Annotated in this window: 211 protein-coding genes and 4 tRNA genes (1 of these 215 cut by a window edge); 147 read left to right on the forward strand and 68 right to left on the reverse strand. The window is 69.8% G+C overall.

The window, feature by feature from the left end:
* Window positions 1–447 carry the start of a TrkH family potassium uptake protein gene (locus ACQG07_RS05675; protein ID WP_079706637.1) on the reverse strand. Its footprint begins 996 nt before the window's first position, so 447 of the gene's 1,443 nt are visible here — the first part of the coding sequence; it begins with the start codon at window positions 445–447; its stop codon lies beyond the left edge, outside the window.
* Window positions 448–519: 72 nt separating this feature from the next.
* Between ACQG07_RS05675 and ACQG07_RS05680 the strand changes: the two genes are divergently transcribed.
* The 4 genes from ACQG07_RS05680 (at window position 520) to ACQG07_RS05695 (ending at window position 2,038) form a co-directional block, all read left to right on the forward strand.
* Complete coding sequence (locus tag ACQG07_RS05680; RefSeq protein ID WP_064294613.1) at window positions 520–924, forward strand: ArsR/SmtB family transcription factor; 405 nt, start codon at window positions 520–522, stop codon at window positions 922–924.
* Between the two features lie 126 nt (window positions 925–1,050).
* A complete protein-coding gene (locus ACQG07_RS05685; protein WP_079706638.1) occupies window positions 1,051–1,245 on the forward strand; it encodes a helix-turn-helix domain-containing protein in 195 nt (64 codons plus the stop codon).
* A 139-nt stretch (window positions 1,246–1,384) separates the two neighbouring features.
* On the forward strand, window positions 1,385–1,483 hold the full coding sequence (locus ACQG07_RS05690) for a 30S ribosomal protein bS22 (RefSeq protein WP_003792170.1): 99 nt from the start codon (window positions 1,385–1,387) through the stop codon (window positions 1,481–1,483).
* A gap of 246 nt (window positions 1,484–1,729) precedes the next feature.
* Window positions 1,730–2,038: a hypothetical protein gene (locus ACQG07_RS05695; protein ID WP_426737711.1), complete on the forward strand. Its 309-nt coding sequence runs from the start codon at window positions 1,730–1,732 to the stop codon at window positions 2,036–2,038.
* Between the two features lie 42 nt (window positions 2,039–2,080).
* Here ACQG07_RS05695 and ACQG07_RS05700 read toward each other — a convergent pair whose 3' ends face one another.
* Window positions 2,081–2,380, reverse strand: a complete 300-nt coding sequence (locus tag ACQG07_RS05700) for a helix-turn-helix domain-containing protein (protein WP_064294610.1) — start codon at window positions 2,378–2,380, stop codon at window positions 2,081–2,083.
* 192 nt (window positions 2,381–2,572) lie between these two features.
* On the opposite strand from ACQG07_RS05700, the gene ACQG07_RS05705 reads away from it, so the two are divergent.
* A complete protein-coding gene (locus tag ACQG07_RS05705) occupies window positions 2,573–2,833 on the forward strand; it encodes a glutaredoxin family protein (protein WP_426737712.1) in 261 nt (86 codons plus the stop codon).
* A 40-nt stretch (window positions 2,834–2,873) separates the two neighbouring features.
* Complete coding sequence (locus ACQG07_RS05710; RefSeq protein ID WP_079706641.1) at window positions 2,874–3,182, forward strand: Dabb family protein; 309 nt, start codon at window positions 2,874–2,876, stop codon at window positions 3,180–3,182.
* An 18-nt stretch (window positions 3,183–3,200) separates the two neighbouring features.
* On the opposite strand, the gene ACQG07_RS05715 is transcribed toward ACQG07_RS05710, so the two are convergent.
* From ACQG07_RS05715 to aspS, 3 genes are all read right to left on the reverse strand, one after another.
* The gene (locus ACQG07_RS05715; RefSeq protein ID WP_124767401.1) at window positions 3,201–3,977 is read right to left on the reverse strand and encodes a putative protein N(5)-glutamine methyltransferase; all 777 of its coding nucleotides are present in this window, start codon (window positions 3,975–3,977) and stop codon (window positions 3,201–3,203) included.
* Between the two features lie 89 nt (window positions 3,978–4,066).
* Window positions 4,067–4,519, reverse strand: coding sequence for a flavodoxin domain-containing protein (locus tag ACQG07_RS05720; RefSeq protein ID WP_124767400.1), 453 nt, complete (start codon window positions 4,517–4,519; stop codon window positions 4,067–4,069).
* Between the two features lie 18 nt (window positions 4,520–4,537).
* Entirely contained in the window at window positions 4,538–5,878 is a 1,341-nt protein-coding gene (gene aspS, locus ACQG07_RS05725; RefSeq protein WP_426737713.1) for an aspartate--tRNA(Asn) ligase, read from the reverse strand.
* An 85-nt stretch (window positions 5,879–5,963) separates the two neighbouring features.
* On the opposite strand from aspS, the gene ACQG07_RS05730 reads away from it, so the two are divergent.
* The 5 genes from ACQG07_RS05730 to ccsB are packed head-to-tail and all read left to right on the forward strand — an operon-like array spanning window position 5,964 to window position 10,650.
* Window positions 5,964–6,599, forward strand: a complete 636-nt coding sequence (locus ACQG07_RS05730; RefSeq protein ID WP_274500348.1) for a histidine phosphatase family protein — start codon at window positions 5,964–5,966, stop codon at window positions 6,597–6,599.
* The gene (locus tag ACQG07_RS05735; protein ID WP_138945214.1) at window positions 6,599–7,207 is read left to right on the forward strand and encodes a TlpA family protein disulfide reductase; all 609 of its coding nucleotides are present in this window, start codon (window positions 6,599–6,601) and stop codon (window positions 7,205–7,207) included. The genes ACQG07_RS05730 and ACQG07_RS05735 overlap by 1 nt, the downstream gene beginning before the upstream one ends.
* Entirely contained in the window at window positions 7,204–7,950 is a 747-nt protein-coding gene (locus ACQG07_RS05740) for a cytochrome c biogenesis CcdA family protein (RefSeq protein WP_079706647.1), read from the forward strand. Before ACQG07_RS05735 ends, ACQG07_RS05740 begins: the two co-directional genes overlap by 4 nt.
* The gene (resB, locus tag ACQG07_RS05745; RefSeq protein WP_079003290.1) at window positions 7,934–9,598 is read left to right on the forward strand and encodes a cytochrome c biogenesis protein ResB; all 1,665 of its coding nucleotides are present in this window, start codon (window positions 7,934–7,936) and stop codon (window positions 9,596–9,598) included. The genes ACQG07_RS05740 and resB overlap by 17 nt, the downstream gene beginning before the upstream one ends.
* Window positions 9,595–10,650 (forward strand): c-type cytochrome biogenesis protein CcsB, encoded by a 1,056-nt coding sequence (gene ccsB, locus ACQG07_RS05750; RefSeq protein ID WP_079706648.1) that lies wholly within the window; start codon window positions 9,595–9,597, stop codon window positions 10,648–10,650. The genes resB and ccsB overlap by 4 nt, the downstream gene beginning before the upstream one ends.
* 16 nt (window positions 10,651–10,666) lie before the next feature.
* On the opposite strand, the gene ACQG07_RS05755 is transcribed toward ccsB, so the two are convergent.
* Window positions 10,667–11,644 carry an o-succinylbenzoate synthase gene (locus ACQG07_RS05755; RefSeq protein ID WP_426737714.1) on the reverse strand — a complete coding sequence of 326 codons (978 nt, stop codon included), beginning with the start codon at window positions 11,642–11,644 and terminating at the stop codon, window positions 10,667–10,669.
* A 62-nt stretch (window positions 11,645–11,706) separates the two neighbouring features.
* Here ACQG07_RS05755 and ACQG07_RS05760 point away from each other — a divergent pair, with 62 nt between their 5' ends.
* The 5 genes from ACQG07_RS05760 to ACQG07_RS05780 all read left to right on the forward strand — a co-directional run bounded on the left by ACQG07_RS05760 (window position 11,707) and on the right by ACQG07_RS05780 (window position 18,677).
* Window positions 11,707–13,194, forward strand: a complete 1,488-nt coding sequence (locus ACQG07_RS05760; RefSeq protein ID WP_426737715.1) for a hypothetical protein — start codon at window positions 11,707–11,709, stop codon at window positions 13,192–13,194.
* A gap of 16 nt (window positions 13,195–13,210) precedes the next feature.
* Window positions 13,211–14,137 carry a 1,4-dihydroxy-2-naphthoyl-CoA synthase gene (locus tag ACQG07_RS05765; RefSeq protein WP_064294597.1) on the forward strand — a complete coding sequence of 309 codons (927 nt, stop codon included), beginning with the start codon at window positions 13,211–13,213 and terminating at the stop codon, window positions 14,135–14,137.
* 57 nt (window positions 14,138–14,194) lie between these two features.
* Window positions 14,195–15,355, forward strand: coding sequence for an AMP-binding protein (locus tag ACQG07_RS05770; RefSeq protein ID WP_426737716.1), 1,161 nt, complete (start codon window positions 14,195–14,197; stop codon window positions 15,353–15,355).
* Between the two features lie 124 nt (window positions 15,356–15,479).
* A complete protein-coding gene (locus ACQG07_RS05775) occupies window positions 15,480–17,603 on the forward strand; it encodes an acyltransferase family protein (RefSeq protein WP_426737717.1) in 2,124 nt (707 codons plus the stop codon).
* A 39-nt stretch (window positions 17,604–17,642) separates the two neighbouring features.
* The gene (locus ACQG07_RS05780; RefSeq protein ID WP_079706653.1) at window positions 17,643–18,677 is read left to right on the forward strand and encodes a 1,4-dihydroxy-2-naphthoate polyprenyltransferase; all 1,035 of its coding nucleotides are present in this window, start codon (window positions 17,643–17,645) and stop codon (window positions 18,675–18,677) included.
* Here ACQG07_RS05780 and ACQG07_RS05785 read toward each other — a convergent pair.
* Complete coding sequence (locus tag ACQG07_RS05785; RefSeq protein ID WP_079706654.1) at window positions 18,618–18,962, reverse strand: DUF4229 domain-containing protein; 345 nt, start codon at window positions 18,960–18,962, stop codon at window positions 18,618–18,620. The genes ACQG07_RS05780 and ACQG07_RS05785 overlap by 60 nt on opposite strands.
* A 71-nt stretch (window positions 18,963–19,033) precedes the next feature.
* Between ACQG07_RS05785 and ACQG07_RS05790 the strand changes: the two genes are divergently transcribed.
* The 3 genes from ACQG07_RS05790 to ACQG07_RS05800 are packed head-to-tail and all read left to right on the forward strand — an operon-like array spanning window position 19,034 to window position 22,109.
* Entirely contained in the window at window positions 19,034–19,456 is a 423-nt protein-coding gene (locus ACQG07_RS05790; RefSeq protein ID WP_085514031.1) for a PLD nuclease N-terminal domain-containing protein, read from the forward strand.
* Complete coding sequence (menD, locus tag ACQG07_RS05795) at window positions 19,453–21,189, forward strand: 2-succinyl-5-enolpyruvyl-6-hydroxy-3-cyclohexene-1-carboxylic-acid synthase (RefSeq protein ID WP_426737718.1); 1,737 nt, start codon at window positions 19,453–19,455, stop codon at window positions 21,187–21,189. The genes ACQG07_RS05790 and menD overlap by 4 nt, the downstream gene beginning before the upstream one ends.
* Window positions 21,190–21,245: 56 nt before the next feature.
* Window positions 21,246–22,109, forward strand: coding sequence for a polyphosphate kinase 2 family protein (locus tag ACQG07_RS05800; RefSeq protein ID WP_159875725.1), 864 nt, complete (start codon window positions 21,246–21,248; stop codon window positions 22,107–22,109).
* A gap of 16 nt (window positions 22,110–22,125) precedes the next feature.
* Here ACQG07_RS05800 and ACQG07_RS05805 read toward each other — a convergent pair whose 3' ends face one another.
* Both ACQG07_RS05805 and ACQG07_RS05810 read right to left on the reverse strand, forming a co-directional pair.
* Complete coding sequence (locus ACQG07_RS05805; RefSeq protein ID WP_274500354.1) at window positions 22,126–23,364, reverse strand: isochorismate synthase; 1,239 nt, start codon at window positions 23,362–23,364, stop codon at window positions 22,126–22,128.
* A gap of 88 nt (window positions 23,365–23,452) precedes the next feature.
* Window positions 23,453–24,295: a helix-turn-helix domain-containing protein gene (locus ACQG07_RS05810; RefSeq protein ID WP_426737719.1), complete on the reverse strand. Its 843-nt coding sequence runs from the start codon at window positions 24,293–24,295 to the stop codon at window positions 23,453–23,455.
* Window positions 24,296–24,396: 101 nt separating this feature from the next.
* Between ACQG07_RS05810 and ACQG07_RS05815 the strand changes: the two genes are divergently transcribed.
* The 8 genes from ACQG07_RS05815 to ACQG07_RS05850 all read left to right on the forward strand — a co-directional run bounded on the left by ACQG07_RS05815 (window position 24,397) and on the right by ACQG07_RS05850 (window position 33,132).
* The gene (locus tag ACQG07_RS05815; protein WP_079706659.1) at window positions 24,397–25,077 is read left to right on the forward strand and encodes an SDR family NAD(P)-dependent oxidoreductase; all 681 of its coding nucleotides are present in this window, start codon (window positions 24,397–24,399) and stop codon (window positions 25,075–25,077) included.
* A gap of 63 nt (window positions 25,078–25,140) precedes the next feature.
* Window positions 25,141–25,845 carry a demethylmenaquinone methyltransferase gene (locus ACQG07_RS05820; protein WP_124767387.1) on the forward strand — a complete coding sequence of 235 codons (705 nt, stop codon included), beginning with the start codon at window positions 25,141–25,143 and terminating at the stop codon, window positions 25,843–25,845.
* A 150-nt stretch (window positions 25,846–25,995) separates the two neighbouring features.
* Window positions 25,996–27,555, forward strand: a complete 1,560-nt coding sequence (locus ACQG07_RS05825; RefSeq protein WP_426737720.1) for an APC family permease — start codon at window positions 25,996–25,998, stop codon at window positions 27,553–27,555.
* A gap of 166 nt (window positions 27,556–27,721) precedes the next feature.
* Window positions 27,722–28,159 (forward strand): hypothetical protein, encoded by a 438-nt coding sequence (locus tag ACQG07_RS05830; RefSeq protein ID WP_079706662.1) that lies wholly within the window; start codon window positions 27,722–27,724, stop codon window positions 28,157–28,159.
* 102 nt (window positions 28,160–28,261) lie between these two features.
* A complete protein-coding gene (locus ACQG07_RS05835) occupies window positions 28,262–29,323 on the forward strand; it encodes a polyprenyl synthetase family protein (protein WP_079706663.1) in 1,062 nt (353 codons plus the stop codon).
* 113 nt (window positions 29,324–29,436) lie between these two features.
* Window positions 29,437–30,822 (forward strand): FAD-dependent oxidoreductase, encoded by a 1,386-nt coding sequence (locus ACQG07_RS05840; RefSeq protein ID WP_079707009.1) that lies wholly within the window; start codon window positions 29,437–29,439, stop codon window positions 30,820–30,822.
* Between the two features lie 96 nt (window positions 30,823–30,918).
* Entirely contained in the window at window positions 30,919–32,022 is a 1,104-nt protein-coding gene (locus ACQG07_RS05845; protein WP_426737721.1) for a hypothetical protein, read from the forward strand.
* 72 nt (window positions 32,023–32,094) lie between these two features.
* Complete coding sequence (locus ACQG07_RS05850; RefSeq protein ID WP_426737722.1) at window positions 32,095–33,132, forward strand: alpha/beta hydrolase; 1,038 nt, start codon at window positions 32,095–32,097, stop codon at window positions 33,130–33,132.
* Window positions 33,133–33,428: 296 nt separating this feature from the next.
* Here ACQG07_RS05850 and ACQG07_RS05855 read toward each other — a convergent pair whose 3' ends face one another.
* Complete coding sequence (locus tag ACQG07_RS05855) at window positions 33,429–33,917, reverse strand: YajQ family cyclic di-GMP-binding protein (protein ID WP_426737723.1); 489 nt, start codon at window positions 33,915–33,917, stop codon at window positions 33,429–33,431.
* A 53-nt stretch (window positions 33,918–33,970) separates the two neighbouring features.
* On the opposite strand from ACQG07_RS05855, the gene ACQG07_RS05860 reads away from it, so the two are divergent.
* From ACQG07_RS05860 to ACQG07_RS05880, 5 genes are all read left to right on the forward strand, one after another.
* Window positions 33,971–34,735 carry a lytic transglycosylase domain-containing protein gene (locus ACQG07_RS05860; RefSeq protein ID WP_202939259.1) on the forward strand — a complete coding sequence of 255 codons (765 nt, stop codon included), beginning with the start codon at window positions 33,971–33,973 and terminating at the stop codon, window positions 34,733–34,735.
* Between the two features lie 105 nt (window positions 34,736–34,840).
* Window positions 34,841–34,922 (forward strand) — tRNA-Tyr (locus ACQG07_RS05865).
* A gap of 434 nt (window positions 34,923–35,356) precedes the next feature.
* Entirely contained in the window at window positions 35,357–36,628 is a 1,272-nt protein-coding gene (locus ACQG07_RS05870; protein ID WP_426737724.1) for a DUF222 domain-containing protein, read from the forward strand.
* A 451-nt stretch (window positions 36,629–37,079) separates the two neighbouring features.
* Window positions 37,080–37,907, forward strand: a complete 828-nt coding sequence (locus ACQG07_RS05875) for an inositol monophosphatase family protein (protein ID WP_426737725.1) — start codon at window positions 37,080–37,082, stop codon at window positions 37,905–37,907.
* A 259-nt stretch (window positions 37,908–38,166) separates the two neighbouring features.
* Complete coding sequence (locus ACQG07_RS05880; RefSeq protein WP_426737726.1) at window positions 38,167–39,369, forward strand: peptidoglycan DD-metalloendopeptidase family protein; 1,203 nt, start codon at window positions 38,167–38,169, stop codon at window positions 39,367–39,369.
* Between the two features lie 224 nt (window positions 39,370–39,593).
* Here ACQG07_RS05880 and rfbB read toward each other — a convergent pair whose 3' ends face one another.
* The gene (gene rfbB, locus ACQG07_RS05885; RefSeq protein WP_071258697.1) at window positions 39,594–40,592 is read right to left on the reverse strand and encodes a dTDP-glucose 4,6-dehydratase; all 999 of its coding nucleotides are present in this window, start codon (window positions 40,590–40,592) and stop codon (window positions 39,594–39,596) included.
* A gap of 55 nt (window positions 40,593–40,647) precedes the next feature.
* The gene (gene poxB / locus ACQG07_RS05890; RefSeq protein ID WP_192019037.1) at window positions 40,648–42,384 is read right to left on the reverse strand and encodes a ubiquinone-dependent pyruvate dehydrogenase; all 1,737 of its coding nucleotides are present in this window, start codon (window positions 42,382–42,384) and stop codon (window positions 40,648–40,650) included.
* A gap of 244 nt (window positions 42,385–42,628) precedes the next feature.
* Between poxB and ACQG07_RS05895 the strand changes: the two genes are divergently transcribed.
* From ACQG07_RS05895 to treZ, 4 genes are all read left to right on the forward strand, one after another.
* Window positions 42,629–43,690, forward strand: coding sequence for a serine/threonine-protein kinase (locus tag ACQG07_RS05895; protein WP_159453425.1), 1,062 nt, complete (start codon window positions 42,629–42,631; stop codon window positions 43,688–43,690).
* A 94-nt stretch (window positions 43,691–43,784) separates the two neighbouring features.
* Window positions 43,785–45,833: a glycogen debranching protein GlgX gene (gene glgX / locus ACQG07_RS05900; protein ID WP_426737727.1), complete on the forward strand. Its 2,049-nt coding sequence runs from the start codon at window positions 43,785–43,787 to the stop codon at window positions 45,831–45,833.
* Window positions 45,830–48,184 carry a malto-oligosyltrehalose synthase gene (gene treY, locus ACQG07_RS05905; RefSeq protein WP_426737728.1) on the forward strand — a complete coding sequence of 785 codons (2,355 nt, stop codon included), beginning with the start codon at window positions 45,830–45,832 and terminating at the stop codon, window positions 48,182–48,184. Before glgX ends, treY begins: the two co-directional genes overlap by 4 nt.
* Window positions 48,185–48,189: 5 nt before the next feature.
* Complete coding sequence (gene treZ / locus ACQG07_RS05910) at window positions 48,190–49,965, forward strand: malto-oligosyltrehalose trehalohydrolase (RefSeq protein ID WP_426737729.1); 1,776 nt, start codon at window positions 48,190–48,192, stop codon at window positions 49,963–49,965.
* A 203-nt stretch (window positions 49,966–50,168) separates the two neighbouring features.
* Here treZ and ACQG07_RS05915 read toward each other — a convergent pair whose 3' ends face one another.
* Window positions 50,169–51,953: a glycoside hydrolase family 13 protein gene (locus tag ACQG07_RS05915; RefSeq protein WP_426737730.1), complete on the reverse strand. Its 1,785-nt coding sequence runs from the start codon at window positions 51,951–51,953 to the stop codon at window positions 50,169–50,171.
* Between the two features lie 218 nt (window positions 51,954–52,171).
* On the opposite strand from ACQG07_RS05915, the gene ACQG07_RS05920 reads away from it, so the two are divergent.
* From ACQG07_RS05920 to ACQG07_RS05935, 4 genes are all read left to right on the forward strand, one after another.
* The gene (locus tag ACQG07_RS05920) at window positions 52,172–52,549 is read left to right on the forward strand and encodes a PGPGW domain-containing protein (protein ID WP_426737731.1); all 378 of its coding nucleotides are present in this window, start codon (window positions 52,172–52,174) and stop codon (window positions 52,547–52,549) included.
* 229 nt (window positions 52,550–52,778) lie between these two features.
* On the forward strand, window positions 52,779–53,531 hold the full coding sequence (locus ACQG07_RS05925) for a lytic transglycosylase domain-containing protein (protein WP_426737732.1): 753 nt from the start codon (window positions 52,779–52,781) through the stop codon (window positions 53,529–53,531).
* 80 nt (window positions 53,532–53,611) lie between these two features.
* Window positions 53,612–53,683 (forward strand) — tRNA-Thr (locus ACQG07_RS05930).
* Window positions 53,684–53,725: 42 nt separating this feature from the next.
* Window positions 53,726–53,802 (forward strand) — tRNA-Met (locus ACQG07_RS05935).
* Between the two features lie 320 nt (window positions 53,803–54,122).
* Here ACQG07_RS05935 and ACQG07_RS05940 read toward each other — a convergent pair.
* Together ACQG07_RS05940 and ACQG07_RS05945 are read right to left on the reverse strand one after the other, a co-directional pair.
* Window positions 54,123–54,620 (reverse strand): DUF3592 domain-containing protein, encoded by a 498-nt coding sequence (locus tag ACQG07_RS05940; RefSeq protein ID WP_426737733.1) that lies wholly within the window; start codon window positions 54,618–54,620, stop codon window positions 54,123–54,125.
* Between the two features lie 37 nt (window positions 54,621–54,657).
* Window positions 54,658–55,185, reverse strand: a complete 528-nt coding sequence (locus tag ACQG07_RS05945; protein ID WP_426737734.1) for a hypothetical protein — start codon at window positions 55,183–55,185, stop codon at window positions 54,658–54,660.
* A 129-nt stretch (window positions 55,186–55,314) separates the two neighbouring features.
* Between ACQG07_RS05945 and ACQG07_RS05950 the strand changes: the two genes are divergently transcribed.
* On the forward strand, window positions 55,315–55,686 hold the full coding sequence (locus tag ACQG07_RS05950; protein ID WP_056014031.1) for a PH domain-containing protein: 372 nt from the start codon (window positions 55,315–55,317) through the stop codon (window positions 55,684–55,686).
* 30 nt (window positions 55,687–55,716) lie between these two features.
* Here ACQG07_RS05950 and ACQG07_RS05955 read toward each other — a convergent pair whose 3' ends face one another.
* Window positions 55,717–56,295, reverse strand: a complete 579-nt coding sequence (locus ACQG07_RS05955) for a hypothetical protein (RefSeq protein ID WP_137243917.1) — start codon at window positions 56,293–56,295, stop codon at window positions 55,717–55,719.
* 140 nt (window positions 56,296–56,435) lie between these two features.
* On the reverse strand, window positions 56,436–56,834 hold the full coding sequence (locus ACQG07_RS05960; protein ID WP_426737735.1) for a MerR family transcriptional regulator: 399 nt from the start codon (window positions 56,832–56,834) through the stop codon (window positions 56,436–56,438).
* Window positions 56,835–56,926: 92 nt separating this feature from the next.
* Here ACQG07_RS05960 and ACQG07_RS05965 point away from each other — a divergent pair, with 92 nt between their 5' ends.
* Entirely contained in the window at window positions 56,927–57,628 is a 702-nt protein-coding gene (locus ACQG07_RS05965; protein WP_426737736.1) for an SDR family oxidoreductase, read from the forward strand.
* A 102-nt stretch (window positions 57,629–57,730) separates the two neighbouring features.
* Here the strand turns inward: ACQG07_RS05965 and ACQG07_RS05970 are convergent, their stop codons facing one another.
* The 3 genes from ACQG07_RS05970 to ACQG07_RS05980 form a co-directional block, all read right to left on the reverse strand.
* A complete protein-coding gene (locus ACQG07_RS05970) occupies window positions 57,731–58,420 on the reverse strand; it encodes a M23 family metallopeptidase (RefSeq protein ID WP_426737737.1) in 690 nt (229 codons plus the stop codon).
* A gap of 80 nt (window positions 58,421–58,500) precedes the next feature.
* Window positions 58,501–59,274, reverse strand: coding sequence for a M23 family metallopeptidase (locus ACQG07_RS05975; protein ID WP_426737738.1), 774 nt, complete (start codon window positions 59,272–59,274; stop codon window positions 58,501–58,503).
* A gap of 109 nt (window positions 59,275–59,383) precedes the next feature.
* Window positions 59,384–59,764, reverse strand: coding sequence for a hypothetical protein (locus ACQG07_RS05980; protein WP_426737739.1), 381 nt, complete (start codon window positions 59,762–59,764; stop codon window positions 59,384–59,386).
* 154 nt (window positions 59,765–59,918) lie between these two features.
* Here ACQG07_RS05980 and ACQG07_RS05985 point away from each other — a divergent pair, with 154 nt between their 5' ends.
* From ACQG07_RS05985 to ACQG07_RS06020, 8 genes are all read left to right on the forward strand, one after another.
* Complete coding sequence (locus ACQG07_RS05985; protein ID WP_274500375.1) at window positions 59,919–60,362, forward strand: helix-turn-helix domain-containing protein; 444 nt, start codon at window positions 59,919–59,921, stop codon at window positions 60,360–60,362.
* Window positions 60,307–60,753 carry an ImmA/IrrE family metallo-endopeptidase gene (locus ACQG07_RS05990; RefSeq protein ID WP_192005892.1) on the forward strand — a complete coding sequence of 149 codons (447 nt, stop codon included), beginning with the start codon at window positions 60,307–60,309 and terminating at the stop codon, window positions 60,751–60,753. Before ACQG07_RS05985 ends, ACQG07_RS05990 begins: the two co-directional genes overlap by 56 nt.
* A gap of 21 nt (window positions 60,754–60,774) precedes the next feature.
* On the forward strand, window positions 60,775–61,080 hold the full coding sequence (locus ACQG07_RS05995) for a DUF3253 domain-containing protein (protein WP_426737740.1): 306 nt from the start codon (window positions 60,775–60,777) through the stop codon (window positions 61,078–61,080).
* A gap of 58 nt (window positions 61,081–61,138) precedes the next feature.
* On the forward strand, window positions 61,139–61,729 hold the full coding sequence (locus ACQG07_RS06000) for a histidine phosphatase family protein (RefSeq protein ID WP_426737741.1): 591 nt from the start codon (window positions 61,139–61,141) through the stop codon (window positions 61,727–61,729).
* Entirely contained in the window at window positions 61,726–62,523 is a 798-nt protein-coding gene (locus tag ACQG07_RS06005) for a sulfite exporter TauE/SafE family protein (protein ID WP_426737742.1), read from the forward strand. Before ACQG07_RS06000 ends, ACQG07_RS06005 begins: the two co-directional genes overlap by 4 nt.
* A gap of 63 nt (window positions 62,524–62,586) precedes the next feature.
* Entirely contained in the window at window positions 62,587–63,036 is a 450-nt protein-coding gene (locus ACQG07_RS06010) for an FAS1-like dehydratase domain-containing protein (RefSeq protein ID WP_426737743.1), read from the forward strand.
* The gene (locus ACQG07_RS06015) at window positions 63,033–63,464 is read left to right on the forward strand and encodes a MaoC family dehydratase (RefSeq protein ID WP_244175598.1); all 432 of its coding nucleotides are present in this window, start codon (window positions 63,033–63,035) and stop codon (window positions 63,462–63,464) included. The genes ACQG07_RS06010 and ACQG07_RS06015 overlap by 4 nt, the downstream gene beginning before the upstream one ends.
* Before the next feature lie 11 nt (window positions 63,465–63,475).
* Entirely contained in the window at window positions 63,476–64,612 is a 1,137-nt protein-coding gene (locus ACQG07_RS06020; RefSeq protein WP_426737744.1) for a UDP-N-acetylmuramate dehydrogenase, read from the forward strand.
* Window positions 64,613–64,660: 48 nt separating this feature from the next.
* On the opposite strand, the gene ACQG07_RS06025 is transcribed toward ACQG07_RS06020, so the two are convergent.
* The 4 genes from ACQG07_RS06025 to aceA form a co-directional block, all read right to left on the reverse strand.
* Window positions 64,661–65,872 (reverse strand): pyridoxal phosphate-dependent aminotransferase, encoded by a 1,212-nt coding sequence (locus ACQG07_RS06025; protein ID WP_192005884.1) that lies wholly within the window; start codon window positions 65,870–65,872, stop codon window positions 64,661–64,663.
* Between the two features lie 73 nt (window positions 65,873–65,945).
* A complete protein-coding gene (locus ACQG07_RS06030) occupies window positions 65,946–66,566 on the reverse strand; it encodes a hypothetical protein (protein WP_192005882.1) in 621 nt (206 codons plus the stop codon).
* 168 nt (window positions 66,567–66,734) lie between these two features.
* Window positions 66,735–68,399, reverse strand: coding sequence for a malate synthase A (gene aceB / locus ACQG07_RS06035; RefSeq protein ID WP_426737745.1), 1,665 nt, complete (start codon window positions 68,397–68,399; stop codon window positions 66,735–66,737).
* 85 nt (window positions 68,400–68,484) lie between these two features.
* Entirely contained in the window at window positions 68,485–69,831 is a 1,347-nt protein-coding gene (aceA, locus tag ACQG07_RS06040; RefSeq protein WP_194603688.1) for an isocitrate lyase, read from the reverse strand.
* Between the two features lie 151 nt (window positions 69,832–69,982).
* Here aceA and ACQG07_RS06045 point away from each other — a divergent pair, with 151 nt between their 5' ends.
* A complete protein-coding gene (locus ACQG07_RS06045) occupies window positions 69,983–71,476 on the forward strand; it encodes a helix-turn-helix domain-containing protein (protein ID WP_426737746.1) in 1,494 nt (497 codons plus the stop codon).
* 60 nt (window positions 71,477–71,536) lie between these two features.
* Here the strand turns inward: ACQG07_RS06045 and ACQG07_RS06050 are convergent, their stop codons facing one another.
* Complete coding sequence (locus ACQG07_RS06050) at window positions 71,537–72,610, reverse strand: alkene reductase (RefSeq protein WP_192005875.1); 1,074 nt, start codon at window positions 72,608–72,610, stop codon at window positions 71,537–71,539.
* 238 nt (window positions 72,611–72,848) lie between these two features.
* On the opposite strand from ACQG07_RS06050, the gene ACQG07_RS06055 reads away from it, so the two are divergent.
* Entirely contained in the window at window positions 72,849–74,117 is a 1,269-nt protein-coding gene (locus tag ACQG07_RS06055) for a low temperature requirement protein A (protein ID WP_159879927.1), read from the forward strand.
* Here the strand turns inward: ACQG07_RS06055 and ACQG07_RS06060 are convergent.
* Window positions 74,092–74,652, reverse strand: a complete 561-nt coding sequence (locus ACQG07_RS06060; protein ID WP_079706699.1) for a DUF805 domain-containing protein — start codon at window positions 74,650–74,652, stop codon at window positions 74,092–74,094. The genes ACQG07_RS06055 and ACQG07_RS06060 overlap by 26 nt on opposite strands.
* Before the next feature lie 140 nt (window positions 74,653–74,792).
* On the opposite strand from ACQG07_RS06060, the gene ACQG07_RS06065 reads away from it, so the two are divergent.
* The 9 genes from ACQG07_RS06065 (at window position 74,793) to ACQG07_RS06105 (ending at window position 82,678) form a co-directional block, all read left to right on the forward strand.
* On the forward strand, window positions 74,793–75,392 hold the full coding sequence (locus ACQG07_RS06065) for a hypothetical protein (protein WP_274500385.1): 600 nt from the start codon (window positions 74,793–74,795) through the stop codon (window positions 75,390–75,392).
* Between the two features lie 81 nt (window positions 75,393–75,473).
* Window positions 75,474–76,829, forward strand: a complete 1,356-nt coding sequence (locus ACQG07_RS06070; protein ID WP_426737747.1) for a signal peptidase I — start codon at window positions 75,474–75,476, stop codon at window positions 76,827–76,829.
* Window positions 76,830–77,002: 173 nt separating this feature from the next.
* Window positions 77,003–77,075: transfer RNA gene (locus ACQG07_RS06075), tRNA-Trp, on the forward strand.
* Between the two features lie 41 nt (window positions 77,076–77,116).
* A complete protein-coding gene (gene secE, locus ACQG07_RS06080) occupies window positions 77,117–77,389 on the forward strand; it encodes a preprotein translocase subunit SecE (RefSeq protein ID WP_079706702.1) in 273 nt (90 codons plus the stop codon).
* Between the two features lie 139 nt (window positions 77,390–77,528).
* Window positions 77,529–78,491: a transcription termination/antitermination protein NusG gene (gene nusG, locus ACQG07_RS06085; RefSeq protein WP_079706703.1), complete on the forward strand. Its 963-nt coding sequence runs from the start codon at window positions 77,529–77,531 to the stop codon at window positions 78,489–78,491.
* Window positions 78,492–78,584: 93 nt separating this feature from the next.
* Window positions 78,585–79,016 (forward strand): 50S ribosomal protein L11, encoded by a 432-nt coding sequence (gene rplK / locus ACQG07_RS06090; RefSeq protein WP_056014074.1) that lies wholly within the window; start codon window positions 78,585–78,587, stop codon window positions 79,014–79,016.
* A 114-nt stretch (window positions 79,017–79,130) separates the two neighbouring features.
* On the forward strand, window positions 79,131–79,820 hold the full coding sequence (gene rplA, locus ACQG07_RS06095; protein ID WP_079706704.1) for a 50S ribosomal protein L1: 690 nt from the start codon (window positions 79,131–79,133) through the stop codon (window positions 79,818–79,820).
* A gap of 79 nt (window positions 79,821–79,899) precedes the next feature.
* Window positions 79,900–80,451, forward strand: coding sequence for a GNAT family N-acetyltransferase (locus tag ACQG07_RS06100; RefSeq protein WP_426737748.1), 552 nt, complete (start codon window positions 79,900–79,902; stop codon window positions 80,449–80,451).
* A 175-nt stretch (window positions 80,452–80,626) separates the two neighbouring features.
* Window positions 80,627–82,678, forward strand: coding sequence for a hypothetical protein (locus ACQG07_RS06105; protein ID WP_426737749.1), 2,052 nt, complete (start codon window positions 80,627–80,629; stop codon window positions 82,676–82,678).
* A gap of 50 nt (window positions 82,679–82,728) precedes the next feature.
* Here the strand turns inward: ACQG07_RS06105 and ACQG07_RS06110 are convergent, their stop codons facing one another.
* Entirely contained in the window at window positions 82,729–83,685 is a 957-nt protein-coding gene (locus ACQG07_RS06110) for an NADP-dependent oxidoreductase (RefSeq protein WP_426737955.1), read from the reverse strand.
* A gap of 301 nt (window positions 83,686–83,986) precedes the next feature.
* Here ACQG07_RS06110 and ACQG07_RS06115 point away from each other — a divergent pair, with 301 nt between their 5' ends.
* Both ACQG07_RS06115 and ACQG07_RS06120 read left to right on the forward strand, forming a co-directional pair.
* The gene (locus ACQG07_RS06115) at window positions 83,987–84,616 is read left to right on the forward strand and encodes a Pr6Pr family membrane protein (protein ID WP_159879921.1); all 630 of its coding nucleotides are present in this window, start codon (window positions 83,987–83,989) and stop codon (window positions 84,614–84,616) included.
* Window positions 84,613–85,386 (forward strand): DUF998 domain-containing protein, encoded by a 774-nt coding sequence (locus tag ACQG07_RS06120; protein ID WP_161578663.1) that lies wholly within the window; start codon window positions 84,613–84,615, stop codon window positions 85,384–85,386. Before ACQG07_RS06115 ends, ACQG07_RS06120 begins: the two co-directional genes overlap by 4 nt.
* On the opposite strand, the gene ACQG07_RS06125 is transcribed toward ACQG07_RS06120, so the two are convergent.
* A complete protein-coding gene (locus ACQG07_RS06125; protein ID WP_426737750.1) occupies window positions 85,353–86,579 on the reverse strand; it encodes an ROK family transcriptional regulator in 1,227 nt (408 codons plus the stop codon). The two genes, ACQG07_RS06120 and ACQG07_RS06125, sit on opposite strands and share 34 nt — an antisense overlap.
* 42 nt (window positions 86,580–86,621) lie before the next feature.
* Complete coding sequence (locus tag ACQG07_RS06130) at window positions 86,622–87,284, reverse strand: YqaJ viral recombinase family protein (RefSeq protein ID WP_426737751.1); 663 nt, start codon at window positions 87,282–87,284, stop codon at window positions 86,622–86,624.
* Window positions 87,285–87,438: 154 nt separating this feature from the next.
* Here ACQG07_RS06130 and ACQG07_RS06135 point away from each other — a divergent pair, with 154 nt between their 5' ends.
* Genes ACQG07_RS06135 through ACQG07_RS06150 form a run of 4 tightly spaced genes read left to right on the forward strand, consistent with a single transcriptional unit; the run spans window position 87,439 to window position 91,437 of the window.
* Window positions 87,439–88,185 (forward strand): sugar phosphate isomerase/epimerase family protein, encoded by a 747-nt coding sequence (locus tag ACQG07_RS06135; protein ID WP_274500396.1) that lies wholly within the window; start codon window positions 87,439–87,441, stop codon window positions 88,183–88,185.
* Entirely contained in the window at window positions 88,182–89,291 is a 1,110-nt protein-coding gene (locus ACQG07_RS06140) for a Gfo/Idh/MocA family protein (protein WP_159879913.1), read from the forward strand. Before ACQG07_RS06135 ends, ACQG07_RS06140 begins: the two co-directional genes overlap by 4 nt.
* Window positions 89,288–90,406 (forward strand): Gfo/Idh/MocA family protein, encoded by a 1,119-nt coding sequence (locus ACQG07_RS06145; RefSeq protein ID WP_124767347.1) that lies wholly within the window; start codon window positions 89,288–89,290, stop codon window positions 90,404–90,406. The genes ACQG07_RS06140 and ACQG07_RS06145 overlap by 4 nt, the downstream gene beginning before the upstream one ends.
* A complete protein-coding gene (locus ACQG07_RS06150; RefSeq protein ID WP_426737752.1) occupies window positions 90,403–91,437 on the forward strand; it encodes a sugar phosphate isomerase/epimerase family protein in 1,035 nt (344 codons plus the stop codon). The genes ACQG07_RS06145 and ACQG07_RS06150 overlap by 4 nt, the downstream gene beginning before the upstream one ends.
* Before the next feature lie 106 nt (window positions 91,438–91,543).
* On the opposite strand, the gene ACQG07_RS06155 is transcribed toward ACQG07_RS06150, so the two are convergent.
* On the reverse strand, window positions 91,544–91,804 hold the full coding sequence (locus ACQG07_RS06155) for a thioredoxin (protein ID WP_159879909.1): 261 nt from the start codon (window positions 91,802–91,804) through the stop codon (window positions 91,544–91,546).
* Between the two features lie 109 nt (window positions 91,805–91,913).
* Between ACQG07_RS06155 and ACQG07_RS06160 the strand changes: the two genes are divergently transcribed.
* On the forward strand, window positions 91,914–92,753 hold the full coding sequence (locus ACQG07_RS06160) for an NAD-dependent epimerase/dehydratase family protein (protein ID WP_426737753.1): 840 nt from the start codon (window positions 91,914–91,916) through the stop codon (window positions 92,751–92,753).
* Between the two features lie 75 nt (window positions 92,754–92,828).
* On the opposite strand, the gene ACQG07_RS06165 is transcribed toward ACQG07_RS06160, so the two are convergent.
* The 4 genes from ACQG07_RS06165 to ACQG07_RS06180 form a co-directional block, all read right to left on the reverse strand.
* On the reverse strand, window positions 92,829–93,320 hold the full coding sequence (locus tag ACQG07_RS06165; RefSeq protein WP_192005853.1) for a MarR family winged helix-turn-helix transcriptional regulator: 492 nt from the start codon (window positions 93,318–93,320) through the stop codon (window positions 92,829–92,831).
* Between the two features lie 17 nt (window positions 93,321–93,337).
* Window positions 93,338–95,146 carry an MDR family MFS transporter gene (locus tag ACQG07_RS06170; protein WP_425313600.1) on the reverse strand — a complete coding sequence of 603 codons (1,809 nt, stop codon included), beginning with the start codon at window positions 95,144–95,146 and terminating at the stop codon, window positions 93,338–93,340.
* Window positions 95,147–95,317: 171 nt separating this feature from the next.
* Window positions 95,318–95,998, reverse strand: a complete 681-nt coding sequence (locus ACQG07_RS06175) for an ABC transporter ATP-binding protein (RefSeq protein WP_411556872.1) — start codon at window positions 95,996–95,998, stop codon at window positions 95,318–95,320.
* Window positions 95,999–96,088: 90 nt separating this feature from the next.
* Entirely contained in the window at window positions 96,089–97,612 is a 1,524-nt protein-coding gene (locus ACQG07_RS06180; RefSeq protein WP_426737754.1) for an ABC transporter permease, read from the reverse strand.
* Between the two features lie 235 nt (window positions 97,613–97,847).
* On the opposite strand from ACQG07_RS06180, the gene ACQG07_RS06185 reads away from it, so the two are divergent.
* The 4 genes from ACQG07_RS06185 (at window position 97,848) to ACQG07_RS06200 (ending at window position 101,358) form a co-directional block, all read left to right on the forward strand.
* Entirely contained in the window at window positions 97,848–98,606 is a 759-nt protein-coding gene (locus tag ACQG07_RS06185) for a response regulator transcription factor (RefSeq protein ID WP_124767343.1), read from the forward strand.
* Window positions 98,603–100,198 carry a sensor histidine kinase gene (locus tag ACQG07_RS06190; RefSeq protein WP_426737755.1) on the forward strand — a complete coding sequence of 532 codons (1,596 nt, stop codon included), beginning with the start codon at window positions 98,603–98,605 and terminating at the stop codon, window positions 100,196–100,198. The genes ACQG07_RS06185 and ACQG07_RS06190 overlap by 4 nt, the downstream gene beginning before the upstream one ends.
* A 27-nt stretch (window positions 100,199–100,225) precedes the next feature.
* Window positions 100,226–100,846: a phosphoribosylanthranilate isomerase gene (locus ACQG07_RS06195; protein WP_426737756.1), complete on the forward strand. Its 621-nt coding sequence runs from the start codon at window positions 100,226–100,228 to the stop codon at window positions 100,844–100,846.
* Window positions 100,847–100,947: 101 nt separating this feature from the next.
* Window positions 100,948–101,358, forward strand: coding sequence for a DUF5684 domain-containing protein (locus ACQG07_RS06200; protein ID WP_079706722.1), 411 nt, complete (start codon window positions 100,948–100,950; stop codon window positions 101,356–101,358).
* A gap of 24 nt (window positions 101,359–101,382) precedes the next feature.
* On the opposite strand, the gene ACQG07_RS06205 is transcribed toward ACQG07_RS06200, so the two are convergent.
* Entirely contained in the window at window positions 101,383–102,540 is a 1,158-nt protein-coding gene (locus ACQG07_RS06205; RefSeq protein ID WP_426737757.1) for an AAA family ATPase, read from the reverse strand.
* A 320-nt stretch (window positions 102,541–102,860) separates the two neighbouring features.
* Between ACQG07_RS06205 and rplJ the strand changes: the two genes are divergently transcribed.
* From rplJ to ACQG07_RS06230, 5 genes are all read left to right on the forward strand, one after another.
* The gene (gene rplJ, locus ACQG07_RS06210; RefSeq protein WP_079706724.1) at window positions 102,861–103,379 is read left to right on the forward strand and encodes a 50S ribosomal protein L10; all 519 of its coding nucleotides are present in this window, start codon (window positions 102,861–102,863) and stop codon (window positions 103,377–103,379) included.
* 78 nt (window positions 103,380–103,457) lie between these two features.
* Window positions 103,458–103,841: a 50S ribosomal protein L7/L12 gene (gene rplL / locus ACQG07_RS06215; protein ID WP_056014124.1), complete on the forward strand. Its 384-nt coding sequence runs from the start codon at window positions 103,458–103,460 to the stop codon at window positions 103,839–103,841.
* A 329-nt stretch (window positions 103,842–104,170) separates the two neighbouring features.
* Window positions 104,171–104,314, forward strand: a complete 144-nt coding sequence (locus tag ACQG07_RS06220; RefSeq protein ID WP_153303516.1) for a hypothetical protein — start codon at window positions 104,171–104,173, stop codon at window positions 104,312–104,314.
* A 140-nt stretch (window positions 104,315–104,454) separates the two neighbouring features.
* Window positions 104,455–104,916: a MarR family winged helix-turn-helix transcriptional regulator gene (locus tag ACQG07_RS06225; RefSeq protein WP_064294532.1), complete on the forward strand. Its 462-nt coding sequence runs from the start codon at window positions 104,455–104,457 to the stop codon at window positions 104,914–104,916.
* Window positions 104,913–106,211: an MFS transporter gene (locus ACQG07_RS06230; protein ID WP_426737758.1), complete on the forward strand. Its 1,299-nt coding sequence runs from the start codon at window positions 104,913–104,915 to the stop codon at window positions 106,209–106,211. Before ACQG07_RS06225 ends, ACQG07_RS06230 begins: the two co-directional genes overlap by 4 nt.
* Before the next feature lie 114 nt (window positions 106,212–106,325).
* On the opposite strand, the gene ACQG07_RS06235 is transcribed toward ACQG07_RS06230, so the two are convergent.
* Window positions 106,326–107,375, reverse strand: a complete 1,050-nt coding sequence (locus tag ACQG07_RS06235) for a LacI family DNA-binding transcriptional regulator (protein WP_079706727.1) — start codon at window positions 107,373–107,375, stop codon at window positions 106,326–106,328.
* Window positions 107,376–107,673: 298 nt separating this feature from the next.
* Between ACQG07_RS06235 and ACQG07_RS06240 the strand changes: the two genes are divergently transcribed.
* The 3 genes from ACQG07_RS06240 to ACQG07_RS06250 all read left to right on the forward strand — a co-directional run bounded on the left by ACQG07_RS06240 (window position 107,674) and on the right by ACQG07_RS06250 (window position 111,219).
* A complete protein-coding gene (locus tag ACQG07_RS06240; RefSeq protein ID WP_159879891.1) occupies window positions 107,674–108,987 on the forward strand; it encodes an ABC transporter substrate-binding protein in 1,314 nt (437 codons plus the stop codon).
* Window positions 108,988–109,114: 127 nt separating this feature from the next.
* Window positions 109,115–110,248, forward strand: a complete 1,134-nt coding sequence (locus tag ACQG07_RS06245; RefSeq protein ID WP_079706729.1) for a carbohydrate ABC transporter permease — start codon at window positions 109,115–109,117, stop codon at window positions 110,246–110,248.
* Complete coding sequence (locus tag ACQG07_RS06250) at window positions 110,245–111,219, forward strand: carbohydrate ABC transporter permease (protein ID WP_079706730.1); 975 nt, start codon at window positions 110,245–110,247, stop codon at window positions 111,217–111,219. Before ACQG07_RS06245 ends, ACQG07_RS06250 begins: the two co-directional genes overlap by 4 nt.
* A gap of 341 nt (window positions 111,220–111,560) precedes the next feature.
* On the opposite strand, the gene ACQG07_RS06255 is transcribed toward ACQG07_RS06250, so the two are convergent.
* On the reverse strand, window positions 111,561–112,457 hold the full coding sequence (locus ACQG07_RS06255; RefSeq protein ID WP_274500407.1) for a DUF559 domain-containing protein: 897 nt from the start codon (window positions 112,455–112,457) through the stop codon (window positions 111,561–111,563).
* Window positions 112,458–112,707: 250 nt separating this feature from the next.
* On the opposite strand from ACQG07_RS06255, the gene ACQG07_RS06260 reads away from it, so the two are divergent.
* The 6 genes from ACQG07_RS06260 to ACQG07_RS06285 all read left to right on the forward strand — a co-directional run bounded on the left by ACQG07_RS06260 (window position 112,708) and on the right by ACQG07_RS06285 (window position 120,727).
* Window positions 112,708–114,597 carry an ABC transporter ATP-binding protein gene (locus tag ACQG07_RS06260; protein ID WP_202938964.1) on the forward strand — a complete coding sequence of 630 codons (1,890 nt, stop codon included), beginning with the start codon at window positions 112,708–112,710 and terminating at the stop codon, window positions 114,595–114,597.
* 192 nt (window positions 114,598–114,789) lie between these two features.
* On the forward strand, window positions 114,790–117,027 hold the full coding sequence (locus tag ACQG07_RS06265) for an adenylate/guanylate cyclase domain-containing protein (protein ID WP_202938952.1): 2,238 nt from the start codon (window positions 114,790–114,792) through the stop codon (window positions 117,025–117,027).
* Complete coding sequence (locus tag ACQG07_RS06270) at window positions 117,024–118,445, forward strand: mechanosensitive ion channel domain-containing protein (RefSeq protein ID WP_426737759.1); 1,422 nt, start codon at window positions 117,024–117,026, stop codon at window positions 118,443–118,445. The genes ACQG07_RS06265 and ACQG07_RS06270 overlap by 4 nt, the downstream gene beginning before the upstream one ends.
* A gap of 86 nt (window positions 118,446–118,531) precedes the next feature.
* A complete protein-coding gene (locus tag ACQG07_RS06275; RefSeq protein ID WP_426737760.1) occupies window positions 118,532–119,146 on the forward strand; it encodes a GntR family transcriptional regulator in 615 nt (204 codons plus the stop codon).
* Window positions 119,147–119,268: 122 nt separating this feature from the next.
* Window positions 119,269–120,060: an aquaporin gene (locus tag ACQG07_RS06280; RefSeq protein WP_426737761.1), complete on the forward strand. Its 792-nt coding sequence runs from the start codon at window positions 119,269–119,271 to the stop codon at window positions 120,058–120,060.
* Window positions 120,061–120,217: 157 nt separating this feature from the next.
* Complete coding sequence (locus tag ACQG07_RS06285) at window positions 120,218–120,727, forward strand: hypothetical protein (protein ID WP_164486839.1); 510 nt, start codon at window positions 120,218–120,220, stop codon at window positions 120,725–120,727.
* Window positions 120,728–120,820: 93 nt separating this feature from the next.
* Here ACQG07_RS06285 and ACQG07_RS06290 read toward each other — a convergent pair whose 3' ends face one another.
* The 3 genes from ACQG07_RS06290 to ACQG07_RS06300 form a co-directional block, all read right to left on the reverse strand.
* Entirely contained in the window at window positions 120,821–121,030 is a 210-nt protein-coding gene (locus ACQG07_RS06290) for an antitoxin (RefSeq protein WP_079706736.1), read from the reverse strand.
* A 117-nt stretch (window positions 121,031–121,147) separates the two neighbouring features.
* Window positions 121,148–121,936 carry a DUF305 domain-containing protein gene (locus ACQG07_RS06295; protein WP_426737762.1) on the reverse strand — a complete coding sequence of 263 codons (789 nt, stop codon included), beginning with the start codon at window positions 121,934–121,936 and terminating at the stop codon, window positions 121,148–121,150.
* 4 nt (window positions 121,937–121,940) lie between these two features.
* Window positions 121,941–122,645 carry a DUF3105 domain-containing protein gene (locus tag ACQG07_RS06300; RefSeq protein ID WP_426737763.1) on the reverse strand — a complete coding sequence of 235 codons (705 nt, stop codon included), beginning with the start codon at window positions 122,643–122,645 and terminating at the stop codon, window positions 121,941–121,943.
* 165 nt (window positions 122,646–122,810) lie between these two features.
* On the opposite strand from ACQG07_RS06300, the gene ACQG07_RS06305 reads away from it, so the two are divergent.
* Window positions 122,811–124,064 (forward strand): Nramp family divalent metal transporter, encoded by a 1,254-nt coding sequence (locus ACQG07_RS06305; protein WP_137243876.1) that lies wholly within the window; start codon window positions 122,811–122,813, stop codon window positions 124,062–124,064.
* A gap of 51 nt (window positions 124,065–124,115) precedes the next feature.
* Here the strand turns inward: ACQG07_RS06305 and ACQG07_RS06310 are convergent, their stop codons facing one another.
* Complete coding sequence (locus tag ACQG07_RS06310; RefSeq protein ID WP_079706739.1) at window positions 124,116–124,793, reverse strand: metal-dependent transcriptional regulator; 678 nt, start codon at window positions 124,791–124,793, stop codon at window positions 124,116–124,118.
* Window positions 124,794–124,964: 171 nt separating this feature from the next.
* Here ACQG07_RS06310 and ACQG07_RS06315 point away from each other — a divergent pair, with 171 nt between their 5' ends.
* The 6 genes from ACQG07_RS06315 (at window position 124,965) to ACQG07_RS06340 (ending at window position 131,553) form a co-directional block, all read left to right on the forward strand.
* Complete coding sequence (locus ACQG07_RS06315; RefSeq protein ID WP_426737764.1) at window positions 124,965–125,273, forward strand: hypothetical protein; 309 nt, start codon at window positions 124,965–124,967, stop codon at window positions 125,271–125,273.
* Window positions 125,274–125,468: 195 nt separating this feature from the next.
* Window positions 125,469–126,833 (forward strand): cystathionine beta-synthase, encoded by a 1,365-nt coding sequence (locus ACQG07_RS06320; protein WP_064295706.1) that lies wholly within the window; start codon window positions 125,469–125,471, stop codon window positions 126,831–126,833.
* A gap of 133 nt (window positions 126,834–126,966) precedes the next feature.
* On the forward strand, window positions 126,967–128,145 hold the full coding sequence (locus ACQG07_RS06325) for a cystathionine gamma-synthase (protein WP_274500414.1): 1,179 nt from the start codon (window positions 126,967–126,969) through the stop codon (window positions 128,143–128,145).
* A gap of 160 nt (window positions 128,146–128,305) precedes the next feature.
* The gene (locus tag ACQG07_RS06330) at window positions 128,306–129,811 is read left to right on the forward strand and encodes an MFS transporter (RefSeq protein WP_426737765.1); all 1,506 of its coding nucleotides are present in this window, start codon (window positions 128,306–128,308) and stop codon (window positions 129,809–129,811) included.
* A gap of 171 nt (window positions 129,812–129,982) precedes the next feature.
* On the forward strand, window positions 129,983–130,549 hold the full coding sequence (locus tag ACQG07_RS06335) for a DUF1648 domain-containing protein (protein ID WP_426737766.1): 567 nt from the start codon (window positions 129,983–129,985) through the stop codon (window positions 130,547–130,549).
* 116 nt (window positions 130,550–130,665) lie between these two features.
* A complete protein-coding gene (locus ACQG07_RS06340) occupies window positions 130,666–131,553 on the forward strand; it encodes a DarT ssDNA thymidine ADP-ribosyltransferase family protein (protein ID WP_426737767.1) in 888 nt (295 codons plus the stop codon).
* Between the two features lie 298 nt (window positions 131,554–131,851).
* Here ACQG07_RS06340 and ACQG07_RS06345 read toward each other — a convergent pair whose 3' ends face one another.
* The 4 genes from ACQG07_RS06345 to ACQG07_RS06360 all read right to left on the reverse strand — a co-directional run bounded on the left by ACQG07_RS06345 (window position 131,852) and on the right by ACQG07_RS06360 (window position 136,267).
* On the reverse strand, window positions 131,852–132,901 hold the full coding sequence (locus ACQG07_RS06345) for a LacI family DNA-binding transcriptional regulator (RefSeq protein ID WP_426737768.1): 1,050 nt from the start codon (window positions 132,899–132,901) through the stop codon (window positions 131,852–131,854).
* A 59-nt stretch (window positions 132,902–132,960) separates the two neighbouring features.
* The gene (locus ACQG07_RS06350) at window positions 132,961–133,839 is read right to left on the reverse strand and encodes a sugar phosphate isomerase/epimerase family protein (protein ID WP_426737769.1); all 879 of its coding nucleotides are present in this window, start codon (window positions 133,837–133,839) and stop codon (window positions 132,961–132,963) included.
* Between the two features lie 74 nt (window positions 133,840–133,913).
* A complete protein-coding gene (locus ACQG07_RS06355) occupies window positions 133,914–135,101 on the reverse strand; it encodes a dihydrodipicolinate synthase family protein (RefSeq protein WP_426737770.1) in 1,188 nt (395 codons plus the stop codon).
* The gene (locus tag ACQG07_RS06360; protein ID WP_426737956.1) at window positions 135,098–136,267 is read right to left on the reverse strand and encodes a Gfo/Idh/MocA family protein; all 1,170 of its coding nucleotides are present in this window, start codon (window positions 136,265–136,267) and stop codon (window positions 135,098–135,100) included. The genes ACQG07_RS06355 and ACQG07_RS06360 overlap by 4 nt, the downstream gene beginning before the upstream one ends.
* 358 nt (window positions 136,268–136,625) lie before the next feature.
* On the opposite strand from ACQG07_RS06360, the gene ACQG07_RS06365 reads away from it, so the two are divergent.
* From ACQG07_RS06365 to ACQG07_RS06390, 6 genes are all read left to right on the forward strand, one after another.
* Window positions 136,626–137,582, forward strand: coding sequence for a carbohydrate ABC transporter permease (locus tag ACQG07_RS06365; RefSeq protein ID WP_079706748.1), 957 nt, complete (start codon window positions 136,626–136,628; stop codon window positions 137,580–137,582).
* Window positions 137,575–138,501, forward strand: a complete 927-nt coding sequence (locus ACQG07_RS06370) for a carbohydrate ABC transporter permease (protein WP_079706749.1) — start codon at window positions 137,575–137,577, stop codon at window positions 138,499–138,501. The genes ACQG07_RS06365 and ACQG07_RS06370 overlap by 8 nt, the downstream gene beginning before the upstream one ends.
* 117 nt (window positions 138,502–138,618) lie before the next feature.
* Entirely contained in the window at window positions 138,619–139,932 is a 1,314-nt protein-coding gene (locus ACQG07_RS06375; RefSeq protein WP_426737771.1) for an ABC transporter substrate-binding protein, read from the forward strand.
* A gap of 93 nt (window positions 139,933–140,025) precedes the next feature.
* Window positions 140,026–141,036, forward strand: a complete 1,011-nt coding sequence (locus ACQG07_RS06380) for a PmoA family protein (protein ID WP_426737772.1) — start codon at window positions 140,026–140,028, stop codon at window positions 141,034–141,036.
* Complete coding sequence (locus ACQG07_RS06385; protein ID WP_426737773.1) at window positions 141,033–142,394, forward strand: Gfo/Idh/MocA family protein; 1,362 nt, start codon at window positions 141,033–141,035, stop codon at window positions 142,392–142,394. Before ACQG07_RS06380 ends, ACQG07_RS06385 begins: the two co-directional genes overlap by 4 nt.
* Window positions 142,391–143,842: an acetylesterase gene (locus tag ACQG07_RS06390; protein WP_426737774.1), complete on the forward strand. Its 1,452-nt coding sequence runs from the start codon at window positions 142,391–142,393 to the stop codon at window positions 143,840–143,842. The genes ACQG07_RS06385 and ACQG07_RS06390 overlap by 4 nt, the downstream gene beginning before the upstream one ends.
* Before the next feature lie 671 nt (window positions 143,843–144,513).
* Here the strand turns inward: ACQG07_RS06390 and ACQG07_RS06395 are convergent.
* The 4 genes from ACQG07_RS06395 to ACQG07_RS06410 form a co-directional block, all read right to left on the reverse strand.
* Entirely contained in the window at window positions 144,514–146,265 is a 1,752-nt protein-coding gene (locus ACQG07_RS06395; RefSeq protein ID WP_426737775.1) for an aldehyde dehydrogenase (NADP(+)), read from the reverse strand.
* A gap of 82 nt (window positions 146,266–146,347) precedes the next feature.
* Window positions 146,348–147,442, reverse strand: a complete 1,095-nt coding sequence (locus ACQG07_RS06400; protein WP_426737776.1) for a mandelate racemase/muconate lactonizing enzyme family protein — start codon at window positions 147,440–147,442, stop codon at window positions 146,348–146,350.
* Between the two features lie 2 nt (window positions 147,443–147,444).
* Complete coding sequence (locus ACQG07_RS06405) at window positions 147,445–148,386, reverse strand: 5-dehydro-4-deoxyglucarate dehydratase (protein ID WP_426737777.1); 942 nt, start codon at window positions 148,384–148,386, stop codon at window positions 147,445–147,447.
* Window positions 148,387–148,400: 14 nt separating this feature from the next.
* Window positions 148,401–149,369, reverse strand: a complete 969-nt coding sequence (locus ACQG07_RS06410) for an NAD-dependent epimerase/dehydratase family protein (RefSeq protein WP_159879869.1) — start codon at window positions 149,367–149,369, stop codon at window positions 148,401–148,403.
* A gap of 134 nt (window positions 149,370–149,503) precedes the next feature.
* Here ACQG07_RS06410 and ACQG07_RS06415 point away from each other — a divergent pair, with 134 nt between their 5' ends.
* Genes ACQG07_RS06415 through ACQG07_RS06430 form a run of 4 tightly spaced genes read left to right on the forward strand, consistent with a single transcriptional unit; the run spans window position 149,504 to window position 154,857 of the window.
* Window positions 149,504–151,525: a DUF6807 family protein gene (locus ACQG07_RS06415; RefSeq protein ID WP_426737778.1), complete on the forward strand. Its 2,022-nt coding sequence runs from the start codon at window positions 149,504–149,506 to the stop codon at window positions 151,523–151,525.
* The gene (locus ACQG07_RS06420) at window positions 151,522–152,691 is read left to right on the forward strand and encodes a Gfo/Idh/MocA family protein (protein ID WP_426737779.1); all 1,170 of its coding nucleotides are present in this window, start codon (window positions 151,522–151,524) and stop codon (window positions 152,689–152,691) included. Before ACQG07_RS06415 ends, ACQG07_RS06420 begins: the two co-directional genes overlap by 4 nt.
* Window positions 152,688–153,740: a M24 family metallopeptidase gene (locus ACQG07_RS06425; RefSeq protein WP_426737780.1), complete on the forward strand. Its 1,053-nt coding sequence runs from the start codon at window positions 152,688–152,690 to the stop codon at window positions 153,738–153,740. Before ACQG07_RS06420 ends, ACQG07_RS06425 begins: the two co-directional genes overlap by 4 nt.
* A 4-nt stretch (window positions 153,741–153,744) precedes the next feature.
* Complete coding sequence (locus ACQG07_RS06430; RefSeq protein ID WP_426737781.1) at window positions 153,745–154,857, forward strand: glycerate kinase; 1,113 nt, start codon at window positions 153,745–153,747, stop codon at window positions 154,855–154,857.
* A gap of 25 nt (window positions 154,858–154,882) precedes the next feature.
* On the opposite strand, the gene ACQG07_RS06435 is transcribed toward ACQG07_RS06430, so the two are convergent.
* From ACQG07_RS06435 to xylA, 3 genes are all read right to left on the reverse strand, one after another.
* Window positions 154,883–155,926, reverse strand: a complete 1,044-nt coding sequence (locus ACQG07_RS06435) for an NADPH:quinone reductase (RefSeq protein ID WP_426737782.1) — start codon at window positions 155,924–155,926, stop codon at window positions 154,883–154,885.
* Window positions 155,927–156,283: 357 nt separating this feature from the next.
* Window positions 156,284–157,717, reverse strand: a complete 1,434-nt coding sequence (xylB, locus tag ACQG07_RS06440; protein WP_426737783.1) for a xylulokinase — start codon at window positions 157,715–157,717, stop codon at window positions 156,284–156,286.
* Between the two features lie 129 nt (window positions 157,718–157,846).
* Window positions 157,847–159,037, reverse strand: coding sequence for a xylose isomerase (xylA, locus tag ACQG07_RS06445; RefSeq protein ID WP_426737784.1), 1,191 nt, complete (start codon window positions 159,035–159,037; stop codon window positions 157,847–157,849).
* Between the two features lie 187 nt (window positions 159,038–159,224).
* Between xylA and ACQG07_RS06450 the strand changes: the two genes are divergently transcribed.
* The 8 genes from ACQG07_RS06450 (at window position 159,225) to ACQG07_RS06485 (ending at window position 167,648) form a co-directional block, all read left to right on the forward strand.
* Window positions 159,225–160,271: a LacI family DNA-binding transcriptional regulator gene (locus ACQG07_RS06450; protein ID WP_426737785.1), complete on the forward strand. Its 1,047-nt coding sequence runs from the start codon at window positions 159,225–159,227 to the stop codon at window positions 160,269–160,271.
* 221 nt (window positions 160,272–160,492) lie between these two features.
* The gene (locus tag ACQG07_RS06455) at window positions 160,493–161,683 is read left to right on the forward strand and encodes a Gfo/Idh/MocA family protein (RefSeq protein WP_426737786.1); all 1,191 of its coding nucleotides are present in this window, start codon (window positions 160,493–160,495) and stop codon (window positions 161,681–161,683) included.
* Between the two features lie 50 nt (window positions 161,684–161,733).
* On the forward strand, window positions 161,734–163,044 hold the full coding sequence (locus ACQG07_RS06460; RefSeq protein WP_426737787.1) for an extracellular solute-binding protein: 1,311 nt from the start codon (window positions 161,734–161,736) through the stop codon (window positions 163,042–163,044).
* Window positions 163,045–163,051: 7 nt separating this feature from the next.
* On the forward strand, window positions 163,052–163,978 hold the full coding sequence (locus ACQG07_RS06465; protein ID WP_071258845.1) for a carbohydrate ABC transporter permease: 927 nt from the start codon (window positions 163,052–163,054) through the stop codon (window positions 163,976–163,978).
* Window positions 163,978–164,931, forward strand: coding sequence for a carbohydrate ABC transporter permease (locus ACQG07_RS06470; protein ID WP_426737788.1), 954 nt, complete (start codon window positions 163,978–163,980; stop codon window positions 164,929–164,931). The genes ACQG07_RS06465 and ACQG07_RS06470 overlap by 1 nt, the downstream gene beginning before the upstream one ends.
* Window positions 164,932–164,980: 49 nt before the next feature.
* Window positions 164,981–165,676 (forward strand): ThuA domain-containing protein, encoded by a 696-nt coding sequence (locus ACQG07_RS06475; protein ID WP_426737789.1) that lies wholly within the window; start codon window positions 164,981–164,983, stop codon window positions 165,674–165,676.
* Between the two features lie 82 nt (window positions 165,677–165,758).
* Complete coding sequence (locus ACQG07_RS06480) at window positions 165,759–166,871, forward strand: Gfo/Idh/MocA family protein (protein ID WP_426737790.1); 1,113 nt, start codon at window positions 165,759–165,761, stop codon at window positions 166,869–166,871.
* A 138-nt stretch (window positions 166,872–167,009) separates the two neighbouring features.
* A complete protein-coding gene (locus tag ACQG07_RS06485) occupies window positions 167,010–167,648 on the forward strand; it encodes a hypothetical protein (protein WP_426737791.1) in 639 nt (212 codons plus the stop codon).
* A gap of 6 nt (window positions 167,649–167,654) precedes the next feature.
* Here the strand turns inward: ACQG07_RS06485 and ACQG07_RS06490 are convergent, their stop codons facing one another.
* Entirely contained in the window at window positions 167,655–168,158 is a 504-nt protein-coding gene (locus tag ACQG07_RS06490) for a metallophosphoesterase family protein (protein ID WP_192005782.1), read from the reverse strand.
* A 217-nt stretch (window positions 168,159–168,375) separates the two neighbouring features.
* Here ACQG07_RS06490 and ACQG07_RS06495 point away from each other — a divergent pair, with 217 nt between their 5' ends.
* Window positions 168,376–168,987 carry a hypothetical protein gene (locus ACQG07_RS06495; RefSeq protein WP_079706772.1) on the forward strand — a complete coding sequence of 204 codons (612 nt, stop codon included), beginning with the start codon at window positions 168,376–168,378 and terminating at the stop codon, window positions 168,985–168,987.
* 137 nt (window positions 168,988–169,124) lie between these two features.
* On the opposite strand, the gene ACQG07_RS06500 is transcribed toward ACQG07_RS06495, so the two are convergent.
* Complete coding sequence (locus ACQG07_RS06500) at window positions 169,125–169,562, reverse strand: GNAT family N-acetyltransferase (RefSeq protein ID WP_426737792.1); 438 nt, start codon at window positions 169,560–169,562, stop codon at window positions 169,125–169,127.
* A gap of 90 nt (window positions 169,563–169,652) precedes the next feature.
* On the opposite strand from ACQG07_RS06500, the gene ACQG07_RS06505 reads away from it, so the two are divergent.
* Complete coding sequence (locus tag ACQG07_RS06505) at window positions 169,653–170,849, forward strand: ROK family protein (protein ID WP_426737793.1); 1,197 nt, start codon at window positions 169,653–169,655, stop codon at window positions 170,847–170,849.
* 75 nt (window positions 170,850–170,924) lie between these two features.
* Here the strand turns inward: ACQG07_RS06505 and ACQG07_RS06510 are convergent, their stop codons facing one another.
* Window positions 170,925–171,944, reverse strand: coding sequence for a LacI family DNA-binding transcriptional regulator (locus ACQG07_RS06510; protein ID WP_064294998.1), 1,020 nt, complete (start codon window positions 171,942–171,944; stop codon window positions 170,925–170,927).
* A 134-nt stretch (window positions 171,945–172,078) separates the two neighbouring features.
* Here ACQG07_RS06510 and ACQG07_RS06515 point away from each other — a divergent pair, with 134 nt between their 5' ends.
* The 10 genes from ACQG07_RS06515 to ACQG07_RS06560 all read left to right on the forward strand — a co-directional run bounded on the left by ACQG07_RS06515 (window position 172,079) and on the right by ACQG07_RS06560 (window position 184,180).
* Window positions 172,079–173,098 (forward strand): serine hydrolase domain-containing protein, encoded by a 1,020-nt coding sequence (locus ACQG07_RS06515; RefSeq protein ID WP_426737794.1) that lies wholly within the window; start codon window positions 172,079–172,081, stop codon window positions 173,096–173,098.
* A 265-nt stretch (window positions 173,099–173,363) separates the two neighbouring features.
* The gene (locus ACQG07_RS06520; protein WP_158596666.1) at window positions 173,364–173,504 is read left to right on the forward strand and encodes a hypothetical protein; all 141 of its coding nucleotides are present in this window, start codon (window positions 173,364–173,366) and stop codon (window positions 173,502–173,504) included.
* A 107-nt stretch (window positions 173,505–173,611) separates the two neighbouring features.
* A complete protein-coding gene (gene chvE / locus ACQG07_RS06525) occupies window positions 173,612–174,724 on the forward strand; it encodes a multiple monosaccharide ABC transporter substrate-binding protein (RefSeq protein WP_079706775.1) in 1,113 nt (370 codons plus the stop codon).
* Window positions 174,725–174,861: 137 nt separating this feature from the next.
* Window positions 174,862–176,370 carry a multiple monosaccharide ABC transporter ATP-binding protein gene (gene mmsA / locus ACQG07_RS06530; protein ID WP_064295024.1) on the forward strand — a complete coding sequence of 503 codons (1,509 nt, stop codon included), beginning with the start codon at window positions 174,862–174,864 and terminating at the stop codon, window positions 176,368–176,370.
* A 32-nt stretch (window positions 176,371–176,402) separates the two neighbouring features.
* Entirely contained in the window at window positions 176,403–177,656 is a 1,254-nt protein-coding gene (gene mmsB, locus ACQG07_RS06535) for a multiple monosaccharide ABC transporter permease (RefSeq protein WP_085512640.1), read from the forward strand.
* 41 nt (window positions 177,657–177,697) lie between these two features.
* Window positions 177,698–179,434, forward strand: coding sequence for a hypothetical protein (locus ACQG07_RS06540; RefSeq protein ID WP_426737795.1), 1,737 nt, complete (start codon window positions 177,698–177,700; stop codon window positions 179,432–179,434).
* Between the two features lie 233 nt (window positions 179,435–179,667).
* Window positions 179,668–181,365, forward strand: coding sequence for a ribulokinase (gene araB, locus ACQG07_RS06545; RefSeq protein ID WP_371413698.1), 1,698 nt, complete (start codon window positions 179,668–179,670; stop codon window positions 181,363–181,365).
* Entirely contained in the window at window positions 181,362–182,069 is a 708-nt protein-coding gene (locus tag ACQG07_RS06550; RefSeq protein WP_426737796.1) for an L-ribulose-5-phosphate 4-epimerase, read from the forward strand. Before araB ends, ACQG07_RS06550 begins: the two co-directional genes overlap by 4 nt.
* 122 nt (window positions 182,070–182,191) lie before the next feature.
* Complete coding sequence (gene araA / locus ACQG07_RS06555; protein ID WP_426737797.1) at window positions 182,192–183,709, forward strand: L-arabinose isomerase; 1,518 nt, start codon at window positions 182,192–182,194, stop codon at window positions 183,707–183,709.
* 150 nt (window positions 183,710–183,859) lie between these two features.
* On the forward strand, window positions 183,860–184,180 hold the full coding sequence (locus tag ACQG07_RS06560) for a hypothetical protein (protein ID WP_426737798.1): 321 nt from the start codon (window positions 183,860–183,862) through the stop codon (window positions 184,178–184,180).
* Window positions 184,181–184,210: 30 nt separating this feature from the next.
* Here ACQG07_RS06560 and ACQG07_RS06565 read toward each other — a convergent pair whose 3' ends face one another.
* The 5 genes from ACQG07_RS06565 to ACQG07_RS06585 are packed head-to-tail and all read right to left on the reverse strand — an operon-like array spanning window position 184,211 to window position 189,788.
* Entirely contained in the window at window positions 184,211–185,302 is a 1,092-nt protein-coding gene (locus ACQG07_RS06565) for a hypothetical protein (protein WP_426737799.1), read from the reverse strand.
* 37 nt (window positions 185,303–185,339) lie between these two features.
* Window positions 185,340–186,656, reverse strand: coding sequence for an alpha-L-fucosidase (locus ACQG07_RS06570; RefSeq protein ID WP_426737800.1), 1,317 nt, complete (start codon window positions 186,654–186,656; stop codon window positions 185,340–185,342).
* Window positions 186,653–187,531: a carbohydrate ABC transporter permease gene (locus tag ACQG07_RS06575; RefSeq protein ID WP_426737801.1), complete on the reverse strand. Its 879-nt coding sequence runs from the start codon at window positions 187,529–187,531 to the stop codon at window positions 186,653–186,655. Before ACQG07_RS06575 ends, ACQG07_RS06570 begins: the two co-directional genes overlap by 4 nt.
* A complete protein-coding gene (locus ACQG07_RS06580) occupies window positions 187,528–188,439 on the reverse strand; it encodes a carbohydrate ABC transporter permease (RefSeq protein ID WP_079706784.1) in 912 nt (303 codons plus the stop codon). Before ACQG07_RS06580 ends, ACQG07_RS06575 begins: the two co-directional genes overlap by 4 nt.
* A complete protein-coding gene (locus tag ACQG07_RS06585; protein ID WP_229940022.1) occupies window positions 188,436–189,788 on the reverse strand; it encodes an extracellular solute-binding protein in 1,353 nt (450 codons plus the stop codon). Before ACQG07_RS06585 ends, ACQG07_RS06580 begins: the two co-directional genes overlap by 4 nt.
* Window positions 189,789–190,013: 225 nt before the next feature.
* On the opposite strand from ACQG07_RS06585, the gene ACQG07_RS06590 reads away from it, so the two are divergent.
* Window positions 190,014–190,994, forward strand: a complete 981-nt coding sequence (locus ACQG07_RS06590; RefSeq protein WP_229940023.1) for a cyclase family protein — start codon at window positions 190,014–190,016, stop codon at window positions 190,992–190,994.
* A 55-nt stretch (window positions 190,995–191,049) separates the two neighbouring features.
* On the opposite strand, the gene ACQG07_RS06595 is transcribed toward ACQG07_RS06590, so the two are convergent.
* Both ACQG07_RS06595 and ACQG07_RS06600 read right to left on the reverse strand, forming a co-directional pair.
* Window positions 191,050–193,932, reverse strand: a complete 2,883-nt coding sequence (locus ACQG07_RS06595; RefSeq protein WP_426737802.1) for a hypothetical protein — start codon at window positions 193,930–193,932, stop codon at window positions 191,050–191,052.
* Window positions 193,929–195,818, reverse strand: a complete 1,890-nt coding sequence (locus ACQG07_RS06600) for an HSP90 family protein (protein ID WP_426737803.1) — start codon at window positions 195,816–195,818, stop codon at window positions 193,929–193,931. The genes ACQG07_RS06595 and ACQG07_RS06600 overlap by 4 nt, the downstream gene beginning before the upstream one ends.
* 328 nt (window positions 195,819–196,146) lie before the next feature.
* Between ACQG07_RS06600 and ACQG07_RS06605 the strand changes: the two genes are divergently transcribed.
* Complete coding sequence (locus ACQG07_RS06605; protein ID WP_426737804.1) at window positions 196,147–197,388, forward strand: multidrug effflux MFS transporter; 1,242 nt, start codon at window positions 196,147–196,149, stop codon at window positions 197,386–197,388.
* A gap of 22 nt (window positions 197,389–197,410) precedes the next feature.
* Here ACQG07_RS06605 and ACQG07_RS06610 read toward each other — a convergent pair whose 3' ends face one another.
* A complete protein-coding gene (locus ACQG07_RS06610; protein WP_426737805.1) occupies window positions 197,411–197,833 on the reverse strand; it encodes a YchJ family protein in 423 nt (140 codons plus the stop codon).
* Window positions 197,834–197,985: 152 nt separating this feature from the next.
* Between ACQG07_RS06610 and ACQG07_RS06615 the strand changes: the two genes are divergently transcribed.
* The 13 genes from ACQG07_RS06615 to ACQG07_RS06675 all read left to right on the forward strand — a co-directional run bounded on the left by ACQG07_RS06615 (window position 197,986) and on the right by ACQG07_RS06675 (window position 214,504).
* Window positions 197,986–198,771 carry a phosphatase PAP2 family protein gene (locus tag ACQG07_RS06615; RefSeq protein WP_228501947.1) on the forward strand — a complete coding sequence of 262 codons (786 nt, stop codon included), beginning with the start codon at window positions 197,986–197,988 and terminating at the stop codon, window positions 198,769–198,771.
* A gap of 262 nt (window positions 198,772–199,033) precedes the next feature.
* The gene (locus tag ACQG07_RS06620; protein WP_426737806.1) at window positions 199,034–200,086 is read left to right on the forward strand and encodes a LacI family DNA-binding transcriptional regulator; all 1,053 of its coding nucleotides are present in this window, start codon (window positions 199,034–199,036) and stop codon (window positions 200,084–200,086) included.
* A 43-nt stretch (window positions 200,087–200,129) separates the two neighbouring features.
* On the forward strand, window positions 200,130–201,152 hold the full coding sequence (locus ACQG07_RS06625; RefSeq protein ID WP_426737807.1) for a LacI family DNA-binding transcriptional regulator: 1,023 nt from the start codon (window positions 200,130–200,132) through the stop codon (window positions 201,150–201,152).
* A 130-nt stretch (window positions 201,153–201,282) separates the two neighbouring features.
* A complete protein-coding gene (locus tag ACQG07_RS06630) occupies window positions 201,283–202,620 on the forward strand; it encodes an extracellular solute-binding protein (RefSeq protein WP_426737808.1) in 1,338 nt (445 codons plus the stop codon).
* Window positions 202,621–202,716: 96 nt separating this feature from the next.
* Complete coding sequence (locus tag ACQG07_RS06635; RefSeq protein WP_426737809.1) at window positions 202,717–203,673, forward strand: carbohydrate ABC transporter permease; 957 nt, start codon at window positions 202,717–202,719, stop codon at window positions 203,671–203,673.
* The gene (locus ACQG07_RS06640) at window positions 203,673–204,593 is read left to right on the forward strand and encodes a carbohydrate ABC transporter permease (RefSeq protein WP_426737810.1); all 921 of its coding nucleotides are present in this window, start codon (window positions 203,673–203,675) and stop codon (window positions 204,591–204,593) included. The genes ACQG07_RS06635 and ACQG07_RS06640 overlap by 1 nt, the downstream gene beginning before the upstream one ends.
* 145 nt (window positions 204,594–204,738) lie before the next feature.
* The gene (locus ACQG07_RS06645; protein ID WP_426737811.1) at window positions 204,739–206,247 is read left to right on the forward strand and encodes an alpha-N-arabinofuranosidase; all 1,509 of its coding nucleotides are present in this window, start codon (window positions 204,739–204,741) and stop codon (window positions 206,245–206,247) included.
* 214 nt (window positions 206,248–206,461) lie between these two features.
* On the forward strand, window positions 206,462–207,055 hold the full coding sequence (locus ACQG07_RS06650; RefSeq protein WP_426737812.1) for a TetR/AcrR family transcriptional regulator: 594 nt from the start codon (window positions 206,462–206,464) through the stop codon (window positions 207,053–207,055).
* Window positions 207,056–207,360: 305 nt separating this feature from the next.
* Window positions 207,361–208,722, forward strand: a complete 1,362-nt coding sequence (locus ACQG07_RS06655) for an MFS transporter (protein WP_079706795.1) — start codon at window positions 207,361–207,363, stop codon at window positions 208,720–208,722.
* Window positions 208,723–208,810: 88 nt separating this feature from the next.
* Window positions 208,811–209,653 carry a sugar phosphate isomerase/epimerase family protein gene (locus ACQG07_RS06660; protein WP_274500454.1) on the forward strand — a complete coding sequence of 281 codons (843 nt, stop codon included), beginning with the start codon at window positions 208,811–208,813 and terminating at the stop codon, window positions 209,651–209,653.
* Window positions 209,653–210,816 carry a Gfo/Idh/MocA family protein gene (locus tag ACQG07_RS06665; RefSeq protein ID WP_426737813.1) on the forward strand — a complete coding sequence of 388 codons (1,164 nt, stop codon included), beginning with the start codon at window positions 209,653–209,655 and terminating at the stop codon, window positions 210,814–210,816. The genes ACQG07_RS06660 and ACQG07_RS06665 overlap by 1 nt, the downstream gene beginning before the upstream one ends.
* Before the next feature lie 102 nt (window positions 210,817–210,918).
* The gene (locus ACQG07_RS06670; protein ID WP_426737814.1) at window positions 210,919–212,433 is read left to right on the forward strand and encodes a cryptochrome/photolyase family protein; all 1,515 of its coding nucleotides are present in this window, start codon (window positions 210,919–210,921) and stop codon (window positions 212,431–212,433) included.
* 67 nt (window positions 212,434–212,500) lie between these two features.
* On the forward strand, window positions 212,501–214,504 hold the full coding sequence (locus ACQG07_RS06675; protein WP_426737815.1) for a helicase HerA-like domain-containing protein: 2,004 nt from the start codon (window positions 212,501–212,503) through the stop codon (window positions 214,502–214,504).
* Window positions 214,505–214,641: 137 nt separating this feature from the next.
* Here ACQG07_RS06675 and ACQG07_RS06680 read toward each other — a convergent pair whose 3' ends face one another.
* On the reverse strand, window positions 214,642–215,517 hold the full coding sequence (locus ACQG07_RS06680) for an aminoglycoside phosphotransferase family protein (RefSeq protein WP_426737816.1): 876 nt from the start codon (window positions 215,515–215,517) through the stop codon (window positions 214,642–214,644).
* 250 nt (window positions 215,518–215,767) lie between these two features.
* Between ACQG07_RS06680 and ACQG07_RS06685 the strand changes: the two genes are divergently transcribed.
* On the forward strand, window positions 215,768–216,370 hold the full coding sequence (locus ACQG07_RS06685; RefSeq protein WP_426737817.1) for a GNAT family N-acetyltransferase: 603 nt from the start codon (window positions 215,768–215,770) through the stop codon (window positions 216,368–216,370).
* A 102-nt stretch (window positions 216,371–216,472) separates the two neighbouring features.
* Here the strand turns inward: ACQG07_RS06685 and ACQG07_RS06690 are convergent, their stop codons facing one another.
* Complete coding sequence (locus ACQG07_RS06690) at window positions 216,473–217,006, reverse strand: hypothetical protein (protein ID WP_274500460.1); 534 nt, start codon at window positions 217,004–217,006, stop codon at window positions 216,473–216,475.
* Window positions 217,007–217,185: 179 nt separating this feature from the next.
* On the opposite strand from ACQG07_RS06690, the gene ACQG07_RS06695 reads away from it, so the two are divergent.
* The 6 genes from ACQG07_RS06695 to ACQG07_RS06720 all read left to right on the forward strand — a co-directional run bounded on the left by ACQG07_RS06695 (window position 217,186) and on the right by ACQG07_RS06720 (window position 222,451).
* Window positions 217,186–217,854 carry a GntR family transcriptional regulator gene (locus ACQG07_RS06695; protein ID WP_192005736.1) on the forward strand — a complete coding sequence of 223 codons (669 nt, stop codon included), beginning with the start codon at window positions 217,186–217,188 and terminating at the stop codon, window positions 217,852–217,854.
* Window positions 217,855–217,920: 66 nt separating this feature from the next.
* Entirely contained in the window at window positions 217,921–218,931 is a 1,011-nt protein-coding gene (locus ACQG07_RS06700) for a 1-aminocyclopropane-1-carboxylate deaminase (protein ID WP_079706802.1), read from the forward strand.
* Window positions 218,932–219,259: 328 nt separating this feature from the next.
* On the forward strand, window positions 219,260–220,282 hold the full coding sequence (locus ACQG07_RS06705) for an acyl-CoA dehydrogenase (RefSeq protein WP_426737818.1): 1,023 nt from the start codon (window positions 219,260–219,262) through the stop codon (window positions 220,280–220,282).
* Window positions 220,282–221,124, forward strand: a complete 843-nt coding sequence (locus ACQG07_RS06710; RefSeq protein WP_426737819.1) for a PIG-L deacetylase family protein — start codon at window positions 220,282–220,284, stop codon at window positions 221,122–221,124. Before ACQG07_RS06705 ends, ACQG07_RS06710 begins: the two co-directional genes overlap by 1 nt.
* Window positions 221,121–221,738, forward strand: coding sequence for a class I SAM-dependent DNA methyltransferase (locus ACQG07_RS06715; protein ID WP_426737820.1), 618 nt, complete (start codon window positions 221,121–221,123; stop codon window positions 221,736–221,738). The genes ACQG07_RS06710 and ACQG07_RS06715 overlap by 4 nt, the downstream gene beginning before the upstream one ends.
* Window positions 221,739–221,761: 23 nt before the next feature.
* Window positions 221,762–222,451: a glycosyltransferase gene (locus ACQG07_RS06720; RefSeq protein ID WP_371742798.1), complete on the forward strand. Its 690-nt coding sequence runs from the start codon at window positions 221,762–221,764 to the stop codon at window positions 222,449–222,451.
* Window positions 222,452–222,492: 41 nt separating this feature from the next.
* Here ACQG07_RS06720 and ACQG07_RS06725 read toward each other — a convergent pair whose 3' ends face one another.
* Window positions 222,493–223,200 carry a DeoR/GlpR family DNA-binding transcription regulator gene (locus tag ACQG07_RS06725; RefSeq protein ID WP_426737821.1) on the reverse strand — a complete coding sequence of 236 codons (708 nt, stop codon included), beginning with the start codon at window positions 223,198–223,200 and terminating at the stop codon, window positions 222,493–222,495.
* Between the two features lie 56 nt (window positions 223,201–223,256).
* Between ACQG07_RS06725 and ACQG07_RS06730 the strand changes: the two genes are divergently transcribed.
* On the forward strand, window positions 223,257–223,610 hold the full coding sequence (locus ACQG07_RS06730) for a DUF4406 domain-containing protein (protein WP_426737822.1): 354 nt from the start codon (window positions 223,257–223,259) through the stop codon (window positions 223,608–223,610).
* A 52-nt stretch (window positions 223,611–223,662) separates the two neighbouring features.
* Window positions 223,663–224,163, forward strand: coding sequence for a GNAT family N-acetyltransferase (locus ACQG07_RS06735; protein ID WP_426737823.1), 501 nt, complete (start codon window positions 223,663–223,665; stop codon window positions 224,161–224,163).
* A 209-nt stretch (window positions 224,164–224,372) separates the two neighbouring features.
* On the opposite strand, the gene ACQG07_RS06740 is transcribed toward ACQG07_RS06735, so the two are convergent.
* Window positions 224,373–225,887, reverse strand: coding sequence for an MATE family efflux transporter (locus ACQG07_RS06740; protein ID WP_426737824.1), 1,515 nt, complete (start codon window positions 225,885–225,887; stop codon window positions 224,373–224,375).
* A 232-nt stretch (window positions 225,888–226,119) separates the two neighbouring features.
* Window positions 226,120–226,563, reverse strand: coding sequence for a MarR family winged helix-turn-helix transcriptional regulator (locus ACQG07_RS06745; RefSeq protein ID WP_426737825.1), 444 nt, complete (start codon window positions 226,561–226,563; stop codon window positions 226,120–226,122).
* Between the last annotated feature and the right edge of the window lie 163 nt (window positions 226,564–226,726).

The following is a 226,726-nucleotide window of genomic DNA, read 5'->3' on the forward strand; positions in this document are numbered from 1 at the left end:
CTCGGCGACGGGGCCGTGGTGCGACCGCAGGGGGTTCGTGTCGCTCGCCGCCATGAGCTTCTGGCGGAGCCCGAGTCGTCGGGCGATCACGAACCCGAGGATCGAGGCCAGGGTCAGGACGCCGAGCGCGCCGATCTGGACGCCGATGAACACGAGCACGTGGCCGAAGAGCGACCAGTGCGTGGCCATGTCGACGGTCGAGAGCCCGGTGACGCAGATGACGGAGACGGCGGTGAAGAGGGCGTCGGCGATCGGGGTCACCTGGCGGTCGGCGCTCGCGATGGGGAGCGAGAACAGCATCGTGAAGACGAAGATCAGGAAGCTGAACACGAGGATGGCGAACCGCGAGGTCGACTTCGCGGCGAAGTCGCTGACGGCCTCCCTGACCCTCGCGAGTCCGTGACGGACGGTGATCGAGGGACGACGCCCCATGGCATTGCCGCTCATCTGACCCCTCAACACCTCAGGACTGCGCCGGAGGCAATGGTACTCCGTGCGCTCCATCACTATCGTTGGAGCATGGCCGACATTTTCGACGTGATCGCTGACACCACCAGGCGGGACATCCTCGCGCTGCTGCTCGAACGGCACGGTGGCACCGGGACGAGCGTCTCCGAGATCGTCGCGCAGCTCGGCCTCAGCCAGCCGACGGTGTCCAAGCACCTCAAGGTTCTGCGCGAAGCAGAGCTCGTGGAGGTGCGCGAGGAGGGCCAGCACCGCTACTACAGCCTGGACTCGGCGCCGCTCGAGGACGTGGAGGACTGGCTCATCCCGTTCCTCAGCGTCGACTACCAGGACGACGGTGTCGATTTCGCGGCGCTGTCACTCCCGGACCAGGCCAAGGCGGTCGCCGGATCGGTCGGCAAGGTCGCTGCGGACGTGACCCACGCGGTGCAGTCGGTCACGAAGAAGCTCCGCCCGTAGCCCGGCCCCCATACCGTTCACACAGGGGATGTACAGGGCGGGCGTCGGCCCTCTAGAGTTGCCATGCGGCGTTCCGGTCCTCGGGGCGCCGTTCAAGCGGGTTTCCAGAGGCGCAGGAGGGGTTCGATGACGCAGGACACTGCTGACGTCCGCTTCCTCACTGTGGCCGAAGTCGCCGAGATGATGCGGGTGTCCAAGATGACCGTGTATCGCCTGGTGCATTCGGGGGAGCTCCCGGCAATCCGGTTCGGGAAGTCGTTCCGAGTGCCGGAGACCGCCGTCGACGCCGTCCGGCAGCGCCCGGTCGCCGACGTCGGCTGAGGCGTTTCCCGCTCCTAGCAGCCTGCAGGCGTACGGCGTGTGAACGACGCGCGCTGCAATCGGCTAGACTGGCAACAAGACTTGTTCTCTTCGGTCGCGATCCCTGCGGCCAAGCCCCCCAATTCTGTGAGGTAAATCCGTGGGTTCTGTTATCAAGAAGCGCCGCAAGCGTATGGCGAAGAAGAAGCACCGCAAGCTGCTTCGCAAGACCCGTCACCAGCGCCGCAACAAGAAGTAGCCGGCTGCTCCGTTCGGAGCGCCTGACGACTCTTCGTCCACCGGAAGCGCCTGCCCATTGGGGTACGGCGCTTTCTGGCGTTGTCCAGGTGATCGTCTCGTTGGTCGGTCAGAGCGTGTGGTCTCCGCGGGTCGAGCGGCGTCGAAGTTCCTCCACAGGCGAGGCCGGACGGGACTGATCCACAGCGCGTCGCGGCACGCGGTCCGTCGCCCCGAGATCGTCGGCGGTCCTTCGTAGGTTCTTCGCATGACCCGCGATCTCCGGCCTACCGTCCACCGCAACCGACGCGAGCTCGCGTACCGGGTGCCGTTCGTCGTCGAACGAGACGACGCACCTCGCTATCGACTCCGGAACGTCGGTGACGAAGCCGTCCACTGGGTCGTGCTGCGCCTGACCGGGCCCGGACTCCTCGCTCCACTGGAACCGTGTCGCCTGACGCCGGGGAGCGCCCTGGAGTTCGAGGTGCTGGGCACCGAGCTGGCCCGCGCGACCAGTGTGCAGGTGTCCTGGTTCCGTCCCGGTGGTCACCAGTACCTCTGGCGGGTCACCTTCTGATGGACGCCGGCGGGTGGAGGGGAGTGGTCTCCGACGCGCGGTTCAGCGTTCCTGGTCGCGGCGAGCGGCCAGCAGATCGCGTGCCGTCAGCTTGTGCGCCCGCCCCGGGTACATGTCGGCGTTGAGGCCCGTGATGAACGGGGCCGGGTCGAGGTCGAGCGCGGTACTCAGCCGGACGAGCGTCTCCACGCTCGGGTGCACCTGCCCTCGCTCGATCTTGCCGATGTTCGTCCAGTGCATCCCGGCCAGCACGCCCAGGTCCTCGAGGGTCAGCTGTCGCTCGTTGCGCGCGGCACGCAGCCGCTCGCCGAGGATCGTCGCGGCTTCCGAATGTGTAGGCATCACACAATGACAACGGACCTCGACCGGCGCATGCCAGAGTGTCTGAGCCCGGCGAATTCGACACGCATGGTTCTCAACCTTGGGTTCATCGGCATCATCATTCCGGCATCGTGTCAGATGTCTCGGTGAAACACCACACGTGTCGGTTCCTTGGACGTGCTCCGACCTCGGGCACCCCGTACAGTTGAGGAGGTGTCCAATCTGCACGTCACGCTCATCGGCAAGCCCGGCTGTCACCTCTGCGACGACGCACGTGCCGTGATCGACGAGGTGGTCGCAGGCCTCCCGTCCGGCGGCCCGACGATCGAACGCGAGGAGCTCTCGATCCTCGACGATCCCGCGCTCCACGACCGCCACTGGGAGGAGATCCCCGTCGTCCTCATCGACGGTAGGGTCCACAACTACTGGCGCATCGACCCCGACCGCCTGCGGTCCGCGTTGCTCGCCGACTGATCCGCACGTCCATCCATCCACATCGACCCTTGGGGGCCCAGTGACCATCCGCCACATCGTCAGTTGGAAGCTGGCAGCAACGGACGACGCCGAGCGCGACGCGGCGTTCGCCACCATGCAGTCCGAACTCGAGGCACTCGCCGGGTTCATGCCGGACGACATCGAGCACCTCCAGGTCGGACGCAACATCGCCTACCCCGAGAGCAACTGGGACGTCGTGCTGGTCGGCGACTACCCGAGCCTCGAAGCCCTGGAGCGGTACCAGGTCCACCCGGAGCACGTCCGCGTGGTGCAGATCGTCCGTCAGCTCGTGGTCGAGCGCTCCGCGGTCGACTTCCAGCTCGACTGAGCCCGGCACCCGCAGGGCTCAGGCCATGACGCCGACGGCGACGGTGCCGTCGAGTTCGTCCTCGCGGACGATCGACGCCGTGAGGCCCGCCGCCCGCATGAGCGCGGCGGTCTCGGGGGCCTGACGTTCGCTCGTCTCGATCAGGAGGGAACCGGTCGGCGCGAGCCAGTCCGGGGCCTGCGCGATGATCCGACGCTGCACGTCGAGCCCGTCGGCACCGCCGTCGAGCGCGATCACGGCCTCGTGCTCCCGAGCCTCCGGGGGCATCGTCGCCATCGACGCCGTCGGGACGTAGGGTGCGTTCGCGAGCAGGAGGTCGACGCGCCCCGCGAGCGACCGGGGCAGCCCGTCGAACAGGTCTCCGGGCAGGGCATGCCCACCGAGTGGCTCGAGGTTGCGCCGTGCGCACTCCACCGCGGCGAGGTCGATGTCCGACGCCCAGACGTCGATCGGGCCGGGTGCCTCGGTGAGGAGGGCACTCCCGACAGCCGCGGCACCACAGCAGAGCTCGACGACCACCGAACCGTTCCGGAGGCGCGGGAGGGCGGCGTCGACCAGGAGCTCGGTCCGTCGCCGCGGCACGAAGACCCCGTCCTCGACGACGACCCGGCGTCCTCGGAACGCGACCCAGCCGAGGACGTGTTCGAGCGGCCGGCCGGCGACCCGTGCCGCGACCATCCGTTCGAGTCGATCCGGATCATCCGACTCGGCGAGGAGCAGCGCCGCCTCGTCCTCGGCGAAGACGCACCCCGCCGCACGAAGGCGCAGGACCACGGATCCGGCGGTCGCGTTCATCTGGCTCACCCCTCGCTCACGTGCGAGGACGCCGCACGGCCGGTGCGAGTCAGGCTACCGTCGCGTCCTGGCACGCACCAGAGCGGAGGTCAGAGCTGTTCTGCTGCGGCGAGCACGCCGGGCAGCCAGGCGAGCGCGACGTCCTTCTTGCGCTCGAACCCGCCGTCGTCGTGCAGACCGAACTCGCCGAAGCGGGTCGCGCCGTGCTCGGTGAGGATGGCGTCGAGCAGCGAGCTGCCCTGGTTGTACGTGTCCTCGTAGCTGCTGTCGCCCAGCCCGAAGATGGCGTACCGGAGCCCGTCGAGCTCGACGTCGGACTCCTCGAGCGCCTCGTAGAAGATCTGGCCGGTCTCACCGAGGAGGCCGTCGCCGTACGTCGACGTGATGAAGATGTGGATCTCGTCGGTCGACAGCTCCGCCGGGTCGACGTCGCCGAGATCGGCGACGCGCCACTGGTGCTGCGAGCCGATGGCCTTGCCGATGTCGCCGGCGAGGCGTTCGGCGTTGCCGGATTCGGTCCCGTACAGGATGACGATCTGCATGGCGTCCTTCTTGCGGGGTTACGGGGCGAGGCGGGTCGGGCCGCGGAACAGGTAGGTGACCTCGCGGATGGAGGTCTCGTGCAGCATGAGCATGAGCACGCGGGCGAGGCCCATCCCGAAGCCGCCGTGCGCCGGGACGCCGTAGCGGAAGAAGTCGAGGTAGAACTCGAGTTCCTCGGGCTCCAGGCCCTTCTCCTTGGCCTGCTCGACGAGGACGTCGACGCGGTGCTCGCGCTGCGCGCCCGTGGAGATCTCGACGCCGTTGTAGATGAGGTCGTAGCTGTTGGTGAGCGAGCCGTCCTCGGCGTTGCGCATGTGGTAGAACGGCCGGATGCTCGACGCGTAGTCGGTCAGGAAGACGAAGTCGTGACCGAAGGTCTCCTTGACGTAGGCCGCGATCTGACGCTCGCCCTCGGGGTCCATGTCGTCGTCGGCGCGGGGGATCTCGTAGCCGCGCTCGGCGACGATGCGCTTGGCCTCGGCCAGCGGGATGCGCGGGAACGGACGCGACGGGACCTCGAGCTCGATGCCGAAGAGCTCGGAGATCTGCTCGCCGTGCTTGTCCTTGACCGCCGCGAAGCCGGCGACGAGGAGCTCCTCGTGCAGCTGCATGACGTCCTCGTGGGACTCGATCCAGCTGATCTCGGCGTCGACGCTCGTGAACTCGGTCGCGTGTCGGCTGGTGAACGACGGGTCGGCGCGGAATGCGGGTCCGACCTCGAACACCTTGCCGAAGCCGGCGGACTGCGCCATCTGCTTGAAGAACTGCGGGGACTGCGCGAGGTACGCCTTGCCCTCGAAGTAGTCGACCTCGAAGAGCTCGGCGCGCGACTCGCTCGCGCTCGCCATGAGCTTCGGGGTGTGGATCTCGATGAAGTCGTTGTCGATCCAGTACTGGCGCAGTGCGTGCTCGAACGTCGTCTGGATGCGGAAGATCAGGGCCTGCTTCGGCTGGCGCAGGTCGAGGAAACGCCAGTCGAGCCGCTTGTCGAGCGAGGAGTCCGCAGCGATCGGCGTCTCGGGGTTGGCGGCGGTGACGACCTCGAGCGTGGCGACCTTGACCTCGATGCCGCCGAGCTTGACGCGCTCGTCGTGCTTGAGCTCGCCGGTGACGGTGATGAAGGAGCCGTGCGCGAGGGCGGAGATCGCCTCGGTGGTGGCGAGGCGCTCGGCGGAGCCCTCGACCTCCGGGTCGACCTCGCGGACAGCCGGGTTCACCAGCTGGACGGCGCCGCTCTCGTCGCGGAGGACGACGAACTGCACCTTCTTCTGGTCGCGGACGGTCTCGACCCATCCGGAGACGGTGACGGGACCGTCGGACAGGGCGGCCAGGTTCTTCACAACGACGCGTTCACTCACCCCGACAGCTTAGCCGTCGCTCGTGGCTCGGACCTGGACGGAGGTCACGGTGAATCCGCAGCTTGGGGAAACGTACACTTGAAGGGTGGTAGCCGACCAGATCCATCTCGTGCGTCACGGCGAGGTGCACAATCCTTCTCGTGTGCTCTACGGTCGACTCCCCGCATTCCGACTGTCGGAGCTCGGCGAGCGCATGGCGCAGGCCGCCGCAGACGACCTCGTGAGCCGTGATCGCACAGTGGGCGCGCTCTACGCGTCCCCGCTGCAGCGCACCCAGGAGTCCGCAGCGCCGGTCGCCGCCGCGTTCGGGCTCGCCGTTGTCTCCGAGCCGCGCGTGATCGAACCGTTCAACGAGTTCGAGGGCAAGCGCATGAGCCGCGCCTTGAAGAACCCGCTCAACTGGTCCAAGCTCCGCAACCCGTCCCGTCCGAGCTGGGGCGAGCCGTACGCGTCGATCGTCAACCGCATGACCGCGGCCGTCGAGGACGCCTGGCGGGCGACGCCGTCGGGCGACGTCGTCATCGTCAGTCACCAGCTGCCGATCTGGATGCTGCACAGCTCCGTCGTCGGGGCGCCGTATCGTCACGACCCGCGGAAGCGGCGGTGCGCCCTGTCGAGCATCACCACCTTCGAGCGGACCGAGCAGGGCTTCCTCGAGGTCGGCTACGTCGATCCGGCGGCCCGTCTGTCGTCCGGCGCGACCGATGTCGGGGCCGTCTGATGGCCCGCCGATCGAGGACGTCCGCCGTCGCCGCCGTGCTGGCCGTCGGGGCACTCCTGCTCACGGCGTGCGGGAGCGACCCGCTCGCCGAGCAGTACCGCGAGGGCAGCAGCAAGGGGTACGTCGCGGGCGACGGCAGCGTGACCGAGGTCGCGCTCGACGACCGCGGTGAGTCGATCAGCTTCTCAGGCGTCGGCGAGGACGGCGAGCAGATCTCCTCCGCCGACCACGCGGGCCAGGTCCTCGTCGTGAACTTCTGGTACGCCGCCTGCGCCCCCTGCCGCGCGGAGGCGAAGGACCTGCAGGCGCTCAACGAGGCCTACACCGACAAGGGCGCCACCTTCATCGGCGTCAACGTCCGCGACACGGCCGACACCGCGAAGGCGTTCAACGGCACCTTCGGCATCACCTACCCCTCCATCCTCGACGTCGACAGCGGGGAGGCGAAGCTCGCCTTCACGGGCAGTGTCCCGCCGAACGCGGTGCCGACCACCATCGTCCTCGACGCCGAAGGTCGGGTCGCCGCACGCATCCTCGGGCAGCTGCAGGACCGCACCATCCTCGACACCCTTATCCGCGACACGATCGCCGAGAGCGCCCCAGAGTGAGCCCCGGCGAGCTCGTCTACGGCGGCCAGCTCCTCGTGGCGATCCCGATCGCCATCGCGGCCGGTCTGCTGTCCTTCCTCTCGCCGTGCGTCCTGCCACTCGTCCCCGGCTACCTCGGATACGTCGGCGGCATGACGACGGTCGAGGAGGGGCGCTCCGGTGCGGGTCGCCGGCGCGTGCTGCTCGGCGTCAGCCTCTTCATCCTCGGCTTCACCGTCGTGTTCGTGGCGATCGCGGCGTTCGTCGGAACGATCGGCGCCTGGTTCGTCGAGTGGGAGGGCGTCATCACCCGCGTCCTCGGCGCCGTCGTCATCCTCATGGGGCTCATCTTCATCGGACAGTTCTCGCGGCTGCAGCGCACGGTGCGTACCAGCTGGGCGCCCGCCACCGGCCTCGCCGGCGCGCCACTGCTCGGCTTCGTCTTCGCCATCGGCTGGACGCCCTGCCTCGGCCCGACCCTCACCGCGATCAGCGCGCTCTCCCTCTCGGGCGGCTCCGCCTGGCGCGGGGCCCTCCTCGGGCTGTTCTACTGCCTCGGTCTCGGCATCCCCTTCCTGCTCGTCGCGCTCGGACTCGGTTGGGTCACGGGGTCGTTGGCGTTCCTCAAACGGCACATCCGCACGATCAACATCATCGGCGGCGTGCTCCTCATCGTGATCGGTGTGTTGATGGTGTCTGGTCTCTGGTCCGCTTGGATGTACTCGTTGCAGGGGGTGATGAGCGGCCTTGTCACGCCCCTCTGATCACATCGATTCCGCCGCACCGGCTCCGGCCGACGGCATCAACCAGCCGAAGCTCGGCTTCGTCGGTTGGCTCCGCTTCTTCTGGCGTCAGCTCACGAGCATGCGCACGGCGCTCTTCCTGCTGCTGCTCCTCGCCATCGCCGCGGTGCCCGGTTCGCTCGTCCCGCAACGGTCGAGCGACCCGAACGGCGTCACCCAGTACTTCACCGACAACCCGGACCTCGCGCCCATCCTCGACAAGGTGCAGGCGTTCGACGTCTACAGCTCGGCCTGGTTCTCCGCGATCTACCTGCTGCTGTTCATCTCGCTCATCGGCTGCGTGATCCCGCGGACGAAGCACCACTGGCTCGCCCTGCGCTCCCGCCCGCCGCGGACGCCCGCGCGCCTGTCGCGGCTCTCCGCGTTCGAGCGTCGCAGCGACGACAGCGGCGCGACCGCCACCGAGCTCATCGACGACGCGACGAAGCAGTTGAAGCGCCAGGGCTACCGCGTCGAACGCTACGACGCCGAGGGGTCCGCATCGGTGTCCGCCGAGCGCGGCTTCCTCCGCGAGACCGGTAATCTCGTCTTCCACTCGGCACTCGTCGGCATCCTCGTGACGGTCGGTTTCGGCGGCGGTTTCGGCTTCTCCGGTCAGCGCGTGCTCGTCGAGGGTCAGACCTTCGTCAACACCCTGCTCGACTACGACTCATTCAACCCCGGCCGCTTCTTCAACGAGTCGGAGCTGGCCCCCTACAAGTTGACGCTCGACGAGTTCGGCGTCACCTACGAGACCGAGAACCTCGACGCGTACGGGCAGGCGATCGACTACCGCGCGAAGGTCACGACGACCTCGCCCGGCGGGAAGCCGCAGGACGCGACGATCAAGGTCAACGATCCGCTCCGGTTCGAGGGCACCGACGTCTACCTGCTCGGCAACGGTTACGCGCCGACGATCACCGTCCGCGATCCCGAGGGCAAGGTCGTGTTCAGCGACTCCATCCCGTTCCTGCCGCAGGACGCCCAGCTCACCTCGCTCGGCATCGTCAAGGTCCCGGACGGCCTGGCGGAGCAGCTCGGCATGATCGGGTTCTTCTACCCGACGCAGGCCGCGTCCAAGCCGCCGTTCTTCTCGTCCTACCCCGACCTCGCCTACCCGGTGCTGACGCTCAACGTCTACTCCGGCGACCTCGGGATCAACGCCGGTGCTCCGAAGTCGGTCTACGCGCTCGACGTCGACGACATGAAGCAGCTCACGGGCGGCGACACCGGCGTCGAGTCGATCGAACTCACGCCTGGCCAGATCACGGACCTGCCGAACGGCCTCGGCACGGTGTCCTTCGACAACGTCGCCGCCAACCCGTCGACCGAGAACTACGCCGGCTCCGTCAAGCGATTCGCCTCGTTCGACGTCCACCACGACCCGACCCAGCTGTGGGTGCTCGCGTTCGCCATCCTCGCCCTGTCCGGCCTCATCACCTCACTCTTCGTCGCCAGACGCCGCGTCTGGGTGAAGGCCGTGACCGGGAGCGACGGCACCGTCTCCCTCGAATACGCCGGGCTCGCCCGCGGTGAGGACCCCGGCCTCGAAGCGGCCGTCGCGGCGATCGCCGAAGCGCACAGTCCAACGCCTGTCCCGTCCGAACCCGAAGGTAGAATCACCCCGTGACCCTCGTCGAAATCTCGAACCTCTGCCTCTGGTCGGCCGTCGCCGTCTACGCGCTGGCGTTCATCGCCTTCACGTTCGACCTCGCGCGCCGCAGCGCCGAGGTCACCGCGGCGATCGACGCGGCCGAGCGGGCCGAGCTGGAACGGTCGGCAGCCGCCGAGGAACGCGTCGGTGCACTCGCCTCCGCCGCGGCGCGGACCGCCGCACCGATCGTCACGAGCGACGGTGTCCCGCGCAAGACCCGCCGCCCCTCGGACGAGCCCGAGCAGCAGGCGTCGCGCAAGTCGCCGAGCCTCCGGGTCGGAGTCTCGCTCACCGTCATCGCCTTCCTCCTCCACCTCGTCGCGGACGTGACGCGCGGTATCGCCGCCGGTCGTGTCCCGTGGGCGAACATGTACGAGTTCGCGATGACGGGCACGCTGCTCATCGTCGCGGTGTTCCTCGTGGTCATCGCGCGCGTGGACCTCCGGTTCCTCGGCAGCTTCGTGATCGGCCTCGTGACCGTGCTCCTCGGCCTCGCGACCGCGAACTTCTACGTCGAGGTCGTCCCGCTGCCGCCGGCGCTGCAGTCGGCGTGGCTCGTCATCCACGTGTTCGTCGCGAGCCTCGGCACGGCGTTCTTCGCCATCGGCTTCGCGTTGAGCGTCGTGCAGCTCCTGCAGGGGCGTCGCGAGCGACGGCTCGGGCTCGTGCAGCCCACCCAGAGCTCCGGGCGTCTCCGCTTCCTGCTCACCCTCCCGAACGCGGAGCGCCTCGAGAACCTCGCCTACCGCGTCAACATCATCGGCTTCATCTTCTGGACGTTCACGCTCATGGCCGGTGCCATCTGGGCTGAGCGCGCCTGGGGTCGGTACTGGGGCTGGGACACCAAAGAGGTGTGGACCTTCATCATCTGGGTGATCTTCGCCGGGTACATCCATGCCAGGGCGACGCGCGGCTGGCGCGGATCACGCGCGGCCACGCTCGCCATCATCGGCTTCAGTGCCGTGATGTTCAACTTCGTCGTGGTCAACGTGTTCTTCAAGGGTCTGCACGCCTACAGCGGCCTGTAAGCCCCTGCGCCGGTCCTCAGCCGAGCAACGCGTGCGTGCGACGGAGCCGGTCGAGCCACCAGGCGGTCCGCTCCGGTGACGCCGTGAAGTGCTCGAGGAGATCGACGTCCACCTCGACGCGCCGAACGGCGATGCCGCCGTCCACGGGATCGAGCGGTGCGGTCGTCACGTCGCCGCCGAGGAGCGCGGTGGTGGCGAGCCCGCAGTCGTAGTCGAGTTCCGGCAGGGCCGCCGCGAGGTGGGCCCCCATGGAGATGCCGACGGAGGTGTCCAGCGCGCTCGAGACGACGATCGGCAGGCCGGCCTCGCCCGCGATGCGGAGCGCGGCGTGCACGCCGCCGAGCGGCTGCGCCTTCACGACGAGCAGGTCGGCGGCGCCGGCGCGAGCTACGGCGAGGGGGTCCTCGGCTTTGCGGACGCTCTCGTCCGCCGCGATGGCGACGTCCAGGGAGGAGACCCGTACACGGATCTCGGCGAGTTCCGCGACGGTCGCGCAGGGTTGCTCGACGTACTCGAGGTCGAAGGGTTCGAGAGCGCGGATGGCGTGTTCGGCCTCGTCGACGTTCCAGTTGGTGTTGGCGTCCACGCGGAGTCGACCCTCGGGTCCGATGGCCCGCCGGACGGCGGCGACGCGCGCGACGTCGTCGGCCAGCACCTGCCCGCGCTCGGCCACCTTCACCTTCGCGGTCCGGCAGCCCGGGAAGCGGGAGAGGATCGACGGCACGTCCGCCGCGTCCACCGCCGGGACCGTCGCGTTCACGAGGATGCGATCCCGGTGGAGGGGCGGGAGGTCCGACCAGCCGAAGTCGATGGCGGCCCGCAGCCACGCGGCTGACTCCTGGTCGTCGTACTCGACGAAGGGGGAGAACTCCGTCCACCCGGCGGGCCCGCGGAAGAGGACGGCCTCGCGGGTGTCGATGCCCCGGAACCGGACGCGGAGGGGGATGGAGACCACGCGGGCGGTGGCGAGGACGTCGTCGAGGTTCGCTTGCATGACCCCATCCTGCACCCGGACGTCGGAAGCCGTCGCGGGACGCCCATGACACAATCGATCCCGTGCCGCTGTTCTCCCGACGCAAGCCGACGCCAGGCGATCGGCGAAGCGTGCCCGCGGACGAACCCGCCGCCTTCTCGGTGCCCGAGCCGATCTTCGAGCCGAGCCCTGAGGCCGAGGTGCTCCCGGTGGTCGAGGAAGCGCCCGGCGGATCCTCCGACGAGCCGCGCGATCCGAACGCCCCGCCGATCCCCGGAGCGCCGCCGGCAGCCGTGTCCTCGAGCGCGCCAGCGCCTGCCGCCCCGGAGCGCACGCCCGAGGAACTGGCGGCGGAGACCGCAAGGTTCCGTCGTCCGGGGTCCCGAGGACGACGGGCGCCACGGCAGCCCGCATCACGGAAGCCGTCGTCGCGCCGTCAACGGAAGGCGGCGGCGCGCGCGGCCGCTTCGCGACCCGAGTCCGCGGCGATCCCGGCCGACGGCGGCGAGCGGAGTCCGGCGGCCCACCCGCCTGCCGGCGGTGCGTCCCCGACCGGGCGGGACGAGCTCGGCGCGCGGAGTCGGGGTGTCGTCGCCTCCTTCTCGCCGCTCGCCCTGCTCGGCGCGGTGGTGGCCGTCACCCTCTTCACCGTCCTACTGGCCGTGAGCTACCGGCCCGGCGAGGGTGCCTGGGCCATCCTCGTGGCGTTCGTCCTCGTCGTCGTCGTGCAGATCGTGCTGCTCATCGGGAGTGTCATCGTCATCCGCCGGAAGGTGCGGCGCCGCTGGGGTGTGCTGGCGCTGGTGCTCATCCTCGTCGTCAACCCCGTCACGGCGATGGCGGTCGGCGGTCTCTCCACGGATCGGGCCGGGAATGGTGCCTCCGCCGGTGGCAGCGGCGACGAGGAGCACGACCCGATCTGGGACACCTACCCGGGATCCGCCTACGTCGACGCGAAGGAGACCCTCGACGGGCCGAGCTACGAGGACTTCGTCGGGACGTCCGACGAGATGCTCGCGGAGATCCGGACGGCCCTGACCGCCGAGTTCGGCTTCGACTGGGTGGAGCGACAGCCCGCCGAGACGGAGGTCGATCAGAACGGGTACGGCGGGGACTCCATGCTCTTCGAGTACACGGCACCGGTGTGGCAGACGACGACGACCGTGCGCACCTTCGAGGAGAAGTCGCGGGTCGTCGAGCTGATCCGGCAGGTGCTGCTCCGGTACGGCATCGCGAACCTCGACATGCAGAACGCACCGTCCTCCTGGCGTGAGCCGGGCGAGCTCACCGAGCGGTACGGCGGTGAGACCCTCGACACTCAGGCACTGTGGGACCTGCACACCTACAACGCCATCACGGGGGCCGGCGACTTCCGGACGAGCATCGTCGACCTCACGCTCGACTCGGCCGGCACGGTCGCGAAGGACCGCGAGTTCGACGTCGACTACTACGACATGGCGGCGGAGGGTATCGAGCTGCACCTCGACTCGTATGCGCTCCTGAAGGAGGCGGACCGCGCCGACTACCTGGAGGCGCTCAAGCCCTATGCGGACCTCGACAAGCCGAAGTAGTGCCTAGGCTGGACGCATGAGCGATCGAGTGTCCGAACTGTTCGACCCGGAGATCTGGGACGTCGTACCGGGGTTCGAGGACCTCACCGATCTGACGTACCACGTCGCGCGCGAGGGCGGCTTCGTGCGCATCGCGTTCGACCGCCCCGAGGTGCGCAACGCCTTCCGCCCGCACACCGTCGACGAGCTGTACCGCGCGCTCGACCACGCTCGCCAGAGCCCGACGGTCGGAGTGGTGCTGCTCACCGGCAACGGTCCGAGCGCGAAGGACGGCGGCTGGGCGTTCTGCTCGGGCGGCGACCAGCGCATCCGTGGTCGCGACGGCTACCGGTACGCGAGCGACGACGCCGCGGACGACGAGACGGCGAGCGGCATCGACGCCGCGCGCAACGGTCGCCTGCACATCCTCGAGGTCCAGCGCCTCATCCGCTTCATGCCGAAGGTCGTCATCAACCTCGTTCCCGGGTGGTCCGCGGGCGGTGGGCACTCCCTCGGCGTCGTGTGCGACCTGTCGATCGCGAGTCGGGAACACGCGCGGTTCAAGCAGACCGACGCCGACGTCGGTTCCTTCGACGCGGGGTACGGGAGCGCGTACTTCGCCAAGCAGGTGGGTCAGAAGTTCGCCCGCGAGGTGTTCTTCCTCGCCCAGGAGTACGACGCGGAGCGCGCGCTGCAGGCGGGCGCGATCAACGCGGTCGTCCCGCACGCCGAGCTCGAGCAGACGGGCGTCGCCTGGGCCCGCACCATCCTCGGCAAGTCACCGACCGCCATCCGCATGCTGAAGTTCGCCTTCAACGCCGTCGACGACGGTCTCGTCGGCCAGCAGGTCTTCGCGGGCGAGGCCACCCGCCTCGCCTACGGCACCGACGAGGCGGTGGAGGGGCGCGACGCCTTCCTGGAGAAGCGCAAGCCGGACTGGGCTCCGTTCCCCTGGCAGTTCTGAGCTGCCTGACCGCGAGGAGTCGGCGGAGCGCCGACGCACCCGGCGTACGCTGAATCCATGACCCGTCAGCTGCTCCCCGTCGACGCGTCCGCCTCGGCGATGCTCGCAGCCCTGGAGACGGCGCTCGACGGCTCCGGACCCGCGGTCCTCCCGATGCAACCCGGATCGTCCGCGGCACCGGCCGTGGTCGACGACCGGGTGGCCCTCGTGATCGAGACGTCCGGCTCGACGGGCGTGCCGAAGCGGGTCGCCCTCTCGGCTGAGGCCCTCCTGGCCAGCGCGGCGGGTTCCGCGGTGGCTCTGGGTGGCCCTGAGGCCCATCGCCGTTCGTCCCAGTGGATCCTGGCGCTCCCGACGCACTACATCGCCGGCGTCAACGTGCTACTCCGGTCGATCGTCGCCGGGACCAGGCCGCTCGAGGCACCGGCAGGGTCGTTCGACGCCCGGGCGTTCTGCGGACTCGTCGAGCGGCTCGACGCCGATGCCGGATTCGCTGCCCTCGTACCGGCACAACTGCGCATGCTCGTCGACGCCGCCGAGACGAGCACCTCCGTGCGTGACGCGCTCGCCGGACTCGCCGGGCTGCTCGTCGGGGGACAGGCCACCCCCGCTCCGCTGCTCGAGCGGTCCGCGGCGCTCGGCATCCGCGTCGTGCGGAGTTACGGCTCGAGCGAGACCTCCGGCGGCTGTCTGTACGACGGCGTGCCGTTCGCCGGTGTCGAACCCCGGCTGGTGAACGGGGAGCTCCTCATCGCCGGACCGGTCCTTGCCGAGGGCTACCTCGGCGAACCGGACCGCACGGCGACCGCCTTCCCGGACGACGGCGGCCGCCGGTGGTACCGCACCGGCGACACCGCCGAGCTCGTCGACGGCGTCGTCCGGGTGACCGGGCGGGCCGACAACGTGATCATCAGCGGCGGGGTGAACATCTCCCTCGACCGAGTGCAAGCGGTCGTCCGGTCGGTGCCGGGGCTGGCCGAGGCCGTCGTCGTCGCCGTCCCCGATGAGCGGTTCGGCCAGGCGTCCGTGATCGTGACGGGGGTCGGGACCCCCTTGGACCAGCGCCCGGACGACGCGCTGCTGCAGACCGCCCGAGACGCCGTCGCGGAGGCGCTCGGCCGCCCGGCGCGCCCCGCCCGACTGGTCCGTCTGGCCGAGCTGCCGCTGCTCGCGAGCGGCAAACCCGACCTCGTCGCACTCCGCTCACGATTGGGTTGAGCCCGTCCTCCGCGTGACCGCGAGGGCCGGTTTGCAGGCGGTTGTCGCATAGGGCATGCTCTCCCATGCGTGTCGACGAGCGACCGCAGCCGGGGGACGACGACAGGTGACAACGGGGACCGACATGGGCGCTGCGCCCACGAGGCCGACCACGGCGTTCCGCGCCGACATCCAGGGGATGCGGGCGCTCGCCGTGACCGCGGTGATCCTCGCCCATGCGACCGGCTGGCCGGCCGGCGGCTTCGTGGGCGTGGACGTGTTCTTCGTGATCTCCGGCTTCCTCATCACCGGGTTGCTCCTGCGCGAGCACGAGCGTTCCGGACGCATCTCCCTGCCGGCCTTCTTCGGGCGGCGGATCAAGCGGATCCTGCCCGCGTCGCTCGTCGTCCTGGCCGCGACCGTCGCGCTGGCGTCGTGGCTGTTCAACGCCCCGCGGGCGCTCGCGACCTGGTGGGACGCGGTGTCGGCCGCACTGCTCGTCTCGAACTGGCGTTTCGAGGCGTCGGGCACCGACTACTTCCACGCGACGGACGCCGCGTCACCGCTGCAGCACTTCTGGTCCCTCTCGATCGAGGAGCAGTTCTACCTCGTGTGGCCGGTGCTGCTCGTCGTCCTGCTCGCCGTCGCGGCCCGCGGAGCCAGACCCGTGCTGCGCTCGCGCCTCGTCGTCGGTGGCGTCCTCGTCGTCCTCATCGCGGCCTCGTTCGCCGTCGCCGTATGGCAGTCCGGGGCGGCTCCGCAGGCCGCCTACTTCGCGACCGGCGCGCGGGTCTGGGAGCTGGGGGCTGGCGCACTCCTGGCCGTGTCCGCGCCGCTCCTCGGCCGGCTGCCGCTGGCGCTCCGGGTGGTCGCCGGATGGGCGGGGCTCGTCGGCATCGTCGCATCCGCGCTGCTCATCACCGGGTCGATCGGGTTCCCCGGCCCCTGGGCGGTCGCCCCCGTCGTCGCCGCGATGCTGCTCATCGCCGCCGGGACCGGAGCCGGCCCGGCGTACCCGCGCTGGATGTTCCCGCTCGCGAACCCGCTGAGCCGTGGCGTCGGAGCGATCTCCTATTCGCTCTACCTCTGGCACCTCCCGATCCTCGTGTTCGTGCCGATGCTCGTCCCCGACACCGCCCTCAGCACGGTCCCGGGGATGCTCGGGCTCATCCTCGGGGTCTCGGTGCTCTCCTTCCTGCTCATCGAACAGCCGTTGCACCGCACGCCACTCGTGGGTTCCTTCCACGGCGACCGCGACGCCAGGGACGCCGCCTGGGCCGCCTGGCGCGAGCGGTTCGCCTCCCAGTTCCTCTACTCGGCGGTCGGACTCGTGATCGTCGCCGGGCTCGCAGTGATCGCCATCGGCCCCGCGCTCCGCATGCCGGTGACCACCGGGGGACCGGCGGCCGTCGCGGCACCGGCCGGAGACCCGCTCCAGGGCATCGCCGCCGAGCTGCAACTTGCGAGCCAGGCGTCCGCGTGGCCCGACAACCTCTCGCCGAGCCTCGACGACGCGATCCGCGCGACCTCGAGCACCAACCCCGCACGGGCCTGCTTCGACCTGGGTGCGACGCCCGACGACGGCTCGTGCACCTGGGGGGATGCCGCTGCGCCGAAGCACGTCTACCTCGTCGGCGACTCGACCGCGCTCGCCTACGCGCCGGCGTTCCGTGCGATCGCGGACCAGAGCGGCGGTGCGGTGCGGATCACCACCATCGGTCTCTACGGGTGCCGCTTCACGCAGGACCTCATTCAGAACAGCGGCGCCGGGGTCATGGACGACTGCCCGACGCGCAAGCACGACATCGCCGAACGCATCGCCGCGGACCAGCCCGACCTCGTGATCGTCTCGAACGCGTTCGCCGCAGGCCGTACCACCGACGGCCGATCGCTCGACACGACATCGATGGTCGCGTCAGCGCTCGCCGAGACGGCGGGGTATCAGGTCCCCGGCCGCGTCGTGTTCCTCGCGCCGCCGCCGCTCGGTGCCGATCTCGGTTCCTGCTACTCGCGGGTGTCCAGTCCGCAGGACTGCGCCGTCGGCGTCGACGCCGCCTGGAACGACTTCGCCGCGGCGACCGAGTCGGCGGCGGGAGCAGCCGGGGAACGCTTCGTCTCGTCGCTCCCGTTCAGCTGCGCGGATGGCGTCTGCCCGGCGTTCGCCGGGACGACGCCGACGAAGTACGACAGCGTGCACCTCACCCCGGCGTTCGCCGAGCACATCGCTCCGGCGATCCTCCAGACGCTCCAGGTCGCCGGGGCCCTGTGACACCGTCCGCCCCGAGGCTCCGCGGGTAGACTCGCCGTCGTGGCACATGGAGCACGGCCGGCAGCGCCGAAACAGCAGAAGACGTCCGCACCGCGCAGCACGGCGGGTCGTGGCGCGAACGGTGGACGATCCGGCAACCCCGCACGCGGTGGCGGTCGCAAGGTCCCGCTCGCGAAGCCGGCGACCTTCGGTGACTGGGTCGGTGCGGCCCGGATCCGCACGCTGCCGATGGCCGTCGCCCCCGTGCTCATCGGCACCGGTGCCGCGACGATCATCGCAGGCCCCGGGGTCTACCACCCGGTCCGTGCGCTGCTCTGCCTCGTCGTCGCGCTCGCGCTGCAGATCGGCGTCAACTACGCCAACGACTACTCCGACGGCATCCGCGGAACGGACGACCTACGGGTCGGCCCGAGCCGACTGACCGGTTCCGGTGCGGCGAAGCCCAAGACGGTCCTGACCGTCGCGCTCGTGTTCTTCGGTATCGCGGCGGTGGCCGGCATCGTCCTCACGATCCTCACCCAGTTCTGGTGGCTGCTCCTCGTCGGGGCGGTCGCGATCGTCGCCGCCTGGTTCTACACGGGCGGGAAACGTCCCTACGGGTACTTCGCGCTCGGCGAGGTCTTCGTCTTCGTGTTCTTCGGCCTCGTCGCCACGCTCGGCACGACCTTCGTCCAGGTCGGGACCGTGAACCAGGAAGCATGGTTCGGTGCGATCGGCGCCGGCCTCATCGCCTGCGCGGCGCTCGTCGTCAACAACCTCCGCGACCTCGAACAGGACAAGGCGGTCGGGAAGCGCACCCTGTCGACGTTCATCGGCCGGATCGCGTCGAAGGTGCTCTACTGCGTCCTGCTGCTCGTGCCGTTCGGCATCGCCGCGTTCCTCGCGCTGTTCTACCCGATCGCCTGGTTCACCATGTTCGCGCTGCTCGCCGCCATCCCGGCGTGCGTGATCGTGCTGTTCTCCACGACGGCCAGGGAGCAGATCCTGGTGCTCAAGCTGACGGGGCTCGTGCAGCTAGCGTTCGGGGTGATCCTCGGTCTGGCGTTCTTCTACACGCCCGGCATCGCCGGCTGACGACGCTTCCGGTGCCGCCGCGCTCGCATCGAGCGCCGCGTCCTCGGAGTCCTCATCGTCGTGCGGCGTCGGCTTGTCGCCGTGCCGACGGGCGTAGAGCTCCTGCGCGACGGTCTCCCGCGGGGTGCGCAGGAAGATGTAGGACACGCAGAGTCCGATGATCGCGGCGATGATCGCGGCGACCCAGGGCTGCAGACCCGTGAGGAAGACGAGGAGCAGGAGCGGCACCACGAACGCCAACAGGCGGAGGATGGTGTACCGGACGGCGGCGGGAACGCGTTTCACCAGACAAGTCTAGGCGTCCCGCCTGAAGGCAACCCCAGGTAATCACGTCACCTGGCGTTTACGATGGAGACATGGTTCGTCTCTGGATCGGCCTCGCCGTCGCGGCAGTCGTCTTCATCGTGTATTCGGTGGTTGACTGCGCCACGATGCCGCGCGACCGCGTCCGAGGGATCAGCAAGACCTCGTGGATCATCGCCATCCTCCTCCTGCCGGTCATCGGCGGAGTCCTCTGGTGGATCATCGGCCGGGTTCGCGCTCCGAAGGCCGTGCCCCGCGGCTCAGCGCCGGACGACGACCCCGACTTCCTCAAGAAGCTCGACGCCGACCGTGCGCAGACGAAGCGCATCCGCGACCTCGAGGACGAGCTCAACCGCTTCGACGACGAGTCGGGCGACAGCCCGGATGCGACGACGCACGACGACCCCACCCCGGGATCCGACACGCCCGACGACGGTTCCGGCCGCAGACCGCCTGGCGCCCCGAGCGCCTCGTGAACCCGTCCGCCGCTCCCGAGCCCGTCGGCTCGGCTCCCTCGTCGAGCCCGGCCAGCGCGTCCGCGTGGGCACTCCTCGACGCGCTCGTCGCCGTGGGTGTCTCCGACGTCGTCGTCTGCCCAGGTTCCCGGTCGCAGGCGCTCGCGCTCGCCGCTGCCGAGCTGGCGGCCTCCGGACGGATCACCCTGCATGTGCGAATCGACGAGCGGGTCGCCGGCTTCCTCGCCTTGGGCCTCGGCGTCGAGACCGACCGTCCGGCCGTCGTGATCACGACCTCGGGGACGGCGACCGCGAACCTGCATCCGGCGGTCCTCGAAGCGCATCACTCGCGCGTGCCGCTCATCGTCCTCACCGCCGACCGGCCGGCCGAGGCGCACGGCATCCGGGCGAACCAGACGACGAAGCAGGACGACCTCTACGGGTTCGCCGCGCGCCTCGCCGTGGTCGTCGAGGCCCCGACCGGTGCCGACGGTGAGCAGGACGCCGCCCGCGATCTCGCCCAGCGGGCGTACCGCGCCGCGACGGACGTCCTCGATCCGGGCCCGGTGCACCTGAACCTCGCCTTCCGGGAGCCACTCTCGGGTGGCTTCGACCCGGTCGTCGCCGGGGCGACCCCCGACGTCCCGGTCGAGACGGACGCAACCGCGGAAGCACCGCTCTACCCGGGGCGACCGCATCTCGTCCTCGAGCGCGGACCCAGGACCCTCGTCGTCGCCGGGCACCATGCCGGCCCGGCCGCCGAGCAGCTCGCGGCGGACGGCGGATGGCCGCTGATCGCGGAGGTGTCGAGCGGATCCCGGTTCGGGCGGAACGTCATCGCCGCCTACCGGGAGCTGCTCCGCGAGGACGATTACCGCGAGGCCGTCGAGCGCGTCGTCGTCTTCGGCCACCCGACCCTCAGTCGCGAGGTCCCGCTCCTGCTCCAGCAGCCGCAGGTCGAGACGATCGTCGTCGCCCCGGCCGGAGCCGAGGTCTACAACCCCGGACGACGGGCCGACCGGATCGTGTCCTCCGTCTCCGTCGAGGCGGGGCCCGCGGATCGCGCTTGGCTCGGAGCCTGGGTCGTCGGATCCCGAGAACGGGTGGTGGACCCCTCGCCTGCAGCCCCCGATCTCGACGGGCTGCACTCGACGACTCCCGCCGAGCGGCTGGCCTCCGTCCGGGCCGAGCTCGACGCCGTCCGCCTCCCAGTCACCCGCGAGGTCCTCGTCGACGCGGTCTGGCGTGCCACCTGGCCGCACGACCGCCTCGTCGTCGGCGCGTCGAGGCTCATCCGCGTGGCCGACGGTCTCGTCCCCGGCCGCAAGATCAGCGTGCACGCCAACCGCGGACTCGCGGGTATCGACGGCACCATCGCCACCGCCACGGGGATCGCGCTGGCGAGCCAGGCCGACGGAGGCCCAGGTGTGACGCGGGTGCTCCTCGGCGACCTCGCCTTCCTCCACGACGTCGGCGCGATGCTCCTGGACGACGGCGCCGCGCCGCGTCTCCAGGTGATCGTCGGCAACGACGGGGGCGGCACCATCTTCGACGCGCTCGAGGTCGCCCAGAGTGCCCCTGGAGCGCTCTTCGACCGCGTCCAGTACACGCCACAGCACGTCCGGCTGGAGTCGCTCGCGACCGCCTACGGGTGGGAGTACCGCTCGGCCCGCACGCGCACGGAACTCGACCAGGCGTTCACCGCGCCGGTGACCGGTCCCGTCCTCATCGAGGTCCCGCTGCCGCGAGCCTGACCCGCCGGTCCTGCCAGGGGTCGACTTCCGCAGCGACCTGCAGCCAGAATGGGCGGATGACGGCATCGAAGCACGCATCGACCTGGACGGCACCACCCCGAGACACGCTGCGCGTGGGGGAGGGGTTCAGCCTCGCCGACGTCGATCCCTCATCGACGCCGGGCTTCGACGGTGACAAGCAGCAGGGCCGGGTCGAGCTCGACGCAGGGGTGCCCGCGCTGTCCGAGCTGCAGGAGCGACTCTTCGCGGCGAGCACGCAGGGAGCCCCGGAAGCGGTGCTCCTCGTCCTGCAGGCGATGGACACGGCGGGCAAGGGTGGCATCGTCAAGCACGTCGTCGGCTCGGTCGACCCGCAGGGCGTGCACCACCACGCCTTCAAGAAGCCCACGGAGGAGGAGCGCTCCCACGACTTCCTCTGGCGGGTTGAGCCGCACCTGCCGAAGCCCGGTCAGATCGGCGTCTTCGACCGTTCGCACTACGAGGACGTCCTCATCGGTCGGGTGCGTCAGCTCGCCGCGCCGGACGAGATCGAGCGTCGGTACGGGGCGATCAACGACTTCGAGGCGGGCATCGTCGCGAGCGGGACCCGCATCGTCAAGGTGATGCTGCAGATCAGCGCCGACGAGCAGAAGGAACGGCTCGCCGACCGGCTCGCGCGTCCGGACAAGCACTGGAAGTACAACCCGGGCGATGTGGACGAACGCGAGCTGTGGCCGGCCTATCAGGACGCCTACCAGGTGGCGTTCGAGCGGACGAGCACCGAGGCCGCCCCCTGGTTCGTCGTGCCGGCGGACCGCAAGTGGTACGCGCGCATCGCGGTCCAACGGCTGCTGCTCGACGCCCTCGAGGACATCGATCCGCAGTGGCCGGCGGCCGACTACGACATCGCCGTCGAGCAGGCACGACTCGCGGCGAGCTGAGCCGAGGTTCTTCGGCTCAGCCGAAGGCTTCCACGATCGGACGGAACTTCATCTTCGTCTCGACGAGCTCCGTCGCAGCGTCCGAGTCGGCGACGATGCCACAGCCGGCGTAGGCAGTGATGTCACCGTCCGGCGCGATCTGCGCACAGCGGAGGGCCACCGCCCACTCGCCGTCACCCGAGGCGTCCACCCACCCGACCGGACCGGCGTAGCGACCGCGGTCGAACGGTTCCAGCTCGCGGATGAGGGCGACGGCGTCGCGCGTCGGGGTCCCGGCGACGGCGGCCGTCGGGTGCAGGCCGTCCATGAGGTCGAGCGAGGACGAGCCGTCCGAGAGCCGACCGTCGATGTCGGTCGCGAGGTGCCAGAGGTTCGGCAGCTTGAGGGTGAACGGGGCCTCGCTGCGGCGCAACTGGGGGCTGTGTGCCTGCAGGGCGGTCAGCACCGACTGCACGGCGAACTGGTGCTCACCCTGGTCCTTCGCGCTCGTCATGAGTGCGACGGCCTGGTCGTGGTCGCTCTCGGCGTCGGGACCACGCGAGATCGTGCCGGCGAGGACGCGTGCCGAGACGGCACCCCGATCCACTCGGACGAGCGTCTCCGGGCTCGAGCCGATGAAGCCGTCGACCGCGTAGGTCCAGCAGTCGGGGTAGCCGAGGGCGAGGTCGTGGAGCACTCGGCGGCGGTCCGCTTCCGCGGGGAGGTGCCCGGCCAGGTCGCGTGCGAGCACGACCTTGCTCAGGCCGCCGGCCTGGATGCGGGCGATGGCGCGCTCGGCCGAGTCGAGGTAGCCGTCGCGGCTCTGCACACCGGGGGTCAGCTGGATGCGGTACTCGGGCCCGTACGCCGTGGTCACGGGATCGACGTCCTCGGCGCCGTCGCCGAGGGAGACCCGCGTGATGAAGCTCGCGTCGGGGTACCGGCCGATGATCGTGCGCGGCACGATGAGGACGCTCGTCGCGGAGGACTCGTCGTCGAAGGCGAACGTGCCGAAGGCGACCAGGCCGGTCCCGGGCCGTCGTACCTCGTCCGTCACCACTGCTGCGGCGCAGACGTCCCGCCAGGCAGCCGCGGCGCGCGTGAACCGGTCGGGGCCCGAGAACTCCAGGCGGAGCGCCTCACCAAGTCCGACCAGCCCGTGTCCCTTCCGCACCCAGAGGAGCGGCGAGGTCTGGTCGGCGAACGGGAGGAGCTGGCGCGGGTCGTCGATGGCGACGGTCTGGGCGACCAGTGACGAGGTCAGGGGAATGGTCACCGTTCAACCCTACGCCCGCGCAGGAGGGGTCCCTCCCCGCCGAAGCCCGACTGGCGGAGGGTCGGTCACCGCCTCGTCGGCGGGCCGTTCACCGGCCGGACGTGCCGATCGTCTGCAACCCGGTGACCCCGAGCAGTGCGAGTTTCGCCGCGTCCTCGGTGCCCGGTGCCGCCGTGTACACGACGATGCGCAGGTCGCCGCCCGGCGTGGACAGGACGTCGCAGTCGACGGTGATCGCTCCGACCGGCGTCCGCGTGACCGTCTTCCGGCTCGCCCGGTGCTCCGCGACCCTGGCCTCCGCCCAGCGCCGCTCGAACTCGGGTGACACCGATCGCAGCCGGGCGACGAGTCGTGCGAGCTCGTCGTCCCGCGGGTAGCGCCCGACCGCCGCCCGGAGGTCTGCGGCGAGGTCGCTCGCGAACTCCTCCTCGTGCTGCTCGTCGAAGTCCGTGCCGTCGTGCCCCGCGGTGAAGTGCCGCCACACCAGGTTGCGATCGTCACCGACGAGGGTGGAGGGATCGCCGTTCACCGCGGCCCACAGCGGGTTCCAGAGCAGGATGTCGTGAGCGGCGGAGAAGACCGCCAGCGGCACGTCGCCGAGCCGGTCGACGATGCGCTGCACTCCCGGACCGATGTGCCGCGGGACGACCCCGGGCGGTGGTGGCGCGGCTCCGGCGACCCGGTAGAGGTGGTCGCGCTCCTGATCCGTCAGTCGCAGTGCGACTGCGAGGGCCCGCAGCAGTTGCGGCGAGGGATTACGGGCGCGGCCCTGCTCGAGCCTGACGATGTAGTCCACGCTGATGCCGGCGAGGGCCGAGAGCTCCTCGCGGCGCAGGCCGGCCGTCCGTCTTCCTGGGCCGGCGGGGAGACCGACCTCGGCAGGGGAGACCCGTTCGCGCCAGGCCCGGAGCACACCGGCGAATTCGTCCATCCGGCCATTGTGTCCCCGGTGTCGGTCCGCATCCTGGTACTGCCGGTCCCCCTGTCGACCGGGGCCTGGCGGACCGACCATGCCGGGCGGAGCATGGACCCATGACCACCACACTCATCACCGGGGCCAACAAGAGCCTCGGACTCGAAACCGCACGCCGACTGATCGACGCCGGCCACACCGTCTACGCCGGCATGCGCGACCTGGGCCGCGGCGATGCCGTCGCCGCGCTCGGCGCCCACCCCGTCCAGCTCGACGTCACCGACCAGGCGAGCGTCGACGCGGCGCTCGCAGCGCTCCCGGAGCTCGACGTGCTCGTCAACAACGCCGGCGTGCTCGGCACGTCCTTCGGCGTGGACGACCTCACCCCAGAGTCGATGCAGGACGTCCTCGACACGAACGTCGTCGGTGTCGTCCGCGTCACCCAGGCCGCGTTGCCCCTCCTGCGCCGATCGTCCCGACCCGTCATCGTGAACGTCGCCTCGGGAGTGGGATGGCCCCGCTTCCTCACCTCCGAGGAGGCCGACGAGTTCGCGGTACCGACGATCCCGTACGCCGCGTCGAAGGCGGCCGTCATCACACTCACCGTGCAGTACGCGAAGAACCTGCCCGGGTTCCGGGTGAACGTGAGCGACCCGGGCTACACCGCGACCGATTTCAACGGACACGGTGGCCATCAGACGGTGACCGAGGGGACGGACGCGACCGTCGCGCTCGCCCTGCTCGGTCCGGACGGTCCCACCGGGGAGTTCCACAACCGGCACGGACGCATCGACTACTGAGCGCGAGCCTGGGAGCCGTGCTCGGACGGCCGGCTCCCAGCGGCGCGGACGTAGGATGGACGGGTGAACCGCGCCGACCTCTCCAAGCAGCCCGAGCAGGTCTCGGCCATGTTCGACGACGTCTCGACGAAGTACGACCGCATGAACGCGGTCCTCTCCGTCGGGAACGACGCCCTGTGGCGCATCGCGACCACTCGTGCGGTCGGTCCGGCCGCCGGTGAGCGCATCCTCGACCTCGCGGCCGGCACGGGCACGTCCTCCGCGGCGCTGGCACGCAACGGTGCACAGGTCGTGGCTGCCGACTTCTCGCCCGGCATGATCGCCGTGGGTCGCGACAAGTACGCCGACCGCTCCGACATCCAGTTCGTCGAGGCCGACGCGACCGACCTCCCCTTCGCCGACGAGGAGTTCGACGCGACGACGATCTCCTTCGGCCTCCGCAACGTCGTCCGCCCGAAGGACGCCCTCGCCGAGATGCTCCGGGTCACGAAGCCCGGTGGCCGGATCGTCATCTGCGAGTTCTCCACGCCGACCCTCGCCCCGATGCGCGCCGCCTACAACCTCTACCTCGAGCGCGTGATGCCGCTCGTCGCCGGCGTCGCATCGTCGAACGCCGAGGCGTACACCTACCTCAACGACTCGATCCGCGCCTGGCCGAGCCAGCCGGAGCTGGCCGCCTGGCTGCGTGAAGCGGGCTACGAGCACGTCGCGTACCGCAACCTCACCGGCGGGATCGTCGCCCTACACCGCGGACTCAAGCCGGCCTGAGTCTCGACACCGTCGGGGTTCGTCTCGGCATTCTCGAGGGGTGGAACCTGTTGATCCCGTCACTTCCCGCGAGTCGGCGCGACTGATTCCGTAGCCCGGTCCCGAACGGGAGCATTGACACACGGGTGCGCCCGGCCCTACCGTTCCGTCATGACAGCACAGGACACGGCCCGCGGGTCCCAGCCGGCATCACCCACCGGCGGCAAGGGTCTCGCCACCGGCACCCTCGGCCTCTTCGGCTCCGTGATCATCGGCTTGGCGTCGACCGCGCCGGTGTACTCGCTCGTCGCGACGCTCGGGTTCGTCGTGCTCGCCGTGGGTGCCCAGGCGCCGATCGCCTTCATCGTCGCATTCATCCCGATGCTGTTCATCGCGTTCGCCTACCGCGAGCTGAACCGCGACGTACCGGACTGCGGCACCACCTTCACCTGGGCGACGAAGGCCTTCGGCCCGGTCACCGGCTGGATCGGCGGGTGGGGCGTCGCGCTCGCCGGCATCGTCGTGCTCGCCAACCTCGCACAGATCGCGGGGCAGTACCTGTGGTTGCTCATCGGTGACGGGTCCCTCGCCTCGAACGTCCCGCTCGTCACCGCGACCGGTGTCGTGTTCATCGCCCTCATGACGTGGGTGTCGTACCGCGGCATCGAGCTGGGGGAGCGGATCCAGAACATCCTCCTCGCGGTCCAGTACCTCGCACTGGTGCTGTTCGCCGTGTTCGCCTTCATCGGAGCGTCGAACGGCACCGCGCCCGACGCGACGCCGATCTCGCTCGACTGGTTCAACCCGTTCGCGTTCACCGATTACCACGGCTTCATCGAGGCGGTGCTGCTCGCACTCTTCATCTACTGGGGTTGGGACACCTGCCTCGCCCTGAACGAGGAGACGAAGGACCCGCAGAAGATCCCGGGCCGCGCGGCGGTCATCTCCACGGTCATCCTGCTGGTCACCTACGTCACCGTCACGGTCGCCGCCATGGTCTACGCCGGACTCGGTACCACGGGCACCGGCCTCGCCAACGAGGACAACGCGAACGACATCTTCCTGGCGCTGAAGGACCTCGTGCTCGGACCGTGGACGTGGATCCTGGTCGTCGCCGTGCTCATCTCGGCGGTGTCGTCGACGCAGACGACGATCCTCCCGACGGCGCGCGGCACGCTCGCGATGGCTGCCTACAAGGCGCTGTCGAAACGGTTCGCGACCGTCCACCCGACCTTCAAGACGCCGTCCTTCTCGACGCTCGTCATGGGCATCGTCGCGATCGTCTACTACGTCGGCATGACGCTCGTGAGCGAGAACATCCTGGCGGACTCGATCCTCTCCCTCGGACTCGCGATCGCCTTCTACTACGGCATCACCGGGTACGCGTGCGTCTGGTACTTCCGGAAGGTGCTCTTCCGCTCCGCGCAGGACTTCTTCTTCAAGGGCCTCTTCCCGCTCCTCGGGGCGCTCATGCTCACCTTCGCCTTCGTGCAGAGCTGCATCGACATGTTCGACGTCGACTACGGCTACACGGTCCTGTTCGGCGTCGGCGGCACGTTCGTCATCGGCGTCGGTTCGCTGGCCTTCGGTTTCGTGCTCATGCTGCTCTGGTACAGCCGGAAGTCCTCGCGGCCCTTCTTCCGCGGGGAGAGCCTCAACCGCGACACCGAGGTCCTCGTGCCCGACGAGCCGATCGAGTACGGCCGCTCCGTCGACGGCGGTCTCGCCTGACCTCCGGTCCCTGAGCCTCACTCCGGTCCCTGAGCCTCACTCCGGTCCCTGAGTCTCACTCCGGTCCCTGAATCTCCCCTCCGGTCCCTGAGCCCCCTCCGGTCCCTGAGCCTGTCGAAGGGCACATCTCCCGGGGTCGTCCAGGCGGGCCGGGCATACTGGTGGGATGTTGGACACCCTGCCAGGCGGCCCGTGGATCTGGGGCGTCGCGATCGTCGGTCTCGTGCTCGTCGTCATCCTCCTGAACGCCAGGCGGGCGAAGTCCGCGTTCGCGAAGCCGTACGAGCGCTATGACACCACCGAGATCCCGCCGGACACCCCGGGTACCCGTGAGTTCATCGTGCGAGACGACGCGACCGGTGCGCGGCTCCAGTTCGTGGCGTCCGGGCCGTCGGCCAGGATCGCCCTCGTCGTCGTGCCGCCGAAACACCTCGGGACCGGCGTCGAAGCGGGCCTCTTCCGCGCCGCGTTGCCGACCGCCCAGGGCGTCGACGCCTGGACCTGGCCGCCGCTCAACACCGACGGATACTCGATGCTGCTCGACCTCGCGCACGAGTTCCCGCATCTGGCGTTCTACGACGCCGAGGGCGTGCGACTCCGCTGAACCGAGTCATGTGGTCCGACCACAGCTGCCAATCGCCTGATCGCGCCCGTGGATTCCGGTCCTCCGGCACAGGTGACGGGCTGCCCCGGCTAGGCTAGAGCTGTGAATCCCAGCGCGACCCGCCGTGTCAGCAACCTGGCCAGCCAGGCCGGGCTTGCCGAACGCATGTTCGCGACCGGTGCAGACCGCAAGCTCGCCAAGACCATCGACGACGGCGTGGCCCGCCTCGAGATCGGTCTGGAGGAGCAGCTCGGGTTCACCGACGACCTCGTCGACGTCACCGCGCGCTATCTGCTCGAGGCCGGCGGCAAGCGGGTCCGCCCGCTGCTCACCATGCTCATCGCCCAGCTCGGCGACGGCATCACCGACAACGTCCTGCGGGCGGCCGAGGCGATCGAGATCACCCACCTCGGCTCGCTGTACCACGACGACGTCATGGACGACGCCGACAAGCGTCGCGGCGTCCCCAGCGCCCACCAGGTGTTCGGCAACAACACCGCCATCCTCACCGGCGACCTCCTGTTCGCGCGCGCCAGCCAGATCATGGCCGACCTCGGCGAGCGGGCGATCCGGATCCAGGCCGCCACGTTCGAGCGCCTCGTGCTGGGGCAGCTGCACGAGACCACCGGCCCTCGCGAGGGTCAGGACGAGGTCGAGCACTACATCCAGGTCCTCGCCGACAAGACCGGCTCGCTCATCGCCGCCGCGGCCCGGAGCGGCGTCATCTTCTCCAACGCCCCCGAGGTGTACGAGAGCGCGGTCGTCGAGTTCGGCGAGAAGGTCGGCATCGCCTTCCAGCTCATCGACGACGTCATCGACCTGTCGCCGCAACCAGAGGAGACCGGCAAGGTCCCCGGCACCGACCTGCGGGCCGGCGTCGTCACCCTCCCCATGCTCTACCTGCGCCGCGAGGCGGTCGCCGACCCCGAAGCCGCGGCCCTCGTCGCCCGTCTCGACGCCGAGGTCACGGAGACGGACCACGACCCCGTCCGGTTCGCCGCGCTCGTCGCCACCCTGCGCGACCACGCCGTGACCGCACGGACCTTCGCTGAGGCGCGGCAGTGGGCCGACGAAGCGATCGCGGCACTGGCCCCGCTGCCCGACGGCTCGGTCAAGAAGGCGCTCGTGCACTTCGCGAAGGCGATCGTCGACCGAAGGAGTTGATGGCGGCGCCGCTCCACCGGAGCGGCACGGCATCCCAGACGCGCATGCATGACGGCCGGAGCGCTCAACCGGCCGCACCCGGAACCCCGCACGGGGACACGAAAGGAACCACCGTGACCAAGCTGAGGCTGGCCATCGTCGGCGCAGGACCCGCAGGCATCTACGCGGCGGACATCCTCCTGAAGGCGGAACGGAAGTTCGACGTCTCCATCGACCTCTTCGAGCAGCTGCCGGCCCCGTACGGCCTGGTCCGCTACGGCGTCGCGCCCGACCACCCGCGTATCAAGGGGATCATCAACGCGCTCCGCGACGTCCTCGACCGAGGCGACATCCGGATCTTCGGCAACGTCCGCTTCGGCGTCGACATCACGCTCGACGACCTCAAGCACCACTACAACGCCGTGATCTTCTCCACGGGCGCCGTCGAGGACGCCCCGCTCGACATCCCGGGCATCGACCTCGACGGGTCGTACGGCGCCGCCGAGTTCGTGAGCTGGTTCGACGGACACCCCGACGTCCCCCGCACCTGGCCGCTCGAGGCGGAGTCGATCGCCGTGATCGGCAACGGCAACGTCGCGCTCGACGTCGCACGTATGCTCGCGAAGCACCCGGAGGACCTGCTCCCGACCGAGATCCCGGCCAACGTCCACGAGGGGCTGCAGCAGTCGCCCGTGACCGACGTGCACGTCTTCGGGCGTCGCGGGCCCGCGCAGGTGAAGTTCACGCCGCTGGAACTCCGCGAGCTCGGGGAACTCAACGACGTCGACATGATCCTGGCCGACGAGGACTTCGACTACGACGAGGCGTCGAAGGCGGCGGTGGCGAGCAACAAGCAGGTCATGGTCATCGACCGCGTCCTGCAGCAGTGGCGCAAGCGCGAGACCGGCCAGGCCTCGCGCCGACTGCACCTGCACTTCTACGCGAAGCCGCTCGAAGTCGTCGACGACGGTTCCGGCAAGGTCGCCGCCTTCCGGTACGAGCGGACGAGACCAGACGGACAGGGCGGGGTCGAGGGCACGGGTGAGATCCGCGAGGTCCCGATCCAGGCGCTCTATCGCGCGGTGGGGTACTTCGGAAGCCCGCTGCCCGGCGTGCCCTTCGACTCGCGGCACGGCGTCATCCCCAACCACGAGGGCAAGGTCCTCCACCCCGAGAGCAACGAGCGCGTCCCAGGCGTCTACGCGACCGGGTGGATCAAGCGTGGTCCGGTCGGCCTCATCGGCCACACGAAGTCGGACGCGATGGAGACCATCAGTCACGTCATCAACGATCAGGCGGACTGGTGGGCGCCCGCGGAACCCGAGGAGGAGGCCGTCGTCGCGCTGCTCGAGTCGCGTGGCGTCGCCTACACGGACCTCGAGGGCTGGCACCTCCTCGATCAGCACGAGATCGCGCTCGGTGAACCACAGGGTCGTGCCCGCATCAAGGTGGTGCCGCGCGAGGAGATGGTGGCGATCTCGCGGGCGCAGTCGTCTGATGACGGGACACCGTCCGCCTGAGCCGCGCCCGCGACGGTCGCAATCCGGCCGATCGCCGCGAGTCAAGCCGCTTCACGGAACCCGGTTTCGGCGCGAGTCGGTCACTATGCTGGACGGATGACCGACCCCAACGCGCCCCAGAACGTCCCGTCGGAGCAGCCGACGTCCGTACCGCCGTCCGAGCCGCCGGCATTCGTCGCCGACGGCCAGCAGCAGCAACAGCAGCAGCCGCGCTACGGCGAGATGCACCCGGACCCCGTGCAGCAGCAGTGGGACCAGACGAGCCAGCAGACCCCGGCTCCGCAGCAGGGTGGCCAGTGGGGTCAGCCGCAGACGGGTGAGCAGGCGGGCCAGTGGGGTCAGCCGCAGCAGGGCCAGTACGGCCAGCCGCAGCACCCGGGCCAGCCGCAGCACACCGGCCAGTACGGCCAGGACACCGGCCAGTACGGCCAGCCGCAGCAGACCGGTCAGTACGGAGCCCCCCAGGGTCAGTACGGTCAGCCGCAGCAGGGCCAGTACGGTCAGCCGCAGCAGTACGCGCAGGCTCCGAAGGCGCCGAACCCCCGTGCACGCGAGACGCGTCTCGCCCTCGTGTCGGTCGGGATCGCAGCGGGTATCGCCGCGGCCGTCGCCCTGGTGAGCCTCATCGGGTCGTTCTTCAGCATCTCGGAGTTCTACCCCATCGGCGACGTCCTGTTGAGCTTCGGCGCGAATCTCGTCAACATCGCCCTCTGGGGTGCGGGAGCAGCTCTCATCCTCATCATGGTCCGTCCGCTCACCCGGGTCCGCACCGCCCGAGACCTGATCCAGTCGGTGGGCATCGCCGCGGCCGTCGGCACCGGCGTCATGCTGCTCATCGTGCTCATCGTCACCATCGTGCGCGGCGTGGTCGAGCAGTACGGCACGCCGGCGTTCTTCGTCAATCAGGGCTTCCTCTCGCCGATCCTCTACGGGATCACCCTCGCCGGCTTCCTCACGATCGGCGCCGTGCTCGTGACGCGGTTCGTCGCACCCGAGGGCCTCGCCGACGCTCCGCGCGAGCAGCACAGTGGTCAGCAGCACGGTCAGCAGTTCCAGCATGAGCAGCATGAGCAGCATGAGCAGCATGAGCAGCACCAGCAGGGTCAGCACGACCAGGGCTCGCAACAGCACGGTCAGGCGCAGCAGCCCTACGGACAGCAGCCGCAGGCTCCGCAGCAGCACAACCCGTACCAGCAGTAGTCGGAGGTCGGGTGGTCGGCGCGGGTGCCCGACCATCCGACCACCGATCAGCGGGCGCGGTAACGTGACGGTATGGCCGGATCTCGAGGGTGGACCGCCGACATCCTCGGCGAGGGCTTCCAGCAGCGCACGCTGAACCTCGAACCGGATGACGAGGGCGAGGTCGTCGCGACCCTCGTCCGCTACCGGATGCCCCCCCTCGAACAGCTGGGCGAGTTCCTCCTGCCCGACGTCGCGGACGGTATCGACGTCCTCTACGTCCACGGCTGGTCCGACTACTTCTTCCAACGTCACCTCGCGCGATTCTGGGCCAGGCTCGGTGCGCGGTTCTACGCGCTCGACCTGCGCAAGTACGGCCGGAGTCTCCGTCCGCACCAGACGTCGGGGTACGTCGACGACCTCCGGACCTACGACGAGGACATCGAGGCCGCACTCGCCGTGATGGGGCACGGCCCCGAAGACCATGCCATCGGGCGTCGGAACCGGCGCCGACTCGTCCTCCTCGGCCACTCGACCGGCGGGCTCACCCTGAGTCTCTGGACGGCCAGGAACCAGGATCGCGTCGCCGGTCTCGTCTTGAACAGCCCGTGGCTCGAATTCCAGGCGAGACAGCTCGGGCGGCTCGCGATCGCCCCGCTCGTCCAAGCCGGATCGCGGATCGACCCACGTGCGCAGCTCCCTGTCGTCGACCTCGGGTTCTACACCCGCTCCGTGTCGAGCACGATGGACGGCGCCTGGGACTATGACTTCGCCTGGCGTCCGCTCCACGGCTTCCCGTTGCATCCGGGATGGTTGAACGCGATCCTGCGAGGGCATCGGCTCGTCGACGCGGGCCTGCAGCTGCGTGTGCCGGCACTCACGCTGCTGTCGGCGCGGAGTGTCCTGCTGCCGCGGTGGAACGACGCGATGATGCGCAGTGACACGGCGCTCGACGTCGACGCGGTCGCGGAACGCGCACTCGATCTCGGCGAGACCGTCACGATCGTGCGCCTCGACGGCGCCTTGCACGACGTCTTCCTGTCCGAGGAGCCCGTCCGACAGCGTGCGTTCGAGCAGATCGCCGCGTGGGGACGTGGCTACCTCACGAAGCCGCCGACCGTCGGCCGTTAGCGTTCAGCGGGCGGGAGGCGCCGTCGCGAGCCCATCGGACGCCGCGGATCCGGTCGGCCGGCGGCGAGCCAGTCGGCGTAGCTGTGATTCGCGCCGATCGCGCACCAACACGGGACACCGACCTCCTGGCCGGCGCGCGAGGTCCGGAAGAGTTCGAGATGCGACCCGTCCGCGGGTCTCTGGTGATCCACTGCTCCACTCCAACCATCGAGCCCGCTCGTGCGGGTGCTCCGGTGAAGAGAGTGGTGCGGGGGCCGATCATGACGCGATCGAGGTGATCGACCGCGTCCGGCCCGCTAGCGGTAGTTGACGAACTGGAGGTCGATGTCGAGGTCGGCACCCTTGAGCAGCGCCATGGTGGCCTGGAGATCGTCACGACTCTTGGACGAGACGCGGAGCTCGTCGCCCTGGATCTGCGACTTGACCGACTTCGGGCCCACGTCGCGGATGAGCTTGTTGGCCTTCTTCGCGATCTCCTGGCTGATGCCCTCCTTGAGGGTCGCCTCGATCCGGTACTCCTTGCCGCTCGCGAACGGGTCGCCGACCTCGAGGCTCTTGAGCGAGATGCCGCGCTTGATGAGCTTGGACTCGAAGACGTCGAGGATCGCCTTCACGCGCTCCTCGGTGTTGGCCTTCATGAGGATCTTCTCGCCGCTCCAGGCGATCGAGGCACCGACGTTCTTGAAGTCGTACCGCTGCTCGACCTCCTTGTGCGCCTGGTTGAGGGCGTTGTCCGCCTCCATCTTGTCGACCTTGCTCACGACGTCAAACGATGAATCTGCCATGTGGACCATGGTAGCGCCGGTGTCGCTCAGGCAGGTGTGGTTGGGTGGGTGCGATGCGCAGCCCGGTGAAGCAGGACCAGCGGACCATCGTCGGACGACGAGGGGCGCTCGCCGGAGCGACCCTGGCGATCGGTGTGCTCGTGTTGAGCGGTTGCGCTCCCGAGCCGGACCCCGTCCCGTATGCGGTCCCCGTCGAGCTCCCGCCGAAGAGCGACGCCCCTGACGGCGGTGTCGCGAACGTCGACCTCGCCGACTCCCAGTGGATCACCGAGGTCGCCGAGGCGAGTGGCATCCCCGAGCGCGCCCTGCGTTCCTATGCCGGTGCCGCCATCCGCAAGGCCGAGCTGACGCCGGAGTGCGGTATCGGCTGGACGACGATCGCGGCCGTCGGGTTCGCCGAGAGCGACCACGGTCGCCACGACGGCTCGAAGCTCGGCGAGGACGGTGTCGTGACGCCGCCGATCTTCGGTGTGCCGCTGAAGGGTGGCGAGACCGAGGAGATCACCGACACCGACCAGGGGGTCATCGACGGCGACCCGGTCCATGACCGTGCCGTCGGGCCGTTCCAGTTCATCCCGCAGTCGTGGGAGAACTGGGGGACCGACGCGAGCGGTGACGGCGTGCTCGACCCGCAGAACCTCGACGACGCGGCGATGGCGGCTGCGAACTACCTCTGCCGGGCGAGCGACTACGACATGCGGACGGAGGACGGCTGGCTGAGCGGGATCCGGGCGTACAACTCGTCACCCGAGTACCTTCGCCGGGTCGCCGCAGCGGCGAACGAGTACGCCGAAGCTGCGCCGTCCGACAATCGCTGAGCGGCCCGGTGACGGATGCCGATGCTGATTTCGCGTCCGGCGGTCTGACGGCTATATTGGTCAAGCGCTTTCGGTTGGCTGTTCGAAAGTCGGTCGGGCGCGCTTGGCGAGTTACCCTAGCGGCCAAAGGGATCTGACTGTAAATCAGACGGCTCAGCCTTCGGGGGTTCGAATCCCTCACTCGCCACGGACAAATCGCCTCATCCTCGGATGGGGCGATTTTTCGTCGTGCTGGCGAGCGTCTGGCGGGAACCCCCGCCGGTCCCTGAGCTGCGCCGCCCTGAGCCTGTCGAAGCGTCGACGTGCCAACGGAGAACCCCACGAACCCGACATGCCTCCTCCGGTCCCTCAGTAACCCTCTCCGGTCCCTGAGCTTGTCGAAGGGCCCATGCAGAACCCCGCCAATCCGGCATGCCTCCTCCGGTCCCTGAGCTTGTCGAAGGGCACATGAGTGACCTCCCGCTCTGGTGATCTTCTCCCGGTCCCTGAGCTTGTCGAAGGGCACACGAGTCCGGTGATCTTCTCCCGGTCCCTGAGCTTGTCGAAGGGCACACGAGGAACCTTCCACAATCGGCGCAACTCGGCATCTGGAATGTCAGTGGTTCATGGTGGACTTGTTCCATGACCGAGACCACCGCCTCCGCAGTTCGAGCTGGCGATGCGTATGCCGCGCGGCTCGCGGAGTTCTCGGATCACTACGCGGACATCCAGCGTCGCCGCGCGGCTCTGGACGCCGAGGAGGCTCGCCTACTCGCCCGTTCTGCTGCCTACGCGGACGCCTTCGCAGATGCCACCGTCCCGGCGATCTTTCCGCCCGCGGAGCGGCAGGCGCTCTCCCGCCGCTCCACCTGCGCGGCCCTCGCGATGGCGACGCGCACGCCCGAGCAGACCGTGCAGCGGGCGACGAACGGCGCCGAGCGTCTCGTGAACGAAGCACCTGCCGTGCTTGCCTCGCTCGAGGCGGGTCGTATCTCGGCGCGGCACGCGCGGACGATCATCGACCAGCTCAGTGATGTGCCGGCTGCAGGGCGGGCGGCGTTCCTGGAGGCGGTGTTGCCGGCCGCGGAGCAGCTGACCGACGCGAACCTCCGGAGGCGTGCCCGCGTCCTGCGCGAGCGCCTCCACCCCGAGTCCATCACCGCGCGCGCAACCCGCTCGGAGGCGGACCGCCGGGCGGAGTTCGAACCCGCAGCGGACGGCATGGCGTGGGTGCACCTGTTCACGAGGGCGCCGATCGCGCAGGGCATCATCGAGCGCGTTGAAGCCGCCGCGGCCGAGTCACGCGCAGCTGGCGACACCCGCACCTGCGCACAACTCCAGGCCGACGCCCTCGCAGCCCTCGCCCTCACCGGCGTCACGCCGGAAGACGTCATGTCGAGCCCGGTGCTCCCGCACCCGATCGAGGTCCAGGAGCACATCAAGCCCACCGTGCAGATCACCGTCCCGGCGCTCACCGTGGCTGGCGTCTCCGACGCACCCGGCATGCTCGATGGCTATGGTCCGATCGACCCCGAGACCGCCGCCCGGATCGCGGTGAACGCGCCCAGCTTCACCCGGGTCCTCGTCCAGCCCGAAACCGGTGCGGTCCTCTCGGTCGGGCGCAACCAGTACCGCGTTCCGGCCGACCTCCAACGGGCAGTCCGCCTCCGGGACGGCACCTGTCGCGCACCGGGCTGCGGGCGACGCGCCAGGGTCTGTGACCTCGACCATTCCGTGGCGTGGGAAGACGGCGGCACAACAGATGTCGGGAACCTCGCCTGTCTCTGCCGACATCACCACCGAATGAAGCACCTGCCCGGGTGGAACCTCGACCACGGACCCGGTGGGGTCCTCGAGTGGGCGACACCCGACGGGAAGCAGTATCGGACCGAACCCGATCCCGCGCCCTTCTGACCAGTTTTGGTCCCTGAGCCTGTCGAAGGGGGTGGGTCCTCGTGGGCACTTCGACAAGCTCAGTGACCGGGAGGGGTATGCCCGGAACGAGGAGGCTTCCTCGTGGGCGCTTCGACAGGCTCAGTGACCGGGAGAGGCTTGCCCGGGAGGCACCGGTCCCTGAGCTTGTCGAAGGGCACTCGGGTTGCGCTGCCTCGGTGAGCGGGGAGAGGTAAGTCCGGAACGTTTCGGTCCCTGAGCTTGTCGAAGGGCACTCGGGTTGCGCTGCCTCGGTGAGCGGGGAGAGGTAAGTCCGGAACGCTCCGGTCCCTGAGCCTGTCGAAGGGCACTCGGGTCGTGGCGCCTCGGTCTGCGGAGGAGGTGCGCCCGGGTTCGCTTCGGTCCCTGAGCTGCGGCGCACTGAGCCTGTCGACGTGTCGAAGGGCAGGAGGGGCCGCCATAGGGTGGTGGGGTGACCGGACACGAAGAACTCCTCCAGATCGCCACCGACATCGCCGCAGAGGCCGGCGAACTGATCCTGCGCCGACGCCGGGAGGGCGTCGAGATCGCGGCGAGCAAGTCGTCGGTCGAGGACGTCGTGACCCGAGCCGACCGCGAGTCCGAGCAGTTCATCCGCGACCGCCTCCTCGCTGCACGACCGGACGACGGATTCCTCGGCGAGGAGACCGGCAAGGAAGGCGGCGCGACGGGGACCTCCGGCCTGACCTGGGTCGTCGACCCCATCGACGGCACCGTCAACTACCTCTACGACATCCCCGCGTACGCCGTCAGCATCGGGGTCGTCGAAGGTGAACCGGACCCGGCCACCTGGACCGCCCTCGCCGGGGCTGTGGTGAACCCGGTCCTGGGTGAGCACTACACCGCCTCCCGCGGCGGTGGAGCGCGACTGAACGGCCGCGCCCTCGAGGTCAACCGAGGCGTGGCACCGAACGTGGCGCTGCTCGGCACGGGCTTCTCCTACACCGCCTCGCGTCGCATGGAGCAGGCTGCCGTGCTCGGCGCCCTCCTCGGGACCTTCCGCGACGTCCGGCGGATCGGCTCCGCCGCACTCGACCTCTGCAGCGTCGCCTCCGGCCGCCTCGACGCCTACTACGAGAGCGGCCTGAAGCCGTGGGACCAGGTCGCGGGCGCGCTGGTCGCTGCCGAGGCGGGCGCGACGGTCGCCGGTTTCGACGGTGCTCCGGCCACCACGCAGCTCATCATGGCCGCCGATGCACCGCTGCTCGCGGTCCTCGAACGGCTCCTGGTCGAGCAGGGCTTCGCGACGCCGATCGGGTGACACTCCATGCGCGCCACCGCCGCTCGCGGTAACGCTCCGGGGGCGACTCGTTCATAAGAGAACTCTCATATGGCCTCTGACCAGGCCTTTATCGGATAAAACCGATCACTGCCATGGCTTTTTCAGCCTCCCGTTGCTAGCATTTATGCATTCGTTACCTTCGCGTTCCCCCGCGCGGACGGACGTCGAGATCTTCCTGCTAGCCCATTGAAAGGCCCCCGCCCCCTTGTCACGCCATGCAAGCCCTGAGGACACCCCTGTGCTTCCCGACCCTCAGGACCCGCAGAACACGTCTGTCGAGAACAGCGCTGCACCCGTGCAGACGCCGCCGCTCAGCCGCCGTGAACTGCGCGAACGCGAGCGTCAGGCGGCGGCCGCCCTGGAGCACCAGGAGTCCGTGCTGCAGGAGCCGACGCATGAGGCCAGCGCCGACCAGGAGGAGACGGCCGCGGCCATCGACCCGGTCGACCAGATGATCGCCGAGGCGATCGACGCCGTGCACGTCACGGACGTCGCCGACATCGCGCCGGTCGAGGTAGAGCCGCTCATCGCCGAACCGGCCGTGGCTTCCGACACCGCTCAGGCCACCGAGTCCATCACGGTGACGGTCGACGCCTCCACCGTCGACGCTCCCCGTGCACGCCGCGCAGCTGCACCGAAGCCGGCCTCGAAGCCCCGCGCATCGTCCCGTCCGTCCGCCGCACCGGCGTCGCCCCGCCCGACGACCATCGCGCGCAAGCGTCGCATCACCACCAAGATCTTCGCGGGTGCCGCGATGGGCTTCGTCGCCCTCATGGCCGTGGCCACCTCGGTGCCCGCCAACGCGCTGCTCACCGCTGAAGACGTCGCGACGTCGGTGGCCGAGGCCTCGCAGGCCGAGCTCGGCGACGGCAACGGGCTGAGCAACCAGGCGTCGCAGTCGCTCGACAGCGAGGGATCGGCTGAGCTGACCTTCACCCGCGACGACTACACGACGAGCACCGTCGAGGAAGCCGCCGCCGCGATGGGCATCCGCCCCGCGAACACCTTCACGAACAACCCGAACGGGACCATCCAGTGGCCGTTCGCGGTCGGTGTCACCATCGGTGACCGCTTCGGTGCCCGCGACTGCGCCGGCTGCTCGAGCGACCACCACGGCCAGGACTTCAACCCCGGCAACGGTGCGCCCATCCAAGTCATCGCCGACGGCGTCGTCCGCCACGTCGAAGACGGCGAAGGCTCGCTCGGCGTCAACGTCATCGTCGACCACACCATCAACGGCCGCCTCGTCTCGAGCGTCTACGCGCACATGCAGCACGGCTCGGTCCGCGTCGTCGAGGGGCAGGCGATCAAGGTCGGCACCATCCTCGGCCTCACCGGCAGCACGGGCATGTCCACCGGCCCGCACCTCCACTTCGAGATCCGACTCGACGGCGTCACCTGGGTCGACCCGCTCGAGTGGCTCTACGCGAACGTCAACTGACGCCACGGAACCCAATGAATTGACTGCCTCGCCCGACTCCGGGCGGGGCAGTCGTGTTTCACCCCGAGGGCGGGTGCCCTTCGACAGGCTCAGGGACCGGTGTTGTGGCTCAGGGACCGGTGTCGGGGCTCAGGGGCCGGTGTCGGGGCTCGGGGGCCGGGGCACGGAACGGCGAAGGCCCGCCCGGCTGATGCCGGACGGGCCTTCGTGACGGTGTCTGAGGGCTACTGACCCTGCTCCTGGTACTTCGCCTCGGTGGCGGCCTTCTGCGGCTTCCACCACGACTCGTTGTCGCGGTACCAGGCGATCGTGTCGGCGAGGCCGGCCTCGAAGTCGCTGAACGCTGGGGTCCAGCCGAGCTCCGTGCGCAGCTTCGACGAGTCGATCGCGTAGCGGAGGTCATGGCCGGGACGGTCGTTCACATGGTCGTAGGCGTCCGCCGGCTGACCGAGCTGGGTGAGGATGAGCTCGACGACGTCCTTGTTGTTCTTCTCGCCATCGGCACCGATGAGGTACGTCTCGCCGATGACCCCCTTGTCGAGGATCGTGAGGACGGCGGACGAGTGGTCGTTCGCGTGGATCCAGTCGCGCACGTTCTCGCCCGTGCCGTACAGCTTCGGGCGCTCGCCGCCGAGCACGTTCGTGATCTGGCGCGGGATGAACTTCTCCACGTGCTGGTACGGACCGTAGTTGTTGGAGCAGTTCGAGATCGTCGCCTTGACGCCGAAGGACCGCACCCACGCGCGGACGAGGAGGTCGCTGCCGGCCTTCGTGGAGGAGTACGGGCTCGACGGGTTGTACGGCGTCTGCTCGGTGAAACGCTCCGGGTCGTCGAGCTCGAGGTCGCCGTAGACCTCGTCGGTCGAGATGTGGTGGAACCGGGTGCCGTGCTTGCGAGCCGCCTCGAGCAGCGTGTACGTGCCGATGATGTTCGTGTCGAGGAACGGGCGCGGGTCATGCAGGGAGTTGTCGTTGTGCGACTCCGCCGCGTAGTGCACGACGGCGTCGTGACGGGCGAAGAGCTCGTCGACGAGCGTCGCGTCCTGGATGTCGCCGACGACGAGCTCGAAACGATCGGCCGGGAGGCCGTCGAGTGAGGCGCGGTTGCCCGCGTAGGTCATCTTGTCGAGGACGGTCACCGAGTGATCGGTGTTGTTCAGGACGTAGTGGACGAAGTTCGAGCCGATGAATCCGGCGCCGCCGGTAACGAGAAGTCTGGACACGGTAGACGAGTCTACCCGGCGGTCCCTGGATACCGCGGGGGAATCCGGCCGTCGCTCAGTGACCGGGCAGGATGCGGCGCAGCAGGTTCGTGTTCGCGAGGTCGAGCAGTTCGTCGCCGCGGCCCGACATGACCGTCCGGAGCGCGTACAGGGTGAACCCCTTCATCTGCTCGGCGGTGATCGTCGGCGGGATCGACAGTTCCTGCCTGGCGGTCACGACGTCGACGAGCGCCGGACCGTCGTGATCGAAGGCCCGACGGATGGCGCCCTCCAACTCGCTCGCCCGCTCGACGCGTTCGCCGTGGATCCCCATGCCCTCCGCCACACGCGAGAAGTCGGGGTTCACAAGGTCGGTGCCGAAGTTGACGAACCCGGCGGCCTTCATCTCCAGCTCCACGAAGTTGAGCGAGGAGTTGTTGATGACGATGATCTTCACGGGCAGCTTGTTCTGGGTGAGCGAGATGAGTTCGCCGAGCAGCATGGTGAGTCCGCCGTCGCCCGCGAGCGCGATGACCTGGCGGCCGGGGTGGGACGCCTGGGCTCCGAGACCGTGGGAGACGGCGTTCGCCATGCTGCCGTGGCTGAACGAGCCGATGAGTCGGCGCCGCCCGTTCATGGTGAGGTAGCGCGACGCCCAGACGACAGGGGAGCCGACGTCGGGGATGAACACGGCGTCGTCCGTCGCCAGCTGGTCGACGACCTTCGCGAGGTACTGCGGGTGGATCGCCTGGCCGTCGTGGTCCGCGGTCGCGAGGTCGTCGAGGCCCTTCCGCGAGCTGCGGTAGTGCTTGAGCGACTCCTCCAGGTGCTTGCGGTGCGTCTTGCGCTCGAGCTTCGGCAGCAGCGCCTCGAGCGTGTCCCGGACGGTCCCGACGAGCGGCAGGTCGACCGGGTGACGCCGGCCGATCTGCTCACCGCGGATGTCGACCTGGATGACGGTCGCGTGCTCGGGGAAGAACTGCGGATAGGGGAAGTCGGTGCCCAGCATGAGGAGGACGTCGCACGAGAGCATGGCGTGGTAGCCGCTGGCGAACCCGAGGAGGCCGGTCATGCCGACGTCGAACGGGTTGTCGTACTCGACGTGCTCCTTGCCGCGCAGGGCGTGGACGATGGGGGCGCCGAGCGCGTCCGCGGTCGCGATGAGCTGCTCGTGCGCTCCGGCGACTCCGGCTCCGGCAAGGATGGTGACCCGCTTGCCGCCGTTGAGCAATTGAGCGGCCTCGTCGAGTTCGTGCTCCGACGGCAGGATCCGGGGTCGCGTCGCCCGGATGGCGGCGACGTGCTCCGAGACCGCGTGCTGGAGCATGACGTCGCCCGGGACGACCACGACGGCCACGCCGCGGCGCTCGACCGCGGTGCGCATCGCGATCTCGAGCACCCGCGGCAGTTGCTCCGGCTGGGAGACGAGTTCCACGTAGACGCTGCACTCACGGAACAGCTCCTGCGGGTGGGTCTCCTGGAAGTAGGTGGTCCCGATCTCGGAGCTCGGGATGTGGGCGGCGATCGCGAGCACCGGTACCCGTGAGCGGTTCGCGTCGAAGAGGCCGTTGATGAGGTGCAGGTTGCCGGGGCCGCAGCTCGCCGCGACGACCGCCAGCTCGCCGGTCAGCTCCGCTTCCGCCGCCGCGGCGAAGGCGGCCGCCTCCTCGTGGCGCACGTGCACCCAGTCGATGCCGCCGGAGGAGCGGAGGGCATCGGTGAAGCCGTTCAGGGAGTCGCCGGGGAGGCCGTAGACGCGTTGTACACCGCTGGCCTGGAGAGTGGCGACGACGGTTTCAGCGACAGTGGACATGGGTGCTCCTCGCAGCAGACGACTCGGCCCGGGTTCCCCGGCCCTCTCCATGGTCCTCGTCGCGGTTCGGGGCCCGCAAGGGAGCATCGGGGTCTTGCAGACGCCTACCAGGTGCGCTAGCCGTTCTCAACACTCCGACACGAATCCGCCTGAACGACGAACGCCTTGTAACGTGGTTGCTGGAACAGCCTGCCGAGAACACGGTGGCGCGGCCAACATCGACTGCACCGTGAAGGGGGCGGCCGTGAGCGACTCCCTGCACCGACCGCCGGCACACGCCGGATCGATCACCGATCCAGCTGCGATGTTCACCGAGCACACCGAGACGGTCGTCACCGGCGTCAGCCTGTCGAACGGGCGTTACAGCATCGGTGAGCAGCTCGGCTCCGGCGGGTCCGCCAACGTCTACCGCGCACGCGACGAGCTGCTCTCGCGCCCCGTCGCCGTGAAGCTCTTCCGCGACGAGGCCGCGACCGCGAACGACCGGCTGCGTCAGGAGCGGGAGATCCGTCTGCTCGGGGAACTCCGCCACCCGGGCCTCGTCGAGCTCTACGACTCCGGTTCCGTCGTCCACCGCGGCGTCGAGCACCGGTTCCTCGTCATGGAGTACATCCCGGGCGCCACGCTCACCGACAAGCTGCAGGCCGGCCCGATGCTCCCGCGTGACGCAGCCGCCCTCGGTGCGCAGGTCGCCGACGCGCTGTCCTTCATCCACACGCGGTCGATCGTGCACCGCGACATCAAGCCCGACAACATGCTCTTCAGCGACATCGCCGCGTTCGGCCACGCGAACCTCGTGAAGCTGTCCGACTTCGGGATCGCGCACTTCGTGGGCGGGTCGCGCCTCACGAACACCGAGGCCATCTCCGGCACGGCGTCCTACCTCTCGCCCGAGCAGGCGCTCGGCGACACCGTCGGCACCGAGACGGACATCTACTCGCTCGGACTCGTCCTGCTCGAGGCCGTCACCGGGCGCCGGGAGTTCGACGGCGGTCTCGTCGAGGCCGCCATCGCACGCCTGCACCGTGACCCGGTGATCCCGCCCGAGCTCCCCGCCGCCTGGCACCCGCTGCTGCGGTCGATGACCGCCCGCAAGCCGGAGGACCGACCCGCCGCCCACGAGGTCGCAGCCAGCCTGCGCGAGATCTGGTCGGAGTCGCGCGTGCGCCGGGTCCGTCGGGTGCGTGCACGGCTCGGTCTCGTCGTCGACCAGGGCGTCGACCCGCGGATCGCGTTACTCCTCGCCGCCGCGACGGCCGCTGCGGGGCTCGCCATCGGTGTCGCGATCGGCATCTTCGCGTTCTGATCGGCCCATTACCACGTTTCGTCCGGAACCGGGGAAGTCATCCGGCCGGTGTACCGTCTCAACAACGATCGATCCCTTCGAGTGAAAGGGCGCCATGACGCTCTCGACCCCCTATCCGCTCGGCGTCACCCTTCGGGGCGATGGTGCGAACGTCGCCATCTACTCGGAGACCGCCGACGCCGTCACCGTGTGCATCTTCCCCGAGGGCGGGGAGGAGCAGCAGACGCGCCTCGAACAGCGCACCGGACACGTGTTCCACGGACTGGTGGAGGGCCTCGTCCCCGGGACGCGGTACGGCATCCGCGTCGACGGCCCCTGGGACCCGGCGAACGGTCTCCGCCACAACCCGGCGAAGGTGCTGCTCGACCCGCACGCGACGGCGGTCACGGGGCGCTACGACCTCGGCCAGGCGCAGTTCAGCCACCGCCTCGACGCTCCGGAGACGATGGACGACACCGACTCCGCGGGCCACGTCGCGCTCGGTGTGGTCACCGACCCCTCCTCGTTCGACTGGGACGCCGACGGCCAGGACGTCGCCCCGCGTGTCCCGCTCGCCGAGACGATCGTCTACGAGGTCCACGTGAAGGGCTTCACCAAGCAGCTCGCCGAGGTGCCCGAGGAGATCCGCGGCACCTACGCCGGCCTCGCCCACCCGGCGGCCATCCGCTACCTCACCGACCTCGGCGTGACCGCGGTCGAACTCCTCCCGGTGCACCAGTTCGTGCAGGACAGCCACCTCGAGGAGAAGGGCCTCCGCAACTACTGGGGCTACAACTCCATCGGCTTCTTCGCCCCGCACGGCGAGTACGCGGCCGCCGGCGACACCGGTGGGCAGGTCGACGAGTTCAAGGCCATGGTCAAGGCGATGCACGCCGCCGGCCTCGAGGTCATCCTCGACGTCGTCTACAACCACACGGCCGAGGGCAACCACATGGGCCCGACCCTGTCGTTCAAGGGCATCGACAACGCGGCCTACTACCGTCTCGTCGACGAGGACCGCGAGCACTACTTCGACACCACGGGCACGGGCAACAGCGTCAACGTCGGCCACCCGGCGGCGCTCGGCCTCATCATGGACTCCCTGCGCTACTGGGTGACCGAGATGCACGTCGACGGCTTCCGCTTCGACCTGGCGACGACGCTGACCCGCCAGGACGGTTCCGCCGAGATCCACAGTGCGTTCCTCTCGCTCATCGAGCAGGACCCGGTGCTCGCCCCGATCAAGATGATCGCCGAGCCGTGGGACACCGCCGGCTACCAGGTCGGTGGCTTCCCCGCGAGCTGGTCCGAGTGGAACGGGAAGTTCCGCGACGACGTGCGCGACTTCTGGAACGGCGCCGACAGCGTGCTCGGCACCATGTCGCAGCGCGTCCTCGGCAGCCCCGACGTCTACGAGGCGTCCCGACGCTCGCCGCTGTCCAGCGTCAACTTCGTCACCGCGCACGACGGCTTCACCCTCGCCGACCTCACGGCGTACTCGACGAAGCACAACGCGGCGAACGGCGAGGACAACAACGACGGCGAGAGCGACAACCGCTCCAGCAACAACGGTGCGGAGGGTCCGACGGACGACCCCGCCGTGAACGCGCGCCGCGACCGTCAGCGTCGCAACTTCCTCGCGACGGTCCTGCTGTCGGCCGGTGTCCCGATGATCCTCGGCGGCGACGAGATCGCCCGCACCCAGGGCGGCAACAACAACGCCTACTGCCAGGACAACGAGGTGTCGTGGTTCGACTGGGAGCACGCCGACCACGACCTCCTCGGCTTCACCAAGCGCCTGATCGCTCTGCGCCTCGCCGAGCCGGCCCTGCGACCCGACTGGTTCCGCCAGGGTCCGGGCTCCAAAGCAGACGACCGGGTCTTCATCACCCGGTCCGACGACGAGCCCTTCGCCGACGAGGACTGGGACAACCCGGACGCCCGCTCGATCACCTTCGTGTTCCGTCACGCCGGATCGGCGTCGTTCGCCCTGCTGCTCAACGCGGCCGAGAACGGCGTGGAGTTCAGCCTGCCGAAGGCTCCCGGCCTGCCATGGGCGCTCGTCGAATCGAGTGACCCGGAGCAGATGCTCGCCGAGGGGTCGACGACGGTGATCGTGCAGGGGACCTCCTTCACCCTCCTGCGATCGGGGGTCGCATCATGACCACCGTGTCCGGCGGCGGCCCACAGCGTTCCACCGTGCCCGTCTCGACCTACCGTCTCCAGCTGACCGCGGACTTCCGACTCCAGGACGCCGCGGCGCTCGTCGACTACCTCCAGGCCCTCGGTGCAGATTGGGTCTACCTGTCGCCGCTCCTCCGCGCGGAACCCGGATCCACCCATGGCTACGACGTCGTCGACCACACCGAGGTCGACCCGGAGCGCGGCGGTGCCGACGGGCTCACGGCGCTCGCCGAAGCAGCCCACGCGGCCGGCCTCGGCGTCCTCATCGATACCGTCCCGAACCACATGGGCGTCGCGACACCGGTGGAGAACGCCTGGTGGTGGGACCTGCTCCAGCACGGTCGGGACGCAGAGCACGCGGCCGCGTTCGACGTCGACTGGGAGGCCGGCGACGGTCGGATCCGGGTGCCGATCCTCGGGGACGACGAGGACGGCCGAAGTGCGCTGGACGACCTCGAGATCGTCGACGGCGAGCTCCGCTACTTCGACCACCGACTGCCGATCGCCCCCGGGACGGCCGACGACGACGCGAGCCCGCGCGAGGTGCACGACCGGCAGCACTACGAACTCGTCAACTGGCGCCGCGCCGACAGTGAGCTGAACTACCGGCGGTTCTTCGCCGTCAACACGCTCGCAGCGATCCGGGTCGAGGACCCGGCGGTCTTCGACGGCTCGCACGTCGAGATCGGTCGTTGGTTCGACGACGGCCTCGCCGACGGGATCCGCGTGGACCACCCGGACGGGCTCCTCGACCCCGGTGCCTACCTCGACCGACTGTCCGAGCGCATCGGCGGAGCACCCATCTGGGTGGAGAAGATCCTCGAGGGCGAAGAGGACCTGCCGGCCGAGTGGGCCACGCTCGGCACCACCGGCTACGACGCCTTGGGCGACGTCGACCGGGTGCTCGTCGACCCGGACGGCCTGCCGACACTCGGTCAACTCGCGGGGGTCGAGCTGACGCGCGACGCCTGGGACGACCTCGTGCACACCACGAAGCGCGGCATCGCCGACGGGATCCTCGGTTCCGAGGTGCGACGCCTTGCACGGCTCGTGCCCGAGGTCCCGGACGCCGTGGACGCCCTCGCCGAGATCCTGACCGCGTTCCCCGTCTACCGCTCCTACCTGCCGCTCGGCGACGAGTACCTGGACGCCGCGCTCGACGAGGCGGAGACCCGTCGGCCGGAGCTCGCAGACGCCTTCGCCGCGCTGGCTCCGCGCCTGCGCAGCTCGACCGATCCGCTCGCCGCGCGGTTCCAGCAGACCTCGGGCATGGTGATGGCGAAGGGCGTCGAGGACACCGCGTTCTACCGCTACACGGCGCTCACCTCGCTGACCGAGGTCGGTGGCGACCCCGCCGAGACCGACATCAGTGTCGCCGAGTTCCACCACCGCCAGGCACGGCGGCAGGCGGAGTGGCCGTCCTCGATGACGACGCTCAGCACGCACGACACGAAGCGCAGCGAAGACGTCCGCGCCCGTATCGACGCCCTGAGTGAGGTCGCGGACCGGTGGGCGGAGCACGCCGTCGCCCTCCACACCTCGAACGGCTTCCCCGATCGGCAGCTCGAGCAGCTGGTCTGGCAGGCGGCCGTCGGTGCGTGGCCGATCGAGCGCGAGCGACTGCACGCCTACGTCGAGAAGGCCGCCCGTGAGGCAGGCGACTCGACCACGTGGACCGCACCGGACGAGACGTTCGAGGCCGCCCTGCATGCAGCGGTCGACGGACTGTACGACAGCCGTCGTGCGAACGCCGCGCTGCTCGACGCCGTCGCGGACGTCGAGGCGGCCGGATGGACGAACAGTCTGGTCGCCAAGGCGATCCAGCTCACGATGCCGGGCGTGCCGGACGTGTACCAGGGCAGCGAGCTCTGGGACCGATCGCTCGTGGACCCCGACAACCGTCGCCCGGTCGACTACGCCGAGCGTCGCGCGGTGCTGGCCCGTCTCGACGAGGGCTGGCTGCCGCCGGTCGACGCCGACGGAGCCGCGAAGCTCCTCGTGACCAGCCGGCTCCTCCGCCTGCGACGCGAGCACCCGTCGCGGTTCGCCGAGTACACCCCCATCGGGGCGGACGGACCGGCCGCCGACCACGTCGTCGCGTTCTCACGCGGTGGCGTCACCACGGTCGCGACCCGGCTCTCGCTCCGGCTCGCGGAGCACGGTGGATGGAAGTCGACCACGGTCACCCTGCCGGAGGGCCGGCTCGTCGACGTGCTGACCGGCCGTGAGCTGCAGGGCGGCGAGGTCCGTCTCGCGGCGCTGCTGGAGCAGTATCCCGTCGCCGTCCTGACGCGGCCTGACGATGCGGCCGAGGCCGCGAGCGAGGAGTGAGCACGATGACGACCAGCACCACGAGTCCGGCTGACGGGTTCCGTGTCTGGGCACCCGAGGCCCAGCGCGTCGACCTCGTCCTGGACGGTGAGCAGCACCCGATGGACCGCGACGTCGCCGAGGGATGGTGGATCGCGCTCGACGGTGCCGAGCCCCGCGCGGCGGTCGTCGACAGCGACTACCGCTATCTCGTCGACGGTGAGGGTCCGTTCGCCGATCCGCGCTCGCGTCGGCAGCCGGAGGGCGTCCACGGCCCGTCACGCGTCGTCGCTTCCGACCCCGTGCCGTGCGACGGGACCGGCTGGCGGGGTCGCTCCCTCATCGGTGCCGTGCTCTACGAACTCCACATCGGCACCTTCACCGAGGCGGCCACCTTCGACGGGGCGATCGAACGCCTCGACGAGCTGGTCGAGCTGGGCGTCGACGCCGTCGAGGTCCTGCCGGTCAACGCGTTCAACGGTGTCTGGAACTGGGGCTACGACGGCGTCTTCTGGTCGGCTGTCCACGAGGCCTACGGCGGACCGGACGGCTACCGTCGCTTCGTCGCCGCGTGCCATGAGCGCGGGCTCGCCGTCATCCAGGACGTCGTGTACAACCACCTCGGTCCCTCCGGCAATGTCCTGCCCCGCTTCGGCCCGTACCTCGCGGACGGCGCCGGCAACACCTGGGGCGACAGCCTCAACCTCGACGGGCCGGACTCCGACGAGGTGCGTCGGTACATCATCGACAGCGCGCTGCTGTGGTTCGAGGAGTACGGGGTGGACGGCCTTCGCCTCGACGCCGTACACGCCCTGCACGACACCCGTGCGATCCACCTCCTCGAGGAACTCGACGCCGCGGTGGATGCGCTCAGCGCCGACCTCGACCGACCGTTCACGCTGATCGCGGAATCGGACCTGAACGATCCGAAACTCATCACGCCCCGGGGCCCCGGCGGTGCTGGCGGGTACGGTCTCGACGCGCAGTGGAGCGACGACTTCCACCACGCACTGCACGTGGCGCTCACCGGCGAGGTGTCCGGCTACTACGCGGACTTCGCGCCGCTCGGTGCCCTCGGCAAGGTCATGGAGGAGGGGTTCTTCCACAACGGCACCTGGTCGAGCTTCCGCAAGCGCCACCACGGCCGCCGCATCGACCTCGAACGGACGCCGAGCTGGCGGCTTGTCGTCTCCGACCAGAACCACGACCAGATCGGGAACCGCGCGACGGGCGACCGGCTGGCCGCGACCCTCGACGACGGGCAGCTCGCCATCGCCGCCGCCGTCACGCTGCTCGGACCGTTCACCCCGATGCTGTTCATGGGGGAGGAGTGGGCCGCCTCGACGCCCTGGCAGTTCTTCACCTCGCACCCGGAGCCCGAGCTCGGTGAGGCGACGGCGAAGGGCCGGATCGCCGAGTTCGCCCGGATGGGTTGGAACGAGGCCGACGTGCCGGATCCCCAGGATCCCGAGACCTACCGTCGGTCGGGGCTCGACTGGTCGGAGCGGTCCCGTGGGCGGCACGCGACGCTGCTGACCTGGTACCGACGGGTGATCGAGCTGCGGCGGACGGTCCCGGCGTTCACCGATCCGGCGTTCGCCGACACGACCGCGATCGTCGACGAGGCGACCGGCTCGTTCGTCCTGCGTCGTGGCTCTGCGATGCTCGCGGTGAACTTCGGGACGGAACCGGTGGAGCTCACCCAGCGGGTCGGTGAGCTGCTCGACAGCTTCGGCGAGGTCGTCACGACGGAGGGGTCACTGCGGCTCGGAGCGCACTCCGTCGCCATCCTGCACCACTGACCTGACCTGCCCTTGGGCCAGCGCGGTGCGCTGACGCGAGCGCGGGTCTACGGCGTGAGCGCGCCCCTCCGGTGGGGCGCGCTCACGCGCACGCCCCGCGGCGGGGCCGATTCCGGCGCGCTCGCGTCAGCGCACCGCGCCGACGCCGGAACGCGCGCGGCCACGTCGGCGCACCGCGCTGGCGCACCGGCCGGCGGAGTGTCTCAGCCGACGGGCAGGGTCGACGGCGTCGTGAACCAGACCGTCGTGTCGCCGTGGATGGTCCTGCCGTCGAAGGGTCCGCTCGCGACGAGCACGGCCGAGTCCGCGAGCGACGAGGGCACGGCGATGTCGTCGGCACCGGTGTTCGCGACGACCGTGACCGCACCGTTCGTCAGCGCGAGGATGGTGTCGGGAGCCCCTTCGATCCAGGCGATCGAGCCGAGTCCCAGCGTGTGCTCGCGGCGCAGGCGGAGCAGCGTGCGGTACAGCTCCAGCGTCGAACCGGGGATACCGGCCTGTGCGTCGCGCGAGTAGTCGTTCCAGTCGTCGGGCTGCGGCAGCCAGGACGCACCGGTCGTGTTGAAGCCGTACGCGGGGTGGCCGGCCTCCCACGGGATCGGCACGCGGCAGCCGTCGCGGCCGTACCGCTCGTGGTTCGTGCGGAACCACGTCGGGTCCTGTCGGGCGTCATCCGGCAGGTCGATGACCTCGGGGAGCCCGAGCTCCTCGCCCTGGTAGAGGTACGCCCCACCGGGCAGGCTCAGCATGAGGGCGGTCGCCGCCCTGGCCCGCTGCAACCCGAGGGCCCGGTCCGGCTGGCCGGGGGTGTTCGGACCGACGCCGTAGCCCTGGGGGTTCTCCTCCGTGAGCGCGAGGCGGGACGCGTGCCGGACGACGTCGTGGTTGGACAGCACCCACGTGCTCGGAGCGCCGACCTGCGCGAACGCCCGCAGCGACTCGCTGATGACCGCCTTGAGGTCTGCGGCGTTCCACGGGGTCTCGAGGTATGGGAAGTTGAACGCCTGCTGCATCTCGTCGGGGCGCACCCACAGGGCCATCTTGTCGAGCGGGTCGACCCAGGCCTCGGCGCACAGCACACGGTCGCCGTCGTACGTCTCCAGGAGCTCGTGCCAGTCGCGGTAGATCTCGTGCACGCCGTCCTGACCCCAGTACGGCGCGGTCTCCGGCCACGAGGCGGGCCCGGTGCTGATGCCGGGTTCGAGTGCGACGCCCGCCGAGGCGCCACCCATGCTGCCGCCCTCGGCCGGTGGGGTGTAGTCGGGCAGGCCGTCGGCCTTGATCATGCCGTGCGCCACGTCGACGCGGAACCCGTCGACGCCGCGGTCGAGCCAGAACCGGAGGATGTCGCGGAACTGCTCGCGGACCCACGGGTTCGTCCAGTCGAAGTCGGGCTGCGAGGAGTCGAAGATGTGCAGGTACCACTGGCCAGGCGTGCCGTCGGCCTCGGTGACCCGCGTCCAGGCCGGACCGCCGAAGACGGACTCCCAGTTGTTGGGGGCGATCTCGCCGTTCTCGCCCTTGCCGTCGCGGAACATGTACCGGGCGCGCTCCGCCGAGCCGGGCCCGGCCGCGAGGGCCTCCTGGAACCAGCGGTGGGCGCTCGAGGAGTGGTTGGGGACGAGGTCGACGATGACGCGGATGTCGGCAGCGTGCGCAGCGGCGGTCATCGCGTCGAAGTCGGCGAGCGTGCCGAAGATGGGGTCGACGTCGCAGTAGTCGGCGACGTCGTAGCCGGCGTCCTTCTGCGGGCTCGTCATGAAGGGGGACAGCCAGATGGCGTCGACGCCGAGCTCCTGCAGGGCGCCGAGGCGGGAGGTGATCCCGGGCAGGTCGCCGAGGCCGTCGCCGTTCGCGTCCGCGAACGATCGCGGGTAGATCTGGTAGATGACGGCGGAGCGCCACCACTCCGAACCGGGGGTGGAGCCTCCTGCGGGGGAGGCATGCTGAGCTGCGGTCGCCGACGTGGTCGGGAGGGCGGAGTCCATGTCGCTACCCTAGGCCATTCACGGGGCCCGTCGCCGCTCGTGGACTGGCCAGCGCGGTGCGCTGACACTAGTGCGATGCATGGCGGCGAGCGCGGCGCTCCAGAGGGGTGCGGTCGCGCTGGCACCCCGCTCTCACGCCGGTTCGGTCACACGGGAGACGCGTCGATTCGGACCGGATTCCCGGCCACCGACCCGCCCGCCCTGCTTAGAGTGGGGACATGACCACGGAATCGGACGGCTCGGCCCGCAGCACGGCGAAGCGCGTCGCCTCGCAGGCGGCAGGCGTCGCCGGATCAGCGGCCCGGACGACGCGTGGCATCATCCGTCGGAATCCGACCGCGAACCGGGTGTACCGGGCGGGCGTCGGTGTCGTCGGCGGTGGCACCGTGGCCCTCGGCGTGGCCCTGATCCCGCTTCCCGGACCGGGAGCATTGATCGCCGTCGGCGGGCTCGCCGTCCTGGCCTCGGAGTTCGAGGGTGCGAAGCAGGCCAGCACGAAGGCGAACGCCGCCGCCAAGAAGGGTGTCGCCGTCGCGAAGGACCTTCGGGCGAAGCGTCAGGCCAAGCAGGCTGCGAAGGCCGCCCAGGAGCACTGAACCTGCGGCGCATCGCTGACCGACGCGCGGGTACGGTGGACCGGTGGGGACGTCGGCGAAGGGGAGTGGTGCGCGTCGGCCCGCACAACGCAAGACCGCTGCGCCCGGACGACGCACGACCAGCGCCACCCGCTCGACGCGGAAGCCGCGGTCCCGACCGTCCGGCGCGCGCAACGGCTCCCGGCGCCCCGTCGCACCGACACGCCGGAACCGGCGGTCGAGCATCCGCGTGGGATGGCTCGTCGCCGGCGGAGCGGTCGCGATCGTCGGTCTCGCCGTCATCGTGGCGGCGGTCGTCTGGGGACCGGAGCTCATCAGTCGGGCGGAAGCACGGGACTCGACCCTCGGAACCGCGCCACATGCTGCCGTCGAGGGACCGGGCATCCCCGCCGCGGGCTCGGCTGGAACAGCGCCGGCGGCTGTCACCGACCGGGTGGACCGTGCCTGGTCGGCGGCCACGGCGCTCCGCCTCGGCATCCCCGAGCGGGCGATGGCCGCCTACGCCGGTGCGGCGCTCGCCGTCGCGGAGACGCAGCCGGGCTGCGGGATCGCCTGGAACACGCTGGCCGCGCTCGGCAGCGTCGAGTCCGGCCACGGCACGATCTTCGGCGGTGCGCTCGACGACGCCGGGCGGGCCGTTCCACCCATCGTCGGCCCGGCGCTCACCGGCACCGAGTTCGACGCCGTCACCGACACGGACCGCGGCGCCTTCGACGGCGACGCCAGATGGGATCGTGCGGTCGGGCCCATGCAGTTCATCCCGTCGACCTGGCAGCGGTGGGGCGCGGACGGGAACGGCGACGGTGTCGCGGACCCGCAACAGATCGACGACGCGGCGCTCGCCGCAGCGCACTACCTGTGCCACGGTGGCCGGGACCTCCGCATCGAGGCCGATTGGATCGCGGCGATCGGCTCGTACAACGGGGCCGCGTCGTACCTGCAGAAGATCGTCCACGCCGCGGACACCTTCACCGCGAACTGATCCCGATCCGGTGTACGAAGCACCCCTCGCGGGATGCTAGTCTCTACTGGTGCCATTTCCGCGTGAGCGGTCTGGTTCGCGCTCCGATAGCTCAGTGGTAGAGCACTTCCTTGGTAAGGAAGAGGTCGCGGGTTCAAGTCCCGCTCGGGGCTCGTTCTCTCCGTCACTGCTCTCGCCGGCATACGGAGAGACGTGGCAGGGTAGCTCAGTTGGTGAGAGCGCACGACTCATAATCGTGAGGTCGAGAGTTCGAATCTCTCTCCTGCTACCAGATCAGCTGTTCAAGAGAAAAGCACCGGAGATTTCTTCGGTGCTTTTCTCTTTTGCTGCGGCGATCGCTGAATCGCGCACGACTGCGAGTAGTGCTTGAAGCCGGTCAGCGACGCCCCGTGCCGGGGTCGCGTGGTCGATAGGCGTTGTGGACTCACCTGGAAACTCCATCGTCTCGGGATCAGGGTCACGGATTGTGATCGCTCACATCGTGATGTCGACCCTGGCGCATGCAGACCTGGTCCGTCAAGAGCGAGGAGCTGTGCGAGTCGACCCGGTGGCGAGATGCTCGGACGGGCGGCGACCTCGGTCACCGCACGGTCACGGCTTCGAGATCTCCTCGGGGTCGGGCCCGCGGCCTGCTCGAAGCAAGACCCCGACGAGCATCGCGGTGCCGATCAGGAGACTCACGCCGGTCAGCACGACACCGATCCCGACGACCGAGGTCCCCGGTCCGTCATAGCCCTCGAGCACCGCCGTGCCGGGGTCGTCCGCGCGGTAGATCACCGTGACGACGTCGCCGACGGCGGGTTTACCGTCGAGGGGCCAGTCCGCCCAGACGCGCTGCTCCGTACCGTCGGGTGCCAGGTAGTCGGTCCTGAACCGGTGGTCCGACGCCTGCCTGCCGTCATCCACCTCGGTGACCGTCCCACTCGTCCGCTCCCCGTTCTGCAACAGGTCGCTGTCGGCAGCCATCATGAAGGAGCCGACGACCACGGCCACCGGACCGGCCAACAGCATCAGGACGATCGCCGCCGTCTGGAACACCCTGCTGTGCAGGAAGCCCCGTGTGTCGCCCGCCGCGCGCTTGCTTGCCATCACCAGTGCGCCACCGTCCCGATTCGAAGCTCCTGCATCATTGGTTCCCGGTGAGGGAAAGACTCAGCATGATGATGGCGGGCACGATCAGGCCGATCGCGACGCCACCGGCCGCCGCCCAGAGCCCGATGCTGACATGGGGGCTCATGCGAGGACGCAGACCGAGTTCTTCGCCGATCTCCTTGATACGCGCGCGTTCGTTCTCGGGGCTGAACGCGATCTCGAACCCGCCGGAAGAGGTCCCGAGCATGATGACCCTGCCGTACCGGACACGGCCGGACTGCCAGGAGAACGACCAGGAGAGGCGCGGCACGAAGCCGGAGACACCAGCCGACCAGCTCATCCGCTTGACCGTGTCGGTGATGCTGAACCGCCGCCGTCGCTCATCGACCCGCACGGTGTAGGTGATGCTGTCGGACACCTCGTTCAGCTGGAGGACGTTCCACCAGCGGGCGTCCGCCAGGTCGTATCCGACCTGGAACCCGTCGGGGAGGCTGGTGACGGTGAATGGGGTGTTCTGCAGCTCGGCGTCCACGGCCCACTGATAGTCCTCGAGCACACTCATCGGGTGTCGTCGGTTCCGGGCATGCAGCAAGTATGTCAACGGCGCGGGACTGCGAGGTGAATGACGGATGGGGAGAGGTCCCCATCCCGATGCGACCGCACCACCGCCATCCTCTGCCACACTCAGGCCATGGAAAGCGCACCGATCATGGCCTGGACACTGCAGAACGAGATTCCGATCCCCGCCGATGTGACACAGCTGCTCGTGCAGGGTGAGCAGGCCGTTGCAGCGTTCAAGACGTTCCGCGACTCCGCGGTGTTCACGACCAAGCGCCTGATTGTGCGCGATGCGCAGGGCATCTCCGGCAAGAAGGTCGAGATCTACTCCCTGCCGTACAGCTCGATCAACATGTGGTCATCGGAGAACGCCGGAACGCTCGACTGGAACTCCGAGATCGAGCTCTGGACCCGGGCCGGGCACATCAAGGTCAAACTCGCGAAGGGCGTGGACGTCCGTCGTCTGGACAGCCTCATCGCCTGGGCGGTCCTCCAGGCGCACTAGCTGATCGCATCGGCGGGGGACTGGGCTGCCTCATCGCTCCCAGATGCGACGGTAGCCGGGCATGAAGGCGATCATCGCCGCGAGCAGGGTGCCGAGGTTGAGCAGTGGCAGAGCTGGACCGATGGTCCAGGGCGAGTCGGCGTAGACCCCCATCAGCATGACCATCCAGGCGCCGATGTTGCCGAGGATGAGCACGATGATGAAGGTCACCGCGGTCGCTCCCGCTCGCGACGAGACCCGCTTGCCCGCGAGGGTCGGCGCGGTGCAGATCGTGCCGACGATCACGACGATGAGTATCAGGAACGCACTCGCGAACAGGATCGAGGCGGCCTCCGGGTCGCCGTCGTCGTCGCGATCGGCGAATCCCGCAAGGAAGAAGAACAGGTTGAAGGACTCAGGGTCCTCATCCGTCTTCGTCTGGCTCGCGTAGGGGACGAACAGCGAGAGGATGAGGGCGATCTCGAGCAGCAGCATCGGGACCGAGATCAGGATCGACTCGATGCCCGCCACGCGCTCCTCGAGCCGGGTGCGCGCCGCCTGGGCGGCGACCGACTCGGTTGCGGTCGCTGGTCCCTGCTTCGCTGACCCCTGCTTCGCTGATTCACTCATCGCTGACCCCCGGATCGGGAGTCGGGCTCAGGCGTGCCCGACTCGGCTGCCGCGAAGGCGAGCGACCGGTAGCCCTCGACCTCCGACGTGGTCATGGTAGCCGCGATGGGCCGACCCTGCCGGAGCCGTGCCGAGTGGCGTCAGGCGGCGTCCAGCTCGGCGGGAAGCTCCTCCCGCAGCGCGGGGCAGTGCTCCGGCGTCGGGTGGAGGGTGATGTCGATGACCGCTTCCAAGCGGGCGCGTGCTGCTTCGAGGTCGGCCATCTGCGCGGTGATGCGGTCGCGTTCGGTCCGGAGCAGCTCGAGCGACTCCGGCGTCGCGACTCCCGCATCGACACAGGGGAGCAGTTGGACGATGGTGCGGCTCGGCAGGCCGGCCGCGAAGAGCTGCTGCACGAGCTCGACGCGTTCCACCGCCGCCCGTTCATAGGTCCGCTGGCCACTCGTCGTGCGGGTGGCGGCAAGCAAACCCTGCTCCTCGTAGTAGCGGAGCGAGCGGACGCTCACCCCGGTCCGAGCCGCGAGATCTCCGATGCGCATCGAGCTTCCGTTCCTGGCTTGCACCTGACATTGATGTGAGGTCTTAGCCTAACCAGGCTGCTGTGGGATCGCCCCACACGCGGAAGGGAATCATGGACATCGCAGGATCCGTCGCACTCGTCACCGGCTCGAATCGGGGCATCGGGCGCAGGTTCGTCGTGCAGCTGCTCGAGCGCGGGGCCTCGAAGGTGTACGCGACCGCGCGGCGCCCGGAACTCGTCGACATCCCGGGCGTGGAGGTGCTGCAGCTCGACATCACCGATCAGGCGTCCGTCGCTGCGGCGGCCGAGATCGCGACCGACGTCACGTTGCTCGTCAACAACGCCGGGATCGCCACGCAGGGCTCGATGCTGACCGACGACCTCGCGAACGCTCGGCGCGAGATGGACACGCACTACTGGGGCAACCTCGCCATGGTGCGTGCGTTCGCGCCGGTGATCGAGGCGAACGGCGGAGGGACGATCGTCAACGTGCTCTCCGCCCTGAGCTGGTTCGCCCACCCCGGCTCCGGCGGATACGCCGCTGCCAAGGCGGCGGAGTGGAACATGACGAACGCGGTCCGCTTGGAACTCGCCTCGAAGGGCATCACGGCGCAGGGGCTCCACCTCGGGGCCGCCGACACCGACATCATGGCCGGCTACGACGGCCCCATGGTCGACCCCGCGGACGTCGCACGGGCGAGCCTCGACGGCGTCGCGGACGGCGTTTCCGAGGTCGTCGTCGACGAGTGGAGTGCCATGGTCAAGGCCTCGCTCGCCCACGACCCTGACGCGTTCTACGCGCAGTTCGCCTGAGCATCGAGCCTGGGCGCTGTGCACGAGACGTGCACGGTGCAGAATGGACGAAGCCCCCGAGCAGTTACGGTCTGCTCGGGGGCTTCCTCACGCCGGCGTGGGTTATCGCGCGGCCGCGACGAGGTCGGCGATGCGCTGGCCTCGGGCGTTAGCCTCGGCGACGAGCGTCGTGACCTGGTCCTGGGTCAGGCCGGTGACCTGGCCGTACGCCTTCGTGTTGGCGGCGATGGAGAACCCCTGCCCGCCGCTGGTGGAGGTGTACATCGTGCCGAACGTCTCGGTGACGAGTGCGATGGTGCCGCCTGGCACGCTGATGATCTTGGGCATGTCTGACTCCTTGAGTGGTTGGACGGGGTCCTCGCCGTTCAGGCGAGCATTGATGAACGGATACGGATCGGTGGTGACGCCGATGTCGGCGTTGTTCCACGTGCCGTCCGCGGTGAAGGTGATGGTGAGGTGCAGATGGGCTCCGCTGGAAGCGGATCCGGTGTTCCCGACGACGCCGACGGGTTCACCACGGACGATCGCCGCGCCGACCTGATGCGGTGAGGCGGCCGCCAGGTGCGAGTAGCCCGAGTACATGCCGTCGGGGTGGGCGATGACCAGGACGTTCCCCAGGGCCGCGTTCCACCGGTTGGCGGAGACGACGCCCGCTGCGACCGCCGGGATCGCGGCTCCGGCGCCGGGCTGGTAGTCCAGCCCGCGGTGCGGTTGGGGCCGTCCGCCGGCCATCGATCCCCAGCCGTCGGCGAGGTCGATCTGAGCGAACGGGTGCTGATACTTGAGAACCATGAGGCTCCTTTCGTGGTGCCAATGGGGATGCCCCCGAGCAGTTACGGTCTGCTCGGGGGCATCGGGTGGGGCTCCTCGGCTCAGAAGCCGATCTTGGTGCCCGGGTAGACGGCCCAGAACGCGTTCCACTGAGCAGTGGTCAGCTGGGACGCGTACTTGTCGCGCAGCGCCGTGTTGTTCGGGTTGGTGGGCGAGATGCCGTAGACCTGCACGTGAGCGGTGATCGCTCCGTCCACGTCCATGTTGCCCGCGAGCTTCACGGCCTTGCCGTCCGGGTACACGAGGGCGATCGCGAGGGTGCCCGCGTTCTCCTTCTGGTAGTCGCGGACGATCGATGCGTTCTTCGTAGCTGCCATTTCGTCGATTTCTTCCTGAGTCGGGGCGGTCGGTCCGCCGGTGTTGCCTGGGTCGTCGCCGTTGAGGCGATCGTTGATGAACTGGATCGGATCGGTGTGATCGATCCAGTGGGAGCCTCCGCCCGTCGCGCCGGACTGGTTGAGCCCGATGGTGAGGTGGAGGTGGGCGCCTTCGGAGTACTCGCCGGTGTCACCGATTCCTCCGAGGATCTGCCCTCGCGTGACGGCGGTGCCGATGGCGAGCGGGGACTGCTGGTACATGTGGCAGTACCCCGAGAACGCGCCGTCAGAGTGCGCCAGGACGACAAGCCATCCGAGCCCTCCGCTCCGGTAGTTCTCGACGACGGTTCCGGCTGCGACCGCGGGAATCGGCGTGCCCTCCGGGAAGCCGTTGAAGTCGGCACCCCGATGGTTTGAGCCGCCGGCTCGTGGAGCGTTGTACCCGTCGCTGCTGTCGTAATGACTGAGGTCATACGGGTATTGGTACTTCAAAACCATGAGCTCTCCTTTCTGTTGATGGAGGAAGCGTCCTCCGACATTCGAACGTGTGTTCGAGTAAGACTCTATGACGATCTCGTCGTCTTGTCCAGTTCATCTTGCCAAACATTCATGAAATTCTTTCTTGAGTGGCAGATTCAGTGCCTGAATCGACTTGTGCGTGGCGGGGAGTGGATCCTGCGCTCAGTCTCGTCAGGAACCCGTTCACGCCCGGGATCGCCATGATGCGGGCCAGCGCTGCGGCGATCGCCGCCGTCGTGGCCACGGCTGCCGCCGCCCAGGCGTAGACGTCGTCCGGAAGGAGTTCTCGGATCGCCTCCAGGAGTTGTGGCGCGATGATGCTCGCGGTCGTGATGCAGGCCACCGAGCTCAGGATCACGGCCGCGGTCGTCTGGATCACGGTGCGGATGATCCGCTGGGCCGGAAACGGGACGGGCGGCGGTGTCGGTGGTGTGGGCGGTGGTTCCGGTGAGGTCCGGTGTTCGGTCATGGTGCCTCCTCAGGCGTCGTGGGTGGTGGTATGCGACCCGGATGGTTCCCAAAAGTTGTCTCATCTGGCATCATTCAGGTCGGAGGTGACACTATAGAGCGCATGAGGTAGATTTTCTGCCGTTCCCGACAGGGTTTCTGGCTACAATCGGAACGTGAACGCAGCAGAGGCGATGGTCAATCAGGCGTTGGCGGACGAACTCGTGGCCGCCTACAAGCGGCGACGCATGAATCAGCGCGCCCTGGCTGAGGCGACGGGGATGAGTCCGACGACGCTGCAACGTGTCCTCGCCGGTCGCAGCGAGATCAGTGGCCCGACCTTCGTCATGCTCTGCGCGGCGACCGGCGCCGATCCGGTGCGCCTCCTGGCCGACGCGCTGCAAGCCGTCGGGGGGATGAGTCGGATCGAGGCCGAACTGCGGGCGAGCGACGACGAGCGTGTGGCTCCGGTGTCGGACACCACTGCTACGAATGACGAGCTGGATCGCAGACGCCGGCAGAGGGAAGCTGCGTCGTGGACGACGGAGCAGTTGGAGGGGGAACGTGGGGCGGCAATCACCGATGGAGAACTGGAGCAACCCGAGCCGGAAGCCCCGTGAGCGTGGACGCGCCTACGACCCGTATGCGCACGCGGAGGAGCTCGGTCTCGCGGTGATCTTCCGGCCCCTGCGGGTGTCCCACGAGCGCTGGCTGCCGTCCGCGCACACGATCGTCATCCAGGAGTCGCTCCGGTCCGTGCATCGGCGGAACGCCCTCGCCCATGGCATCGCGCACTGCGTGCTCGGCCACGAGGACGACCGACCGAAGCACGAGGTGCAGGCCGACCGCTTCGCCGCGTCGAACCTCATCGACCTCGACGAGTTCCGAGCCATCGCGCGTTGGGCACCGGACCTCGAGCATCTCGTCGCCGAACTCGGCGTCACGAAGCGCCTGGCCCGGGCGTTCGTCGCGCAGCATGCGGATCTGTCCCGGCACGCCGGCCTCGCCTAGCGGCGCGCGCATACTGGGACCATGACCGACGAAGCCGCACCGGACCCGACGCCTGCGGCAGCTGTGGACGACGACCTCCTGGAGTCGACGATGCTCGACCTGCTGGGGAAGCGGGCCGCGACCTCGTCCATCTGTCCGTCCGACGTCGCACGAGCGGTCGGTGGCGACGACTGGCGAGCGCTGATGGACGACACCCGCCGGGTCGCCTGGCGCTTGGTCGACGAAGGCCGGGTGCGGATCACGCAGGGCGACGAGGCGGTCGACCGCGCGACGGTCCGCGGACCCATCCGGATCCGATTGGCGAAGGACGCCGTCGACGAGCAGTGAGCTCCGTGTCGCGGTGAAGGCCGGAAGACCTCGGTCCGACGCCGGTTAGGCTTGAGACATGACCATCGCCCTCATCCGTCACGGACAGACCGCCTGGAACTTCGAACGACGGCTGCAGGGCACGACGGACATCCCCCTGAACGACACCGGGCGGGAGCAGGCGGCCACGGTCGCCCCTCGGCTCACCGGCACCTGGGACGTCGTCGTCAGCTCCCCACTGGGGCGCGCACGCGAGACCGCGCAGATCATCGCCGACGCGCTCGGACTGGAGCTCGGCCCGTCCTATCCCGACGTCATCGAGCGGCACTACGGCGACGCCGAGGGCGCGACGGCGCAGATGGTCCTCGAGAACTGGCCCGACCACCGGTACCCGAACCTCGAGACCGAGGAGTCGGTCATCGAACGCGGACTCCGCGGCATCGACGCCATCGCACGCGACTTCCCCGGGCAGAACGTCCTCGTCGTGAGCCACGGCACCCTCATCCGCCTCACCCTCAGTCACCTCTCCGGTACGACGGTCCCACCGCTGGAGAACTGTTCCGTCTCGGTCATCGAGGCGACCGACGCCGGCTGGTCCCTCCTGGACGCCGGTACCGCTCGCACCACGCCCTCGCTCGAGACCGCGCTGTCCGGCTCCAGCGCGCAGTGAGCGGGAACGACTCGATCGGCCGTCCGGTCCGCTCCCCGTCGGGCATCGCCTGGCTCATCGGCATCGGACTGACCGCCGGATTCCTCTCCGGGCTGTTCGGGGTCGGCGGTGGCATCCTCATCGTCCCCGCCGTCGTCTTCCTGCTCGGCTTCGGCCAGCGGCTCGCCGCGGGGACCTCACTGGCCGCGATCGTCCCGACCTCGCTCGTCGGCGTCGTGTCCTACGCGGTGAACGGCACCGTCGACTGGGTGGCGGCGATCCTGCTGGCGATCGGTGCGATCGGCGGTGCACAACTCGGCAGCTACCTCCTCTCCAAGCTTCCCAAGAAGGCGCTCCAGTGGGGCTTCATTGGCTTCCTGCTCGTCGTGGTGGTCTCGCTGTTCCTCATCGTCCCGTCTCGCACCGCCGAGATCGATCTGCACGTCGGATCGATCATCGGCCTCATCGTGCTCGGCTTCCTGACCGGCGTCCTGTCGGGGCTGCTCGGCATCGGCGGCGGGGTCGTCGTCGTGCCGATGCTCATCCTGCTGTTCGGCGCGAGCGACCTCATCGCGAAGGGCACCTCGCTGCTCATGATGGTGCCGACCGCGATCTCCGGCACCATCGGCAACGTCCGGCGAGGCAACGTCGACCTGACGGCCGCAGCGATCATCGGTGTCGCCGCCTGCACGACCACGGCCCTCGGCGCCATCGTCGCGTCGGTCGTCCCGCCGTTCGTCGGCAACCTGCTCTTCGCAGCGTTCCTCGTGGTCATCGCCATCCGCATGGTGTTCCAGGCGCTCAAGCGCTCCTGACAGCCCGCTCCCGGTCCGTCCGTGCCCGGCCGTCGCGTCAGGGCAGCGGGTAGGCTGGAGGGCGTGTCAGTGAACCCAGAGCTCGCCGGTCGGGTCTTCCCGCCCGTCGCCCCGTACCTGGTCGGACGCGAGAAGATCCGCGAGTTCTCGCGGGCCGTCTTCGCGACGAACCCGATCAACCTCGACCCGGAGGCGGCGCGCGCCGCAGGATACGCCGACGTCGTGGCGCCGCCCACCTTCGCCGTCCTCGTCCAGGAGCACACGCTCCAGCAACTGCTCGCCGCACCCGACGCGGGTATCGACTTCAGCCGGGTGGTCCACGGCGACCAGCGTTTCGTGCACCATCGACCGATCGTCGCCGGTGACGAGCTCACCGCGCAGCTGACCGTCACCGCGGTGAAGTCCCTGGGTGGCCACTCGATGGTGACGTGCGACTCGGTCATGACCGATGCCGCCGGCGAGCCCGTGGTCACCGCGACCTCGACGCTCGTGGTGCGAGGAGACGAAGGATGAGCGACGTGCAGCAGACCCCGACCATGCCGGCTGTCGGCGACGTCGTCGCGGAGCGGACCGTCCACCTGACGCGCGACGCCCTCGTGCGGTACGCCGGCGCCTCCGGAGACTTCAACCCCATCCACTACCGCGACGATGTCGCGGCCTCCGTCGGGCTGCCGGGCGTGCTCGCCCACGGCATGCTGACGATGGGGATCGCCGCCCAGCCGGTGGTCGACTGGATCGGCGACCCCGGTCGGGTGCTCGAGTACCAGGTGCGGTTCACCCGACCGGTCGTCGTCGACCCCGAGACCGGCGCCGACCTCCAGATCGTCGCCAAGGTCGGCAAGATCGACGAGGAAGCCCGCACCGCGCGCGTCGACCTCACCGTCACCTACGCCGAGCAGACGGTGCTCGGCAAGGCGCAGCTCGTCGTCAGCTTCGCCTGACCCGGAGGACCATGAACGACGCCATCCGTCTGAGCGAGCTCACCACCCTCGGGGTGGGCGGGCCCGCCGCAGCCTTCGCGGAGTGCACGAGCGAGGCAGCGCTGATCGAGGCTGTGCTCGACGTCTGGAACACCGACCAGCCGTGGCTGTTGCTCGGCGGCGGGTCGAACCTGCTGATCGGCGACGAGCCCGTCGACGCGACCGTCATCCGGGCGGCCAACCGCGGCATCGAACGCCTCGACGCGCCGTCCGGCCGTGTCCGCCTGCGGGTGCAGGCCGGTGAGGACTGGGACGCGCTCGTCGCCTTCACCGTGGAGCACGGCTGGGCGGGCATCGAGGCGCTCTCCGGCATCCCGGGATCCTGCGGGGCGGCCCCCGTCCAGAACATCGGCGCCTACGGGCAGGAGATCGTGTCGTCGCTCGTCGCCGTCGACCTGCTCGACGAGGAGTCGCAGACCGTCGAGCGCGTTCCCGCCACGGAGCTCGGTCTCGGGTACCGGACGTCGGTCTTGAAGCGCCACGGTGGCGGAGAGCCCGAGCGCTCCGGCGTGGTCGTGGCGATCATCATCGACCTCGACGACGTCGGCGCCGACGGCCTGGCCGCACCGATCGCCTATCAGCAGCTCGCCTTCGCGCTCGGCGTGGAGGTCGGCGAGCAGGTCCGCCTGGCCCAGGTGCGCACGACGGTGCTCGCACTCCGGACGTCGAAGGGCATGGTGCTCGATCCCGACGACCCCGACACCGCCAGCGCCGGGTCGTTCTTCACGAACCCGATCGTGTCGGAGCACGTCGCCCGCTCGCTCCCCGGCGATGCTCCCTGGTGGCCCGTCGACCCGCCGGCCGACGACGACACCGAGTACGTCTTCCCGCTCGGCGAGGTCGTCAACCCGCCCCGACCGGCTCCCGTGGAGCGCCTCGCGAAGCTCTCGGCCGCCTGGCTGATCGAGCGGGCCGGCGTCCGTCGCGGGTTCGCACTCCCCGGATCGCACGCCGCGGTCTCCACGAAGCACACGCTCGCCCTGACGAACCGTGGCGGGGCGACCGCCACCGAGATCGCCGAGCTCGCGCGATTCGTGCAGGCGCGCGTCCACGCCGAATTCGGCGTCCTCCTGCAGCCCGAGCCCGTCGTGGTCGGCGTCACGATCTGACGCTGATGCGAGGTCCGCTCGCCCGGGGACGAGCGAGCGGACCTCGGGTCAGGATGCGAACAGGCGCTGGAGGCGCTGGACGCCCTCGAGGAGCTGGTCGTCGCCGAGCGCGTAGCTGAAGCGCAGGTAGCCGGACGGCCCGAACGCCTCGCCGGGCACTGCCGCGACCTCGGCCTGGTCGAGCATGAGGTCGGCGAGTTCGAGCGACGTCTTGGGCGTCACCCCGCCGAACGTCCGGCCGAGCAGCGCCGTGACGTCGGGGTAGACGTAGAAGGCGCCCTGCGGGGTCGGCGTCTCGAAGCCGTCGATCTTGTTGAGCTCACCGACGATGAGCTTGCGGCGGCGGTCGAACGCCTCACGCATCGCCTCAGCGGCGTCCTGCGGACCGGTGAGGGCCGCGATCGCCGCGCGCTGCGCGATGTTGTTCACGTTGCCGGAGAGGTGCGACTGGAGGTTGCCGAGCGCCTTGATCGCGTCCGCCGGGCCGACGGTCCACCCGACGCGCCAGCCCGTCATCGCGTACGTCTTGGCGACGCCGTTGACGAGGAGCGTCTGCTCGGCGAGCTCGGGCACCGCTTCCACGATCGACGTCGCGCGGACGCCGTCGTAGGTGAGGTTCTGGTAGATCTCGTCGGTGATGACCCAGATGCCGTGCTCGAGCGCCCACTCGCCGATCGCCTTCGTCTGCTCCGGGGAGTAGACGGACCCGGTCGGGTTCGAGGGGGAGACGAACAGGAGGACCTTGGTGCGCGGGGTGCGCGCCGCCTCGAGCTGCTCGACGGTGACCTGGTAGTTCTGCGAGGCGTCGGCGAAGACGTCGACCGCGACACCGTCGGCGAGCGCGATGGCCTCGGGGTAGGTGGTCCAGAAGGGCGTCGGCACGATGACCTCGTCGCCCGGGTTCAGGAGGACCTGGAACGCCTCGTACACCGACTGCTTGCCGCCGTTGGTGACGATGACCCGGCTCGGGTCGACCTCGAGACCGGAGTCGCGGAGCGTCTTCTCCGCGATGGCGGCGCGGAGGTCCGGCAGGCCGGCCGCTGGGGTGTACCGGTGCGCCTTCGGGTCGCGGGCGGCGACGAGCGCCGCTTCGACGATGTGCTCGGGCGTCGGGAAGTCCGGCTCGCCCGCCGCGTAGGAGATCACGGGTCGGCCTTGCGCCTGCAGCGCCTTCGCCTTCGCGTCCACCTTCAGCGTGGCGGACTCGGCGATCGCTGAGATCTTCGTGGACAGGCGGGGCGTGGGAGTCGATTCAGGCACGAGTCCGAGCGTACCGAACCCGGCATCGAGAGGACAGTGCGTGACGCGGACCGGACCTTGTCGGGGGCGGAGCCTATCGGGACCGGGCGCCGTCGACGGCCGCTGCCGCCCAGGCCACCCCGACGCCGATGGCGGCTGAGGCTGCCGTGAGCAGGTCGTCTCGGGTGACGCCCGACCACCCGGTGTGGGTCAGGCGCTCGGTCAGCAGTGGCACGGTGGCGAACCCGAGGAGCAGGACGAAGGTCGGCAGGGATCGACCACGGACGATCAACCAGACCGCGGCAGCGGTGAAGGCGCCGATCGTGACCGACATCGATCCGTAGAGCAGGAACGGCGGCGTCGCGTTGGTCACCGACGCCGACCCGACCGCATGGACCGTGAGCCCGGCCACGACGACGGCGGAGGCGAGCACGCGGCGCGCCAGGGAGGCCGGGGCGATCAGGGCGCCGGCTACGAGAACCGCGCCGCCCACGAAGAACTGGAGGAGCAGTGCGCCGATGACGTCGGCGTCCGACTGGAGCCACATGACGTTCAGCCCGGCGCGCATGGCGAGGTATCCGCCCAGGACGATGGCCACGAGCGAGGCGCCGTAGCGGCTCGAGGCGTTCCATCGATGCGCCTGCTGGAGTGCCGACGACGGCCCACCCGGCGACATGGTCCCGACGGTCGATGCTTCCTGCACGTTCCGGGTCATACGCCCGACTCTACGGGGGCCCGAGCGGACCGGACAAGGGCGCCGGAACCGCCGTGCGCCGGTCCACAACTCCTGCTCCAGCACCGAGGGCCTCGACCGCCGCGCGTGGATGGCGCGCGGGCCGGAGCTGACGGTCCATGGTGAGCAGGAGTTGTGGACGCCGGGCACCTACGCCGGGTCGACGAGGTACCGCGTGTACGCCGGGACGGTGAGGAAGGTCGGGAACTCGTCGCGGAGTGCCACCTCGCGGAACAGCTCGGCAGCGTCGTCGAAGCGGTCGTCGGCGGTGCGGGGGAGCGAGGCGAGGAGCTCGTCGAGGAGGTCCTCGACCCGATCGCGCGTGATCGGGCGGCCGTCGTCGGTCGCGACGTCCTGGTGGATCCACTGCCAGACCTGCGATCGACTGATCTCCGCCGTCGCCGCGTCCTCCATGAGTCCGTCGATCGCCGCGGCGCCGATCCCGCGGAGCCAGGAGTCGAGGTAGCGGACGGCGATCGACACGTTGTCGCGGAGACCGGCGTCCGTGACCGCGCGACCGATGCGGACGTCGAGGAGCTGCGACGGTGTCACCGACACGTCCTCCCGCAGGCGGTCGAGCTGGTTCGGACGATCACCGAGGACCGCGTCGAACTCGGCCCTGGCTGTCTCGATGAGGTCCGGGTGCGCCACCCAGGTCCCGTCGAAGCCGTCGCCCGCCTCGCGGCGCTTGTCGGCTGAGACCTTCTCGATCGCGCGCGCCGTCGCCTCCGGATCGCGCCGGTTCGGGATGAACGCGGACATCCCTCCGATCGCGTGCGCACCGCGGCGGTGGCACGTCTGCACGAGGAGCTCGGTGTAGGCCCGCATGAACGGCACCGTCATCGTCACCTCGCTGCGGTCGGGCAGGACGAACCGGGCACCGCGCCCCCGGTAGTTCTTGATGATCGAGAAGATGTAGTCCCACCGACCGGCGTTGAGGCCGGCGCAGTGGTCGCGGAGCGCGTACAGGATCTCGTCCATCTCGAACGCCGCGGGGAGCGTCTCGATGAGCACGGTGGCGCGGATCGTGCCGTGGTCGAGACCCAGGCGTTCCTCGGTGAACGTGAAGACGTCGTCCCAGAGCTGCGCCTCCTCGCTCGATTCCAACTTCGGGAGGTAGAAGTACGGCCCGCGGCCGGCGTCGATGAGCGGTCGGGCGTTGTGGAAGACGTAGAGGCCGTAGTCGACGAGGCTCCCCGAGGCGGCCATCGCCGCCCCGGATCGGTCGATGAACCGCAGGTGCTTCTCCACGAGGTGCCAGCCGCGCGGTCGCATGACGATCGTCGGCGTCTCCGTCGCGGTGACGCGGTACACCTTCCCCGCCTCGTTCGTGAACGTCAGCTCACCGCGGACGGCGTCGCGCAGCGAGAGCTGACCACCGATGACGTTGGCCCACGTCGGGCTCGTCGCGTCCTCCTGGTCGGCGAGCCAGACGTTCGCACCGGAGTTGAGGGCGTTGATCGTCATCTTCGGGTCCGTGGGGCCGGTGATCTCGACCCGGCGGTCCTCGAGACCGGGCCCGGCGCCGGCGACGCGCCAGGAGCGGTCCTCCCGGATCGCCGCGGTGTCGTCGCGGAACCGCGGGTCGCGGCCGTTCCCGATCTCGAAGCGTCGTCGCATGCGCTCGGCGAGGCGGTCGTGCCGCGCACCCGCGAACCGCTGGTGCAGGTCCGCGAGGAAGGCGAGGGCGTCGGGGGTGAGGATCTCCTCGTACCGGTCACCGAGACGACCGACGACCTCGATGGCGGGGCCGGTGCGCTGCGTGGGCACCGGCCCGGTGGTGGGTGTGGACGGGGAAGCGAGCAGGGTGTTCATGGGGTGGCTCCGTTTCGGATGGTCGTGCGTCGGATGGGTCCTTCGAGCGGTCCCTGAGCTTGTCGAAGGGCGGGGCTGGTGTGGATCAGTGGAACTGTTGTTCCTCGGTCGATCCGGCGAGGGCGAGGGTGGCGCTGCCGGGGTTGAGGGCGGTCGCGACCAGGTCGAAGTAGCCGGTACCGACTTCCCGCTGGTGCTTGGTGGCGGTGTAGCCGCTGGCTTCTGCGGCGAACTCGGCTTCCTGGAGGTCGACGTAGGCGCTCATCGCCCGCTCCCGGTAGTCGCTCGCCAGGGTGAACATCGAGTGGTTCAGTGCGTGGAAGCCGGCGAGGGTGATGAACTGGAATGCGTATCCCATGGCGGCGAGCTCGCGCTGGAAGGACGCGATCTGCGCATCGTCGAGGTGCGACTTCCAGTTGAACGACGGCGAGCAGTTGTAGGCGAGCAGCTTGCCCGGGAATCGCTCGTGGACGGCCTCGGCGAACCGACGGGCGAGGTCGAGGTCGGGTTCCGCCGACTCGACCCAGAGCAGGTCGGCGTACTCCGCGTAGGCGAGGCCGCGAGCGAGCACCGGACCGATGCCGTTCTCCACCTCGTAGAAGCCCTCCGGGGTCCGGTTCCCGTTCAGGAACGGCAGATCGCGCTCGTCGATGTCGCTCGTGAGGAGGGTGGCGGCCAGCGCATCGGTGCGGGCGATGACGATGGTCGGGACGCCGGCGACGTCCGCCGCCAGCCGGGCCGCATTGAGGGTCCGGATGTGCTGGCTCGTCGGTACCAGCACCTTGCCGCCCATGTGGCCGCACTTCTTCTCAGCCGCGAGCTGGTCCTCCCAGTGGACGCCCGCGGCGCCGGCCTGGATCATGCCGGCCATGAGTTCGTAGGCGTTGAGCGGTCCACCGAAGCCGGCTTCGGCGTCGGCGACGATCGGCGCGAGCCAGTCGATCGCCTCGGGTCCCGGCGTCTCCCCGACGGCTCGCTCGGCGAAGTCGATCTGTTCGGCCCGGAGCAGCGCGTTGTTGATCCGCCGGACGACCGCCGGAACCGAGTTCGCCGGGTAGAGGCTCTGATCGGGGTAGGTCTGCCCGGAGAGGTTCGCGTCGGCGGCGACCTGCCAGCCGGAGAGGTAGATCGCCTGCAGGCCAGCACGGACCTGCTGCACGGCCTGGTTGCCGGTCAGCGCGCCGAGGGCAGGCACCCACTCCTCGGTGTGGAGGAGGTTCCACAAGCGCTCCGCCCCCCGGCGGGCGAGCGTCGGCTCCTCCCGGACACCGCCGCGCAGGCGGACGACGTCCTCGGCGGTGTAGTCGCGGCGGACCCCGTCCCAGCGCGGGTCGGTGTCCCACTCGCGCTGCAGTTCCTCGGCCGTCTGCGTCTGGTCGCCGGCGCGGAGGGGCGTGCGGTGGTCGGTCGGTCGGGTGGCTTCGTTGCTCACGATGACTCCTGTGGTGTCGAGGTCGGTGGGGCGGGTCGTGCTGTGGGAACGATCCTGCGCTCGCCGCAACCCCGACGGACGTCATCCGTGGACAGAAGAACGGCCGACCTTCTGTTTGCCGGAACAACCGGCGCGTGTGAGCATGATCACCATGACCAGCACCGCCGCTGCTCCACCCGTCTCCGCCACCCCTGGTGACGGACCTGCTCCGCACGCGGACGCCCTCGTCCTCGGTCGCCGGATCCGCGATGCCCGATCCCGTGCGGGTCTCACCCTCGACGAACTGGCACAGGCGATCGACCGCGCACCGTCGCAGGCGTCGGCGATCGAGAACGGGCATCGGGAGCCGAGCCTGTCGATGCTCCGCGTCATCGCCGCGGCCCTCGGCACCACCGTCGACGACCTCCTCCGTGACGAACCGCCGAGCGACCGGGCCGCGCTCGAGATCGCCGTCGAGCGTGCCCAGCGGGGGCCCGTCTTCTCCGCCCTCGGGATCGCGCCCATCCGCGTCTCGAAAGGGACAGCTGACGAGACGCTGCGCACCGTGCTGGCGCTGCACGACGAGGTCGCCCGCCTGCATCGGGAGCGAGCGGCGACACCCGAGGAGGCGCGCCGGGCCAACGCGGTCCTCCGGGCGGACATGCGCGCGGCCGACAACCACTTCCCCGAGCTCGAGGCCGTCGCGAAAGGACTGCTCGACGCCGTCGGCTACACCGGAGGGCCGGTCTCGCACCAGACGGTCGCGGAGATGGCACAGCACCTCGGGTTCTCGCTCCACTACGTCGGCGACCTGCCGCACTCGACGCGTTCGGTCACCGACCGGCGCAACGGTCGGATCTACCTGCCGACCGAACCCTCGATGTCCCGTGATTCGCGATCACCCATCCTCCAGGCGTTCGCCAGTCACCTGTGCGGACACGAGGAGCCGGGAAACTACGCGGACTTTCTGCGGCAGCGCGTCGAGACCAACTACCTGACGGCGGCCATCCTGCTGCCCGAGCGCGACGCCGTGCGCGTCCTCGGCGAGGCGAAACAGCTCCGGCGCATCTCGATGGAGGACCTGCGCGACGCGTTCGCGGTGTCGTACGAGACCGCCGCGCACCGCTTCACGAACCTCGCGACGAGGCACCTCGGGCTCCCGGTGCACTTCATGAAGGTGCACGAGTCGGGGACGATCATCAAGGCGTACGAGAACGACGGGGTCACGTTCCCGTCCGACGTCCTCGGAGCAGTGGAGGGCTCGCTCGTCTGCCGCAACTGGACGGCCAGGACCGTCTTCGACGTCGAGGACCGCTTCAGCCCCTGGTATCAGTACACCGACATGGACACCGGCACCTTCTGGTGCACCTCGCGGATCGAGAAGGCCAAGGAGGGCGAGTACTCGGTCAGCGTCGGCGTCCCGTTCGCGCACGTGAAGTGGTTCCGCGGACGCGAGACGCCGCATCGGTCGACCTCGAACTGCCCCGACGAGCGATGCTGTCGTCGGGCGTCGCCGGCGCTCGCCGAAAGGTGGGAGGGGAAGGCCTGGCCGGCGGCGCGGACGCCGACGAGTCTGCTGGCCGCGCTGCCGACCGGATCCTTCCCGGGGGTCGACTCCGTCGAGGTGTACGAGTTCCTCGAGTCGCACGCGCCACGAGCGGACTGAGGTGAGGCACCTCGTCGCGCGACGAGGTGTCGAGCGACGAGGTGCCTCACCTCAGCGTGATCAGCTCGCGAGGCGCGGGTAGTCCGTGTAGCCCTCGGCGCCCGGGCCGTAGAAGGTGGCCGGGTTCGGGGTGTTCTCCTCGTGCTCGCCCGCCCAACGCTCGACGAGGTCGGGGTTCGCGATGGCGAGACGCCCGACGGCGACGGCGTCGGCGTGCGCGTGCTCGACGAGGGCGATCGCCTCGTCGCGCGTCGTGACGGTGCCGAAGCCGCTGTTGACGATGAGCTTGCCGCCGAAGTGACCGCGCAGGTCCTGGACGAGCGCGCCGGCCGGGTCCTCGTGGAGGATGCTGACGTAGGCGAGGCCGAGCGGTGCCAGGGCGTCGAGCAGTGCCTCGTAGGTCGCGCGGACGTCGGCCTCGTCGGTCTCCGCCGTGTCACCGGCGCCGTTCATCGGGGAGATGCGGATGCCGACGCGCGCTGCACCGACCGCCTCGGCGACGGCGCTGACGACCTCGGCGACGTACGACGCGCGGGCCTCCGGGCTGCCTCCGGCGCGGTCGTCGCGCACGTTGGAGACCGGGGAGAGGAACTGGTGCAGCAGGTAGCCGTTCGCGGCGTGGAGCTCGACGCCGTCGAGGCCTGCCTCGATCGCGTTGCGGGCGGCCTGGACGAACTCCTCGCGGACCGTGTCGAGCTCCTCGGTGCTCAGCGCGTGCGGGACGGGGTACGGCTGGGCGCCCGCCGGCGTCCGGACCTCGCCGGCGATGGCGATCGCGCTCGGCGCGACGATGCGGTCGGTGCCCGTGATGTCGGTGTGCGAGACGCGGCCGCCGTTCATGAGCTGCATGACGATGAGCCCGCCCGCTCCGTGCACGGCCTTCGCGACGCCACGCCAACCCTCGACCTGCTCGGGGGTGACGATGCCGGGCTGGCCCGGGTAGGAGCGCGACTCGGCGCTCGGGTAGGTGCCCTCCGTGATGATGAGTCCGAGTCCTGCGCGCTGGCTGTAGTGCTCTGCGACGAGTTCGCCGGGGACGCCGTCGGCTCCGGACCGCATGCGGGTGAGCGGGGCCATGACGACGCGGTTGGCGAGTTCGAGGTCGCCGAGTCGGACGGGCGCGAAGAGATCCATACGGGTGATGCCTTTCGTGGGGGATGCGGCTCGCGGAGGACGCGGCCTCCGGACGCAACCCGGCTGCGGCCGTCGATATTCCGGTGATGCTTCTGGACCTTGTGCATCTGGAATGCTTCTTGCTAGGCTCACGGTGTGGTCGTCGGGCTCTGTCCCCGCAGCTCGCGACGAGCACGACCCGGTGTCGACGAATCCGAGGGGGAGGCGTCGGCACCGGGAACCCTGCCAGGATACGAAGATGCCCGCCCCCAGATTCGGCCTCGTCTCCGACCTCCGTCGTCCGGAGTCCGGTGAACGCGCCGAGCGCGTCACCTTCGTCGAGTTGTTCTTCGACCTCGTCTTCGTCTTCGCGCTCACCCAGCTGAGCAAGCTCATCGCCGACGACCAGAGCGTCACCGCCGCGCTCGAGTCGATCGTCCTCATCCTGGCGCTCTGGTGGTCCTGGGTGTCCACGAGCTGGGTGACGAACTGGCTCGACCCGGAACGGCTCGCGGTGCGACTCGCGCTCATCGGCTTCGGCCTGTTGGCGTTCGTCGCGGCGGTGTCGGTGTCGGCGTCGTTCACCGACCGCGCGCTGGCGTTCGCCGTCGCCTACGTCGTGCTCCAGCTCATCCGGACGCTGTTCATGGTCGTGGCGACCTGGCGGCACGACCGCGACGTGGCCCTGAGCTTCGCACGCGTCCTCGTCTGGACCGCGTTCGCCGCGGTCTTCTGGATCGCCGGAGCGCTGGTGCCGGCCGACTGGCAACTGGCGTTCTGGATCTGCGCCGTCGCCATCGAGTACGGCGGCGGGGCCCTCGGATTCCGGCTGCCGGGTGTGCGGACCTCGGAGGTCGAGAGCTGGGAGCTCTCCGGTGCGCACCTCTCGGAGCGGGCGTCGCTCTTCATCATCATCGCGATCGGCGAGTCACTGCTCGTCACCGGGTTCGCGTTCGTCGAGCTCGAGACGTCGGTCGCCGCCGTCGTCGGGATGCTGAGCGCCTTCGTCTCCGCGGTCGCGCTGTGGTGGTTGTACTTCCACCGCACGGAGACGGCGGGACGCCGAGCGGTCGAGGCCGCCGAGGAGGAGGCCGACCGCGCCGACGGTGACGAGGGTCGTCCCGGTCGACGGGGGCCGGGACGTCTCGGACGCATCGCGCGCGACGGATACAGCTACGCCCACGTCGTGATCGTCGCCGGGATCGTGCTCGTCTCGGTGGGGGACAAGGAGATCCTCGACCGACCGGCCGACGCCGTGGAACTCGCCGGGGGCGTCGTGATCCTCGGCGGACCGGCCCTCTACCTGCTCGGACTGTCGCTGTTCCGGTTCGTCGTCGACCGCGCCGTTCCACTCGCGCCGGTCATCGGCCTCGCGATGCTCGCTGGCTGCGCGGTCGCCGCGTTCCTCGTGCCGCAGCTCGGGGAACTCGTCCTCGGGTGTCTCTGCACGCTGGTGCTCGTCCTCGCCGCGATCGCCGACACGGTCCTCCCGGACCGGCGGGTCACTGCGGAGCGTCGCCAGGCTTGATCTGGGCGCCCTCGCGGTGCGGCCCTGTGTCGTAGCGGGCACCGCCCCGGTCGCTCGGCTGCGCCGCGAGCCAGATGAAGAAGAACCAGCCGAAGATCGGGACCAGGTTGATGAGCTGCCACCAGCCGCTGTGGTCCGTGTCATGCATGCGACGGGCGTTCAGCGACAGCCCCGGGATGATCGTCGCGAGGCCCCAGATCCCGGACAGGATGCTCTGGACGCCCCAGGCGGGTCCTTCGGTGACCTGACCCTCCCAGAAACCGGCCGTCACCCCGGTCGCGACGTCGACACCGCGTCCGATCACCAGGAGCGCGGTGACGATGACGGCGTGGACGACCACCCACCACCAGAACTCGCTCCGGCTGGCCCGCCCGGTGAAGATCGGATACCGCTTCCAGAAGCGGAGGAACGCCTGGATCGGGCCGGCGCCCGGGAGCGGGCTGTCATCCGCGAACCGGGCCGGGATCCGGCGATCGTCCTTGCGGTCCGTCTCCGCCGCGTTCGCGGTCACTGCGTGTTCGTCTGCGCTGCTCATCGGTCCCCCTGGGTCGAGTCGTCGTGCATTCGTGCGTCCACCCTACCGACATCGCCAGCACATGTTGTATTTCAGAACAACATATGAAATATTAGTTGTACAACACGTGCCGATTTCGGCCCCGACCCTGGAGAATCACCATGACCACCGCCCTGTCCCCTCGATCCCGCCGTCTCGTCCGCTGGGCCGCACTGCCCGTCGCCGTCCTGGCGAGCGGCGTCATCGTCTCGACCGCCTCCTACGCCGCCTTCACCTCGTCGACCGACAACTCCGGTAACGCCTGGAGTGCCGGAGCGATTGCGCTGAGCGATGACGACTCCGGCGCCGCGATGTTCGCCGCGGACGACCTGCAGCCCGGCTCGACCGGTGTGAACTGCATCGCCGTCACCTCGGACGGTTCGCTGTCGTCCGACATCCGTCTCTACGCGGACAACGCGGCGCAGACGCAGGACCTCGACCAGCACCTGCAGCTCGACATCGTCCAGGGCGCCGGCGGCGGCTACGGGTCCTGCGAGGACTTCGTCCCCGCGACCACGGGCGCGTCCGTCTACAGCGGCACCCTCGCCGGCCTCGCGAACACTGCGTTCGACCACGCGTCCGGACTCGGCTCGTGGGCCTCCGTCGGCGGCGGCGAGGAGCGCGTCTTCAAGGTCACGTACACGCTGTCCCCGGATGCGCCGAACACCGTCCAGGGCGGCACGGCGGCGGTCGACCTCGTCTGGGAGGGTCGCACCTCCTAGGCGATCCCGGTGCTCTCGTCCCGCTGACGGGAGCACCGCGGCCCGCCTGTCCCCGTCCACCTCGTCCCTCCGGGAGCTCTCATGGAACCGTCATCCGCCCGCCGGCGCATCGTGTCGTCCGGCATCGTGGTCGTCGCCCTCGGTGCGCGCGTCCTCGCGTTGCTCGCGCTGTGCCTCCTGGCGTGGGCCGCTGCGCCGAAGCTCGTCGGGTGGGTTCCGACCACCGTGGCGTCAGGTTCCATGGAGCCGCGCATCAGGACCGGCGACGTCGTCGTCTCGATGCCGATCGACGGCGCCGACGCCGCGGCAGGGCAGGTGGTCCTCGTCGACGGACCGGGCGAGGACGACGCGCTGCTCCTGCACCGCGTCGTCGAGCGAGAGGCGGAGGGACTCCGCCTGAAGGGTGACGCGAACCGGCAACCGGATCGACAGCTCGTCCAGGACGACGCCGTTCGTGGCGTCGGCGTCCTCCGAGTCCCGTACATCGGTCTCCCCGTCGTCTGGGTGAACGAGGGTGCCTGGGGTCCCCTGGCACTCTCCGCGGCGTTCGCGGCAGCGATCCTCGGGGCGATCGCGGCCACGCGGCGGTACCTCGTCGAGGACCGCGAAGCCACCGCGCCGATCGGTCGGGTGCGTCGGGCCGCCCCGATCGGTGGCGCCGCCCTGGCTGGGGTCCTGGCCGTCGTGTCGGTGCTGCCGACCGCTGGCGCGAACTGGCAGAGCTTCGCCGGCGCTTCCGACAACCGACTCGGCGCGGGGCCCTTCTCGTGCCTCGGGCAGCCGTTGGGCTCGCCCGAGTTCCGACTGGACTTCAGCGAGGCCGACGGGGCCGAGGTCGTGAACAGCGGAACCGGCAGTGGCATCGCGCAGCTGGGCGGCACGGCGGAGCGCGTCGGCGGTAGCTGCGGCGACAGTCCGTTCGTCCGACTCGACGGCCAGGCCGGTCAGGTGGTCACCATGCCGCAGCTTCCGCAGCAGACCACCTTCACGCTGGAGACCTGGTTCCGGACCACGGAGTCGCAGGGCAAGCTGATCGGCTTCGGGAACGCGCAGACCGTCCCGTCCAGCGCCCATGACCGCCACCTCTACATCGACCGGGACGGCCGCCTCGTCTTCGGGACGTGGAGCGGTTCGCCGCAGACGATCGTGACGCCGGACGCGGTCACGGACGGACGGTGGCGCCACGTCATGGCGACCATGTCGACCACGGACGGCATGCGCCTCTACCTCGACGGCGCCCTGGTCGGAACGAATTCGAACACGGTGCTGCAGAGCTACCGTGGCTATTGGCGCATCGGCCACGACACGATCGCGTCCACCTGGCCTGGTGCGCCCTCCTCCGCTTGGTTCGCCGGAGATCTCGACGGCGTCGGGATCCACTCGCGGGTGCTGTCGGCCGAGGAGGCTGCCGAGCACGCAGCGCTCGGGCGCCCGTGAGGCGTGCGGCCGCGCGCAGGCCGACGCCGGTTTTACAGCCGGGCGACCGTGCCGTACACTGGATGGAGGTAGTTGAAATCTGCCATGATTTTCTGCGCCTGTTTTCACCCGTGTGGTGAGGCAGCGCTCAGGAGGTCAGGGTAGCTTCGACCCCTCCGGTGCGTCAGCACTGAAGGGCGGTGGCTCAATTGGTAGAGCAGCGGTCTCCAAAACCGCAGGTTGCAGGTTCAAGTCCTGTCCGCCCTGCGAGTCGGTGCGTATGCACCGGCACACGAAAGGTGTAACGAGTGGCCCCGAAGAGTACCGACACGCCCGGCGAGGACGTCGTCGTCAAGGCGAAGGCGGACCGTGCCGAACGGCGCGGCTTCTTCTCGGGCATCGTCCTGTTCCTGAAGCAGGTCTTCGCGGAACTCAAGAAGGTCGTCACGCCGACGCGGAAGGAACTCCTCAGCTACACGGCTGTGGTGCTCGTCTTCGTCTGCATCATGATGGCGCTCGTCTACGGCATCGACTTCGTCTTCGCCTGGGTCGTCACGCTGGTGTTCGGTACCGCGAGCTAGTTCCGCTCAGGTTCCGGTGCTCCGGCCCGGTACCCGGGTTCCACAATCACAGACGGCGACGCAGTCGTCACGCGCCAGGATCTGGCGCCGCGGTCGGGGATCACCCACGATCCGCACAACAGAAACGGAATGGAAATCAGTGTCTGAGCGAAACTCGAACGACGTCGACTGGGCAACCGCTGCCGAGCAGTCCTCGGAGGACGACGAGGCCCAGGAGGGCAACGTGCTCTCGGCCGACGAGCACTCCGTCGACCCCGCTGAGCACAACGCCGTCCACGTCGAGGAGACCGGCGACACCGAGGTCGACCTCGACGCCGTGCTCGACGCGATGGCCGAGGCCGTCGACCCCGAGGCCGACGCCGTCGTCGACGACGCCCTCGAACTCGACGAGGCAGCCGAGGTCGAAGCCGCAGCAGAGGCCATCGCCGAAGAAGAGGCAGACCCCACCGACGCCGACGCCGAGCCCGCCGAGGAGTCCGAGGAAGACCCTTACGACGCGTTCCGCAAGGAACTCCGCTTCCTGCCCGGCAAGTGGTACGTCATCCACTCCTACGCCGGTTTCGAGCGCAAGGTGAAGGCCAACATCGAGCAGCGCAAGTCGACGCTCGAGGTCGCGGACTACATCTACCAGGTCGAGGTCCCCATGGAAGACGTGGTCGAGATCAAGAACGGCCAGCGCAAGATGGTCACCCGCGTCCGCATCCCCGGCTACGTGCTCGTCCGCATGGACCTCAACGAGGACAGCTGGTCGGTCGTCCGCCACACGCCTGGCGTCACCGGCTTCGTCGGCAACGCGCACAACCCCACGCCGCTCCGCTTCGAAGAGTCCTTCAACATGTTGAAGTCGCTCGTCGAGGTCAAGGAGACCGCGCCCGTCAAGGGCTCCGGCACCAAGGGCAGCGCCACGCAGCAGCGTGTCATCCCCGCCGAGGTCGACTTCGAGATCGGCGAGACCATCACGATCAAGGAAGGCTCGTTCGCGGGCCTCCCCGGCTCCATCAGCGAGATCAAGCCCGAGAGCGGCAAGCTCACGGTGCTCGTCTCCCTCTTCGAGCGCGAGACGCCGGTCGAGCTCAGCTTCGACCAGGTCACCAAGCTCTAAGCCACACGGCTCCACAGTCCACCGCCGCCCGACGGGCGCGCGGGAGAGCGCACATCATCCGATGGCGTTCGAACCCCAGAAGAAGGAAGAAACATGGCACCGAAGAAGAAGGTCACGGGTCTCATCAAGCTGCAGATCCAGGCCGGCGCCGCAAACCCTGCTCCCCCCATCGGCCCCGCCCTTGGTCAGCACGGCGTCAACATCATGGAATTCTGCAAGGCGTACAACGCGGCCACCGAGTCGCAGCGCGGCAACGTCATCCCCGTCGAGATCACCGTCTACGAGGACCGTTCGTTCACCTTCATCCTGAAGACCCCGCCCGCAGCGGAGCTCATCAAGAAGGCCGCCGGCGTCGCCAAGGGCTCCGGTACCCCGCACACCGTCAAGGTCGCGAAGCTCACCAAGGAGCAGGTCCGTCAGATCGCCGAGCAGAAGGCTCCTGACCTGAACTCGAACGACATCGACGCAGCCGCGAAGATCATCGCCGGCACCGCCCGCTCCATGGGCATCACGGTCGAGGGCTAGTCCTTCCGAACCGCACGGGGTGAGCCGTCCAGGCCACACCCTCGCACCTTTCTTTTTCACTCGTGGCAGCGCCGGCCAGGCGCAGATGACCACATTTCTCATAGGAGAACACACATGGCACAGAAGTCGAAGGCCTACCGGGCCGCAGCCGAGAAGATCGAGGCTGACAAGTTCTACACCCCGAACGAGGCCGTCGCCCTCGCCAAGGAGACCGGTTCCGCCAAGTTCAACAGCACCGTCGAGGTCGCCCTCAAGCTCGGTGTCGACCCGCGCAAGGCGGACCAGATGGTCCGCGGCACGGTCATCCTCCCGCACGGCACGGGCAAGACCGCCCGCGTCATCGTCTTCGCGACGGGCCCGGCAGCAGAGGCCGCGATCGCGGCCGGTGCTGACGAGGTCGGCGGCGACGAGCTCATCGCGAAGGTCGCCGAGGGCTACACCTCGTTCGACTCCGCGGTCTCCACCCCGGAGCTCATGGGTAAGGTCGGTCGTCTCGGTAAGGTCCTCGGTCCCCGTGGCCTCATGCCGAACCCCAAGACCGGCACCGTGACGCCGGACGTGGCCAAGGCCGTGTCCGACATCAAGGGCGGCAAGATCGAGTTCCGCGTCGACAAGCACTCCAACGTGCACTTCGTCGTCGGCAAGGCCTCGTTCGACGCATCGCAGCTCGAGGAGAACATCAACACCGCGCTCGAGGAGATCCTCCGCCTCAAGCCGTCCTCCTCGAAGGGCCGTTACATCCAGAAGGGCGCCGTGTCGACCACGTTCGGCCCCGGCATCCCGCTGGACGTCAACTCCATCTAGTCTCACCAGTACGAAGGCCCGGTCGCGTCACGCGACCGGGCCTTCGTCGTTCTCCGGGGTGGCGTCGTACGATGCAGGGATGGTCTCCACCCGCACTGCTCAGGCCGACGACGCCGCCACCCTCGGCACGCTCGCCGCAGCGACCTTCGCCCTCGCTTGCCCACCCGGCACCGCGCAGGAGCACATCGACGCGTTCATCGCCGAGCACTTCACCCTCGACCGGTTCACCGGCTACCTGGCAGATCCCGGACGCGCGCTCCGGCTCCTCGTCGACGACGATGACGGCACGGCCATCGGCTACACGATGCTCGTCTTCGGTGATCCGATCGACCCCGACGTGCTCGCCGCGGTCACGCACCGCCCGACAGCGGAACTCAGCAAGCTGTACGTGCTCCCCGCGAGCCACGGTGCCGGCGGAGCGCGCATGCTCATGGAGGCGACGCTCGACGACGCCCGGTCCCGAGGCGTCACGTCGGTGTGGCTCGGGGTGAACCAGCAGAACGCCAGGGCGATCCGGTTCTACGGCAAGAGCGGCTTCGAGGTGGTGGGGACGAAGACGTTCCTGGTCGGGCCCGAGCGGCACGACGACTTCGTGATGGAGCGGATGTCGGAACGGGGCCCGATCGGCTAGCCCTGGCAGGCCTCGGTAGGAGTGCGGACGAGCAAGCTGTTCGACTGATATGTTTGTGGACGACATGAGCGGCGCTCGGTGAGCTGCGCCCTCGATCCTCCCAAGCACGTCTCCCTCCTGGTGGAGGCCGAGGCGGCGCGGGCCGACAGGCCCGATCACGAAAGGACGCCCCCCCATGAAGCCCCACACAGCCCTCTCGATGGTCGTCCTGACGGCCGTCGCCGCCACAGCACTGGTGTCCGGTCCGGCATCGGCCGCGCCCGTCGGTCAGGCCGGATCAGACGCGGAGACGTCGGTGACCGCCACGCAGCCGCGGTTGCGCGGCAAGTTCGTGACCGATCCGGCGTGGTCCACCGGATTCCACGGATGGGCGCCGCGGGGGTCCTCGCAGTGGCTCACCCACCCGCAGTCGATCGGCACCGGCGGGCCCTACGGGTTGTCGTACGAGGCAGCGCTGGCCGCCGCCGCCACCGCGACCTTCCCTGCCGTCGGCACCAGCGGTCGGATCGAGATCAACGGACAGTGCCTCACCACGGACCGGGGCGGCACGAGGACCGATCTCGTGCGCGTGGCGAGCTGCTCCTCGGCGAGCACGCAGTACACGCTGGCCGCCGACGGGTTCCTCACCGATCCGTCCGGGCGGCGCCTGAACGTCCTCGGCGTCGGCACGAAGGACATGCAACTCGGATTCGGGCCGAACAACGACGCAGACGTCAGCAAGCTGGTGATGAGCCAGCTGGTGCCGGACCTGTCGCCGTCGGCCTCCGTGCCGACCCCGTCGCTCCGGCAGGGCGAATCGGTCCAGGTCCAGGCGACCTTCAACACCGATGCGGGCGGTCAACGGATCGACATCGTGCCGCCGCTCGGTACCAGGATCACCGCCGTGGCGAACCCGGCATTCGCGCTCGACGGCACCGGTGCCGGCGGCACCCTGCCGATCGGCACCACCGCCGTCACCTTCACCCTCACTGCCGACGCCGACGCGCGGCTCGGCCTGGCCACCGGCGGGAGCGTCAGCTGGTCCACGAACCGGGTGAAGCTCGCGGACTTCACGGCGAACGTTCTCGCGGCACCCATCGCGCCTGGTGTCGCCATGCCGAACGTCACCGTACGACAGGGGGATGCCGTCGAGGTCCCCGTCGCCTTCACCGAATCGGTGTCCGGATCCGCGGAGATCGTCGTCCCAGCCGGGCTCAGGCCCACCGGCGATGCGCCGGCCGGATTCACCTGGTACCCCGCGAGCAACAGCTACCGGGGTACGATCACGGCCGCGAACCGATCGTTCACCCTGGCTCTGACTGCGAACGCCGATGCCGCCGTCGGCGTGTTCGACGGCGCCGTGCGCGCCACAGGGATCGACCAGGTGTGGACCGCGACGATCGAGGCCGGTGCGCCGGTTCCCGACGCCCCGGTCGTCCTGCTCTCGCCGGCGATCGGTGGGGTCCTCGAGCCCGGCGCCCCGGTGTTCTCCGGGACCGGTCAGCCCGGCGCACTGATCCAGGTCTACGGAGCGTGGGGTTCGCTCCTGGGTGAGACCCGCGTGGAGACGGACGCCACCTGGACGCTCACCTGGAACAAGGCGCTGACGCCCGGGACCTACTCGGGCGGTTCGGTCCGGCAGTACCTCGACGGCAAGCCGTTCACGAGCGTCCCGTACGACTTCCGAGTCGACTGGCGGGTGGCGCCCCTCGTCGTGACCTCCCCGTCGGTCGGGGCGATCGTCTTGGAGACCAACCCCGTGTTCACGGGCACCGCGCAGCCGGGTGCGGCGATCGAGATCCGCGGTGCGTCGGGAGACCTCCTGGGCGCCGTCGACCGCGTCGCCGACGACGGCCGATGGACCATCACCTGGAACAAGACCCTGCTGCCCGCACGGTACGTCGGCGGCACCGTCCGGCAGTTCGTGGACGGCGAGCAGACCCACTCGGTCGTCTACGACTTCACCATCGTCGTCCCACGCCTCGAGGTGGTCTCGCCCGCGCTCGACGGCACCATCGCCGGAACGCGGCCGGTGTTCTCCGGCCGCGCGAACCCCGGCGCCCTGATCCGGATCCGCGGGGCCTGGGGCACGGACCTCGGGAGTGTCACGGCCGGGCCGCAGGGCGACTGGAGCATCACCTGGCCGTCGGACTACCTGCCTGCTCGGTACTCGGGCGGCACGGTGACGGAAGCCGTGGGGGGCACGGTCGTCAGGACGCTGCCCTACGACTTCACCCTCGTCCGCTGAGCGTCGGGTGGCGGCGCCGTGGCGGCGTCGTCACCCGACGGTCTCGGTCGTCAGCCGTCAGCGACCTTGAGGACGATCTTGCCGCGTGAGTGACCGCCCTCGAGAAGCACGTGGGCCTGCCGGACGGCGTCGAGGTCGAACACCTGGTCGACGAACACCCTGACGTCCCCGGACTCCAGCAGCCTGCTGATGGTGTCGAGTGTGGCGCCGTCGGGGGCCACGGTGAACCGCGTCGCGCGGACGCCCGCGGCCCGGGCCTCCTCCTCGAGTGTCGGCCAGGAACCGGTCGGCGCGTTGATGATGAGCCCGCCAGGGCGGAGGACCCGCAGGGAACGCGACCCCGTGTCGTCCACGGCGTTGCCCACGAGGTCGATCACGACGTCGACCTGGTCGACGACGTCCTCGAACCGGTGCAACTCGTGGTCGACCGCCTGATGGGCGCCGAGTTCGCGCAGCCAACCGACGTTGCGACCGGAGCCGGTGGCGATCACCCGCGCGCCGAAATAGGTGGCGAACTGCACGGCGAAGTGCCCGACACCGCCGCTCCCGGCGTGGATGAGGATGCGCTGCCCCTCGTGCGCCTTCGCGACGTCGACGACCATGCCCCACGCGGTGAGCGCGGCGAGAGGGACCCCGGCTGCCTCGACGTGCGACAGTGTCGTCGGCTTCCGCGTCAGGCTCAGGGAGGACACCGCGACGTACTCGGCGTAGCTGCCGCCCGTCCGCGGGAAACTCGTCATGCCGTAGACCTCGTCGCCGGGCAGGAGGCCGGCAGCTGCAAACGGTGACTCGACCACGATGCCGCTGAAGTCGTACCCGAGGACGGCCGGCATCGCCGTGATGGCAGAGGAGACGCCCCGGCCCGCGCGGGTCTTGGCGTCGACCGGGTTCACGCCGGCCGCGACGACCTTCACGAGGAACTCCGCCATGACCGGACGCGGTGTCGGTACGGTCTCCATCCGGAGGACCTCTGGGCTGCCGACGGCGTCGATCACCGCGGCTCGCATGGTCTCCGGTGCCGGCTTCACCGCGTCCGCGGTTGTCGCCAGAGACCAGGAGTGTCCGACTCCTTGACGCATCGAGTACTCCTTCGTCGTTCATCCCCCGAAAGCTCCACCCGGCGGAGGTCGGCTCGGCGACGAGTCTCGCTCCGGTGCGTGGTCCGGCTCTGTTCTCATCAAAGCCGTCGAATGAGTCGGCGCTGTTACGGGGGTGTCAATTGGCTGGAAACGATTCCCTCTCTTCGGGGGACACGGCGGCCCGACTGTCACCCGATCCTCGGGCGCGTGCTTCCGATACAGTGGCGCAATGCGCGCACTGTTCGGAGTCATCAGGATCATCGCGGGTGGGGTGATCATCGCCGCCATCGTCGGCCAGTTCGTCTACACCCTGTCCTTCGGTGATGCGCCCGACGACTTCTTCGTCAACTTCTTCAGCTACTTCACGATCCTGTCGAACGCGCTGAGTGCGATCGTCCTGTTGGTCGGTGCCGGGTTCTGCTTCCGGCTGCGACGCGATCCGGCCTGGTACAACCTGGTCCTCGGCTGCGTCGTGACCTACATGGCGACCACCGGCGTCGTCTACAACCTGTTGCTGCGCGGCATCGCTCTCGACCAGGGGCACACTCTCGGTTGGTCGAACGAGGTGTTGCACCTCATCGCACCGATCTACCTGGTGCTCGTCTGGATCGTGACGCCCGGCAAGTCCCGCCTGGAATGGCGTCAGGTGTGGGCGATCATCGCGTTCCCCCTCGTCTGGACCGTCTACACGATGATCCGCGGATCGATCGTCGGCTGGTACCCGTATCCGTTCCTCAACCCGGCGCAGCCCGGCGGCTGGGGAGCCGTCGTCGTCTACATGATCGCCATCGCCGGGTTCATCGGCCTGATGGGCTGCGCCGTCATCGCGTTGAGCCGGACGAGGCTCATCCGCGGATGACGGGGGCCACATCAGACCAGCGGGTCTCTCGCCCGTCGGCCGTCCGTCGGCGCCGATCTGTCGCCCTCGGGTTCGCGATCATCGGTGGCGTGCTCCTCGTGGTCGCCACGATCATGATCTGGGCCGCACGACTCAGCCTCGGCAAGAACAGCTACGTGAGCGGCCTCGGTGCCACCGGCGAGGTGACGGCTCCGGTCTTCAACGCCGCACTGCTCATGGTCGCGGTCGGTGGTCTCAGCATCGCTGTGGCGCTGCAGCGAGCCGTCCCGTCCCGCGAGCCCGGTCAGCGCCGCACGAGGGTTGGACTGCTGCTCATCCCCTGGCTGCTCGTCGGACTGTCGAGCCTGTGCTTCCTCGTGGCGTCCCGGGTGACCTGCACTTACGAGTGCCCGATCCCGTCGAATCCGCTGTTCACGCTCCAGGACGCGGTGCACATCTCCTTCGCCGTGCTGGGCTTCGCCCTCGCCTGCCTGGCGATGATCGGGTCGGCCCTCGGGTCGCGGCTGCGCGCCGTCCGGCGGCTGTCCTGGTTCGCCGGATCCGCCGTCGCGGTGGTCGCGGGGCTCGGTGGCCTGCTCTCACTCGCGGAGGTCGGGCAGCAGGTCGGCAGTTGGCTGGAGTTCGCGGCGATGACCATCGCCCTGTTCTGGCTCGTCGGGTACGGCCTGGCGGAAGTCCTCGCCGTCGGGAAGGCGGACGACGTCGGGCGCCCTGGTTCCGCACTGGAGGACGCGCGTCAGGTCGACGCGGCCTCGAGCGCCCGGGGCTGAGTCATCGCGTCGATCGCCGGTGCGGACAGGGCGTCGCGCAGCACCATGATCGCCGCTCCCAACACCCCGGCCTCCTCGCCGGCCGTCGAGGTGACGATGCCGAGGTGTCCGGTGGCGAGCGGCATCGATCGGCGGTAGACCACCTCGCGGACACCGGTGAGGAGATGTTCACCCGCCCGGGTCATCGTCCCGCCGAGCACGATCACCGAGGGGTTCAGGAGGTTCACCACGACACTGAGCACCTCACCGATCTCCCGGCCGGCCTGCCGCGTGGTCTCGATGGCCGTACGGTCGCCCGCGCGGATGAGTGCTGCGACGTCGCGACTGCTGACGGCGTCGATTCCGCGGGCGCGGAGCTCGGTCGCGATCGCCGGCCCGCTCGCGATGGCCTCGAGGTCGCGCTCGTCGTCCGCAGCGCGCGGGGAGTCTCGGCCGACGGGGACCTGGACGTGCCCGATGTCGCCGGCCGCACCGAGTGCCCCGCGCTGCAGCTCGCCACCCGCGATGATGCCGGCACCGATACCCGTGGACACCTTCACGTAGACGAGGTCGTCGGTGTCCGGCCAGGAGATCGCGTGCTCGCCGAGCGCGAGGACGTTGACGTCATTGTCGACGAGGACCGGGACGTCGATGGTCCGACGGATGTAGGCGGGGACGTCGAAACGGTCCCAGCCCGGCATGATCGGCGGGTTCGTCGGCCGTCCGGTCGAGTGCTCGACCGGCCCCGGAAGCCCGATCCCGATCCCGATGACCGGGGGCGCGACCGGCTGGGGTGTGGTCCAGGTCTGCGGAGCGGCCAGCAGGGCCGACGCCGCTTCGACCACCCAGTCGAGGACGGGCTCGGGTCCTGCGGCGATCTGCAGCTCCGCGCGGCTCGTCGCGAGGATCGCGCCGGCCAGGTCGGTGACGGCCACCGTCCCGTGCGTCGCCCCCAGGTCGACGGCGACGACGACGCGCGCGAGCGGGTTGAATGCGATCCGTGCGGGCGGGCGACCACCCGAGGAGGCTGCCTCTCCAGCGGGACGGAGCAGGTCTGCGGCCACGAGGGCGTCGATCCGGAGGGAGACGGTGGAGCGGGCCAGGCCGGTCAGGGCGCACAACTCCGACTTCGTGCGTGCCTCACCGCCGCGGAAGAGTTGGAAGAGGTCGCCGGCGCCCGGTGCTCCGGGGGAGGGGCGTAGCGGCTCGGTCATGGCGACAGTCAACCACCTCGGCCGACTTCTGTCGACTTGTCGTCAGAAGTCGGCGCTCAGCAGTGGTTCCCGGAGCTGCCGAGTGACGGGCGCAGGCTCCGGGAGGACCGGGCGCCGGGCGGCTGGATTGGTGCGGTGGTACAGCTCGTCGATGAGTGCGTTCGCAAGGCCCACAAGCTTCGCGATCTCGACGTCATCCCGCTCGACCCATCGACAGAGCGGTTCGTCGTCGATGGGGACGAAGTCCTTATGCTCCTCCCAGACGACGAGCGTCCGCTCCGCGCCGATCACGTACTGCTGCCACCACACCTGACGCAGGTAGTTGCGGGGGATCGAGCGCCAGGACTTCGTCGTGGTCTTGATCTCCGCGAGCACGACGGCCCCGCGCTCGGTCGCGGCGATGCCGTCGGGGGTGGCGAGGTGACGGTGTTCGACCTCGGCCCGGAAGAGCGCCGACGAGGGGTTGATCCCGTGCGTCGCGGCGACCCACCGGGCGATCTCCGGCTCGCGGGCGCGACCGTGGTCGGTGAAGGCGTTGCCGGAGAAGCCCGTCCCGCCGAGCTTCGCGTCGGCCGCCCGCTGGATCGAGGCCGGGGTCGAGAGGGTGGCGACGTCGGTCGCGGTGATCCCGCGCGAACGAGCCCGCAACCACGAGATGCGGTCGCTGGAGTCAGCGACGATCCGGGAGAGCAGAGCTGAGTTCACCTCTCCATTGTCCCCCACGCTTCCGACTCCTGCGGTATTCGTCGCCGGGGGAGCGGCGACCGGTGGGAGACTTTTGTTTGACCACCGACAGAAGTGTGGTTAGCCTGGATCTCGCAGCAGCGGCTGCCTGACACCATCATCATTGAGGAGCATCGTGTCGACTTCCCAACTCTCTGTCCAGCTCTACTCGGTACGGGAGCCGCTCACCGCGGATCGTGCCGCAGCGCTGCAGCGCCTGACCGAGATCGGTTTCCGCCAGGCTGAGCCGTTCGGCTTCGGTCCCGGCGTCAGCCTGCAGGACATCCACGATGCCGGCCTCGCCACCCCGAGCGCGCACGGCAAGGTCATCGCCGACGACATCGACCTGTCGGCGGCCTTCGGCGCGGCGGCGGAGCAGGGCGTGCAGGTCCTCATCGACCCAGCCATCGCCGAAGAGCGCTTCGCCACGGCGGAGACGGTCGCTTCGATCGCCGACGAGCTGAACGCCGCGGCGGCGGTCGCCGCCGGTCACGGGGTCCAGGTGGGCTACCACAACCACTGGTGGGAGCTCGAGGGCGACGTCGCGGGCACCAGCCCGCTCGAGCACCTCGCCGCGCTCACCGACCCGGCCGTCGTGTTCGAGGTCGACACCTACTGGGTCGAGGTCGGCGGACGCCGCGCGGTCGACGTCCTCGCTGCGATCGGCGATCGTGTGCGCTTCATCCACGTCAAGGACGGCGACGCCTCCCGCGACACGCTGAAGCAGCTGCCCGCGGGCGCCGGGGTCGTCCCGGTGCTCGACATCCTCGCCGCGGCACCGCAGGCCCTCCGCGTCGTCGAGTTCGACGCGTTCGACGGCGACATCTTCCAGGGGCTCGAGCAGAGCTTCACGTACCTCACCACGAACGGAGTCCAGGCATGAGCAACAGCACCGGAACGGTCGGTGTCGGCCTCATCGGCGCCGGCGTCATCAGCGACCAGTACCTCAGCAATATGGTCACCTTCCCCGACCTCGACGTCCGGTTCGTCGCGGACCTCGACCTCGAGCGGGCGAAGACGCAGGCCGAGAAGTACGGGGTGCCCGGCCACGGCTCGGTCGCCGAACTCCTGGCCGACCCCGAGATCGAGATCGTCGTCAACCTGACCATCCCGAAGGTCCACGTCGAGGTCGCCATGCAGATCCTCGACGCCGGTAAGCACGTGTGGAGCGAGAAGCCCTTCGCGCTCGACCGTGAGAGCGGGCAGGCCCTGCTGGCCGCCGCGAAGGAGAAGGGGCTCCGCGTCGCCACGGCTCCGGACACCTTCCTCGGCGCCGGCATCCAATCCGCCCGCCGGCTCGTGGAGGCCGGTGGCATCGGCCAGCCCCTCACCGCGCTGACCCTCATGCAGAGTCCCGGCCCGGAGTCGTGGCACCCGAACCCCGACTTCCTGTTCCAGGACGGCGCCGGTCCGCTCTTCGACATCGGCCCGTACTACATCACGGCGCTCGTGCAGCTGTTCGGTCCGATCGCCCGCGTCACCGCGCTGGCTTCGCAGGCCTTCCCGCAGCGGACGATCGGATCCGGCCCGCGCGCCGGTCAGTCGTTCGATGTGACGGTGCCGACGCACGTGAGCGCCCTCTTCGAGTTCGAGAGCGGCCAGCTCGCGCAGAGCGTCTTCAGCTTCGACTCCAAGCTCGGCCGCACGCAGTTCGAGGTCGCCGGCTCGACCGGCACGCTCGTCGTCCCCGACCCGAACACCTTCGAGGGCGACCTGCTCGTCTACGGCGGTGGCGAGGAGCCCGAGTCGATCCCGTCGACCGGTCCGACGCAGGGTCGCGGAACCGGGGTGGTCGAGCTCGCCCAGGCGATCCGCGCCGGTCGTCCCGAGCGTGCCTCCGGTGAGCTCGCCTACCACGTGCTCGACGTCATGGTCTCGACGGCCGAGTCGGGCCTGAGCCGTACCTCGGTGGACGTCGTCAGCACCGTGGAGCTCGCTCCCGCACTGCCGGAGTCGTGGACCCCGGCGGACGGCACCTTCGGAGCATGACCGTGGCCGGTCCCGGCATCGCGGTGGTGGGCGGTGGCTTCATGGCCACCGTCCACAGCCGGGCGGCCCGCGCTGCGGGTGCCCGGCTGGTCGGTGTCGTCGCCTCGACACCCGAACGCTCGCGGGAGGTCGCCGCGAGCCTCGGGTTCGAGCGTGGATACGGCTCGCTCGACGAGCTGCTGGCCGACCCTTCGGTCGACGTGGTGCACGTCTGCACGCCGAACGCGCTCCACGCCGAGCAGGCACTCGCGGCCATCGCGGCGGGCAAGCACGTCGTCTGTGAGAAACCCCTCGCGACCGACGCCGCGACCGCCGAGCGTCTCGTCGCCGCCGCGGCCGAGGCCGGTGTCGTCGGCACGGTGCCGTTCGTGTACCGCTTCCACCCGCTCGTCCGGGAGGCCCGGGCGCGTGTCGCCGCCGGTGACCTCGGGACCCTGCTCACGATCAGCGGGTCGTACCTCCAGGACTGGTTGCTCGCGCAGGCCGACGACAACTGGCGGGTCGACTCGGCGGCCGGTGGCCGTTCGCGCGCCTTCGCCGACATCGGTTCGCACCTCGTCGACCTCCTCGAGTTCATCACCGGCGCGCGCATCACGGAGCTCAGTTCGACGGTCCGCACCTTCTTCGCCGAGCGCGCGAACACTCCGGAGGTCACGACCGAGGACGCGGCCGCGGTCGTGATCCGGCTCGAGGGTGGCGCCATCGGCACGCTGCTCGTCTCGCAGGTCGCGCCCGGTCGGAAGAACCGGCTGCACCTCGAGGTCGCCGGGACCGAGCTCAGCATCGGTTTCGACCAGGAAGCGCCGGAGACGCTCTGGCTCGGCCGTCGGTCGGGCACGCAGGTGTTGCCGCGCGACGCCGACCAGCTGCACCCGGACGCCGCACGCCTGTCCATCGTCCCCTCGGGGCACCCGATGGGCTACCAGGACGCCTTCAACGCGTTCGTGGCCGACAGCTACGCGGCGATGGCCGGGCAGTCGCCGGACGGCTTGCCCGTCTTCGCCGACGGACTCCGCACCGCGCGCATCACCGAGGCCGTCCTCGACGCGGCCGAAACCGGCCGCTGGGAAGCGATCGCCACCTCCACCGACGACGAGCAGAGGATCACCGCATGACTGACACCACCGACAAGCAGTACGCCAGCCGCCTCCCGGTGACCCTGTTCACCGGACAGTGGGCGGATCTCCCCTTCGAAGAGGTCGCCCGCCTCGCCGCCTCCTGGGGCTACGACGGCCTCGAGATCGCGGCCTCGGGCGACCACCTCGACCTGAAGCGCGCGGATGAGGACGACGCCTACCTGCAGTCCCGCCTCGACATCCTCGACCGGCACGGCCTCGAGGTCTTCGCGATCTCGAACCACCTCACCGGCCAGGCCGTGTGCGACGACCCGATCGACTTCCGCCACCAGGCGATCGTGCGCGACTACACCTGGGGCGACGGCGACGCGGAGGGGGTGCGCCAGCGGGCGGCCGAGGACATGAAGCGGTCCGCACGGGTCGCGCGCAAGCTCGGCGTCGACACGGTCGTCGGTTTCACGGGGTCGAAGATCTGGCAGTACTCCGCGATGTTCCCGCCGGTGCCGGCCTCCGTCATCGACGCCGGGTACGAGGACTTCGCGACCCGCTGGAACCCGATCCTCGACGTCTTCGACGCCGAAGGTGTCCGCTTCGCACACGAGGTGCACCCGTCCGAGATCGCCTACGACTACTGGACGAGTGTCCGGACCCTCGAGGCGATCGACCACCGCCCGGCGTTCGGTTTCAACTGGGACCCGTCGCACATGATGTGGCAGGGCGTCGACCCGGTCGGGTTCATCGTCGAGTTCGCGAACCGGATCTACCACGTCGACTGCAAGGACACCCGGATCCGGCCGGCCACCGGTCACGCCGGCATCGTCGGCTCGCACCTGCGCTGGGGCGACCCGCGACGCGGCTGGGACTTCGTGTCGACCGGTCACGGCGACGTGCCGTGGGAGGACGCCTTCCGTGCCCTCTCGAGCATCGGCTACGCCGGGCCGATCTCGATCGAGTGGGAGGACGCCGGCATGGACCGCCTCCACGGAGCCGAGGAGGCCGTCGGATACATCCGGAACCTGCTCTGGAAGCTGCCCGAGCAGTCCTTCGACGCGGCGTTCAGCACCCAGTAGCCCCGGACCCTGAGCTGCCTCTTTCGGATCCTGAGCTGCTCTTCGGTCCCTGAGCCGCCTCTTCGGCCCCTGAGCCGCCTCTTCGGTCCCTGAGCCTGTCGAAGGGCTACAACGCCTTCGCCGCCGCGACGAGCACCTGGTTGAGCGTGGGCGCGCCGGTCGCACGGAACACCTCGGTGCCGTCGTCGGCCGTGATGATGACCGTGGGGGTGGAGCGGATGCCGTCGGCCTCCGCCTCCGCCGCACGGAAGGCGACGTCGCGCTCCTCGACGACGGCACCGGCCACGAGCGCCGGGACCTCGGCCAGGACGGCGCGAGCCTGCATGCAGGGAGCGCAGAACGCGGAGGTGTACAGGGTGAGCTTCACGTCTCGTCCAACGCGACCCGGCGGTCGACCATTCCGCTTCGGTCGCCCGATCCTGGGGGAGTTGTCAATCGTCCACGCGATCTCGGGTTGATGGACCAGGATGGGCGTCATGAGAATCGCAGTGACGGGAGGCTCGGGCAAGCTCGGGCGAACAGTGGTCGGCCACCTTCGGGAGCACGGTCACCTGGTGATCAACTTCGACCAGGCAGGGGAGCGGGGTGACGGCTTCGTCCGTATTGACCTGCGTGATGCGGGCCAAGTGTTCGACGCCCTCACCGGTGTCGACGAGCAGGCGCCGGACGGGTTCGACGCGGTCGTCCACCTGAGCGCCATCCCCGCGCCGGGGCTCTCGACGAACACGGCGACCTTCCAGAACAACATCCTCAGCACCTACAACGTGTTCAACGCCGCCATCAAGGCCGGCATCACGAACATCGTCACGGCGTCGAGCGAGACCGTCCTCGGGCTGCCGTTCGACACCCCGCCGCCCTACATCCCCGTCGACGAGGCCTACGCGGCGCGACCCGAGTCGACGTACTCGCTCTCGAAGCACCTCGAGGAGCAGCTGGCGATCGAACTCACGCGGTGGCACCCCGAGCTCAAGATCATCGCCCTCCGCTTCTCCAACGTGATGGACGAGGCCGACTACGCGGCGTTCCCGTCGTTCGACGCCGACGCCACCCTCCGCAAGTGGAACCTCTGGGGCTACATCGACGGCCGCGACGGCGCGCAGGCCGTGCGGCTCGCGCTCGAGCACCAGGCCACCGGGTTCGACCGGTTCATCATCGCAGCGGCCGACACGGTCATGTCGCGCGACAACGTCGAGCTCGTCGCGGAGGTCTTCCCGGACGTGCCCGTCACCGGCGACATCGCCGGCAACGGGACGCTGCTCTCGATCGACCACGCCCGCCAGGTCCTCGGGTACGACCCGAAGCACAGCTGGCGCTAGCCCGTTCTCAGGAGTTCCTCGGCGCGTCGCTCGCTCGCAAGCCCGGCGCTCCGGGGGACTCCTGAGAAAGGGACTTTAGAGGGCGCCGTTGAGCTTCGCGAGGAGTTCGGCGAGCCGCCGCACCTCGGCCTCGTCCCAGGACGAGAGCTGCTGGTAGAGCATCGCCTGGTCGTTGGCCCGTGTCGACTCCATCCGGCGCTCGCCCTCGGCGGTCGCGACGACGAGGCTCGCGCGGCCGTCCTCGGGGTCCGGCGTCCTCGTCACGAGGCCGAGCGTCTCCAGCTGGTGGATGAGGCGGCTCACCGCGCTCTTGTCCGTCGCGAGCATCTCGGCCAGGGCACCGGCGCGGATCGCTCCGGAGCGCGAGACCATGCTGAGCAGCTTGTAGCCGGCCGGCTGGAGTCCGGGGGAGATCCGCTCGGCGCGGTCGCGGATGCCGTTGCGGATGCGGTTGATGAGCAGCGCGAACTGCTCCTCCACGGCACCGATCGCGAGGTCGTGCGCGGTGCCGGCCGCTGCGTCGTCGGCAGCGGCCGGCCCGGCCTGGGCGTCGTGATCGATGGACATCGTTCGCATTGTACGGACTAGCGGCCGTGGCGGGGGCTGTGTGCCTCAGCTTCCGAGCCGCTGTCGGCGTCGGCGGTCTCGTCCCGTCCTCGCTCGAGTCGGGTGTCCGCCTCGCCACCGATCATGGCCTCGGCCACGTCCAGCGCACCGGTCGCGAACGACTGGGTCGACGTGGACGCGGTGGCCGTCGTGACGGAACCGGTGGCCGCGCCGACGAGGGCCGGCGCTCCGGTGCCCTGCTCGGCCATGCGCTGCACGGCGTTCTTCGAACCGAGCTTCTTGTTCGGCAGGAAGATCACGGCGATGATCGTCAGGATCGCGAGTGGTGCGGCGACGAGGAAGATGTCGGCGACCGCGTCACCGTAGACGGATTCGATGATGGTCCGCACCGACTCGGGCAGCGTGCTCACCTTCGGGATCGTGCCGCTCGAGAGCGTCTCGGCGATCTTGGCGCCGGGAGCACCGAGGGCGACGATTGCCGCCTGCAGGTCGTCCTGTCGGTCGGAGAGCATGTCGGTGACCTTCGTCGCGAGCACCGAGCCCATGACCGAGACGCCGATCGTGCCGCCGAGGCTGCGGAAGAACGCGACACCCGCGCTCGCCGTACCCAGCTGCTGCGGCAGGACGTCGTTCTGGACCACGAGCACGAGGTTCTGCATGACCATGCCGACACCGGCGCCGAGGACGAACATGTACACGGAGACGAGCAGGTAGTTCGAGTCGTAGTGGATCGTGCTCATGAGGAACAGGCCGACGGTGAGGAGGATCGAACCCACGATGAGGTACGGCTTCCAGTGGCCGAAGCGGGAGATGAACTGCCCGACCACGATGGAGGCGATCAGGAGGCCGCCGATCATCGGGAGCGTCAGCAGGCCCGACTCGGTCGGCGTCGCTCCACGCGCCAGCTGCATGTACTGGCTGAGGAACACCGAGGTGCCGAACATCGCCACACCCACCGAGATGCTCGCGACGACCGCGAGGGTGAAGGTGCGGTTCTTGAACAGCGACATCGGGATGATCGGCTCGTCGACCTTGATCTCGACGATGACCGCGGCGGCGAGCAGGAGGACGGAGATGCCCACCATGACGAGCGTCGTGAAGCTCGCCCACTCGAACTGCGTCCCCGCCAGGGTGACCCAGATGAGCAGCAGCGAGACGCCGCCGGCGATGAGGGCGGCGCCCAGGTAGTCGATCTTGACCTTGCCGACGTTCCGCTTCGGGAGGTGGAGCGTGCGCTGCAGGAGGAAGATCGCGGCGATCGCGAAGGGGACGCCGACGAAGAAGTTCCAGCGCCAGCCGAGCGAGTCGGTGAGGAGGCCGCCGAAGAGCGGGCCGCCGACCGTGCCGACCGCCATGACCGCACCGAAGAGGCCCATGTACCGGCCACGCTCACGCGGGCTGATGATGTCGGCCATGATGATCTGGCTGAGCGCCGTGAGACCACCGGCGCCGAGGCCCTGTAGGACGCGGAAGCCGATGAGCGTGCCGGTGTCCTGGGAGAAGCCCGCGAGCGCCGAGCCGAGGACGAAGATCCCGAGCGCCAGCTGGATGAGCAGCTTGCGGTTGAAGAGGTCGGCGAACTTGCCCCAGATGGGCGTCGAGACGGTGGTGGCGAGCAACGTGGCCGTGACGACCCAGGTGAACGCCGTCTGGTCGCCGTTCAGGTCGGAGATGATCCGGGGAAGGGAGGTCGAGACGACGGTTCCGGCGAGGATCGACACGAACATGCCGAGGAGGAGGCCGGAGAGGGCCTCGAGCACCTGGCGATGCGTCATGCCGTTGTCCGCGCGAGCGGGCGTGGCGGGTGTTGAAGTGGTGTGTGACATGGGCTCCGCGATCGTGATGACGTCAGCTAGTTGATATGCGTCAACTATATGAGAAGTAGTTGATCAGTGTCAACCAATCACGACGACGGGGTATTCCCGTGGCCCTTCGACAGGGTGTAGGTGGCTCGGGGAGCGGATGTGAGCCGCTCCCCGAGCCTGCCGAGTGGCCGATCAGCGCCGAGTCGTGACGTCCTTGAGCTTCCCGTTCGCGATGTGGAGACGACGCTCGGCGCGCTTGGCGACCGCGGTGTCGTGCGTCACCACGATGACCGTGAGCCCGCGGTCGCGCCACAGACCCTCGAGGAGGTCCATGATCTCGTCGCGGGTCTCCTCGTCGAGGTTGCCGGTCGGTTCGTCGGCGAGCAGCACCTCGGGCTCTTTGACGAGCGCACGGGCGATCGCGACCCGCTGCTGCTGCCCGCCGGACAACTCGGCGGGGAGGTGCGATCCCCGCTCGGAGAGTCCGACGGACGCGAGCGCCGCCCGAGCCCTGGTCTCGCGTTCGGCCCGAGGGGTCCCGATCGGGACCAGGGCCATCTCGACGTTCTCCTGTGCCGTCAGCGTCGGGATGAGGTTGAACCCCTGGAACACGAAGCCGATCTCCGTGGCGCGGATCCTGCCGAGCTTCGTCTCGCTGAGCGTCGAGAGGTCGTCGCCGGCGAGGGAGATGCTGCCGGCGGTCGGTCGGTCCAGCGCGCCGAGCATCTGGAGGAGCGTCGACTTGCCGCCGCCGGTCGGACCTTGGATGGCGACGAGCTGTCCGTCGGGGATGTCGAGGTCGACGCCGTCGAGCGCCGTGACGGAGCGCTTCGCCTGGCGGTACTGCTTGGTGAGGCCGGTGATCGTGTACATGGGGTCCTTCGTTCTGCTGGCTGGAGTGAGGAGGGGGACCGCCGGGTGGTCGCGGGGGAGACGACCACCCGGCGGCGTCTGGTGCGTCGCCTAGGCGACGGAGCGGAGCGCCTCGGCCGGGCGCAGTCGTGAGGCGCGCCACCCGCCGATGGCACCGGCGAGGAGCCCGCCGAGGATGGCGATCCCGACGGCGATGACGATGATCCACGCGGTCACGGGAGCCTGGAGGACGATGTCGGTGGTGGTCGCGGCCGCAGCGCCCGGGGCGCCGCCGAACCCACCGGCCGCTCCCGCCGCCGCATCCGACGGCATGCCCGCGGCACCGCCCGGGCCGCCGAGTCCGCCACCGGCCGAGGTCGTCGCCGCCGCGCTGAGCGTCGGAGCGACGAGGTTCACGACGAGGATGCCGGCGAGGCCGACCGCGACACCGACGGCGCCGCCGATGAGCGACTGCACGACGGACTCACCGGCGACCTGGCCGACGATGCGCCGGTCACTCCAGCCGATCGCCTTGAGCGTGCCGAACTCGCGGGTGCGGCGCGTGACTCCGGAGATCGTGAACAGGATCGCGATGAGGAACGCGGCGGCGAGCACGATGAGCGACAGCCAGGTGCCGAGGTTCGACACGAGCGTCGACGCCGAGGCGAGCGAGCCGGACACGGTGGACGCGAGGTCCTCCTGCGTGCTCACGGTCGCGTCAGGCAGTGCCGTCTCGATGTCCGTCTGCACCTGTGTGATGTCGGTCGACGAGGCGGCCTGCACGTACACGTCGCTGACCTGGCGGTCGAGTCCGGCGAGCGTCTGCGCGACGTCGAGGGGGATGTAGACGTTCGAGGCGGTCGTGGCGTCGGCTCCGGAGGCGGTCACCGTGCCGACCACGCTGAACGTGGTGCCCGCGATGTCGATCGTGTCGCCGGTGGCGATCCCGGCCTCGGTCGCGTAGGAGGCGTCGAGGACGGCGACGTCCGTGCCCGTGTCGTCGGCTGCGAGCGAGCGACCGTCGCTGAGGGTGACGGCCGAGAGCGGACCGACGGCGTCGCTCGAGGGGTCGAGACCGAGGACCGTGAAGGAGTCGACGCCGAAGGAGCTCCCGCCTGCGCCGTCCGGACCGCCCTGCGGCGGGGTCGCGCCGGTCGTGTCACCGCCGGGCACGCCTGCCGTACCGTCGGATCCCTGCGCCTGCGAGAAGTCGGGCAGCTCGCCCGTGAAGGTCGTGTTCGTCAGCGACAGGGTGGCTGCGGCGGCTTCGACGTTGGCGACGTCGGTGATCGTGCCGAGCGCCGTCGCGTCGAAGGTCGAGGTGCCGCGCGCCGCCTCGAGCCGCGACTGGTTGACGGTCGTCGTGCCGTCACTCGTCGACCCGTCGCCCGAGCCGAAGTCGAAGTTCTGGCCGGGGCCGCTGCCCTCCGTCGGTGCCTCGGCGGCCTGACTGACGGTGATGTCCGTTCCGACTCCGTAGACGGACTCCAGCACCGACGCCTGCGCGGTCTTCACGCCGGCTGCGACCGAGTTGACGATGATCACGAGGGCGATGGCGAGTGCCATCCCGATGGCGATGATGATGGTCTGTTTGCGACGACCGACGAGTTCCCGCCGGAGATAGGTTCCGAACATGTCTGCGTTTCCTTCTGCTCTGGTGCACGTGCCGGCGTCCCCGTTGCACGACGCCGACGATCCGCACGTCGCGGATGACTTGGACCGGACGCTACGGAGGCCCGCTTGGCCTGCGCCTCGGCGATGCTATGAATCGGCCCAGGTCGATGCGGGCGCTTCGCCGGCTCGGGGAGGGCACAGCATCCGTCTGGTCGGTTCATAGACAGCTCATAGGGCGGAGGCGAATACTGAACCCGTGAACATCCCGACCCAGGCGCCCGGTGCCGCGCGAAGCGCACTCAAACGGGCCGACGGCACCGCCGTCCGAGTGCTCGTCGTCGACGACGAGGCGACGCTCACGGACCTCCTGCAGATGGCCCTGCGCTACGAGGGCTGGGAGATCCGGACCGCCGCCGACGGCCGCGAGGCCCTCACGACCGCCCGCGACTTCCGCCCGGACGCCATCGTGCTCGACATCATGCTGCCCGACCTGGACGGCCTGCAGGTGCTGAACCGCCTGCGGACCTCGGGGAGCGACGTCCCCGTCCTGTTCCTCACCGCCAAGGACTCGCTCGACGACCGCATCGCGGGCCTCACCGCCGGCGGCGACGACTACGTGACCAAGCCCTTCAGCCTCGAGGAGGTCGTCGCCCGGCTGCGCGGGCTCATCCGCCGCTCGACCCTGCTGGCCGCCGACGAGTCCGGCCCGGACATCGTGGTCGGCGACCTCGTGCTGAACGAGGACAGCCACGAGGTGACGCGCGACGGCGAGCCCATCGAACTCACCGCGACCGAGTTCGAGTTGCTGCGGTTCCTCATGCGGAACCCGCGCCGGGTGCTGAGCAAGGCCCAGATCCTCGACCGGGTGTGGAGCTACGACTTCGGCGGTCGTGCGAGCGTCGTCGAGATCTACATCTCCTACCTGCGGAAGAAGATCGACGCCGGGCGCGAGCCCATGATCCACACCGTGCGCGGCGCCGGCTACATGTTGAAGATCCCGACGGTCGGTTCGTGACCACGAGCGCCCCCGTCACCGACCCGGCAGCGACGACCACCGACTCCACCCACCCCAAGCGCGCTCCGTGGACGCTCCGTCGACGCCTCATGGTCGTCGTCGTCGGGCTCCTCGCCCTCGGCAGCGCCGTCGTCGGAGTCGCGAGCGCGGTAGCGGTGAGCGGCCTCCTCACCGAGGGCGTCGACAACCAGCTCACGAAGGCCGCCGAGCGGATCGTCGACTACGGTCGCAACGGTCAACTCCCCACGCCGGAGTCCATCCCCGACGCCGCGATCCCGGACGGCTACGGCGGTGGCTCGGGCACGCGCGAGCCGCCCGCCTTCATCGGCGCTCCGGGCCTCGGCCCCGGCGCACTCGGGGCGATCGTCGTCGACGGCACCATCGTCAGCGCCGGATACCTCAACGCCGACGGCAGCACGGTCCCGTGCACCGAGAGTCAGGACGCCATGATCCTCACGGTGTCGGCCGGTGACCGACCGTCGACCATCAACCTCGGGGAGCACCTCGGCGACTACCGCGTCGTCGCCGTCACCGACGCGAGCGGCGCGACGAGGATCATCGGGCTGCCGCTCGCCGAGGTCGGGTCGACGGTCATGCAGCTCGTCACCCTCATCGCGATCATGAGCGTCGTGGTCCTGCTGCTCGCCGGGCTGGCCGCGTTCGCGATCGTGCGGTACTCGCTCCGCCCGCTCGACCGGGTCGTCGCGACGGCCGCGGTCGTCGCCGAACTGCCCCTCGACCGCGGTGAGGTGGCGCTCGCCGTCCGCGTACCGGAGTCCGACACCGACCCGCGCACCGAGGTCGGACGCGTCGGATCGGCGATCAACCGCATGCTCGGGCACGTCTCGTCCGCGCTGAACGCCCGGCAGGCGAGCGAGAACAAGGTGCGCCGGTTCGTCTCGGACGCGAGCCACGAGCTCCGGACCCCGCTGGCGTCCATCGCCGGATACTCGGAACTCGCCGCCCGGAAGTCGGACGCGCTGCCGGAGGACGTCACCCACTCCCTCGGCCGGATCCGCTCCGAGGCCGGTCGCATGACCACGATCGTCGAGGACCTGCTGCTGCTGGCGCGGTTGGACGAGGGACGCGAACTCGCGAAGCGCCCCGTCGACCTCACCGAACTCGTCATCCACACCGTCGGCGACGCCCATGTCGCCGGGCCGGACCACGTGTTCGAACTGGACTTCCCCGAGGAGCCCGTCCTCGTCACGGGTGACGCGTCCCGACTGCAACAGGTGATCGTCAACCTGCTCGCCAACGCGCGGACCCACACGCCCGCCGGGACGACCGTGCGGACGGGGCTGGCGGTCGAGAGCGGTCCTGCGGGCGAGATCGCCGTGCTGACCGTGTCGGATGACGGCCCCGGCATCGACCCTGCGCTGCAGCCCAACCTCTTCGAGCGCTTCGTCCGCGGTGACGACTCCCGCTCCCGGGCCACCGGGAGCACCGGCCTCGGGCTCGCGATCGTGCACGCCGTCGTGGCCGCGCACCACGGCACGGTCAGGTGTGAGAGCACACCAGGACGGACGGTGTTCCGCGTCGAGCTGCCGGCCGTCGCCACCCCGGACGTCCTCGTCCCGACGGCGGAGTGATCCGTGCGGCCGGGTAGCGTGGTCCCCATGTGGGTGAAGGTGTGCGGTCTGTCCGAGGCGTCCGACGTCGCTGCGGCGGTGGACGCCGGAGTCGACGCGATCGGATTCGTCTTCGCGCCGGGGTCGCCCCGGACCGTCGAGCCCGAACGCGTCGCCTCGCTGCTCGCCGACGTCCCCGAGTCGGTGCTCACGGTCGGCGTCTTCCGGCGCCAGTCGGTCGAGGAGGTCTCGCGGATCGCCGGTGCTGCCGGGGTGCAGGCTGTCCAGCTCCACGGTGACGAACCACCCGAGGCGTTCCAGGAGCTGCAGGCGATGGGATGGCGGACGCTCCGGGCGACCTCGGCGGTGCACTACGCCTCCGAGAACGCCGCCGAGCGCGCCGCCTACGCCGAGGAGCTGTTGCTCCTCGATGCACCTGACCCGGGAGCCGGGAAGACCTTCGACACGATCGCCCTGGTGGCGAACCCACCCACCCGCACGTGGATCCTCGCCGGCGGTCTCACGCCGGAGAACGTCCAGGGCCTCATCGCGGAACTCCGGCCCTGGGGGGTCGACGTGTCCAGCGGGGTCGAGTCCTCGCGCGGGGTGAAGTCGCCGGAGCTCATCCGCTCGTTCGTGCACGCCGCCCGCACCGCCCGGGCCGTCTGAGCGTCTGCGGGACACCCGCTGGTCCGGGGTGCGACCCGCGCGCTACATTCGTCGGATGAGGCGGTCGGTCGACCGCGATGACGACAAGGAGCGCCACCACCGTGATCGACACCATCCTGCTCGCCGCTGACGACAACGGTCGTGCCGCCATCGAGTTCATGAACGCCCCCGCCAACGTCTTCGGCGGCATCATCGGCTACGCCTTGTTCGTCGCCTCCGTCTGGGGGATGTTCGAGAAGTCTGGCCGCTCCGGCTGGACCGCGATCATCCCGATCTACAACTGGTACGTCGTCGTGAAGCTCGCCGGCTTCACGGGTGCGGCGACCATCCTCTACTTCATCCCGCTCGTGAACATCGTGTTCGGGTGGATCGTCGGATGGCACATCGGCAAGCAGTTCGACAAGAGCACGGTGTTCCGGATCTTCGGACTCGTCCTGTTCCAGCTGATCGGGTTCTTCATCCTCAGCTACGGTTCGGACCGCTACCTGGGCAAGCAGGCCGACCGCGCCTAGCCGGCGGTCACCTGGGCCGGACGCTCACCGGGACGGCCACGACCACGGCGGCGTCGACAGCAGGCCCTGATCCTCGACGGTCGTCTCGCCGAGTCGCTTCACCAGCCGGTGCTCATGCACCTCGCCGGCCTCGAGCATGGCCTCGATGAGTGGGCGGGCGTGGGAGACGACCACGAGCTGTGTGTCGGCGCTGGCCGCGGTGATGAGCCGAGCGAGCTGGGGGAGGAGGTCGCCGTGCAGGCTCGTCTCGGGTTCGTTCAGCACCATGAGCTCGGGCGGGCGCGGAGTGAGGAGCGCCGCGACGAGCAGCAGGTAGCGGAGCGTGCCGTCGGACAGCTCGCCGGCCGAGAGCGGACGGAGCATCCCGGGCTGTTCGAGCTCCAGTCGGAACACCCCGTCGTCGGCGCGCACGCGCAGCACGCTGCCGGGGAACGCGTCGTCGACGGCGGCGTCGAGCCGGTCCCGACCGCCGGACTCGATGATCGTCTGCACCGCGGCGGCGAGGTCCGCGCCGTCGTGGCCGAGGACCGGCGTCCTCGTGCCGACCTGTGGCGCACGTGCGGGCGCGTCGCGGTCGGTCCGGAACTGGTCGTAGAACCGCCAGCCGCGCACCTGGCCGCGCACGCGGAGGACCTCGGGCGTCGCGTCGGCGTCCGAGAACTCGGTGAGGATGCTCTCCGAGGTGCCGAGCGTTCGACCGATCGGACGCCACGACCCGTCGCGGACCCGGACCGCCGGACCGTGCCGGTCGACGAGCAGGCTGCTCGGTTTGGCCAGTGCGCCGGCGAAGATCTGCTCCCGCTTGATCTCGGGGTCGCGGCCGAACAGCGTCGTGGACGGCTGCGGGATCCCGAGGTCGACGAGATACCCCAGCGTGTCCGTCGCGAACCCGAGTCGCAGGCTGATCGGACCCGTGCGGCGCGTGCCCTGGACAGGGACGGAACCGTCGACCATGGCTCGACTCACGTGCTCGGGGCCGGCCCAGAGCGTCGAGGAGAGCCCGCCGTCGCGCGCGAGGGATCCGACGACATCGCCGTCGCCCGCACTCGCGAGGAGTCGGAGTGCCCGGTAGAGGTTGGACTTGCCGGTGCCGTTCGCGCCGGTCACGACGTCGAGGCCGTGCAGCGGCAGCACGGTGTCTCGGATGGACCGGTAGCCGGAGATGGCGAGCGTCTGGATCATGGCTCCATGGTGCCGGTCGCCTCGGACATCCGGACGGGCGGTCGTGAGCGCCCGGTGCACGCCTGGCGGAACGGGGCCGGGGGTGTGTTATGGTTGTGGAAACCAAAGACCGCCGGTCACTGTCGCGTGCAAACGAGACAGTCGAAGGTTCTCATGACGAGACGTCCAGCGCAGGTGTATGAAGATCTGATCGAGGCTCGCCTCTCCCCAGCTCCGTGCGCTTGCGCCGGAGCTTTTTTCATGCCCGAACCCTTCGCCGGCCCGGCGGTTGGTGTGTGCGGCCTCCGCTGCATGCATTCAAGATTCGAAAAGGAGTGGCCATGGCGAACAAGGAAGCCTCGGTTGCCGAACTCACGGAGAAGTTCCAGAGCTCGACTGCCGTTCTGCTGACCGAGTACCGCGGCCTCACTGTTGCTCAGCTCAAGAACCTGCGCAAGAGCATCAGTGCGGACGCAACCTACGCCGTGGTGAAGAACACGCTGACCAAGATCGCGGCGAACAACGCCGGCATCTCGTCGTTCGACGACGAGCTCGCCGGTCCGTCCGCGATCGCATTCGTGCACGGTGACCCGGTCACCGTCGCGAAGGCTCTTCGTGACTTCGCCAAGGCAAACCCTCTCCTCGTGGTCAAGGGCGGTTACTTCGACGGTAACCCGCTGACCGCTGAAGAAGTCGGCAAGCTCGCCGACCTCGAGTCCCGTGAAGTGCTGCTGGCAAAGCTTGCCGGCGCCGTCAAGGCCTCGCTGTTCGGAGCTGCCTACCTCTTCAACGCACCGCTCTCGAAGGCCGTTCGCACGGTCGAGGCGCTGCGCGAGAAGCAGGAGTCCGCGGCCGAGTAATTCGGTTCCGCGAACAATCAACCCCGTACCTGTCCGCCGCGTGATGCGGTTGCAGGGCATGAAACAAGGAGAACAATCATGGCAAAGCTGTCAAACGAAGAACTGATCAACGCGTTCAAGGAGCTCACGCTCATCGAGCTCAGCGAGTTCGTCAAGCTGTTCGAGGAGACCTTCGAGGTCACCGCTGCTGCTCCCGTCGCCGTCGCCGGCCCGGCTGCTGCTGGCGCTGCTGTCGAAGAGGTCGAAGAGAAGACCGACTTCGACGTCATCCTCGAGGCTGCTGGCGACAAGAAGATCCAGGTCATCAAGACGGTCCGCGAGCTCACCTCGCTCGGCCTCGGCGAGGCCAAGGCTCTCGTCGACGGCGCTCCGGCTGCCGTCCTCGAAGGCGCCAACAAGGAAGCCGCTGACAAGGCGAAGGAAGCCCTCGAGGCTGCCGGCGCCACCGTCACGCTCAAGTAGTCGGTCCCCTGCGGGGGACAACCACTGGGCTGGCGACCGACTCCGGTCGGTCGCCGCTGACGATCGCGGATCTTCTTGAGACGAGTGCTGCACGCACTCGGCAGAGACATCCGTGATCGGAGGGCATCGCCCCCGATTCGTTCGGGAGCGGTGCCCTCCGTCAGTTAATCGGAGGGCCTGCGATTCGTCGCGTCACTCCACACGGACGCGGATGCTCTGCACCCGTCGACGACGTTCGTCGACGGTTCACGCAGGTATCCGCGTCGTCGTCCCGCTCCGTGTGAGCGTGGGCCGTCGGTGCGGTGCCCGAATCGGGAGAACCCACCACCATGAACACCCACGCACGCTGGCGTGCAACCATCACCTGGATCCGAGCCCAGCTCGCATCCGCCTTCACCGAGTCGGAACGGGCGAGTGACGCCCACCCGCCCGATCCGCGGGTCAGCCAGTCCTTCACCACCTGGATGCGCTGACCGGTTCACACTTCAGGTCCGCCTGGGCGAGTCCCGCCCTGCGGGAGGCTCCTGGTGCCGACGCGCCGGGAGCCTCCTGAATGGTGATCACCGGACTGCGTGTGCAAATGCATAGCCTGGCTATGTATACTGGATGGATCATGACCGAGAACCGTACGCATTCACCCCTGCACACCATCCTCGGCGACCTCATCACGGCATCGCACCGGCTCACCCGCCTTGCCGCCCAGGCCACCGGATCCTCCGAATCGCCCGCCGTCTGGCGCACGCTCTCCGTGCTCACCACGGTCGGCCCCGTCCGGGTCGGCGAACTGGCCCGCCAGAGCCGGGTGTCCCAACCCACGATGACGAAGCTCGTGCAGAGCCTCGACGAGCGCGACTGGATCAAGCGGATCGCCGACGTCGACGACCACCGCGCGTGGCTCATCGCCATCGCCCCCAAGGGGACGGCCGCCCTCCTCGCCTGGCGCGACGAGCTCACCGACGCCCTGGAGCCGGCCTTCACCGACCTCGAGGACGACGACCTCGCTGCGATCGCCAGGACGGTCGAGATCATCCAGGCCCGCGTGGCCGTCGAGGTCGCCTCGGAGCTGACGGCATGAGCGCCGACACCAGCGCACGCACGTCCTCCGTGCCCACTCCCACGGCGTCGAGCCACGGCCACGGCGCCGGCCACAGTGCAGGCCTCGGCGGCATCCTGCACCAGCCGAAGGCCGTCTGGGCGGTCGCCTTCGCGAGCGTCATCGCCTTCATGGGCATCGGCCTCGTCGACCCGATCCTCCCCGCGATCGCCGAAGACCTCCAGGCGACGCCGACCCAGGCCGAGATGCTCTTCACGAGCTACCTGCTCGTCACCGGCGTGGCCATGCTCTTCACGAGCTGGCTGTCGAGCCGGATCGGTGCCAAACGCACGCTCCTCATCGGACTCGCACTCGTCGTCCTGTTCGCCCTCCTCGCGGGCCTGTCCGACTCCGTCGGAGCCGTCATCGGCTTCCGGGCCGGCTGGGGCCTCGGCAACGCGCTCTTCATCTCGACGGCACTCGCCACCATCGTCGGTGCTGCAGCGGGCGGCCGCGCCAACGCGATCATCCTGTACGAAGCAGCACTCGGGCTCGGCATCGCGATCGGTCCGCTCCTGGGTGGTCTCCTCGGCGGCATCGGTTGGAAGTGGCCGTTCTTCGGCACCGCGACGCTCATGGCCGTCGGGTTCATCGCGATCGTGACCCTGCTGAAGACCGAGGGGCCGAAGGCCGCGCCGCTCAAGCTGTCCGCGCCGTTCAAAGCGCTGGCGATCCCGTCGCTCGGCATCCTCGCGGCAGCAGCCCTGTTCTACAACATCGGCTTCTTCACGCTCCTCGCGTACTCGCCGTTCCCGCTCGGCCTCGATGCGATGGGTCTCGGGTTCACGTTCTTCGGGTGGGGTGTCGCGCTGGCGATCACGAGCGTGTTCGTCGCACCGCTGCTCACGGCTCGGATGCGTCGCACCTCCGTGATCAAGCTGGTCCTGCCGTTGCTGGCGCTGGACCTCGTCGCGGCCGGACTCCTCGTGCAGTCCACCACCGGCCTCATCGTCTGCATCGTCGTCGGCGGACTCCTGCTCGGCGTCATGAACACGGTGCTGACCGAGTCGGTCATGGAGGCGACGGACCTGCCGAGCAACGTCGCATCCTCGGCGTACTCGTCCGTACGGTTCCTCGGTGGGGCCATCGCGCCGCCGGCCGCCGCGGAGATCGCGAAGCTCCTCTCGCCTGCCGCACCGTACTACGTGGCCGCCGGCTCGCTCATCGTCGCGGTCCTCATCGTCGTCCTCGGACGCAAGCACCTCGCCCGCGTCGACGGTCCGGTGGAGAGCGAACTCGACGAGGCCATCGCGATCACCGCAGCCGACGCGAGCTGATCCGACCGGTCACCGCGCCCCACTGACGCGATCGCTCCCCTCCGGGGGCCCGCGCTCACGTCAGTGGGGCGCGCTCGCGTCAGCGCGCCGCGCTGGGAGTGCAGCCGGGGGTGTCTACTCGGCGGACTCGGGGCGCGTCGTGGTCTGTCGGATCACCAGACGGGTCGGCCATCGCACCTCGGAGACGGTGCTGCCCGGCTCCCCGGAGTCCGGGGCCTGCGCGCGTTGCTCGTCCTCCAGGTCTTGGAGGAGGATCTCGACGGCATGCCGCCCCTGCGCGCGGGGCTCCTGCTCGAAGGTGGTGAGCGCGAACATCTCCGCGTAGGAGTGCCCGTCGATCCCGATGACCGACAGCTCCGCGGGAACGGTGATCCCGAGGCGTCGTGCGGCGATGATGATGCCGATCGCCACCTCGTCCGTCGAGGCGAACACCGCCGTCGGGCGGATCCTCGCGTCCCGCAGCAACTGAGCCGCGGCCTCGTACCCGCCCGGCAACGAGTGGACCGCGGGCAGGACGTGCACGGCCGAGGTGAGCCCTGCATCCTCCATCGCCGCGAGGTAGCCGGCCAGGCGCCTGCCGTGCACGGTGTCCGTCTGCAGTTCGGCGTCGTGACCGGTGATGTGGGCGATGCGCGTGTGCCCGAGCGTCATGAGGTGCTCCGTCGCCTCGCGGCCGAGCGCCTGGTCGTCGATGTTGATGGAGTGGGCCCCGCGGATGTTGCCGCCGATCGACACGAGTGGACGGGGGTTGGCGAGCAGGCGCGCGATCTCGTCCTGCGAGGCCTCGATCCCGATCGAGATCATGCCGTCGAAGCGCTTGTTCGTGAGGTACGAGTCGAAGATGCGGTCGCGTTCCGGGGAGTCGGGCGGCAGATGGTGGAGCGTCAGGTCGTAACCCCGCGCACGGAGTGCCCCCTCGGCGCCCTCGAGGACCTCCCCGAAGTACCAGCGGTTGAGGAACGAGGTGAGGACGCCGATGGCCAACGTGCGTCCGGTGGACAGGCTCGCGGCGATGGGCGAGGCGACGTACCCGATCGTGGCCGCGGCCTGCACGACCCGTTCCCGGGTCTCGGCCGACACGTATCCACGCCCGGTGAGCGCTCGCGAGGCCGTCGCTTTTGAAACGCCGGCGAGGGCCGCGACATCACTGATGGCACCACTCATGCCGACTCCCTCCGTTGGGTAGCACCACCATAGCGAATCTGGAACAGACCTGGAACTGCAGACTGGAACTGATCCATAACATCTGGAACACGAACGGTCCGGCCGACCGCGTGATTTCGGTGGGAGCGCTCTCACTGTCTATTTCGTTATGTTCTCGTGCTTGCATCCTGTCGCCGGGTGAAGTACTTTGACGCATGGAAACGGTTCCGCATCCGGGCCGATTCCGCACCAGTGCATCATCGGAACGGCTCGACCCTGGAGACGTTCGAACCTGCAGCACTCAATGAGGAGGACACAGATGAGTTTCATTCGGACCCGCCGGACGGCCCTGCCGCTGGCCGTCCTGGCCGTCGCGGGCGTCGCGCTCACCGCTTGTTCAGGCGGATCGGGCAGCAGCGGCGGTGGCGACGACGACAAGACCGTCACCATCTACGGGACGATCGCCGACACCGAGGCGAAGCTGCTCGAGGAGAGCTGGGCCGACTTCGAGAAGGACAGCGGCATCACGATCAAGTACGAGTCCTCCAAGGAGTTCGAGTCGCAGATCGGTATCCGCGCCCAGGGCGGTAACCCGCCCGACCTCGCGATCTTCCCGCAGCCCGGCCTCCTGGCCGACCTCGCCAAGCGCGACTACCTGAAGCCCGCGCCCGACAGCGTCAAGGCGAACATCGAGAAGTACTGGTCGAAGGACTGGGCCGCCTACGGCACCGTCAACGACACCGTCTACGGCGCGCCGCTCATGGCGAGCGTCAAGGGCCTCGTCTGGTACCAGCCGGCCAAGTTCAAGGAATGGGGCGTCGAGGTCCCGAAGACCTGGGACGAGCTGCTCACGCTGACCAAGACGATCCAGGAGAAGACGGGTTCCGCACCCTGGTGCGCCGGCTTCGGCTCCGGCGACGCCTCGGGCTGGCCCGGCACCGACTGGATCGAAGACCTCGTCCTGCGCCAGCAGGGCCCGGACGTCTACGACGACTGGGTGGCCAACAAGGTCAAGTTCACTGACCCGAAGATCAAGGAAGCGTTCGACTCGGTCGGCGAGATCCTCAAGAACCCGGAGTACGTGAACGCGAGCTTCGGCGACGTGTCGTCGATCAACTCGACCGAGTTCGGTGACGTCGCTCCGGCGCTCGCCTCCGGCGCCTGCGCACTGCACCACCAGGCATCGTTCTTCTCCGGCTTCCTCGAGGACGCCGGCGCGACCGTCGCACCCGACGGTGACGTGTGGGCCTTCGTGACCCCCGGCATTAAGGAGGGCGAGACCGCTGTCACCGGTGGTGGCGAGATCGTCGGCGCGTTCAGCGACGACGAGAGCACCGTCAAGGTCCAGGAGTACCTCTCGAGCCCTGAGTGGGCGAACAAGCGAGTCAAGCTCGGCGGCGTCATCTCGGCCAACAACGGCCTCGACCCGGCGAACGCCTCGACCCCGATCCTCAGCCAGGCGATCGAGATCCTGCAGGACGAGAAGACCACGTTCCGCTTCGACGCCTCCGACCTGATGCCCGGTGCCGTCGGCGCCGGAACCTTCTGGAAGGGCCTCGTGAACTGGATCAACGGCGACGAGACCGACCAGGTCCTCAAGGACATCGAAGCCGGCTGGCCCTCCAGCGAGTAATCGATATCCGGAACTGCTGCTCATGAGCGGAAGCGCCGGAGGGTGATCACCCTCCGGCGGTTCCGCCTCGGCAGTGGAACCCCCTAGTGTTCACTCAGGGTCCAACGCCGTACTCGAAAGGCCAGCTATGTCAGGTTTCCTCAACTGGTTGGGCGGACTGCCACCGCTCGCCCAGATCCCGATCGTCGTCATCGCCTTCGGCGCGGTGGTGGCCCTCCTCCTCTTCTTCGTGGACATCGCGCCACGCAAGGGCACCCTCTACACGGTCATCCGTCTGGCGTTCTGCGTCCTGGTGCCCGTCATCGTCGTCCTCTTCTTCGGCTCGTTCCTGTGGGCCGCGGCTGTCGCAGCCGTTCTGGGTGGCGTGCTCTTCCTCCTCGACTACCGCTCCAAGAAGGGCGTCGGGTACCTCGTCCAGCTCGTCGGCTTCCTCGCACCGGCGTTCCTGCTGCTGCTGATCGGCCTGATCCTGCCGTCGATCAACACGACGATCGCCGCATTCATGTCGGCGTCCGGCAAGAACTTCGTCGGGCTGAACAACTTCATCTGGTTGTTCACGCAGCCGAGCGCGATCCGCACCGTGATCAACACGATCATCTGGGTGCTCCTCGTCCCGGCGCTGTCGACGGCCTTCGGCCTCGCCTATGCGGTGTTCATCGACAAGTCCCGCGGCGAGAAGTACTTCAAGATCCTCGTCTTCATGCCGATGGCGATCTCCTTCGTCGGCGCATCCATCATCTGGCGCTTCATCTACGCCTACCGTGAGGCCGGCGCGACCCAGATCGGTCTGCTCAATCAGATCGTCGTGTGGTTCGGCGGCACCCCGGTGCAGTGGTTGCAGAACGAGCCGTGGAACACGCTGTTCCTCATCGTCGTGCTCATCTGGGTGCAGACCGGGTTCGCGATGGTCGTCCTGTCCGCCGCGATCAAGGGTGTCCCCACCGAGCAGATCGAGGCCGCCGAGCTCGACGGCACGAACGGCTGGCAGCGCTTCACCAACGTCATCGTCCCCGGCATCCGCTCCTCGCTGGTCGTCGTCGTCACGACGATCTCCATCGCGTCGCTGAAGGTCTTCGACATCGTCCGCACCATGACCGCCGGCAACAACGGCACCTCGGTCATCGCGAACGAGATGTACACCCAGTTCAAGAACTTCGAGAACGGCCGGAGTGCGGCGTTCGCCGTGATCCTGTTCATCCTCGTGCTGCCGATCGTCATCTACAACGCACGGCAGATCAAGAAGCAGAGGGAGATCCGATGAGTGCTGTGCAGCCGATCGAACTACCGATCGACGAGTCCACGAAGGACCAGCTCGCGAAGGGTGAACGCGGCATCGAGGCTGCGAGCCGACGGACGAAGAAGCGGCTCACGAGCCGTGGCGCGACCATCGCGGCCGTCGTCATCGCCGTGCTGTGGACGATCCCGACCTTCGGTCTCTTCGTCTCCTCGTTCCGGCCTGAGCAGCAGGTGAAGACCACCGGTTGGTGGACGATCTTCTCCGACTTCCAGGTCACCATCGACAACTACGTGCAGGTGCTGCAGGCCGGCAACTCGACGCTGAACCTCGCGGGCTCGTGGGTCAACTCGATCGCCATCGCGGTCCCGGCGACCCTGATCCCGCTGGTGGTGGCGAGCCTCGCGGCGTACGCGTTCGCGTGGATCGACTTCCGCGGCAAGAACTTCCTGTTCATCCTCGTGTTCGCGCTGCAGGTGGTGCCGATCCAGATGGCGCTCGTCCCGCTGCTGTCGACCTTCTCCCGTGGCCTGAACATCTTCGGTCTGCAGGTCGGCGAGGGACTGGACGCGAGCGGCACCTTCGCCCAGGTGTGGATCGCCCACACCATGTTCGCGCTGCCGCTGGCGATCTTCCTGCTGCACAACTTCGTCGCGGAGATCCCCGGCGAGGTCATCGAGGCGGCACGCGTGGACGGCGCGGGTCACGGTCAGATCTTCTTCCGGATCGTGCTGCCGCTGACGATGCCCGCCATCGCGTCGTTCGCGATCTTCCAGTTCCTGTGGGTGTGGAACGACCTGCTGGTCGCGCTCATCTTCGCGGACGGCGAGGTCGCACCGATCACGAAGCTGCTGGCGGAGATCACCGGAACGCGTGGCAATGAGTGGCACCTGCTCACCGCCGGCGCGTTCATCTCGATCCTCGTCCCGCTCGTCGTGTTCTTCGCGCTGCAGCGGTACTTCGTCCGCGGGCTCCTGGCCGGTTCGACGAAGGGCTGACCCGACGCCGCGGTTCGATCCTCCGATCGACAGCGTCGTCGGTGCGCGAACGCCCCGGGAGCTCACGCTCCCGGGGCGTCCGTGCGTCTGCGGGTCGTTCGTTCTCCTGGTCCCGATGGTCCTTTCTCAGGAGAGTTGCGGTGCGTCGTGTCGGCGTGCGCCCGGCGCGCCGGGGGAGTCCTGAGAAAGGGACGAAGCTGAATTCTGGCCGACGAGTGACCGGGATGGTCCTTTCTCAGGAGAGTTGCGGTGCGTCGTGTCGGCGTGCGCCCGGCGCGCCGGGGGAGTCCTGAGAAAGGGACGGAGTGCAGGCTGGCAGGTGCGAGGGTGATCGGATCCGCTCAGCGGGGCCTCGGACGGCCCTGCGCGAGCGCGGCGCGGACCGCTCCGATGACCGCGTACCAGTCGTCCATCACCATGCGATAGGTGAAACGGAGCGAGCGGTAGCCGCGGATCGCCAACTGGGCGTCGCGCCAGCGGTCCTGTTCATGGGCGTCGGGCGTGTCGTGGAACGCGCGCCCATCCCACTCGACCACCAGCCAGCCCTCGATCAGCTCGTCGACGCGTCCGACACCGGGGATGTCGACCTGGTGTCGACCGGCGATCCCGGCCCGTTCGAGGCGGATGCGACCGATGCTCTCGAGGAAACTCTCGCATCCCGACTCCAGCCGAGGGAGTCTGCGCCTGCGCGCGTGCGGGAGTTCGTCCAGCCACGCGCGGAGCGCCCGCCCGCGGTGGGGTTCTCGGTGCAGCACCGAGTCCAAGATCGCGCCGGCGACGTCAGGGTGCTGGCAGGTGACGATCTGACGAACTGCCGACTCACGGCTCACCACGAGGAGCGGCGCGATCGAACCGCCCCGAGGGACCACCGGTTGATCGTCGTCCCAGTGCAGGACCGCGTCGTCCCGGTCCTGCGCTGGCGGATGACATCGGCGGTCGCTCACATCGCGGAGGCGTCCCGCGTTCGACGGGACGGCGACGTGTATGCGCCGGTCTTCCGGTATGGCCCAGCCGAACCAGGCGGCCGCCGAGATGCACGCGAGTCTCCCGCCGACCCGAACGGCTTGGACGATCTCCGGGGATGCACCGGGGTCCGCGTACCAGCCTCGTTTCACCCTGATCAGCTCGGCCATCTCGACCGCGAGTCGGAGCGACCGTTTGGAATGGCCGCGAGCCCGAAGCTGATGCACCGTGGCGATACCGTACGCCGGGCCCAAGGCGTAGGTTCCTCCGGTCATTGGTCGATCGTCCACCCGGTGTCGCGGGACCGCCGAGTCACGCTGCTCATCTGGGGATGATCCGCCCCGCAGTGGACCTGGGGAGCGGACTCACGGCGGTGACCCTTTCTCAGGACAGTTGCGGCGGGTCGGAGAGCGGGCGAGGCGACGCGCCAGCGGACTCCTGAGAAAGGACACGGAGCGGGAAGCATACGGGGACGGGGACAGGGGCGGGGAGGACGGTGGGCGGGGATAGGGTGGCGGGATGAGCATGCACGGCGGACGGGGTGGGCCACGCGGCGGTGCACCCGGGGGCGGCGGGCCTCGAGCGGGCAGCCGTGTCAGCGGTGGCGACATGGCGGCGCAGAAGGCGCTCAACGCCGAGGCACCGAGGATCCCGAACCTCGGCAAGCGCATCGTCGCGCTGTTCGTACCCTTCCGCGCCAAGATCATCCTCACTATGGTGCTCGTCGTCATCGGTGCCGCCCTCGCGGTGCTCCCTCCGCTGCTGGTCAAGCAGGCGTTCGACGTCGGCCTGTTCCCGACCGACGGCGGCACCCCGAACCTCGTCGCCCTCGCGGAGATCGTCGGCGTGATGGTGGCGCTGTTCATCATCGCCGCCCTGCTCGGCGTCTGGCAGACCTACCTCACGGCGACCGTCGGCAACAGTGTCATGGGTGCCCTGCGCATCAAGCTGTTCTCGCAACTGCAGGCGATGGAACTGAGCTTCTTCACCCGCACGAAGACGGGCATCATCCAGTCGCGCCTCCAGAACGACGTCGGCGGCGTCGCGAACGTCCTCACCAACACCGTGTCGAGTGTGCTCGGCAACACCGTGACGGTCATCTCTGCGCTCGTCGCGATGCTCATTCTCAACTGGCAACTGACGATCGTCGCCCTCATCCTCATGCCGATCCTCGTGATCGCGCAGCGCCGCGTGGGTCAGGTCCGGGCACGGATCGCGACGAAGACGCAGGAGTCGCTGTCGGAGATGACCGCGATCACCCAGGAGGCCCTGAGCGTCTCCGGCGTGCTCCTCGCGAAGAGCTTCAACCGCCAGGACACCGAGGTCGAGCGCTACAGCGCCGAGAACCGCACCCAGATCCGCCTCCAGGTCAGCCAGGCGATGAGTGGTCAGTGGTTCTTCGCGATGGTCAACATCTTCCTCTCGTCCATCCCCGCGATCGTGTACCTGGTGGCCGGCTGGCTCATCACCGGTGGGGCGGTGGACGTCACCGCCGGCTCGATCGTGGCATTCACCACCATCCAGGCCCGCCTGCTGTTCCCGCTCATGGGCGTCATGCGCGTCGCTCTCGACCTGCAGACCTCCGGCGCCCTCTTCGCGCGGATCTTCGAGTACCTCGACCTCAAGCCCGCGATCGCCGACCGCCCCGGCGCCGCACCGCTCCCGAGCGTCGCACCGCAGATCCGCTTCGACGACGTCACCTTCCGCTACGCCGACGCCCAGGACGACTCGACCCCCACGCTCGACGGCGTCTCCTTCACGATCGAACCCGGACAGTTCGCCGCGTTCGTCGGACCGTCGGGAGCAGGCAAGACGACCATCTCCTACCTCATCCCGCGCTTCCAGGAGGTCTCGGGCGGACGGGTCATGGTGGCGGGCGCAGACGTCCGCGATGTCACGCAGGAGTCCTTGGTCTCCCGCATCGGCATCGTCAGTCAAGAGACCTACCTCTTCCACGCGACGATCGCCGAGAACCTCCGCTACGCGAAGCCCGACGCGACCCTCGAGGAGCTCGAGACCGCCTGCCGCGCGGCGAACATCCACGAGACGATCGCTCGCTTCGAGGACGGCTACGACACGCTCGTCGGGGAGCGCGGCTACCGCTTGTCCGGCGGCGAGAAGCAGCGCATCGCCATCGCGCGCGTGCTCTTGAAGGATCCGGAGGTGCTCATCCTCGACGAGGCGACGAGCGCCCTCGACACGATCTCCGAACGGGTCGTCCAGGTCGCCCTCGATGACGCGACCCGCGGACGCACCACGGTGTCGATCGCGCACCGCCTGTCGACCATCGTGCACGCCGACGTCATCTTCGTGCTCGATCGCGGGCGCATCGTGGAGCGCGGCACCCACCAGGAACTGCTCGCCGCCGGCGGCGTGTACGCGACCCTCTACGCCCAGCAGGCCGTCACCGTCTGAGCAGGACGTCGCGTCGCGTCGGGCACGTCGACGACGCGCTGACGTGAGTAGGCCTGGCGGCGCAGTCCGGCCGGCGAAGAATCGCGGCCCAGCCATTGTGGGCGCGCGGCACGGGTGGCTAGAGTGAGCGCCATCGTGACCCCCGAAGGAGGGGGCGCCCGCGCACCGCCGGATCGAGTAGGGGACTCGTCGATGACCGCAGCTGTGGACGCACCATCCGGATCCTCGCCAGACGGCACCGCGCCGACAGGCCGGTCAGACCCGCCGATCCCAGCTGCCCCCTCCTCGGCCGCCAGGTCCCGCGGGTTCGGTCGCGGACGGTTCGGTCGCCCCGGCTTCAGCATCCAGTCGAAGCTGCTCGTCATGCTGCTGCTCGTCAGCGTGGGAGCGTCGATCGTGACCGGGATCGTCGGGTACCTGTCCGGCAGTGACTCGCTGCGCCAGGCGTCGTTCGAGCGGCTGACCGAGGTCCGGGAGTCCCGCGCCCGTGAGATCACGAACTACTACGACCAGACGCGCGACTCGCTCGTCGTCTACACTCGCGGCACCACCGTGGTCGACGCGATGAACGGCTTCCACGACGCCTTCCACGAGTTGGAGGAGCAGCCGGTGGACCCGGCGCGCGCGTCGACGGTGACGTCGTTCTACGAGGACACGTTCGCTCCGGAGCTCGCCGAACGCACCGGAGACGAGGCGGACCCGGCTGCGTTCATCCCGACGAACCCGGCCGAGACCTACCTGCAGTCGGTGTACACGCCGGGCGACCTCGACTACGACACCGCCATCACCGTCGACGACGCCGGTGACGGGAGCGCCTGGTCGTCAGTGCACGCGCAGTACCACGACTACTTCCGCGAGATCATCGACCGTTTCGGGTACGAGGACGCCCTGCTCATCGATGACGAGGGCGACGTCGTCTACAGCGCCTACAAGGGTCCGGACCTCGGTACGAACGTCCTGACCGGCCCCTACAAGGGCGGGGTGCTCGAGGACGGCTTCACCGCGGCGCTCCGGTCGAACGCGATCGACTACGTGGGCATCACCGACTTCGAGCGCTACCAGCCGTCGCTCAACGTCCCGACGCAGTGGATCTTCTCACCGGTCGGCGAGAACGGTCGGGTCGACGGGGTGATGGCGCTGCAGGTCCCGATCGAGGCGATCAACGACATCATGACCGGCTCCGGCCAGTGGGAGCAGGACGGCCTGGGGGAGACCGGTGAGACGTACCTCGCCGGGCCCGATCAACTCATGCGCTCGACCTCCCGTCTGCTGATCGAGGATCCGAAGGCGTACGAGCGGGCCGCGGTCGCCGCCGGCACACCGCCGGAGACCGCCGCGCGTGCCGTTGCCGTCGCGGGGACGATCCAGATCCAACCGACCCGCACCGTCTCGGTCGAGCGTGCGCTCGCGGGCGAGACCGGCACCACCATCGGGCGCGGCTACCTCGGTGAGGAGAACCTCACGGCGTACACCCCGGTCGACATCGACGGGCTCCAGTGGGTGCTCGTCGCCCGGGTCGACGCCGCCGAGGCCTTCGCGCCGGTGACCGACTTCACCCGCAACCTCGTCATCTCGGTGCTCGCCATCGTGGTCGTGGTGTCGTTGCTCTCCCTGCTCCTGGCGCAGGTGTTCGCCCGGCCGGTGCGGGCACTCGTCGGCGCGGTGCGGCGGGTGGCCGGTGGCGACTACAGCGTCGAGGTGCCGAACACCCGACGCGACGAGTTCGGTGACCTGGGCACGGCCTTCAACGACATGAGCCGCAGCCTGAGACTCAAGCAGGAGCTCATCGAGGAGCAGCGAGCGGAGAACGAGAAGCTGCTGCTCACCCTCATGCCGGCGTCGGTCGCCAAGCGCTACAAGGACGGTGAGGAGACGATCTCCGAGGTCCACCAGGACGTGTCCGTCATCTTCGCCGACCTCGTGGGGTTCGACGACCTGACCCGCGGCCTCGATCCGGAGCGGGAGCTGTCGATGCTCAACGCGCTGGTCCGCAGCTTCGACGAGGCGGCCGAACGGCTCGGGATCGAGCAGGTGCGGACGCTGCGGGAGGGGTATCTCGCGAGCTGCGGGCTGATCGTCCCACGTGTCGACAACGTGCGTCGGACCCTCGACTTCGCGCTCGAGATGCGCACGATCGTCGAACGCTTCAATGCGCAGCACCAGGCGAACCTCACCCTGCGGGTCGGCGTGGACGCCGGTGTCGTGACGAGCGGCCTCGTCGGCCGGACGAGCCTCGCCTACGACATGTGGGGTGACGCGGTCAGTCTCGCCAACCAGGTGCAGTCGGTCTCCGGGACGGCCGGCATCTTCGTCAGTCAGCGGGTCCGCGACCGCATGCAGGACACCGTCGCCTTCGAGGCCGCCGGCACCGTGGAGACGCGCGGCGGTCCGCAGGCCGTCTGGCAGGTCGTCTCGGGGCCGAAGTCATGACGCAGGTGTGGCAGGAGGCGTGGTTCCCCTGGGCCGTGGCGCTGGCCGTCGGCGTACCCGTGCTGCTCATCGTCCTGACCGAGGTGCTCGGTGCGCTCAACCGCCGGAAGCACGCTGCGGCGAAACCGATCCGTCTGCTGCGCAACTACGTGGTGCCGGTCGGCGCGGTGTTCGCGCTCCTCGTGTTCGCCACGGCGCGGGCGGACGACAGCACCTGGGTGCGGATCGTCGGCACCCTCCTCGGGTTCCTCGTGATCCTCCTCATCCTCTCCGCCTTCAACGTCGCCCTGTTCGCGAACGCCGAGGAGGGGTCGTGGCGTGACCGGATCCCGTCGATCTTCGTCGATCTCGCGCGGCTGGCCCTCATCCTCATCAGCCTCGCGATCCTGTTCTCCTGGGTGTGGGACGCCGACATCGGCGGGCTGGTCACCGCGCTCGGCGTGACGTCGATCGTGATCGGCCTCGCCCTGCAGAACGCGGTCGGCGGGGTCATCTCGGGACTGCTCCTGCTGTTCGAGCAGCCGTTCCGGCTCGGCGACTGGCTCGACACCGGAAGCGTCCGCGGTCGCGTGGTCGAGGTGAACTGGCGTGCGGTCCACCTCGACACCGGCAACGGCATCCAGATCGTGCCGAACTCCTCGCTCGCGGGGGCGTCGTTCACGAACCTCAGCCAACCGGTCGGTGCGTACACCGCGAGCGTCGAGGTGACCTTCTCGACCGACGACCCGCCGGACGATGTGCTCCGGCTGCTCCGCGAGGTCGGATCGGGCCTACCGATGCTCGAGCCGGGGGACGTGGTGTCCGCGTCCTACCTCGGCGCAGCGCGGTTCGCCGTCACCCTGCCCGTGTCCGGGCCCTCCACCGCCGACGCCGCCGTCGCCCTGTTCCGCGCCTGGCTCTGGTACGCCTCGCGGCGCCGCGGTCTCGCGCTCGACGGCGACGGCTCCGACCCGGTCGCGACGCCGGAGCGCTTGCGGAGTGCCATCGCCGAATTGGCGCCGACCCTCCACGCGCGGGAGGAGGACTACGACGAGCTCGCCCGGACGTGCACACTCGAGCGGTACGGGCCGGGGGAGACCATCCAGCAGGCGGGCACGATCCCCGGCGCGATGCGGTTCCTCGTCGAGGGTGGCGTCCATCTCGCCGTGCCGACGACGGACGGGCTCATCACCTTCCAACGACTCGGCGTCGGCGACTTCATCGGCCAGACGGCGCTGACGAGGGAGGTCGCCATGGCCGCCGCGATCGCCGACGGCACGACCCTGGTCCTGCGGATGCCGCTGTCCACCATCGACCAGCTCGTTCGCAGTAAGCCCCGCCTGGCTCAGGAGATCGGTGCCTCGATCGACAACAAGCACCGACAGGCACAGGCGGCGCTCGCCGAGGCGGGGATCGTCCGCGGTACGATCGGCCGGTAGCCAGCAGCCGTCCCCAGCCGAGCGAGGAACCGATGCCGAACCCCGATGGACCGTCCGGGTCGCGGCCGTCGCCTGTCGGCGATTCCGTGACCGAGCGGATCCGCAACGCGATCTACGACGGGACGCTCGCCTCCGGTGAGCTGCTCATCGAGGAGGAGCTCCGGGAGTGGCTCGGCGCGCCGACGGACGCGATCGTCGGAGCACTCCGGGAACTCGAACGCGTCGGGCTGGTCGAGACGGCACCGCAGCGGCACACTCGGGTCGCGCAGCCACGGGCCGAGGACCGGACAGCCGTGCTGCAGACCCTCGGAGCGCTCGTCAGCGGCGTCGTCCGGGTCACCGTCCCGACGTTGACCGCTGGGCAACGGGCCGAGCTCATGGCGTTCGTCGAGCACACGATGACCACGGTGACGGCGGAGGACGCGGATGCGCACGGCCGCTGCGTCTGGGGGCTCGTGGACCGGTTCCTGAAGCACTGCGAGAACCCGGTCCTCGTCACGGCGACGAAGGACGTGATCGGCGCCCTGATCTACCGCGTCGCGGCGACGCGGTCAGCCCAGACGGTGGACTGGTCGGATCTGCGCGTCGGGTACCCGCACCTCCGCTCCGCGATCGCCTCGGGCGACGCCGTCGGCGCGGAGCTCGCGATCGAGCACGTCTTCCGGCTCCAGGTCCCGCTCCACGACCTGGAGGTGCACTGAGCGACGGCGACATGCTGACCTCGGGGCTGTCGCCGGTGGGACGCGGGGCAATAGTCTGCTGATGGCGCGGTGCTCGCCAGAGCTCCGCGTCCACGTCGTCACCACGAGCGAGAAGAGTCCAGATGTCCTCCCCGGAAGTCCCACCCTCCGTCGAACCGACCACCGCGTCGCAACTCCTCGCAGAGCTGGCCGGCACCTTCCTGCTGGTCTTCGGTCTCGTCGGGACGGCGACCTTCTCCGCATTCTTCGGCGAGGAGACCTCCAACCCCCTCGGCGTCGGTTTCCTCGGGGTGGCGATCGCCCTCGGCCTCTCGGTGACCATCGCCGCCTACGCGTTCGGTCCCATCTCCGGCGGGCACTTCAACCCGGCGGTGACGCTCGGGCTCGCCGCCGCCGGTCGGTTCCCCTGGCGTGCGACGTGGACGTTCATCCTCGCGCAGCTCGTCGGAGCGTTCCTCGGCGCACTCGCGGTGTTCGGCCTCGCGGCCGGCGGCCCGGCAGGATTCCTCGACAAGGCCGTCGCGAGCGGCTTCGTCTCGAACGGCTTCGGCGAGCTCTCGCCCGGCGGATTCGGACTCGTCTCGGCGATCGTGATCGAGGTCGTCATCACCGCACTCTTCCTCTACGTCATCCTCGGCGTCACGCACACGCGGGCCGCCGCGGGCTTCGCGCCGATCGCCATCGGCGGCACGCTCACGCTGTTCCTGTTGATCGCGATCCCGATCGACAACGGCTCTCTCAACCCGGCGCGCTCCATCGCGACCGCCATCTTCGGCGGGGCCGACTGGCTCGCGCAGGTCTGGGTGTTCATCGTGTTCCCGATCATCGGCGCGCTGATCGCAGGATTCAGCTACCGGATCCTGTTCGAGGGGACCCGCCCGGCGGGGTCCCGACCGGTCGCGAACCGCAGCTGAGTCGTCCGAGCGTCGCCCGCACCCCGTCCGCCCTGGTGGACGGGGTGCGTCGTTTCGGGCCGGCACCCCGCGAACGCGGGCAACCCGCATTGGGGGACGCGCTTTCCACGGGCACCGAGCATGCTTGAGGTTCGAGCGCCGGAACCTTGGAGGGGCGATGACGATGACCGAACGCGACGCCCCCACGACCGCGTGGGTGGGTCCGCTGCAGGACGGCGGCAGCATGCCCGATGCGCCGCTCCCGCCGGACGTCGCCTGGGAGCTCCTCCGGGAGGCGCTCGTCGAGGACTTCATCGACGACCTCCCCCGTCCGGTCCGGACGGCGGAACTCGCCGCGAAGCTCCATGTGAGCCGAGCGTCCCTCATGACCAACATCCGTCGTGGCAATGTCGTCGCGAACCGTCGCGCCGGCCGCTGGGAGATCGACACCGTCGCGAGCCGCACCTATCTGCGGTCGGCCATCCTCAGCCTGGGTGAACGTCGTCGTGCGCTGAGCGGTGTCGATGAAGACCGCTCCGCGACCGTGCAACTGACGCTCAGCGGACGCGCGTCAGAAGTCCTCTCGGACCTCATGCAGGACACGCACCTGTCCGCTCCCGAACTCGTGGCCATCGCGCTCGACCGGTTCCGGAGCAATCCCGTGGACGCCGGCGTCGACGGGCACTGATCGACCCGGAATGACGATCGAGCGCTGACCGGCACAGACATGAACGGCCGGGCGCCCATCGGGACCCGGCCGTCTCGCGTTTCGAGCCGGGGACTACTCGTTGCCGACGGCCTTGTCCGCCGCGTCGCGGGCGCCGTCGATCTGCTCGTCGAACTTGCCGCCGGTGACCTTCTTGGCCGCGTCGGCCACGCTGCCGAGGAGCTTGTCGCTGATGTCCTCGGCCTGTTCGCTCTTCAGCGCGTCCTTGACCTTGTTGTCCTTCAGGAATTCCTGAGCCTTCTTGGTGATGTCGTCGAGTGCCATTCGTCGCTCCTGTTCATCGGGCCCGTTCGGGCGTCGGGATCATTCTTCGCCGTCGGCCGGGTTCTGGCTAGCCCCTTGTCGGAGCCCGCCCGTCGCCCGGGCGGTCGACGGGAGGGGTCAGCCGGCGAGGTCGACCGGCCCGCCCCGGTCGTCGAGCATGCGGGTCATGAGCTCGATCTCCGCCTGCTGGCTCGCGATGACCGCGCGCGTGAAGGCCAGCGCGGTCGCGTTCGTGGTCCGCGGCTGCAGCGCCTCGGCCATCTCGACCGCGCCCTGGTGGTGGGCGATCATCAGGGTGAGGAACACTCGCTCCGCCTGGAGACCGGACGCCGCTGTCAGCTGGTCGATCTGGGCTGGTGTGGCGAGGCCCGGCATCGGGTCGCCAGGGGTGTGGGTGGACCCGGGGGTCGCCGTGTCGCCGCCGTGCGCATGGCCGCTGGCACCCGTGAGCGTGGGGAGCGTCATCCACGTCATGTCCGGCTGCCGCGAACCCTGCGGCAGGTTCCACTGGACGAGCCAGTCGTACAGCTGGCCCGACTGCTGCGCCTGGGTGGTCGCGATGTCGTACGCGAGGGTGCGAACGTCGACCGCGTCCGTCCGGTCGCGGATGATCATGGCGAGCTCCACGCCCTGGTTGTGGTGCACCTGCATGTCGCGCGAGAAGCCCGCCTCGGCGCTCGTCGTGGTGGGTGTCGGGTCGGCGAGCGTGCTGAGTCGACCGACCGAGAAGCCGATCGCCGCGGCGACCATGATCGCGATGACGGCCATCGCGGCGATGACGATGCGCGTCCGGCTGGAGCCGTCGGGGGAGCCTTGCGCCTCCCAGGCGGCGAGTTCCTCGTCGGTCACGCCGCCGTCGGCCGGTTCGCCGGTCGTCGGGGCGTCGGGTGTGCTCGCCGGGGTCAACGGATCAGACCTTGCCGGGACCGTCGATCGCGCCGGTGCAGGCCGCGCCGGGTTCCGGGACGTTGTTGCTCTTCCAGAACTCCTCGAAGAAGTCGGCGATGCGCGCGTCACTCGCGTTGTTGACCTGCAGCTGGGAGTTCCAGCCGCTCAGCACGATCGGCGAGGGGAGGTCGGACTTCGGCGACAGGACGACGTACGTGGTGGGGAGCAGCTCCTTGAGCTTCGTGAGCTCCGCGTCGCTGAGGGACGGGTCGTAGGTGACCCAGATCGCGCCGTGCTCGAGGGAGTGGACCGCGTTCTCGTTGGTCTGCTCCTCGGTGTAGATGCCGCAGTTCAGCCAGTACTGGTTGTGCGGGCCACCGGCCGGCGGGTTCTGCGGGTAGTCGACCGTGCCCTCGACGTGCTCCGAGGTGTTCTGGAACAGCTCCACGCCCGCGATGTCCTGGCCGGTGCCGGTGCCACCGCCGGGGTAGCTGGCGTTCTTCGGCAGGGTGAGGACGACGCTCGTGACGAGGACCGCGATGACGGCCACACCGCCTACGACACCGGCCCAGATCCCGATGCGGCGGTTGCGGTTCTTCCGCTTCTGCGCCTGCTTGAACGCCGCGACCTTGGCCTGACGCTGGGCTTCGCGCTCCTGCTTCACGCTCTGCTGCTTGACGGCGGGCGGGACGGGAGTGTTCTTGGGGCGATCTGCTGCAGGGGTCACGGGGGCCTCTCGAAAAGTTGTATGCGTAACTATCGAACCAGATGTGCTTCCGGGGGCCGTTCCGGCGCCTGACGATGCGCAGTCGATTCTCAGGCTCATCCAAGCAGACAGCCGGTGAATCCAAGAGTTAGCCTCGTCTAACAAATGTAGCTCGGTCTTGCTAACATGGCCGACGTGACCAGTGACCTCGCCGCTCCGACGACCCGCGCGCCCCGCGGACCACGACTCCTGTTCCTCCTCGGGCCCGCCTTCGTGGCGGCGATCGCCTACGTCGATCCCGGGAATGTCGCGGCCAACCTCACGGCGGGAGCCCAGTACGGCTACCTGCTCGTCTGGGTGCTCGTCGCCGCGAACGCGATGGCCGTGCTCGTCCAGTACCTCTCCGCCAAGCTCGGCCTCGTCACCGGGCAGAGCCTGCCCGAGCTGCTCGGCTCGCGACTGCGCACCGGGCCGCGTCGGCTCTACTGGGTGCAGGCGGAGCTCGTCGCCGCCGCGACCGACCTCGCCGAAGTGATCGGCGGTGCCGTGGCGCTGTACCTGCTGTTCGGGATCCCGCTCGTGCTCGGCGGCGTCATCGTCGGGGTCTTCTCGATCGTGCTCCTCGCCGTGCAGAACTGGTACGGCCAGCGGCACTTCGAGTTCGCGATCCTGACGCTCCTCGCCGTCATCGCCGTCGGCTTCCTCGCCGGCCTGTTCGTCAGTCCCGTCGACTGGGGTGCCGCGGCCGGTGGGCTGGTGCCGCGGTTCGAGGGCACGGCGACGGTCCTGCTCGCCGCGAGCATGCTGGGCGCGACGGTCATGCCGCACGCGATCTACCTCCACTCCTCGCTGAGTCGGGACCGGCACGGCGTCCAGACGAGCGACGGTGCCATCCGTCGGCTCATCGTGGCGACCCGCTGGGACGTCGCGGCGGCACTCGTCCTCGCCGGAGCGGTGAACATCGCGATGCTCCTGCTCGCGGCCGCGTCGCTCGGCGGTGTCGAGGGGACGGACTCGATCGAGGGGGCGCACGCGGCGATCACCGCTGCGCTCGGGCCGGTCATCGGCGTGATCTTCGCCATCGGCCTGCTCGCATCGGGGCTCGCCTCGACCTCGGTGGGCGCCTACGCGGGAGCGGCGATCATGGGCGGGCTCCTCAAGGTGCGCATCCCGTTGCTCGCCCGACGCGTGATCACCCTGATCCCGGCACTCGTCATCCTGGCTGCGGGCATCGACCCGACCACCGCGCTCGTGCTCAGCCAGGTGTTCCTCAGCCTCGGCATCCCCTTCGCGCTCATCCCGCTCGTGCGCTACACGGGCGACCGGCGGATCATGGGTGTCCACGTCGACCAGCTCGCCACCCGCGTGTTCGCCTGGATCGTGGTCGCGCTCATCGTCACGCTGAACGTCGCGCTCATCGTGCTGACGTTCTTCGGGTGATCAGCCCGGCGGTTCGCTCGCCGGAACATCGGCGAACGGAGATGCCGGCGATCAGGCGACGACCGTCACCCAGACGGCGTCGGCGGCGAGGCGACCGAGCGTGAGGCGGGTGCCGGTGGCGGTGAGCCGGAGTTCCAGTTCGCCCGCGAACGCCCGGTGGTCGTCCACGCTGAGTTCGGTGTCGAGGACGATGCCGAGGGTGCTCAGATGGCGGAGGGTCTCCGGGTCGGCGTCCGAGATGCGACACACCGTCAGCGGGCTGTCGGACGGCGCCTCGTTCAACCGGACCGCGTCCGGGCGGTGCGGGGTGCCGTCGGCAGAAGGGATCGGATCGCCGTGCGGATCGCGGATCGGGTGGCCGAGCGCGGCGTCGATGCGCTCGATCATCGTGTCGCTCGCCGCGTGCTCGAGGATCTCCGCCTCATCGTGGACCTCGTCCCAGCCGTAGCCGAGCATCTCGACGAGGAAGGTCTCGATGAGCCGGTGCCGCCGCACCATCGCGACCGCGTGCGCCTGCCCGGCGGGGGTGAGCTCGATGCTGCCGTAGGGCTCGTGCACGACGAGTCCCTGGGCGGCGAGTCGCTTCACGGCGTCGGAGGCGGTCGCGGGACGGACGCCCATGCGATCCGCGAGCAGTTTGACGGTGGCCGACTCGTCGGCCCACTCGGAGGTCGTCCAGATCGTCTTGAGGTAGTCCTGGGAGACGGCGGAGAGGCCGGAGACGGTCATGCCTCCAGTCTAGGGAGCGTGGTGCGCGTCCATCATGCGGCCGCCGGCAGGCCACCGCGCGTTCACGCCCGCCTGGCAGAATGGGCACCGGCACCCCCGAACAGGGCACCCGACTGCTACGGTCGAGTCCTCGCACCCGCGAACACCGATCCATCCGACGAGAAGGGCCACGTGATGTCCCAGGCGCTGCGCACCTCGACAACACGGCTCGGATCCGGCGCGCGCGCCACGCTCGAACTCGTTGCAGCGGCCATGGCGGGCGAAGGCCACCTGGACGCGCCCGGGGCGGACGGGACACCCCGTCGTCGCCCGGCCGAGCTCGCGTTGCGCCGGCTCCCGGCGCTCGTCGCGGTGCTGCTGCTCGCCGCGGTCGTGCTCACGGTCATCGGTGTCCTCATGGTGCTGACCCTCGCCGTCCGGCTGGTGTCCTCGGCTGTCTCGGCACTCGGTCCGCGGCAGCGACTCGTCGCGATCCACTGACGTCGGATCGGCCCCGTCATCCGGCTGCGTTCCCTGCACTCGCCGGGTAGGGTGGTCAGCATGCGTCTCCGCCTGTCGTGTTCCTGCTGTCCCCGCTGAACCGTCCCTGCCCGGGATGCCGCCTCAGCCGCCCCAGCCATCCGGTGACGCACGCGAGAGTCGTGCGGTGACGCACCACAGGAACAGATTGCAGACATGAACTACGCAGACTCCGTCCTCGATCTCATCGGGAACACGCCCCTCGTCAAGCTCAACCGGGTCACCGAGGGCATCGCGGCCACCGTGCTCGTCAAGGTCGAGTACCTCAACCCGGGCGGCTCCTCGAAGGACCGCATCGCGACGCGCATCATCGACGCCGCCGAGGCGTCGGGCGACCTCAAGCCGGGCGGCACGATCGTCGAGCCCACCTCCGGCAACACCGGCGTCGGCCTCGCCCTCGTCGCCCAGCAGCGCGGGTACCGCTGCGTGTTCGTCCTGCCCGACAAGGTCGGCGAGGACAAGCGGAACGTGCTCACCGCCTACGGTGCGGAGATCGTCGTCACGCCCACCTCCGTCGCTCCCGACAGCCCCGACTCGTACTACAGCGTGTCCGACCGCCTCACCGCCGAGATCCCGGGCGCGTTCAAGCCCAACCAGTACGCGAACCCGAACGGGCCGCGCAGCCACTACGAGTCGACCGGTCCCGAGATCTGGCGCGACACCGAGGGCGAGATCACCCACTTCGTCGCGGGCGTCGGCACCGGAGGCACCATCTCCGGGACGGGCAAGTACCTCAAGGAGGTCTCCGAGGGCGGCGTGCGCATCATCGGCGCAGACCCGGAGGGCTCCGTCTACTCGGGCGGCACCGGGCGTCCATACCTCGTCGAGGGCGTCGGCGAGGACTTCTGGCCGACCGCGTACGACCCCTCCATCCCCGACGAGATCATCGCCGTCACCGACGCCGAGTCGTTCGCGATGACACGTCGCCTCGCCCGCGAAGAAGGACTGCTCGTGGGCGGCTCCAGCGGCATGGCGGTCCAGGCGGCCCTCGTCGCGGCGCGCGACCTCCCGGCGTCGGCCGTGGTCGTCGTCCTCCTGCCCGACGGCGGGCGCGGCTACCTCGGCAAGATCTTCAACGACTCCTGGCTGCAGTCCTACGGCTTCAGCGAGGTCGCCGACGACCGCACGGTGGGCGACATCCTCCGTGGCAAGGGCTCGGAGATGCCGGACCTCGTGCACGTGCACCCGAGCGACACCGTCCGCGACGTCGTCGACATCATGACCGAGTACGGCGTCTCGCAGCTCCCGGTGCTGAGCGCCGAGCCGCCCGTGGTGATGGGCGAGGTCGTCGGTGCGATCGACGAGGCCAGCCTCATGGACGCCGTCTTCAGCGGCGCGGCCAAGATGAACGACGCCGCGAGCGCGTTCGTCGGCGACCCGCTGCCGCTCATCGGTCTCGGTGAGTCCATCCCGGCGGCGCGCGCGGCGCTCGGTTCCGCCCCGGCGTTCCTCGTCACCGACGGCGGCAAGCCGATCGGCGTCATCACGCGGCACGACCTCCTCACCTACCTGGCGGGTTGAGCGTGGGCGGCATGCAGGTCGTGTGGGCGGAGTCCGGGCGATGTCCCGACCGCGCCCGACCCCGGTGACCGGGCCAGTCCGACCGGTCGCCCACCCCGACACCTCCCCGAATCCTGAACCGAAAGAGTCACCCATGAGCAAGCACGACCACGGCTTCGCCACCCGCAGCATCCACGCCGGACAGGAGTTCGACCCCACCACCGGGGCGATCATCCCGCCGATCTACCAGACGTCGACCTTCGTCCAGGACGGCGTCGGCGGGCTCCGCGGCGGCTACGAGTACAGCCGCTCCGCCAACCCGACCCGCACGGCGCTCGAGACGCAGCTCGCCGCGCTCGAGGGTGCGAAGCACGGCTTCTCCTTCGCCTCCGGCCTCGCCGCCGAGGACGCGCTCATCCGCACGGCACTCCGCCCCGGCGACCACATCGTCATCGGCAACGACGTCTACGGCGGTACTTACCGGCTGATCAACCGGGTGCACGGCGCCTGGGGCGTCGAGCACACGGTCGTGGACCTCGGCGACCTCGCGGCCGTCGAAGCGGCGATCATCCCTGGCCGCACGAAGCTGCTGTGGGTCGAGACGCCGAGCAACCCGCTCATGAAGATCAGCGACATCGCGGCACTCGCGGCCCTCGCGCACCGCCACGAGGTGCTCTCCGTCGTGGACAACACCTTCGCCTCGCCGGCGCTGCAGCAGCCGCTCTCGCTCGGGGCCGACATCGTGGTGCACTCGACGACCAAGTACCTCGGCGGTCACTCGGACGTCCTCGGTGGCGCCATCATCATGAACGACGACGAGCTCGCCGAGCAGCTCGGCTTCGTGCAGTTCGCCGCGGGCGCGGTCTCGGCCCCGCTCGACGCGTGGCTCACGACCCGCGGCATCAAGACCCTCGCGGTGCGCATGCGCCAGCACAGTGCGAACGCGCAGGCGATCGCGGAGTTCCTCGACGGCCACGTCGCCGTCGAGCGCGTCTACTACCCGGGCCTCGAGAGCCACCCCGGTCACGAGCTCGCTGCCCGCCAGATGTCCGGGTTCGGCGGCATGCTGTCGCTCGCGCTCGTCGGTGGCCCGGCTGCAGCCACCCGCCTCGTCGAGAAGACGAAGCTGTTCGCGCTCGCCGAGTCGCTCGGCGGCGTCGAGTCGCTCATCGGCCTGCCGGCGCAGATGACGCACGCCTCGGTGAAGGGCACGGAGCTGGCGGTCCCCGAGAACGTCGTCCGGCTGTCGGTCGGCATCGAGGACGTCGCCGACCTCATCGCCGACCTCGACCGCGCGCTCGCGAAGGTCTTGAAGGCGAGCGCCAAGCACTAGCGGGCGGTCCCGGCTCGTTCGCAATTCAGGAAGGCTGCGGCGCGTCCTGCGCCGAACCCGTCGATCGGCGACGGCGCGCCGGGCACGTCCTGAATGGTGAACGGGCAGGGGTTCGTCAGCGCTTGACCTCAAGTCACGTTGAGGTTCTAGGCTCGGAATCGTGACCACAGCGACGACCCCCGAGCCAGTGACCGGAGCCGACCCGACGCCCCGCGACCGTGGGATTTTCAGCCGCCGGTTCGTCCTCGTCACCATCGGTGCGTGCGCGCTCGTGTTCCTCGGCGCCTTCGAGTCCCTCGCCGTCACGACGATCATGCCGCTCGTGAGCGGGGAACTCGGCGGCGAGCAGCTCTACGCGCTCGCCTTCGCCGGCCCGCTCGCGGTCAGTGTCATCGGCATGGTCGCGGCGGGCTCGGTCGCCGACCGCATCGGTCCGGTCCAGCCGCTGCTCGCGTCAGTCGTCCTGTTCCTCATCGGTCTCCTCCTGGCCGGAACCGCGACCACCATGTGGGCCGTCGTCGCTGGACGCCTCGTCCAGAGCCTCGGTTCGGGAGCGATGACCGTCGCCCTGTACGTCCTCGTCGCCCGCATCTACCCACCGGCCCTGCACCCGCGGATCTTCGCCGGGTTCGCAGCCGCCTGGGTGGTCCCCTCCCTGATCGGGCCGTTCCTCGCCGGGGTGGTCGCCGAGCGGTTCAGCTGGCACTGGGTCTTCCTCGGGGTCGTCGGCCTCGTGGTCGTCGCGACGCTCCTCCTCCTGCCGGCCCTCCGGATGCTGCGCGCCTCCGCCACCGAACGCGCGGAGCGGCAGGCCGCCGAGCAGGAGTCAGCGAAGGAGAGCGGCGAGGTGGCCACCGTCGCGCGCACGGGCGCGGAGCTGCGTCGACTCGGGTGGGCGGTGCTCGTCGCGGCGGCGGTCCTCGCGGTCAACCTCTCGACGGAGTTCTCGGGATGGATCGCCTGGGCGCTCCCGGTCGTCGGTGCCGTGGTCGCGATCCTCGCCCTCCGCCCCCTGATTCCGCTCGGCACGCTCACCGCACGCCGCGGGCTCCCGACGGTCATCCTGGTGCGCGGACTGACCTCCGCCGCGTTCTTCGGCGCCGAGGTGTACGTGCCGTACCTGCTGACCCGCGAGCACGGGCTCACGCCGGCGCTCGCCGGACTCGCGCTCACCGGTGGGGCGATCGCGTGGTCGCTGTCGTCCTGGTTGCAGGGGCGCCTCGGGGACCGGCTGTCGAATGCGAACGCCGTGCAGATCGGGTCGTCACTCGTCACGGTCGCCGTCGCGATCGCCCTGTCCGCCGCCCTCGTCGGCCTGCCGCCGGTGGTGCCGATCGTCGCCTGGGTGGTGAGCGGCGGCGGCATGGGCCTCATGTTCCCGCGCCTCAGCGTCATGACGCTCGCCTACTCCGACGAGCGCTCGCAGGGGTTCAACAGTGCGGCGATGTCGATCGGCGACGCGATCGGCGGTGCCCTCGCGCTCGCGGCGACCGGGCTGGCGTTCACGGCACTCGACGGCTCCGGGGCGTTCGCAGGGCTGGCCTGGGTCGCTCCCGGCGGGATCGCGTTCGCCGGATGCTTCGCCATCGCGCTGGTCGCCGGTGTCGTGGCGGTGGTCGTCGCGCGTCGGGTGAGCCGACCAGCGGAGCCAGCCGCGACCGGGTGAGCCGAGACGACGCCGCCTGGATAGTGCTGCGGTGCGTGGGGGGTAGCGTCGCCCACGCATCGCTGCAGTGTCCAGGCGGCGGGCCCGAGGTGGAGAACCAGGGCATCGGGTATGATTGATGCAGATATTCCTGGGGTGCGCGCCAGGGTGCTCGCGCAGATGAGGAGTGGGATGCAGGACCCGACGACCACTCGCCCGGAGTGGCCCCCTCGCCGACCGCCGGTCTGGCCGCATCTCGTCGCACTCGTCATCGTCGCTGCGACGCTGGTCGTCGGCCTGGTGGTGTATCCGTCTGCTCCTGATCCGATGCCGGTGCACTTCGACGCCGCACTCCAGCCGGACGCCTGGTCGGACAAGCGTCTCGGCGGGTTCCTGCTGCCGGTCATCATCGGGGCCGCGGTCGTGGCGATCTTCTGGATCGTCGCCGCCTGCCTGCCGCTCGCCGGCACGACCCGATCGGATGTCGACCCCCACCCACCGACCACTGCATCGACGTGGTCCACGCAACTGTCGCCTCGTCCGGAGGTGACGGCTGCCACGCTGGACGCCACCGGGCGACTGCTGGGCAATCTGACGATCGCGACCGCCGCGCTCATCTCCGTCGTCGCACTCACCACCTGGCTCGGCGTGCCCGCGTGGATGGCGCCCTGGCTGCTCCCGGTGCTGATGGCGGCGTTCTTCGGATCACTCGCCGTGTCGTGCGTCCGGGGGTTCCGGGCGCAGCGCGGGCTGGCCTGAGGGTGCCCGCGTGCACGAGGGGTGCGGAAGCCGCGTACCCTTGATGCGTACGTCTCGGCTCGTCCCCCCAGTGACCCGCTCCTCGTGTCTCGGAGCCGGACTGCAGAAGGACTCTCTTGAGCGACGAATGCAAACACGGTTTCGACAACGGCCTCTGCGCGACCTGCTTCCCGCCGCCGCCCCGCGAGGTGCCGGTCGCTGAACCACCCGCTCCCAAGGTCCGTCGGTCGACGGTCGCTCCCTCGCTCCGCGAGCCGGCCCCGACCCGCGTGCGGACCGCGGCCACCACGAAGACGGTGACGAAGGCGGCGGCAGCGCTGCCCGTGGTGCGCGTCGGTGAGCAGCGGCTGTACCACGTCACCCACATCCGCAATCTCGAGCGCATCCTCGAGACCGGCAGCATCCTGCCGGTGGCCTCCCCGGCGCTCCCCGACGGGCCGGTCGTCGACATCGCCGCCGCGAGCCACCGCGAGGCGCGACGCACGATGGTGCTCGCCGGCACCGACGACCTCACGCCCGCCGACTTCGTCCCGTTCTTCCTGACCCCGGACGCCGACCTCTGGGCGGGCATCCGCGCGGGCGAGCAGGACGTCCGCCTGTCCGCCGAGGCGTTCGCGTCATCGGTCAACGACTACGTCGTGCTCGTCACCACGATCGACGGCGCAGCCGTGCACCCGGGCGAGTTCGACGCCGACACCGGCCGGCCCTCCCGCGCGCGGGTCGTGGTCGCCGACGGTGACGCCTCCCACGTGCTCACGAGCATCGGCGCGAACGCGATGACCGCCGACCGCATGGTGCAGCGCTTCGCGACCGACGAGGACCCCGCGGCCCTCCGACGCGCGGAGGTGCTCGTCGCCGACGCCGTGCCGTTCGACCGCGTCACCGTGATCGGTGTCGCGACGGTCAATGTCCGCGAGCACGTCAAGCGACTCGTCGCCGGCGCCGGCCACCGCACCAAGATCGCCGCCTACACGCCGTGGTTCCAGGAGCACGTCGCCGACTAGCAGCTGTCTCGCGTTCACAACTCCTGCTGGACGGGCACCGGAACCCGGCTGACGGCGCCGTGTCAGGCGGCCCTGCCGCCCTCAGCAGGAGTTGTGCGCGGGAAACGAGTGCGCACCTCGGCTGTGCGGAGGCGAACGCGTCCCCTTCCGAGGACACCAGGCCCAGGGCGTGCTGCTGTCCGCAACTCCTGCTGCATGGCCCCAGGGCCACTGAGCCGGACGCTGCACGCCCCGATCGGGGCGAGCTGCAGGAGTTGTGCCCCGGTGAACGCCCCGGGGGAGGAGACGGACTGGCGAGTCAGGCGCGCGGCGGCGTGCTCTCGCGGAGGAGGACCGTCGCGCCGACGGGCTCCGTCGTCGTGCTGTCCGTCGCCGGGTCGAGCGCCAGCCGCACGGCGTGCTCACCGACCGCCTCGAGCGGCACAGCGACCGTGGTGAGAGCCGGGGTGACGTCGCGGGAGGTCGCGATGTCGTCGTAGCCGGCGACCGCGAGGTCCTCGGGAAGGCGGAGTCCGGCCGCGCGGAACGCCGACATCGCCCCGATCGCCATCACATCGTTGACGGCGAAGACCAGGTCGACGTCGTCGAGTCCCAGCTGCAGGAGTTCGGCGGCACCCTGGCGCCCGCCGTCGCGGGTGAACTCGGCCCGGACGATCCTCGACGGATGGATCGCGATGCCGTGCTCGGCCAAACCCTCCGCGAACCCGCTCACCCGCTCGCGGGAGGTCAGCAGGCGGTCGTCTCCGGCGATGACGGCGAAGCGGCGGTACCCGGCACCGACGAGTTCCCGGGCCAGCTCGCGGGCACCGGTCGCGTTGCCGAGCTGCACCGTGGCGAACGGGAGCGTCCGCTGCGAGACGAGGACGACGCGTCCGCCCGTCGACTCGTAGGCCGCGAGCTCATCCGACAGCCGGTGCTCCGACGCGACCCCGTCCCAGCGACTGCCCGTCAGGATGATGGCGCGTGGCCGTTGCCCGCGGAGCACCCGTACGAGTTCGAGTTCGCGCTCGTGGTCGCGGTGCGTGACGGCCATGGTCGTGGCGATGCGCTGCTCGTCGGCCGCGCGGATGGCCCCGGCCGCGATGGACGAGAAGTACGGGTCGGCGATGTCGCTCACGAGGAGCGAGATCGTCGACGACAGGCCCTTCGCGACCGCCTGGGCCGACAGGTTCGGCGTGTAGTTCAGCCGGAGCGCGGCGTCGAGGACCCGCCGACGGAACGTCTCGTTGACCGTCCGGGTGCTCCCGTTGAGCGCGCGCGACGCGGTGGCGAGGGAGACCCCCGCCTCACGGGCGACGTCGTGCAGCGTCGGTGGGACCGGCGTCACCCGGTGCTCGTCGACCGACATGGCGCTCCTTCGTACTGGCGGCTGCTGAGACACACTCTGCCACAGGGCGGCCGCGGCGATCAGGGGTGGTGGATCGCGTCGTCGTGGTCGAGGTGCGGGACGACCGTCGCCTGGAACGCGTCGACGGTGCGATCCACCACCTGCTGGAACGGGCTGTCCCAGATGTCCTGGTTGAAGAGCTCGACCTCGATGTCGCCGGTGTACCCCGCCGCCTCGACGGCACGGGTGAGCGAGCCGAAGTCGACGACGCCGTCGCCCGGATAGTGCCGGGAGAGGAGGACGTCCGCGGCGAGCGGCGTCGCCCAGTCGCACGCCTGGTAGCTGGAGATCCGACCGGTCGCGCCCGCGCGGGCGATCTGCTCGAGCACCTGCGGGTCCCACCAGATGTGGAAGGTGTCGACGACCACTCCGACGGCCTCCGGAGCGAACTGCTCGGCGATGTCGAGGGCCTGACCGAGCGTCGAGACGACCGCGCGGTCCGAGGCGTACATCGGATGCAACGGCTCGATGGCGAGCTGCACGCCGGACTCGAGCGCGTGGTCGGTGAGCTCACCGATCGCGTCTCGGACGAGTTCGCGGGCGCCGATGAGGTCACGGGATCCGGCCGGGAGGCCGCCCACCACGAGAACGAGGGCCGGTGCGCCGAGGGCGGCGGCCTCGTCGATCGCGGTCCGGTTGTCGTCGATCGACGTCCGGCGAGCCGGCCCCTCGGGCATGGTGAAGAAGCCACCACGGCACAGGCTCGAGACACGCAGGCCGCTGTCCGTGAGGAGGCTCGCCGAGGCGGCGACGCCGTACTCCTGCACGGGCTCGCGCCAGGCGCCGAAGCTCGTGACACCGGCCGCCGTGACGGCTGCGACCGCCTCCGGGAGGGTGGCGTACTTGATCGTGGCCTGGTTGACCGAGAGTCGCGGGTGCGGGGTGAGGTGGCCGCTCACCGCTCCCTGAGCTTGTCCCGCCGGTCCCTCGGCTTGTCCCGCCGGTCCCTGAGCCTGTCGAAGGGCGGTGCCGCTCATCGGGCTCCTCCCGCCGTGGTCAGCGTGCCGACGACACCGGCCGTGCGCAGCAGGCCCGTCCAACGCTCGGCGGCGAGCTCCGGGTGCTCGAGTGTCCCGGCCGCGTCGGCGAGGCGCACGATCTCCGACAGGTGCGGCAGGCTCCGGGCCGCGTGCAAGCCGCCGACCATCGAGAACGCCGGCTGGTGGCCGTTCAACCAGCTGAGGAAGGCGATGCCCGTCTTGTAGTAGTAGGTCGGCGCGGCGAAGATCTGCCGCGACAGGGCCTCGGTCGGTCGGAGGATCCGCTCGTAGGCGGCCGGGTCGCCGGCGTCGAGCGCTTGGATCGCGGCGGACGCGGCCGGAGCGATCGTGGTGAACGCACCGAGCAGCGCGTCCGAGTGGCCCTCGGCGTCACCGGCGATGAGGTCGACGTAGTTGAAGTCGTCACCGGTGAACATCGTCGTGCCGGACGGCAGCCGACGCCGGACGGCGATCTCCGCGTCGGCGTCGAGCAGGCTCATCTTGACCCCGGCGACGTGGTCGACGTTGTCGGTCATGATGCGCAGCAGCGTGTCCGAGGCCTCGGCGACGTCACTTGAGCCGAAGTAGCCCTCCAGGCTCGGGTCGAACGCCGTGCCGAGCCAGTGCAGGACCACCGGCGACTGCGCGGCCGACAGGACCCGGTCGTAGACGCGACGGTAGTCGTCGGCGGACTGCGCGGCCCTCGCCAGGTGTCGGCTGGCCATGAGCACGGTCCCGGCGCCCGCGTCCTCGGCGAACGCGAGTTGTTCGAGGTAGGCGTCGGCGACCGCGTCGAGCGAGACGGTCTCGTCGGCGAGGTGGTCGGTGTTGACGCCGACGACGAGCGCGCCGCCGACGGAGGCGGCCTCGGCGGCGCTCCGGGTGATCAGCTCGCGCGTGGCGGCGGTGTCGAGCCCCATGTTCCGCTGGGCGGTGTCCATCGCGTCCGCGACGCCGAGGCCGTACGACCACACGTGGTGGCGGTAGGCGAGCGTCGCGTCCCAGTCGAGCTCGGCGGGCGCGCCCGGCACGTTGTCGCCCCAGGCCGTCGGGACGACGTGCGCCGCGGCGTAGGCGGTGCGGCTCGTCAGGGGCGTGGTCGGGCGCTCGGCCACGACGGGCTCGCGGAGCTCCAGCGCGGTGACCGTGCCGTCGGTCGAGAGCAGCGGGACGGACGTCATCGTGCGACCGAGGCCTCGAGCGACGCCAGCTCCTCGTCCGCGCCAGCGGTGTCGCCCGTGCTTCCGAGCGTCACCTCGGGCAGGTCGAGGCGGCGGCCGGTGCGCGAGCTCTCGAGGCCGAGCTCCGCGAGCAGGACGCCGCGCGCGCCGGCGAGGAGGTCGTACTCGTATGGGCCGTCCTCGACGACGTGGCGGAGGAACTCCTCCCACTGCGTCTTGAAGCCGTTCTCGAACACGTCGTTCGTCGGCACGTCCTGCCAGTCGCCCGCGTAGTCGTGGTCGTCGGCGAGGTCGGGGTTCCACACCGGCTTCGGGGTGACGTTCCGCGGCTGCACCTTGCAACCGAAGAGACCGGCGACGGCGGAGCCATGCGTGCCGTCCACCTGGAACTGCACGAGCTCATCGCGGTCGACGCGCACCGTCCAGCTGGAGTTGAGCTGGGCGATCACGCCGCCCTCGAGCTCGAAGACCCCGTAGGCGGCGTCGTCGGCGGTGGCCGCATAGGCCTCGCCCCGCTCGTCGAAGCGCTCGGGGATGTGCGTCGTCGCCTTCGCATACACCGACTCGACCCGACCGAAGAGGTTCTCGAGCACGTAGCTCCAGTGCGGGAACATGTCGACGACGATGCCGCCGCCGTCCTCGGCCCGGTAGTTCCAGCTCGGGCGCTGCGCCGGCTGCCAGTCGCCCTCGAACACCCAGTAGCCGAACTCGCCACGGACGGAGAGGATCCGACCGAAGAAGCCCGAGTCGATGAGGCGCTTGAGCTTGCGCAGCCCCGGCAGGTAGAGCTTGTCGTGCACGACGCCGTTCTTCACACCGGCCTCGGCGGCGAGGCGTGCGAGTTCCAGCGCCTCCTCGAAGGTCTCCGCCGTCGGCTTCTCGGTGTAGATGGTCTTGCCGGCCGCGATCGCCTTGCGCAGCGCGGTGGCGCGGGCCTTCGTGACGAGGAAGTCGGCGTAGATGTCCCAGCGGGGGTCGGCGAGGACCGCGTCGAGGTCGGTCGAGGTGTGCTCGATGCCATGCCGCGTGGCGAGCTCGTCGAGGGTCCCCTGGTTGCGGCCGACGAGGATCAACTCGATCTGGCGGCGGGTGCCGTCGGACAGCTGCACACCGCCCTGCTCCTGGATGGCCAGCAGCGAGCGCACGAGGTGCTGCCGGTAGCCCATGCGCCCGGTGGCGCCGTTGACGATGATCCCGATGGTCTGCTCTGACACGGTGGCTCTTCCTCTGGTTCGTGTTCCGGTCCCGGCGGCTGCGGGCCATCCGGAAAGCGTTTACCGGGTCACTGTAGAACGGCGCGCGCGGTCAAGGCAAGCGTTCGAACCGATTCGGTCGCAGGTGATCACAGATCGGACACGGATGCGGATTGAATCGTTGCATCGTTCGACGGGGCCGTGATAGAACTTGATGCAGCTCAGCCGGGAAACGCTTTCCGGGAAGTCATCAACGACGATCGACAAGGAGGTCCGACGTGGTCCGTGCAACTCCAGGAGCGCCCAGGACGACACTCGCGAGGGGTGTTCGGTGAGCGCGCTCGGCGAGCTCCGCAAGCTCAGCGCCGGCAAACGCCCGCAGACGGCGGCCGAGAAGGCCTTCATCAAGAAGGACAACCGCCGCGACAACAAGGCCGCCTACCTGTTCCTTCTCCCGTGGCTCATCGGACTCGCCGTCATCACCGTCGGTCCGATGGTCGCCTCGCTCGCGCTGTCCTTTACGAAGTACAACCTGCTGCAGGCGCCGAAGTTCATCGGCCTCGACAACTTCATCCGCATGATGGGCGACGAGCGCCTCCACAACTCGCTCGGCGTCACCTTCGTGTACGTCTTCGTGTCGGTGCCGCTCCAACTCGCCGCGGCCCTGGCCCTGGCCGCCCTGCTCGACCGAGGTCTCCGCGGCCTCGCGATCTACCGGTCCGTGTACTACCTGCCGTCGCTCCTCGGCTCCTCCGTCGCCATCGCGGTGCTCTGGAAGCAGGTGTTCGGCGGCGAAGGCCTCGTGAACCAGTTCATCGCGATCTTCGGGATCGAGGGACGCAGCTGGATCGCCGACCCGTCGACCGCCCTCTCCACGCTCATCACGCTCAACGTGTGGACCTTCGGCGCACCGATGGTGATCTTCCTCGCCGGTCTCCGCCAGATCCCCGTCATGTACCACGAGGCGGCGCAGATGGACGGCGCGACGAAGTGGCAGCGCTTCACGAAGATCACCCTGCCGCTGCTCACGCCGATCATCTTCTTCAACCTCGTGCTGCAGATCATCCACGCGTTCCAGGCCTTCACGCAGGCCTTCATCGTGTCGGGCGGAACGGGCGGCCCGGCCGACTCGACGCTCTTCTACACGCTGTACCTCTACAACCGCGGCTTCTCGAACTTCGACATGGGCTACGCCTCGGCCATGGCCTGGTTCCTGCTCCTCATCATCGGAGTCTTCACCGCGATCAACTTCTGGGCCTCGAAATACTGGGTGAACTACGATGACTGACACGCTGACCACACGGTCCATCACGACGGACAGCAAGAACCGCAGTCGCGAGGCCAAGGAAGCCGAACGCCAGTACCGCCGCGCTCGTGGGTGGTCGCCCTGGAAGTCGGTCCTGAAGCACATCGGCCTGATCCTCGTCGGCTTCATCATGCTCTACCCGGTGATCTGGCTCGTCGTCTCCTCGCTCCGCCCGACGGAGGAGATCTTCCGGAACCCCGGCATCGTCCTCGACAGCTTCGAGGTGAGCAACTACAGCGAGGGCTGGAACACCCTCTCCGAGCCGTTCCACGTGTTCCTGCTGAACTCCGTGCTCATCGTCCTCGGCTGCATCGTCGGCAACCTCGTGTCCTGCTCGATGGCCGCCTACGCCTTCGCCCGACTGAAGTTCAGCGGCAAGCGCTGGTGGTTCGCGGCGATGCTCATGACGCTCATGCTGCCGATCCACGTCATCATCGTGCCGCAGTACATCATGTTCTCCCAGCTCGGCTTCGTGAACACGTACCTGCCGCTGATCCTGCCGAAGATCCTCGCGACCGACGCGTTCTTCGTCTTCCTCATGGTGCAGTTCATCCGCGGCATCCCGAAGGAACTCGACGAGGCGGCACGCATCGACGGTTGCGGTCACGCCCGCATCTTCGGAGTCATCATCCTGCCGCTCATGGTGCCGGCGCTCGCGACGACCGCCATCTTCACCTTCATCTGGACCTGGAACGACTTCTTCAGCCAGCTCCTCTACCTGACGAAACCGGAGATGTACACGGTGCCGCTCGCCCTCCGGGCGTTCATGGACGCGCAATCCTCCACCTCGTGGGGGCCGATGTTCGCGATGAGTGTCGTCTCGCTCCTGCCGATCTTCCTCGTCTTCCTGTTCGGTCAGCGGTTCCTGTTGAAGGGCATCGCGACGACCGGCGGCAAGTGAGGCCCGACCCACCGACCAGCACCACCGAAGCACCCGCACCAGACCACCAGCACCAGACCCAGCACCACCGGATCCAGCAGCTCCGGATCCGGATCGATCGATTCGAAAGGGAACAGCATGAGCATCAGCAAGCACGGCAGAGCCGCCGGCTTCATCGCGACGGGAGCCGTCGCGGCCCTCCTCCTCGCCGGCTGCAGCGCCGGGGGCGACGCCGCCACCGAACTGTCCGACGAGCCCGTCACCCTCCGCTTCACCTGGTGGGGCAACGACGCCCGTACGGCGGCCACCCAGGAGGTCATCGCGGCCTTCGAGAAGGAGTATCCGAACATCACCATCGAGCCGCAGTTCACGGACTGGGCCGGCTACTGGGACAAGCTCGCCACCGAGACGGCGGCGAACGACACCCCCGACATCATCCAGATGGACGAGAAGTACATCGCCACCTACGGCGACCGGGGCGCGCTCCTCGACCTGAACACGGTCACCGACCAGCTCGACCTCGGCGACTTCCCCAAGGAGACGCTGACGTCCGGCACGGTCAACGACTCGCTCTACGGCGTCCCTTCGGGCATCACGAGCTACTCCTTCGTCGTGAACCCCGACCTCCTCGCCTCAGCCGGCATCGAGATGCCCGACGACGAGACCTGGACGTGGGACGACTTCACCGAGCTGAGCGAGCAGGTCTCGGCAGCCGGTGGCGGATCGATCTACGGCTTCCAGCCCTTCGGCTTCGAGGACGGCGGCCTGAACAACTGGGCCCGTCAGCACGGCGACGAGCTGTACAACGACAAGGGCGAGGTGTCCATCAAGCCGGAGACCCTGTCCTCCTGGTGGACCTACCTCCTCGACCTCGTGAACTCGGGAGCGACGCCGTCGCCCTCCGCGATCATCGAGAAGCAGGCCGGTGGGCTCGCCGAGTCCTTCACCGCGACCAACTCGGCCGCGTTCGCCCCCTGGTGGAACAGCCAGCTGACGGCCCTGACCGAGGCGAGCGGGTCGCCGCTCGAGCTCCTGCGGGTGCCGACGGTGGACGGCGGCGCCGATGGTTCCGCCTACTACAAGCCGTCGATGTACTGGTCGGCGTCCGCCCGGACCGAGCACCCCGCCGAGGCGGCGCTGTTCATCGACTTCCTCGCCAACAGCGAGACCGCGGCCGACTCGCTCCTCACCGAGCGCGGCGTCCCGGCCAACACGAAGATCCGCGAATACATCACGCCGAAGCTGGCCGAGACCGACCAGGCGGTCGTCGAGTTCCTCGACGGGCTCGCCGACGACATCGGTGAGCCGCCGACCGTCACGCCTGCCGGTGGCAGCGCGATCGAGGCGCTCGTCAAGCAGTACACCGAGCAGGTCCTCTTCGGGAAGAACACGCCCGACCAGGCCGCCGAGGGGTTCATCAAGGACCTCAAGGCCGCCGTCGCAGCCGGCTGATCCGGCCACAGCCTCTCGACCGGCTCGGGAACGACGTCCGTTCCCGAGCCGGTCGATCGGCAGCTCCACCACCGCTTCATCCGAGGGGATCCCGTGACCACCGACCACCGCCCCCGTCCGACCGGTCTCGCGCTGACGCACGAGGTCGGTTCGGCCATCACCGTGCACCTCGACGGGATCGACATCCTGCGGTACACCTACCGTCCGGACACGGTCCAGCGCGAGTCGCCGAAGCCGTATCTCCACCCGGTGCGGACCGCCGGCGGAGCACTCGTCACCCTGGCCAAACCGCACGACCACGTCTGGCACACCGGGATCGCCTGGGCCCTCCCGCACGTCGGCGACGACAACTTCTGGGGCGGCCCGACCTTCACCGGGACCGCCTACGAACAACTCGCGAACAACGGTCGCTCCGAGCACGTCGCGGTCACGGACGCCCGTGCCGACCCGGGCGAGGTGCGGTTCGCGCACACGCTCAGGTGGATCACGGAGGACGGTCGGCACCTCGTCGACGAGGAGCGCGCGCTCACCGTGCGACCGGCCGCCGGCGACTGGACGCTGACCTTCGAGACCCGGATGCGCAACGTCTCCGGCCGGGACCTGTCGATCGGATCGCCCACGACGAAGGGGCGGGAGAACGCCGGCTACGGAGGGCTCTTCTGGCGCGGCCCGCGATCCTTCACCGGCGGCACCCTGCACACCCCCGACGGGAGCGGCGGTGAGGAGCTCCGCGGCACCCGCCACGCGTGGATGGGGTTCACCGGCCTCCACGACGGAACGGCCGCGGCGTCGAGCATCGTCATCGTCGACGACGAGCGGAACCCCGCGCACCCACCGCAGTGGTTCGCGCGCACCGAGGAGTTCGCCGGCCTCTGCCCGGCCCCGTTCTTCAGTGAGGAACTGCCCTTCGGAGCCGGCGAGACCCTCGAGTTCCGCTACGCCGTCGTCGTCGCCGACGGTCCAGCCGGTGACGGTCGGGCTGCGGCGCTCGCCGCATCAGGTCGAGACGCGCTCGAACGGTCGCGTTCGGGCCGTGCCGATCACCACGACAGCGCGCCGACCACAGCGCCCGCCGCACCGACCCGGAAGGACCCATACGCATGACCACGACCCGCGAACGCTACGCCCTCATCGGCACCGGACACCGCTCGCAGATGTACCTCGACGCCATCGTCGGCCCGCACGCCGACGTCGCCGAGCTCGTCGCCTGGAGCGACAGCAACCCCGGCCGACTCGACCACTACGAGGCGGTCCTCGCCGAGCAGGGTGTCCCGCTGCCGGCTCGATACGGCCCTGACGATGTCGAGCGGCTCATCGCCGAGCAGCGCGTCGACCGGGTGATCGTGACGACCCCCGACTTCACGCACGCCGAGATCGTCTCGCGCGCGCTCCTCGCAGGCGCCGACGTCGTCGTCGAGAAGCCGCTCACCATCGATCGCGAGGGTGTCGAGCGCATCGCGGCGGCCGTGGCCGAGAGCGGCCGGAACGTCGTGACGACCTTCAACTACCGGTACAGCCCGCGGAACTCGGAGCTGCGCCGCATCGTGCAGGACGGTGGGATCGGACGGGTGACGAGCGTGCACTTCGAGTGGGTGCTCGACACCGTGCACGGCGCCGACTACTTCCGTCGCTGGCACCGCGAGAAGGAGCACTCCGGCGGGCTCCTCATCCACAAGGCGTCGCATCACTTCGACCTCGTCAACTGGTGGATCGGGGCTCGGCCGGCCTCCGTCTACGCCACCGGAGGACTCCGCTTCTACGGTGACGCCAACGCGGCCGAGCGCGGGCTCGCGGGGCGTCCCGGGCGTGGATCGGTGCCGGACGACGCCGAGGCGGCGGCTCGCGGGCGCTCGAACGACCCGTTCGCCCTCGACCTCCGTGACGACCCGCGGCTCGAGTCGCTCTACCTGCGGGCCGAGCAGCACGACGGGTACCTACGCGACCGCGACGTCTTCTCGCCCGGGATCGACATCGAGGACAACCTGTCCGTCCTCGTCGAGTACGACGGTGGCGCCTCGCTCAGCTACTCCCTGAACGCCCACGCGCCGTGGGAGGGGTATCGCGTCGCCATCAACGGGACGGAGGGCCGGGTCGAGCTCGAGGTCGTGGAGCGCGCCGCCGTGCTCGTGGGGGCCGACGGGCGCGTCGTCCTCGACCCGAGCCTGAGCGGCGACGGCGAGACCGCGGACGGCGTCGCGTCCGTCGCGCCGGTGCGCTCGCGTGGGGAACGCCTCGTGCTGCAACGCCACTGGGAGGAGGCCCGGGAGATCGAGATCCCCGAGGGCGTCGGCGGACACGGCGGCGGCGACGCATTCCTGCTGCGGCACCTCTTCGACCGCGTCACCGAGGACGAACTGGGACGGCCCGCCGGCTACGACGACGGCGTGCGCGCGATCTCGGTGGGCATCGCCGGGAACGAGTCGCTGCTGACCGGGCGTCCGGTCGCGACGATCGCGCCGTGAGCTCCGGCCCGGAGGCCGGCACCGGCACTGACGCGGACGTCGGGTCGACCCCGGCCACTGAGCCGGTGACCGAGCCCGCCCCGATCACCGAGTCCGTCCCGGTCGCCGAGCCTGTCGAGGTCCGGTCCCGGACAGGGTCGGTCCCGGTCCCGGATGCTGCCTTGCGGAACGGTCCCGTACCGGTCGGCGTCCCGGTCGTTAGCCACGTCCCGGTCGTGGACCATGTCCCGGTCGCCGAGCCCGTCGAAGTGCGGTCCCGACCGGTCACACCGCCACCTGCGCGCGACCCCGGTCTGCGGGCGCTCGCCGCTCGCTTCCGCGCATCCCCGCACCAGAGCAACCCGGGCGACCGGTCGCTCGGTAGGACGCGCACGCGCCTCGCCGAGGTCCTCGGTGTCCTCCCACGACCGGCGCAGCCCGAACCGCCCGAGGAGCTCGGCAGCTGGACCCGCGACGGCGTCGACGGGGTCGAACTCCGCTGGTCGACCGGGTTCGGCGCGTCGACGTCGGCGTGGCTCTTACGGCCGGCCGGCGAGACGGGCGTGCTCCCGGGTGCGGTGGCGCTGCACGACCACGGTGGGTTCACACGCGTCGGGCGGGAGAAACTCGCTGACGGACCCGATGGTGTCCCTGCCACCTCGGCCGTCACGCGCGAGGAGTTGCAGGCGTTCCGCGACCGCTACTACGGAGGCCGCGCCGTCGCGTCCGACCTCGCGCGCGACGGGTTCGCCGTGCTCGTCCACGATGCGTTCGGGTGGGGCTCCCGTCGGATCCCGGACGAGGCCGTCGCCGAACGCTTCCATCGGACCGTCGACCTGCAGCTCGCCGGTCGTCGGGCTGAGTCGATCCGACGCGGGATGGAGGTCGCGGCGGTGTCGCCTGGGCAGCGGTCCGAGCTCCTCGCGGCGGCGAACGAGCCGCAGCTCGCGAAGGAACTGGGCGTCCTGGGCACCTCGCTCGCCGGTCTCGTCCTCCGCGACGACCTCATCGCGCTCGACCAGCTGGCGGCCGCGCCCGGGGTCCGTTCCGGAGCCGTCGCGTGCTTCGGTCTCTCCGGTGGCGGTGCCCGGGCCGTTCTGCTCGCAGCCATGGACGACCGGATCCGTGTTGCGGGCGTGGTCGCGATGATGTCGACGTTTGACGGTGTGCTCGACGGGCACGCCGATCAGCACTCGTGGTCGTTCCTCTCACCAGGACTGTCACGGGTCGGCGACTGGCCGGAGCTCGCATCCCTGCGCCCCCGCTTGCCGCTCCTCGTCCAGTACGCCGAGCGCGACGAGCTCTTCGAGCCGGCCGGTATGCGTGAAGCGCACGCGATGCTCATGGAGCGGTACCGGGTCGGTGCCGAGCACTCGGCCTACACGGGCACCTTCCACGACGAACCGCACAGTTGGTCGGCACCGATGCAGGCCGAGCTGCGCACCTGGCTCGCCGCCACCCTCGCCTGACTCGCCCTGGTATTCGTCCCCAACTCAGGAGTCGTCCGGTGTGTCGTGTCGCGGTTACGGTGGCGCGCCGGGGGAGTCCTGAGTTGGGGACGGTGGTCACGGTGTTCGCAATTCAGGACAGGTGCGGCGTGTCGGGCCCGGGGCGGGTGCTGTGGCGCACGGCGCGCCGGGTGCGTCCTGAATTGTGAACGTGGGCGGTGGAGTGTCCCCAACTCAGGAGATGTCCGGTGTGTCGGGGCTGGGCTGGGGCGGCATGCCGGGGGAGTCCTGAGTTGGGGACGGTGGTCACGGTGTTCGCAATTCAGGACAGGTGCGGCGTGTTGGGCCCGGGGCGGGTGCTGTGGCGCACGGCGCGCCGGGTGCGTCCTGAATTGTGAACGTGGGCGGTGGAGTGTCCCCAACTCAGGAGATGTCCGGTGTGCCGGGGCTGGGCTGGGGCGGCGCGCCGGGGGAGCCCTGAGTTAGGGACGGTGGTTGCGGTGTTCGCAATTCAGGATGGTTGCGGCGTGTTGGGGTGTGGGACGGGGCTGGGTGGGTGGCGCGCCGGGTGCGTCCTGAGTTGTGAACGTGGGCGGTGGAGTGTCCCCAACTCAGGAGACCTCGGGTGTGTCGTGCCCGGGTTGGGGCGGCACGCCGGGGGAGTCCTGAGTTGGGGACGGACCGGACGGCGGTCAGGCGCGGGCTGCGTCGGGGAGCTCGAGGACGCCGTCGACGCGGCGGGGGAGACGGAGCGGGTTCGCCTCGTGCAGGGCCTCGGGGAGCACACGCTCGGGTGCGTCCTGGTAGACGATCGGACGTTGGAAGCGGCGCACCGCCGACGCGCCCACCGAGGTGTGGAGCGAGGTCGTCGCCGGCCACGGTCCGCCGTGGTGCTGCGCCCAGCCGACCGCGACACCCGTCGGCCAGCCACCGAAGAGCACCCGGCCGGCGATCGGCTCGAGCCGTGACACGAGACCGGTGACGTCCTCACCGGGCGCCGCGTGCACGGTCGCGGTGAGCGCGCCTCCGACCTCGGCCAGGACCGCGTGCAGCTCGGCGTCGTCCGCGACCTCGATGACGAGCGTCGCCGGCCCGAAGATCTCCTCGAGCAGGACGTCGGGCGCGTCGAGCACCGTCGCGGCGGTGGTCGCGAGGACGGTCGGAACGCCGGAATCCGCAGCCGCCGTCTCGCCGCCGAGGAGCGTCCGCACCCCGGGATGGCCGGCGGCGCGAGCGGTGCCCGCGGCATACGCCTCGGCGATGCCCGGCGTCAGCATGCGCCCGGCGACGGTGTCCGCCGCGGCCTGCGCGACGAGCTCGGCGAACCCGCTGCCGCTCGGCACGAGGACGAGGCCGGGGTTCGTGCAGAACTGCCCCACACCGAGGGTGAACGACGCCGCCAGCCCACGCGCGAGTTCCGCCGCCGCCTCGCCCTGCAGTGCGGCCTCGGTGATGACGACCGGGTTCGTGCTGCCGAGCTCGCCGTAGAAGAGGATCGGGGCCGGCCGCTGCGACGCCAGGTCGAACAGGGCGCGCCCGCCGACGAGTGAGCCGGTGAACCCGACTGCGGTGATCGCCGGGTGCTGCACGAGGGCGGTGCCCTGCTCACGACCCTCGACGAGCGCGAACGTGCCGTCCGGGGCGCCGGCCGAGCGCAACGCCTCGACCACGATCGCCGCGGTCAGCCGCGAGAGCCGCGGGTGGGCGGAGTGCGCTTTGACGATGACCGGACATCCGGCAGCCAGCGCCGACGCCGTGTCGCCGCCGGCGACCGAGAACGCGAACGGGAAGTTCGACGCGCTGAAGACCGCCACCGGTCCCGTCGGCCGGAGCATCCGTCGCAGCTCCGGCTTGGGCGGGGTGGCGGAGGCGTCGGCGTGGTCGATGACGACCTCGAGGAAGGCCCCGTCGCGGAGGACGGCGGCGAACAGTCGCAGCTGGCCTGTCGTCCGCGCGACCTCGCCAGTGAGGCGCGTGGTTCCGAGGTGGGACTCCTCGTCGGCGAGTGCGACGAGCTCGTCGACCCGGGCGTCGAGGGCGTCGGCGACGGCCTCGAGCCAGGCGGCCCGGGTCGAGGGCACCGTGGATGCGAGCTCGGAGGAGGCCGCGGCTGCTGCCGCGGCGACCTCGTCGACGGCCGGAACGGCGGCACGGCCCGTGTCGGACGCGGCGTCGCCAGCGTGACCTGCGGGCGTGACGGTGCCGCCGCCGGGGCCCACGCTGCTGCTGCTGCTGCTGCTGCTGCTGCTGCTGCTTCCGTTGCCGTTGCCGTTGCCGCGGCCGTCGGTACCGTTGTCGTTGCCGTCGTTGCCGTCGTTGCCGTCGTTGCCGTCGTTGCCGTCGTTGTCGTCGATACGGCCGCCGACGCCGTTCGGGTCGTCGGTGCGCGCCCTGGCGGGGGTGGTGTGGTCGATCGTGCCGGTGCTGTGGTCGGTGTCGTGCATGGTGATGGCTCCTCGAGGATGCGGATGCGACAGGTGATGATTTGGGCGTCTGGTCGGCCGGCGGGCCGGGCGGCGGACGGGGTCAGTGCGCGACGGCAGCGGTCTCCGCGGCCCGGTCGCGGATCACGAAGCCGAGGCCGGGTCGCTGCTCGACCTGCACCCGGCCCTCGGCGATGGTGACCGGCCCGGGCGGGTCGATGGCGCCGATCGCGACGAAGCCCGCGTCCTCGACGTCCTCGACCTCGGTGCGCTGCGGGAGGGCGAGGGCGAGCTGTCCGGAGAGGTCGGGGAGCAGGTGCGGCGCGAGCGTCAGCCCGGCGTCGTCGACGAGCGCGGCGATCGCGAGGAAGGGGGTGATGCCACCGACGCGGACCACGTTCGGTTGCAGGACGTCGGCGACGCCACGGTCGACGAGGTCGCGGAACCGGTGGATCGTGTGCACGTTCTCGCCCAGAGCGATCGGGATGTCGGTCGCCTGACGCAGCCGTTCGTATCCCGCGGTGTCGTCGGAGCGCAGCGGCTCCTCGATCCAGGCCGGGTCGACGACACCGAGCCGTTCCAGGGAGGAGACCGCTTGGTCGACGTCCCAGCGCTGGTTCGCGTCGATCATGAGCCGGCGGTCCGGTCCGAGCAGTTCGCGCACCATCGTCACGCGGTCGACGTCCTCGGCGAGGTCGGGCTTGCCGACCTTGATCTTGACGGCGTCGTAGCCCGCCGCGATCCACCGCTCGACCTGCGCGGCGAGCGAGGCGGCGTCGAGGTGGAGGTTCACCCCGCTGCCGTACGCCCGGACCGTGTCGCGTCGACGGCCGAGGAGGTCGGCGAGCCCGAGACCGGCCCGTCGTCCACGGAGGTCCCAGAGTGCGGTGTCGAGCCCGGCGAGCGCGATCGTCGTGATCCCGCCGCCACCGGCCTCGTGCAGATGCGCCCACAGCCGCGGCCAGAGCGTTTCGGGGTCGGTCGTCGATCCGACGGCGGCGGCGGTGATGTCGTCGTCGAGCAACGCCCGGACGGCCGTGGCCCCGATGGTCGGCGTCCACGTGAAGCCCGACCCGGTCGCCCCCTCGTCGTCGACGACGTCCACACGGATGAGATGCAGCCACGGTGCCTCGGGCACCCAGGGGCGCGGCATGGTGAACCGGCCGAGCGAGGTGGTGATGGAGGCGATCCCGGGCATCGTCAGCGCCCTGCGGCCAGCGTCGCGTGCTCGGCGACGAGGTCGGCACCGGTCGCGAGCAGCGCCTCCAGGCGGTCGGTCTGCTCGGGGGTCGGGTCGACGAAGGGCGACCGCACGGAACCGACCGGCAGGCCGTCGAGCCGGACGCCGGCCTTGATGAGCGACACGGCGAAGCCGGGGGTCTCGTCGCGGAGGGCGACCAGCGGCCGGTAGAACTCGCGGAGCAGGCGCTCGCGCAGCGGTTCGTCGTGCTCGGTGTACGCGCGGTAGAACAGCGTCGCGAGCTCCGGCAGCATGGCGAAGACGGCCGAGGAGTAGAGCGGGATGCCGATGCCGCGGTAGGCGGCCTGCGTGAGCTCGGCGGTGAGGAGGCCGTTGAAGAAGGCGAAGTCATCGCGTCCCTCCTCGTGCACGGCCAGCACGATGTCCTGGGCGGCCGCGACGTCGCCGACGCCGTCCTTGAAACCGACGACCTGCGGGTTGCGGGCGAGGTGGCGCATCGTCGCCGTCGTGTACCGGGCGTTGTTCCGGTGGTAGACGATCGCCGGGAGGCTCGTCGCCGAGAGGACGTCCTCGACGTACGCCTGCAGACCGGCCGCCGGCCCGGAGACGAGGTACGGCGGCATGAGCAGGATCGCGTCGGCTCCCGCCTCTTCGGCGGCCACCGCGAGCTCCTTGGCGGTCGCCACGCCTCCTCCGGCGCCACCGATGACCGGGACGGCACCGTCGACGACCTCGACGGTCCGTCGGACGACGCGGGCGGCCTCCGACGGCGACATCGCGTGCAGCTCGCCGGTGCCGCAGGCGGGGAACACCCCACCGGGCCGGTGTTCGAGTCGCGACTCGAGGTGGGTGCCGAGGAGCCCAAGGTCGACCTCGCCCGCGGCGTCGAAGGGGGTGATCGGGAAGTACAGGACGCCGTCGAAGGCGAGCGGTGCTGGCATGGTGGAGGTCCTCGTCATCGTGGGGCTGGGGCTGGAACAGGCGTGGTGGCCGGCCGGCCGGTGTCGGCGGCGAGCAGATCGGTGAGCCGGGCCGCCTCGGCGGGGCTGAGTGCGGACCGCCAGTCGTGCTCCGGGCGCCACCCGAGGTGGGCGGTCGCCTTCGCGCTGCTGAAGGCGGCGGCTCGGTCGACGAGTCCGTCGGCGAATCCGGCGGTGCTCGGGACCTGCGCGGGCAGCAGGGTGGACAGGGGTGCGAGGGCCAGGGCGTCGTCGGCGCCGACGAAGTACACCTCACCGGAGTGTCGGGCTTCGGCACGATCGATCCAGGCGGCGACGAACCGGCCGGCGTCACGCGCGTCCACGTAGTTGTAGAGGGAGACGGCCGCGAGTGCGGGATCGGCGAGCCGGTCGACGATGGTGTGCCCCTGCTGCGTCGGCGCGCCCTCCCACTCCTCCGGGGAGACGACGAAGCACGGCCGGAACGCACCGGTCACGACGGCGTCGCCGTGGGCTCGGGCGAGCATCGCGACCGTCGACTCGATCGCGACCTTCGACAGCGCGTAGGCGTTCCACGGGGCGACCCGGTGCTCCTCGGTGATGGGGAGCGCCTCGGGCGTCCACCCGTGCGGGGCACCGTAGCCGATGACGGTCGGGCTGCTCGCGGCCAGCAGCCTGGTCGCCCCGGCGGCGATCCCGGCGGTGAGGGCGGTGAAGGCGAGCGTCTGGTTGGTCGCCAGGATGACGTGCTCCGGCGCGCTGAACGGCACCGCGATCGCCGCCAGGTGCACCACGGCGTCGGGCCGCAGGGTGGCGAAGAGCTCGTGGGTCGCATCGTGGTCGAGGAGGTCTGCGGTCCGGCCCTCGACACCGGGGAGTCCGGGGTCGGTCCGATCGACGGAGACGACCTCGTGGCCTGCTTGGGCGAGGGCGCTCGCGACGCTCCGCCCGAGTCGTCCTGCACCGCCGGTGACGATGATGCGCATCGGTGTCCTCTCTGACCACGTCCGGGTCGACCGGGTCGACCGGGTCGACCACGCTACCGGGAAACCGGTTTCTCGGAGCGAGCCTATAGGATGATTGAGAACGGCACCACCCGTCACGAGTCGAACGAGGACGTATGAGCAACCGGTTCCCCAGTGCTGGCCCGACGCCGACGATCTCGGACGTCGCCGTGGAGGCGGGCGTCTCGAAGGCCACCGTGTCGCGGGTGCTCAACGGGAAGGCGACCGTCGACGCGGCGATCGCCGACCGCGTCCTCGCCGCGGTGGACGCACTCGGCTACCGCCCGAGCATGCTCGCCCGAAGCCTGTCGCTCGGCCGCACGAACACCATCGGGGTCGTCGTGCCCGACCTCGAGAACCCGATGTTCCAGGAGATCCTGCGCGGGGTCACCCGGGCCGCGGCGGCCGACGGCTACCGCGTCCTCGTGACCGACACCGAGGAGGACCCGACCGACGAGGCGGCGGCGGCCCGCGAAGCCCGTCGTCGCTGCGACGCGATCGTCCTCTGCTCACCCCGTCTGGCCGAGCCGGAGCTTCGAGCGCTGCTCGCCGAACTCCACCCGGTCGTGCTCGTCAACCGCGAGCTCGCCGACTCGCCCGTGCCGTCGGTGTCCATCGACTACGCCAGCGGCATGGAGCAGGTGCTCGCCGAACTGCACGCACTCGGGCACCGGCACATCCTGTACCTCGCGGGTCCCACCGCGAGTCAGGGCGATCGTCTCCGACGGGTCGGCATCGCCCGCGCGTGCTCGGACCACGACGACCTCTCCGTCGACATCGTGACGGCCGGATCAGCGCTGGTGGACGGCGCGTCGGTCGTCGACACGGTGGTGCAGCACGACGCGACCGCCGTGGTCGCCTTCAACGACCTCGTCGCCCTCGGGCTCGTCTCGGCGCTCCGCGGTGCCGGTGTGTCCGTCCCCTCGGCGCTCAGTGTGGTCGGCTTCGACGACATCCCGTTCGCGGCGTTCGCGGTGCCGGCGCTCAGTACGGTGTCCGTCCCGCGACGCGAGCTCGGCGCCGAGGCGTGGACCAGACTGCGGGACACGATCGGCGGTGCGGAGGGTGGACACCCGCTCGTCTTCCGGCCCCGGTTCGTCGCCCGGGAGAGCACCGCCGCCCGCCCGGCCGCGAGTCCGCCGGTCTGGCGTGGAACCGACCACCCCATCTCACCGGAGCTGACCGCCTGGCTCGGCGACCGCGAGGTCCTCGTCCTCCACGACGGCAGCGGCCTCGAACCGACCGACGCCCCGCGACCGTTCGCACACCCCGTCACGTCGCTCGGCGGGACCGTCGTCACGGAATCCGCTCCCGAGGACCACCCCCACCATGTCGGACTCTCGATGGCCGTCGCCGACGTCGACGGCGTCTCCTACTGGGGCGGTCGCACCTACGTCGCCGGGCAGGGGTCGACGATGCTCGACAACCACGGGGTCCAGCGCGTCACCGAGACCGAGGTGGACGCCGGTGTGCTGCGTCATTCGCTCGACTGGATCGGACGCGACGGGACGACGCAGCTGAAGGAGTCGCGCCGCACGGTCGTCGAGGAGTTCGCCGTGCCCGGCGTCGGGAGCGGGAGGTCGGCGCTCCGCGTCGCCGTCTCCAGCGTCCTCCAGACGACGGGATCGACGGTGACGATCGGATCGCCGGCCACGAACGGTCGTGAAGGTGCCGGCTACGGCGGATGGTTCTGGCGGTTGCCCGCGGACGCCCACCGGTCCGTCCTCAGCGCTGACGGACCGGGGGAGTCGACCGCGCACGGCTCGCGTGCGGCCTGGGTCGCCTTCGTCCTCGACGCCGACGGGAGCGCTGACACACAGACGGGCGACACCACCGAGCCCGCCCCGACGCCGCCTCGACGCCCCACCACGGTCCTGTTTCGACAGCCCGCAGCGAACGCCCTCCCCTGGTTCGTCCGTGCGGCCGAGTACCCGGGTATCGGGGTCTCGCTCGCCGCCACCAGCCGCACCACCATCACCGCCGACACCCCGCTCGTCACCGGTCTGGAGGCGGTCGTCGTCGACGGCGCTCTGGACGCGCAGCAGGCGGACGCCATCCACCGCGCGCTCCTCACCGCCGAGGAACGCAGCACCGAACCGCGCAGTATTGAACCGCGCAGCACAGGGAGTGACGCATGACCAGCACCGACCACGCCACCGCCACCACCGCCCCGACCGTCGTGGTCGTCGGGATCCACGGCCATGGCGCCAGTCACGTGGCGGCAGCCAGGGCGCTCGCCGCGACCGGCGCGATCCGCCTCGTCGGACTCGTCGACCGGACCTTCACCGAGGAGGACCGCGCTGCCGGGGACGCGCCGCTCCGCGACTCGCTCGAGGAGTGCTTCGCCGCCGGGCGGGTGGACGTGGTCATCCTCTCGACCCCGATCCACACGCACCTGGACCTCGCCGTCGCCGCTCTCGAGCACGGCGCCGACGTCCTGCTCGAGAAGCCGCCGGTCACCTCGAACGACGAACTCGACCGGCTGCAGGCCACCGCCGCCCGGACCGGCGGGCTCGTCCAGGTCGGGTTCCAGAGCCTCGGATCGCACGCGATCGGCGAGATCGCCGACGTCGTCGCCGGCGGGGAGATCGGGGCCGTGACGGCGCTCGAGGCGAGAGGCACCTGGGTCCGCACCGTCGGGTACTGGACGCGTGCCGCGTGGTCGGGCCGGCGCACGCTCGACGGCACACCCGTCGTGGACGGCGTCGTCACCAACCCCTTCGCGCACGCGGTCCAGACCATGCTCCGACTCGGCGGCACGACCGACCGCGCGGCGATCGCCACCATCGACCTCGACCAGTACCGGGCGAACGACATCGAGGCCGACGACACCTCGGTCGTCCGCATCACCCCACAGCGCGGTCCGATCATGACCGCGGCGCTCACCCTGTGCGCGCAGGAGACGACCGACCCGATGGTCACGGTCCACGGAGAGCTCGGCTCGATCCGGTTCCACTACACACGCGACGAGGTCGAGCTGGTCGTCGACGGCGTCACCCGGCGACGCTGGACGACGGGCCGGACCGACCTGCTCCCCGACCTCCTCCGCGCGCGCCAGGCGGTCCGGGCTGGTGAGGATGCCGCACTCGTCAGCTCCCTGGCCGACGCGTCCGCCTTCACCGCCGTCCTCGACGCGGTCCGGTCGGCCCCAGCGCCACACCGCATCCCCGCTGATCTCGTCGAGTGGCTCGGGGCGGGCGACGAGCGCCGCCCCGTCATTCCGAGGATCGAGGAGCTCGTCGCGGAAGCGGCCGCCACCGGCAGCACCTTCGCCGAGCTCGGGACCGATTGGGCCCGGCGATGAACCACGAGCGGCCCGGTCCGGACGAGGACGACCGCCGTCGCAAACACGCCCGACTCGCGTCGCTCCTGGAGGCCCGCGGAGCAGGCACGATCGTGCTGCGGTCCGCCGCAGCGGTCAGCTGGTACCTCGACGGCTCGCGCGTCCACGTGAGCCTCGCGGCCGACCCGATCGTCGCGGTCGTGGTCTCGCCGGGCGACGCGTGGCTCGTCGCGACCTCCAACGAGGTGGACCGGCTGCAGGCCGAGGAGCTGCCCGACGTCCGCGTTCGGACGGTGCCGTGGCACACGCCGATCGACGCGGTGCTGCCGAGTGGGGACGGGGTGCTGCAGGAGGCCGACATCGCCGCCGAGCTGCGCGCCGCACGTGCGTCGCTCCTCCCGGCCGAACTCGCGCGCTTCCGTTCGCTCGGGCGGGAGACGACGTCGGCGCTCGAGACGCTCGTCGACGAGCTCGACCCCGCCCGGACGGAACGCGCGGTCGCTGCGGACCTCGCCGGGCGCCTCGTCGCAGCCGGGATCGACCCGCTCGTCCTCCTCGTCGCCGGGGAGGGCAGACTCGCCCACCGGCACCCGCTGCCGACCGAGGGGCGACTCGGTTCCCGGGCGATGCTCGTCGCCTGCGGCCGCCGCGACGGGCTCATCGTGAACCTCACGCGGTGGTTCGACGAGGGCGGCACCCCGGCGGAGCCGTTCGCCACGGACATGCAGCGCATCCGCGCCGTCGAACGCGCCTATCTCGACGCCACCGTGCCAGGTGCTTCGCTCGCCGACATCCTCCGCACGGGGAGTGCGGCGTACGCCGAGCAGGGCTTCGACGCCGACGAGTGGACGAGGCACCATCAGGGCGGTGCGGCCGGCTACGCGGGACGCGATCCGCGCGCCACGCCTGAGGCGACCGACGTCGTCCAGCTCTGGCAAGCCTTCGCCTGGAACCCGACCGCCCCCGGCGTGAAGGTCGAGGACACGGTCGTGGTCACGCCGGACGGTGTCGAGGTGCTGACGACGAGCACGGCCTCGACCCACCCGACCCCGTCCACCGTGGGAGGCTGAAGACATGACCCGGCACATCGTGATCGCACCGGACTCGTTCAAGGGCACGGCGACCGCCGCGGAGGTCGCCGAGGCGATCGCCGACGGGTGGCGGACCATTCGGCCCGACGATCTCCTGCACTCGCTCCCCATGGCCGACGGCGGCGAGGGCACGCTCGACGCCTTCGCGGCCGCCGTGCCCGGGGCGCGTCGGCACCCGATCACGGTCACCGGCCCGGTCGGCGACCCGGTGGACGCCGAGTGGCTCGAGCTGCCCGACGGTTCGGCGGTCGTGGAGCTCGCCCAGACGAGCGGGCTGACCCTGCTCGACCCCCTGCAGCCGTTCGCGGCGCACACCGTCGGCTTCGGTGAGGCCATCGCGGCCGCCCTGGACCACGGTGCGCGACGCCTCCTGCTCGCGATCGGCGGAAGCTCCAGCACGGACGGCGGAGCCGGGCTGCTCACCGCGCTCGGAGCGCGGCTGGTGGACGCCGACGGCGGACCGGTGGCCGCCGGTAACGCCGGGCTCGCGACGCTCCGCGACATCGACACCGCCGGACTCCGTGCGCTGCCGCCGGACGGCGCGGTCATCCTCAGCGACGTGACCAACCCGCTGCTCGGCGACCGCGGTGCCGCTGCGGTCTTCGGTCCGCAGAAGGGTGCGACCACCGCCGACGTCGCGGTCCTCGACGCCAACCTGGCCCGGTTCGTGAGCCGCGCTGCGGACGCGTTCGGGTCGGACCGAACGACACGAGCAGCGGTCGAACCCGGCGCCGGTGCCGCGGGCGGTGCGGGCTTCGGCCTCCTGCTCTGGGGCGCCACCGCCACTTCGGGCGCGCGCGGCGTCGGTGAGGCGATCGCCCTCCCGGAGGCGGCCGCGGCGGCATCGATCGTGATCACGGGCGAGGGCCGCTTCGACGACCAGACGGCCGACGGCAAAGTCGCCTCCTGGGTCGCCGGGCTCGCGGCGGACCGGACCATGCTCGTCGCCGGGGCGATCCAGGCACCCACCGAGGGCATCTTCCTCGCAGCTGCCTCGCTCACGGAGCTGGCCGGCGGCGTCGAGGCGGCGATGGCCGAACCGCTCGTCCACCTGCGTGCGGCAGGGGCGGCACTGGCCACCCAGTACCGCCCCTGATCACCTCACCTGGCGGTGACGTACGTCATGCGGTGACGTCGATGAGGACCTTCCCGACCGTGTCGTCCTCGACGGCGGCGTGGGCCGCAGCCGTCTCGGCGAGCGGGAACACCGTCAACGCCAGACCGTGGTCCTCACCGACGTGGAGCGCGCCGTCCTCGATCGCTGCGGTGATGTCCTCGGCCGCGGCGTGGAGCGCAGCGTCACCGACCGTGTAGAGCAGCATGAACTGGAGCCGCGTGTTGAGCCCCATGTGCGGACGGATGTCGAGCGTGATCGAGTCACCGCCGTTGTTGGCGTAGCTGACGACCGTGCCGCGCGGGGCGATGACCGCCTGATCGAGGGGGAGGTTCTGCGCGATCGCGACCTCCACGACGAGGTCGACGCCGTCGGGTGCCACCTCGCGGATCGCCGCCGCGGTGTCGCCCTCGCGGTAGTTCACGACGTGGTGCGCTCCCGCGGCGGTCGCGAGGCGGGCCTTCTCGTCGCTGCTGATGGTGCTGATCACCGTCGCGCCGGCCCAGCGGGCGAGCTGGATCGCGGCGTTGCCGACGGCGCCGGCACCACCCTGGACGAGGACCGTTCGGCCGTCGAGGGCTCCGGGGGAGAGGCGGGTCGGGCCGTCCTGCGCGACGGTGAGGGCGCGATGCGCGGTCATCGCGGGGACACCGAGGCTGGCACCGAGTTCGAATGACGCGGCGTCGGGCAGGGGGACCACACGGGAGACGGGCTGCACCGTGAACTCCTGGGCCGTGCCCAGCGGGCTCTCGTGCGCGGCGAGGTACACCCAGACGCGGTCGCCGACGGCGAAGGTGGTCGTGGTCGCCGCGTCGCCGGCGGCCGGGCCGACCGCGTCGATCACGCCGGCGCCGTCGAGGTTCGGGACGACCTCGGGGAAGGGCATGCCACCCGAGGGGCCGCCGCCGCGCCTGGTCTTCCAGTCGGTCGGGTTGACGCCCGAGAACGCGAGCTTGATGCGGACCTCGCCGGGGCCGGGCTCGGGGAGCTCGCGCTCGACGAGGTGGAGGACGGACGGGTCACCGTTGGTGGAGTAGACGATCGATCGCATACCGGGGCCAACGTCTCCGCCGCGCGGAAGATTCCGTGGTGGCACTTCGACAGGCTCAGTGACCGGGGGAGGATTACTCGGTGACGGGGGAAGGGATGCCCGTTCCCTGAGCTTGTCGAAGGGCCCCCGGGGAGCGTTGTGGGTCTGAGGGCTTCGGCGTGTGGCACTTCGACAGGCTCAGTGACCGGGGGATGTTCGCTCAGCGACCGGGTGGTGCTCGGTGACCGGGGAGGGGATGCCCGTTCCCTGAGCTTGTCGAAGGGCCCCCGGGGAGCGTTGTAGGTCGGCAGGCTCCGGTATGTGGCACTTCGACAGGCTCAGTGACCGGGAGAGGTTCGCTCGGCGACTGGTGCCGCCTCAGGCTCGGGCGGCGTACTGCTCCCGCGCGATCCCGGACGCGTCCGCAGCGAGAGCGTCCGCATGGTCGGTGCCGTCGCCGGCCCCCACCGCAGCCCACGCCGGGCGAGTGCCACTGAGTGCCCAGGCCGCCTGCACCGCGGCGCCGTCGGCGACGTACTCCCCGGGTGCCGGCACGACGACCGGCACGCCGAAGACCTCGCGAGCGATCGCCTGCACCGCCGGGTTCTGCGCCGCACCACCGATGAGGAGCACGCGCTCCGCCGTGACGCCCTGCGCGAGCACCGCGTCGAGGCCGTCGGCGAGTCCGCAGAGCAGCCCCTCGATCGCCGCTCGGGCGAGGCCCTCGCGCGTCGTCGACTCCAGGGTCATGCCGAAGAGGGTCGCCGTCGCGTCCGGCCGGTTCGGGGTGCGCTCGCCCTCGAAGTACGGCTGGAGCACGAGTCCACGTGCCCCGGCCGGGGCCTCGAGCGCGAGTCGACCGAGTTCCGTGTGGTCGACGCCGAGCAGCGCGGCCACCGCGTCGAGGATCCGTGCGGCGTTGAGTGTCGCGATGAGCGGCAGGAACGCGCCGTCGGCCGAGGCGAACCCGGCGACGGTGCCCGAGCTGTCGCGGACCACGGCCGGCGTCACGGCGAACACCGTCCCGCTCGTGCCGATCGACACGACGACGTCACCGGCCGTCGCACCGAGCCCGAGGGCGGCTCCCGCGTTGTCGCCGGCGCCCGCCCCGATGACGGTGTCCGGCCCGATGAGGCCGCCGTCGACACCGGTCCCTGTGGACTCCTCCGGCGCGAGCACGCGCGGCAGGATCGCATCGTGGCCGAGCGCTGCGACGAGCAGCTCGCGGTCGTACTCGCCGTCGGTGGGGGACCAGTACCCGGTGCCGGAGGCGTCGGAGCGGTCGGTCGTCAGCTCGGCGAGGTCCGCGCCGAGCGGGCTCTCGTCGGCCGGACCGAAGCCGCGCAGACGCCACGTCAGCCAGTCGTGGGGGAGTGCGACGGCGGCGACCTCGGCGGCGTTCCCGGGTTCGGCGTCGCGCAGCCAGCGCAGCTTCGTGATCGTGAAGGAGGCGACGGGGACGCACCCGGTCCGCTGGGCGAGTTCCGCAGCGCCGAACTCCGTGATGAGGTCAGACGCGGCCTGCGCGCTCCGGGTGTCGTTCCAGAGGAGTGCCGGACGGATGACGCGTCCGTCGACGTCGAGCGCGACCATGCCGTGCTGCTGGGCCGCGACCGACACCGCGGCGACATCGGCCAACCCGCCGGCGGCGGCGGCCGCCTCCTGCAGCGCCTGCCACCACGCGGCCGGGTCGACCTCGGTGCCGGCGGGGTGCGCCGCGCGTCCTTCGCGGACGAGCGCTCCGGTCTCGGCGTCGCGGATGACGACCTTGCAGCTCTGGGTGGACGAATCGATGCCGGCGACGAGCGTCATCGCTCTCCCTGTTCTCGGTGGTGGGCGGTCGGGTGACCGCCGGGTCTGCTGTGGGGTGGAACGCGGAACGGCGTTCCGCCCCCGATCCTCTCGGATCAGGAGACGGAACGCCAGGTTCGCGGGTGTCGGTTAGCGCGCACCCATGAGGTGGTCGACCGCCAGCTGCTGCAGGCGGACGAACCCGAAGCCCTTGCCGCCGAAGTAGGCGTCGGCGTCGAAGTCCTCGTACGACGAGCGGTCGGCGAGCAACTGCTCGACGGTCTCGCCGGGGTTGAGCGTCGGCTCGCGCAGCTCGGGCACGCGGGCGGCGGCCAGCGCCTCCTGCACCTCGGGGTCGGCGCGGAACGCCTCGGCGCGCTCCTTGAGCAGCAGGTACATGCGCATGTTGGCGGCTGCGGAGTCCCACACGCCCGTGATGTCCTCGGTGCGGCTCGGCTTGTAGTCGAAGTGACGCGGGCCGTCGTACGCGGGGCCGCCGTTCACGCCACCGTGCTCGAGGAGGTCGACGAGCGAGAACGCGTTCTGCAGGTCGCCGTGACCGAAGACGAGGTCCTGGTCGTACTTGATGCCCCGCTGGCCGTTGAGGTCGATGTGGTAGAGCTTGCCCTGGTAGAGCGCCTGGGCGATGCCGGCGGTGAAGTTGAGGCCCGCCATCTGCTCGTGGCCGACCTCGGGGTTGATGCCGACGAGCTCCGGGCGCTCGAGGGTCTCGATGAACGCCATCGCGTGGCCGAGGGTCGGGAGCAGGATGTCGCCGCGGGGCTCGTTGGGCTTCGGCTCGATCGCGAAGCGGATGTCGTAACCCTTGTCGGTCACGTAGTCACCGAGGAGGTTGACGGCCTCGCGGTAACGCTCGAGGGCCGCCTGCACGTCCTTCGCGGAGTCGTACTCGGCGCCCTCGCGGCCGCCCCACATGACGAAGGTCTTGGCGCCGAGTTCGGCGGCGAGGTCGAGGTTGCGGAGCACCTTGCGGAGGGCGAAGCGGCGGACGGCGCGGTCGTTCGAGGTGAAACCGCCGTCCTTGAAGACGGGCGCGCTGAACAGGTTGGTGGTCACCATCGGCACGATGACGCCGGTGTCGGCGAGGGCCTGCTTGAGACGGTCGATCTGCTTCTGGCGTTCGGCGTCGGTCGAACCGAAGGCGAAGAGGTCGTCGTCGTGGAAGGTGAGGCCGTAGGCGCCGAGGTCGTTCAGGCGGGTGACGGCCTCGACCACGTCGAGGTCGCGGCGGGTGGGGCCACCGAACGGGTCGGTCCCGTTGTAGCCGATCGTCCAGAGGCCGAAGGAGAACCGATCGGCTTTGGTGGGGGTGAGGCTCATGCGTGCAGTCCTTCAACGTCGTTGGTGAGCGGATGATTTGTTGTTAACCACAACTTATGGTTGAGACTAGCAGATCGTCGGCCGCGCGTCACCGGTCGAGTGTCGCGAAATATTTCGTTAGCATGGGCAGAACTTCTCGCTGCAGAGACGGCCGTCCGGCCCGGCGGAGCGGGATCGGAGGACTCGGATGAGCGACGACGCCGCGGTGCAGACCGCTGGACCTGGTGCCGGTGGCGGGCGCGCGACCCTGTCGCGCATCGCCAGGGAGGCCTCCGTGTCGGTGTCGACCGCCTCGAAGGTGCTCAACGGGCGCCCCGGGGTGTCGCCGGACACCCGGGAGATCGTCGAGCGGCTCCTCGACCGCCACGGCTACAGTCGCCGCGGTGCGGAGCTCGCGCAGGGCTCGCTCATCGAGCTCGTCTTCGAGTACATCGACAGCTCGTGGTCGCTCGAGATCATCCGCGGTGTCGAGAAGGTCGCGCGTCAGCACGGCATGAGCGTCACCCTCACCGAGACGGGCGCCCGGCGGTCGACCGGCGAGGGTTGGGTCGAGAGCATCATCTCGCGGAAGCCGGTCGGGGTCATCCTCGTGTTCTCGGACATCGACCCGGCGTACCGGCGCCAGCTCCACACGCGCAACATCCCGGTCGTCGTGGTCGACCCGGCGGGGGACCCTGGCCCGGAGGTCGCCGCCATCGGCTCCACGAACTGGTCCGGCGGGATGGCCGCGACGCGCCACCTCATCGAGCTCGGACACCGCAGGATCGGGCTGATCTCGGGTCCGCAGGACCTCATGTGTTCGCGGGCGCGGGTCTCGGGCTACCGGTCCGCGCTCGAGGAGGCCGGGATCCCGCTCGACGAGACCATCCTGCGGCGCGGTGAGTTCATCCCGGAGGCCGGACGCGTCCTGGCGCTCGAACTGCTGCAGCTCGAGGACCGACCGACTGCGATCTTCGCCGGCAACGACATGCAGGCGTTCGGCGTCTACGAGGCGGCGCGCTCGCTCGGGATCTCGATCCCGGAGCAGCTGTCGGTCGTCGGGTACGACGACGTCCCGCCGGCCAAGTGGGTCGGCCCGGCCCTCACGACCATCCGGCAGCCGCTCATCGAGATGGCGGAGGAGGCGACCCGCCTGGTGCTGAAGCTCCGGTCCGAGACGGTCGACAACATCCGCCTCGACCTCGCCACCTCCCTCGTCGTCCGGGGTTCGACCGCAGCCCCGCCCACTCCGTAGCCCGCGAACTGTCACTCGCCGCTAGTCCGAGCGGCGGGGACTGTGCCGGAGTGACAGTTCGCGGGCAGGGGTGGGGTGGGCGCGGGCGCGTGCGAAAAGTTTCCAATGCGGGAGAGGGAAGTTGCGGGGAGACAGGCGGCGGGGCTAGCTTCAGGGCACCGCAGCGAAGCGATCCGGAACCCCGGGGCCGCAGCTGCGCGAGCAGCTCGGGAGCGTTGCACATGGCGGGAAGCGGACGGCCGGAACTCCGGGTCGCGATGATCGGATACGGCTTCATGGGAGCCGCACACTCGCAGGCCTGGCGCACCGCAGCGCGCTTCTTCGACCTCGACGCGGAACCGGTCATGGCGACGATCGTCGGCCGCAACGCCGAGGCACTCGAGGCAGCCCGCGTGAAGTTCGGCTGGGAGTCGGCCTCGACGGACTGGCGGAGCGTCATCGCCGACCCGTCCATCGACATCGTCGACGTCTGCACGCCCGGCTCCTCGCACGTCGAGATCGCGATCGCCGCCCTCGAAGCCGGCAAGCACGTCCTCTGCGAGAAGCCGCTCGCCAACAGCGTCGAGGAGGCGGAGCTGATGGTCGCCGCAGCCGAGGCGGCGAGGGCCCGCGGCGTCCGCTCCATGGTCGGCTTCAGCTACCGTCGCGTGCCCGCCATCGGCTACGCCCGCCAGCTCATCTCAGAGGGCGCGCTCGGGGACGTCCGCCAGATCCGCGCGCTCTACCTCCAGGATTGGCTGAGCGACGCCGAGGGTCCGATGACCTGGCGCCTCGACAAGGACCAGGCCGGTTCCGGCTCGCTCGGCGACATCGGCGCGCACGCCATCGACCTCGTGCAGCACCTGACCGGTGCCCGACTCGACACCGTCAGCGGGACGCTCGCCACCTTCGTCACCGAGCGACCGCTCCTCGGCGAGACCGTCGGCCTGAGCGGGACCGCCTCCGATGAGCGCGGCGCGGTCACCGTCGACGACGCCGCCTGGTTCACCGCGAAGCTCACGGGCGGACTCGCGGACGGCGCCATCGGCGCCTTCGAAGCCACCCGCTACGCGACCGGCCGGAAGAACGCGCTCCGCATCGAGCTGAGCGGCTCCCGCGGAGCCATCGCCTTCGACCTCGAGCGGATGAACGAGCTCGAGGTGTACGACGCCACCGCTCCCGCCGGCAAGCAGGGCTTCACGCGCATCGTCATCACCGAGCCGGAGCACCCGTACATGGCCGCCTGGTGGCCGACCGGCCACGGCATCGGCTACGAGCACCCGTTCTCGCACCAGGTGCGGGACCTCGTCCAGGCCATCATCGGCGGCACCGATCCCGAACCGTCCTTCGCCGAAGGCCTGCAGGTCCAGCGGGTCCTGCGCGCCGTCGAGTCGAGCGCCGCGAACGGCAGCGCCTGGACGCCCACCGACTGACCCGACCACATCGCACCATCAGCAGCAGCACCCACCAAGGAGAGAACGCAATGACGCTTCGTACTTCATCCCGCCGTCGGACCCGACTGGCCGCAGTCGCCCTCGGCGTCTCGGCCCTCATGCTCGGCGCGACCGCCTGCTCCAGCGGCGGTGGCGCCCCGAGTGGCAGCGCCACCCTCTGGGGCCTCACCGGCACCGACGAGGACACCGTCCTCGGCCCGTCGCTCAAGGAGTGGAACGGCGCCAACGCCGACGGCCAGATCGCCGCGACCTACTTCCAGAACGACGCTTACAAGACCAAGATCCGCACGGCCGTCGGCGCGGGCAGCGCCCCGACCATCATCTACAGCTGGGCGGGCGGGACCCTGAACTCCTACGTGGACGCCGGCAAGGTCGCCGACATCACCTCGGAGACCGCGGACGCCAAGGGCAAATTCCTCGAGTCCGTCTGGAACCAGGGCGTCATCGACGACAAGGTCTACGCGGTGCCGATGAACGCCACCACGCCGATCATGTTCTATTACAACAAGGACGTCCTGAAGGCCGCCGGCGTCGAGGTCCCGACGAACTTCGACGAGATCATCGACGCCATCCCCAAGCTCAAGGCCGCAGGCGTGGCCCCGTTCTCGCTCGCCGGTGCGTCCAAGTGGCCGTCGCTCATGTGGGAGGAGTACCTCGTCGACCGCGTCGCCGGCCCCGAGGCCTTCAACAAGATCATGGCCGGTGAAGCCGACGCGTGGAGCGACCCCGGCATCATCGAGGCGAACGAGAAGATCCAGGAGCTCGTGAAGGCCGGCGCGTTCGTCGACGGCTACGCCTCGGTCACCGCCGACAGCAACGCCGACGTCGCCCTGCTCTACACGGGCAAGGCCGCGATGATGCTCCAGGGCGCCTGGGTCATGACGACCTTCAAGCAGCAGGCGGCCGAGTTCGCCGAGAAGGGGCTCGGCTACACGACCTTCCCCGCCGTCACCGGTGGCAAGGGCGACCCGTCGAACATCGTCGGCAACCCGTCCGGGTACTTCTCCATCTCCGCCTCGGCGACGAAGGAGCAGAAGGCCAGCGCGCTGAAGTACCTCACTGAGGGCGTCTTCGACAAGGGCTACATCGACCGCATGGTCGAGGCCGGTCAGGTGCCGCCGATCACGGGTATCGACGACCAGATCGCGGACGCCGGCGGCGACTTCGGCACGACCGTCTACGACCTGACGAAGAACGCCAAGAACTTCCAGATGTCGTGGGACCAGGCGCTCCCGCCCGCACAGGCCACCGCGCTGCTGACGAACCTCGACCAGCTGTTCAACCTGCAGATCACCCCGCAGGAGTTCTCCGACAACATGAACAAGACGATCGGACAGTGATCTCCCGATGACCGTCACCCGTCCATTGAACGGGGCCCGAGGGGCCGGTGCGGCAGCGATGCGCCGCCGCACCGGCCCCAGCGGCTGGATGGTCGCGCCGGCGCTGGGCTTCTTCCTCGTCTTCGCGATCATCCCGCTCATCGTCGCCCTGTACCTGAGCTTCACCCGCTGGGACGCGATCACCGACCCCGCGTGGGTCGGCCTCGACAACTGGGCCTCGGTCCTCGTCGACCCGGTCGCGATCGACGCCCTCGTCCTGACCCTCAAGGTCATCGTGATCTCCTGGATCGTCCAGACCCCGATCAGCCTGCTGCTCGGGACCTGGACCGCCGGTAAGCAGCGCAACCGGGCCGTCCTCGGCGCGATCTTCTTCCTGCCGCTCCTGCTGTCGTCGGCGGCAACCGCCATCGCGTTCAAGGCGATCCTCGACCCGAACTTCGGTCTGTCGGCGTCGCTCGGCATCCCGTTCCTCAAGCAGGACTGGCTCGGCAACCAGCAGCTCGTGCTCTTCGTCGTGATCTTCATCATCGCGTGGCAGTTCGTGCCCTTCCACACGCTCCTGTTCCAGGGTGGCGTGCGGCAGATCCCGGCGTCCCTCTACGAGGCGGCCGAGATCGACGGGGCCGGGACGGTCAAGCAGTTCTTCCACATCACGCTCCCGCAGCTGCGGTACACGCTCGTGACGTCGTCCACGCTCATGATCATCGGTTCGCTCACCTACTTCGACGTGATCTTCGTGCTCACCGGCGGTGTTCCGAGCGCCGGCACCCGCATCCTCCCGATCCTCATGTACGTGACGGGCTTCTCCGCGAGCCAGTTCGGGCAGGCGAGCGTCATGGCGATCATCCTGGCCGTCATCGGTCTCGCCATCGCCCTGCTGCTCACCAAGCTGAGCGGCTTCGCCAAGATGGACAGTCAGCAGGAGGGCCTCTGATGTCAGCGACGAACCCACTCACGAAGCCCGGCGCGCTCCCGACGGGAAGCCTCGACACGGTCAGCGTCTCGACCGCCGGGTCGAAGCGCGGACGCCCCGGCGAGCACGAGACGCGAGGCAGGCGCCCCCGCGGTGCCCGCCGCAAGCCGAACATCCTCGGCGGGATCGGCGCCTGGATCTGGCTGCTCATCATCGTGCTGCCGATCTACTACATCGTCATCACGAGCGTGCGCCCGCAGGCCGGGTTCTTCTCGAGCAACCAGCTCATCCCGCCCACCGACCCGACCCTCGACGGCTACGCCCTCGTCCTGCAGAGCGACTTCTTCCTGTATCTCGGCAACAGCGTCATCATCACCGTCGCGAGCGTCGCCGTCACCGTGTTCGTCTGCCTCATGGCGTCGTACGCGATCGTGCGCACCAACTCCCGGTTCACGCGGGGAGCGTTCTCGTTCTTCCTACTCGGCCTCGCGATCCCGCTGCAGGCGACGATCATCCCGCTGTTCTACATGCTCAGCAAGGCGGGACTCTACGACACCCTCCTGGCGCTGATCCTGCCGTCCATCGGCTTCGCGGTGCCCGTCACCGTGCTCATCCTGTCGAACTTCATCCGCGACATCCCCAAGGAGCTGTTCGAGTCGATGACCGTCGACGGGGCGTCGAGCTGGCGGACCCTCGTCTCGCTCGTCCTCCCGCTCGCCCGGCCGGCGATCGTCACCGTCGCGCTCTACAACGCGCTCAACGTGTGGAACGGATTCCTGTTCCCACTCGTGCTCACGCAGTCGCCGAGCAACCGGGTGCTGCCGTTGTCGCTGTGGACGTTCCAAGGCTCGTTCAGCGTGAACGTGCCGGCCGTGCTCGCCGCCGTGGTGCTGTCGACCCTGCCGATCTTCATCCTGTATTTGTTCGGCCGACGCCAGTTGATCAGTGGCATGACCGCCGGCTTCAGCAAGTAGTGCTGATCGCGAGCCGACCAATGACCGAACCATCCCCTGAGAGGAACACATGACTGACAAGCAGGCGCTCGTGGTGCGAGGCGGCTGGGACGGACACATGCCCGTCGAGACGACCGCGGCCTTCATCCCCTTCCTGGAGGCGAACGGGTTCACCGTCCGCGTCGAGGACGGGACCACCGTCTACACCGACGCCGACTACCTCGACACGGTCGACCTCATCGTGCAGATCAACACGATGAACACGATCGAGGCCGAGGAGTTCGCCGGCCTCCAGCGCGCCGTGCTCAACGGCACGGGCATGGCCGGTTGGCACGGCGGGATCGCGGACTCCTACCGCAACAACGCCGACTACCTCCACATGATCGGCGGCCAGTTCGCGCACCACGCCGGCAAGGACCCGGCCGAGCGCACGGGGGAGCAGTCCGACAACTACATCCCGTACACCGTCCACATCACCGAGTACGGCCGGTCGCACCCCATCACCGAGGGCATCGAGGACTTCGACCTCGTCACCGAGCAGTACTGGGTGCTGAGCGACGAGTACAACGACGTCCTCGCGACGACGACGCAGGAGGTGCGGCCCTGGGACGCATGGAACCGTCCCGTCACGGCGCCCGCCATCTGGACGCGGCAGTGGGGGAAGGGTCGGATCTTCGTGTCCGCTCCCGGCCACCGCATCGAGATCGTCGAGGACCCGAACGTCCGCACCATCATCGAAAGGGGCCTGCTGTGGGCAGCACGCTGAACGGGATCGTCGAAGACCGGTGCCAGAACGCCGGCCGCGCCATGATCGAAAGGGGCCTGCTGTGGGCAGCACGCTGAACGGAGTGTCCGAGACCGCCGGGGGATCCGTCCTCCGGGTCGGCGTCATCGGCGTCGGCAACATCTCGAAGCAGTACTTCGCCGAGTTCCCGAAGCTGCCGAACCTCGAGCTCGTCGTCGTCGCGGACCTCGACCTCGCCCGCGCCGCTGAGGTCGCCGCCGAACAGGGCGTGCGGTCGTCGAGCGTCGACGAGCTGCTCGCCGACCCCGAGGTCGACGTCGTCCTGAACCTGACCATCCCGGCCGCGCACGCCGAGGTCGCGCTCCGAGCCCTCGAGGCCGGCAAGCACGTCTACGGGGAGAAGCCGCTCGCGCTGTCGACCGCCGAGGCGCGACCGGTGCTCGAGCTCGCGGCGGCGAAGGGCCTCCGCGTCGGCAGCGCGCCGGACACCGTCCTCGGGTCGGGCGTCCAGACGGCGCTCGCCGTGCTCGACAGCGGTGCCATCGGTCGGCCGATCGCCGCGGCGGTCGCCTGGAGCGCCCCGGGACACGAGCTGTGGCACCCGGCCCCCGCGTTCTACTACCAGCCGGGTGGCGGGCCGCTCCTCGACATGGGGCCGTACTACCTGACGAGCCTCGTGTCGTTCTTCGGGCCCGTCGTGCGGGTGTCGGGGGCGGTCGCGCGGTCGGATCGTGAGCGGTCGGTCGCGACCGGAGCGCTGGCCGGGACGCCGATCCCGGTGCACGAGGAGGTCGACACGCACGTCACCGCGATCCTCGAGCACGCGAACGGGGTGGTCTCGACCGTGACGGTCTCGTTCGAGGTGTGGGCGAGCCGCGTGCCGCTCTTCGAGGTCTACGGGACGGGCGGGACGGTCGCCGTGCCCGACCCGAACCGGTTCTCGGACCCGGTGGAGATCGCGACGGCCGACGACCGCACCTGGCGTGCCGTCCCCGACAGCGCCGGCTTCGTCGACGCCGGCCGCGGCGTGGGCCTGTCCGACCTGGCCGAGGCGATCGAGCAGGACCGACCGCATCGGGCCTCGGGCGACCTCGCGTTCCACGTGTTGGAGATCATGGAGGCGATCATCGTCGCCGGTCGTGAGCACCGCGTCGTGGAACTGACCAGTACCGTCCCCCGCCCGGCACCGGTGCTGCAGCCCGCGACCGTCGCCTGAGTTCCTCCCCTGCCCGCGAACTGTCACTCGGCGCTGGTCCGGGCGGCTGGAACTGTGCCGAAGTGACAGTTCGCGGGCAAGGGTGGGACCGGTCGGTGTGCGAGGATGGCCTGATCCGAGGACACATTTGGGGGAATGATGTCGTTCACACGAGCACACCGACGTCCGGTCGTCACCGCCCTGGCGATCGCAGGAGCACTGGCGTTGGCCGGATGCTCGGGCGGCGCGGGAGCATCGACGCCCGCACCGACCGAGACCGTGACCACGACGGCCACGCCGACACCGTCGCCGACGCCCACCGGTCCCGACCTCGCCGATCCCGCGTCCTGGATCGTGTCGTTCACCGGGGTCGGCCCCATCGAGGTCGGTGCGCCGATCGAGGGCACGGCGTCGTTCATGACCGCCTTCACCGTCGCGACGCAGGAGGCGTGCCCGTGGGTGACCGCCTACGCCGCCGACGGGCTGCCCTCCGTCTGGCTCCCCGATCCGCAGAGCACCGGCGTCGTCAACCAGATCGTCCTGCAGGCGTGGGGCGGGCCGGCGTCTGCGGCGGTCGCCTCCTCGCCGACGACCGCTGAGGGCGTCGGCGTCGGGTCCACCCTCGAGGAACTCCGGGCCGCCTACCCGGCGCTCACCGAGCAGCAGGGCAAGTACGCCGTCTTCTACGCCGTCACCGACGACGCCGGACACTGGATCAACTTCTCCGTGACCGACGACCTCGTCGACGGCATCGTCGTCCGCGACGAAGCCAAGATCGACAGCGAGTACTGCGGCTGATCCGCCTCAGCGGGCGACCGGGACGACCCGGACGTCCCTGAGCGCGCCGTCTTCAACCCGAGCGGTCATCATCGTGCACTCCGGTTGACGACGGCGGTCCGTCGGCGACCCGGGGTTGAGCAGACGCAGACCGGCGGGGGAGACCGAGTCCCACGGGATGTGGCTGTGCCCGAAGACCAGGACGTCGGTGTCGGGGAAGGCCTCGTCGGCACGTCGCTCGCGCCCGGTCGCCGCCCCCGTCTCGTGGACGACGGCGAACCGCAGCCCGTCGAGCTCGAAGCGCGCGACCTCGGGAAGACGCGCGCGGAGGCCGGGGCCGTCGTTGTTGCCGAAGACGCCGACGAGGCGGGCGGCGCGCGCATCGAGGGCGTCGAGGGTCGCCTCGTCGACCCAGTCACCCGCGTGGACGACGACGTCCGCTGCGTCGACGGCGGCCCAGACCGCGTCCGGCAGGACCTTCGCCCGCTTCGGCAGGTGGGTGTCGGCGAGGAGGAGCAGCGAGGTCGGCATGTTCCCACGGAAGCGGATCGCGCCGACGCCGTCAACCGGCTGGTGCTCCCGCGCCCGTCGACCCGCTCGGGACCGGCGCTTGTCGAGCGGCGCCTTTCGACAGGCTCAGGGACCGGACCGGACCGGACCGGGCCCAGGGACAGGACCAGGCTCGGGGAGCGGGCCGCGGACCGCCGTTCACGGACACTCCCGCAGAGTGGGCGACTAGGGTGATCCCATGCCCGCAACCGACCTTCGTTTCTCCGGGAGGATCGCCGGCTACGGCACCACGGGCGGCGTCCGCATCGTTCTCGGGCTCTGGTCGACGTCCCCGTTCGGCTCCTTCGCCGACGCGATGATCGAGGACTCCCGCGGCAAACGCTTGCTGCTCGCGCCGACGCAGGAGATCGCCGACTTCATCTCCACCACGTACACCTTCGACGACGTCGAGATCGGCACCGTCGGCTGGACGCGCCTGCCGACGGGGCTCCGCTTCGTGGGCGGTCCGCTCGACACGACCCTCCGCATCGGTGGGAGCTCGCCGCTCGGTCGTGCGCTCCGGGTCGTCCCCAAACCCGTGGCCGTGAACCCCGTCTGGCTGCAGACCATCGACCCCCTCGCCCGCGTGCTCCAACCCGGCGCCCGGACGGCGGGCTCCGCCGGCAACGGTCGACGCGAGTACTACGGCGTGACCGGCGCTCGCCGCATCACCGCCGCCACCGCGAGCTGGTCCGGTGCGGACCTCGGCACCCTCGCCCGACTCGACCCGCCCGTACGCTTCGGCTTCGGCTCCGCTCCGGCCGACCCGCACCTCGTCGACATCGTCACCACGGTCCGCCAGCCGGCGTGAGCGGCTCCGGGGTCGCGCGGCTCACCCGCTAGCCGGTGCCGGCGTCGTGGCAGGAGGAGATCCGCTCGGTGGCAGGACGTTCCTCAACCGGACGTCCTGCTGCCGTGCCGATCTCCTGCTGCCGTGCCGCTGGGTGTTCAGTCTCGGCGGACCATCCAGACGTCGACCTCGTCTTCGCGTTCGAGCGTGAAGCCGTGGCGCTCGTAGAGGCGGCGGGCCGGGCTGCCCTGCAGCACGTTGAGACGGAACGGGCGCGGATCGCCGTCATCGGACAGGAGCTGCGAGAGCACCGCGGTGCCGAGGCCAGCGCCCTGGTGCTCGGGCGCCAGATAGAAGTGCTCCACCCACCGCTCGCCGGCTTCCGGACGGAGGGCGACCAGCCCGGCCGTGACGCCGTCGACCTCGATCACCGAGGTGTGCTCCGGGCGATATCCGTCGAGGAAGCGCTGGCGCACGCGGGTCTCGTCGTAGCGACCGAGGCGCTCGAGGTCGGGCCGCATGACGACGGCGCGCAGCTCGGCCATCCAGGTCGAGTCGTCGATGGTGGCGGGGCGGAGTGTCCAGGCGGCGGGCATCCGTCCAGTCAACCATCCACGGCTGACGGCGGGTGAACCTGCGCGTGCCCGGATAGGGAACACTGGAGGGATCGAGCAGAGGGTGTGCGTGTGAGCGAGTCGACAGCGGTCGGGGCGGGTCCGGCGGGCGGATCCGGCATGGGGAGCGGACTCGACTCGGTGCGCCGTCGCAACCTCGGGCGGATCGTCGAGCTCGTGCACCAGGGCGGGGTGCAGTCGCGGTCGGCGCTCACGAGGACGACCGGCCTCAACCGGTCCACGGTCGCCGCGCTCGTCACGGAACTCGCCTCGATCGGCATCGTCACGGAGTCGGTCCCGGTCGGCGGACAGGGTGTCGGCCGGCCGTCGCCACTCGTTTCAGCCGGCCCGCGAGCCGTCGCCTTCGCGGCGAACCCGGAACTCGACGCGATCACGGTGGCGGCCGTGCGACTCGGCGGCGAGGTCCTCGAGCGCGTGCGTCGCGAGGTCGACACGACACCGACGGCGGCCGAGGCGACGGCGATCATCGCGGAGTTGGTCGAGGAACTCGCCGATCGACTGCCCGACGAAGCGCGCGGTGGCGGCGGGATCGGGCTCGCGATCCCCGGTCTCGTCCGGGACGCCGACGGGGTCGTCCGGCTCGCACCGCACCTCGGGTGGGTCGACGAGCCCTTGGTCGAACGGCTGCGTGCCGCGACCGGTCGTGCGGTGTTCGCTGCCAACGACGCGAGTCTCGGCGCTCGGGCGGAGCGGACCTTCGGGGCGGGCCGCGGCATCGACGACCTCGTCTACCTGAACGGTGGCGCGAGCGGTATCGGTGGTGGCATCATCGCCGGTGGTCGACCCGTCGGTGGTGCGCGCGGGTACGCGGGGGAGTTCGGTCACACCTCGGCGACGGCCGCCGGCAACGCACTCGAAGACGCCGTCCGACGCAGTGAGCTGCTCCATGTCGCCGGCCTCGCCGCCGGGGATGACGCGGTCCTCGAAGCGGCGCTCGCCGAGGGCATCGCGGCCGATCCGGTTGGGGCGATGCGGGAGGAGGTCGTCCGGCAGGCCAGGACGCTCGGACGGGCGCTCGCCGGGACGGTGAACATCCTCGACCCCGAACTCGTCGTCCTCGGTGGGCATCTCGGGATCGTGCTCGAACTGGCATCGGAGGAGTTGCACGACGCGGTCCGTGAGCGGGCGCTCGTCCCGCCGTTCGAGGACGTCGCGATCGTGCGTGCGGCGCTCGGCCAGGACCTCCTGCTCATCGGTGCCGCGGAACTCGCCTTCGATCGACTCATCGCGGACCCCGCCGCCTGGTGATCGTCGCCCTGGGTGCTGTCGGCCTGGTCGTCAGCGCACCGCGCTGGCGCCACCACCACACACGACCACGAGGGGTCAGAAGGCCGGGCGACCCGTCGACTTCCGCACGATCAGTTCCGGCTCGATCGTTCCGCGGTACCCGACGGCGTCGACCTCGAGGTTGCCGAGCAATCGCGCGACACAACGACGCCCCAGCTCGTCGAAGTCCTGCCGCACCGTCGTGAGCGGCGGCCAGAAGTGCGGTGCCTCCGGGATGTCGTCGAACCCCACGATCGACACGTCCCGGGGCACGTCGTACCCCTCGTCGCGGATCGCGTGGATGAGGCCGAGCGCCATCTGGTCGTTCGACGAGAAGATCGCCGTGAAGTCGCGCACCCGCATGAGTTCGATCCCGGCGCGATACCCGAAGTCGGCGGTCCAGTCACCGAGGATCGGCGCGGTCGTCGGCACGTCCTGCGCACTCATCTCGGCGAGGAACCCGTGCATGCGCGCCTCCGCCTCGATCCAGTCCTGCGGGCCGGCGAGGTGGTAGATGTTCCGATGCCCGAGCTCGATGAGGTGCCGCGTCGCCAAGCGGCCACCGGCGACCTGGTCGACGCCGATCGAATGGTCGTCGAGGTCGCCGCCGGACTGCACCGCGATGAACGGCACCCGCACCTGCAGCTCCTCGATCGCCCGGAACACCCGGACCTGCGGCGCGATGACCACGATGCCGTCCACCGACTGCGCGAGCAGATGCTCGACGGCGGCGACGATCGACGCGTCGGAGACGTCGGGCAGGTTCGCCGTGCTCACGAGGTACCCCGCGTCCTTGCTCGCGTTCTCGATCGCCTGGATCATGCTCGCCGGACCGTACTGCGACCGCTGGCTCGCGAGCACCCCGATGGTCCGTGACCGACTCGTCACGAGCGCCCTGGCCGCACGGTTCGGACGGTAGTTGACCTCGTCCATGACGGCGAGGACCCGGTCGCGGGTGGAGTCGCGGATGCTCGGGTGGTTGTTGAGCACCCGCGAGACCGTCTGGTGCGACACCCCGGCCAGGCGCGCGACATCACGGATATTGGGGGCTCGCCCCCGTTCGGCGTCGTCGCTCACGGATTCCTCGGACCTCGATGTGCACGGTCACATTTCGTGCTGCACCCATTATGCACACGCCTCAGGCCCCCGACGGATCGGGTCCCCCAGGGTGCGTGGAGCCACAGAGGGGTCCGCGACGGTACCGTTGGGGGATGGATACCGAAAGCGTCGCCCGCGTCATCGAAGCCACCGACTTCTCGGGCGTCGTGCTCGTCAAGCGCGGTGACGAGACGCTCTTCGAGGCTGCCCGAGGCCTCGCCTCGAGGGAGCGCGACGAGCCGATCACGCTCGACACCCGCTTCGACACGGCGTCCATCACGAAGCTCTTCACCGCCGCCGCCGTGCTCCAGCAGGTCGACGCCGGACACATCGACCTCGACGAGTCGATCCACGAGTACGTCGACCTCGACGGCACCACCATCCGTCGCGACGTCCAGCTGCTCCACCTGCTCACCCACACCTCCGGCATCGCCGACGACGCCGACGAGACCGCCGGCGAGAGCTACGACGACCTCTGGGCCGAGCGCCCGGCCTCGTCGATCCGCGAGACCGCCGACCTCCTGCCGCTCTTCGCCGACAAGGAGCCGCTCGCGGCCCCCGGCGAAGAGGCGAACTACGTCAACGCCGGCTACGTGCTGCTCGGGCTCGCGCTCGAGGGCGTGACGGGGCTGCCCTACCGCCAGCTCATCGAGCAGCAGGTCTTCGCGCTCCTCGGCATGGACCACTCGGGCTTCGTCGACCGCCGGACGGGCGAGCCCGGCCTGGCCGAGGGCGGCGACATCGACGACGAGGGCGTCTGGCACTCGAACGCCGACGCCTTCCCGCCACTCGGTGGCCCGGACGCCGGTGCGCAGTCCACCGCGGCCGACCTCATCACCTTCCTGCGCGCGGCCCGCGACGCGAAGATCCTCACCGCCGAACTGACCGAGGAGTTCACCTCCCCGCAGATCGAGGTCGACGAGGAGATCTCCTACGGCTTCGGCTTCGAGTTCGACGTCGACGAGGACGGCCAGGTGCGATCGATGTACCTCGACGGTGTCAACCCCGGCGCGAGCGGCATCGTGCGCACCTACTTCGGTCCGACCGCCGCCGACGCCATCGACGTCGTCGTGCTGTCGAACTCCGAGGACGGCGCGTGGGACGTCATCCGCGCGATCGACGCCGAACTCTAGGCCCCTACTGGGATCGCCGGGGCACATCCCCGGGTTCCGGCCACGCCGATCGGGGCGTACCTGCGCCCCCGGCACGTGCCCGCACAGGCTCACTGAGAGCGCGACCATGCCCCGACAGTCGCCGGTTATGAAAATGAGACCCATCCCGACTTGACATCAGGTGGAGGTCTGGGGCTATCGTGTGACACACAATGTGAACGGTCACATTCGGAGTGACGAGGAAGTCGACGTGGGAACGAAGCGCAATGGAGCGAGCAGGTCGGCGATGAGCCGCCTCCCGATCCACGGCACCGATCGATCCGACCACAGCTCCCTCTCGGCCCGGCTCTCCGCCGGCCACCTCTCCCTGCACCCTCGCCGACACCACGACGAGGCGTCCGCACCCGCACCCGCGAACGCCACGTAGCCGACGAGCGGCCTCGATGAGCTGGACACATCGAAGCCGACAGACCTGCGCATGACAATGACGTCCAAGCAACTCCCTAGGGAAGGAACCACACAGTGAAGAAGAGAATGCTCCTCGCCACGCTGGCCGCAGGCACGATGGTCGTGTCGCTCGCCGGCTGCTCCGGCGGCGCAAGCGGCGGATCGGGCGGCGGCGAAGGCGACGGCAAGCTCGTCGGCGTCGCGATGCCCACCAAGAGCTCCGAGCGCTGGATCCAGGACGGCAACGCCGTCAAGGAGCAGCTGGAGAAGGAGGGCTTCAAGGTCGACCTGCAGTACGCCGAGGACGACATCCCGACCCAGGTCTCGCAGATCGAGAACATGATCACCAAGGGCGCCTCCGTCCTGATCATCGCCTCGATCGACGGCACCACGCTCACGAGCGTGCTGCAGGAGGCCAAGGACGGCGACATCCCCGTCATCGCCTACGACCGCCTGATCCGCGACAGCGAGAACGTCGACTACTACGCGTCGTTCGACAACTACAAGGTCGGCGTGCAGCAGGCCAACTCGGTCCTCAACGGCCTCGGCCTCGTCGACCTCGAGGGCAAGCCCACCGAGGGCGCACCCGCCGGTCCGTTCAACATCGAGATGTTCGCCGGCTCGCCCGACGACAACAACGCCACGTTCTTCTGGGACGGCGCTCAGGACACCCTGAAGCCGTTCATCGACGCGGGCACCCTCAAGGTCGCCAGCGGCCAGACCTCCTTCGAGCAGGCTGCAACGCTCCGTTGGGACGGTGAGACCGCGCAGAAGCGTATGGAGAACATCCTCACGTCGACCTACTCCGACGGCAGCAAGGTCAACGCGGTCCTGTCGCCCTACGACGGCATCTCGCGAGGCATCATCTCGGCGCTGACCGACGCCGGCTACTCGGTGGGCGACGGCTGGCCCGTCATCTCCGGCCAGGACGCCGAGCTCGACTCGGTCAAGGCCATCGAGTCCGGCGAGCAGTACGCGACCATCTTCAAGGACACCCGCCAGCTGGCGAGCGAAGCCGTCAAGATGGCCGTCGCCGTGCTGAACGGTGAGAAGCCCGAGGTCAACAACACCGAGGACTACGACAACGGCAAGAAGGTCGTCCCGTCCTTCCTCCTCGAGTCGCAGATCGTCGTCAAGGACAACATCCAGGAGGTCCTCGTGGACTCCGGTTACTGGACCGAAGACGAGATCAAGGGCTAGTCAGTCCTGCAACACCCCTTTCGACAGGCTCAGGGAACGGAATCACTTCCGATCCCTGAGCCTGTCGGAGGGCCCGGTTCAACGACGATCACCTGTAAGGAGACACGGTGTCAGGCGAGACCACGAGCATCCTCGAGATGCGCAACATCATCAAGACCTTCCCCGGCGTCAAGGCCCTCTCGAACGTCACGCTCGATGTGCAGCGCGGTACCGTGCACGCCATCTGCGGTGAGAACGGCGCCGGCAAGTCGACGCTCATGAAGGTGTTGTCCGGCGTCTACCCGTTCGGCACCTACGAGGGCGACATCGTCTTCGAGGGCGAGACGATGGAGTTCAAGGACATCCGCGACTCGGAGTCCAAGGGCATCGTCATCATCCACCAGGAGCTGGCCCTCAGCCCCTACCTCTCCATCGCGGAGAACATCTTCCTCAACAACGAGCTGAAGGGGCCGCTCGGCCTCATCGACTGGAACCGCACCAACCAGGAGGCGGCAGCACTGCTCGCCCGGGTCGGCCTGCGGGAGAACCCGACGACCAAGATCCTCGAGATCGGCGTCGGCAAGCAGCAGCTCGTCGAGATCGCGAAGGCCCTGTCGAAGCGCGTGAAGCTCCTCATCCTCGACGAGCCGACCGCCGCACTGAACGACGAGGACTCCGACCACCTGCTCGACCTGATCCTGCACCTCAAGGAGCAGGGCATCACGTCGATCATCATCAGCCACAAGCTCAACGAGATCAAGAAGGTCGCCGACACCGTCACGGTCATCCGCGACGGCAAGACCATCGAGACGATCGTGAAGAACGACGTCACCGAAGAGCGCATCATCAAGGACATGGTCGGCCGCGACCTCGAGCACCGCTACCCGGACCACACGCCGAACATCGGCGAGGAGATCCTGCGCGTCGAGGACTGGACCGCCCACCACCCGCAGGACCCGACCCGCGTGATGGTGGACGCCGTCAACCTCAACGTCCGCGCCGGTGAGATCGTCGGCATCGCCGGCCTCATGGGCGCCGGGCGCACCGAGTTCGCGATGAGCCTGTTCGGTCAGTCGTACGGTAGCCGCATCAGCGGCAAGGTCTTCAAGAACGGCACCGAGATCCGCACCCGCACGGTGTCGGAGGCGATCGACAACGGCCTCGCGTACGCCACGGAGGACCGCAAGTACTACGGCCTCAACCTCATCGAGGACATCAAGCGGAACATCTCGATGGCCTCGCTGAAGAAGCTCGAACGCGGCGGACTCGTCAACGACAACGAGGAGTACAAGGTCGCCGAGGAGTACCGGAAGAGCATGAACATCAAGGCTCCGAACGTGCTCGCGAAGACCGGGAAGCTCTCGGGCGGCAACCAGCAGAAGGTCGTCCTCTCGAAGTGGATCTACTCCGACCCCGACGTCCTCATCCTCGATGAGCCCACTCGTGGCATCGACGTCGGTGCGAAGTACGAGATCTACACGATCATCAACCGCCTCGCCGCCGAGGGGAAGGGCGTCATCGTCATCTCCTCCGAGCTCCCCGAGCTCATCGGCATCTGCGACCGCATCTACGCCCTCAGCGAGGGCCGCATCACCGGCGAACTGCCGATCGAGGAAGCGAACCCCGAAGCGCTCCTCAAACTCATGACCATGGAGAAGCCCCGCTGACGCGGGCGCGGACGGATCGAAGGAGAACCGCAATGTCCGATCTGGACACCAAACCCACCGTCCCGGCAGGCGACGGCACCGCCGCCGGCGGCCTCGTCAACCCGGCCACCAACCGCTTCACGAGCTGGCTGACCCACATCCTCAGCGACCTCGGCAAGAACGGCATCTTCATCGCCCTCCTGCTCGTCGTCGTGTTCTTCGCCGTCATCACCGACGGCATCCTGCTGCGGCCGCAGAACATCTCCAACCTGATCGTGCAGAACGGGTACATCCTCGTCCTCGCGATCGGCATGGTGATGGTCATCATCGCCGGCCACATCGACCTGTCGGTCGGTTCCGTCGCGGCCTTCGTCGGTGCGGTCTCCGGTGTGTTCGCCGTGCAGATGCAGATGCCGTGGTGGATCGCGATCATCCTGTCGCTCGCCATCGGTGCGCTCGTCGGTGTCTGGCAGGGCTTCTGGATCGCCTACGTCGGGATCCCGGCGTTCATCGTGACGCTGGCCGGCATGCTCATCTTCCGCGGCCTCGCGCTCGTGGTGCTCGGCAACGCCAACATCGGTTCCTTCCCGGCGGAGTACCGCGCGCTCGGCAACGGCTTCCTGAACGACGTGTTCGGTGACTTCCCGATCGACCCGCTGACGCTCGGTATCGGCGTCATCGCCGTGGTCGGCCTCGTCGTGCAGCAGGTCCGCACGCGTCTCGGCCGACAGAAGTACGGCCAGGACACCGAGCCGTTCCCGTGGTTCGTCGCCAAGCTCGTCCTCATCATCGCGGGCATCGGCTTCTTCGTGTACGCCCTCGCCGCGTACAAGGGCATCCCGGTCACGCTCATCGTGCTGGCCGTCCTCGTGCTCGTCTACGGCATCGTCATGAACCGCTCGGTCTTCGGCCGTCACATCTACGCGATCGGTGGCAACCGTCACGCCGCGGAGCTGTCCGGCATCAAGACCCGTAAGGTCGACTTCTTCCTGTTCGTCAACATGGGCTTCCTCGCGGCGCTCGCCGGCCTCATCTTCACGGCCCGCCTGAACCTCGCCGGTCCGAAGGCCGGTGACGGCTTCGAACTCGAGGCGATCTCCGCGGCCTTCATCGGTGGAGCCGCGGTGCAGGGTGGCGTCGGCACCATCGGCGGTGCGATCATCGGTGGTCTCATCATCGGTGTGCTGAACAACGGTATGTCGATCATCGGCCTCGGCATCGAGTGGCAGCAGGCCGTCAAGGGCCTCGTGCTGCTGCTCGCCGTCGCGTTCGACGTCTACAACAAGCGCCGCAGCGGCGGACGCTGATCCCGAGGTCCGCGACCGCGGAACCCGGATCGATCCGACGCATGGACATCCACCACGGAGGCGAGAGCACCGGCGACCTGGCCGGTGCCCTCGCCTCCGTGCGTGGTGGCGAGGCGACCGCTGAGCCCGACTCCTCGCGGGTCCCGCCGGCGGCGCTCGCGATCCTGCGGGACGGCCGACCGTTGCTCGAGGTGCCCTTCGGTACGGTGCACGCCGTGCTCGGACCGGTGCCGGTCCTCCGGCACCTGATCGCGCAGTTGTCCGGGACGTCCACCGGACCGCGCGGCGCGGCCAGGGTGTCCGGCTCCGAGACGGTGCTCGTCGACGGCAGGCCGGCGCGGTTGTCGTCACGGGCCGCGTCGAGTGCCTCCGGGGTGGCCGTCGTGACGGCCGGGCAGGCCATCAGCTGGTCGCAGACCATCGGTGAGAACGTGCTGCTCGGGTCCGAGCATGGGGTGGGACTGCGGGAGGCGGTCATGCGGCTCCTCCGAGGGCCGCTCGCCGACCGGACGTCCTTGAGGCAGAGCGATGCCGAGCGGATCCACCGCGCCCTGGGCGTCGTCGGGCTCGACCGGTCACCCGCGGACTCCGCCGGTGCCCTGTCGGTCGTGGAGCGTCGGCTCGTGGAGCTCGCCAGGGCGGTCGCCGCGGAGGCGTCGCTCATCGTGATCGACGACAGTGGCCCCGCACTCCGAGCGGACGAGGTCGAGCGTTGGCAGCAGGCGATGGTCGAGGTGGCCCGAGCTCCTCGAACCGCCGACCCCGCACCCGGTGTCCTGCTCGCGACCGGGGCCGTGACCGGGCTGGCGAGCGTCGCATCGGCCGCGACCGTGATCGCCGTCGGTGGTGACCCGTCGCCCCCGATCCGGCTGTCGGCCGTGCACGGTGAACGCGAGGTGCTCGCGGCGTTGGCCGCCGGGGTGGGCGGCGTCGACGCGTTCCGTCCGCTTGCCGGCGGTTCATCGACGTCGGACGGTGCCTCGGTGATCGCATCGTCGGTGACGGCTGCCGGCCTCACCGTCGAACACTGGACCGCGAGCCACCCGGCGGACCCTGAGCGGATCGTCGTCGACGACCTGTCCTTCGCCTGCGCGCCGGGGGAGGTGCTCGGGCTGTTCGGTCCGCCCGACTCCGGTGCGGGGGAGGTGCTGTTGAGCGTCTTCGGCCGGTCGTACGGCGCACGGACCCGTGGTTCGGTGGCGCTCGACGGTGCGGCGGTCGACGTCTCGACGACGGACCTGGCGCGCGCCGCGGGGGTCTTGTACACGACCGAGCATCCGATCCGCTTCGACCTCTCCTTCCTCGGCGGGGTGCCGTCGAGCGTTTCCCCGGACGCCCTCACGAGGATGGTCAGGCTCGGTGTGGCCGACCCGCGGCGCGACTACCGGGCGACCACCGTGCCGAGCGGCCTGGTCGCCGCGCTCCCCGGCGTGCACCGCGGACCGGACGCCGACCAGTTCACGGAGTCGCTCCGGATCATCGCGGACACGGGGGCGCGCGCCGTGCTGCTCGCCGAACCGTTCGGTCGGGCGGGCGCCCCCGGCTCCGAGGACGGACGTCGGCGGGCTGAGCGGTACGCCCTGATCCGATCGCTCGCGGCGTCCGGCCGGGCGGTCGTCGTCTCGAGCGAGGACCCTGCGGCGCTCGCGGCCGTCTGCGACCGGGTCGTCGCCGTCCGCGCGGGCCGGATCGTGGGGACCGTGGGCGCTGCTGAGGCGCCGGATTCCGAGCCGCTCGACACCCGCGCCGTCATCGAGGCGATGGGCGGTCTCGCATGAGTCGAAATCGCATCGCCCTGTCCATGGCCACGGCAATATACAACGTTGTACACTGGAGCGCGGCCCAGCCCTGATCCACCCGGCCGAGCATCCGCCCCCACCCGCTTGCACCACAGCATCGCGAATCAACCGAGCACCAGATCGACGAAGGAGTCCCACCGGTGAACACCGAGCAGAACCCGGCCGCCAGCGCCCCCGAGCAGGCGACAGCCACGCACGCAGAGACCTACACGATCGGTGTCGACTTCGGCACGCTGTCCGGCCGAGCCGTCGTCGTGCGTGTGTCCGACGGCGCCGAACTCGGGTCGGCGGTGCTCGACTACCCGCACGCCGTCATGGATCGCGAGCTCGCCTCGACCGGCGCCGCGCTGCCGCCCGACTGGGCGCTGCAGGTGCCGGCCGACTACGTCGCCGTCATGCAGTCCGCCGTGCCGCGCGCCGTCGAGGCCGCCGGGATCGACCCCGCCGCCGTCATCGGCATCGGCACCGACTTCACCGCCTGCACGATGGTCCCCGTCATCGCCGACGGGACGCCGCTCAACGAGCTGCCCGAGTACGCCGACCGCCCGCACGCCTATGTGAAGCTGTGGAAGCACCACTCCGCGCAGCCGCAGGCGGACCGCATCAACGAGCTCGCCGCCGAGCGGGGCGAGTCCTGGCTACCGCGGTACGGCGGCCTCATCTCGAGCGAGTGGGAGTTCGCCAAGGGACTCCAGCTCCTCGAGGAGGACCCCGAACTCTACGAGCGCATGGACCACTGGGTCGAGGCGGCCGACTGGATCATCTGGCAGCTCACCGGCACCTACGTGCGGAACGCCTGCACCGCCGGCTACAAGGGCATCTACCAGGACGGTGCCTACCCGAGCCACGAGTTCCTCGCAGCCCTCAACCCCGCGTTCGAGCGGTTCGCCGACGACAAGGTCGCCCACGAGATCGGTGAACTGGGCGCCGCCGCCGGCACCCTGTCGGCCGAAGCCGCTGCGTGGACCGGTCTTCGCGAGGGCATCGCGGTCGCGGTCGGGAACGTCGACGCGCACGTCGCGGCACCCGCGGCGCAGGCCGTCTCGCCCGGCCAGATGGTCGCGATCATGGGCACCTCCACCTGCCACGTCATGAACGGCGACGTCCTCCGCGAGGTCCCGGGCATGTGCGGCGTCGTCGACGGCGGCATCATCGCCGGCCTCTACGGCTACGAGGCCGGGCAGTCGGGCGTCGGCGACATCTTCGCCTGGTACGTCGCGAACCAGGTCCCCGCCCGGTACACCGAGGAGGCTGCGGCGCGTGGTGTCAGCATCCACGAGTACCTCACCTCGCTCATCCAGGACCAGCCCGTCGGCGCGCACGGGCTCGTCGCCCTCGACTGGCACTCGGGCAACCGCTCGGTCCTCGTCGACCACGAGCTCTCCGGCACGGTCCTCGGCCTGACACTCACGACCCGCACCGAGGAGGTCTACCGCGCATTGTTCGAAGCGACCGCGTTCGGCACCCGGAAGATCGTCGAGACGTTCAACGCCTCGGGCGTACCCGTCACCGAGTTCATCGTCGCCGGCGGTCTGCAGCGGAACCCCTTCCTCATGCAGACGTACTCCGACATCCTGCGCCTGCCGATCTCCATCACGGCGAGCGACCAGGGGCCCGCGCTCGGCTCGGCCATCCACGCCGCCGTCGCCGCCGGGGCCTACCCGGACGTCCCGGCCGCCAGCGCCGCGATGGGCAAGGTGAACCGCGCCGTCTACACGCCGAACGAGGCAGCCGCCGACGCGTACGACCTGCTCTACGCGGAGTACGCGACGCTCCACGACTACTTCGGTCGTGGCGCCAACGACGTCATGAAGCGCCTGAAGCGCATCCGCCGAGCCGCCCTCGGTGGCGGCGTCGACAGCCTGCCGACCGACACCGAGACCACCGCCCTCGAAGGAGCAACCGCGTGAACACCTACTCGCCCGAGATCGAGGTCGCGATCGCGCGCGTCCGGTCCGACGTCGCCAAGCTGCACGGGGAGCTCGTCCGGTACGGGCTCGTCATCTGGACCGGCGGCAACGTCTCCGGGCGGGTGCCGGGAGCCGACCTCTTCGTCATCAAGCCCTCCGGCGTCGACTATGACGACCTCGCGCCCGAGAACATGATGCTCTGCGACCTCGACGGCAACGTCATTCCGGGCACGCCCGGTGCTGAGCGGTCGCCGTCGAGCGACACCGCGGCGCACGCATACGTCTACCGGCATATGCCCGAGGTCGGCGGCGTCGTGCACACCCACTCCACCTACGCGGTGGCCTGGGCGGCACGCGCCGAGCCCATCCCGTGCGTCATCACGGCGATGGCCGACGAGTTCGGCGGAGAGGTCCCGATCGGTCCGTTCTCGATCATCGGCGACGACTCGATCGGACGCGGCATCGTCGAGACGCTCACCGGTCACCGGTCGCGCGCGGTGCTCATGCAGAACCACGGTCCGTTCACGATCGGGAAGGACGCCCGCGACGCCGTGAAGGCCGCGGTCATGGTCGAGGACGTCGCCCGCACCGTGCACATCTCGCGTCAGCTCGGCGAGCCGAAGCCCATGCCGACCGAGGCGATCGACGCCCTCTTCGACCGCTACCAGAACGTCTACGGCCAGGCGCCGCAGGGCGCGCTCTAACCCCACCGACCTCCGGTCCCTGACACCCTCCCGGTCCCTGAGCTTGTCGAAGGGCCACCCCACCACGGTCCCGCCCTTCGACAGGCTCAGGGACCGAAACGACCTCAAGAAAGAACCCACCCATGCCGAAGCCCCTCACCACGCTCGACCACTACACCGTCTGGTTCCTCACCGGCAGCCAGAACCTCTACGGCGAGGAGACCCTCCGTCAGGTCGCCGAGCAGTCCCAGGCCATCGCCGCCGAGCTCGGCGCCGCCGCCGACGTCCCCGTACGGATCGAGTGGAAGCCCGTCCTCAAGGACTCCGAGTCGATCCGTCGCGCCATGCTCGACGCGAACGCCGACGACAGCGTCATCGGCCTCGTCACCTGGATGCACACCTTCAGCCCGGCCAAGATGTGGATCGCCGGGCTCGACGCGCTGCAGAAGCCGCTGCTCCACCTCCACACGCAGGCGAACGTCGAGCTGCCGTGGTCGGAGATCGACTTCGACTTCATGAACCTCAACCAGGCCGCGCACGGCGACCGCGAGTTCGGGTACATCCAGACGCGTCTCGGCGTCGCCCGCAAGACGGTCGTCGGCCACGTCTCCGACCCACGCGTTCAGCGTGAGGTCGGCACCTGGCAGCGCGCCGCTGCGGGTTGGGCGGCCACGCACGAGCTCAAGCTCGCGCGCTTCGGCGACAACATGCGCTATGTCGCCGTCACCGAGGGCGACAAGACCGAGGCCGAGCTGCGCTTCGGCGTGCAGGTCAACACGTGGAGCGTCAACGAGCTGGCCGAGGCCGTGCACGCGTCGACGGACGCCGACATCGACGCGCTCGTCGCCGAGTACGAGGAGCTGTACGACGTCGTCCCCGAGCTGCGCAAGGGTGGCGAGCGGCACGAGTCGCTCCGCTACGGTGCCGCGATCGAACTGGGCCTGCGCTCCTTCCTCGAGGCCGGCGACTTCGCCGCGTTCACGACGAGCTTTGAAGACCTCGGTGAGCTGCGTCAGCTGCCGGGCCTCGCCGTCCAGCGCCTCATGGCCGACGGCTACGGCTTCGGTGCGGAAGGCGACTGGAAGACCGCCGTCCTCGTGCGCGCCGCGTCCGTCATGGGTGCCGGCCTCCCCGGTGGCGCGTCGCTCATGGAGGACTACACGTACCACATGGAGCCCGGCAACGAGCTCATCCTCGGGGCGCACATGCTCGAGGTCAGCCCGACGCTCTCTTCGGCTCGTGCCACCCTCGAGGTGCACCCGCTCGGCATCGGCGGCAAGGAGGACCCGGTGCGCCTGGTCTTCACGGCCGACTCCGGCCCCGCCGTGGTCGTCGCGATGAGTGACATGCGCGACCGCTTCCGGCTGACGGCGAACGTCGTCGAGGTCGTCCAGCCCATCGAGGCCCTGCCGAAGCTGCCCGTCGGGCGCGCCGTGTGGAAGCCGGCTCCGGACTTCGCGACGTCTGCCGCCGCTTGGCTGACCGCCGGCGCCGCGCACCACACCGTCATGTCGACCGCCGTGGGGGTCGAGGTGTTCGCCGACTTCGCGGAGATCGCCAAGACCGAGCTCCTCGTGATCGACGAGTCGACCACGACGCGCGACTTCCAGCGCGAGGTGCGCTGGAACAACGCGTACTACCGACTCGCCCAGGGGTTCTAGCCCCGGGACGATCCGATCGAGACGGCCTCCCGCCCACCGGCGGGACGCCGTCTCGCGTCGTGGTGTCGTCGATCGTGCGGTGCGACGACGGCGCTTGCTAGCCTGGGGCGACGTGCCGGGGGTGGTGCGCTGAGCGACGGGGGTCGACCGATGACGGATGTGTTCACGCAGACGGAGCAGCACGAGCCGGGCGACGAGGGGACGGCCGAGCCGACGAGGCTCGGGTGGAAGCTCGCGATCGGTGGGACCGTCCTCGTCGCCGGCGTCGGAGCGGTCCTCGCGATCGTCGCAGCGACCGGCGGGTTCACCGCCGCCGACCCAGCGGCCGCCGAGCGGGCGATGGAACGGTGCATCGAGGAGCAGTCGAGGCGCATCGTCGACGCCGGCGACCGCACCCCGGCCGAGGCCGCCGCCGAGGGATGTGCGCTCGATGCCGAGTCGGACACCTTCCTCGACGAGTACGGCGACTGACCAGGATCGGTTCGGGAGCGTTCGAGCGCGCTACCGGAGCCCGATGATCGTGCCGACGACGAACAGCCCGAGCGCGCTCCACATGAGGATGTCGTCGACGCTCATCCGGACGCTGAGGCGCCGACCACGGGTGCTGACGCGGCCGGCCGCCGCGGTCGAGGCCGACTCGTCCGTCTTGGCGCTTCGCCGGTCACCTCGGGTCTCCCGCCACCGTGCCCAGCGTTCGACGCGGTCGTCCACGGCGTCGACAGCGGCGGCGATGTCCTGCCAATCGTCGACCTTCGTCGTGACGAGATCGTCGCTGGTCACGAGCAGGAGCCAGTCGTCGACGATCTCCACGTCGAAGCCGCGCACGTGGTCGAGCAGTCGCGCCATCACGTCGGGCGTGAACAGATAGAGGGCATCGGCCTCGTAGCCGACCGGGCAGTACAGCTGGAAGTGGCGGTCGAACCCGCCCTCGAGGCTGAGCCGCTGCGCATCGGCCGGGGCGCCGGCGCCAGTCATCCCTCGGCGGCGGCCGTCCTGGGCGCGGAGCAGGATGTGGGGGAGGGCGACGGGCATCCGGAGTGCGCAGTAGCCACCGAAGGGGGCCGCGAGGTTCTTGCGGTTGCCGATGACCTCGTAGTCGGCGATCTCGATGCCGCGGGGCTCCCGGCTCCGGAGGACTCGGTGGAGGTTCACCGACCCGCGGCTCCGCCAGGGCATGTCGCGCTGGAGGGCGATGGGACCGACGCGGTAGTCGAACCCGTTGGCCTCGGCGAAGCTGGCGAGGCGGAGGTGTGTGCGTCGCATGGTCCTACGCGACCAGACCCGGATCGTCATGCGGACGAGGATCACGGCGAGGAGGATCATGACCACCACGAGCGTGCCCATGCCGAAGGCGATCCCTCCCGCGTTCCTGCCGCCTTGAGCGTAGGCGAGCAGGCCGACCAGGCCGAAGAAGAAGATGCCGAACAGTCCGCCGATCGCGCCGAGGGTGGTGGTGAGCCGTCGGACTCGCCCGATGCGATCGCGGGCGCCGGGGTCCTCCCTGACGAAGGCTCGCCACTGCTCGTGAACCTCGTGTCGGGGAAGCGGCCGGGTGAGCGCACTCGTGTCGAGTGGTTCGGGAAGCGCCTGCACGCCCTCCAGCCTAGTTCCGCGTCGAGGCGCGGCCGGCTCAGTCGGGGGCCTCCGTCGGAGCCTCGTACCCGACCGGCAGCTCGGGGACGGTGCTCGAGCCAGTGTGGAACGCGGTGACCGCGAGGAGCATCGGTGTCGGCGCTTCCGCAGAGCGGCCCGCCTCATCGACGACGTCGGGGACGAGCCCGATCGTCAGCCGATCGGTCGTGACCGGTTCGAACACGTGCACCCTCGAGACGCCGACGGAACCGGCTTCGACGAGCGTGCGGCCGTCCGGTGTCCGGACCTCGTGGCGGTCGATCAGCTGCCCGGCGGTGAGGTCCTCGTGCAGCCGGAGGTGATCGATGGTGACCGGCTCCGCGAACGTGACGGTGACCGTCGACCCGTCGGCGGTCAGGGTTCCCGGGATCGGCCGCGCGAAGCGGCGGTCGCGCTCCGCGGCCCAGGCGGTCACGCGTTCCACATCGGCGTCGGGGAGGAGCCCGCGGGTGTCGGGTGGGAGGTTGAGGAGCAGGTTCGCGCCGAGTCCGACGGACCGGTAGAAGATCGCGAGCAGATGCTCCATCGACTTCGGCTCGTCGTCCGGGTGCCAGAACCAGCCGCGGCGGATCGAGACGTCGCACTCCGGCGGCAGGTACAGGGCCTCCTCGAACCGGCTGGTGACGACGGTGTAGTTGCTGAAGTCGGTGTGGTCGACGACGTACCGCACCGGGTCTTCGGCGAGACCGTTCTCGTTACCCACCCAGCGGATCGTCGGGGCGCCCATGTTGAACACCATCGCCTGCGGCTGGAGTCGTTCGATGATGGCGGTGATGCCGGGCCAGTCGTAGGTGTACCCCTCGGACCCGGCGCCGTCGAACCACAGCTCGACGAGCTCGCCGTAGTTCGTGCACAGTTCGGTGAGCTGCCGGGTGTACACCTCGGCGTAGCGCGCCTCGTCGGCGTACTCGGGAGCGTGGCGATCCCACGGCGAGAGGTACAGTCCCAGTCCGAGACCCGCTTCGCGACAGGCTGCTGCGAGCTCGGCCACGATGTCGCCGTGGCCGTCCCGCCACGGTGAGGATGCGACGCTGTAGTCGGTCGTCGTGGTCGGCCAGAGACAGAACCCGTCGTGATGCTTCGCGGTGAGGATGACGTATCCGGCGCCGATCGAGGCCGCGACGCGCACCCACTGCCGCACATCGAGGTCGCTCGGATCGAAGCTCGAGGCGGGCAGGGTGCCGTCGCTCCATTCCTTGCCGGCGAAGGTGTTGACCCCGAAGTGGAAGAACACGCCGAAGCCGTCCTGTTGCCAACGCAACTGGCCCTCGGTCGGGACGGGACGATGCTCGTGGTGGTGCGGCTGTCGACTCACTTGACTCCTCCTGCTGCGACGCCTCGGTGGAACCATCGTTGCAGCACGATGAACACCACGAGGACGGGGACGACGGCGATGATGGATCCGGCCATCACGACCCTGGGGTCGAACCCGAACGACGACGCCGAAAGTCGTGCGAGTCCGAGCGAGACGGTGAACGACGACTCGCTCCGCAGGACGAGGAGCGGCCAGAGGAAGTCGTCCCACGCGGTGATGAACGAGTTGACGACGACGACCAGCATCGCGCCGATGGACGACGGCAGGAACAGGGCGGTGAACCGTTGCCACTCCGAGGCTCCGTCGAGGAACGCGGCGTCTTCGATCTCGTCGGGCACCGCCGTGAATGAGGCCCGCATGATGAGGACGTTCATCGCGGAGACCGCACCGGGGAGCCACGCGCCGACGAGGGTGTCGAGCAGACCGAGCTCCTGGGTCATGAGGAAGAGCGACACCATGATCGACTCGAACGGCACGACCATCGACACGATCAGCACGGTGAAGGTGACCCGCCGCCCGCGCCAGCCGCGTCGGGAGAGCATGTACCCGGCTGCGGTCGGCAGCACCACCTGGGAGGCGATGGTGAGCGCGCAGACGATCGCGCTGTTCGTCAGGTAGGCGTCCATCGGGATCTGCCGGAAGATCGTGACGTAGGCGTCGAGCGTCGGCAGCTGTGGGAACAGGGTGGCGTCGCGCCCGAAGAGTGCTTCGCCGGAGCCCTTGAGCGACGACAGGAACTGCCACAGCAGCGGGCCGACGGAGATGACGAGGACGAGGAGCAGGAGCGCGTACCGCACCGGTGTCGTCCTCGACCAGCGCCGACGCCGACGCCGCAGGAGCGGTCGTGCGGGCGACTGCTCGATGCGCGCGCTCATGCGTCCCGCTCCCCGCCGAAGCGCTGCGCCAGCACGGCGAACACCGCGGTGAGGGCGAAGAGTGCCACGCTCGCGGCCGCACCGTAGCCAGCGTTCCCGGTGATCGGGTCGAGCGCTGCGTCGCGGATGAAGAAGGGGAGTGTCCGTGCCTCGCCTCCCGGACCACCGGTGGCGCCGCCGAGCAGGTAGACCTCGCTGAACACGCGGAGCGACCCGATGCCGGCGAGGAGCCCGACGAGGAGCATCGTGAGGCGGGTGCCCGGCACCGTGATGGTGAGGAACCGTCGCGTCGGGCCGGCGCCGTCGAGCTCGGCCGCCTCGTACAACTCGCGAGGGATGTTGGAGAGCGCCGCCAGGTAGAAGATCAGGTACCACCCGAGCCCACGCCACACCGTGAGGGCGATGGCGCTGAGCAGGATGAGCGACCCCTCGGAGAGGAACGGCACCGCCTGCTGGATGAGACCGACCCGCTGGAGCACCGTGTTGACGGGCCCTTGTTCACCGAGGAGGTTCTGCCAGACCAGCCCGACCGCGACCACGGACGCCACGATCGGAGCCGCGTAGGCGGAGCGGAAGAAGCCCATCCCGGGGAGTCGGGTGTGGACGAGCTGCGCGAGCAGCAACGGGAGGACGACCAGCAGGGGGACGGCGATGATCGCGTACAGCACACTGTTGCCGGTCGCGGACCAGAACGCGGGGTCCTGCAGGATCGAGCGGTAGTTGTCGAGGCCGACGAACGCTCCACCCATGCCGAGCGGGGAGGTGTCGGTGAACGACAGCGCGATGGTCCCGATGAAGGGCCCGACGCTCCAGATCGTGATCATGAGCAGCGCGGGTGCGCACCACAGCAGCGGCACCCAGGGCGGTCGATAACGCGCCGCGCCGTTCAGGTGGATCGCGGTCGTCATCGAGCGTCGGCTCCGATGACCCGGTTGGCCGCGTCCTGGGCGGCCTGGAGTGCCTCACGCGGCGCCTTCTTCCCGGTGAGCGCCAGCTGGAGCTCGGCGTTGACCGCGTTCGCGACCGCGTCGCTCCACTGCACGATGGTGACGATCTCCGCTTCGTCGGCGAGGTCGACGGCGAGACGGTTCGCCTCGTCGATGGGTGCGGTACCGGTGATGTCCGTGAGCTTCGGGATGCCGAGCGACTCGGTGGTGCTCGGGAAGTTCTGGATGCGTGGGTCGCTGATGAAGCGGCTCTGTTGCTCGGCGGCGAGGAGGAACCGCGCGAAAGCGATGGCGGTGGCCGGGTTGGTGCTCGTGCTCGGGACACCGATGGTCTGCACCTCGGCGATCGCGGTGCCGCGGCGGTCGAGGAGGGACGAGACGCCCACGTGCTCGTACACGCCCGGGTTGCCCTCCTGCACGTACCGGAGCGACGAGGCGTTCGGTGAGCCCCAGACGGTCGCGCCCTGGGTGAACAGGGCGGTGGGCTCGTCGTCGGACGCGATCGAGTCCTTCGGGATGCCGCCGGCCAGCGCGAGTCGCGTCATGCGCTCGGTCCACTCCTGCACGGCCGGATCGTCGGCGAAGACGAACGCCGAACCGTCGTCGGCGATGACCTCGGCCTCCTGCAGCTGCCACTCGAGCGGGAGTCGCAGACCGAGACTCGCGGAGAAGGCACTGAACTCGCCGTTCGACCGTTCGGCGACCTGATCGGCCGCGTCGAAGAGTTCCTCGAAGGTGGTCGGCGGCTGCTCCGGGTCGAGCCCGGCGCGCTGCATGAGCTCGGTGTTGTACGTCTGGAGGCCGATGAGGCCCCAGTACCAGGGGAGCACGTAGTGGTGGTCGTCGCCGGGGAGGACCAGGCTGTCCCACAGGCTCGGGATGAAGTCGTCGCCGATGCCCGGTGACGCGGCGTCGAGGTCGGCGAGGAAGCCCTGTTCGCGGAGCCCGCCGGCGGTGGCGAGCGGCATGTTCACGACGTCTGCCAGCGAGCACGCCTGCGCGTCCGCGACGAGCCGGGTGGCGAAGCTGCCGTCGCCAGGGTCGTCCTCCCAGGTGACGGTCGTGCCGGGGTAGGCGGCCTCGAAGTCCTCGATGAGTTCGGTGAAGTACTCGGAGAACGAGGCCTTCAGTGCGGTGGTCTGGAAGGTGATCTCGCCGGACGGCGTCGCGTCGATCGGCGTGCCAGCGGCGAACTCGTCTGCGATCGCGCAGCGACCGACACGCTCGCCCCCGGCGTCGCTCGTGCACGCGGAGAGCACGGCCAGCGTGGCGGCTGCAGCGGCGATCGACAGGGTTCGTTGGTGCTTCATGGGGGCTCTCCTCGTCCGCGGACGGGTTCGTCAGCCGTCCTTGCATATCGAGGATAGGCATGAGGTATGTGATATGCAAGCCCTGTGTACAAAAGCCTCAAGAGGGCTGCTTGTGGAGTGCACTCAGCCGTCCAGTCGACGGAACCCCACGGTCATGGCCGGATATCGGTGGCCCATGGCCGGGAATCCCTCGGCAGGGTTCGCGGCACCCGTCAGAATGAGGGCATGACCGAACAACGCGCCGTCCTCGATGCCACCGTCAGCTTCCTGAACGGCGGCGGTCTCGCCGTCGAGGACTTCCGTCTCGACCTGCCGCCCGCCATCGCGCAGGCGAAGGGGAAGGCGCAGCAGCAGGAGGTCGGTCGGCTGCTCGTCACGCACCTCGGTCTCGCGATGGTCGGCGAGATCCGGATCACGAAGCTCGAGATCGTGCGCGAGCAGCACAAGGGCTCCCGCGGGATCCTGGCGGCGGCAGCGGCAGCCGGACTGGAGATCCCGGACGCCGCAGCGGATGCGGACGCCGTGCGCCCCCGTCCGGAGGGGGCGCTCGTCGAACTCAGCCACCCGATCCGTGCCGGCCTCCGCACCTACCCGGGGCTGCCGGAGCCGGTGATCCGTCCGTTCCTCACGCGTGAGGACTCGCGCTCGAAGTACGCCGAGGGCACCGAGTTCGCGATGGACATCATCGAGATGGTCGGCAACACCGGCACCTACCTCGACAGCCCGTACCACCGCTACGCCGGCGGCGGCGACCTCGCGAGCCTGACGCTCGAGCAGCTCGTCGACCTCCCGGCCGAGGTGTTCCACCTCCAGGACTCGACGGAACGCGGCATCGGCGCGAACGTCTTCCTCGACCGCGAGCTGCGCGGGACCGCCGTCCTTTTGCACACCGGGTGGGACCGCCACTTCGCGACCGAGGCCTACACGAAGGACGCTCCCTACCTCGCCGAGGACGGGGTGCGGTACCTCGTCGAGCAGGGCGTGGTGCTGGTCGGCATCGACTCCATCAACATCGACGACACCGAGCCGGGATCCGGTGGCGCGCGTCCGGCCCACTCGCTGCTCCTCGAAGCCGGGATCCAGGTGGTCGAGCACCTCACCGGCCTCGAGCAGCTCCCCGCGAGCGGCGCCGCCTTCACCGCGACGCCGCCGCTCGTCGAGGACTTCGCGACCTTCCCCGTCCGCGCCTTCGCGCGACTGCCCTAGGCGCGGTCGGAAGACCGTCCTCGCGGTGCCGTCGGCGCGCTGAGGACGGTCCCGATCACTCCTCGATCTCGGCCCGCAGCAGTGCCGCGTCAGTGTGCTGCTCCAAGCGCTCGTATGCGTCCGCGAGCTCGGCCGTGACCGTCGTCCAGTCGGGCGAGCCGGCATGCAGGCGTCCGCGAGCCGAACGGAACAGGTCGACGGCACCGGCGTGGTCGTCGACGGCGACCCGCGACCTCGCCGCGAACACCTCGGCCACCGCCGCGCCGTTCTCGTCGCCGGCGGCCACGAACCCCGCAGCGGCGAGCCGAGCCGTCGCCGTCGCGTCGTCGGCGCGTCCGAGCGCACCGAGCGAGCGGGCCTCCGAATCGGTGATGTCGGCCACGAGCCACGCGGCCTCGTGCGCCGAGGCGATGTCACGAGCCTCCGAGTAGAGCGGCAGCCCGGTGTCGTCGCCGAAGGCCGCCCGTGCGCTCGCCGCACGCTGGAGTGCCTGGACGAGGAGCTGCGGGTCGCCCAGCCGGCGAGCGGCGGCGAGGGCCTGGTCGATGACCTCGATCGCGTCGTCGTCCTCGAACTGGACGAGGAGCGTGCTCAACCCGAAGCCGGTGCGGATGACCACCTGGTCGTTCCCGACGGACGCGGCGTCGTCGATCGCTGCGCGCCACACGCCGTACGCCATGCCGTGTTCGCCGATCATGCGCGCGGCCTCGCCCATGTTGGCGAGCAGGTCCGCGAGCTCACCCGGCGCGGCGTGCTCGCGCTTCGCCTGGTAGACCTCGTCGTAGTGCTCGAGCGCCGTGGCGGCATCGCCCGCGAACTGGAGGTACCGCGCGAGTTGGAGGGTGAGCGAGTCGAGGTCGTCGTACTCCGCCCGCTTCGCGTGGGTGATCGCCAGCTGCATGCGGGCCGCGGCCTCGCGGTCACGGTCGGCGTCGCTCAGGAGGGCCGCCGAGAGGGAGCACGCCTGGATGATGCCGAGCCGGTTGCCGAGGAGTGTCTGGAGGGCGACGAGTTCGTCGGCGAGCGCGACCCCCTCGGCGAAGGCCCCGGCCCCGCCGAGCATCCGGGTGCGGAGCGTCAGCGCGGGGAGGCGGACCGACGCCCGCTGCCCGGGCTCGAGGAGTGGGTCGAGAAGCTCTGCCGCCTCCTCGATCCGGCCGGTCACGGCGAAGAGGTGCGCGTGCAGGAGACGGGCCGGCGGGCCTGCCTCGCCCGGGTCGTCGACCGCGGCGGCGAGCACGGCCTCACCGGCGAGCCGGTCGGCGATCCCCATGAACCGTTCCGCGGACTCCTGCTCGGTCTGCGCTCCCGCCAGCTCGAACGCATGGCGTGCGATGACGACGAGCGTGTGGATGAGCCGGTCCGCGTCGACGGGGACGAGACGGGCGTCGTCGAGCTCGGCGAGCAGGAGGGTGAGCCGGTCCTCGGTCGCCGTGCCGAGGAGGGCCACACCGAAGCGTGCCTCCACGTCGGCGACCGCGATGCGTCCTGCCGCGCGGAGCGCGGTGTCGCGGTCGGCCCAGGCCCCGCTCGCGCGGTCGTCGTCACCCTCGATGACCGCTGCCTGCGCGATCGCGCCGAGGAGCCCGGCGCGGAGGTTCTCGTCGGGATCCGCGTCGTCCGCGAGGAGCGCGAGGCCCTGCTCGGCGGCGACGATCGCACCGCGTGGGTCGGCGCTCTGCAGGAGCGCGGAGGTCCGTTCGCGCCACTCGGCGGCCGTGGTCGCCGGTTCCGGCTCGGCGACCGGGGCTGCGAACCCCTCGACCGACAGCGGGAGGTCCCAGTGTTCCGTCGCGAGTGCCCGCGCGGCCTCGAGCCGCTCGGTGCGGAAGCCGTTGCCGTTGCGTTCGTCGAAGGCACGGGTCAGGTGCTCGGCTGCTGCCCAGGCGCGCGCCGCGACCGCGCTGACGGTCCAGTCGGCGGCGTCGGTCGACTCGGTGCCGAGGTACCGGGCAAGGTCCGGGGCGTCGGCACCGCGGACGGGCAGATCACCGTGACCGGCTCGGGCGACGGCATCCAGCAGGACGCCGACCGCGATGAGCCCGTCGGCGTGCCCGGACAGGTTGATGGGGTCGTTGACGAGGGCCGGCAGGTGGCGTTCGAGCATCGCCAGGCCGCGCGCCTCGTTGCCCGTGACGGCGCAGAACACGAGGTGGTCGGCGATGATGCCGAACCCGTCGGCGTTGGAACGGGCGACCCGGTAGCTGCGCTGGTGCGCCGCCTTGGCATCGTCGAACCGGCCGGCGCGGAGGTAGGGGAGGAGCGCCTGTGCCTCGCTCGTCTCCGGCTCCTCGCCACAGCTCATGCGGTTCTCGAACATCTCGTCGTAGATCCGGATCGCGTCGTCGTCGTGCCCGCGGAGCTGGTGGAACCAGGCGTCCTCATTGCGCACGCACGCTTCGCAGTGGCTGTAGCGGTCGTCCTCGATGGTCGAGCGGCGTTCCAGGAACGCGGCGGCCTCGTCGAGGCGACCGGTCACCGTCGCGATGTGGAACTGCGACTGCACCACGCCGCTCATCGTGGCGCCCGCTGCCGCGTACCTCGCCCGCATGTCCTCGTGCATCGCCTCGATCTGCGCGAGCGAGAACGTCGGGTTCGTCGACAGCCGGCCGGCCATCCACTTGTACTGGAACAGCAGGTCGCAGCCGTCGACCGTGATCGGGAAGCGCTCCGGGTCCGCGTCGTGCTTGCCGACGCACCAGCCGAAGGAGCTGAACATGGCGTCGGTGTCGCCCGTCATGTGTGCCGACTGGGTCAACCGCATGCGGGTCGCGTACGCGGCCTCCTCGTCGCCGGCGGCCTCAGCTCGCCGGAGTGCCTCGTCGAGCAGGGCGCGCTCGGCGGGACCACACGGCAGGGTGTCGGCCTCCTCGAGGAGGTCCTGGACGCTCGCGTCGGGGTCGATGTCGTTCACGGTGGTGGCGGTGGTGTCGGTCATCGGAGTTCCTTGTCGTCGAGACCGACACTGAGGCCGATCAGGTCGGTCATGGCTGCGTCGAGCATGCGGCGGTCGCGTGCTTCGAGGGGGCGGTGCCCGGCGAGGAGCGCCTGGACGTAGAGCAGTTGGATGCTGCGCTCGAACACGAGGTCGTCGTCGAGGGTCGCCAAGCGGCGGACGAGCGCCGCGTTCCAGTTGAGGCAGAGCCGGGCTGCAGTGTCGGCCTCAGTGCCTCCCGGGCCGGCGTCGGCGAGGAAGGAGTCGACGGCCCCGACGACCTGCGACCAGATACCCGGCGCGACCGAGGCGGCCCGGTGCCGCTCGAGCCGTCGGAGTACGGACGGGTCGGCGACGTACAGCGCGGCGAGATCGTCCGGCCGGTACCGGCGCACCGAGACCCGGCATTCGACCTCGGCGAGCACGCGGCTGGCGCGGTCCTCGAGTGCCGTCGTCGCGGCGAGGTCGTCCAGGTGCGGCGGCTCGAGGTTGTCGAGCTCGTCGGCGACCGTCACCCGTTCGACCCGCACGCCGTCGATCAGGTGGGGTAGTCGCTCCAGGATCTCCTGGTCGTACACGTACCCGCCGTTGACGATCGGTGAGGCCGGATCGACGACCGCGGCGATCTGACGGAACTCGTCACGGGATGCCGTGTACCGGATGACGCCGGTCTGCGACAGGTGTTCGTCGATGGTCATCGTGCCGGCGGAGGTCTCGATCGGGAGCCACCGGACGACGGCGCTCGCGAGGTCGTCGTCGTGCGCGGCGATCGCCTTGATGCCGAGCTGGTGGACGCCGATGAACTCCTGGAGTCGGTGCGGCCGTTGGCGGGCGAGGTCGAGGATCCACCGTCGCAGGGTTGCTCCGATGGCCTCGCGGGTGAACTCCAATGCGTCGTCCTGCACGAGCTGCTCGCGCGACGCCGTCGGGCGGAGTCCCGTCGTGTCGACGATGCAGCGCACGAAGAACGCCCACTCGGGAAGCAGGTCGTCGATCTGTTCGCTCAGCAGCATCCCGCCGAGGTAGACCCGGCTCGCCTGCCGGGCGCCCGGCGGAGGCGGTGAGGGGAGGACGAAGGCGGTGCCGCGGGTGCCGGTGCCTGGCACCACGATCTCGACGGCGTCGAATGGGCGCGTCCCGAGGAGATCCTCCCCGAAGGCCAGGAGCGCCTCGCGAGTGGTCGCCTCAGCCGTCCGGAACACCGGGTCGACGTTGATGCGCACCGGGTGGTCGGGTGCGGAGGGGTCGACCACCTCGACGTCGAGGTCGAGGAACCGTCCGAAGGTGCTGGCGAGGCCGAGCACCGTGCCGTGCCCGAGCAGACTGCCGTCGTGCAGTGGGCCGTCGATGCGTGGGTCGAGTACGACCTCCGAGCCGATCGGCATGGCGGCGGTCGTGGCGTCGTCGAGTTCTCGGATCGTGAACGTGCCGTCGGCGTCGCCGATCCACTCGATGGCCGGACCGCCACGAGCCGAGCGGCTGCGGACGGTGATGGTGTCGGCGACCATGAAGCAGCTCAGCAGCCCGATGCCGAACCGGCCGAGGTAGTCGCCGCGCTGGAGTTCGTCGAGGTCGCCGCGCTTGGAGCTGCGGCCGACCGTCGCCAGCAGCTCGGCGGCTTCGTCGCGGGTGAGCCCGACACCGTCGTCGCGGAATCGGAACGGCAAACCCGCCTCCGAGCCGGACGGTGGCACGTGCGGGGTGATGAGGAGTCTGCCGGGAGGAGCCGTCGGGTCGTCGGCGCGACGGGCTGCGACGGCGTCCCGTCCGTTCTGCAGGAGCTCACGGAGGTAGACGCGCGGTCCCGAGTAGATGTGGCGGCTGAGCAGGTCGACGACTCCGCGGAGATCGACCTGGAACGGCAGCGGGGCTCGGGAGTGGTCTGGCATGGCTCTCTTCCGTCGGCGGCTACGGGGCCTGCATCGGGGGTACATGCAGGGTGGATCGGGCTCCAGGCAGGCGGACCGCGACCGGTTCGTCTGCAGCCGGATCAGCCTAGCGAACGTCGTGAAACGGATGCTGGGCGGTCGCCTGGGGGTCGTCGAGGCGACGCTGCTCCCCAGGGGCTGTGGAGCGAGGTCGACGCCGATCGGTCGTCCGGGGGTGTCGCGAAAACGCGTCCCCGGCTGCTAGCCTTGACGCCGCTTCTCGAATCGATTCGACATCGATTCGGACCACCCCTCCCACCCCCGCACCTCGCTAGGAATCCGTTCACCAGTGCACACCGCAGGAATCACCGTCGTCCACCCCGGGGACTCGCTCTCGGGCAGGCAGCGCCTCGTCTACATCCTCGTGCTCGGCGCGCTCACCGCGCTCGGGCCGTTCACCATCGACCTCTACCTGCCGGCGTTCCCGATCCTCGAACGGGACCTCGACGTCCCGGTCAGCCTCATCCAGCTCACCCTCACCGGGACCACGATCGGCTTCGCGGTGGGTCAGCTCTTCATGGGGCCCTGGAGCGACAAGGTCGGCAGGCGTCTCCCGCTCATCCTCGCGACGAGCATCCACATCCTGGCCTCGGTCGGCGCCGCGTTCGCGCCCGACATCGGGTGGCTCATGGTGTTCCGCGTGCTGCAGGGTGCCGGTGCGGCGGCCGGTGGGGTCGTCGCGATGGCGATGGTCCGCGACCTCTTCGGCGGGAAGCCGCTCGTGCGGATGCTGTCGCGACTCGCGCTCGTCAACGGCCTCGCGCCGATCGCCGCCCCCGTCATCGGGTCGCAGCTCCTCCTCGTCCTCGACTGGCGCGGACTCTTCGTGTTCCTCGCCGCCTACGGACTGTTCGTCGTCATCGCGGTGTCGCTCTGGATCGTCGAGACCCTACCGCCGGCGCGGCGTCGCGACGCCGGGCACAGTACCGTCCGCGACCGCTACCGCTCGGTGTTCAGCGACCGCGTGTTCGTCGGTGTCGCCCTCATCGGTGGCATGAGCTTCTCGGGCCTGTTCGCCTACCTCTCGAGCTCGTCGTTCCTCTTCCAGGAGGTCTACGACTTCGACGCACAGGAGTACGGTCTCCTGTTCGCGGTGAACTCGCTCGGCATCGTCGCCGGGGTGCAGATCTCGTCGCGGCTCATGCGCTGGTACGGGCCGCAGTGGATCCTGGCCTGCACGACCATCGTGCAGCTCATCTCGGCGGTCACGATCGTCGCGCTGACGATGGCCGACGTCGGGCTGTTCGGTGTGCTGGTGCCGCTGTTCTTCTTCATCCTGTCGTGCGGCTTCGGCTTCCCGGCGGTGCAGGTGCTCGCCCTGGCGAACCACGGGCACGAGGCCGGGACGGCGGCGTCGCTCCTCGGGGCGCTCAACTTCGGGCTTGCGGGACTCATCTCGCCCATCGTCGGGGTGCTCGGGATCGGTACCGCGATCCCCATGGGTGCCGTGATGGCCGCGACCTCGGTCGTGTCGGTGTGTGCGCTCTGGTTCATCGTGCAGCCGAAGAAGGTCCCGGCCCTCGCCGGCTGACCTGGTGGCTCGCGCCGTCAGGTCACCGGTCCACGCCGTCGAGGTACGTCCACGCGCCGGTGTCCTTCGAGAACCGACTCCGTTCGTGCTGGCTCCCCGCCGAGCCCCGCACGCCGGGAACCTTGTGGTGCGCGACGAACTCGACCATCCCCTCGGTGTCGAGCGGCCCACCGCGGGAGGTCGCGACGATGTCGAGCCGGTACCAGCGGAGTGAGTCGTCCAACTCGAGCGACGCCGGCCTGGTCGACGGATGCCAGGTGCGCAGCAGGTACTCCGCGTCACCGACCGCGAAGGCCGAGAACCGCGACCGCATGAGCGCCTCCGCGGTGGCCGCCGACGATTCACCTCGGTGCAGGCGCCCGCAGCAGGCGCCGTACGTCTCGCCGGACAGGCAGGGGCACCGCGCGTCGTCGGCGAGGGGAGCGGTGCGGGCGTCGTGGGTCACTGCTCCAGTATCGCCCGCCAGGCCCGCAGCTCGTGCTCGTCGGCCGTCGGTCGCCAGCGCTCGTCCGGCGGCGCATCGGCGCGGCGATCAGGGCGTCATCCTCCTGGCGCAAGCCCACGCGTGAGACATGCCCGACACGGCATGATGGGACGATGACGGCACCCGACGACCACGACGACCCAGCAGCTGCTCCGGCTCCCGAGGTGCACGAGGCGGTCTCGCCAGCCCTCGACGAGTCGGGTGCGCTCGCGATGGATCCGGACCCGGCGTCGATCCGGCCCGATCCGAAGCTCGCCGCGAAGGTCTCCCGGCGGTGGCCGTTGATCAGCGGCGCGATCGCCGTGGTCCTCGTCCTCCTGCTCGGCGTGCTGCTCTTCCAGCGCGGCCCGAACGCCCCGTTCGGGTTCGACGAGGAGTGGATGCAGGAGGTCCTCGAGGAGCGGTCGCCGTGGCTCGTCCAGGCTGCGCTCGTCATGAACTGGCTCGGCGGCGGGGTCGTCGCGATCTTCGTCGTGCCGCTGCTCGGGATAGCCGTCCTCCTGCTGCTTCGCCGACCGTGGGCCGCCCTGTACTTCGCGATCGTCTCCGCCCTGAGCGCCGGAGCGGTGCAGATCATCAAGAACATCGTCGGTCGATCACGGCCTGAGGACATCCTCGTCCACGCGGACTTCGGTTCGTTCCCCTCGGGGCACAGCGCGAACGCGGCGACCATCGCCGTCGCGTTCGGGATCATCTTCCCGCGGGTCTGGGTGTGGTTGATCGGTGTCGCCTACACGCTGCTGATGATGCTGTCGCGGACCTATCTCGGCGCCCACTGGGTGAGCGACACGATCGGTGGGCTGCTGCTCGGTGCCGGTGTAGCGCTCATCATCGCGGTGCCGTTGCTGCACCGGATGTCGACCGAACCGAAGAAACGGGTCCCGCTGACCGACGGCTGACCGAGTGGACACCCGGCGCTTGATGCCGGTCGTCCAGCGCTCGTCGTTCGTGTTCCGTCCTGACGCCAGCGCGGTGCGCTGACCCCAGACCGCTCGGATGGGCGTGAGCGCGGGTCCACCGCGTGAGCGCGCCCCTCCGGAGGCCCGCGCTCACGCCACAGACCCGCGCTCGCGTCAGCGCACCGCGCTGGCGGCCACGACACCCCGTGCCGGCGGAGCGGTAGTCTGCTGACAGCCGGGAGCCGGCCGGGGGAGGAGACGCGTGTCGATCACGATGCACGACGTCGCCGCACGCGCGGGCGTCTCGATCAAGACCGTCTCGAACGTCGTCAACGACTACCCGCACGTGAGCGAAGCGACCCGCTCCAAGGTCGAGCGCGCGATCGCCGAGCTCGGCTACCGCCCCAACCTCTCGGCCCGGAGTCTCCGCTCCGGCCGGTCCGGCGTGATCAGCCTCATCATCCCCGACCTCCGCAACGCCTACTTCGCGGAGCTCGCGGACGCGGTCATGCGTCAGGCTCGTGCGCGCGGGCTCTCGGTGCTCATCGAGCAGGTGGCCGGCGGTCGGGACGTCGAGCTCGAGATCCTTCGCGGGCCGCGCATGCAGCTCGTCGACGGCATCCTCTACAGTCCGCTCAGCCTCGACCGCGACGACAGCGCGCTCCTGCCGGACGGGCCCATGGTGATCCTCGGTGAGCAATTGTTCGACGGCGACCGCGACCACGTGACGATGGCCAACGTCGACGGCGCCCGCGCGGCGACCGAACACCTGCTCGCGCAGGGCAGGCGCCGCATCGTCGCACTCGGCACCGACCCGCACGACACCCTGGGGCCGGCCGCCCTCCGCCTCCAGGGGTATCGGGAGGCGCTCGAAGCCGCCGGCATCCCGGCCGATCCCGCCTACGTCAGCACCGTCGTCAGTTGGCACCGCAGCGACGGAGCGAACGCGATGCGCGAGGTCATCGCCGCGGGCCTGCCGTTCGACGGCGTCGTCGCCTTCAACGATGCGATGGCCCTCGGTGCCATGCGCGTCCTCCAGGACGCCGGGCTCCGCATCCCCGACGACGTCGCGATCATCGGCTTCGACGACCTGGACGAGACGCGCTACGCCCTCCCGACCCTGTCCACGGTCGACATCGGCCGGGAGGAGATCGCCGAGCGCGCCGTCGAGCTCCTGATCGAGCGGATCGCCGCACTCGGGCAGCCGGAGGCGCCGCGCGCGATCGTCAGTGGCTTCCGCGTCGTCCCGAGGGAGTCCACCGGCTCCGTGATCGCCCACACGCCCGGATCCAGGGCCGCTCCTTCAACGTTGTAGAGTGCGTACAGGGCGGCCGGGCACGCCGCCGCCGAGGAGGATCATGGCGACCACCCTGCACGACGTGGCGAAGCTCGCCGGGGTGTCCGCCAAGACCGTCTCGAACGTCGTCAACGACTACCCGCACATCAAGCAGGCGACCAAGGAGCGGGTGCTCGCGGCGATCGCCGAGCTCGGCTACCGCCCGAACCTCTCCGCACGTGGGCTCCGCTCCGGTCGTTCCGGCGTCATCAGCCTGATCATCCCCGACCTCCGGAACTCCTACTTCGCCGAGCTCGCCGACGCCGTCATGCACGCCGCGGCGCAGCGTGCTCTGTACGTGCTCATCGAGCAGACCGGTGGCGACCGCGAGCGCGAGGCGGCGCTCGTCCGTGGTCCGCGGACGCAGCTCGTCGACGGCATCCTGTATTCGGCGCTCGAGCTGGGGGAGGAGGACGTCGACATCCTCGCCGAGGTGCGCACACCGATGGTCCTCCTCGGCGAACGGATCTTCAACGCTCCAAACGACCACGTCACGATGCAGAACACCGAGGGTGTCCGGGCGGCGACGGAGCACCTGATCGCTTCGGGGCGCCGACGGATCGTGGCGTTCGGCGCACACCCGGGGGAGGAGATCGGTTCGGCCGGACTGCGCCTCGTCGGCTACCGCGAAGCGCTCGACGCCGCGGGTCTGCCGTACGACGAGTCCCTCGTGCGGGAGGTCGAGATCTGGCATCGCCTGGACGGCGCGGTCGCGATGCGCGCGATGCTCGACGAGGGAGTGCGGTTCGACGGCATCGTCGCCTTCAACGACGCCCTCGCCCTCGGCGCGATGCGCGTGCTGAGTGAGCGTGGCATCCGCATGCCGGAGCAGGTGGCGATCATCGGCTTCGACGACATCGACGAGGGACGCTACTCCCTGCCGTCGCTGTCGACGATCGCGCCGGGGCGCGACCAGATCGCCGAGACGGCCGTGGATCTGCTGCTGGAGCGCATCGAGCGGCGCGACGAGTCCTTCCCGCCGCGCCTCGTGCTCGCTGACTTCGAGCTCGTCCAGCGGGAGTCCACCGCGCTCCCAGCCGTCTGATCCACCACTTCGATTCGTCCTTGACATCGCTGGAACCACCCGGCATCATGCTTTTACAACGTTTACCTTCAACGTTGTAAAACCCGGCACGATGACAATGAAGTTCCATCTCCGAGAGGACAGCACCCACATGAAGTCACGAGTTCTCGCAGCAGTCGGCACGGTCGCCGTCGCAGCGATGGCCCTCACCGGATGCTCCACCGGTGGCGCAAGCGGAGGCGGCGAAGCCTCCTGCACCAACACCATCACCAAGAAGGACGTGCCGCAGGTCACCGTCTGGGCTTGGTTCCCCGCCTTCGAGCAGGTCGTCGACCTCTTCAACGAGACGCACGACGACGTCCAGGTCTGCTGGACGAACGCCGGCCAGGGAAACGACGAGTACACGAAGTTCTCCACCGCCATCGAGGCGAAGTCCGGCGCACCCGACGTCATCATGCTCGAGTCCGAGGTCATCTCCAGCTTCACGATCCGCAAGGCGCTCGTCGACATCGGCGAGCTGGGCGCGAACGAGGTCAAGGACAAGTACACCGAGGGCGCCTGGAACGACGTCACGAGCGGTGATTCGGTGTACGCGATCCCGGTCGACAGCGGCCCGATGGGCATGCTCTACCGCCAGGACCTCTTCGACAAGGCCGGCATCGCCGTCCCGACCACCTGGGACGAGTTCGCCGCCGCCGCGAAGCAGCTGAAGGACGCCGGCACGGGTGTCCTCGCCAACTTCCCGACGAACGGCCGGGCCTTCAACCAGGCGTTGTTCGCGCAGGCCGGCTCCAAGCCGTTCGAGTACGACAAGACGAAGCCCACCGAGGTGTCGATCGACGTGAACGACGACGCGTCCAAGCGGGTCCTCAACTACTGGGACGGCCTCGTGAAGGAGGGACTCGTCACCACCGACGACGCCTTCACCGCCGACTACAACACGAGCCTCGTCGACGGCACCTACGCCGTCTACCTCGCGGCCGCGTGGGGCCCGGGCTACCTGCAGGGCCTCTCCGACGCCGACGACACCGCCGTGTGGCGCGCCGCCCCGCTCCCGCAGTGGGACGCGGCGAACCCCGTCCAGGTGAACTGGGGCGGTTCCACCTTCGCCGTGACCGAGCAGGCGAAGGACAAGACACTCGCCGCCGAGGTCGCGAAGGACATCTTCGGCACCGATGAGGCGTGGAAGATCGGCATCGAGCAGGGCGCGCTGTTCCCGACGTACAAGCCGATCCTGGAGTCCGACTACTTCACGAACCTCGAGTACCCGTTCTTCGGTGGTCAGCAGATCAACAAGGACGTCTTCCTCGCCGCGGCGGCCGGCTACAGCGGCTTCACGTTCAGTCCGTTCCAGAACTACGCGTTCGACCAGTTGACCGAGCAGCAGTACGCGATGGTCCAGGGGGAGAAGACCGCCGACGAGGCGCTCGACGACCTCCAGGCGAGCCTCGAGAAGTACGCCACCGAGCAGGGCTTCACCTCGAAGTAGCCCGCCGGGGCGGCCGCGACGTCGCCCCGCACGTCCTCCATCACCGGGGCGGCGCAGTCGCCGCCCCGGTGGTCCCCACGACTCGAAAGCAGCATCATGGCACTCACCACCGGATCGGCCTCCACCGCCGCGTCGGCCGCCAGGATCGTCCGTCCGCGACGAGGCGGCATCGGCGCGATCGACCGGCGACGGCAACGCTGGGGCTGGCTCTTCGTCGCCCCCTTCGCCATGGTCTTCGCGGCCTTCCTCATCTTCCCGCTCTGCTACGCGTTCTGGATGAGCCTCCAGACCTCCACCCTCGCGACCGGTACCGAGTTCACGGGCCTCGCGAACTACGCGAAGGCCTTCACCGACCCGATCTTCCTCAGCGGGCTCGCGCGGGTGGCGATGTTCGCGCTCGTCATGATCCCCGCACAGATGCTCGTCGCGCTCGTCGCAGCCCTCGTGCTCGACAACCTGGCGACCGTCCTGTCGAAGTTCTCGCGGCTCATGATCTTCGTCCCGTACGCCATCCCCGTGGTCATCGGCGCGCTCATGTGGGGCTTCCTCTACAGCCCCCGCTTCGGTCCGGCGACCGACGTCTTCGCGCTCTTCGGGGCCACGGCGCCGTCCTTCCTCGACCAGAGCAGCATCTTCGGCAGCCTCGTCAACATCGTGACCTGGCAGTGGTCGGGCTACTACATGATCATCATCTACGCGGCGCTCCGCGGGATCGACCCGTCCATCTACGAGGCCGCCCGCATCGACGGCGCGAACGCGTTCCAGACCGCACTTCGCATCAAGGTGCCGATGATCTCCTCGTCGATGGTCATGGTGCTCATCTTCGCCATGATCGGCACGCTGCAGTTCTTCACCGAACCGCAGGTGTTGCGCGGGGTCGCCCAGGGCGCCATCCCCATCTCGTACACGCCGAACATGTACGCGTACTCCCTCGCCTTCTCGTACAGCCAGTTCAACTACGCCTCCGCGATCTCCTTCGCGCTCGGGATCATCGTGTTCATCGGCTCGTACGTCTTCCTCTTCCTCACGCGCAAGCAGAGCGGACTCAAATGATGAGCGCCACCACCGCCATCCCGGCCTTCAACCCGAAGGCCGGACGACGACGTCAGGGTCCCGAGGCCCGTACCGGTGGCCGACGCGTCGGCTCGCACCTCTTCCTCCTCGCCCTCGTCATCTACTTCATCCTCCCGCTGTGGTGGTTGATCGTCGCGGCCACGAAGGACACCTCCGGGCTCTTCACCGGCTCCGGCGGGCCGCTCTGGTTCGACGGTGAGTTCAACTTCTTCGACAACGTCGCCGAGCTCTCCACCCACCAGGGCGGCATCTACTGGCGCTGGCTCGGGAACTCCTTCCTGTACGCGTTCTCGGGCGGGATCGGTGCCACGGTCCTCGCGGTGCTCGCCGGATACGGCTTCGCCAAGTACCGGTTCCGTGGTCGCTCCCTGTTCTTCAACCTGCTGCTCGGTGCGGTCATGGTCCCGCTCACGGCCCTGGTCATCCCGACCTTCGTCCTGCTCAGCCAGGTCGGGCTCGTCAACACGATCTGGGCCGTGATCCTCCCGTCGCTGCTCAGCCCGTTCGGCGTCTACCTCATGCGCATCTACACCCAGGACGCCATCCCGGACGAGATCCTCGACGCCGCGCGGGTCGACGGCGCAGGGGAGCTGCGGACGTTCTTCCAGGTCGCGCTCCCGCTGCTGCGACCGGCGATCGTCACGGTGCTGCTGCTCTCGATCGTCGGCACGTGGAACAACTTCTTCCTGCCGCTGGCGGTGCTCAGCGACCCGAACCTGCTTCCCGTGACGGTCGGACTGAACAACTGGACGGCGCTGTCGAACGCGGGTGCCGGCGGCGAGCAGGTGTGGAACCTCATCGTCACCGGGGCGTTCATCTCGATCGTGCCGCTCATCATCGCCTTCCTCTCCCTGCAGCGGTACTGGCAGGGCGGGCTCTCCCTCGGCAGCGTGAAGTGAGCCGCTCCACAGACGCGCCGCCGCGGCGTCGCCCCGACCGGGCACTCCACGACATCATCGACACCACGACCGCTCACGCAACGCACGAACGACCAGCACTGCACGCCACGGCCGACTCCGGCCCGAACGAAGGACACCTCCCGTCATGACCACCGCACGCATCGCCATCGACCCGAACGTCACGGTCGCCCCCGTCAACCGCCGGATCTTCGGCTCGTTCGTGGAGCACCTGGGACGCTGCGTCTACGACGGCATCTACGAGCCCGGCCACCCCACCGCCGACGCCGACGGCTTCCGCGGCGATGTGGTGGACCTCGTCACGGAGCTCGGTACGAGCACCATCCGCTACCCCGGCGGCAACTTCGTCTCCGGCTACCGCTGGGAGGACGGCGTCGGGCCGCGCGAGCACCGCCCCGTGCGCCGCGACCTGGCCTGGCACTCGCTCGAGACCAACCAGGTCGGCGTCGACGAATTCGCCAAGTGGTGCAAGCTCACCGGCAGCGAGATGATGATGGCCGTCAACCTCGGCACGCGCGGGGTGCTCGAAGCGCTCGACCTCCTCGAGTACACGAACCACCCGAGCGGCACGGCGCTGTCCGACCAGCGGATCGCGAACGGCGCACCCGAGCCCTACGGCATCAGCATGTGGTGTCTCGGCAACGAGATGGACGGGCCGTGGCAGGTCGGCGCCATGTCGGCCGACGACTACGGCAAGCTGGCCGCCCGGACCGCGTCGGCGATGAAGATGGTCGACCCGAAGCTCGAACTCGTCGTCTGCGGATCGTCGAGTTCCTCGATGCCGACCTTCGGCGACTGGGAGCGCACCGTCCTCGAGCACAGCTTCGACTCGGTGGACTACATCTCCTGCCACGCGTACTACCAGGAGCGCGACGGCGACCTCGGGTCGTTCCTCGCCTCGTCGCTCAACATGGAGTACTTCATCCGCACGGTCGTCGCTGCCGCCGACCACGTGCAGCACAAGCGTCACTCCGACAAGCAGATCCAGCTCTCGTTCGACGAGTGGAACGTCTGGTACCTCGACGAGTGGAACGCGATCGAGGGCACGATCGAGGAGTGGGCCTACGCGCCCCGCCTCATCGAGGACGTCTACTCGGTCGCCGACGCGGTCGTGTTCGGCAACCTGCTGATGACGCTCCTCAAGCACAGCGACCGCGTCGGTTCCGCGAGCCTCGCGCAGCTCGTGAACGTCATCGCCCCGATCATGACCGAGCCGGGCGGCGGCGCCTGGCGGCAGACGACGTTCTTCCCGTTCTCGGTCACCAGCCGGCTCGCGTCGGGTGTCGTGCTCGCGCCGCGCATCGAGGTCGGCAGCTACACCACGAAGGTCCACGGTGACGCACCGCTCGTCGACTCGGTCGCGACGTACGACGCCGAGGCCGGGACCGCGGCCGTGTTCCTCGTGAACCGTCACCAGGATGAGGCGATCACGGTGACCGTCGACGTCTCGGCGCTCGGCGTGGGTTCGATCGTCGAGGCGAAGGGCATCCACGACGAGGACGTCTACGCGAAGAACACGATCGACGACCGCGAGCGCGTCGGCCTCATCGCGAACGAGAGCGCGTCGCTCGCCGACGGTACCCTCACGATCACGCTCCCGCCCGTGTCGTGGACGGCGGTCGCACTCGGCGCCTGAGTCGGGAAGCGGAAGCGGGCTGCGGGAAGCGGGCTGCGAGTCAGGGGTCTCGACGTTCGCAACTCAGGACGATCGCGGCGGGTCTGCCGCGCTCGCGGCGATCGCGGGACGGCGCGCCGGACCCGTCCTGAGTGATGCACGACTCGGCGTGGGGGGGGGGGGGGGGGGGTCACCCCCCCCCCCCCCCGACGTCGTGCGGCCCTACAATCGGCACATGACGGCACGGGGCTCCTACGCGAAAGGTGTTGCGCGCCGCGAGGAGATCCTGCGCGTCGCGCTCGCGGTGTTCGCGCGCGAGGGGTATCGCGGCACGTCGCTCCGTGAGGTCGCGCGTGAGGTCGGCGTCAGCCTGCCGGGGCTCATGCACTACTTCGAATCCAAGGAGCACCTGTTCGCGGCGATCCTGCGGGAGCGCGACGCCGTCGACTACGAGGAGTTCGCCGCGGCCGGCTCCCAGGACGCGATCGAGGGTCTGGTCGCCGTCATGCGCCACAACAGCGATGTCCCGGGCCTCGTCGAGTTGTACCTGACGATGGCGGCCGCCGCCGGTGACGCGGAACACCCGGTGCGAGGGTTCTTCGTCGATCACGTCACGGCGGTGCGCCGGAGCATCGCCGACGTCGTCCGTGGTCGCCAGGCTTCCGGGCGGGTCGCCGCGGGCATCGATCCCGAGCACGTGGCGCGCGTCATGGTCGCCCTCGCCGACGGGCTGCAGGTGCAGTGGACGCTCGACCCCTCCGTCGACATGGCCGGTGACCTCGAGCGCGCCTGGGCTCTCCTCGTCGGTGACGCCGGCGCGGTGCGCTGACCCGAGCGCGGGTCTGTGGGGCCCGGCGCGGTGCGATGACGCGAGCGCTGGGGATTCGGCGTGGGCGCGCCCCGGGCGCGTGAGCGCGACCCTCTGGAGACCCGCGCTCACGCGGCTGGGCCGCGCTCGCGTCAGCGCACCGCGCTGGCAGCAGCCAACACCGACAGGTTTCGTGAAAACCTATTGACCACTCGGGTTTCGCCCCTATACTCAAAGCCGTGCAGTGATCGGTTTCCCGATCCTGCCGGGACAGCACCACCCGCGGGCCAGAGCCGGTCCGCAGCTCAGCGTTGAGAGGAACTCGGATGTCCAACCCACCCCGCCGCCCCAAACCCACCGGTCAGCGTGCCTCGAGCGGTCCCTACGTCAGCCTCGTCACCGGCCCGTCGGGGCCGACGGAACGGGCGTCGAAGCGGGTCGTCACCACCATGGCGCTCGCCCAGTTCGGCCTGTTCGTGGCCCTGCTGGCCCCAGTCACCGTGAGCCTGGCGCTCAAGACGCAGCAGCTCGTCCCCGGTGACCAGGCGGCGGTCGTCAACGGCAACGTCCTCTCCATCGCCGCCCTGTTCGCCCTCGTCGCGAACCCGGTGATCGGCCGCCTGTCCGACATCACGCTCTCGCGCTTCGGTCGCCGCCGCCCGTGGATGTTCCTCGGCGCCATCGGCTTCGTCGCCTCGCTCACGATCGTCGCGTTCGCTCCGAACGTCCCGGTCCTCATCGCCGGTTGGTGCCTCGCACAACTCACCGGCAACGCCATCCTGGGCCCGCTGCTCGCGACCATCGCCGACCAGGTCCCGCCGGAACAGCGCGGGAGTGTCTCCGCGAACGTCGGCGTCATGCAGAACGTCGGCATCCTCGCGGCGGCCTTCGTGGCCAGCTGGTTCGTCACCGACATGCTGCTCCTCTTCGTCGCTCCGGCCGTCTTCGCACTCATCACCGTGTGGCTGTACTGCTTCGTCCTGCCCGACCGCGCGATCACCACCCGTCCGGACGTCGGCGGATGGAAGGGTCTGCTCTTCACCTTCTGGGTGAACCCGCTCAAGCACCCGGACTTCGGCTGGGTCTGGCTCTCACGGTTCCTCCTGACGCTCGCGTCGTTCCTCTTCGTCGCGTTCCGCCTGTTCTTCCTGCAGGAGGAGGTCGGGCTGTCGCAGCAGGGCGCCGTCGACACCCTGACCATGGGTGTGCTGATCTACACGATCGCGCTCGTCATCACCGCGAAGCTCGGCGGTTGGCTGTCGGACCGGATGCTCAACCGCAAGGTGTTCGTCATCGGGTCGACGGCGGTCTTCGCGCTCGGGCTCGTGCTGCTCGCCCACACCACGACGGTGCCCATGTTCTACGTCGTCGAGGCGATCATGGGGGCGGCGTACGGCGTGTACGTCGCGGTGGACACCGCCCTCGTCGTGGACGTCCTGCCGAACCCGGACGACGCGGCGAAGGACCTCGGTGTCCTCAACATCGCGAACGCCCTGCCGCAGTCGCTCGCCGGCGCGGTGGGTGCGTTCCTCCTCGGACTCGGCGCGGTCGGCAACAACTACACGGCCCTGTTCTGGGGCGCCGGGGTGATCGCCGTGCTCGGCGCCCTGACGATCCTGCCGGTCCGACACCGCATGACCCGGAACGCCGACGGGACCATCACCGGATCGATCGCGACCCGTGGGTGACCCCGGTCACGCCTCCCGCACCCCGATCACCAGCTCCACTCCATCACCCAGCGACGCCAAGGACGGCGTCAGAACGGACGGCAACACCATGACCGCACCAGCGCTCTCCGTGCAGCTCTACAGCATCAAGGAGCACCTCGACCAGGGCCTCGACGACGCCCTCGCCCGGCTCGCCGGCATGGGCCTGCGCGAGGTCGAAGCCTTCGACTTCGTCGCCCGCGCGCCCGAGCTCCGCGAGGCCTTCGACCGCCACGGGCTCGCCGCCCGCACCGGGCACGCCACGCTCCTCTCCGACGAGATCCGCTTCGGCGACCAGGTCATGCCGGTCGCCCCACAGGAGGAGGTGTTCGCGGCAGCGAAGGCCCTCGGCCTCGAGATCGTCATCGACGCGTTCGTGAGCCCCGACCGCTGGCTCGACGAAGCCGCCGTCGCCGACACGGCCGCCCGCCTGAACGCCGCAGCGGAGCGCGCCGCCGACCACGGTCTCCGCGTCGGCTATCACAACCACTCCCAGGAGTTCGTCGCATCGTTCGGCGGACGCAGCGCGTTCGAGGTCTTCGCCGACCAGCTGCGTGACGACGTCGCGCTCGAGGTCGACCTGTTCTGGGCGGCGACCGCCGGTCAGGACGTGCCCGCGCTGCTCGGCCGCCTCGGCGACCGCGTCCAGGCGCTCCACGTCAAGGACGGCCTGCTGCCCGCCGACCCGTTCGCACCGGGCGCCGCCCCCTTCGTGCCGACGAGTCTCGACCAGCGACCGTTCGGGCAGGGCGAGGTCCCGCTGCGTGAGTCCCTCGCCGCAGCGCCCTCGGCGCGGTTCGCGATCATCGAGTTCGACCACTACGGCGCCGGCGACATCTTCGACGGCATCCAGGCGAGCGTCGACGCGCTCGTCGCCGAACAGCTCGTCTCGACCGAAGCGGCGGTCCGCTGATGGCCGTGACAGCGCACGGCACGACGGCGCGCGCACCGCAGGGCAGCGGCCCGGTCGGCGTCGGGTTCATCGGCACCGGCATGATCAGCGACACCTACCTCGAGCACCTCACCTCGTTCCCCGACGTCCGCGTCGTGATCCTCGGCGACCTCGACGTCGACCGCGCGAAGGCCCAGGCCGAGAAGTGGGGCGTCGGCGAGTGGGGGACCGCCGACGACGTCCTCGCGCACCCGGACGTCGAGCTCGTCGTGAACCTCACGATCCCCGCCGTCCACGCGCAGGTCGCCTCGCAGGTGCTCGCCGCCGGGAAGCACGTGTGGACGGAGAAGCCGATCAGCGTCGACCGTGCGAGCGGGCTCGCGCTCCTCGAGCAGGCCGACGCCGCAGGACTCCTCGTGGGCATCGCGCCGGACACGGTGCTCGGCCCGGGCGTCCAGTCCGCGCGTCGCGCCATCGCCCGCGGAGACATCGGTCAGCCGCTCACCGCCCAGACCGTCATGCAGTACGCCGGCCCGGACATCTTCCACCCGAACCCGGAGTTCCTGTTCGCGAAGGGTGGCGGGCCGCTGTTCGACATGGGGCCGTACTACCTGACGACGCTCGTGCAGGTGTTCGGTTCGGTCGCCTCGGTGTCGGCGGCCGGCTCCCGTGGGCGTGCGACGCGGACGATCCAGCAGGGCGACCGCGTCGGCACCGAGTTCGCCGTCGAGGTGCCGACGCACGTCAGCGCCATCGCCCGCTTCGTGGACGGCGGCGTGAGCCAGAGCGTCTTCAGCTTCGAGTCGCCGCTCGCGAAGATGGGCGTCGTCGAGATCACCGGCACCGAGGGGACACTCGTGATCCCCGACCCGAACATGTTCACGGGCGAGGTGCGGATCACCCGCGCCGCTCCCATCGAGCGGATGCAGCAGGACCCGGAGTGGGAGGTCGTGCCGACCGAGGGTGTCCTCGCCGGCCGCGGGACCGGGGTCCTCGACCTCGCCCGGGCGATCCGTTCCGGCGGCACGCCGCTCGCCTCGGGCGCCCTCGGCTACCACGTGCTCGACACGCTCGTCTCGATCGACGAGTCCGTGGTGTCCGGCCAGACCGTCGACGTGGCGAGCCGGGTCGCGTCGGTGCCGCTCGTCGCCGAGGACTGGGACCCGTTCGCCGCGACGCTCTGAGCGTTGTGAGCCGAGCGGGGCACCGCAGTACAGAACCGAGCAGTATCGGAGCAGGCTGAGCAAGCCCCCGGTGGTGTCCGTCGCCCCACGTACGCTGAGGCGATGGACACCACCGGTCGGCGCGCCGCCGAGCACGACGACGAAGCGACCGCCGGCCGGCGACGGTGGATCCTCATCGGCCAGCTCGGCCCGGCGTTCGACGACGGCGGACCGATCCTCCTCATCGAATCGAAGTCCACCTTCACGAAACGACCGATGCACCGCGCGAAGGCGCACCTCTTCCTCTCGGCCATCCGACATCGTGCTGCGGAACTCGGCGACCGGGCGGAGTTCCACCAGGTCGACCGCTACGAGGAGGTCGTCAAGGTCGGCGCAGACCTCGAGGTGATCGACCCACCCTCGTGGACGGCTCGGCGCTTCGTCCGCGAGCGCGGACTCCGGGTGCTCCCGAGCCGCGGCTTCGTGACCTCGGAGCCGGACTTCGCGGCCTGGGCGTCGACGCGGGACGGCAAGCGGCTCCTTCTGGAGGACTTCTACCGCACGGTGCGGGAGCGGACCGGGATCCTCATGCGCGGCGACCAGCCGGAGGGCGGCCGCTGGAACTACGACCACGACAACCGGAACCCGCCGCCGAAGGGAGCCGCCCGGCTCGGTCTGCCCGAGCCGCTCTGGCCCGAGGAGGACGATGTCGACGCGGAGGTCCGGGAGGACCTCGACCGGTGGCAGCGCGACGGACTGGTCCAGCTGGTCGGTGATGACGGGCCCCGACGCTTCGCGGCCACGGCGGCCGAGGCGGAGGCGGCGCTCGCGGACTTCATCGAGACCAGGCTCGGCGACTTCGGCCCGTTCGAGGACGCCATGCTCGGCGGCGACTGGACGATGGCGCACTCCCTGCTGAGCGCGCCGCTCAACCTCGGCCTGCTCGACCCGCGCGACGCCGTCGAGACCGTGGTCGCCGAGTACCACGCCGGTCGCGCACCGCTGTCGAGTGTCGAGGGCTTCACCCGCCAGATCATCGGCTGGCGCGACTACGTCTGGCATCTCTACTGGCACCTCGGCGAGCCGTACCGGACGAGTCACAACGCCCTCGGAGCACACGAGCCGCTCCCGCGCCAGTTCCGCGAACTCGACGCCACCGCCATCCAGTCCAACTGTCTCCGCGAGACGATCGACGGGATGCGTCGCCACGGTTGGGCGCATCACATCCAGCGGCTCATGGTGCTCGGCAACTGGGCCCTGCAGCACGGGTACGACCCGGTCGCACTCAACGACTGGTTCATCGACATGTTCGTCGACGGCACCCCCTGGGTGATGCCCGCGAACGTCATCGGCATGTCGCAGCACGCGGACGGCGGCATCGTCGCGACGAAGCCCTACGCCTCGGGCGGTGCGTACATCGACAAGATGTCCGACTACTGCGGTGGGTGCGTCTTCAATCCCAAGGTGCGGCTGGGCGAGGACGCCTGCCCGTTCACCGCCGGGTACTGGGCCTTCCTCGACCGCGTGGAACCGCGCATCCGGCACAACACCCGTATGGCGCAACCGCTGGCCGGGATGCGCCGACTGTCCGACCTGCGCGCCGTCGTCGACCAGGAGCACACCCGCGAACAGTGGTGATCGGAGCAGTCGTCCAGCCCTCGCGCGACCCCTCGACCGGTGGGGAACGCGTCGCTAGGCTCGGCACATGACGCCCAGTGATGCAGCATCCGACCCGCAGATCGCCGCACTCCAGGCTGCCGCCGCCCAAGCCCAGGCCGAGCTCGAAGCCGCCCAGGCGCAGGCGGCACTCGCCGCAGCCAAAGTGAAGGCGGCCGAGGCGGCAGCGGCGCTCGCCGGGGCCGGGATCACGGCGTCGGGCGGGGCCACCGGAGCAGCGTCACCGGTCGAGCCGGTGGACCCCGGTTCCGCGGGTGATGCGCCGGCCGCCGAGGCCCCAGCCGACGTCCCAACCGACGACGCGGTCGGTGCCGACACCAGCACCGCCGGCACTGGCACTGCCGACATCAGCAGCTCCGACGAGCTCAGCGCCGACACCATCGGTCCGGGCCCGCTCGGCCTCGACGACGTGCTGAAGATCCGCGACGGCTACCTCGTGCACGGCCCGGCGCTCGAGATGGGCGCCCTGGTCAACGGGGAACCGCTGCCGGGGGTGCAGGTCCGCATCCCGCTCAGTGTCATGAACCGGCACGGACTCGTCGCCGGCGCCACCGGAACCGGGAAGACCCGCACGCTCCAGGGCCTCGTCGAGCAGCTCTCGGCCGCCGGCGTCCCCGTGTTCGCCGCGGACATCAAGGGTGACCTCTCGGGCATCGCGACCCCGGGGGAGTCGAACGAGAAGCTCCTCGACCGCACCCGCGGCATCGGCCAGGACTGGACGCCGGCCGCCACCCCGACGGAGTACTTCGCGCTTGGCGGCGTCGGCAAGGGCGTCCCGATCCGCGCCACCATCGCCGCCTTCGGCCCGTTGCTGCTGAGCAAGGTCCTCGGCCTCAACGCCACGCAGGAGTCCAGCCTCGGTCTCGTCTTCCACTACGCCGACAAGGCGGGCCTGCCGCTCCTCGACCTGAGCGACCTGCGCGCGGTCCTCACCTACCTCGCGAGCGACGACGGCAAGGGTGAGCTGCAGGAGCTCGGCGGGCTGTCGGGCGCCACCGTCGGGGTGATCCTGCGGGAGCTCATCACCTTCGCCGACCAGGGCGCCGACGTCTTCTTCGGCGAACCCGAGATCGACACCGCCGACTTCATCCGCCTCGACCCGAGCGGGAAGGGCATCGTCAGTCTGCTCGAGGTGCCGGGCGTCCAGAACCAGCCGGCCCTCTACTCGACGTTCCTCATGTGGTTGCTCGCCGACCTCTTCAACACCCTCCCCGAGGTGGGCGACCCCGAGAAGCCGAAGCTCGTGTTCTTCTTCGACGAGGCACACCTGCTGTTCCGCGACGCGTCGAAGGACTTCCTCGCGCAGATCACGCAGACGGTCCGGCTCATCCGGTCGAAGGGTGTCGGCATCTTCTTCGTCACGCAGACGCCGAAGGACGTCCCGGGAGAGGTGCTCGCGCAGCTCGGATCGCGCGTCCAGCACGCCCTCCGCGCCTTCACCCCGGACGACGCGAAGGCGCTCAAAGCGACGGTGTCGACCTACCCGACCTCCGGTTACGAGCTCGGCGAGGTCCTCACCTCCCTCGGCACCGGTGAAGCGGTCGTCACCGTGATGAACGAGAAAGGGGCGCCGTCGCCGGTCGCGTGGACGAGACTGCGGGCGCCGCAGGGACTCATGTCGCCCAGTGCCGACACCGCGATCGACGCGGCGATCGCGGCGTCACCGTTGCTCGCGCGGTACGGAACGCCCGTCGACCGTGAGTCGGCGAGGGAGATCCTGACGGCGAAGCTCGAGGAGGCGAACCAGGCCGCGCTCGCCGCCGAGGCCGAACTCGAGCGGCAGCGCATCGCGGCGGAACTCGCGAAGCAGCAGGCCGCCGCCGACAAGGCCCAGGCCGCGGCACAGAAGCAGGCCGACGCCGAGTACGAACGGTTGCTCCGGAAGACCGCCGGCACGACCCGCCGGACGTCGACGAGGTCGTCGTCGACGTCGTCGAAGAGTCCGCTCGAGGAGATCCTCGGGTCGAAGGCGACGCGGTCGATCCTCACCGGCGTCGTCGAGGGCATCTTCGGGACGCGTCGCCGCCGCTGAGCTGCCGCTCCGGTCTTGAAGCGGTGTCCCGTTCCCCTGAGCGGTTCCCCGGTCCCTGAGCGGTTTCCCGTTTCCTGAGCGGTCTCCCGGTCCCTTGAGCGGTTCCCCGGTCCCTGAGCTTGTCGAAGGGCGTGAACCTACCGGAGGCCCTCCTCGGCGAGGCGACCGAGCTCGACGGTGGCGAGGGCGTCGTCGAGCAACCCGTCCTGCAGCGACCACACGGCGGACAGCGCGGAGCGGGCGACCACCCACTCGAGGAGCGCGGTTCGCGACAGGCCGAGCGATCGACTCACCAGCCCCACCCGCTCGGTGAACAGCTGCGGGTTCCGCGCCGTCGCGGGATCGGGGTTGGTGAACAGCGCTGTGGCGTCGAAGGCGCGGTGACCGACGATGCCCTTGGGATCGATCGCCCGCCAGTCGCCGGGTGCGAACTCCAGCACGTTCATGTGGTGGAGGTCGCCGTGGAGCACGACGACGTCGGCTGGGGTCGTGGTGTCGAGCAGTCGACCGGCGAGCTCCCGCCCACGCTCGAGGAACGCGGCGCTCGCCGGATCGCCGAGGAGGGTGCCGAGGGCGGATGCGTCGTCGGCGAGCAGCTCGCGGAACCACCGGCGGAGCGTGGGGAGTTCGGCGATGACATCACCGGCATCGGTCGGCGCCGGGGTGGGGATCGCCGCGTGCAGGGTGTCGAGCACGGAGCACAGGATCGCGACGGCTCCGAGGTCGTCACCTGCGCGGGTCAGTGAGGCGAGATCACGGCCGCCCGTCGCGCGTTCCAGGACGATCGCGTGGTCATCGCCCGCGAACACCGCTGCACACCCGGCGCCGTCCCACGCCGCGAGCAGCTGACCGCCGAGTGCTTCTTCCTCGACGAGCGGAACCTTGAGCATCGCCGGTCGTCCGTGGTGCGTCACGGGGAGCAGCCGGCTCGACGGCGTCATGATGAGCTCGCCGTCGGGCACGAGTCGCCATTGCTCGACGGCCGCGTCGATGCCTCCTGGTCGCCATGTCACGGGACTCAGCCTAGGCAACCCGGTCGGACCGGTGCCTCGGTCGCGCCTCGGCGGTCCCTCGGTCGGTCCCCGGGGCGGTCGCTGGGTCGCGCCTCGATCGGTCCCTGAGCTTGTCGAAGGGCTCACGGGTGGACACCGCCCTTCGACAGGCTCAGGGACCGGGGAGGGTGGGCTTCAGGCAGGGGATGGTGGGCTTCAGGGGCCGGAGGGTGGGGCTCAGGGACCGGGGAACGCCGGTTAGGCTGGCGCGGTGACCGACATCCGCGCGTACCGACCGTCCGACCGCGCCGCCGTGGCGGCGATCTGCATCCGAACGGGCGACTCGGGGGCGGACGCGACCGGACAGTTCAGCACGGACGACCTCCTGCCCGACATCTACGCCTTGCCCTACGTCGAGCACGAGCCTGAGTTGGCGCTGCTCGTCGACGCCGGTGCGGGCCCGATCGGGTACATCCTGGGCACGGCGGACACGACCGCCTTCGACCGCTGGTTCATCGAGCGCTGGTGGCCGACCGTCGAGGGGAAGTACGCGGCGGCCGCGACCTCCGGTGCCGCGTCGGAGGGCGAACGCGGCATCGTCCGATCCGCGACCGATCGCGGCGGGCTGGCCACGGACCTCCTCGCGCGGTACCCGGCGCATCTGCACATCGACCTGCTGCCGGAGACGCAGGGGATGGGTGTCGGCAGACGGCTCATCGACGCGTTCTGCGAGCTCCTCGCGGAGCGCGGTGTCCCGGGCGTGCACCTCGGCGTCGGCGTCTCGAACACCGGGGCACAGCAGTTCTACCAGCGGACGGGCTTCACCCGGGTGGACGGCGAGACCGGGGCCCACTGGTACGCGAAGGCGCTCTGACCCGGCCGGTATCCGACCCGCGCCGGATCCCGCTCGGAAAGCCGGTACCCTCGCGGTCCATCGCGGTGGCCGGGGCAGGCCGACTCAGCGAGAACAGTTCGGCTAGAGCAGTTCGGCGCGCGCCCAGCGCAGCCGCTCGAGCGGGGTGAGCAGGTCGGGGTGGTCCTCGCGGAGGTCGTCGAGCGAGACCGGCTGGCGGGGTCGCTCCACCGGGCCGTCGTAGGCGGCGACGACGGCCGCGATGCTGTCCGTGCTCCATCGGTTGCTCCGCATGCGCAGGAGTGGGCGGTTCTCCGAGTCACAGACGAAGAACTGCGAGCTCGCTTGCAGCCCCCGACCTCGGAACTCGAAGAGCAGGCTGCGGCCGATCGCCTCCCGCGGAACGAACCGTTGCCGCCCGACGATGGGCTGCTCGATGAACCCGTCACGACACACGACGATGCGTTGTCGTCGAGACAGGACGGCGACGCCGAGCAGCACGACCATGCCGATGATGCCGAGCGTGATGACCCACGTGCGCTCGATGCTCGGGGCCGGGCCGACGAGCCAGAGCGAGACGCCCCACACGGGGAGGACGACGATTGCGGCGCTCAGGACGGCGCTCCAGAGCACGCGCGGATGCGGTCTGACCGTCACCGGTTCATCACCCCGTCGCACCACGCACTCACCCCCGCAGATCATCGTGGCCTGCTTTCAGTGGGTGGACAATCCGCCATCTGGGGGACAAGTAGGACGAATACCCCACTCTTCGAGCCGGTCCGACCGGTTGCGCCGATACGCTTGACTTCTCGGCGTTGCGATGTGCAATATATTGCATGCCCGCTCCCGCTCAAGCCAACCCGCAGCGCCGAGCGCTCCTCCGCGACGACGTCTATCAGTCGCTCCGCAACGCGATCGTCGACGGGACGTTCACCCCGGGCGAGAAACTCGTCGACACCGAACTCGAACGCTGGCTCGGCGTGAGCCGCACGCCCATCCGCGAGGCCGTCCTGCGTCTCGCCCGGAGTGGGCTCGTCATTGCGAAACCCGGACGGTCGACCGTCGTCGCCCCGCTCGACAGCCGGGCGACGTTGCAGGCTCAGGCGGTCGCCGCCGCCATGCACGAACTCGCCGTCCGTGAGGCGGTGCCGCACCTGAGCGCGGCCGACCTCGATCGCATGCGCGCGGCGAACCGTGACTTCGCAGCCGCGCTGCAACGTGACGATGCCGACGCCGCGCTCGCAGCGGACGACGCCTTCCATGCCGTGGCCGTGGACGTCGCCGGGAATCCGTTCATCCGGGACGCGCTGGAGGCGGTCACCCCGTTGCTGCGGCGGATCGAACGGTTGCGGTTCTCCTCCGTCGCCGCGCGCGGGTCGATCGCGCAGCACGACGCCGTCATCGAGCGCTGTGCGGCGGGGGACGTCGATGCGGCGGCCGCGCTCGTCCGAGGCAACTGGACGACCCTCGCCGACCTCGTCCTCGCCCACCTCGACGAGGACTGAGCAGCGCCCACCACCCGCCCCGTTCCCCGACATTCCGCCGCACCACCGAGACCCAGGAGCCACCACATGTCCCTCAGCGACTTCTCCCGCTACCCGCTCACCTTCGGACCGAGTCCCGTCCACGAACTCAACCGCCTCACCGCCCACCTCGGTGGCGCGACGATCTGGGCCAAGCGCGAGGACGTCAACAGCGGTCTCGCCTATGGCGGCAACAAGACCCGCAAGCTGGAGTACCTCATCCCCGACGCGATCGCGCAGGGTGCCGACACGCTCGTGTCGATCGGCGGCTACCAGTCCAACCACACGCGTCAGGTCGCGGCGGTCGCGGCGAAGCTCGGGATGCAGGCCGTCCTCGTGCAGGAGAACTGGGTGGACTGGCCCGACTCCGTGAACGACCGGGTCGGCAACATCATGCTGTCGCGGATCATGGGGGCCGAGGTTCGCCTCGATCCCGCTGGCTTCGGCATCGGCTTCAAGTCGAGCTGGGAACGTGCCCTCGACGATGTGCGCGAACGCGGCGGCACCCCGTACGCGATCCCGGCCGGGGCGTCGGACCACCGGCTCGGTGGTCTGGGGTTCGCGAACTGGGCCGCGGAGGTCGAGCAGCAGGAGCGTGAACTCGGCGTGTTCTTCGACACGATCGTCGTCTGCAGCGTCACCGGGTCAACGCACGCCGGCATGATCGCCGGGTTCGCCGGGCAGGACCGACCACGCCGGGTGATCGGCATCGACGCGTCGGCGAAGATCCAGGAGACCCGCGACCAGGTCGCGCGCATCGCCCGCAACACGGCGGAGCTCATCGGCCTCGAACGCGAGCTCCGCGACGACGAGATCACGGTGTTGGAGGGGTGGGCCGGCGACCTCTACGGGATCCCGGTCGAGTCGACGATGGAGGCGATCCGACTGACCGGTCGGCTCGAGGGCGTCATCATCGACCCGGTCTACGAGGGGAAGTCGATGGCGGGACTCATCGACCTCGTGACGAGCGGTGACATCCCGGCGTCCAGCAACGTCCTCTACGCGCACCTCGGTGGGCAGCCGGCGATCAACGCGTACAGTGCCCTCTTCCGCGACTGAGTCCGTGCCCGGTGTCCCGCCCGAGCGGGGTGCCGGCGCGGTGCGCTGAGCTGAGGTGTCGGAAACCGGCGCCAGCGCGGTGCGCTGACGCGAACCCGAGGGAACCGGTGTGAGCGCGGGTCAGTCGACCGAGCGCGCCCCTCCGGAGACCCGCGCCCACGTCGCTGACCCGCGCTCGCGCCTGCGCACCGCGCTGACCCACTACCAGGGTCGATGGTCGTGGTCCAGGGGCGGGCGGTCGCGAGCTGCGGTGCGAGACTTGGACCTCCACGACGCGAGGAGGTCGCATGCGCGCACCGATGGAACCCCGACACCAGACGCGGATCGCATGATCCGTCTGCAGTCCACCGCCTGGCCCACCAGCGGCACCTCCCTCGACCTCGGCGCCCTGCACGACGCGGCGTCAGGTGCGTTGGCGAGCATCGAGTCGCGTCTGGCGTTCACCTCCACGGCCGTGCGACTCGTCGGTCCGCTCGAGCAGCACACCGCCGGGCGGGTCTTCGCGGGACTCGGCGCGATCGCCGCGGTCGACGTCACACTCGCACGGGTCGTCGAACCGCACCTCGACGCACTCGCCATCCTGCATCAGGCCGACCTCGAACCGCCGGCCGTCTCCACCTGGGGGGTGTTCGCGGCCGAGGCGCCCGGGCTGCGTCTCGACGCGACCCTGGTCGACGACGCCTGGCAGCTGACCGGTACCAAGCCGTGGTGCTCCCTCGCGTCCCACCTGAGCGACGCCCTCGTCACCGCCCACACCGCGCCGGGGGAGCGGCGACTGTTCGCCGTCGCACTCACCGACCCCGGGGTCGCGACCGACGACAGCGCGTGGCTCGCCCGCGGACTTCCGCTCGTCCCGAGTGGCCCGGTCGGCTTCGACGGGGTCCCCGCTTCACCGGTCGGCGACGACGGGTGGTACCTGCGACGCCCCGGCTTCTCCTGGGGCGGGATCGGCGTCGCCGCCTGCTGGTGGGGCGGCGCGGTCACGCTCGTCGACCGCCTGCTCGCCGCGGCACGCACGCGACCCGACGCCGACCTCCTCCTCCGTACGCTCGGCGCCGCGGCCATCGACCTCTCGATCGCCGAACAGGCGATCGCCGATGCGGCCCAGGCCATCGAGCACGGCTACGCTGACGACGCGGCAGGCCCGCGCCTCGCCCAGCGTGTGCGGTCGACGGTCCGCGGCCGGGTCGACGCCATCCGCGCCGGGGTGCTCGGAGCGCTCGGCCCCGGCCCACTCACCTCCGAACCCGCCTACCTCGCGCGGATGTCCGACCTCGAGCTCTACGTCCAGCAGGACCACGGCGACCGCGACCTCGCGCGCTACGGCCGCATGCTGGTGGAGGCCGACTGATGCCCGCCTTCGACCACCGCGACCCCGGCACGTCGGCAGCCGCCTGGGCGACCCGCTTGCACGAGCTCGACCTGCCCGTCTGGGACGGCTGGCGGCACGCCACGGGCGTCGTCGTCCTGTCGCCGCACCCGGACGACGAATCGCTCGGAGCCGGCGGGCTGATCGCGGCAGCTGCAGCCGCGGGGATACCGGTCGAGGTCCTCCTCGTGACCCTCGGCGAGGGATCGCACCCCGACTCACCGACCACCGCGCCCGAGGAACTCGCCCCGCGCCGGGAGGCCGAGTTCATCGATGCCGTCGGTCGTCTCCACCCGACGGTCGGGTACGAGGTCCTGCACATCCCGGACGGCGGCCTCGACGCCGAACGCGCGGGCATCGCGGAGCGACTGCGGGCAGCCGTCGCCACCGCCGGATCGCGACCGCTCATCGTCGCCCCCTGGCGCGGCGACGGGCACCGCGACCACCGGATCGCGGGCGAACTCGCCACGGCCCTCGCGACCGAGCTCGACCTCGCGCTCGTGGAGTTCCCCATCTGGCTCTGGCACTGGGCCGACACCGACGACGCGACTCTGCCGTGGGCCGAGGCGCGGATCGTGCCGCTCGACGCGGCGGCGCACGGGGCGAAGATCGCCGCGATGGACGCCTACCCCTCGCAGACGGAGCCCCTCTCGGACGCGCCGGGCGACGAGGCGATCGTCGACCACCACCACCTGCAGCACTACGCGCGGCGGTTCGAGGTGCTCTTCCCGAACGGACGTGCGCTGGGCCTGAGCCCGACAGCGACCCGGATGCAGGTCCGACGGCGGACACCGACACCGACCCCGCCGCCACCGATGCCGTGACGGCTGCGACGGCCGATGCGATCTCGCGGTCAAAGGAGTCGTTCGAGGACCACTACCGCGATCACCCCGACGGCTGGGACTTCGGATCCTGGTACGAGGAGCGCAAACGTCGGGTCCTCCTCGCCGCCCTGCCTCGCCAGCGCTACGGCTCGGTGCTCGAACTCGGATGCGCGACGGGTGTGCTCACCGAGCGGCTCGCGGACCGCAGCGACGACGTGCTCGGTGTCGACATCGCCGAAGCACCCCTCGAGATCGCCCGTCGACGGGTGCCCGCCGCCCGGTTCGAACGCGGCACGCTCCCTGACGACTGGCCGAGTGGTGCCTTCGACCTGGTGGTGATGTCGGAGGTCGGCTACTACCTGTCGGCGACCGACCTCGACCGGGTGATCGACCACCTCCTCGGCTCACTCACGCCCGGCGGGAGCATCGTCGCATGTCACTGGCGGCACCCGGACGACCACGCCACGACCTCGGCCGAGTTCGTCCATCGCCGGTTGCTCGAACGCTGGCCCGGCCGTCGGTCGATCCAGCACGTCGAGGACGACTTCCTGCTCGACGTCCTCGTGCCTGCCGATGAGGCGAGCATCGCCGCGGTGGACGGTCTGACGGGCTGATGCTGCGACGGATCGATGCCGTCGTGCCCGCGCACGACGAGGAGGAGCTGATCGGGCCATGCCTCGACGCGCTGCTCGTCGCGCGTGCCGCCGCGCTGCGTCGTCGTCCCGAGCTGCAGGTGGGGATCGTCGTGGTGCTCGACGACTGTCGCGATGACACGGCGCGGATCGTCCGTGAGCGGTTGGCGGGATTCGGTCCTGAGGAGGCGGTCACCGTCGTCATCGACGAGCGCAGCGTCGGAGCGGCCCGTCGGGCCGGTGTCGCTGCCGCTGCGGGATCGGGCGCGGCGGACGTCTCCGCGCGGTGGATCGCCAACACCGACGCCGACTCGCGCGTTCCGGAGGACTGGTTCTCCGTCCACGCCGATGCCTTCGACGACGGTGTCGACGTCCTCCTCGGGACCGTCCGTCCCGACTTCACGGACTTCTCCGAGGACGACGTGGAGCGGTGGTCGCTGACCCACCCGCCCGGACATCTGCCGGGCAACGTGCACGGGGCCAATCTGGGTGTCCGGGCCGATCGGCTCGACGAACTCGGCGGCTTTCGTGAGCTGCCCGAGCATGAGGACGTCGAGCTCGTCGAGCGCGCCCGGGCGGCGGGTCTCCGGGTCGTGCCGACGCTGGATGCGCCCGTCGAGACCTCGGGTCGGCGACGTGGCCGGACCCCGGGTGGCTACGCCGCGTTCCTCGCCGAGACCTACCCGCGATCCTGACGGTCCAGCGCGTCTGAACCCCCGGCCCGCGTCGACCGGTCCTATCCGTCCGTCTTCGGGTCGACGATGACCTCGGTGACCTCGCCGAGGTCGAGCACCGGGTACCGGGAGACGGCACCGACCTTCTCCTCGCTCGCGAGGACGTAGACGTCGGTGCTGCGCTCGGCGAGGGCGCGCTTCGTCGCGGCGTCGTCGAGGTCGCCGGTGGTGAGGCCGTGTTCGGGATGGAAGCCTGTGACGCCGAGGAAGCAGGCGTCGGCACTCAGACGGTGGATGGCCTCCGCGGCGAGAGCGCCGCCCGCAACCATCGAGTGACGTCCGAGTTCGCCCCCGATCATGATGACGCGCGCAGGCGAGTGCTCCGCCACGGCGAGTGCGACCGCCGGGCTCGGGGTGATGACGGTGAGGGTCGGATCGTCCGGGAGCAGTCGCGCGAGCGCGAGCGCGGTGGTGCCGGCGTCGATGATGATGGTGCTGCCTGGTCGGATCCGCTCGGCGGCGATGCGGGCGACGCGCTCCTTGCTCGCCGTTCCGAGGGACAGCCGATCCCGGAACGGGCGGTCGGCCGCGGGGACCGGGAGTGCGCCGCCGTAGACGCGGACGCAGAGGCCGGCTTCGGCCAGCTCGCGGAGGTCTCGGCGGATCGAGTCCTCCGAGAGTCCGAGCGCAGCGGCGGCGTCCTTCGCGACGATGCGGCCGTCGCGGTCGAGGAGGTCGAGCAGGTGTGATCGTCGTTGTGCGCTCAGCATGCGTGCTCCTTCATGATCTTGCACGAACGTGCACGGTTAACGCTACAGTGCTGGACATGACAACGCCACTCCTCATCCTCATCGCCGGCCCCTACCGCTCCGGGACCGGCGGTGATCCCGACGCCATCGCCCGCAACCTGGAACGACTCGAAGCCGCAGCGGCGCCCATCTACGCGCTCGGTCACGTCCCGATGATCGGGGAGTGGGTCGCGCTGCCGATCCTGCGTGGGATCGACACCGCGTCGGGCGACGGCGACGTCATGTACGAGACGGCGAAGCGGTTGCTCCAGCACTGCGACGCCGTGCTCCGGTTGCCGGGGGAGTCGTCCGGTGCCGACACCGATGTCGCCATCGCCCGTGAGCGCGGGATCCCCGTCTACACCGACCTCTCGGAGATCCCGGCGCTCTAGGGCTGAGGTCGCTTGCCCGCGGCGTCCCGGCGCTCCGGCTAGGCTGACGCGCGTGCTCGACGACCTCCGGATCCGCTGCTACCGCGACACCGATGCGCGGGCGACCAGGTCGATCTTCGAACGCGCGGTGCGGGTGACGGCTGCCGCCCACTACACGCCCGAGCAGCTCGCCGCCTGGGTGCCGGAGGACCGGGCAGACACCGTGCTGGACGACTGGGCCGCCCGACGTGCCGCGGTGACGACGTGGGTGGCCGAGCTCGACGACTCGGTGGTCGGATTCACCGACCTGGACGTCGAGATCGGCTACCTCGACATGCTGTTCGTCGATCCGGACGCGGGACGACGCGGCGTCGGGTCCGCGCTCATCCGTCAGGTGCTCGATGAAGCCCAAGCGGTGGGGCTCCGGGAGGTGACCGTGCAGGCGAGTCGGACGGCGCAGCCGGTGTTCGAGCGCCACGGCTTCGTCGTGGTCCGCGAGCAGCGGGTCGAGCGTCGCGGGGTGCTCATCGAGAACGCCGTGATGCGGATACCCCTGGACGCTTCAGCCGGGTGATGCTCCCGGGACGGTCTGCGCACCAGGCGGGGTGTCGCCAGCGCGGTGCGCCGACCCGAGCGCAGTGGTGTGGGTGCCGGCGCGGTGCGCCGACGTGAGGTCGCTGCAATCGGCGTGAGCGCGGGTCATGGACGTGGGCGCGGCCCTCTGGAGACCCGCGCTCACGCGTGTGACCCGCGCTCACGTCAGCGCACCGCGCTGGCAGTCCGTCAGGCGTCGGTGAGTTGGGCGTCGGCACGCTCCGGGGAACCGGCTGCGAGGCCACGGTCGATGGCACGTCGCGAGCCGAGCCAGAGCAGGACACCGACCAGGAAGACGATGACCTCCGTCACGGTGAGCGACCAGACGATGCCACTGAGTCCGAACCACAGGTTGCCGAGGAGGACGATCGGGACGAACAGCACGCCCTGGGTGACGGCCATGACCGCCGCGGGGAGTGCTCGACCGGTCGCTTGGAAGAGCGAGGTGATGAGCCCGGTGAACCCGTTGGCGATCATCGCGGTGAGCTGGGCGACGAGGATCGTGACGCCGAGACCGAGGACGGCGGGGTCGGCGATGAACGCGGAGACGATCGGCTCACGCAGGATGAAGACGACGCCGGCGAAGAGGACCGAGATCCCACCGACCGTGAGTGCCGCGGCTCGGAGAGCGGACCGGAGTCGCGCGCCGTCGCCCTTGCCGAACGCGTAGGCGAGCAGCGGGAGCACGCCGAAGGTGACGCCCATGACCAGGAACTCGGGCACCTGGGCGATCCGGACCGCGACGCCCATGGCGGCGAGTGGGGCGTCTCCGTAGGCCGCGGCCAACGTGTTCAACACGAGCGCGGTGACGATGAGGAACCCCGACTGCAGGAGCGTGCTGACACCGACCCCGAGGACCGGCTTGAGGATCGTCGGCGACAGCGTGAACCACCGCGGTGCCAGGCTGACGTGCTCGCTGTTGCGCTGCAGCCACGCCACGAAGTAGACGAGGACACCGAGGTTCGCCAGGCCCATCGCGAGCGCCGCACCGGCGACACCCCAGCCGAACCCGAGGATGAAGACGAGATCGAGGACGAGGTTCGCCACCGCTGACGCGATGAGGGCGATCATCACCTGCCGGGCGGCGCCCTCGGCCCGCACGAGCTGTTCCAGGCAGAACGCGGTCGCCATGACGGGGACGAACGCGAGCATGACACCGATGAACGCCGAGGTCGCCGGGGCGGTGACAGCGTCCGCCCCGAGTAGTGATACGAGTGGACCGAGGAACACGAGGCCGATCCCGCCCAGGACGGTGCCCGTCAGGAACGCGCCCCAGACGGAGAAGGAAGCGGCCCGTTTGATGTCCCCGGCCTGTGCCGGGTCGTGTTCCGAGGCACCCAGGAGTCTGGAGATGAGCGCGCCGCCACCGACGCCGAACAGGTCGCCGATGGCCATGATCAGTCCGAGGATCGGGGCTCCGAGCGTGATCGCGGCGAGCAGGGTGGTGTCGTGCAGCGAGCCGACGACGCCCGCGTTGATGAGGTTGTAGACGGCGCTGACGACCAGGGCCGCTGCCATCGGGACGCACAGGTGGATCAGCGCCCGGATGATCGGGGCGGTCGCGAGGTACCAGCGGTTGCTGCCGATCGTGTCCGCGGCGGTCGGGGGTGCGGTGTCGGTCGATGGCGCGGTGGCTGTCGATGGTGCGGTGCCGCTGGGGACGGGCGTTCCGGTTGTGGGATCGATGTGGTCTTCGGGGTGCATGGCAGGCTCCGTTTCGGGCAGGTTCCGGGCGCGACGATGAGCGCCGGCGCGGCGAAGGTTCGGTGATGGGGGGCGTCCGGCGCGGGCTGGGCGGACGGGCTCAGCAGGCGTTCGGGCGCGACGGACAGCGCCGTCGTGGCGTTCGCGGTCGCCATCGTGTGCGGCGGTCGGTGAGTGACGCGGCGAGTGGTCTCGGCGCGTGGTCAGGGAGCCCGGGTTCCCCGGGCGGTGATCAGCGGGTCGGCTGTGGCAGGTGCGCCGTGAGCTTCGTGAGCAGAGCGTGCAGGGTGTCGCGTTCGCTCTGGTCCAACGGGGTGAGGATGACGTCGTCGGCCTCGGCCATCGCGGTCTCGAACCCGGCGATGAGGTCGGTACCGAGCGGGGTGGCGTAGACGCGCTTGGTGCGTGCGTTGCCGTCCTCCGTGCGGCGTTCGACGAGGTCCCGACGTTCGAGTCCCTGCAGGAGGCTCGAGACGCTGGCGGCGCTCGTCCGGCTCACCTCGGCGATGTCGCGTTGGCTCGATCCTGGATGCCGGACGAGGTGGCCGAGGACGAAGGCCTGTTCGTGACTGAGCTCGCGGGCTCGGATCCAGTCCTCGCCGGCTTTGCGCTGTGCCCACCCGATCCAGCGGACCAGTTCGAGTGTGCTGCTGAGGGTGGGTGTCTCGTCGTCCATGGTTAGAACACTAACGCTTTGAGTTCTAACTGTCAACCATCGAATGATCGATCCGCTCAGCGCGGTGCGCTGACGTGAGATGTGCGGACTCGGTGCCAGCGCGGTGCGCTGGCACGAAACCGACCAGTTCGGCGTGGGCGCGGGTCGTAGCCCTGAGCGCGCC

Source organism: Plantibacter sp. 2H11-2, assembly GCF_050031945.1.
In the GTDB taxonomy this organism is placed as follows: domain Bacteria; phylum Actinomycetota; class Actinomycetes; order Actinomycetales; family Microbacteriaceae; genus Plantibacter; species Plantibacter auratus.

Bases quoted from the DNA above. Each gene is read 5' to 3' on its own strand.
- xylB (WP_426737783.1), bottom strand. From the start codon at position 157,717: ATGACGCTCGTCGCCGGCATCGATTCGTCCACCCAGAGCTGCAAGGTC.
- ACQG07_RS06060 (WP_079706699.1), bottom strand. From the start codon at position 74,652: ATGAGCAGCGCAGACGAACACGCAGTGACCGCGAACGCGGCGGAGACG.
- ACQG07_RS06450 (WP_426737785.1), top strand. From the start codon at position 159,225: ATGAGCGACGACGCCGCGGTGCAGACCGCTGGACCTGGTGCCGGTGGC.
- ACQG07_RS06400 (WP_426737776.1), bottom strand. From the start codon at position 147,442: ATGCCCGGGATCGCCTCCATCACCACCTCGCTCGGCCGGTTCACCATG.
- ACQG07_RS06030 (WP_192005882.1), bottom strand. From the start codon at position 66,566: ATGACCCGGAACGTGCAGGAAGCATCGACCGTCGGGACCATGTCGCCG.
- ACQG07_RS06470 (WP_426737788.1), top strand. From the start codon at position 163,978: ATGTCAGCGACGAACCCACTCACGAAGCCCGGCGCGCTCCCGACGGGA.
- ACQG07_RS06435 (WP_426737782.1), bottom strand. From the start codon at position 155,926: ATGCGATCGATCGTCTACTCCACCAACGGTGACCCGTCCGTCCTCCAC.
- ACQG07_RS06065 (WP_274500385.1), top strand. From the start codon at position 74,793: ATGACCACCGCCCTGTCCCCTCGATCCCGCCGTCTCGTCCGCTGGGCC.
- ACQG07_RS05790 (WP_085514031.1), top strand. From the start codon at position 19,034: ATGGTTCGTCTCTGGATCGGCCTCGCCGTCGCGGCAGTCGTCTTCATC.
- aceB (WP_426737745.1), bottom strand. From the start codon at position 68,399: ATGAACACCCTGCTCGCTTCCCCGTCCACACCCACCACCGGGCCGGTG.
- ACQG07_RS06175 (WP_411556872.1), bottom strand. From the start codon at position 95,998: ATGTACACGATCACCGGCCTCACCAAGCAGTACCGCCAGGCGAAGCGC.
- ACQG07_RS06055 (WP_159879927.1), top strand. From the start codon at position 72,849: ATGCCCGCCCCCAGATTCGGCCTCGTCTCCGACCTCCGTCGTCCGGAG.
- ACQG07_RS05825 (WP_426737720.1), top strand. From the start codon at position 25,996: ATGACAGCACAGGACACGGCCCGCGGGTCCCAGCCGGCATCACCCACC.
- ACQG07_RS06660 (WP_274500454.1), top strand. From the start codon at position 208,811: ATGACCGCACCAGCGCTCTCCGTGCAGCTCTACAGCATCAAGGAGCAC.
- ACQG07_RS06700 (WP_079706802.1), top strand. From the start codon at position 217,921: ATGTCCCTCAGCGACTTCTCCCGCTACCCGCTCACCTTCGGACCGAGT.
- ACQG07_RS06740 (WP_426737824.1), bottom strand. From the start codon at position 225,887: ATGCACCCCGAAGACCACATCGATCCCACAACCGGAACGCCCGTCCCC.
- ACQG07_RS06245 (WP_079706729.1), top strand. From the start codon at position 109,115: ATGTCAGGTTTCCTCAACTGGTTGGGCGGACTGCCACCGCTCGCCCAG.
- ACQG07_RS05950 (WP_056014031.1), top strand. From the start codon at position 55,315: ATGGAAAGCGCACCGATCATGGCCTGGACACTGCAGAACGAGATTCCG.
- ACQG07_RS06455 (WP_426737786.1), top strand. From the start codon at position 160,493: ATGGCGGGAAGCGGACGGCCGGAACTCCGGGTCGCGATGATCGGATAC.
- ACQG07_RS06225 (WP_064294532.1), top strand. From the start codon at position 104,455: ATGACCGAGAACCGTACGCATTCACCCCTGCACACCATCCTCGGCGAC.
- ACQG07_RS05860 (WP_202939259.1), top strand. From the start codon at position 33,971: ATGCGCAGCCCGGTGAAGCAGGACCAGCGGACCATCGTCGGACGACGA.
- araA (WP_426737797.1), top strand. From the start codon at position 182,192: ATGCCGAAGCCCCTCACCACGCTCGACCACTACACCGTCTGGTTCCTC.
- ACQG07_RS06665 (WP_426737813.1), top strand. From the start codon at position 209,653: ATGGCCGTGACAGCGCACGGCACGACGGCGCGCGCACCGCAGGGCAGC.
- ACQG07_RS05915 (WP_426737730.1), bottom strand. From the start codon at position 51,953: ATGGACTCCGCCCTCCCGACCACGTCGGCGACCGCAGCTCAGCATGCC.
- ACQG07_RS06625 (WP_426737807.1), top strand. From the start codon at position 200,130: ATGGCGACCACCCTGCACGACGTGGCGAAGCTCGCCGGGGTGTCCGCC.
- ACQG07_RS06120 (WP_161578663.1), top strand. From the start codon at position 84,613: ATGACGGGGGCCACATCAGACCAGCGGGTCTCTCGCCCGTCGGCCGTC.
- ACQG07_RS06140 (WP_159879913.1), top strand. From the start codon at position 88,182: ATGAGCAACAGCACCGGAACGGTCGGTGTCGGCCTCATCGGCGCCGGC.
- ACQG07_RS06100 (WP_426737748.1), top strand. From the start codon at position 79,900: ATGGTCTCCACCCGCACTGCTCAGGCCGACGACGCCGCCACCCTCGGC.
- ACQG07_RS05980 (WP_426737739.1), bottom strand. From the start codon at position 59,764: ATGACCGAACACCGGACCTCACCGGAACCACCGCCCACACCACCGACA.
- ACQG07_RS06580 (WP_079706784.1), bottom strand. From the start codon at position 188,439: ATGACGACCGCGATCCACCTGAACGGCGCGGCGCGTTATCGACCGCCC.
- ACQG07_RS06670 (WP_426737814.1), top strand. From the start codon at position 210,919: ATGGACACCACCGGTCGGCGCGCCGCCGAGCACGACGACGAAGCGACC.
- ACQG07_RS06650 (WP_426737812.1), top strand. From the start codon at position 206,462: ATGACGGCACGGGGCTCCTACGCGAAAGGTGTTGCGCGCCGCGAGGAG.
- ACQG07_RS05770 (WP_426737716.1), top strand. From the start codon at position 14,195: ATGACCCGTCAGCTGCTCCCCGTCGACGCGTCCGCCTCGGCGATGCTC.
- ACQG07_RS06375 (WP_426737771.1), top strand. From the start codon at position 138,619: ATGAGCATCAGCAAGCACGGCAGAGCCGCCGGCTTCATCGCGACGGGA.
- ACQG07_RS05970 (WP_426737737.1), bottom strand. From the start codon at position 58,420: ATGGTTCTCAAGTATCAGCACCCGTTCGCTCAGATCGACCTCGCCGAC.
- ACQG07_RS06205 (WP_426737757.1), bottom strand. From the start codon at position 102,540: ATGATCCAGACGCTCGCCATCTCCGGCTACCGGTCCATCCGAGACACC.
- ACQG07_RS06560 (WP_426737798.1), top strand. From the start codon at position 183,860: ATGACGGATGTGTTCACGCAGACGGAGCAGCACGAGCCGGGCGACGAG.
- ACQG07_RS06355 (WP_426737770.1), bottom strand. From the start codon at position 135,101: ATGACGTCCGTCCCGCTGCTCTCGACCGACGGCACGGTCACCGCGCTG.
- ACQG07_RS06730 (WP_426737822.1), top strand. From the start codon at position 223,257: ATGACAACGCCACTCCTCATCCTCATCGCCGGCCCCTACCGCTCCGGG.
- ACQG07_RS06105 (WP_426737749.1), top strand. From the start codon at position 80,627: ATGAAGCCCCACACAGCCCTCTCGATGGTCGTCCTGACGGCCGTCGCC.
- rplK (WP_056014074.1), top strand. From the start codon at position 78,585: ATGGCACCGAAGAAGAAGGTCACGGGTCTCATCAAGCTGCAGATCCAG.
- ACQG07_RS06270 (WP_426737759.1), top strand. From the start codon at position 117,024: ATGACGCAGGTGTGGCAGGAGGCGTGGTTCCCCTGGGCCGTGGCGCTG.
- ACQG07_RS05765 (WP_064294597.1), top strand. From the start codon at position 13,211: ATGAGCGATCGAGTGTCCGAACTGTTCGACCCGGAGATCTGGGACGTC.
- rplL (WP_056014124.1), top strand. From the start codon at position 103,458: ATGGCAAAGCTGTCAAACGAAGAACTGATCAACGCGTTCAAGGAGCTC.
- ACQG07_RS06385 (WP_426737773.1), top strand. From the start codon at position 141,033: ATGACCACGACCCGCGAACGCTACGCCCTCATCGGCACCGGACACCGC.
- ACQG07_RS05870 (WP_426737724.1), top strand. From the start codon at position 35,357: ATGACCGAGACCACCGCCTCCGCAGTTCGAGCTGGCGATGCGTATGCC.
- ACQG07_RS06125 (WP_426737750.1), bottom strand. From the start codon at position 86,579: ATGACCGAGCCGCTACGCCCCTCCCCCGGAGCACCGGGCGCCGGCGAC.
- ACQG07_RS06115 (WP_159879921.1), top strand. From the start codon at position 83,987: ATGCGCGCACTGTTCGGAGTCATCAGGATCATCGCGGGTGGGGTGATC.
- ACQG07_RS06145 (WP_124767347.1), top strand. From the start codon at position 89,288: ATGACCGTGGCCGGTCCCGGCATCGCGGTGGTGGGCGGTGGCTTCATG.
- ACQG07_RS05830 (WP_079706662.1), top strand. From the start codon at position 27,722: ATGTTGGACACCCTGCCAGGCGGCCCGTGGATCTGGGGCGTCGCGATC.
- ACQG07_RS05755 (WP_426737714.1), bottom strand. From the start codon at position 11,644: ATGCAAGCGAACCTCGACGACGTCCTCGCCACCGCCCGCGTGGTCTCC.
- ACQG07_RS06655 (WP_079706795.1), top strand. From the start codon at position 207,361: ATGTCCAACCCACCCCGCCGCCCCAAACCCACCGGTCAGCGTGCCTCG.
- ACQG07_RS06595 (WP_426737802.1), bottom strand. From the start codon at position 193,932: ATGACCGACACCACCGCCACCACCGTGAACGACATCGACCCCGACGCG.
- ACQG07_RS06305 (WP_137243876.1), top strand. From the start codon at position 122,811: ATGGCCGACGTGACCAGTGACCTCGCCGCTCCGACGACCCGCGCGCCC.
- ACQG07_RS06695 (WP_192005736.1), top strand. From the start codon at position 217,186: ATGCCCGCTCCCGCTCAAGCCAACCCGCAGCGCCGAGCGCTCCTCCGC.
- ACQG07_RS06540 (WP_426737795.1), top strand. From the start codon at position 177,698: ATGGACATCCACCACGGAGGCGAGAGCACCGGCGACCTGGCCGGTGCC.
- ACQG07_RS05800 (WP_159875725.1), top strand. From the start codon at position 21,246: ATGACGGCATCGAAGCACGCATCGACCTGGACGGCACCACCCCGAGAC.
- xylA (WP_426737784.1), bottom strand. From the start codon at position 159,037: ATGAGCCTCACCCCCACCAAAGCCGATCGGTTCTCCTTCGGCCTCTGG.
- ACQG07_RS06600 (WP_426737803.1), bottom strand. From the start codon at position 195,818: ATGCCAGACCACTCCCGAGCCCCGCTGCCGTTCCAGGTCGATCTCCGC.
- ACQG07_RS06410 (WP_159879869.1), bottom strand. From the start codon at position 149,369: ATGCGCATCATCGTCACCGGCGGTGCAGGACGACTCGGGCGGAGCGTC.
- ACQG07_RS05960 (WP_426737735.1), bottom strand. From the start codon at position 56,834: ATGCGCATCGGAGATCTCGCGGCTCGGACCGGGGTGAGCGTCCGCTCG.
- ACQG07_RS06165 (WP_192005853.1), bottom strand. From the start codon at position 93,320: ATGTCCATCGATCACGACGCCCAGGCCGGGCCGGCCGCTGCCGACGAC.
- ACQG07_RS06235 (WP_079706727.1), bottom strand. From the start codon at position 107,375: ATGAGTGGTGCCATCAGTGATGTCGCGGCCCTCGCCGGCGTTTCAAAA.
- ACQG07_RS05920 (WP_426737731.1), top strand. From the start codon at position 52,172: ATGACCACGGAATCGGACGGCTCGGCCCGCAGCACGGCGAAGCGCGTC.
- ACQG07_RS05955 (WP_137243917.1), bottom strand. From the start codon at position 56,295: ATGAGTGAATCAGCGAAGCAGGGGTCAGCGAAGCAGGGACCAGCGACC.
- ACQG07_RS05700 (WP_064294610.1), bottom strand. From the start codon at position 2,380: ATGCCTACACATTCGGAAGCCGCGACGATCCTCGGCGAGCGGCTGCGT.
- ACQG07_RS05975 (WP_426737738.1), bottom strand. From the start codon at position 59,274: ATGGTTTTGAAGTACCAATACCCGTATGACCTCAGTCATTACGACAGC.
- ACQG07_RS06260 (WP_202938964.1), top strand. From the start codon at position 112,708: ATGCACGGCGGACGGGGTGGGCCACGCGGCGGTGCACCCGGGGGCGGC.
- ACQG07_RS06520 (WP_158596666.1), top strand. From the start codon at position 173,364: ATGAGCCGCCTCCCGATCCACGGCACCGATCGATCCGACCACAGCTCC.
- ACQG07_RS06415 (WP_426737778.1), top strand. From the start codon at position 149,504: ATGAGCAACCGGTTCCCCAGTGCTGGCCCGACGCCGACGATCTCGGAC.
- ACQG07_RS06405 (WP_426737777.1), bottom strand. From the start codon at position 148,386: ATGCCAGCACCGCTCGCCTTCGACGGCGTCCTGTACTTCCCGATCACC.
- ACQG07_RS06430 (WP_426737781.1), top strand. From the start codon at position 153,745: ATGACCCGGCACATCGTGATCGCACCGGACTCGTTCAAGGGCACGGCG.
- ACQG07_RS05940 (WP_426737733.1), bottom strand. From the start codon at position 54,620: ATGGCAAGCAAGCGCGCGGCGGGCGACACACGGGGCTTCCTGCACAGC.
- ACQG07_RS06475 (WP_426737789.1), top strand. From the start codon at position 164,981: ATGACTGACAAGCAGGCGCTCGTGGTGCGAGGCGGCTGGGACGGACAC.
- ACQG07_RS05845 (WP_426737721.1), top strand. From the start codon at position 30,919: ATGACCGACCCCAACGCGCCCCAGAACGTCCCGTCGGAGCAGCCGACG.
- ACQG07_RS06465 (WP_071258845.1), top strand. From the start codon at position 163,052: ATGACCGTCACCCGTCCATTGAACGGGGCCCGAGGGGCCGGTGCGGCA.
- rplJ (WP_079706724.1), top strand. From the start codon at position 102,861: ATGGCGAACAAGGAAGCCTCGGTTGCCGAACTCACGGAGAAGTTCCAG.
- glgX (WP_426737727.1), top strand. From the start codon at position 43,785: ATGACGCTCTCGACCCCCTATCCGCTCGGCGTCACCCTTCGGGGCGAT.
- treY (WP_426737728.1), top strand. From the start codon at position 45,830: ATGACCACCGTGTCCGGCGGCGGCCCACAGCGTTCCACCGTGCCCGTC.
- chvE (WP_079706775.1), top strand. From the start codon at position 173,612: ATGCTCCTCGCCACGCTGGCCGCAGGCACGATGGTCGTGTCGCTCGCC.
- ACQG07_RS06265 (WP_202938952.1), top strand. From the start codon at position 114,790: ATGACCGCAGCTGTGGACGCACCATCCGGATCCTCGCCAGACGGCACC.
- ACQG07_RS06335 (WP_426737766.1), top strand. From the start codon at position 129,983: ATGCAGGACCCGACGACCACTCGCCCGGAGTGGCCCCCTCGCCGACCG.
- ACQG07_RS06615 (WP_228501947.1), top strand. From the start codon at position 197,986: ATGACGGCACCCGACGACCACGACGACCCAGCAGCTGCTCCGGCTCCC.
- ACQG07_RS06420 (WP_426737779.1), top strand. From the start codon at position 151,522: ATGACCAGCACCGACCACGCCACCGCCACCACCGCCCCGACCGTCGTG.
- ACQG07_RS06250 (WP_079706730.1), top strand. From the start codon at position 110,245: ATGAGTGCTGTGCAGCCGATCGAACTACCGATCGACGAGTCCACGAAG.
- ACQG07_RS06635 (WP_426737809.1), top strand. From the start codon at position 202,717: ATGGCACTCACCACCGGATCGGCCTCCACCGCCGCGTCGGCCGCCAGG.
- ACQG07_RS06150 (WP_426737752.1), top strand. From the start codon at position 90,403: ATGACTGACACCACCGACAAGCAGTACGCCAGCCGCCTCCCGGTGACC.
- ACQG07_RS06630 (WP_426737808.1), top strand. From the start codon at position 201,283: ATGAAGTCACGAGTTCTCGCAGCAGTCGGCACGGTCGCCGTCGCAGCG.
- ACQG07_RS06675 (WP_426737815.1), top strand. From the start codon at position 212,501: ATGACGCCCAGTGATGCAGCATCCGACCCGCAGATCGCCGCACTCCAG.
- ACQG07_RS06345 (WP_426737768.1), bottom strand. From the start codon at position 132,901: ATGTCGGTCGACGAGCACCGGGTGACGCCGGTCCCACCGACGCTGCAC.
- ACQG07_RS05815 (WP_079706659.1), top strand. From the start codon at position 24,397: ATGACCACCACACTCATCACCGGGGCCAACAAGAGCCTCGGACTCGAA.
- ACQG07_RS06590 (WP_229940023.1), top strand. From the start codon at position 190,014: ATGACCGAACAACGCGCCGTCCTCGATGCCACCGTCAGCTTCCTGAAC.
- ACQG07_RS05945 (WP_426737734.1), bottom strand. From the start codon at position 55,185: ATGAGTGTGCTCGAGGACTATCAGTGGGCCGTGGACGCCGAGCTGCAG.
- ACQG07_RS06460 (WP_426737787.1), top strand. From the start codon at position 161,734: ATGACGCTTCGTACTTCATCCCGCCGTCGGACCCGACTGGCCGCAGTC.
- ACQG07_RS06310 (WP_079706739.1), bottom strand. From the start codon at position 124,793: ATGACCGTCTCCGGCCTCTCCGCCGTCTCCCAGGACTACCTCAAGACG.
- ACQG07_RS06500 (WP_426737792.1), bottom strand. From the start codon at position 169,562: ATGCCCGCCGCCTGGACACTCCGCCCCGCCACCATCGACGACTCGACC.
- rplA (WP_079706704.1), top strand. From the start codon at position 79,131: ATGGCACAGAAGTCGAAGGCCTACCGGGCCGCAGCCGAGAAGATCGAG.
- ACQG07_RS06640 (WP_426737810.1), top strand. From the start codon at position 203,673: ATGAGCGCCACCACCGCCATCCCGGCCTTCAACCCGAAGGCCGGACGA.
- ACQG07_RS06325 (WP_274500414.1), top strand. From the start codon at position 126,967: ATGAGCAAGCACGACCACGGCTTCGCCACCCGCAGCATCCACGCCGGA.
- ACQG07_RS06495 (WP_079706772.1), top strand. From the start codon at position 168,376: ATGCCCGCAACCGACCTTCGTTTCTCCGGGAGGATCGCCGGCTACGGC.
- ACQG07_RS05775 (WP_426737717.1), top strand. From the start codon at position 15,480: ATGGGCGCTGCGCCCACGAGGCCGACCACGGCGTTCCGCGCCGACATC.
- ACQG07_RS06045 (WP_426737746.1), top strand. From the start codon at position 69,983: ATGACCAGCACCGCCGCTGCTCCACCCGTCTCCGCCACCCCTGGTGAC.
- ACQG07_RS05965 (WP_426737736.1), top strand. From the start codon at position 56,927: ATGGACATCGCAGGATCCGTCGCACTCGTCACCGGCTCGAATCGGGGC.
- ACQG07_RS06745 (WP_426737825.1), bottom strand. From the start codon at position 226,563: ATGGACGACGAGACACCCACCCTCAGCAGCACACTCGAACTGGTCCGC.
- ACQG07_RS06280 (WP_426737761.1), top strand. From the start codon at position 119,269: ATGTCCTCCCCGGAAGTCCCACCCTCCGTCGAACCGACCACCGCGTCG.
- mmsB (WP_085512640.1), top strand. From the start codon at position 176,403: ATGTCCGATCTGGACACCAAACCCACCGTCCCGGCAGGCGACGGCACC.
- ACQG07_RS06160 (WP_426737753.1), top strand. From the start codon at position 91,914: ATGAGAATCGCAGTGACGGGAGGCTCGGGCAAGCTCGGGCGAACAGTG.
- ACQG07_RS05735 (WP_138945214.1), top strand. From the start codon at position 6,599: ATGGCCCGCCGATCGAGGACGTCCGCCGTCGCCGCCGTGCTGGCCGTC.
- ACQG07_RS06395 (WP_426737775.1), bottom strand. From the start codon at position 146,265: ATGCACGACACCGACCACAGCACCGGCACGATCGACCACACCACCCCC.
- ACQG07_RS06710 (WP_426737819.1), top strand. From the start codon at position 220,282: ATGCCCGCCTTCGACCACCGCGACCCCGGCACGTCGGCAGCCGCCTGG.
- treZ (WP_426737729.1), top strand. From the start codon at position 48,190: ATGACGACCAGCACCACGAGTCCGGCTGACGGGTTCCGTGTCTGGGCA.
- ACQG07_RS06575 (WP_426737801.1), bottom strand. From the start codon at position 187,531: ATGAGCGCGCGCATCGAGCAGTCGCCCGCACGACCGCTCCTGCGGCGT.
- ACQG07_RS05810 (WP_426737719.1), bottom strand. From the start codon at position 24,295: ATGGACGAATTCGCCGGTGTGCTCCGGGCCTGGCGCGAACGGGTCTCC.
- ACQG07_RS05685 (WP_079706638.1), top strand. From the start codon at position 1,051: ATGACGCAGGACACTGCTGACGTCCGCTTCCTCACTGTGGCCGAAGTC.
- ACQG07_RS06015 (WP_244175598.1), top strand. From the start codon at position 63,033: ATGAGCGACGTGCAGCAGACCCCGACCATGCCGGCTGTCGGCGACGTC.
- ACQG07_RS05995 (WP_426737740.1), top strand. From the start codon at position 60,775: ATGACCGACGAAGCCGCACCGGACCCGACGCCTGCGGCAGCTGTGGAC.
- ACQG07_RS06425 (WP_426737780.1), top strand. From the start codon at position 152,688: ATGAACCACGAGCGGCCCGGTCCGGACGAGGACGACCGCCGTCGCAAA.
- poxB (WP_192019037.1), bottom strand. From the start codon at position 42,384: ATGTCCACTGTCGCTGAAACCGTCGTCGCCACTCTCCAGGCCAGCGGT.
- ACQG07_RS06220 (WP_153303516.1), top strand. From the start codon at position 104,171: ATGAACACCCACGCACGCTGGCGTGCAACCATCACCTGGATCCGAGCC.
- ACQG07_RS06645 (WP_426737811.1), top strand. From the start codon at position 204,739: ATGACCACCGCACGCATCGCCATCGACCCGAACGTCACGGTCGCCCCC.
- ACQG07_RS06230 (WP_426737758.1), top strand. From the start codon at position 104,913: ATGAGCGCCGACACCAGCGCACGCACGTCCTCCGTGCCCACTCCCACG.
- ACQG07_RS06110 (WP_426737955.1), bottom strand. From the start codon at position 83,685: ATGCGAGCCGCGGTGATCGACGCCGTCGGCAGCCCAGAGGTCCTCCGG.
- ACQG07_RS06515 (WP_426737794.1), top strand. From the start codon at position 172,079: ATGGATACCGAAAGCGTCGCCCGCGTCATCGAAGCCACCGACTTCTCG.
- ACQG07_RS06320 (WP_064295706.1), top strand. From the start codon at position 125,469: ATGAACTACGCAGACTCCGTCCTCGATCTCATCGGGAACACGCCCCTC.
- ACQG07_RS05680 (WP_064294613.1), top strand. From the start codon at position 520: ATGGCCGACATTTTCGACGTGATCGCTGACACCACCAGGCGGGACATC.
- ACQG07_RS06070 (WP_426737747.1), top strand. From the start codon at position 75,474: ATGGAACCGTCATCCGCCCGCCGGCGCATCGTGTCGTCCGGCATCGTG.
- ACQG07_RS05850 (WP_426737722.1), top strand. From the start codon at position 32,095: ATGGCCGGATCTCGAGGGTGGACCGCCGACATCCTCGGCGAGGGCTTC.
- ACQG07_RS06000 (WP_426737741.1), top strand. From the start codon at position 61,139: ATGACCATCGCCCTCATCCGTCACGGACAGACCGCCTGGAACTTCGAA.
- ACQG07_RS06290 (WP_079706736.1), bottom strand. From the start codon at position 121,030: ATGGCACTCGACGACATCACCAAGAAGGCTCAGGAATTCCTGAAGGAC.
- ACQG07_RS06370 (WP_079706749.1), top strand. From the start codon at position 137,575: ATGACTGACACGCTGACCACACGGTCCATCACGACGGACAGCAAGAAC.
- ACQG07_RS05695 (WP_426737711.1), top strand. From the start codon at position 1,730: ATGACCCGCGATCTCCGGCCTACCGTCCACCGCAACCGACGCGAGCTC.
- ACQG07_RS06705 (WP_426737818.1), top strand. From the start codon at position 219,260: ATGATCCGTCTGCAGTCCACCGCCTGGCCCACCAGCGGCACCTCCCTC.
- ACQG07_RS05855 (WP_426737723.1), bottom strand. From the start codon at position 33,917: ATGGCAGATTCATCGTTTGACGTCGTGAGCAAGGTCGACAAGATGGAG.
- ACQG07_RS06170 (WP_425313600.1), bottom strand. From the start codon at position 95,146: ATGTCACACACCACTTCAACACCCGCCACGCCCGCTCGCGCGGACAAC.
- ACQG07_RS06195 (WP_426737756.1), top strand. From the start codon at position 100,226: ATGTGGGTGAAGGTGTGCGGTCTGTCCGAGGCGTCCGACGTCGCTGCG.
- ACQG07_RS06020 (WP_426737744.1), top strand. From the start codon at position 63,476: ATGAACGACGCCATCCGTCTGAGCGAGCTCACCACCCTCGGGGTGGGC.
- ACQG07_RS06180 (WP_426737754.1), bottom strand. From the start codon at position 97,612: ATGTTCGGAACCTATCTCCGGCGGGAACTCGTCGGTCGTCGCAAACAG.
- ACQG07_RS06725 (WP_426737821.1), bottom strand. From the start codon at position 223,200: ATGCTGAGCGCACAACGACGATCACACCTGCTCGACCTCCTCGACCGC.
- ACQG07_RS06490 (WP_192005782.1), bottom strand. From the start codon at position 168,158: ATGCCGACCTCGCTGCTCCTCCTCGCCGACACCCACCTGCCGAAGCGG.
- ACQG07_RS06360 (WP_426737956.1), bottom strand. From the start codon at position 136,267: ATGGGCTACCGGCAGCACCTCGTGCGCTCGCTGCTGGCCATCCAGGAG.
- ACQG07_RS06485 (WP_426737791.1), top strand. From the start codon at position 167,010: ATGTCGTTCACACGAGCACACCGACGTCCGGTCGTCACCGCCCTGGCG.
- ACQG07_RS05720 (WP_124767400.1), bottom strand. From the start codon at position 4,519: ATGCAGATCGTCATCCTGTACGGGACCGAATCCGGCAACGCCGAACGC.
- mmsA (WP_064295024.1), top strand. From the start codon at position 174,862: ATGCGCAACATCATCAAGACCTTCCCCGGCGTCAAGGCCCTCTCGAAC.
- ACQG07_RS05715 (WP_124767401.1), bottom strand. From the start codon at position 3,977: ATGAACGCGACCGCCGGATCCGTGGTCCTGCGCCTTCGTGCGGCGGGG.
- ACQG07_RS06255 (WP_274500407.1), bottom strand. From the start codon at position 112,457: ATGACCGGAGGAACCTACGCCTTGGGCCCGGCGTACGGTATCGCCACG.
- ACQG07_RS06240 (WP_159879891.1), top strand. From the start codon at position 107,674: ATGAGTTTCATTCGGACCCGCCGGACGGCCCTGCCGCTGGCCGTCCTG.
- ACQG07_RS06285 (WP_164486839.1), top strand. From the start codon at position 120,218: ATGACGATGACCGAACGCGACGCCCCCACGACCGCGTGGGTGGGTCCG.
- ACQG07_RS06050 (WP_192005875.1), bottom strand. From the start codon at position 72,610: ATGGATCTCTTCGCGCCCGTCCGACTCGGCGACCTCGAACTCGCCAAC.
- ACQG07_RS06585 (WP_229940022.1), bottom strand. From the start codon at position 189,788: ATGAAGCACCAACGAACCCTGTCGATCGCCGCTGCAGCCGCCACGCTG.